213 protein-coding genes, 5 tRNA genes, 1 other RNA gene and 1 pseudogene (1 of these 220 only partly in view) are annotated in these 225966 nt (G+C 58.5%); 95 read left to right on the forward strand and 125 right to left on the reverse strand.

The features are described 5' to 3' along the window. Nucleotides 1–21 precede the first annotated feature (21 nt). Both ACR0I7_RS06735 and ACR0I7_RS06740 read left to right on the forward strand, forming a co-directional pair. Complete coding sequence (locus tag ACR0I7_RS06735; protein ID WP_480509449.1) at nt 22–1029, forward strand: ABC transporter permease; 1008 nt, start codon at nt 22–24, stop codon at nt 1027–1029. Next, nucleotides 1022–2002, forward strand: coding sequence for an ABC transporter permease (locus ACR0I7_RS06740; protein WP_480509450.1), 981 nt, complete (start codon nt 1022–1024; stop codon nt 2000–2002). The genes ACR0I7_RS06735 and ACR0I7_RS06740 overlap by 8 nt, the downstream gene beginning before the upstream one ends. Before the next feature lie 85 nt (nt 2003–2087). On the opposite strand, the gene ACR0I7_RS06745 is transcribed toward ACR0I7_RS06740, so the two are convergent. The 5 genes from ACR0I7_RS06745 to ACR0I7_RS06765 form a co-directional block, all read right to left on the reverse strand. Continuing rightward, a complete protein-coding gene (locus ACR0I7_RS06745; protein ID WP_480509451.1) occupies nt 2088–3365 on the reverse strand; it encodes a DUF3422 family protein in 1278 nt (425 codons plus the stop codon). A 107-nt stretch (nt 3366–3472) separates the two neighbouring features. After that, nucleotides 3473–3829, reverse strand: a complete 357-nt coding sequence (locus tag ACR0I7_RS06750) for a VOC family protein (RefSeq protein WP_480509452.1) — start codon at nt 3827–3829, stop codon at nt 3473–3475. Between the two features lie 156 nt (nt 3830–3985). Next, nucleotides 3986–5440 (reverse strand): NAD(P)(+) transhydrogenase (Re/Si-specific) subunit beta, encoded by a 1455-nt coding sequence (locus ACR0I7_RS06755; protein ID WP_480509453.1) that lies wholly within the window; start codon nt 5438–5440, stop codon nt 3986–3988. A gap of 13 nt (nt 5441–5453) precedes the next feature. Then, on the reverse strand, nt 5454–7025 hold the full coding sequence (locus ACR0I7_RS06760; protein ID WP_480509454.1) for a Re/Si-specific NAD(P)(+) transhydrogenase subunit alpha: 1572 nt from the start codon (nt 7023–7025) through the stop codon (nt 5454–5456). Between the two features lie 129 nt (nt 7026–7154). After that, a complete protein-coding gene (locus ACR0I7_RS06765) occupies nt 7155–7604 on the reverse strand; it encodes a methyltransferase family protein (RefSeq protein ID WP_480509455.1) in 450 nt (149 codons plus the stop codon). Nucleotides 7605–7833: 229 nt separating this feature from the next. Here ACR0I7_RS06765 and kynU point away from each other — a divergent pair, with 229 nt between their 5' ends. Next, nucleotides 7834–9027, forward strand: a complete 1194-nt coding sequence (kynU, locus tag ACR0I7_RS06770) for a kynureninase (RefSeq protein WP_480509456.1) — start codon at nt 7834–7836, stop codon at nt 9025–9027. On the opposite strand, the gene ACR0I7_RS06775 is transcribed toward kynU, so the two are convergent. Further along, the gene (locus tag ACR0I7_RS06775; protein WP_480509457.1) at nt 9020–9598 is read right to left on the reverse strand and encodes a TetR/AcrR family transcriptional regulator; all 579 of its coding nucleotides are present in this window, start codon (nt 9596–9598) and stop codon (nt 9020–9022) included. The genes kynU and ACR0I7_RS06775 overlap by 8 nt on opposite strands. A gap of 99 nt (nt 9599–9697) precedes the next feature. On the opposite strand from ACR0I7_RS06775, the gene ACR0I7_RS06780 reads away from it, so the two are divergent. Together ACR0I7_RS06780 and ACR0I7_RS06785 are read left to right on the forward strand one after the other, a co-directional pair. After that, the gene (locus ACR0I7_RS06780; RefSeq protein ID WP_480509458.1) at nt 9698–10162 is read left to right on the forward strand and encodes a (2Fe-2S)-binding protein; all 465 of its coding nucleotides are present in this window, start codon (nt 9698–9700) and stop codon (nt 10160–10162) included. 3 nt (nt 10163–10165) lie between these two features. Next, a complete protein-coding gene (locus ACR0I7_RS06785) occupies nt 10166–12406 on the forward strand; it encodes a xanthine dehydrogenase family protein molybdopterin-binding subunit (RefSeq protein ID WP_480509459.1) in 2241 nt (746 codons plus the stop codon). Between the two features lie 49 nt (nt 12407–12455). Here the strand turns inward: ACR0I7_RS06785 and ACR0I7_RS06790 are convergent, their stop codons facing one another. Further along, on the reverse strand, nt 12456–13235 hold the full coding sequence (locus tag ACR0I7_RS06790; RefSeq protein ID WP_480509460.1) for a gamma-glutamyl-gamma-aminobutyrate hydrolase family protein: 780 nt from the start codon (nt 13233–13235) through the stop codon (nt 12456–12458). A 175-nt stretch (nt 13236–13410) separates the two neighbouring features. Here ACR0I7_RS06790 and ACR0I7_RS06795 point away from each other — a divergent pair, with 175 nt between their 5' ends. After that, on the forward strand, nt 13411–14355 hold the full coding sequence (locus ACR0I7_RS06795) for a phosphatase PAP2 family protein (protein WP_480509461.1): 945 nt from the start codon (nt 13411–13413) through the stop codon (nt 14353–14355). Between the two features lie 8 nt (nt 14356–14363). On the opposite strand, the gene ACR0I7_RS06800 is transcribed toward ACR0I7_RS06795, so the two are convergent. Together ACR0I7_RS06800 and ACR0I7_RS06805 are read right to left on the reverse strand one after the other, a co-directional pair. Further along, nucleotides 14364–14789 carry a GlcG/HbpS family heme-binding protein gene (locus tag ACR0I7_RS06800; RefSeq protein ID WP_480509462.1) on the reverse strand — a complete coding sequence of 142 codons (426 nt, stop codon included), beginning with the start codon at nt 14787–14789 and terminating at the stop codon, nt 14364–14366. A gap of 40 nt (nt 14790–14829) precedes the next feature. Further along, on the reverse strand, nt 14830–16965 hold the full coding sequence (locus tag ACR0I7_RS06805; RefSeq protein ID WP_480509463.1) for a malate synthase G: 2136 nt from the start codon (nt 16963–16965) through the stop codon (nt 14830–14832). Nucleotides 16966–17148: 183 nt separating this feature from the next. Here ACR0I7_RS06805 and pepN point away from each other — a divergent pair, with 183 nt between their 5' ends. From pepN to ACR0I7_RS06835, 6 genes are all read left to right on the forward strand, one after another. Then, a complete protein-coding gene (pepN, locus tag ACR0I7_RS06810) occupies nt 17149–19701 on the forward strand; it encodes an aminopeptidase N (RefSeq protein WP_480509464.1) in 2553 nt (850 codons plus the stop codon). 25 nt (nt 19702–19726) lie between these two features. After that, a complete protein-coding gene (locus ACR0I7_RS06815; protein ID WP_480509465.1) occupies nt 19727–20155 on the forward strand; it encodes a hypothetical protein in 429 nt (142 codons plus the stop codon). A 130-nt stretch (nt 20156–20285) separates the two neighbouring features. After that, the gene (locus tag ACR0I7_RS06820) at nt 20286–21545 is read left to right on the forward strand and encodes a hypothetical protein (protein ID WP_480509466.1); all 1260 of its coding nucleotides are present in this window, start codon (nt 20286–20288) and stop codon (nt 21543–21545) included. Nucleotides 21546–21640: 95 nt separating this feature from the next. Further along, nucleotides 21641–23152 (forward strand): Asp-tRNA(Asn)/Glu-tRNA(Gln) amidotransferase subunit GatB, encoded by a 1512-nt coding sequence (gatB, locus tag ACR0I7_RS06825; protein ID WP_480509467.1) that lies wholly within the window; start codon nt 21641–21643, stop codon nt 23150–23152. Between the two features lie 150 nt (nt 23153–23302). Continuing rightward, on the forward strand, nt 23303–24559 hold the full coding sequence (gene pepT / locus ACR0I7_RS06830) for a peptidase T (protein ID WP_480509468.1): 1257 nt from the start codon (nt 23303–23305) through the stop codon (nt 24557–24559). A gap of 80 nt (nt 24560–24639) precedes the next feature. Next, nucleotides 24640–25056, forward strand: a complete 417-nt coding sequence (locus ACR0I7_RS06835; protein WP_480509469.1) for a DUF4177 domain-containing protein — start codon at nt 24640–24642, stop codon at nt 25054–25056. A 13-nt stretch (nt 25057–25069) separates the two neighbouring features. Here ACR0I7_RS06835 and ACR0I7_RS06840 read toward each other — a convergent pair whose 3' ends face one another. The 3 genes from ACR0I7_RS06840 to ACR0I7_RS06850 all read right to left on the reverse strand — a co-directional run bounded on the left by ACR0I7_RS06840 (nt 25070) and on the right by ACR0I7_RS06850 (nt 26925). Further along, the gene (locus ACR0I7_RS06840; protein WP_480509470.1) at nt 25070–25801 is read right to left on the reverse strand and encodes a hypothetical protein; all 732 of its coding nucleotides are present in this window, start codon (nt 25799–25801) and stop codon (nt 25070–25072) included. After that, nucleotides 25798–26511: a hypothetical protein gene (locus ACR0I7_RS06845; protein ID WP_480509471.1), complete on the reverse strand. Its 714-nt coding sequence runs from the start codon at nt 26509–26511 to the stop codon at nt 25798–25800. Before ACR0I7_RS06845 ends, ACR0I7_RS06840 begins: the two co-directional genes overlap by 4 nt. A gap of 159 nt (nt 26512–26670) precedes the next feature. Continuing rightward, a complete protein-coding gene (locus tag ACR0I7_RS06850) occupies nt 26671–26925 on the reverse strand; it encodes a BolA family protein (RefSeq protein WP_480509472.1) in 255 nt (84 codons plus the stop codon). 107 nt (nt 26926–27032) lie between these two features. Here ACR0I7_RS06850 and ACR0I7_RS06855 point away from each other — a divergent pair, with 107 nt between their 5' ends. Further along, nucleotides 27033–27659, forward strand: coding sequence for a J domain-containing protein (locus ACR0I7_RS06855; RefSeq protein ID WP_480509473.1), 627 nt, complete (start codon nt 27033–27035; stop codon nt 27657–27659). 6 nt (nt 27660–27665) lie between these two features. On the opposite strand, the gene ACR0I7_RS06860 is transcribed toward ACR0I7_RS06855, so the two are convergent. Next, nucleotides 27666–28688: an endonuclease/exonuclease/phosphatase family protein gene (locus tag ACR0I7_RS06860; RefSeq protein WP_480509474.1), complete on the reverse strand. Its 1023-nt coding sequence runs from the start codon at nt 28686–28688 to the stop codon at nt 27666–27668. Between the two features lie 204 nt (nt 28689–28892). Here ACR0I7_RS06860 and ACR0I7_RS06865 point away from each other — a divergent pair, with 204 nt between their 5' ends. After that, nucleotides 28893–29498 (forward strand): methyltransferase family protein, encoded by a 606-nt coding sequence (locus ACR0I7_RS06865; protein ID WP_480509475.1) that lies wholly within the window; start codon nt 28893–28895, stop codon nt 29496–29498. Between the two features lie 48 nt (nt 29499–29546). Here the strand turns inward: ACR0I7_RS06865 and ACR0I7_RS06870 are convergent, their stop codons facing one another. After that, nucleotides 29547–30494: an SDR family oxidoreductase gene (locus ACR0I7_RS06870; RefSeq protein WP_480509476.1), complete on the reverse strand. Its 948-nt coding sequence runs from the start codon at nt 30492–30494 to the stop codon at nt 29547–29549. Nucleotides 30495–30644: 150 nt separating this feature from the next. Between ACR0I7_RS06870 and ACR0I7_RS06875 the strand changes: the two genes are divergently transcribed. From ACR0I7_RS06875 to ACR0I7_RS06910, 8 genes are all read left to right on the forward strand, one after another. Next, entirely contained in the window at nt 30645–31538 is an 894-nt protein-coding gene (locus tag ACR0I7_RS06875) for an AraC family transcriptional regulator (RefSeq protein ID WP_480509477.1), read from the forward strand. 222 nt (nt 31539–31760) lie between these two features. After that, the gene (cobS, locus tag ACR0I7_RS06880; RefSeq protein ID WP_480509478.1) at nt 31761–32747 is read left to right on the forward strand and encodes a cobaltochelatase subunit CobS; all 987 of its coding nucleotides are present in this window, start codon (nt 31761–31763) and stop codon (nt 32745–32747) included. Further along, the gene (locus ACR0I7_RS06885; RefSeq protein WP_480509479.1) at nt 32731–33189 is read left to right on the forward strand and encodes a hypothetical protein; all 459 of its coding nucleotides are present in this window, start codon (nt 32731–32733) and stop codon (nt 33187–33189) included. The genes cobS and ACR0I7_RS06885 overlap by 17 nt, the downstream gene beginning before the upstream one ends. Then, on the forward strand, nt 33182–35059 hold the full coding sequence (gene cobT / locus ACR0I7_RS06890; protein ID WP_480509480.1) for a cobaltochelatase subunit CobT: 1878 nt from the start codon (nt 33182–33184) through the stop codon (nt 35057–35059). The genes ACR0I7_RS06885 and cobT overlap by 8 nt, the downstream gene beginning before the upstream one ends. 300 nt (nt 35060–35359) lie before the next feature. After that, a complete protein-coding gene (locus ACR0I7_RS06895; RefSeq protein WP_480509481.1) occupies nt 35360–36526 on the forward strand; it encodes an alpha/beta hydrolase in 1167 nt (388 codons plus the stop codon). Nucleotides 36527–36589: 63 nt separating this feature from the next. Further along, nucleotides 36590–38380: an aminopeptidase P family protein gene (locus tag ACR0I7_RS06900; protein WP_480509482.1), complete on the forward strand. Its 1791-nt coding sequence runs from the start codon at nt 36590–36592 to the stop codon at nt 38378–38380. 61 nt (nt 38381–38441) lie between these two features. Next, entirely contained in the window at nt 38442–38783 is a 342-nt protein-coding gene (locus tag ACR0I7_RS06905; RefSeq protein WP_480509483.1) for a DUF427 domain-containing protein, read from the forward strand. Between the two features lie 55 nt (nt 38784–38838). After that, nucleotides 38839–39270 carry a hypothetical protein gene (locus tag ACR0I7_RS06910; protein ID WP_480509484.1) on the forward strand — a complete coding sequence of 144 codons (432 nt, stop codon included), beginning with the start codon at nt 38839–38841 and terminating at the stop codon, nt 39268–39270. Between the two features lie 106 nt (nt 39271–39376). Here the strand turns inward: ACR0I7_RS06910 and ACR0I7_RS06915 are convergent, their stop codons facing one another. The 15 genes from ACR0I7_RS06915 to ftsW all read right to left on the reverse strand — a co-directional run bounded on the left by ACR0I7_RS06915 (nt 39377) and on the right by ftsW (nt 55892). Further along, entirely contained in the window at nt 39377–41062 is a 1686-nt protein-coding gene (locus ACR0I7_RS06915) for a chloride channel protein (RefSeq protein ID WP_480509485.1), read from the reverse strand. An 85-nt stretch (nt 41063–41147) separates the two neighbouring features. Beyond that, complete coding sequence (gene recN / locus ACR0I7_RS06920) at nt 41148–42797, reverse strand: DNA repair protein RecN (RefSeq protein WP_480509486.1); 1650 nt, start codon at nt 42795–42797, stop codon at nt 41148–41150. A gap of 36 nt (nt 42798–42833) precedes the next feature. Continuing rightward, nucleotides 42834–43697: an outer membrane protein assembly factor BamD gene (locus ACR0I7_RS06925; protein ID WP_480509487.1), complete on the reverse strand. Its 864-nt coding sequence runs from the start codon at nt 43695–43697 to the stop codon at nt 42834–42836. A 125-nt stretch (nt 43698–43822) separates the two neighbouring features. Further along, on the reverse strand, nt 43823–44743 hold the full coding sequence (gene lpxC / locus ACR0I7_RS06930; RefSeq protein ID WP_480509488.1) for a UDP-3-O-acyl-N-acetylglucosamine deacetylase: 921 nt from the start codon (nt 44741–44743) through the stop codon (nt 43823–43825). A 212-nt stretch (nt 44744–44955) separates the two neighbouring features. After that, nucleotides 44956–46578, reverse strand: a complete 1623-nt coding sequence (ftsZ, locus tag ACR0I7_RS06935) for a cell division protein FtsZ (protein ID WP_480509489.1) — start codon at nt 46576–46578, stop codon at nt 44956–44958. A gap of 351 nt (nt 46579–46929) precedes the next feature. Further along, on the reverse strand, nt 46930–47343 hold the full coding sequence (locus tag ACR0I7_RS06940) for a hypothetical protein (protein ID WP_480509490.1): 414 nt from the start codon (nt 47341–47343) through the stop codon (nt 46930–46932). Further along, on the reverse strand, nt 47330–48664 hold the full coding sequence (gene ftsA, locus ACR0I7_RS06945; RefSeq protein WP_480509491.1) for a cell division protein FtsA: 1335 nt from the start codon (nt 48662–48664) through the stop codon (nt 47330–47332). The genes ACR0I7_RS06940 and ftsA overlap by 14 nt, the downstream gene beginning before the upstream one ends. An 8-nt stretch (nt 48665–48672) precedes the next feature. After that, nucleotides 48673–49680 carry a cell division protein FtsQ/DivIB gene (locus ACR0I7_RS06950; protein WP_480509492.1) on the reverse strand — a complete coding sequence of 336 codons (1008 nt, stop codon included), beginning with the start codon at nt 49678–49680 and terminating at the stop codon, nt 48673–48675. After that, nucleotides 49668–50591, reverse strand: coding sequence for a D-alanine--D-alanine ligase (locus tag ACR0I7_RS06955; protein WP_480509732.1), 924 nt, complete (start codon nt 50589–50591; stop codon nt 49668–49670). Before ACR0I7_RS06955 ends, ACR0I7_RS06950 begins: the two co-directional genes overlap by 13 nt. A 102-nt stretch (nt 50592–50693) precedes the next feature. After that, nucleotides 50694–51620, reverse strand: coding sequence for a UDP-N-acetylmuramate dehydrogenase (murB, locus tag ACR0I7_RS06960; RefSeq protein WP_480509493.1), 927 nt, complete (start codon nt 51618–51620; stop codon nt 50694–50696). Nucleotides 51621–51659: 39 nt separating this feature from the next. Continuing rightward, the gene (locus ACR0I7_RS06965; RefSeq protein WP_480509494.1) at nt 51660–51902 is read right to left on the reverse strand and encodes a DUF2484 family protein; all 243 of its coding nucleotides are present in this window, start codon (nt 51900–51902) and stop codon (nt 51660–51662) included. Further along, nucleotides 51899–52147 carry a DUF2484 family protein gene (locus ACR0I7_RS06970; RefSeq protein ID WP_480509495.1) on the reverse strand — a complete coding sequence of 83 codons (249 nt, stop codon included), beginning with the start codon at nt 52145–52147 and terminating at the stop codon, nt 51899–51901. The genes ACR0I7_RS06965 and ACR0I7_RS06970 overlap by 4 nt, the downstream gene beginning before the upstream one ends. Nucleotides 52148–52225: 78 nt before the next feature. After that, nucleotides 52226–53635, reverse strand: a complete 1410-nt coding sequence (gene murC / locus ACR0I7_RS06975; RefSeq protein ID WP_480509496.1) for a UDP-N-acetylmuramate--L-alanine ligase — start codon at nt 53633–53635, stop codon at nt 52226–52228. After that, complete coding sequence (locus ACR0I7_RS06980) at nt 53632–54729, reverse strand: UDP-N-acetylglucosamine--N-acetylmuramyl-(pentapeptide) pyrophosphoryl-undecaprenol N-acetylglucosamine transferase (RefSeq protein ID WP_480509497.1); 1098 nt, start codon at nt 54727–54729, stop codon at nt 53632–53634. Before ACR0I7_RS06980 ends, murC begins: the two co-directional genes overlap by 4 nt. Next, entirely contained in the window at nt 54729–55892 is a 1164-nt protein-coding gene (gene ftsW / locus ACR0I7_RS06985) for a putative lipid II flippase FtsW (RefSeq protein WP_480509498.1), read from the reverse strand. The genes ACR0I7_RS06980 and ftsW overlap by 1 nt, the downstream gene beginning before the upstream one ends. Nucleotides 55893–56160: 268 nt before the next feature. Here ftsW and ACR0I7_RS06990 point away from each other — a divergent pair, with 268 nt between their 5' ends. Continuing rightward, complete coding sequence (locus ACR0I7_RS06990) at nt 56161–56508, forward strand: hypothetical protein (RefSeq protein ID WP_480509499.1); 348 nt, start codon at nt 56161–56163, stop codon at nt 56506–56508. Between the two features lie 102 nt (nt 56509–56610). Here ACR0I7_RS06990 and ACR0I7_RS06995 read toward each other — a convergent pair whose 3' ends face one another. Next, nucleotides 56611–57009 carry a rhodanese-like domain-containing protein gene (locus ACR0I7_RS06995; protein ID WP_480509500.1) on the reverse strand — a complete coding sequence of 133 codons (399 nt, stop codon included), beginning with the start codon at nt 57007–57009 and terminating at the stop codon, nt 56611–56613. 132 nt (nt 57010–57141) lie between these two features. On the opposite strand from ACR0I7_RS06995, the gene ACR0I7_RS07000 reads away from it, so the two are divergent. Further along, a complete protein-coding gene (locus tag ACR0I7_RS07000) occupies nt 57142–58320 on the forward strand; it encodes a BaiN/RdsA family NAD(P)/FAD-dependent oxidoreductase (protein ID WP_480509501.1) in 1179 nt (392 codons plus the stop codon). On the opposite strand, the gene ACR0I7_RS07005 is transcribed toward ACR0I7_RS07000, so the two are convergent. The 9 genes from ACR0I7_RS07005 to mraZ form a co-directional block, all read right to left on the reverse strand. Beyond that, nucleotides 58317–58691: a glycine zipper family protein gene (locus ACR0I7_RS07005; protein WP_480509502.1), complete on the reverse strand. Its 375-nt coding sequence runs from the start codon at nt 58689–58691 to the stop codon at nt 58317–58319. The genes ACR0I7_RS07000 and ACR0I7_RS07005 overlap by 4 nt on opposite strands. Nucleotides 58692–58782: 91 nt before the next feature. Continuing rightward, entirely contained in the window at nt 58783–60198 is a 1416-nt protein-coding gene (gene murD, locus ACR0I7_RS07010; RefSeq protein ID WP_480509503.1) for a UDP-N-acetylmuramoyl-L-alanine--D-glutamate ligase, read from the reverse strand. Nucleotides 60199–60346: 148 nt separating this feature from the next. Then, nucleotides 60347–61429 (reverse strand): phospho-N-acetylmuramoyl-pentapeptide-transferase, encoded by a 1083-nt coding sequence (gene mraY, locus ACR0I7_RS07015; RefSeq protein ID WP_480509504.1) that lies wholly within the window; start codon nt 61427–61429, stop codon nt 60347–60349. 39 nt (nt 61430–61468) lie between these two features. Beyond that, on the reverse strand, nt 61469–62860 hold the full coding sequence (locus ACR0I7_RS07020; protein WP_480509505.1) for a UDP-N-acetylmuramoyl-tripeptide--D-alanyl-D-alanine ligase: 1392 nt from the start codon (nt 62858–62860) through the stop codon (nt 61469–61471). Next, the gene (locus tag ACR0I7_RS07025) at nt 62857–64338 is read right to left on the reverse strand and encodes a UDP-N-acetylmuramoyl-L-alanyl-D-glutamate--2,6-diaminopimelate ligase (protein ID WP_480509506.1); all 1482 of its coding nucleotides are present in this window, start codon (nt 64336–64338) and stop codon (nt 62857–62859) included. The genes ACR0I7_RS07020 and ACR0I7_RS07025 overlap by 4 nt, the downstream gene beginning before the upstream one ends. A 22-nt stretch (nt 64339–64360) precedes the next feature. Next, a complete protein-coding gene (locus ACR0I7_RS07030) occupies nt 64361–66148 on the reverse strand; it encodes a peptidoglycan D,D-transpeptidase FtsI family protein (protein WP_480509507.1) in 1788 nt (595 codons plus the stop codon). After that, a complete protein-coding gene (gene ftsL / locus ACR0I7_RS07035) occupies nt 66145–66513 on the reverse strand; it encodes a cell division protein FtsL (protein WP_480509508.1) in 369 nt (122 codons plus the stop codon). The genes ACR0I7_RS07030 and ftsL overlap by 4 nt, the downstream gene beginning before the upstream one ends. After that, the gene (gene rsmH / locus ACR0I7_RS07040) at nt 66510–67502 is read right to left on the reverse strand and encodes a 16S rRNA (cytosine(1402)-N(4))-methyltransferase RsmH (RefSeq protein ID WP_480509734.1); all 993 of its coding nucleotides are present in this window, start codon (nt 67500–67502) and stop codon (nt 66510–66512) included. Before rsmH ends, ftsL begins: the two co-directional genes overlap by 4 nt. Before the next feature lie 4 nt (nt 67503–67506). Next, on the reverse strand, nt 67507–67974 hold the full coding sequence (gene mraZ / locus ACR0I7_RS07045; protein WP_480509509.1) for a division/cell wall cluster transcriptional repressor MraZ: 468 nt from the start codon (nt 67972–67974) through the stop codon (nt 67507–67509). A 959-nt stretch (nt 67975–68933) separates the two neighbouring features. Between mraZ and ACR0I7_RS07050 the strand changes: the two genes are divergently transcribed. After that, nucleotides 68934–69158, forward strand: coding sequence for a DUF1127 domain-containing protein (locus ACR0I7_RS07050; protein ID WP_480509510.1), 225 nt, complete (start codon nt 68934–68936; stop codon nt 69156–69158). 403 nt (nt 69159–69561) lie between these two features. On the opposite strand, the gene ACR0I7_RS07055 is transcribed toward ACR0I7_RS07050, so the two are convergent. Next, nucleotides 69562–71958: an ATP-dependent helicase gene (locus ACR0I7_RS07055; RefSeq protein ID WP_480509511.1), complete on the reverse strand. Its 2397-nt coding sequence runs from the start codon at nt 71956–71958 to the stop codon at nt 69562–69564. Between the two features lie 170 nt (nt 71959–72128). Between ACR0I7_RS07055 and ACR0I7_RS07060 the strand changes: the two genes are divergently transcribed. The 4 genes from ACR0I7_RS07060 (at nt 72129) to ACR0I7_RS07075 (ending at nt 79131) form a co-directional block, all read left to right on the forward strand. Next, entirely contained in the window at nt 72129–73910 is a 1782-nt protein-coding gene (locus tag ACR0I7_RS07060; protein WP_480509512.1) for a sensor domain-containing diguanylate cyclase, read from the forward strand. A gap of 39 nt (nt 73911–73949) precedes the next feature. Then, the gene (locus ACR0I7_RS07065) at nt 73950–75086 is read left to right on the forward strand and encodes an alpha-hydroxy acid oxidase (RefSeq protein ID WP_480509513.1); all 1137 of its coding nucleotides are present in this window, start codon (nt 73950–73952) and stop codon (nt 75084–75086) included. 145 nt (nt 75087–75231) lie between these two features. After that, nucleotides 75232–78669 carry a pyruvate carboxylase gene (locus ACR0I7_RS07070; RefSeq protein WP_480509514.1) on the forward strand — a complete coding sequence of 1146 codons (3438 nt, stop codon included), beginning with the start codon at nt 75232–75234 and terminating at the stop codon, nt 78667–78669. 78 nt (nt 78670–78747) lie between these two features. Further along, nucleotides 78748–79131, forward strand: a complete 384-nt coding sequence (locus tag ACR0I7_RS07075; protein ID WP_480509515.1) for an MAPEG family protein — start codon at nt 78748–78750, stop codon at nt 79129–79131. 3 nt (nt 79132–79134) lie between these two features. On the opposite strand, the gene ACR0I7_RS07080 is transcribed toward ACR0I7_RS07075, so the two are convergent. Further along, nucleotides 79135–79287 (reverse strand): hypothetical protein, encoded by a 153-nt coding sequence (locus ACR0I7_RS07080; RefSeq protein ID WP_480509516.1) that lies wholly within the window; start codon nt 79285–79287, stop codon nt 79135–79137. Between the two features lie 151 nt (nt 79288–79438). Here ACR0I7_RS07080 and ACR0I7_RS07085 point away from each other — a divergent pair. From ACR0I7_RS07085 to ACR0I7_RS07095, 3 genes are all read left to right on the forward strand, one after another. After that, nucleotides 79439–79513: transfer RNA gene (locus ACR0I7_RS07085), tRNA-Gly, on the forward strand. A 33-nt stretch (nt 79514–79546) separates the two neighbouring features. Then, nucleotides 79547–79621, forward strand: a tRNA-Gly gene (locus ACR0I7_RS07090). 84 nt (nt 79622–79705) lie between these two features. Next, nucleotides 79706–80572, forward strand: a complete 867-nt coding sequence (locus ACR0I7_RS07095) for a GNAT family N-acetyltransferase (protein ID WP_480509517.1) — start codon at nt 79706–79708, stop codon at nt 80570–80572. On the opposite strand, the gene ACR0I7_RS07100 is transcribed toward ACR0I7_RS07095, so the two are convergent. After that, a complete protein-coding gene (locus ACR0I7_RS07100) occupies nt 80569–80808 on the reverse strand; it encodes an Lrp/AsnC ligand binding domain-containing protein (protein WP_480509518.1) in 240 nt (79 codons plus the stop codon). The genes ACR0I7_RS07095 and ACR0I7_RS07100 overlap by 4 nt on opposite strands. A gap of 154 nt (nt 80809–80962) precedes the next feature. On the opposite strand from ACR0I7_RS07100, the gene hisB reads away from it, so the two are divergent. Then, nucleotides 80963–81550, forward strand: coding sequence for an imidazoleglycerol-phosphate dehydratase HisB (gene hisB, locus ACR0I7_RS07105; RefSeq protein ID WP_480509519.1), 588 nt, complete (start codon nt 80963–80965; stop codon nt 81548–81550). Beyond that, nucleotides 81551–82189, forward strand: a complete 639-nt coding sequence (gene hisH, locus ACR0I7_RS07110; protein ID WP_480509520.1) for an imidazole glycerol phosphate synthase subunit HisH — start codon at nt 81551–81553, stop codon at nt 82187–82189. Between the two features lie 4 nt (nt 82190–82193). On the opposite strand, the gene ACR0I7_RS07115 is transcribed toward hisH, so the two are convergent. Further along, entirely contained in the window at nt 82194–82595 is a 402-nt protein-coding gene (locus ACR0I7_RS07115; RefSeq protein WP_480509521.1) for a DUF2147 domain-containing protein, read from the reverse strand. Between the two features lie 133 nt (nt 82596–82728). Between ACR0I7_RS07115 and hisA the strand changes: the two genes are divergently transcribed. Both hisA and ACR0I7_RS07125 read left to right on the forward strand, forming a co-directional pair. Beyond that, on the forward strand, nt 82729–83451 hold the full coding sequence (gene hisA / locus ACR0I7_RS07120; RefSeq protein WP_480509522.1) for a 1-(5-phosphoribosyl)-5-[(5-phosphoribosylamino)methylideneamino]imidazole-4-carboxamide isomerase: 723 nt from the start codon (nt 82729–82731) through the stop codon (nt 83449–83451). A 5-nt stretch (nt 83452–83456) separates the two neighbouring features. After that, on the forward strand, nt 83457–83933 hold the full coding sequence (locus tag ACR0I7_RS07125; protein WP_480509523.1) for a DUF2867 domain-containing protein: 477 nt from the start codon (nt 83457–83459) through the stop codon (nt 83931–83933). Between the two features lies 1 nt (nt 83934). Here the strand turns inward: ACR0I7_RS07125 and ACR0I7_RS07130 are convergent, their stop codons facing one another. Beyond that, a complete protein-coding gene (locus ACR0I7_RS07130) occupies nt 83935–84381 on the reverse strand; it encodes a DUF302 domain-containing protein (RefSeq protein ID WP_480509524.1) in 447 nt (148 codons plus the stop codon). Between the two features lie 117 nt (nt 84382–84498). Between ACR0I7_RS07130 and hisF the strand changes: the two genes are divergently transcribed. The 3 genes from hisF (at nt 84499) to ACR0I7_RS07145 (ending at nt 86235) form a co-directional block, all read left to right on the forward strand. Further along, entirely contained in the window at nt 84499–85260 is a 762-nt protein-coding gene (gene hisF / locus ACR0I7_RS07135) for an imidazole glycerol phosphate synthase subunit HisF (RefSeq protein ID WP_480509525.1), read from the forward strand. After that, nucleotides 85257–85574, forward strand: a complete 318-nt coding sequence (locus ACR0I7_RS07140) for a phosphoribosyl-ATP diphosphatase (protein ID WP_480509526.1) — start codon at nt 85257–85259, stop codon at nt 85572–85574. The genes hisF and ACR0I7_RS07140 overlap by 4 nt, the downstream gene beginning before the upstream one ends. An 85-nt stretch (nt 85575–85659) precedes the next feature. Continuing rightward, nucleotides 85660–86235 carry a hypothetical protein gene (locus ACR0I7_RS07145; protein ID WP_480509527.1) on the forward strand — a complete coding sequence of 192 codons (576 nt, stop codon included), beginning with the start codon at nt 85660–85662 and terminating at the stop codon, nt 86233–86235. A 3-nt stretch (nt 86236–86238) separates the two neighbouring features. Here the strand turns inward: ACR0I7_RS07145 and ACR0I7_RS07150 are convergent, their stop codons facing one another. From ACR0I7_RS07150 to rlmB, 4 genes are all read right to left on the reverse strand, one after another. After that, the gene (locus tag ACR0I7_RS07150; protein WP_480509528.1) at nt 86239–86709 is read right to left on the reverse strand and encodes a CoA-binding protein; all 471 of its coding nucleotides are present in this window, start codon (nt 86707–86709) and stop codon (nt 86239–86241) included. A gap of 197 nt (nt 86710–86906) precedes the next feature. After that, nucleotides 86907–87305, reverse strand: coding sequence for a YHS domain-containing (seleno)protein (locus ACR0I7_RS07155; protein WP_480509529.1), 399 nt, complete (start codon nt 87303–87305; stop codon nt 86907–86909). Between the two features lie 158 nt (nt 87306–87463). Further along, on the reverse strand, nt 87464–87619 hold the full coding sequence (locus tag ACR0I7_RS07160; RefSeq protein ID WP_480509530.1) for a hypothetical protein: 156 nt from the start codon (nt 87617–87619) through the stop codon (nt 87464–87466). Between the two features lie 138 nt (nt 87620–87757). Continuing rightward, entirely contained in the window at nt 87758–88531 is a 774-nt protein-coding gene (gene rlmB, locus ACR0I7_RS07165; RefSeq protein WP_480509531.1) for a 23S rRNA (guanosine(2251)-2'-O)-methyltransferase RlmB, read from the reverse strand. Between the two features lie 116 nt (nt 88532–88647). Between rlmB and ACR0I7_RS07170 the strand changes: the two genes are divergently transcribed. Next, nucleotides 88648–88731, forward strand: a tRNA-Tyr gene (locus tag ACR0I7_RS07170). A gap of 148 nt (nt 88732–88879) precedes the next feature. Here the strand turns inward: ACR0I7_RS07170 and ACR0I7_RS07175 are convergent. The 5 genes from ACR0I7_RS07175 to ACR0I7_RS07195 all read right to left on the reverse strand — a co-directional run bounded on the left by ACR0I7_RS07175 (nt 88880) and on the right by ACR0I7_RS07195 (nt 94317). Further along, entirely contained in the window at nt 88880–89401 is a 522-nt protein-coding gene (locus ACR0I7_RS07175; RefSeq protein ID WP_480509736.1) for a DUF2478 domain-containing protein, read from the reverse strand. Between the two features lie 72 nt (nt 89402–89473). Next, nucleotides 89474–90139, reverse strand: coding sequence for an NnrU family protein (locus ACR0I7_RS07180; protein WP_480509532.1), 666 nt, complete (start codon nt 90137–90139; stop codon nt 89474–89476). A 105-nt stretch (nt 90140–90244) separates the two neighbouring features. Continuing rightward, complete coding sequence (locus ACR0I7_RS07185; RefSeq protein WP_480509533.1) at nt 90245–92311, reverse strand: ABC transporter permease; 2067 nt, start codon at nt 92309–92311, stop codon at nt 90245–90247. Beyond that, nucleotides 92308–93357 carry a quaternary amine ABC transporter ATP-binding protein gene (locus ACR0I7_RS07190; RefSeq protein ID WP_480509534.1) on the reverse strand — a complete coding sequence of 350 codons (1050 nt, stop codon included), beginning with the start codon at nt 93355–93357 and terminating at the stop codon, nt 92308–92310. Before ACR0I7_RS07190 ends, ACR0I7_RS07185 begins: the two co-directional genes overlap by 4 nt. Nucleotides 93358–93366: 9 nt before the next feature. After that, nucleotides 93367–94317: an ABC transporter substrate-binding protein gene (locus ACR0I7_RS07195; protein ID WP_480509535.1), complete on the reverse strand. Its 951-nt coding sequence runs from the start codon at nt 94315–94317 to the stop codon at nt 93367–93369. 414 nt (nt 94318–94731) lie between these two features. Here ACR0I7_RS07195 and ACR0I7_RS07200 point away from each other — a divergent pair, with 414 nt between their 5' ends. Together ACR0I7_RS07200 and ACR0I7_RS07205 are read left to right on the forward strand one after the other, a co-directional pair. After that, a complete protein-coding gene (locus ACR0I7_RS07200) occupies nt 94732–95394 on the forward strand; it encodes a DNA-3-methyladenine glycosylase I (RefSeq protein WP_480509536.1) in 663 nt (220 codons plus the stop codon). 41 nt (nt 95395–95435) lie between these two features. After that, nucleotides 95436–96122 carry a hypothetical protein gene (locus ACR0I7_RS07205; RefSeq protein WP_480509537.1) on the forward strand — a complete coding sequence of 229 codons (687 nt, stop codon included), beginning with the start codon at nt 95436–95438 and terminating at the stop codon, nt 96120–96122. 4 nt (nt 96123–96126) lie between these two features. Here ACR0I7_RS07205 and ACR0I7_RS07210 read toward each other — a convergent pair whose 3' ends face one another. After that, nucleotides 96127–96531: a c-type cytochrome gene (locus tag ACR0I7_RS07210; protein ID WP_480509538.1), complete on the reverse strand. Its 405-nt coding sequence runs from the start codon at nt 96529–96531 to the stop codon at nt 96127–96129. A gap of 97 nt (nt 96532–96628) precedes the next feature. Between ACR0I7_RS07210 and ACR0I7_RS07215 the strand changes: the two genes are divergently transcribed. Continuing rightward, nucleotides 96629–97066, forward strand: a complete 438-nt coding sequence (locus tag ACR0I7_RS07215) for a DMT family transporter (RefSeq protein ID WP_480509539.1) — start codon at nt 96629–96631, stop codon at nt 97064–97066. Here ACR0I7_RS07215 and ACR0I7_RS07220 read toward each other — a convergent pair. From ACR0I7_RS07220 to ACR0I7_RS07230, 3 genes are all read right to left on the reverse strand, one after another. Further along, nucleotides 97050–97736 (reverse strand): ABC transporter ATP-binding protein, encoded by a 687-nt coding sequence (locus tag ACR0I7_RS07220; RefSeq protein ID WP_480509540.1) that lies wholly within the window; start codon nt 97734–97736, stop codon nt 97050–97052. The genes ACR0I7_RS07215 and ACR0I7_RS07220 overlap by 17 nt on opposite strands. After that, nucleotides 97729–99015 (reverse strand): lipoprotein-releasing ABC transporter permease subunit, encoded by a 1287-nt coding sequence (locus tag ACR0I7_RS07225; protein WP_480509541.1) that lies wholly within the window; start codon nt 99013–99015, stop codon nt 97729–97731. Before ACR0I7_RS07225 ends, ACR0I7_RS07220 begins: the two co-directional genes overlap by 8 nt. Nucleotides 99016–99097: 82 nt before the next feature. Beyond that, the gene (locus ACR0I7_RS07230) at nt 99098–100183 is read right to left on the reverse strand and encodes a DUF6492 family protein (RefSeq protein WP_480509542.1); all 1086 of its coding nucleotides are present in this window, start codon (nt 100181–100183) and stop codon (nt 99098–99100) included. A gap of 234 nt (nt 100184–100417) precedes the next feature. Here ACR0I7_RS07230 and ACR0I7_RS07235 point away from each other — a divergent pair, with 234 nt between their 5' ends. After that, nucleotides 100418–100777 (forward strand): hypothetical protein, encoded by a 360-nt coding sequence (locus ACR0I7_RS07235; RefSeq protein WP_480509543.1) that lies wholly within the window; start codon nt 100418–100420, stop codon nt 100775–100777. On the opposite strand, the gene ACR0I7_RS07240 is transcribed toward ACR0I7_RS07235, so the two are convergent. Together ACR0I7_RS07240 and proS are read right to left on the reverse strand one after the other, a co-directional pair. Further along, nucleotides 100774–101670: a glycosyltransferase family 2 protein gene (locus ACR0I7_RS07240; protein WP_480509544.1), complete on the reverse strand. Its 897-nt coding sequence runs from the start codon at nt 101668–101670 to the stop codon at nt 100774–100776. The two genes, ACR0I7_RS07235 and ACR0I7_RS07240, sit on opposite strands and share 4 nt — an antisense overlap. Continuing rightward, complete coding sequence (gene proS / locus ACR0I7_RS07245; RefSeq protein WP_480509545.1) at nt 101654–102994, reverse strand: proline--tRNA ligase; 1341 nt, start codon at nt 102992–102994, stop codon at nt 101654–101656. Before proS ends, ACR0I7_RS07240 begins: the two co-directional genes overlap by 17 nt. Nucleotides 102995–103287: 293 nt before the next feature. Here proS and ACR0I7_RS07250 point away from each other — a divergent pair, with 293 nt between their 5' ends. From ACR0I7_RS07250 to ACR0I7_RS07260, 3 genes are read left to right on the forward strand one after another with little or no spacing between them, the layout of a single operon-like run. After that, nucleotides 103288–104361: an AI-2E family transporter gene (locus ACR0I7_RS07250; protein ID WP_480509546.1), complete on the forward strand. Its 1074-nt coding sequence runs from the start codon at nt 103288–103290 to the stop codon at nt 104359–104361. Further along, on the forward strand, nt 104362–105051 hold the full coding sequence (locus ACR0I7_RS07255) for a P-loop NTPase family protein (RefSeq protein ID WP_480509547.1): 690 nt from the start codon (nt 104362–104364) through the stop codon (nt 105049–105051). A 49-nt stretch (nt 105052–105100) separates the two neighbouring features. After that, nucleotides 105101–106651: a Ppx/GppA family phosphatase gene (locus ACR0I7_RS07260; protein ID WP_480509548.1), complete on the forward strand. Its 1551-nt coding sequence runs from the start codon at nt 105101–105103 to the stop codon at nt 106649–106651. Between the two features lie 3 nt (nt 106652–106654). Here ACR0I7_RS07260 and ACR0I7_RS07265 read toward each other — a convergent pair whose 3' ends face one another. The 6 genes from ACR0I7_RS07265 to scpA all read right to left on the reverse strand — a co-directional run bounded on the left by ACR0I7_RS07265 (nt 106655) and on the right by scpA (nt 112105). Further along, nucleotides 106655–107017 carry a hypothetical protein gene (locus ACR0I7_RS07265; protein WP_480509549.1) on the reverse strand — a complete coding sequence of 121 codons (363 nt, stop codon included), beginning with the start codon at nt 107015–107017 and terminating at the stop codon, nt 106655–106657. Between the two features lie 37 nt (nt 107018–107054). Continuing rightward, nucleotides 107055–108053 (reverse strand): endonuclease/exonuclease/phosphatase family protein, encoded by a 999-nt coding sequence (locus ACR0I7_RS07270; protein ID WP_480509550.1) that lies wholly within the window; start codon nt 108051–108053, stop codon nt 107055–107057. A 4-nt stretch (nt 108054–108057) separates the two neighbouring features. After that, nucleotides 108058–108738: a TerB family tellurite resistance protein gene (locus ACR0I7_RS07275; protein WP_480509551.1), complete on the reverse strand. Its 681-nt coding sequence runs from the start codon at nt 108736–108738 to the stop codon at nt 108058–108060. A gap of 45 nt (nt 108739–108783) precedes the next feature. Next, complete coding sequence (locus tag ACR0I7_RS07280) at nt 108784–109272, reverse strand: N-acetyltransferase family protein (RefSeq protein WP_480509552.1); 489 nt, start codon at nt 109270–109272, stop codon at nt 108784–108786. After that, nucleotides 109269–109868, reverse strand: a complete 600-nt coding sequence (locus ACR0I7_RS07285) for a VOC family protein (protein WP_480509553.1) — start codon at nt 109866–109868, stop codon at nt 109269–109271. The genes ACR0I7_RS07280 and ACR0I7_RS07285 overlap by 4 nt, the downstream gene beginning before the upstream one ends. Before the next feature lie 110 nt (nt 109869–109978). Beyond that, on the reverse strand, nt 109979–112105 hold the full coding sequence (scpA, locus tag ACR0I7_RS07290) for a methylmalonyl-CoA mutase (protein ID WP_480509554.1): 2127 nt from the start codon (nt 112103–112105) through the stop codon (nt 109979–109981). Between the two features lie 189 nt (nt 112106–112294). Between scpA and ACR0I7_RS07295 the strand changes: the two genes are divergently transcribed. Continuing rightward, on the forward strand, nt 112295–112741 hold the full coding sequence (locus tag ACR0I7_RS07295) for a DUF4174 domain-containing protein (protein ID WP_480509555.1): 447 nt from the start codon (nt 112295–112297) through the stop codon (nt 112739–112741). A 118-nt stretch (nt 112742–112859) separates the two neighbouring features. Here ACR0I7_RS07295 and ACR0I7_RS07300 read toward each other — a convergent pair whose 3' ends face one another. The 6 genes from ACR0I7_RS07300 to ACR0I7_RS07325 all read right to left on the reverse strand — a co-directional run bounded on the left by ACR0I7_RS07300 (nt 112860) and on the right by ACR0I7_RS07325 (nt 119092). After that, nucleotides 112860–113741, reverse strand: a complete 882-nt coding sequence (locus ACR0I7_RS07300) for a hypothetical protein (protein ID WP_480509556.1) — start codon at nt 113739–113741, stop codon at nt 112860–112862. 4 nt (nt 113742–113745) lie between these two features. Continuing rightward, a complete protein-coding gene (locus tag ACR0I7_RS07305) occupies nt 113746–115791 on the reverse strand; it encodes an ATP-binding protein (protein ID WP_480509557.1) in 2046 nt (681 codons plus the stop codon). Between the two features lie 116 nt (nt 115792–115907). Continuing rightward, complete coding sequence (locus ACR0I7_RS07310) at nt 115908–116111, reverse strand: hypothetical protein (RefSeq protein ID WP_480509558.1); 204 nt, start codon at nt 116109–116111, stop codon at nt 115908–115910. Nucleotides 116112–116577: 466 nt separating this feature from the next. Further along, nucleotides 116578–116937, reverse strand: a complete 360-nt coding sequence (locus ACR0I7_RS07315) for a hypothetical protein (protein ID WP_480509559.1) — start codon at nt 116935–116937, stop codon at nt 116578–116580. Between the two features lie 136 nt (nt 116938–117073). Beyond that, nucleotides 117074–117541, reverse strand: a complete 468-nt coding sequence (locus ACR0I7_RS07320; protein ID WP_480509560.1) for a DUF6497 family protein — start codon at nt 117539–117541, stop codon at nt 117074–117076. Between the two features lie 18 nt (nt 117542–117559). Next, complete coding sequence (locus ACR0I7_RS07325; protein ID WP_480509561.1) at nt 117560–119092, reverse strand: acyl-CoA carboxylase subunit beta; 1533 nt, start codon at nt 119090–119092, stop codon at nt 117560–117562. A 181-nt stretch (nt 119093–119273) separates the two neighbouring features. On the opposite strand from ACR0I7_RS07325, the gene ACR0I7_RS07330 reads away from it, so the two are divergent. Together ACR0I7_RS07330 and ACR0I7_RS07335 are read left to right on the forward strand one after the other, a co-directional pair. Continuing rightward, entirely contained in the window at nt 119274–120479 is a 1206-nt protein-coding gene (locus ACR0I7_RS07330) for a multidrug effflux MFS transporter (protein ID WP_480509562.1), read from the forward strand. A 64-nt stretch (nt 120480–120543) separates the two neighbouring features. Continuing rightward, nucleotides 120544–121944, forward strand: a complete 1401-nt coding sequence (locus tag ACR0I7_RS07335; protein WP_480509563.1) for a helix-turn-helix domain-containing protein — start codon at nt 120544–120546, stop codon at nt 121942–121944. Nucleotides 121945–121980: 36 nt separating this feature from the next. Here ACR0I7_RS07335 and ACR0I7_RS07340 read toward each other — a convergent pair whose 3' ends face one another. The 6 genes from ACR0I7_RS07340 to ACR0I7_RS07365 form a co-directional block, all read right to left on the reverse strand. Then, nucleotides 121981–122220 carry an HP1242/YdcH family protein gene (locus ACR0I7_RS07340; RefSeq protein WP_480509564.1) on the reverse strand — a complete coding sequence of 80 codons (240 nt, stop codon included), beginning with the start codon at nt 122218–122220 and terminating at the stop codon, nt 121981–121983. A 121-nt stretch (nt 122221–122341) separates the two neighbouring features. Beyond that, on the reverse strand, nt 122342–124000 hold the full coding sequence (gene betA / locus ACR0I7_RS07345) for a choline dehydrogenase (RefSeq protein WP_480509565.1): 1659 nt from the start codon (nt 123998–124000) through the stop codon (nt 122342–122344). A gap of 75 nt (nt 124001–124075) precedes the next feature. Then, the gene (gene betC, locus ACR0I7_RS07350; RefSeq protein ID WP_480509566.1) at nt 124076–125584 is read right to left on the reverse strand and encodes a choline-sulfatase; all 1509 of its coding nucleotides are present in this window, start codon (nt 125582–125584) and stop codon (nt 124076–124078) included. Further along, a complete protein-coding gene (gene betI, locus ACR0I7_RS07355; protein ID WP_480509567.1) occupies nt 125581–126153 on the reverse strand; it encodes a choline-binding transcriptional repressor BetI in 573 nt (190 codons plus the stop codon). The genes betC and betI overlap by 4 nt, the downstream gene beginning before the upstream one ends. Before the next feature lie 89 nt (nt 126154–126242). Then, a complete protein-coding gene (locus ACR0I7_RS07360) occupies nt 126243–127154 on the reverse strand; it encodes a DMT family transporter (RefSeq protein ID WP_480509568.1) in 912 nt (303 codons plus the stop codon). Nucleotides 127155–127193: 39 nt separating this feature from the next. After that, nucleotides 127194–127793, reverse strand: a complete 600-nt coding sequence (locus tag ACR0I7_RS07365; RefSeq protein WP_480509569.1) for a LysE/ArgO family amino acid transporter — start codon at nt 127791–127793, stop codon at nt 127194–127196. 86 nt (nt 127794–127879) lie between these two features. Here ACR0I7_RS07365 and ACR0I7_RS07370 point away from each other — a divergent pair, with 86 nt between their 5' ends. After that, on the forward strand, nt 127880–128767 hold the full coding sequence (locus tag ACR0I7_RS07370) for a LysR family transcriptional regulator ArgP (protein ID WP_480509570.1): 888 nt from the start codon (nt 127880–127882) through the stop codon (nt 128765–128767). Between the two features lie 48 nt (nt 128768–128815). Here ACR0I7_RS07370 and ACR0I7_RS07375 read toward each other — a convergent pair whose 3' ends face one another. Both ACR0I7_RS07375 and ACR0I7_RS07380 read right to left on the reverse strand, forming a co-directional pair. Continuing rightward, on the reverse strand, nt 128816–130093 hold the full coding sequence (locus ACR0I7_RS07375) for a permease (RefSeq protein WP_480509571.1): 1278 nt from the start codon (nt 130091–130093) through the stop codon (nt 128816–128818). Nucleotides 130094–130262: 169 nt separating this feature from the next. Continuing rightward, on the reverse strand, nt 130263–131003 hold the full coding sequence (locus ACR0I7_RS07380) for a YebC/PmpR family DNA-binding transcriptional regulator (protein WP_480509572.1): 741 nt from the start codon (nt 131001–131003) through the stop codon (nt 130263–130265). 110 nt (nt 131004–131113) lie between these two features. Here ACR0I7_RS07380 and ACR0I7_RS07385 point away from each other — a divergent pair, with 110 nt between their 5' ends. From ACR0I7_RS07385 to ACR0I7_RS07400, 4 genes are all read left to right on the forward strand, one after another. Beyond that, nucleotides 131114–132886, forward strand: coding sequence for an SLC13 family permease (locus ACR0I7_RS07385; RefSeq protein WP_480509573.1), 1773 nt, complete (start codon nt 131114–131116; stop codon nt 132884–132886). A gap of 16 nt (nt 132887–132902) precedes the next feature. Beyond that, nucleotides 132903–133637 carry a glutamine amidotransferase gene (locus ACR0I7_RS07390; RefSeq protein WP_480509574.1) on the forward strand — a complete coding sequence of 245 codons (735 nt, stop codon included), beginning with the start codon at nt 132903–132905 and terminating at the stop codon, nt 133635–133637. A gap of 73 nt (nt 133638–133710) precedes the next feature. Beyond that, the gene (locus ACR0I7_RS07395; protein ID WP_480509575.1) at nt 133711–134568 is read left to right on the forward strand and encodes a bile acid:sodium symporter family protein; all 858 of its coding nucleotides are present in this window, start codon (nt 133711–133713) and stop codon (nt 134566–134568) included. Nucleotides 134569–134579: 11 nt separating this feature from the next. Further along, entirely contained in the window at nt 134580–136241 is a 1662-nt protein-coding gene (locus ACR0I7_RS07400; protein ID WP_480509576.1) for an FAD-binding dehydrogenase, read from the forward strand. Nucleotides 136242–136248: 7 nt separating this feature from the next. On the opposite strand, the gene ACR0I7_RS07405 is transcribed toward ACR0I7_RS07400, so the two are convergent. The 3 genes from ACR0I7_RS07405 to ACR0I7_RS07415 all read right to left on the reverse strand — a co-directional run bounded on the left by ACR0I7_RS07405 (nt 136249) and on the right by ACR0I7_RS07415 (nt 139762). Next, nucleotides 136249–136983, reverse strand: coding sequence for a YbaY family lipoprotein (locus tag ACR0I7_RS07405; protein ID WP_480509577.1), 735 nt, complete (start codon nt 136981–136983; stop codon nt 136249–136251). 95 nt (nt 136984–137078) lie between these two features. Further along, complete coding sequence (locus tag ACR0I7_RS07410) at nt 137079–138857, reverse strand: SLC13 family permease (protein WP_480509578.1); 1779 nt, start codon at nt 138855–138857, stop codon at nt 137079–137081. Nucleotides 138858–138949: 92 nt separating this feature from the next. Continuing rightward, on the reverse strand, nt 138950–139762 hold the full coding sequence (locus ACR0I7_RS07415; protein WP_480509579.1) for a TIGR00282 family metallophosphoesterase: 813 nt from the start codon (nt 139760–139762) through the stop codon (nt 138950–138952). 134 nt (nt 139763–139896) lie between these two features. Here ACR0I7_RS07415 and ACR0I7_RS07420 point away from each other — a divergent pair, with 134 nt between their 5' ends. Beyond that, complete coding sequence (locus tag ACR0I7_RS07420; protein WP_480509580.1) at nt 139897–140121, forward strand: putative hemolysin; 225 nt, start codon at nt 139897–139899, stop codon at nt 140119–140121. Between the two features lie 4 nt (nt 140122–140125). On the opposite strand, the gene ACR0I7_RS07425 is transcribed toward ACR0I7_RS07420, so the two are convergent. Together ACR0I7_RS07425 and mgtE are read right to left on the reverse strand one after the other, a co-directional pair. Next, complete coding sequence (locus ACR0I7_RS07425) at nt 140126–140683, reverse strand: 5-formyltetrahydrofolate cyclo-ligase (protein WP_480509581.1); 558 nt, start codon at nt 140681–140683, stop codon at nt 140126–140128. Beyond that, nucleotides 140680–142074 (reverse strand): magnesium transporter, encoded by a 1395-nt coding sequence (gene mgtE / locus ACR0I7_RS07430; RefSeq protein ID WP_480509582.1) that lies wholly within the window; start codon nt 142072–142074, stop codon nt 140680–140682. Before mgtE ends, ACR0I7_RS07425 begins: the two co-directional genes overlap by 4 nt. A 140-nt stretch (nt 142075–142214) precedes the next feature. Here mgtE and guaD point away from each other — a divergent pair, with 140 nt between their 5' ends. After that, nucleotides 142215–143516 (forward strand): guanine deaminase, encoded by a 1302-nt coding sequence (gene guaD, locus ACR0I7_RS07435; protein ID WP_480509583.1) that lies wholly within the window; start codon nt 142215–142217, stop codon nt 143514–143516. Here guaD and ACR0I7_RS07440 read toward each other — a convergent pair. From ACR0I7_RS07440 to ACR0I7_RS07450, 3 genes are all read right to left on the reverse strand, one after another. After that, a complete protein-coding gene (locus ACR0I7_RS07440; protein WP_480509584.1) occupies nt 143513–144847 on the reverse strand; it encodes an 8-oxoguanine deaminase in 1335 nt (444 codons plus the stop codon). The genes guaD and ACR0I7_RS07440 overlap by 4 nt on opposite strands. Before the next feature lie 114 nt (nt 144848–144961). Continuing rightward, on the reverse strand, nt 144962–145753 hold the full coding sequence (hisN, locus tag ACR0I7_RS07445) for a histidinol-phosphatase (RefSeq protein ID WP_480509585.1): 792 nt from the start codon (nt 145751–145753) through the stop codon (nt 144962–144964). A 41-nt stretch (nt 145754–145794) separates the two neighbouring features. Continuing rightward, the gene (locus ACR0I7_RS07450; RefSeq protein ID WP_480509586.1) at nt 145795–146166 is read right to left on the reverse strand and encodes a helix-turn-helix domain-containing protein; all 372 of its coding nucleotides are present in this window, start codon (nt 146164–146166) and stop codon (nt 145795–145797) included. Between the two features lie 333 nt (nt 146167–146499). Here ACR0I7_RS07450 and ACR0I7_RS07455 point away from each other — a divergent pair, with 333 nt between their 5' ends. Beyond that, nucleotides 146500–147456, forward strand: coding sequence for an NADPH:quinone oxidoreductase family protein (locus tag ACR0I7_RS07455; RefSeq protein WP_480509587.1), 957 nt, complete (start codon nt 146500–146502; stop codon nt 147454–147456). Between the two features lie 6 nt (nt 147457–147462). On the opposite strand, the gene ACR0I7_RS07460 is transcribed toward ACR0I7_RS07455, so the two are convergent. Then, nucleotides 147463–148344, reverse strand: a complete 882-nt coding sequence (locus ACR0I7_RS07460; RefSeq protein ID WP_480509588.1) for a LysR family transcriptional regulator — start codon at nt 148342–148344, stop codon at nt 147463–147465. Nucleotides 148345–148471: 127 nt separating this feature from the next. Here ACR0I7_RS07460 and ACR0I7_RS07465 point away from each other — a divergent pair, with 127 nt between their 5' ends. The 3 genes from ACR0I7_RS07465 (at nt 148472) to ACR0I7_RS07475 (ending at nt 150188) form a co-directional block, all read left to right on the forward strand. After that, nucleotides 148472–148684: a DUF1127 domain-containing protein gene (locus ACR0I7_RS07465; RefSeq protein WP_480509589.1), complete on the forward strand. Its 213-nt coding sequence runs from the start codon at nt 148472–148474 to the stop codon at nt 148682–148684. A gap of 181 nt (nt 148685–148865) precedes the next feature. Then, nucleotides 148866–149642 carry a Bax inhibitor-1/YccA family protein gene (locus ACR0I7_RS07470; protein ID WP_480509590.1) on the forward strand — a complete coding sequence of 259 codons (777 nt, stop codon included), beginning with the start codon at nt 148866–148868 and terminating at the stop codon, nt 149640–149642. Between the two features lie 69 nt (nt 149643–149711). Next, nucleotides 149712–150188 carry a GNAT family N-acetyltransferase gene (locus ACR0I7_RS07475; protein WP_480509591.1) on the forward strand — a complete coding sequence of 159 codons (477 nt, stop codon included), beginning with the start codon at nt 149712–149714 and terminating at the stop codon, nt 150186–150188. Nucleotides 150189–150246: 58 nt separating this feature from the next. On the opposite strand, the gene ACR0I7_RS07480 is transcribed toward ACR0I7_RS07475, so the two are convergent. The 7 genes from ACR0I7_RS07480 to gatC form a co-directional block, all read right to left on the reverse strand. Further along, entirely contained in the window at nt 150247–150753 is a 507-nt protein-coding gene (locus ACR0I7_RS07480; RefSeq protein ID WP_480509592.1) for a membrane lipoprotein lipid attachment site-containing protein, read from the reverse strand. 209 nt (nt 150754–150962) lie between these two features. After that, nucleotides 150963–151130, reverse strand: a complete 168-nt coding sequence (gene rpmG, locus ACR0I7_RS07485) for a 50S ribosomal protein L33 (RefSeq protein ID WP_007799108.1) — start codon at nt 151128–151130, stop codon at nt 150963–150965. Nucleotides 151131–151341: 211 nt separating this feature from the next. Continuing rightward, nucleotides 151342–151757: RNase P RNA component class A (gene rnpB, locus ACR0I7_RS07490), an RNA gene on the reverse strand. Between the two features lie 74 nt (nt 151758–151831). Further along, nucleotides 151832–152443, reverse strand: coding sequence for an N-acetylmuramoyl-L-alanine amidase (locus ACR0I7_RS07495; protein WP_480509593.1), 612 nt, complete (start codon nt 152441–152443; stop codon nt 151832–151834). 58 nt (nt 152444–152501) lie between these two features. Beyond that, the gene (locus tag ACR0I7_RS07500) at nt 152502–153215 is read right to left on the reverse strand and encodes a hypothetical protein (protein ID WP_480509594.1); all 714 of its coding nucleotides are present in this window, start codon (nt 153213–153215) and stop codon (nt 152502–152504) included. 42 nt (nt 153216–153257) lie between these two features. Further along, nucleotides 153258–154745 carry an Asp-tRNA(Asn)/Glu-tRNA(Gln) amidotransferase subunit GatA gene (gene gatA, locus ACR0I7_RS07505; RefSeq protein WP_480509595.1) on the reverse strand — a complete coding sequence of 496 codons (1488 nt, stop codon included), beginning with the start codon at nt 154743–154745 and terminating at the stop codon, nt 153258–153260. A gap of 3 nt (nt 154746–154748) precedes the next feature. Then, a complete protein-coding gene (gatC, locus tag ACR0I7_RS07510; RefSeq protein ID WP_008755884.1) occupies nt 154749–155036 on the reverse strand; it encodes an Asp-tRNA(Asn)/Glu-tRNA(Gln) amidotransferase subunit GatC in 288 nt (95 codons plus the stop codon). A 246-nt stretch (nt 155037–155282) separates the two neighbouring features. Between gatC and ACR0I7_RS07515 the strand changes: the two genes are divergently transcribed. Further along, nucleotides 155283–155441, forward strand: a complete 159-nt coding sequence (locus ACR0I7_RS07515; protein WP_480509596.1) for a hypothetical protein — start codon at nt 155283–155285, stop codon at nt 155439–155441. 200 nt (nt 155442–155641) lie between these two features. Continuing rightward, a complete protein-coding gene (locus ACR0I7_RS07520) occupies nt 155642–156205 on the forward strand; it encodes a DUF4202 domain-containing protein (RefSeq protein ID WP_480509597.1) in 564 nt (187 codons plus the stop codon). A gap of 39 nt (nt 156206–156244) precedes the next feature. Here the strand turns inward: ACR0I7_RS07520 and ACR0I7_RS07525 are convergent, their stop codons facing one another. After that, nucleotides 156245–156901 (reverse strand): ceramidase domain-containing protein, encoded by a 657-nt coding sequence (locus ACR0I7_RS07525; RefSeq protein WP_480509598.1) that lies wholly within the window; start codon nt 156899–156901, stop codon nt 156245–156247. 57 nt (nt 156902–156958) lie between these two features. On the opposite strand from ACR0I7_RS07525, the gene ACR0I7_RS07530 reads away from it, so the two are divergent. Further along, nucleotides 156959–157651 carry a metal-dependent hydrolase gene (locus ACR0I7_RS07530; RefSeq protein WP_480509599.1) on the forward strand — a complete coding sequence of 231 codons (693 nt, stop codon included), beginning with the start codon at nt 156959–156961 and terminating at the stop codon, nt 157649–157651. Nucleotides 157652–157672: 21 nt separating this feature from the next. Here the strand turns inward: ACR0I7_RS07530 and ACR0I7_RS07535 are convergent, their stop codons facing one another. Then, nucleotides 157673–158125 (reverse strand): nucleoside deaminase, encoded by a 453-nt coding sequence (locus ACR0I7_RS07535; protein WP_480509600.1) that lies wholly within the window; start codon nt 158123–158125, stop codon nt 157673–157675. On the opposite strand from ACR0I7_RS07535, the gene ACR0I7_RS07540 reads away from it, so the two are divergent. The 14 genes from ACR0I7_RS07540 (at nt 158124) to ACR0I7_RS07605 (ending at nt 174077) form a co-directional block, all read left to right on the forward strand. Then, nucleotides 158124–159002 (forward strand): pseudouridine synthase, encoded by an 879-nt coding sequence (locus ACR0I7_RS07540; protein ID WP_480509601.1) that lies wholly within the window; start codon nt 158124–158126, stop codon nt 159000–159002. The two genes, ACR0I7_RS07535 and ACR0I7_RS07540, sit on opposite strands and share 2 nt — an antisense overlap. Before the next feature lie 176 nt (nt 159003–159178). Continuing rightward, the gene (locus ACR0I7_RS07545; protein ID WP_480509602.1) at nt 159179–160096 is read left to right on the forward strand and encodes a 5-bromo-4-chloroindolyl phosphate hydrolysis family protein; all 918 of its coding nucleotides are present in this window, start codon (nt 159179–159181) and stop codon (nt 160094–160096) included. Between the two features lie 28 nt (nt 160097–160124). After that, nucleotides 160125–161315, forward strand: coding sequence for a toxic anion resistance protein (locus tag ACR0I7_RS07550; RefSeq protein ID WP_480509603.1), 1191 nt, complete (start codon nt 160125–160127; stop codon nt 161313–161315). Further along, entirely contained in the window at nt 161290–162282 is a 993-nt protein-coding gene (locus ACR0I7_RS07555) for a DUF2927 domain-containing protein (RefSeq protein WP_480509604.1), read from the forward strand. Before ACR0I7_RS07550 ends, ACR0I7_RS07555 begins: the two co-directional genes overlap by 26 nt. 22 nt (nt 162283–162304) lie before the next feature. Continuing rightward, nucleotides 162305–163453: an SPFH domain-containing protein gene (locus tag ACR0I7_RS07560; protein ID WP_480509605.1), complete on the forward strand. Its 1149-nt coding sequence runs from the start codon at nt 162305–162307 to the stop codon at nt 163451–163453. Between the two features lie 49 nt (nt 163454–163502). After that, on the forward strand, nt 163503–164594 hold the full coding sequence (locus tag ACR0I7_RS07565) for a TFIIB-type zinc finger domain-containing protein (protein ID WP_480509606.1): 1092 nt from the start codon (nt 163503–163505) through the stop codon (nt 164592–164594). A 113-nt stretch (nt 164595–164707) separates the two neighbouring features. Further along, nucleotides 164708–165355: a nitroreductase gene (locus tag ACR0I7_RS07570; protein ID WP_480509738.1), complete on the forward strand. Its 648-nt coding sequence runs from the start codon at nt 164708–164710 to the stop codon at nt 165353–165355. A 35-nt stretch (nt 165356–165390) separates the two neighbouring features. Beyond that, on the forward strand, nt 165391–165828 hold the full coding sequence (gene dtd / locus ACR0I7_RS07575) for a D-aminoacyl-tRNA deacylase (RefSeq protein ID WP_480509607.1): 438 nt from the start codon (nt 165391–165393) through the stop codon (nt 165826–165828). Next, entirely contained in the window at nt 165828–166931 is a 1104-nt protein-coding gene (locus ACR0I7_RS07580) for a DUF4147 domain-containing protein (RefSeq protein ID WP_480509608.1), read from the forward strand. The genes dtd and ACR0I7_RS07580 overlap by 1 nt, the downstream gene beginning before the upstream one ends. A 24-nt stretch (nt 166932–166955) precedes the next feature. After that, entirely contained in the window at nt 166956–168947 is a 1992-nt protein-coding gene (locus tag ACR0I7_RS07585; RefSeq protein WP_480509609.1) for a CocE/NonD family hydrolase, read from the forward strand. Nucleotides 168948–169075: 128 nt separating this feature from the next. Further along, the gene (locus ACR0I7_RS07590) at nt 169076–170659 is read left to right on the forward strand and encodes an ABC transporter substrate-binding protein (protein ID WP_480509610.1); all 1584 of its coding nucleotides are present in this window, start codon (nt 169076–169078) and stop codon (nt 170657–170659) included. A gap of 15 nt (nt 170660–170674) precedes the next feature. Then, a complete protein-coding gene (locus ACR0I7_RS07595; RefSeq protein WP_480509611.1) occupies nt 170675–171631 on the forward strand; it encodes an ABC transporter permease in 957 nt (318 codons plus the stop codon). Beyond that, entirely contained in the window at nt 171628–172443 is an 816-nt protein-coding gene (locus ACR0I7_RS07600) for an ABC transporter permease (protein WP_480509612.1), read from the forward strand. Before ACR0I7_RS07595 ends, ACR0I7_RS07600 begins: the two co-directional genes overlap by 4 nt. Beyond that, nucleotides 172440–174077: an ABC transporter ATP-binding protein gene (locus ACR0I7_RS07605; protein ID WP_480509613.1), complete on the forward strand. Its 1638-nt coding sequence runs from the start codon at nt 172440–172442 to the stop codon at nt 174075–174077. Before ACR0I7_RS07600 ends, ACR0I7_RS07605 begins: the two co-directional genes overlap by 4 nt. Before the next feature lie 29 nt (nt 174078–174106). Here ACR0I7_RS07605 and ACR0I7_RS07610 read toward each other — a convergent pair whose 3' ends face one another. After that, nucleotides 174107–174604 carry a thioredoxin domain-containing protein gene (locus ACR0I7_RS07610; protein WP_480509614.1) on the reverse strand — a complete coding sequence of 166 codons (498 nt, stop codon included), beginning with the start codon at nt 174602–174604 and terminating at the stop codon, nt 174107–174109. Nucleotides 174605–174780: 176 nt separating this feature from the next. Between ACR0I7_RS07610 and ACR0I7_RS07615 the strand changes: the two genes are divergently transcribed. Further along, complete coding sequence (locus tag ACR0I7_RS07615) at nt 174781–175617, forward strand: alkaline phosphatase family protein (RefSeq protein ID WP_480509740.1); 837 nt, start codon at nt 174781–174783, stop codon at nt 175615–175617. Nucleotides 175618–175625: 8 nt separating this feature from the next. Here ACR0I7_RS07615 and ACR0I7_RS07620 read toward each other — a convergent pair whose 3' ends face one another. From ACR0I7_RS07620 to ACR0I7_RS07635, 4 genes are all read right to left on the reverse strand, one after another. Further along, nucleotides 175626–176549 carry an alpha/beta hydrolase gene (locus ACR0I7_RS07620; RefSeq protein ID WP_480509615.1) on the reverse strand — a complete coding sequence of 308 codons (924 nt, stop codon included), beginning with the start codon at nt 176547–176549 and terminating at the stop codon, nt 175626–175628. Between the two features lie 12 nt (nt 176550–176561). After that, nucleotides 176562–178451: an acyl-CoA synthetase gene (locus ACR0I7_RS07625; protein WP_480509616.1), complete on the reverse strand. Its 1890-nt coding sequence runs from the start codon at nt 178449–178451 to the stop codon at nt 176562–176564. Between the two features lie 156 nt (nt 178452–178607). After that, a complete protein-coding gene (locus ACR0I7_RS07630) occupies nt 178608–180428 on the reverse strand; it encodes an ABC transporter transmembrane domain-containing protein (protein WP_480509617.1) in 1821 nt (606 codons plus the stop codon). A 129-nt stretch (nt 180429–180557) separates the two neighbouring features. Next, nucleotides 180558–180631, reverse strand: a tRNA-Gly gene (locus ACR0I7_RS07635). Between the two features lie 353 nt (nt 180632–180984). Here ACR0I7_RS07635 and ACR0I7_RS07640 point away from each other — a divergent pair. Next, complete coding sequence (locus tag ACR0I7_RS07640) at nt 180985–182874, forward strand: PhoX family protein (RefSeq protein ID WP_480509618.1); 1890 nt, start codon at nt 180985–180987, stop codon at nt 182872–182874. A 57-nt stretch (nt 182875–182931) separates the two neighbouring features. Here the strand turns inward: ACR0I7_RS07640 and ACR0I7_RS07645 are convergent, their stop codons facing one another. Both ACR0I7_RS07645 and ACR0I7_RS07650 read right to left on the reverse strand, forming a co-directional pair. Continuing rightward, nucleotides 182932–183498, reverse strand: coding sequence for a tetratricopeptide repeat protein (locus tag ACR0I7_RS07645; protein ID WP_480509619.1), 567 nt, complete (start codon nt 183496–183498; stop codon nt 182932–182934). 30 nt (nt 183499–183528) lie between these two features. Beyond that, nucleotides 183529–184017: an Lrp/AsnC family transcriptional regulator gene (locus ACR0I7_RS07650; RefSeq protein ID WP_480509620.1), complete on the reverse strand. Its 489-nt coding sequence runs from the start codon at nt 184015–184017 to the stop codon at nt 183529–183531. A gap of 102 nt (nt 184018–184119) precedes the next feature. Between ACR0I7_RS07650 and putA the strand changes: the two genes are divergently transcribed. Beyond that, nucleotides 184120–187524, forward strand: a complete 3405-nt coding sequence (gene putA, locus ACR0I7_RS07655) for a bifunctional proline dehydrogenase/L-glutamate gamma-semialdehyde dehydrogenase PutA (RefSeq protein WP_480509621.1) — start codon at nt 184120–184122, stop codon at nt 187522–187524. A 36-nt stretch (nt 187525–187560) separates the two neighbouring features. Next, entirely contained in the window at nt 187561–188304 is a 744-nt protein-coding gene (locus ACR0I7_RS07660) for a rhomboid family intramembrane serine protease (protein WP_480509622.1), read from the forward strand. Nucleotides 188305–188359: 55 nt separating this feature from the next. Here the strand turns inward: ACR0I7_RS07660 and ACR0I7_RS07665 are convergent, their stop codons facing one another. After that, nucleotides 188360–189190 carry an IclR family transcriptional regulator gene (locus ACR0I7_RS07665; protein ID WP_480509623.1) on the reverse strand — a complete coding sequence of 277 codons (831 nt, stop codon included), beginning with the start codon at nt 189188–189190 and terminating at the stop codon, nt 188360–188362. 200 nt (nt 189191–189390) lie between these two features. Here ACR0I7_RS07665 and bhcA point away from each other — a divergent pair, with 200 nt between their 5' ends. Next, a complete protein-coding gene (gene bhcA, locus ACR0I7_RS07670; protein ID WP_480509624.1) occupies nt 189391–190581 on the forward strand; it encodes an L-aspartate--glyoxylate aminotransferase BhcA in 1191 nt (396 codons plus the stop codon). A 96-nt stretch (nt 190582–190677) separates the two neighbouring features. On the opposite strand, the gene ACR0I7_RS07675 is transcribed toward bhcA, so the two are convergent. Both ACR0I7_RS07675 and ACR0I7_RS07680 read right to left on the reverse strand, forming a co-directional pair. Further along, entirely contained in the window at nt 190678–191463 is a 786-nt protein-coding gene (locus ACR0I7_RS07675; RefSeq protein ID WP_480509625.1) for an inositol monophosphatase family protein, read from the reverse strand. 96 nt (nt 191464–191559) lie between these two features. Further along, nucleotides 191560–192465, reverse strand: a complete 906-nt coding sequence (locus ACR0I7_RS07680; RefSeq protein WP_480509626.1) for a LysR family transcriptional regulator — start codon at nt 192463–192465, stop codon at nt 191560–191562. Nucleotides 192466–192559: 94 nt separating this feature from the next. On the opposite strand from ACR0I7_RS07680, the gene metF reads away from it, so the two are divergent. Then, nucleotides 192560–193426, forward strand: coding sequence for a methylenetetrahydrofolate reductase [NAD(P)H] (metF, locus tag ACR0I7_RS07685; protein WP_480509627.1), 867 nt, complete (start codon nt 192560–192562; stop codon nt 193424–193426). A gap of 1 nt (nt 193427) precedes the next feature. Here metF and ACR0I7_RS07690 read toward each other — a convergent pair whose 3' ends face one another. Further along, nucleotides 193428–194513: a cupin domain-containing protein gene (locus ACR0I7_RS07690; RefSeq protein ID WP_480509628.1), complete on the reverse strand. Its 1086-nt coding sequence runs from the start codon at nt 194511–194513 to the stop codon at nt 193428–193430. 140 nt (nt 194514–194653) lie between these two features. Here ACR0I7_RS07690 and ACR0I7_RS07695 point away from each other — a divergent pair, with 140 nt between their 5' ends. The 3 genes from ACR0I7_RS07695 (at nt 194654) to ACR0I7_RS07705 (ending at nt 200643) form a co-directional block, all read left to right on the forward strand. Then, a complete protein-coding gene (locus tag ACR0I7_RS07695) occupies nt 194654–196927 on the forward strand; it encodes an NADP-dependent malic enzyme (RefSeq protein WP_480509629.1) in 2274 nt (757 codons plus the stop codon). Between the two features lie 320 nt (nt 196928–197247). After that, nucleotides 197248–199137 carry a propionate-CoA ligase PrpE gene (gene prpE, locus ACR0I7_RS07700; RefSeq protein ID WP_480509630.1) on the forward strand — a complete coding sequence of 630 codons (1890 nt, stop codon included), beginning with the start codon at nt 197248–197250 and terminating at the stop codon, nt 199135–199137. Nucleotides 199138–199203: 66 nt separating this feature from the next. Further along, nucleotides 199204–200643 carry an amidase family protein gene (locus ACR0I7_RS07705; protein ID WP_480509631.1) on the forward strand — a complete coding sequence of 480 codons (1440 nt, stop codon included), beginning with the start codon at nt 199204–199206 and terminating at the stop codon, nt 200641–200643. Nucleotides 200644–200918: 275 nt separating this feature from the next. Here the strand turns inward: ACR0I7_RS07705 and ACR0I7_RS07710 are convergent, their stop codons facing one another. Beyond that, entirely contained in the window at nt 200919–201680 is a 762-nt protein-coding gene (locus tag ACR0I7_RS07710; protein WP_480509632.1) for an NAD kinase, read from the reverse strand. Between the two features lie 168 nt (nt 201681–201848). On the opposite strand from ACR0I7_RS07710, the gene glyA reads away from it, so the two are divergent. Further along, complete coding sequence (gene glyA, locus ACR0I7_RS07715; RefSeq protein WP_480507207.1) at nt 201849–203144, forward strand: serine hydroxymethyltransferase; 1296 nt, start codon at nt 201849–201851, stop codon at nt 203142–203144. 139 nt (nt 203145–203283) lie between these two features. Here glyA and ACR0I7_RS07720 read toward each other — a convergent pair whose 3' ends face one another. From ACR0I7_RS07720 to ACR0I7_RS07735, 4 genes are all read right to left on the reverse strand, one after another. After that, nucleotides 203284–203568: a YiaA/YiaB family inner membrane protein gene (locus tag ACR0I7_RS07720; protein WP_480509633.1), complete on the reverse strand. Its 285-nt coding sequence runs from the start codon at nt 203566–203568 to the stop codon at nt 203284–203286. Between the two features lie 38 nt (nt 203569–203606). Continuing rightward, nucleotides 203607–204290, reverse strand: a complete 684-nt coding sequence (locus ACR0I7_RS07725) for a PspA/IM30 family protein (RefSeq protein ID WP_480509634.1) — start codon at nt 204288–204290, stop codon at nt 203607–203609. 90 nt (nt 204291–204380) lie between these two features. Next, on the reverse strand, nt 204381–204971 hold the full coding sequence (locus ACR0I7_RS07730; RefSeq protein ID WP_480509635.1) for a TetR/AcrR family transcriptional regulator: 591 nt from the start codon (nt 204969–204971) through the stop codon (nt 204381–204383). A 56-nt stretch (nt 204972–205027) separates the two neighbouring features. Then, entirely contained in the window at nt 205028–205402 is a 375-nt protein-coding gene (locus tag ACR0I7_RS07735) for a hypothetical protein (protein WP_480509636.1), read from the reverse strand. A 47-nt stretch (nt 205403–205449) separates the two neighbouring features. On the opposite strand from ACR0I7_RS07735, the gene ACR0I7_RS07740 reads away from it, so the two are divergent. Beyond that, nucleotides 205450–206250, forward strand: coding sequence for an alpha/beta fold hydrolase (locus ACR0I7_RS07740; RefSeq protein ID WP_480509637.1), 801 nt, complete (start codon nt 205450–205452; stop codon nt 206248–206250). A 3-nt stretch (nt 206251–206253) separates the two neighbouring features. Here the strand turns inward: ACR0I7_RS07740 and ACR0I7_RS07745 are convergent, their stop codons facing one another. The 5 genes from ACR0I7_RS07745 to ACR0I7_RS07765 all read right to left on the reverse strand — a co-directional run bounded on the left by ACR0I7_RS07745 (nt 206254) and on the right by ACR0I7_RS07765 (nt 214629). Beyond that, nucleotides 206254–206442, reverse strand: coding sequence for a hypothetical protein (locus tag ACR0I7_RS07745; RefSeq protein ID WP_480509639.1), 189 nt, complete (start codon nt 206440–206442; stop codon nt 206254–206256). A gap of 87 nt (nt 206443–206529) precedes the next feature. Beyond that, the gene (locus ACR0I7_RS07750; protein WP_480509641.1) at nt 206530–207870 is read right to left on the reverse strand and encodes an HlyD family type I secretion periplasmic adaptor subunit; all 1341 of its coding nucleotides are present in this window, start codon (nt 207868–207870) and stop codon (nt 206530–206532) included. 19 nt (nt 207871–207889) lie between these two features. Then, nucleotides 207890–210169 carry a type I secretion system permease/ATPase gene (locus ACR0I7_RS07755; RefSeq protein ID WP_480509643.1) on the reverse strand — a complete coding sequence of 760 codons (2280 nt, stop codon included), beginning with the start codon at nt 210167–210169 and terminating at the stop codon, nt 207890–207892. Between the two features lie 37 nt (nt 210170–210206). Then, nucleotides 210207–212156 carry a type I secretion protein gene (locus tag ACR0I7_RS07760; RefSeq protein WP_480509644.1) on the reverse strand — a complete coding sequence of 650 codons (1950 nt, stop codon included), beginning with the start codon at nt 212154–212156 and terminating at the stop codon, nt 210207–210209. A gap of 133 nt (nt 212157–212289) precedes the next feature. Continuing rightward, nucleotides 212290–214629, reverse strand: coding sequence for a hypothetical protein (locus tag ACR0I7_RS07765; protein WP_480509646.1), 2340 nt, complete (start codon nt 214627–214629; stop codon nt 212290–212292). A 609-nt stretch (nt 214630–215238) separates the two neighbouring features. Here ACR0I7_RS07765 and ACR0I7_RS07770 point away from each other — a divergent pair. Then, nucleotides 215239–215982 (forward strand): helix-turn-helix transcriptional regulator, encoded by a 744-nt coding sequence (locus ACR0I7_RS07770; RefSeq protein ID WP_480509648.1) that lies wholly within the window; start codon nt 215239–215241, stop codon nt 215980–215982. Further along, entirely contained in the window at nt 215975–216472 is a 498-nt protein-coding gene (locus ACR0I7_RS07775; protein WP_480509649.1) for a hypothetical protein, read from the forward strand. Before ACR0I7_RS07770 ends, ACR0I7_RS07775 begins: the two co-directional genes overlap by 8 nt. Before the next feature lie 8 nt (nt 216473–216480). On the opposite strand, the gene ACR0I7_RS07780 is transcribed toward ACR0I7_RS07775, so the two are convergent. Beyond that, nucleotides 216481–216566 (reverse strand) — tRNA-Leu (locus tag ACR0I7_RS07780). Nucleotides 216567–216816: 250 nt separating this feature from the next. On the opposite strand from ACR0I7_RS07780, the gene ACR0I7_RS07785 reads away from it, so the two are divergent. Both ACR0I7_RS07785 and ACR0I7_RS07790 read left to right on the forward strand, forming a co-directional pair. Beyond that, the gene (locus ACR0I7_RS07785; RefSeq protein WP_480509651.1) at nt 216817–217092 is read left to right on the forward strand and encodes a hypothetical protein; all 276 of its coding nucleotides are present in this window, start codon (nt 216817–216819) and stop codon (nt 217090–217092) included. Between the two features lie 317 nt (nt 217093–217409). Next, on the forward strand, nt 217410–218363 hold the full coding sequence (locus ACR0I7_RS07790; RefSeq protein WP_480509653.1) for a hypothetical protein: 954 nt from the start codon (nt 217410–217412) through the stop codon (nt 218361–218363). A gap of 175 nt (nt 218364–218538) precedes the next feature. Here ACR0I7_RS07790 and ACR0I7_RS07795 read toward each other — a convergent pair whose 3' ends face one another. From ACR0I7_RS07795 to ACR0I7_RS07815, 5 genes are all read right to left on the reverse strand, one after another. Beyond that, entirely contained in the window at nt 218539–218712 is a 174-nt protein-coding gene (locus tag ACR0I7_RS07795; protein WP_480509655.1) for a hypothetical protein, read from the reverse strand. A 152-nt stretch (nt 218713–218864) separates the two neighbouring features. Then, on the reverse strand, nt 218865–219614 hold the full coding sequence (locus ACR0I7_RS07800; RefSeq protein ID WP_480509657.1) for a proteasome-type protease: 750 nt from the start codon (nt 219612–219614) through the stop codon (nt 218865–218867). Nucleotides 219615–219625: 11 nt separating this feature from the next. After that, nucleotides 219626–220423, reverse strand: coding sequence for a transglutaminase family protein (locus tag ACR0I7_RS07805; protein ID WP_480509658.1), 798 nt, complete (start codon nt 220421–220423; stop codon nt 219626–219628). Between the two features lie 4 nt (nt 220424–220427). After that, complete coding sequence (locus tag ACR0I7_RS07810) at nt 220428–221369, reverse strand: alpha-E domain-containing protein (protein WP_480509660.1); 942 nt, start codon at nt 221367–221369, stop codon at nt 220428–220430. Between the two features lie 2 nt (nt 221370–221371). After that, nucleotides 221372–222790: a circularly permuted type 2 ATP-grasp protein gene (locus ACR0I7_RS07815; RefSeq protein WP_480509662.1), complete on the reverse strand. Its 1419-nt coding sequence runs from the start codon at nt 222788–222790 to the stop codon at nt 221372–221374. Between the two features lie 311 nt (nt 222791–223101). Here ACR0I7_RS07815 and ACR0I7_RS07820 point away from each other — a divergent pair. Beyond that, a pseudogene (locus ACR0I7_RS07820) lies at nt 223102–223735 on the forward strand (tyrosine-type recombinase/integrase). A gap of 124 nt (nt 223736–223859) precedes the next feature. On the opposite strand, the gene ACR0I7_RS07825 reads toward ACR0I7_RS07820, so the two are convergent. Then, on the reverse strand, nt 223860–224222 hold the full coding sequence (locus ACR0I7_RS07825; protein ID WP_480509664.1) for a hypothetical protein: 363 nt from the start codon (nt 224220–224222) through the stop codon (nt 223860–223862). Nucleotides 224223–224653: 431 nt separating this feature from the next. Here ACR0I7_RS07825 and ACR0I7_RS07830 point away from each other — a divergent pair, with 431 nt between their 5' ends. After that, nucleotides 224654–225966: the 5' end (the start) of a beta strand repeat-containing protein gene (locus ACR0I7_RS07830; RefSeq protein ID WP_480509666.1), read on the forward strand. Its footprint extends 1870 nt past the window's final position; the window shows 1313 of its 3183 coding nt (coding positions 1–1313); the start codon lies at nt 224654–224656; its stop codon lies beyond the right edge, outside the window.

The following is a 225966-nucleotide window of genomic DNA, read 5'->3' on the forward strand; positions in this document are numbered from 1 at the left end:
CATCAACAAAGGCGCCTTTGAATGCTCAACTTTACAATCAGACGACTGGTGCTTGCAGTTCCTACACTGCTGTTCATCAGCCTCGTCATCTTCCTGCTGCTCGAGCTCGCCCCCGGCGACCCGATGGCACAGGTTCCGCTTACTGTTCCGCCCGAAGTCAAAGAGAAGATGCGCGAAGCGCTTGGCCTGGGCCAACCGATGCATATCCGGTTCTGGAAATGGATCGTGCAGTTCTTCTGGATCGAACCGCAGGTTCTGGTCGACCACATGTTCGGCACCACCTTTTCCGAAGGTGATCTGCGTGTGATTTCGTGGCAGACCCGCTCGCCCGTCATGGACATCGTCGTTCAGCGTATCCCGCAGACCCTGTGGGTTGTTGGCACCGCCTATGTGGTCGCTATCCTGATCGCCCTGCCCATCGGTATCTATTCGGCGTATCGCCAGTATTCCTGGTTCGATCAGATGGGGACTTTCGTATCCATGGTCGGCTTCTCAGTCCCGCCCTTCTTTTCAGGCGTGCTGGTGATCGTGATCTTTTCGGTCCAACTGGGCTGGTTCCCGTCGATCTATGACACGACCCATGTTGTCAACAGTTGGGACAGCTTTGTCGTGCAGCTGAAACAGATGATCATGCCGGTCATGGTTCTGGCCCTGCAGATCACGGCGCAACTCAGCCGCTTCATGCGCGCCTCGATGCTGGACAATCTCAATCAGGATTACGTCCGCACCGCCCGCGCCAAGGGCCTCAGCGAGTACACCGTGGTCATGATACACGTCCTGCGCAACTCGATGATCCCGGTGGTCACCGTGATTGCACTGGGCATTCCTGCGATTTTCGGCGGCGCCATCATTACTGAGCAGGTGTTCAAGGTAAACGGCATCGGCCAATTGCTGATCGGCGCCATTCAGGCCAACGATCTGCCAATGGTGCAGACGCTCACCTTCATCTTTGCTGTGCTGATCGTGGTGTTCAACCTCATCGCCGACGTGCTCTACGGCATTCTGGACCCGAGGATTCGCTATGACTGATAAAGATCATTCAGACACGCTGATCCCCGACGAGGGCCTGGCTCCGGCCTCGACCGCCCTGCCGACGACGGATGTGATGGAGGAACTCGCCACCCCACCCCGCAGCCAGTGGCGCGATGTGTGGGATCAGTTCAAGACCCACAAGGGCGCGATGCTGGGTGCGGTGCTGTTCATCTTCATTGTCGCAACCGTGTATCTGGGCCCCTATGTCTGGAGCATCGATCCAACGCAGATCGATATCCGGTCGCGGAATCAGGGCCCCAGCCTCGCCCATCCCTTTGGCACCGATCAGTTGGGGCGCGATATTCTGGCGCGGATGATGTCCGGCGGTCAGACATCGGTCTCGGTTGGCATCACCGCGATGCTGCTGGCGCTGTTTCTGGGCTCGTTCATCGGCGTTCTGGCCGGGTTCTTCAAACGGCTGGACGGCCCGCTGATGCGCCTGACCGATCTGTTTCTGGCGCTGCCGTTGCTGCCCTTGCTACTGGTCATGATGCTGCTCTTCCGCGAACCATTGTCGGCGGCATTCGGGCTGGAACGAGGGATTTTCATCCTGATCGTCTGTGCCATCGGCATCACATCATGGATGCCCACCGCACGGATCGTGCGGGGGGATGTGCTGGCCATCAAGGAACGTGAATTCGTTCTGGCAGCCCGGTCCATCGGCACCAGCAACAGTCAGATCATCACGCGCCACATCCTACCCAACGTGCTGTCACCCATAATGGTTTCGGCCACGCTCGGGATTGCGACAGCTATCATCACGGAAAGTGCACTCTCGTTCCTGGGCCTCGGGTTCCCGCCGGATTTCCCAACCTGGGGGCGTTTGCTGTTCGACGGCGTCGATTATCTGCAGCAATACCCTGAGCGTGTGTTCTGGCCGGGTCTGGCAATCTCACTGACCGTTCTCAGCGTCAACTACCTCGGCGACGGCCTGCGCGACGCGCTGGATCCACGCATCCGGGGGCGTTAACTACATCTCGTCGGCGCGCTTTTGCGCGCCGACACTGACGACTAAGCACGCAGCCAGACCCGCAAAAGGCAACGGCCTGTTTTGCTTACTCCAGCCGACGGCGAATACGGCGGATTGCGAGCCAGACCCCCAGAACAACAGGTATCGTAACCGCCGCCGTCAACATCCCTTTGCTGATCCCCGCCTTTGTCAGCGGGTACAGCAGATAGCTGACAAGAGAGACCGCATAATAGCTGATGGCCACAACCGACAATCCTTCGACCGTGTGCTGCAGCCTGAGCGCAAGATCAGCGCGCCGGTCCATGCTTTCCAACAACGCCTGATTCTGAGCGCTGCGCTGCACATCCACCCGCGTTCGCAGCAGCTCGCCTGCGCGAATGGCCCGATCAGACAGCGCTTGCAACCGGCGTTCGGTAGCCTTCACGGTTCGCATCGCCGGGTCATATCTGCGCATCATGAAATCGGCAAAACTCTGACGTCCATAAAACCGCTGCTCGCGCAGGACTTCGATCCGCTGGTTCACGATCGCCTCATAAGCGCCGGTTGCACCAAACCTAAACGAACAACGGGCCGAAAGCGTCTCCAACTCGGTCGATGTTGACAGCAGCTGGGGCAGCAAATCATCCGGATGTGTTGCGTCATCCGTCATTTCAACCATCAACTCGGTCAGTTGTTTGTCCAGTTCACCAATGCGTTCCATCAGGCGTTTGACCCGTGCGAAGCCCAGCATGGACATGGCCTTATATGTCTCAATCTCACACAGCCGCTGAATCACACGCCCTGTCCTGCGCCGCCCTGCGCCATCGGATACAAAAAGCGCAAACCGCATGTGCCCGGCAGAATCGATTCGGAAATCACTGGCGCAAACGGCCGAGTTGTCCAACACACTGGCCACCGCCAGGCTTTCCGGCTCGAACCATTCCGACAGCGCGGCCGCAACATCTTCGTCATCCTCACGTCGCACAACCCGCAGCATCGCCGACGTCACCCGTTGTCCCGGACTGGCCATCAACCAGTCCTGCGGGAAAACCTCAAAATCTGCGGGGTTAAAGGCCCGATCGCTCACATTCTGCGTGATCGCTGTATAGGTCACAAACTCGGTATGCTGTTCCCATTTTAACCAATGCCGCCCGATCTGACCCGCAAAATGCGTGGCCCCAGGCTGCGGATGTTGCGCCCCATGGCGATCCAACAGGTCGATCAGATGCGCCATGTCCAGATCACGGTCGCGCGCCACGGCCTCGACCGGTTTCTTGATGGCGATGAAGGCCACGGTGCAGGGCGCCTTGGCCACCGGAAAGGGGCGCGCGTGCAGTTCATTGGCCAACGCATAGCGCAGCGGATGGTCGTCGATGGGCGTCATAGATCATTCCCTGAGTTCGCGGGAACTATACGCCGCATATAAAATACATCAATTCTCTTTTTATTTCATATGCTTACATGAATACCACCGCATACAAGCCAGCTATCTCATTGATTTGGCTGCCAGAGCTCGATGGGATTGCCCTCGGGGTCATGGATGCGGGCAAATCGGCCGACCTCGCTGTCCCACTCGGCGCGGGTCTCAACCGCGATTCCAGCCGTCTGCAGCTGATCAATCATCGCGCTCAGATCATCGACCCGGAAATTGATCATCCATTGCTGCTCGGACCGCCCGAAATAGGTGGTGTCCTGCGCGAATGGAGCAAAGACGGTATAGCCTTCGCGCTGTCTCCAGGGCACGGGATCATAGTGATTGACGCCCAGATGCTCTTCGTACCAGGCACTCAGCGCCTTGGGATCTCGGGCACGAAAAAACACGCCCCCTATTCCATTTACCTTCTGCATCGCCAGCCTCCTGCAAGTGCTCAAACTCAACTTACCACACCCGACATGCTTCATCTGACCTTAAACGTCCCGACGGCGCGGGGGCAGAGCCCCCGCCCTTACAAAAAAGAAAAGGGCGCCCGAAGGCGCCCTTTGCATTCTAGTTAAGGCCGATGATCAGTCGATCATCGGTAGCAGCTTGTCCAGCGAAGCTTTGGCGTCGCCATAGAACATGCGGGTGTTCTCTTTGAAGAACAGCGGGTTTTCGATGCCCGAATAGCCGGTGCCCTGCCCGCGCTTACTGACAAACACCTGCTTGGCCTTCCAGCATTCCAGAACCGGCATACCGGCGATGGGGCTGTTGGGATCTTCCTGCGCCGCAGGGTTCACGATGTCGTTCGAACCGATGACGATGGCAACATCCGTCTCAGGGAAGTCCTCGTTGATCTCGTCCATCTCCAGCACGATGTCATACGGAACTTTCGCCTCAGCCAGCAGAACGTTCATATGGCCCGGCAGACGACCGGCAACCGGGTGGATGGCAAAACGCACGTTTTTGCCCTTGGCGCGCAGCTTGCGAACCAGTTCGCTGACCGACTGCTGCGCCTGTGCCACCGCCATGCCATAGCCCGGAATGATGATGACGCTGTCGGCATCGTTCAGAGCCGCCGCAACGCCGTCAGCTTCGATGGCGACCTGCTCACCCTCGACCTCCATCTGGGGTCCGGACGAGCCGCCAAAGCCGCCCAGGATGACGCTGACAAAGTGCCGGTTCATCGCCTTACACATGATGTAGGACAGGATCGCACCGGACGAACCCACCAGCGCACCAACAACGATCAACAGATCGTTGCCCAGCGAGAAGCCAATCGCAGCAGCCGCCCAACCCGAATACGAGTTCAGCATCGATACAACCACCGGCATGTCGGCACCGCCGATGCCCATGATCAGGTGATATCCAATGAACAGCGCTGCCAACGTCATCAGGAACAGCGGGAAGAAACCGCCCGAGTTGGTGTACCAGATCAGGCAGATGAACGACAAAGCCGCAGCCCCTGCATTCAGGGCATGGCCACCGGGCAGCTTGGTCGCCGCCGATGTCACCTTGCCAGCCAGCTTGCCATAGGCCACAACCGAACCGGTAAAGGTGATCGCACCGATGAAGATACCGAGGAACAGCTCGACATGCAGGATCGCCAGCTCGGCCGCCGTTTTCTTGGCGATCAGCTTGGCAAACGCGCCCAGATCGGACAGGTCCGCCTGAGACGCTGAGTCCGCAATCGCCATAACCTGCGCCACATTGCCGATCTCAAAATGCGCGTTGAAGCCCACGAACACAGCCGCCAGACCGACCAGCGAGTGCATCGCGGCCACCAGTTGCGGCATCTCGGTCATCTGCACGCGCTGCGCCACATATTGACCGATCAGACCCCCGCCCGCGATCAGCAACAGCGACAGCAGCCACAGGCCCGAACCCGGACCAACCAGCGTGGCAAAGACCGCCAGCGCCATACCAACAATGCCATACCAGACCGCGCGCTTGGCGCTTTCCTGGTTCGACAACCCGCCCAGAGACAGGATGAAAAGGACAGCCGCAACGACATAGGCGGCAGTAGTGAAGCCAAATTCCATGTGCCCGGCCTCCTTAAGATTTCTGGAACATGGCAAGCATGCGCCGGGTTACGAGGAAGCCGCCGAAGATGTTGATCCCGGCCATGAAGACAGACAGCGCCGCCAGCAGAATAACCAGAAACGACCCCGACCCGATCTGCATAAGCGCCCCAACGATGATGATCGAGGAGATCGCGTTGGTGATCGCCATCAGCGGAGTGTGCAAGCTGTGCGAAACGTTCCAAATCACCTGAAAGCCCACAAAGATGGCCAGCACAAAGACGATGAAGTGCTGCATAAAGCTGGCCGGAGCGATCAGCCCCACCAGCAGCATCAGCGCACCGCCAACCCCCAGCAAGGTGAACTGCTGTTTGGTCTGCGCCTTGAAGGCCGCGATCTCCTGCGCCTTTTTCTCTTCCGGGGTCAGCTCCTTGACCTCGGGTTTTTTCTGCGCCGCAATTGCCTGCACCTTGGGCGGCGGCGGCGGGAAGGTGATCTCTCCTTCATGGGTCACGGTTGCGCCGCGGATCACGTCATCTTCCATGTCATGATTGACCTGCCCGTCCTTCTCGGGCGTTAGGTCCGTCATCATATGGCGGATGTTGGTCGCATAGAGCGACGAAGACTGCGCCGCCATCCGGCTTGGGAAGTCCGTATAGCCAATGATGGTCACGCCATTGTCGGTCACGATCTTCTCATCCGGCACTGTCAGTTTGCAGTTGCCGCCCTTTTCGGCTGCAAGGTCCACGATCACCGACCCCGGCTTCATCGCTTCTACCATGTCCTTGGTCCAAAGCTCAGGAGCTTCGCGGTTCGGGATCAAGGCCGTCGTGATGACGATATCCATTTCCGGAGCCAACTCGCGGAACTTGGCCAGCTGCGCTTCGCGGAACTCATCGGACTGAACCGACGCATAACCGCCCGTGGCCGCGCCGTCCTGGCTGTCATCTTCAAAATCCAGATAGACGAATTCGGCACCCATGGATTCGACCTGCTCGGCCACTTCGGGGCGCACGTCGAACGCGTAGGTGATCGCGCCAAGCGAGGTCGACGTCCCGATAGCCGCCAGACCGGCAACACCAGCCCCAACGATCAGCACCTTGGCAGGCGGGACCTTACCGGCAGCGGTCACCTGACCGGTGAAGAACCTGCCAAAGTTGTTACCCGCCTCGATCACCGCGCGATACCCCGCGATGTTGGCCATCGACGACAGAGCGTCCATTTTCTGGGCGCGGGAAATACGTGGCACCATCTCCATCGCGATCACATTCGCGCCTTTGGACCTAGCCAGTTCCATACCTTCTTCGTTTCCGGCCGGATTGAAGAAGGAAATCAGCGTCTTGCCCTTGGTCAGCCGCTTCATCTCTGTCTCGGTCGGCACCCGAACCTTGGCAACGATGTCACATGTTTTCCACAGCGATGCGGCTGTCTTTACGATCTCAACGCCCACGGCTTCATAGGCCGCATCCGAAAACCCGGCGGCCTGTCCCGCGCCTTTTTCGATGGCGCAGTCATAGCCCAGTTTCTGCAATTGCACGGCGGAATCCGGAGTCATCGCGACCCGGTTTTCACCGTCCAGTACTTCTTTTGGTGTGCCTATCTTCACTGGCAGTCCCCCTAATTTAAACTCAAGCAGAGCGGGTGGTCGGTATTGTTGATTAAGCAAAGATGTATCTTGCGCAACATTATTTCGCAAGCGCAGCATCTCTGACGTGATGTCACGGTCTGTTTCATCTCAGATCCAGCGCCGTGTCTTACGTTCGTATCGGGCAAAATCCGCGCGGAACGTCCGGCGCAGGCGGCCTTCCTCGGGGATGATGAAGCGGCGTTCCAGTATCCAGACAAAAATCGGCAGCAGAACCAGCGACAGCACCGCATCGAACCGCAAAATCAGACCGGCCAGGATCAGCACATCCCCTACATAGATCGGATTGCGGCTGCGCTTGAAAATGCCCGATTGCACCAGCGCTGTGGGTGTTTCGTGCGGGATTACCGTTGTCCGGTGCCGCCGGAACTCGACTACCGCCATCAACGCCAGCAGGACGCCGCCACCGATCAGGATACCGCTGAGCAGATCGGAAAACCCTCCGTCCAGCGACAGGCCTAAAGGCAGATATCTGCTCTGTGCCCAGGCAAGCAGTGCAAACCCCAAAAGCCATACAGGCGGGAGATCAATCCGGCGCATGTACATTCCCTGCGAATGACGACATGCACCGTCACATGTCGCTTCTGGTTGGTGTCCTACCGCTTTTGGTGCCTTTTGGCAAAACCTCAGGTTGTCGCATCTCAGGTTTTTTTCATTGAACAGAATTCCATGCCCGCTCAGTGGACCGCCAGATGCGATTATGGACAGGATTAGTCGGATCATGTAGCTGGAATACATCACATAATTCCGCAGACCATGGCGAGCCCTCATGACCGATTTTGCAGCGACCAAGGCCTTGTTTCATCTGCCCGAGGGCCTGTTGTATCTGGACGGAAACTCTCTGGGCCCTCTGCCCAAAACAGCGTCGGCGCAGGTGCAGTCGATGATGCAGGATGAATGGGGGCAAATGCTGATCGCAGGCTGGAACAAGGCCGGCTGGATGGGGCTGCCGACCGATCTGGGTGACCGGATCGGCCGTCTGGTTGGCGCGGAACCCGGCAGCGTGGTCGTCGGAGATACGCTCTCGATCAAGGTCTACCAGGCCGTGGCCTCGGCGCTTGAGCTCAAGCCGCAGCGCCGGATTGTCCTGTCTGACAGCGGCAATTTTCCGTCTGACCTCTATATGGTTGATGGCCTGCTCCGCTCGCTGGGCAGCAATTATGAATTGCGGATTGTGGAACCGGATCAGGTGGCGAACCATCTGACCGAAGAGGTCGCGGTCCTGATGCTGACTGAGGTGGATTATCGATCCGGGCGCAAACACGACATGAAAGCGCTGACTGCCAAGGCACAAGCCAACGGGGCGCTGACGGTCTGGGATCTGGCACATTCGGCGGGGGCGATTCCCGTCGACCTGTCGGGTTGCAATGCCGATTTTGCCGTGGGTTGCACCTATAAATACCTCAATGGCGGCCCCGGCGCGCCTGCGTTCATCTATGTCGCGCCACGTCATGCCACATCAGTCCGACCCGCCCTGTCGGGCTGGCTGGGGCACGAATCCCCCTTTGCATTCGATCTGGAGTATCGGCCCGGCAACGGGATCGAGCGGATGCGCGTTGGCACCCCTCCGGTCATTCAGATGGCTGCCCTTTCGGCTGCGATGGACATCTGGGACAGGATCGAGATGCGCGATATCCGCGCCAAATCCATTGAGCTGACCGAGCTGTTCATTCACCGGGTCGAGGCCACCTGCCCCGATCTGGAACTGGCCAGTCCTCGCGACCCCAAGCAGCGCGGCAGTCAAGTTTCGTTCAGGTTCTCGGACGGATACGCCGCGATGCAGGCGCTGATTGCGCGCGGTGTGGTTGGGGACTTTCGTGCGCCCGACATCATGCGCTTTGGCTTTACACCGCTTTACATCGACGAAAACGATGTCGGGCGGGCCGCCGACATTCTGGCCGACATCATGCGCAATCGGTTGTGGGACGTGCCCGAATACAAAATCCGGCAGCGGGTTACCTGACCTCCAGCGCCGCGCCCAACATGGCGGATAAATGTGCGATACGGTTTTCGTACTCATCCGCCCCCGTCGCAGTCATTTTGATACCTTTGAGCGTTGCGGTGATGGTCTTTGCCGTTTCCTCTGCGCCATCGGTCAGCCGCACACGCCCATTTGCATCCTCTCGCGCCAGCCAGGCAGCAAACAGGGCAGTCAGGTCAGCCTCGCCCTGCTCGACAATATCGGTGGACACGGATTTGCTTGTATCAAGCATCTCAAGCCCATGGGGTGACGCCAGAATTGCAGAAATCCCTTGGGTTTGCGCCTCAATCGCGCGCGTCAACAGCTCGGACACCGACCCTGCCCCGGCCAGTGCCGCAGCGATGGTGATGCGTTTTTCCTCATAATGCAGTTCGGTCAGCCGGCGAACGATGGCCTCTTTGTTCTTATAATACAGATAGACCGCAGGACGGGACATTCCCGCTCCGCGCGCTATGTCATCCATCGAAGTCTTGCGAAATCCATAGGCGGAGAACGCCTGAAAGGCGGACTCCAAGATGGTTTTTTGCCGTGTTTCGTCAGCGTGTTCAGTCATACCCGAACCTCTGACAGTTTTTGTCTATTTTGTCAATTGACACACTGACACTTTTCGAGCATTGTGTCAGAAACCTGCCACAGCCAAGAGAGGTGCGCCATGGCGACCACCCTGAAAATCAACGGAACGTCTCATCAGATCGATCTGCCTGATGATGTTCCCCTGCTCTGGGTCCTGCGGGATGAGGTCGGTCTGACCGGAACAAAATTCGGATGCGGTGTTGCCGCCTGTGGGGCCTGCACGGTGCATATTGATGGCGAAGCTGTCCGATCCTGTCAGGTTGCGTTGTCGGATGTCTGGGGCGACGTCACCACGATTGAAGGCGTCGGTACCCCTCAGTCCATGGCAACCATCCAGCAAGCCTGGGTTGATCATCAGGTGGCGCAATGCGGCTATTGCCAGTCCGGTCAGATCATGCAGGCCGCAGCGTTGCTGGCCGAAAACCCCGCGCCAACCGACGCCGATATTGATGACGCGATGCAGGGCAATCTGTGCCGCTGTGGCACCTATCCCCGCATCCGCGCTGCGATCCATGACGCGGCCGCCAAGTTGAAGGAGGCATAAGCCATGGCAAGTCTTGGTAAAATCGTCCGCCGCACATTTCTGATCGGGTCCGCCGCCATTGTCGGCGGGGTTGCATTCGGGGCCTACTATGTCACCCGTCCGGCCCCCAACCCGCTGAAACCCGGCAAGGGTGAGGCGGCGCTAAGCCCCTTTGTGCTGATCGACCAGAACGGGGTCACCCTGTTCGCCCCGCGGGCCGAAATGGGTCAGGGCGTCAAAACCACATGGGCCGCGCTGATCGCCGAAGAACTGGATGTCGATCTGGATCAGATCACCGTGCTGCACGGCCCGGCAGCAGCAGCCTATTACAATACCGCCATGATCGGTGAAGGTCTGCCGAACAAGGGGTATGACATAACCGATTTTCAGCACAATCTAGGGGAGGCCCTGGGCGTCATCGGCAAAGCCATAAGCCTGCAGGTCACGGGCGGCTCGACCTCAATGAAAGATGGCTATGAGCGGATGCGCGAGGCAGGCGCCTCGGCCCGTGAAACGCTGAAACAAGCGGCCGCAGATCGGTTGGGTGTAGACCGGGATCAGCTCAAAACCGCCTCGGGTCACGTTATCGCGCCGAACGGTGACCAAATCCCCTACACCGATCTGGCTATGGACGCCGCCAAGCTGGATCCTGTCGAAGCCTATCTGCGCGATCCGTCCGAATGGCGTTATCTCGGTCAAACGCAGCCGCGTCTTGATATGGTTGAAAAGGCAACCGGCAATGCCGAGTTCGCTATCGACGTACGCTTGCCGGGCATGAAATTCGCCAGCGTTCGGATGAACCCCAAACTGGGTGGTCCGATGAACAGCTTTGACGACACAGCGGCCAAATCGATGCCGGGGGTCGAAAAGGTGGTCGATTTAGGCGATGGCGTTGCCGTGATTGCCAATAACACTTGGCTTGCGCAGCAGGCGGTCGATGCAATTGACGTTGACTGGGGTGATGCCCCCTATCCTTCTGAAACTCAGGCGATTTTTGCAAAGATTGCAGAGGCTTTCGATGCTGAGCCGAACTCAACCATGCGCGATGATGGGGATGCCGAAACACTACCCGAAGGCGCGACCGAGATTTCGGCGGAATACACAGTGCCTTATCTCGCCCACGCGACGATGGAGCCAATGACCGCCGCGGCACTCTATTCCGGCAACCGGCTGGAGTTCTGGGGCGGCAATCAGGCACCGACGTTCATGCAGATGAAGATCGCTGCTGCTGCCAATCTGGAAACCGAAGCGGTCGACGTTCACACGACCTATCTGGGCGGAGGATTTGGACGGCGCGGTGAGTTTGACTTTGGCGTCATCGCAACCAAAATCGCCATGGCCATGCCCGACACCCCCGTTCTGACGACCTGGAGCCGCGAAGAGGACATGCGCCACGATTTCTACCGCCCCGGCGCGATGGCACGGATGCGGGGCGCGGTGAAAGATGGCAAGGCCGTGCTGATCGACGGCAAGGTCGCCTCGCAATCCTGCACCCATCAGGCGGTCAGCCGTATGACCGGATTTGCGGGCGGTGGCCCCGACAAGGTGCTGGTCGAAGGCTTGTTCAATCAACCCTATGCGGTGCCCAACTATCGGATCAGCGGACATATTGCCGATCTTGAAATCCCTGTCGGTTTCTGGCGCTCGGTCGGCAACAGCCACAACGGCTTCTTCCACGAAACCTTTATGGATGAGATGGCCCACGCCGCAGGTCGCGATCCGCTGGAGTTCCGTCTGGAACTGATGGAAACCGAACATGCCCCCTCTGCCGGATGTCTGAAAGCCGTGCGCGAGATGTCGAACTGGACAGGCAAAACGCCAGACGGTGTTGGCCGAGGTGTCGCCTTCTCGTACAGTTTCGGCACGCCGGTTGCTCAGGTAATCGAAGTGGTTGACGAAGACGGCACCATTCGCATCAACAAAGCCTGGATTGCCTGCGATATCGGGCTGGCGCTGGACCCCGAGAACGTCAAGGCACAGATGTTTGGCGGCATGATGTATGGTCTGTCTGCGGCCTGTTCTGAAGAAATCACATTCTCAGAAGGTGAAGTCGAACAGTTCAACTTCCCCGACTTTGACGCGATGCGGATGCACACAGCGCCAAAGGTCGAGGTACGCGTGCTGGAAACCAACCGTCATATGGGCGGGGCCGGAGAACCGGGCACCCCTCCGTCAATGCCAGCGCTGGGCAACGCATTGTTTGACCTGACCGGAAAACGCGCGCGGACCCTGCCGCTGAACAGCGAATTCAACCTTCTGATCTGACATGGCGCTGCCGGCCCCCAACACAATCGGGGGACGGCAGATCCGCCACTTACGCAGTTTGCCTTAAAGGTGTTGTTCCGGCGCGGTCGGACCAGACTTTCACGGCTTCTCCGAACGCTTCGAACAGCGGCCGCGAAACCGGGTCATTGGCAGCGTCCCATTCGGGGTGCCACTGCACCGACAGGGTAAAGCCTGGTGCATCCTTGATGTAGATCGCCTCCGGCGTACCATCGGGTGCATAGCCATCAATCACAACGCGCTGTCCGACGGTCTTGATCCCCTGCCCGTGCAGCGTGTTGGTCATCACCTCGTGGGACCCGAAGACCTCGTGAAACATCCCACCCTCGTTCAGTGTCACAACGTGGCGCAGGGCAAATTTCTCTTCCAGCGTACCGTCCGGCGGCATCCGGTGGTTCATGCGTCCGGGCAGTTCGCGAATCTCGGGGTAAAGCGTGCCGCCCATGGCCACGTTCACCTCCTGAAAGCCGCGGCAAATACCCAGAAAAGGCTGCCCGCGTTCAACACAGGCGCGCACCAGTGGCAATGTGATCGCATCGCGCGCCCGGTCAAAATCTCCGTGCGCTTCGGTTTCGGGCTCACCATATTCTTCGGGATGCACGTTTGGGCGCCCCCCTGTCAGCAGAAACCCATCGCAAACCTCAAGCAGTTCATCAACGCTCACATAACGTGGGTCCGCCGGGATCAGCAGCGGCAAACAGCCCGAGACATTCCCAACCGCATCAGAGTTCATGGTTCCCCCGGCATGCGTCGGATACTGATCGTTCATCAGGTATGAGTTTCCGATAATTCCGACGACCGGGCGTACCATTCATTCCTCACTCAGTTTGAATATCGCTGTGGCATTGATGCCAAAATCAAACGCGCAATCAAAGTGCATGGGCGCAGCTTGCACTGTGAATTTCTCAACAACTGTCGCCCAGCGCCAAAGATATGCCACAAATTTGGACAATGCAGTCAAAAAGCATGTGATTGAGTGGATTACGATGACAACGACAGTCCGGGACCAAAGTTCAGTTCGGCGCTTCGCACTCACAAAACACCTGAGCCGCCCCGAGATCATTCTTAGCAGTGCGCTGCTGCTGGTGCTTGGCCTGTGCGTTTCGATATCCCTTCTCAAACCACAACCCATTGCATGGAGCGGCTTTGCGCTTGGCCTGACCCCGACCGTTGGTCTGTTTGCCGCCGGAATGTATATTCGCGTGTTCAAAAGCCAGCCGCGCATCGCTCAGCTGGCCATCGCCAACAGCTTTTATCTGGGCTTCATGGGCCTGTGTGCGCTGCTGATCTATCTGCGATTTCCCATAGGGGAACTGACCAACGACCAATGGCTGATGCGCTCGGACGCGATGCTGGGCTATTCCTGGCCCGCCTTCGTTGAAACCGTCGCGTCCTATCCGGCATTCGGCTATGCGCTGCGCTTTGTCTACGGCAGTTCGCTGACGCAGATCTTTCTGATGATCGGGTTCCTTGCGCTGACCGGTAAGGCGCTGCAGCTCAATCAGGCGCTGCTGGCCGGTATCTTCAGCCTGCTGCTGACAACCACGATCTGGTGGATCATCCCCAGCGTCGGACCAACCGTCTTTCACACGCTACCCGAGGGGCTGGAGGACACCATCCAACTGGCAACCAACAGCGCCTATGCCGAGGTTTTGCGTACGCTGTCGGCTCAGGGCCTGACCACAATCGAGCCTTCCAACATCGTCGGCACAATCGCCTTTCCGTCTTATCACACGGTCATGGCGCTGCTTGTGGTCTGGTCGCTGCGCCGCACGGTATTGTTCATACCAGCCCTGGCCGTGAACCTGCTGATGGTGCCGGCGATCCTGTCACATGGCGGGCATCACTTGACTGACATGGCCGGCGGCATCTGCGTCTTTGCATGTGCGGCCTGGCTTGCGACACGTCCCCGCCTGCACCGCAGGGCCTGACCCTAAGGTCAGATCTCTCCGGTCAGCCCGGCAGCTTCGATGCCCGTAAGACCCGCTGTGGCGTCGTTGTCCGAGGTATCGCCGGTCACACCCACCGCACCGATCACCGCGCCCTTGCGGTCGCGCAGCAAAATACCGCCCGGAACCGGAACAACCTGACCGCCGAAAACGCCATTCACTGCTGTCATGAAATAAGGCTGTGCCTCGGCCCGCGCCATCTGGGCCGTACCGGCCATGCCCAGCATCACAGCGCCATAAGCCTTGCCGTGCGCAATCGCAAAACGCCCCGGCGAGGCGCCGTCTTCACGCTCGAACGCGATGACATGACCACCCCCATCCAGCACAACAACAGACAGAGGCTTCAGCTCCATCTCATGCGCCTTTTCAAGGGTTTTACGAATGATGGTACGCGCCTTGCGAAGTGAAACTGACATGGTTTGTCCTTTTGTCGAAACGGTCTCTGATCAGGTTGAGTTATGCGCGGGCGGCTTTCGCCTCCAACCGCCGGGCGTGCAGGACGGGCTCGGTATAGCCCGAGGGCTGCACCCTACCCTTGAACACAAGGTCACACGCGGCCTGAAAGGCAACGCCATCGAAGCCCGGTGCCATGGGTTGATAGGCGGGATCACCCTGGTTCTGACGATCTACAACAGCCGCCATTTTCTGCATGGCTGCCATGACCTTGCCCTCGTCAACCAATTCAGTATGCAGCCAGTTGGCCAGCGCCTGGCTGGATATCCGGCAGGTTGCACGGTCCTCCATCAGACCAACGTCGTTGATGTCGGGCACTTTCGAACAGCCGACGCCCTGATCGATCCAGCGCACCACATAGCCCAGAATGCCCTGTGCGTTGTTTTCAATCTCGCGCGTGATCTCATCATCACTCAGGTTTCTGCCGCCCAGCAAAGGAATGGTCAGCAAATCCGCAAGCGTGCCACGCGCGCCACCGGCCGCGATCTCGTCCTGACGGGCCAGTACATCGACCTTGTGATAATGCGTGGCGTGGAGCGTCGCGGCCGTTGGCGATGGCACCCAAGCGCAGTTGGCCCCTGACATCGGATGGCCGATCTTGGCCTCCAGCATCTCTTGCATCCGGTCCGGCATCGCCCACATGCCCTTGCCGATCTGGGCCTTGCCTTTCAGGCCGCAGGCCAGACCGATATCGACATTGCGATCCTCATAAGACGCGATCCATGGCGTTGCCTTGATGTCATCCTTGGGCAGCATCGGTCCGGCCTCAATCGAGGTGTGGATTTCATCGCCGGTCCGGTCGAGGAACCCGGTATTGATGAACGCAACCCGCGATTTGGCCGCGCGAATGCACTCTTTCAGGTTCGCCGAGGTGCGGCGTTCCTCGTCCATGATCCCCAGTTTCACAGTGTTGCGCAGCAGGCCCAGAATATCTTCGACCATATCGAAGATCTCGACCGCAAACGCGACCTCTTCGGGGCCGTGCATCTTGGGTTTGACCACATAGACGGACCCTTCGACCGAATTACCCCCGTCCCGCTGCAGATCATGCATCGCAATCAGGGTGGTGCAGAGCGCGTCCATCAACCCTTCGCCGATCTCGTGACCTGCGCCGTCCAGCACCGCCGGGTTGGTCATCAGATGGCCCACGTTGCGCACCAGCATCAGCGCGCGCCCTTTCAGCGTTCCGGACGCACCATCGGCGCGCGTAAAGGAAACGTCCCCGGCCAGACGGCGAGTAAAGGTTGTGCCGCCTTTCCAGACCTCTTCGGTCAGGTCGCCCTTCATCAGTCCCAGCCAGTTGCCATAGGCGACCACCTTGTCCTCTGCATCAACGCAGGCCACGGAATCCTCGCAATCCATGATGGTCGACAGGGCAGATTCCAAAAGAACGTCGGCAATCCCCGCCGGGTCGGTGGCGCCGATCTTGCTGGCGGAATCAATCACGATCCGAATATGCAGACCGTTATTCTTCAAAATCACAAAATCAGGCGCGTCGAGCGTGCCGCCATATCCGACAAACTGCCCCGGATCGGCCAGTGCGGGCTCAAGCGCGCCGTCTTTGATGCCAAGCCGGTCTACATCCGCCCAGCCCCCCTCGGCCAATGGCAGCGCGTCATCCAGAAAGGCCCGCGCCCAGGCGATCACATGCGCACCGCGGGCCGCGTCATAGCCCCCGCCCGCAGGCACGTCGCCCAGCGCATCCGTGCCATACAGCGCATCATACAAGCTGCCCCATCGCGCATTGGCCGCGTTCAGCGCGAAACGGGCATTGGTGATCGGCACAACCAGTTGCGGGCCGGGCGTGGCTGCGATTTCCGGATCGACATTGGCGGTTTCGATCTGGAAATCCGGCCCCTCCTGGACCAGATAGCCGATCTCTTGCAGAAAACCCTGATAAGCGGCAGGGTCGATATCCTGCCCTTTGCGGGCGGCATGCCAGCCGTCGATCCGGCTTTGGATATCGGCGCGCTTGTCCAGCAATGCTCGGTTCTTTGGCCCCAGCTCGGCAACCATTTGCGCCAGCCCGGACCAGAAAACATCAGATGTTACGCCCGTGCCGGGCAGAGCCTCACGCTCGATAAACGCGACCAGAACAGGGTCGACCTGCAATCCGCTTCTGGTTTCTCTGCTGCTCATCTGTCGACCCTCCTGAATTGTGTGCCATCGTATACGAACATCAGATAGGGGCAAAGTTTCCGATAGGCAACAAAAGATATTATCAGACACCACTCAACACTCGTCGCCCGGTCGTCGCCCCTGCTTGCAGCCGGATACCGATCCTCTTAACGTCGCCGACATTCACCGAGATGCGAGGCCCCGATGAAAGACGCAGCCCCTACAACCGTTTATCTGAAAGACTACACGCCGTTTGGGTATCTGGTCGAAGATGTTCACCTGACATTTGATCTGGCCCCGCATGCCACACGCGTGACCTCTCGCATCACGTTCCGCCCTAACCCTGAGGCAACAGATCGTACTTTTTTCCTGCATGGCGAGCAGCTGAAACTGATACGTGCCTCGATCAACGGCACCGAAATCGCGCCCGATCTCAGTGGCGAGGGCCTGACGGCAACCGTCCCTGATACCACGTTCATCTGGGAGGCCGAGGTTGAGATTGATCCCGGCAACAACACAGCACTCGAAGGTCTGTATATGTCGAACGGCATGTACTGCACCCAGTGCGAGGCGGAAGGGTTCCGCAAGATCACCTACTACCCGGATCGACCCGATGTGATGTCGACCTTTACCGTGCGCATCAACGGCGATCTGCCGGTGCTGCTGTCGAATGGCAATCCAACCGGTAAAGGGGACGGCTGGGCGGAATGGCGCGATCCGTGGCCCAAACCTGCCTATCTGTTCGCGCTGGTCGCCGGAGAGCTGGTCGCACATGCAGACAGTTTCACGACGCGTTCGGGGCAAAAGGTTGATCTGAACCTGTGGGTCCGTCCCGGCGACGAAGGCAAATGTGACTTCGGCATGGGCGCGCTGAAACGGTCGATGAAATGGGACGAGGATGTCTATGGCCGCGAATACGATCTGGACGTGTTCAACATCGTGGCCGTAGATGATTTCAACATGGGCGCGATGGAGAATAAGGGGTTGAACATCTTCAACTCATCCGCCGTGCTTGCCAGCGCCGAAACCTCGACCGACACCAATTTCGAACGCATCGAGGCGATCATCGCGCATGAATACTTCCACAACTGGACAGGCAACCGCATCACCTGCCGCGATTGGTTTCAGCTGTGCCTCAAAGAGGGCCTGACCGTGTTCCGTGACGCGCAATTCACCTCGGACATGCGCTCGGCCCCGGTCAAACGTATCCACGACGTGATCGACCTGCGCGCGCGGCAGTTCCCCGAGGATAATGGCCCCCTTTCCCACCCGGTACGACCGGAAAGCTTTCAGGAGATCAACAACTTCTATACGTCTACCGTCTATGAGAAAGGTGCCGAGGTCATTGGCATGCTCAAACGGCTGGTGGGTGATGATGCCTACGCCAGGGCGCTCGACCGCTATTTTGACCGCCATGACGGGCAGGCCTGCACGATCGAAGACTGGCTGAAGGTGTTCGAGGATACGACCAGCCGCGATCTCAGCCAGTTCAAGCGTTGGTACAGCCAGTCCGGGACGCCCCGCGTTACGGTGGCCGAAGATTGGGCCGACGGAACATATACCCTGACGCTAAGCCAGTCGACACATCCCACGCCGGGGCAGCCTGACAAGCAGCCACAGGTGATCCCGGTGGCTGTGGGTCTGCTTGGGCCAAACGGGGACGAGGTGCAGGCCACCCAGGTGCTTGAGCTGACCGGAGCCACGCAAAGCTTTACCTTTTCCGGTCTTGCCTCAAAGCCGGTTGCGTCGATCCTGCGCGACTTTTCTGCGCCCGTGATCCTGGACCACGACCCCGGCAACGCTGAACGCGCTTTTCTACTGGCGCATGACACTGATCCAGTGAACCGATGGGAAGCGGGCCGTGCGCTGGCGCAGGACACATTGTTGCGGATGATCAGCGACGATGCCGCACCCAATACCGACTATCTCGAAGGTTTGCAGGCGGTGCTGCGCGACAGCAATCTGGACCCGGCCTATCGCGCGCTGATGCTGGGCCTGCCCACACAGTCCGAACTGGCCGCCGTTCTGCACGAGCGTGGCATCACCCCCGATCCGATGACGATCTGGACCGCCACCGAAACCCTGCGCCAGGCCACCGCGCAGCATCTGCAGGATCTGCTGCCCCGGCTGCACAGCGAGGCCATGGTCGATGCGCCCTACAGCCCTGACGCGGATCAGTCGGGCAAACGCGCCTTGGGCAGCGCCGCACTTGCGCTGACCTCACGGCTGGACGGCGGGGCCAAGGCTGCCGAAGAATATGCCAAAGCGGACAACATGACATTGCAGCTGACCGCGCTCTCGTGCCTGTTGCGGGCGCGCAAGGGCGAAGCCGAGCTTGCAGCCTTCTACGAACAATGGCGCGGTGACCGGCTGGTCGTGGACAAATGGTTTGGGTTGCAGGTCGGGGTGGCCGCTCCGGAAGCCGCGCCGCAGCTTGCGGCAACGCTGACGAGACACCCTGACTTCAATTGGAAAAACCCCAATCGTTTCAGGTCACTGCTTGGCGCTCTTGCCATGAACCACGCCGGATTCCATCAGGCCAGTGGCGCAGGATATGCACTGCTGGCAGACTGGCTGATCCGACTGGACCCGGTGAACCCGCAGACGACCGCGCGCATGTGTTCGGCGTTTCAGACTTGGAAACGCTACGACACAGACCGTCAGGCCCTGATGCGCACGCAACTGACCCGCATAGCAGAGACGCCCAACCTGTCTCGGGATACGACCGAAATGGTCTCGCGCATTTTGGGGGCATGAGACGGCGGATGCAATGAGGCGCGCGATGCCCCCTTTCACGTTCCTTCGACGCAATCGCGCGCGCCGCACGATCATCATCCTGATAGGCGTCTATGGCGCGCTGATCGGGCTGGTGGTGGTCTTTCACGCATCACTCTGGCTGATCGGAGTGCTGGCTCTTGCAACCGTTCCAGCCCTTTGGGATATCGCGCGCGACACCACGGCAGGTCTCAGCCTCAGCGACGCGGGGCTCAGCTGGCATTCTGGGCGAAAAGATGGCCATATTCTACTGAAAGATATAGATTTCCTTCGCTTTGACACCCGATGGGATTTCTCGGTACGGGTGACTGTGACGCTGACCTCGGGCAAGCAAATCCGGTTACCGGATGAATCCACACCGCCCCACAAACAGTTCGAAGAGCTGTTGCAGCAGGCAGGTTTCAGGGTGGAACGCCATCATTTCACTGTTTTCTGAAACGATCACACCTTGTTGATTAAGATTGGCCCCGATTACAGCGTTTTTCCTAATCCCGCCTTGAATTGGGCACAAATCGGGTCCAGATTGCCTAATCAGTTTAAGTGTGTGTACAGTTTCGAGTTTTCCAATGTTCTGGTCGTTCAGGGCACGTTCTGCCCGTACAACAAACCTCACCCAACCCACTGCGCATGTTGAGCGTATCCGCGATGCTGGCTTGCCCGGTTCGCTGGCAGACACGGGTCAATTGCATATCCCGGTGGCACAGATGTGCGCCGGTGATCTGATTGGCCGCGATGCCATCGAGCGCGGCCGATATCTGGCCCGGCAGGATATGTGGGAACAGCTTTCGGACGAGATGCGCGCGGCAGACACCGCCCGGCGCGCGGCCCCCGGAGGGTTACCGATTGCGGATCTGCTGGCCTTTGGGGCCCGGTCGGACGTGGTGCTGGCTGTTGAACACGCGCTGTCCGACGGCAAAGCCATCTCTGACTATGACCTGCTGGGCGGCATCTCAGAGCTTGAGGGCGAACTTCAGGATCACTCGGACGATCCCATGATCGGGTTGATCGTCGCGCTGGCGCATATCGATCTGGCCTGGGCCTGGCGCGGCACCGCACTGGAGGCCACGCTGCCACCGCTGCACCAATCACGCTGTACCGCCCATTTTGACCGCGCTGCCGCCATTCTGCCTGACTGCAAACGCGCTGCGCCGGACAGTCCTGCCGTGGCTGCGGCTGATTGCGCCCTGCTGGCCGGTCAACGCAAAACCCGCGCGCGGGTTGCGGACCGGTATGAAAGCCTGATTGCGCTTGACCCGCATAATTATCGCCACATGCGCGCGATGGGCAGCCATCTGCTGCCGCGCTGGTTTGGCAGCTATGAAGAGCTGGAGCTGCAGGCCCTGCGCAACGCGGCGCAGACACAGGAGATCTGGGGCGCAGGCGGCTATACGTGGGTTCAATTCGATGCGATTGCACTGGATGAGGGCGCCTGCGCAAGGGTCGATGTGGAATTCTTTCTGGAGGGCTTGCATGACATCGTGGACCGCCGCCCCGACCAGCAGACGATCAACATGCTGGCTGCCTATTGCGCCATCACCTTACAGAACGGTCTAGGCTTGGACGAACATGCTGATCTGGCCCGCACGCAGATTTGCGAGGCCGCCGACTGGCTGGTTCGCGATCATCTGACCGAACTGCATCCGCTGATCTGGGCCCATGCTGCAGATGGGTTCAACAACAGTGTCCGCATCAATTCCCCCGAACGGTTCGCCGCGCGCGGGCAACGCGCCGCTTTGCGCACCATCCGCGACCTGTTCCGTGACGAGTTATGCAGCGGAAAAAGCGTCACATTTACGCCGACGGGGCCGCAGTTTTCCAGAAACTGACTTGCCAATGGCCCTGAGTTTCCCAATTCCCCTTGCCCCCTCGCGCGCACGGGCATAAGACGCAGGCTTAGATTTCTGCGGATATGAGGCGCGCCATGCTCGACCTGACATACGAAATGCCCAAACCCAAAACCATTGCCGGGGCCAAGCACGACTGGGAACTGGTGATCGGGATGGAGGTGCACGCTCAGGTCTCATCCAATGCGAAACTGTTCTCGGGCGCATCAACGCAGTTTGGCGCGGAACCCAATGCAAACGTGGCCTTTGTGGACGCGGCGATGCCAGGCATGCTGCCTGTGATCAACGAGTATTGCGTTGAGCAAGCCGTGCGCACCGGGCTGGGCCTGAAAGCGGATATCAACCTGAAATCGGCCTTTGATCGCAAGAACTATTTCTACCCGGATCTGCCGCAGGGATACCAGATTTCCCAGCTTTATCAGCCCATTGTGGGCGAAGGTGAAGTGCTGGTCGAGATGGGCGACGGCACCGCGCGCATGGTCCGGATCGAACGTATCCACATGGAACAGGACGCGGGCAAATCGATCCACGACATGGACCCGCATATGTCCTTCGTCGACCTGAACCGGACCGGTGTTTGCCTGATGGAGATCGTCAGCCGCCCCGATATCCGTGGCCCGGAAGAGGCCGCCGCCTATATCGCCAAGCTGCGCCAGATCATGCGCTATCTGGGCACCTGCGACGGCAACATGCAGAACGGCAACCTGCGGGCGGACGTGAATGTCTCGATCTGTTTGCCGGGTGCGTATGAGAAGTATCAGGAAACACAGGACTTTTCGCATCTGGGCACGCGGTGTGAGATCAAGAACATGAACTCGATGCGGTTCATTCAGCAGGCGATTGAAGTCGAAGCCCGCCGCCAAATCGCAATTGTCGAAGCTGGTGGCGAGATTGACCAGGAAACCCGTCTGTATGACCCGGACAAGGGCGAAACACGCTCGATGCGGTCCAAGGAAGAGGCGCATGACTACCGCTATTTCCCCGACCCCGACCTGCTGCCGCTGGAGATTGAACAGGCGTGGGTCGATGACATCGCCGCCAAGCTGCCCGAGCTGCCTGACGACAAAAAATCACGCTTTATCAGTGAGTTCGGACTGACCGATTATGACGCCTCTGTCCTGACCGCCGAGGTAGAGTCAGCGGCGTACTTCGAAGAAGTCGCCGGGGGCCGCAGTGGCAAGCTGGCCGCGAACTGGGTCATCAACGAGCTGTTTGGCCGGTTGAAAAAAGAAGACCACGAGATCACCGAGTCTCCGGTTTCGCCCGCGCAGCTGGGTGGCATCATCGACCTGATTGCGTCGGATGCCATCTCGGGCAAGATCGCCAAGGATCTGTTCGAAATCGTCTATACCGAAGGCGGTGACCCGGCGCAGATCGTCGAAGAACGCGGTATGAAACAGGTGACGGACACGGGCGCGATTGAGGCCGCCTTGGACGAGATCATCGCCGCCAATCCGGCGCAGGTTGAGAAGGCCAAGGTGAACCCGAAACTCGCCGGCTGGTTCGTCGGTCAGGTGATGAAGGCGACCGGTGGCAAGGCGAACCCCAAGGCCGTTAACCAATTGGTCAGCCAGAAGCTGGGCCAGTAAATCTTATGATTTGTACAAACCGGACAGCAGGGTTTGTCCGGTTTGTACAAAACCAAATCCGCAGAATCCGCTAGATCGAAGGGGCAGGCAATCCGCTTGACACCCCCAGAATTTGTGCTCTCTGTTTGCGGTCACAGAGAGGTAGGTTTCATGCAGAAAAAATTTGATCAGGAACTCGAAGACCGGCTGATGCGCTATGCGGCCATCAACAGTCAGAGCGATGAGACATCCCCGTCGACCCCCAGCAGTTCGATCCAGATGGATATGCTGAACCTGCTGCACCGGGAATTGACCGAAATGGGCGCGCAGGATGTCGAGATGACCGGCGACAGCGTCGTCGTTGCGACCATTCCGGGCACCGCCCCCGGCCCGACCGTTGGCTTTCTTGCGCATGTGGATACAGCCCCGCAGTTCAATGCCACGGGTGTCAAACCGCGCGTGATCAAGGGCTACAACGGCGGCGATATCAGCTTTCCCGATGACCCCGACCTGATCCTGTCGCCCGATGACCACCCCTATCTGGCGGAAAAGATCGGACACGATCTGATCACCGCTTCGGGCACAACCCTGCTGGGTGCCGATGACAAGGCGGGTGTGTCGATCCTGATGACCATGGCGCGACATCTGCTTGAGAACACAGACATCCCGCATGGCCCGATCAGGGTCGCCTTTACGCCGGATGAAGAGATCGGGCGCGGTGTTACCGAACAATTGCCAAAGGATCTGGGCGCGGATTTCGCCTATACGCTGGATGGTGGCGAAGTGGGCGAGATCGAATACGAGAGCTTTTCAGCCGACCGCGCGGTGATCAAGATCGCCGGTGTGTCGATCCATCCCGGTCTGGCCAAGGGCAAGATGGTGAATGCGGCGCATCTGGCGGCAAAGATCGTGCAGACCCTGCCACAGGCCACCATGACCCCCGAAGTCACCGATGAGCGCGAGGGTTTCATCCACGTCACCGACATGAATGGCGGCTCATCCGAGATGGAAATCAAGCTGATCCTGCGTGATTTCGAACTGGACGCGCTGGAGGCGCAGCGCGAGATCGTCCGGCAGGTCTGTGCCGCCGTGCAGGCCACCGAACCGCGGGCCGAAATCACCTGTGACATCTACCACCAGTATCGCAACATGCGCTATTGGCTGGAAAAGGACATGACACCAGTTGATCTGGCGCGCGAGGCCAGCCGTGAACACGGGGTCGAGCCGCTTTCGGTCCCGATCCGGGGCGGCACAGACGGGTCGCGGTTGACCGAGTTTGGCACGCCCTGCCCCAACATATTCACCGGCATGCAATGCATTCACGGGCCATTGGAATGGATTTCAGTGCAGGATATGGCGCTGGCGACCGAGGTTTGCCTGTCGGTTGCGCAAAAGGCAGCGCGGACTGACGGCAACAGTGCGGGCTGAAATCCGCCAAGCGCGCGTGGTGTCTTTCACCCGGCGGCCAACATGATAAGTTGGCCGCAACAGGCCCTTAGGAACTCTCGATGCAGCGCTACGAATACAAAGTTGTCCCCGCCCCGCAAAAAGGCACCAAAGCCAAGGGCGTGAAAACGCCCGAGGGGCGGTTTGCCAATTCGATTGAGCAATTGCTGAACCAGATGGGTCAGAGCGGCTGGGAATACCAGCGCGCCGAGCTGCTGCCCAGTGACGAGCGCACCGGCCTGACGGGGTCAACCACGAACTGGCGCAATGTGCTGGTGTTCCGCCGCGCCGTCACAGCGGCTGAGGCGGCCGTGCCCGCCCCGGAGCCTATTGAGATTGCCGAAGACGTCCCGCAAGCCAAACCGATCCCCGGACCCGAAGAGATCGCGGCCCCCGCCCCGATTTCCGAAGAGGCGGAGGAGCCGCCCTTGTCGCTGAAAGGGGCCGAGAAGGTTTCGGACACATCGGAGAAAGAATGAGGTCAGGCGGTCTTTACCGATCGGAGGCTTCTACGGGCAAGACAACGAGCTTGACGGAGTTCCACGAGATTTCCATCTTTTCCTGTTTGCCCGTGTCGGCGGTAAGCGTTAGCCAGTCTTCTGGCAGCTTAACCTCAAGTATTCCCATCACCTGATCCGGACTAACCGTCGAGGGCAGCTTCAAATGAACGGACTCGCTCTTTTGTCGAGAGACGCGAACCTCGAGCGGACCTGAAAGATGTGCTGCGTATTCTAAAAAGGTGCCTACTGCTCCGTAATACCCAGTTCTGTTAGATTCAGAGCCGACAAGGTCATATCTCAAACGGTCTAATCGGGCATTCCCCACCGCGCCTGATAAAACTGCCTGGCCTGCTTGCGGCCGAAAGTAATTGCGAAATGCGCATCCCGTCAGCTCAACTTTCAGATCGAACTGAATGCTTTCATTGACCTTTTCAGTTTCCTGCTCTGTCGGTTGATTGAGATCGGATGAGGCCGCTTTGATCAAAAACGCTCCGTGCTGGCCGACGCTGAAGTTGGTGGTAAGACGGACTGGACGAAACTGTTCGGGGCAGGATTTCGCCACGCTCTCGTCGGGCAACGCCTGCAACGTAGCGGTCATGATCTGCTCCTGTTCGAAGTCTACCCTCCAGTTACGCGCTGATGCGATGTTGGCAGACGACACGAAAAAGATGCAACCTGCTGCCAAACAATGCACAAATTTGAACAGGCGCGCATCCGGTGTCATGGCTTTGTCCCCTTGGGCGTGACTTCGACCCAACTGAACACGGACACATCTGTGAGAAGATCATCCTGACCAAGACGAGACTCAGCGGCTAGATCCTTCAGGCTCAGCTTAATTTCCAACAAGCCCGCTGTCTCACCGAGGGGCTCGTCAGAACCGCTCTCGGTTTTCCGAGCATCTCGAGGGTGATAGATGAGGGTCAACCGGTTGTTTTCTTTAGGTTCAATCGCGTCCTGGGCAAATATCCTGAAGTTCCCAACCTGACCAGAGAGCGTATAAACAGCACCTACAAACTCCGGAAAGCCAGCATATTCACAAAACAGTAGCTTTGCGCTCAGCTCGACATCTACTGCTTCAGCTTGCTGATTCTCCGGAACGAAAGCTCTGGTGAATCTGGCGGGAGACTCTTCTTGATCCTCGGCTATCTTGCCCGCTCGGCGAACGATCACCTTCTTTGACGGTACCAGCGTCTGGACAAATGGCAACAGATCGAAGCCCGTGCTTTGCAGACTATGTCGCATATCGATCTTAACAGGATTGCCCGAGGCTTCGCAGCTATGTGCATGCCTGTCAGGCACGACCAATACGGGTTGCGAAACAAGTCCCGTCTCAAGAGAGATATGCAGGTTTGGGGATTCCGCAGCACCAGCCCCAGTAGCCGCGCCCAGCAGAAATACAGCGCAAAAAGCCGGTTCTTTGAAAAAGAGTTTCATAATGACAGCGACTATAAAGATCGTTTTAGGCGAAAAATTGTCTTAAACGCCGGATTTTAATCACTTTTGCTATGAAGAGAACCCCTTTTATCGCATTTGGGCCGCTTTCGCGTGGGAGCCGTCGGGAAGATAACTCCGGCGTACAGCCTCGATCTGGTGTCAGGTATCAATGTCCAAAGCCAGCGCGTGGATGCGGGGCACAATGTCGCCAAGCGCCTTGTGCACGGCGCGGTGGCGGGCCACGCGGGACTGGCCGGCAAAGGCGGCGGCGCGGATGCGGACATTGAAATGGCTCTCGCCGCCTTCCTGAAAGCCGGCATGGCCGCGATGGCTTTCGCTGTCGTCGATCACCTCAAGCTCATGCGGATCAAAGGCAGCTTGCAGGCAGGTGCGGATTTCATCAGTCACAGTCATTTTTCTGCTCAGCGGCAAAAATTTTACCGCTCCCCTCTTCTACTTTCGGCCACTTAGATTAAACTGCTGCCTCCGAGTCGAAAAGATGCGTTCGTGAGGATGATTGCATGGTGAAGTCAGATCCCTTTGGATTCGATATGTCCGTTTCCAGCGCCAAGAAAAAGAACCCGCGTGGCCGCCGGGGCATGTCGGGCGCATCCGAGACGTCCGTGCGAATCTGTGACCACCCCGGGTGTGAAGAACCGGGCAAGTTCCGCGCGCCCAAGGCACCGGATGTCTTGGATGATTTCTACTGGTTCTGTCAGCAGCACGTGCGCGAATATAACCAGAAATGGAACTTTTTCGACGGCACCACCGAGGCAGAGCTGAACGCGCAGCGGTCAAAGGACAAAGTCTGGGAGCGTGAGACCAAACCGATGGGCGACCCGGAAGCGCGCGCCTGGGCGCGGCTGGGCATCGAGGATCCGCATCAGGTTCTGGGCGCCAACAGCACGCAGAACAAGGGTCGTACATCCGGCAATGGCGGACGCCGTCTGCCCCCGACCGAACGCCGCGCCATCGAGATTCTGGAGGCCAACGACAGCTGGACCAAGGCCGAGGTACGCAAGGCCTATAAGAAGCTGATCAAGGTGCTGCACCCGGATATGAACGGCGGCGACCGATCCCAGGAAGAACAGCTGCAAGAGGTAGTCTGGGCCTGGGATCAGATCAAGGACAGCCGGAACTTCAAATAACGCCGATCACTTCAGCGTCAAATCAACGACAAGCGGTCGATGGTCTGACGGCTGTAGCTCGCGATGGTGCAGGCTGGTGTCAGATACGACCTGATCCTCAAACTCCTGCACGGCCACACGGCCCGCCCAGTCGAACCGATCAGTGATGCCCTTACTGATCCCGATATGGTCGATCACCAGCTCGCGCTCCTCGCCTTCGATGAAGTCAAAGAATTTGGCTGTGAAATCGGACGAGGTTCCGTTCAGCAACACATGGGTCAGCTGTTTGTCACGGTGAAAGATCGACCCGAACACCCGGTCGACCACGGAATGTGTGAGGAAGTTCCGCTCGAAAAAGTCGGAGCCAGGGCCGTCATTCAGGTCGCCACAGACCACGATATTGGCGGATGGGTCATCTTCGAGAATGCGGTCGATGAAGGTGCGCAGCCGGTAGGCCTCGCCGCTGATGCGACGGCGCGCGATCAGGGATTTCGAGAAGTACTCCAGCCGGTCTTGCCCACCATTTTCGAACAGCTGCCTTCCTCCGTTGACGAATTTGGACTTGAGGTGGTTGTTGATCAGCCAGAAACTCTGACCGTCGACCGTGAAAGAGATCACCTGTGGAACCCGGGCAAAATCGACCTCTTCCAGTTCGAGATCGGCGTTGGTGTCGGCATTGAAGGGCCCATCCAGCGCTATATCGCCCACAGTTGTCTCGCCTTCCTGAAAGGCGCTGATCCCGCGCCCGTCACGCGCCACGACCAGCAGAGCCTGCGCACCACCCGAGCCGCGTAACGTCTGCCAGGTGCCACCGACGAAATCGGTTAGAAACTGTTGGATTTCGGGCAGTCCCGGCCCCTCTTGTATGGCGATCATATCGGGATCGACATCCCGGATGACCTGCCCGACACGGGCTGCCAGCGCAGGCACATCGGAAATGGCCGGAGAAAACGAGCTGCCGCCAAACGAGTCGCGCATTACGGCGGGCGTCTGGTTGCCTCCCTCCCACCAGCTGTTCATGTGTTCGATATTCCAGTTCATCAGTCGCATGTCCAAATCCTTTTGTTCAAATACCGTCAGTCTAATCCGTTTTTGTAAAATCACCGCAACGGGATGATAGCACATCTGCGCGTGTTTCACCGAACCCAGCTGATCGTCCTCAACTTGTTACAAACCCTTGTTACGGCCTGTCCAACGGGCCGGGCCCCGCGCCCACTTCTGACCTGGAAACGACCTGTTCTGATGGAGTTCGACATGGAACATCTGATCACGATCCTACACGCAGGCGCGCTGTCGACCGCCCTGGGCGCGGCACTGCTGCTAAGCGGATATCTGGGGCTGAACCTGCGCCTGCCACAGCTAGGGCTGTGGCCCAGCGCCAACGGATGGCGACATCACACCGCCTTTGGCCTATTCCGGCTGTTTTGCGGCGCGACCGTGGTTTTCGCCCTGAGCGAGGTCTGGATGAACGGCTGGGGCCATTGGCTGCGCTATCTGATCGGTCTGCCGATCATGGTGCTGTCGTTTGGCATCACGCTTTGGGGCTATCGGTTTCTGGGGCTCGACAACACCTATTGCGAAAGCGAGGGGTTGGTAACGGGCGGCATGTATGCCTATTCGCGCAACCCGCAATATGTGACGTCGGTTCTGGCCACGGTCGGTCTGGGGATCGCCAGCGGTTCCTTCATCACACTGGCGCTGGCGGCGATCCTGTTCGTGATTTACTTTCTGTTCGTGCTGAACGAGGAACGCTGGCTGCTGCAGGGCTATGGCCGCGCGTTTCAGGAGTATATGCAGAGCACCCCGCGGTTCATGGATGAACGCAGCCTGATCCGGGTGCGCGACGCGATCCGAAACTAGCGTTTTGCGTCGCCCGCTGCGGGAAACCTCAAATTGATTGGTGGTTGCTCAGAACGCCCAGGTGAAACCTGTTGCCTTTTCGGACACCTCCCACAGCTTGACCATGACGGGTTTGTCATGGGCATGCGCATTGAGCGTGCCCTTGCCAACCGGTCCCACGAATTCCATACGGCCAGTTGGGCCGTAGAGCGCGCGCTGCTCTAGCCCATCTTCGGTTGCGCACATGACTTCTGGATATGCCCCCTGTTGGGCCGTTTGAACCATGGGGGACTTGGCCATGAGCCACCACGCGATCCGAGTCAGCAGACCACCGCTGGTGCTGATCAGTGACGTTGCCGACGATCCGGGGTGACAGACATAGACCCCAACCTTCTTTCCCACGGTTTTCAAGCGATCCTGTAGTTCATAAGCAAACATCATCTGCGCCAGTTTAGATTGGCTGTAGACTGGGTTGGCGCTGTAGTTTTTGTCCCAGTTCATGTCCTCGAACTGGATCGTCCGGATGCCCATGTTGTAGCCAAGGCTTGCAACAACAACGATCCGGCCGTCTGACTGCTCGATCCGGTCAAACAACATCCCGCACAGCACGAAATGGCCGTAATGGTTGGTCGCAAGCTGACTTTCAAATCCGTCAACCGTAAAGCGCTGCGTGGGCACTTGCGCAATGGCTGCGTTGCAGATCAATGCGTCGATCCGGGGAACGGATTTGAGTACCTCCTGCGCAGCCGCGCGCACGCTTGCAAGTTCGGAAAGGTCCATGCGGACAAAGCTCACATCGGCATCCGCGCCAAATTCGTTCTTCAGCGCTGCGACGGCGGCGGTTGATTTGTCGGCGTTCCTGTTCAGCATGACGACGCGCGCGCCCTTGGACATAAGGATGCGTGCGGCCTGAAACCCAGTGCCGGCATTTGCACCGGTAATGACGTAGGTTTTGCCCACAAGCGAACCAAGCCGTTCAGGCGTCCAGCCATCAGGTCCAAAGGTTGTATCTGGCATTGATTTCCCCTCAACACGGAGTTTTGTTGTTATCTTGGGGTTGCAGATAACTCTCACCCTAGCCTTCAAAAAGGCGGGATCATCTCGTTTACTTGCCTGATTGTATCAGGATGGTTGCTATTGCTGATTAGCCGACCTTAGATCGTCTGCATGGGAAAAGATCAGATCAAGCAGCTTATCGAAGGCCGGACGGAGCGTGAGGGGCTGACGGAAACCGGCATAAAAGGCTTGCGTCTGTTCCGGGCGACGCAGGCGATCCCATGCGTTCCCGCGGTCTATGAACCCTGTGTCGTGGCGATTGTAACCGGGACAAAAGAGGCCATTCTGGATGGTCAAAGATATGTCTATGACAACAGCCGATACCTTTGTTGTCCGATGTCGATGCCGGTCAAAGCCGGAACGCCCACCGCTTCGCCGGAAAACCCGTTATACGGCGTTCTGGTTTCATTGGACCCACGCATAATGACGGAAATGACGATGGAGATGGAAAGCGCCGGGGGCGTCGCGCCAAAGGTCAAGGGCGGCTTGCGCGCGCAGGGGATCAAACTTGCCGCCTGGGAGGTGGCGTTCATCGATGCTTTGCAGAGGCTACTGCAACTTGGCGCCAGCCAGACGGACACAGCGGTCCTTGGTGAAGGGCGGCTGCGCGAACTGTATTATGCGATCCTGAAGGGCGAGGCCGGTGTTTTTGCACGGCAGGCCTTTGGCGTGGGCAACGCGATTGCGCGATCCATCGCGCATGTGTCGTCCCAATTGGACGCACCGATTTCGATTGATGAAATGGCTCGCCGCGCAGGCATGAGCCGCGCGGTCTTTCATCGCAAATTCAAGCAGGTTACGACGATGACGCCCATCCAGTTCGTGAAATCGATGCGCCTGAACAGCGCGGCGATGAGGATTGCGGCGGGCATGACGGTCAGCGAAGCGGCGATGGCCGTAGGCTATGTCAGCCCATCTCAGTTCAGTCGCGAGTTCAAGCGCATGTACGGGCAGTCCCCCCGGAAATGGGGTGATACTCAGCAACTGCCACCCGGAGTTGCCTAAAGCCTAGTGCTGCCTGACGGCACCGAAACGGATTTTGTCCGGAAAATCCGGCGCATTGCGCAGAAGGCTGCCGAGGGCTCAGACCCACTTATAAGGCCAGTTTCAAAGAAACATCTGGCTTAGTCCTTTGCCGCATCGCTTTCCCTTGCCCTTACCAGCAATATGTTGCACCACACACGTGTTCATTTCCGGTGAACGGGTTAAAGGATAAGGACGACGCGCATGGCTGACGGATCGATTGATATCAACGCAAAACCCACCGAAGAGATTTCGGTCCGTGAAGTATTCGGTGTTGATACCGATATGATCGTCAAGGGCTTTGCCGAGCGCAGTGACCGTGTGCCCGCCATCGACCCGACCTACAAGTTCGACCCCGAGACGACGCTGGCGATTCTGGCCGGGTTCTCTCACAACCGCCGCGTGATGATCCAAGGCTATCACGGGACGGGTAAGTCGACCCATATCGAACAGGTCGCCGCGCGTCTGAACTGGCCCGCCGTGCGGGTGAACCTGGACAGCCACATCAGCCGGATCGACCTGATTGGTAAGGACGCGATCAAACTGCGCGACGGCAAGCAGGTTACCGAGTTCCACGAAGGTATCCTGCCCTGGGCGCTGCGCAACCCGGTCGCCATCGTGTTCGACGAGTACGACGCGGGCCGGGCCGATGTGATGTTTGTGATCCAGCGCGTGCTGGAGCATGATGGCAAGCTGACGCTGCTGGACCAGAACGAGATCATAACGCCGAACCCGAACTTCCGCCTGTTTGCCACCGCAAACACTGTGGGTCTGGGCGACACGACCGGTCTGTACCACGGCACACAACAGATCAACCAGGCGCAGATGGACCGCTGGTCGCTGGTCTCGACGCTGAACTATCTCAGCCACGATGCTGAGACGATGATCGTGCTGTCCAAAGCGCCGCTCTATAATACTGCCGAAGGCCGCAAGACCGTCAGCCAGATGGTCACCGTCGCCGACCTGACCCGGACCGCCTTTATGAATGGCGACCTGTCGACCGTGATGAGCCCGCGGACGGTGATCAACTGGGCGCAAAACGCCGAGATTTTCCGCGACGTCGGCTATGCCTTCCGCCTGTCCTTTCTGAACAAGTGCGATGAGCTTGAGCGTCAGACGGTCGCAGAATTCTATCAACGCTGCTTTGACGAGGAATTGCCGGAAAGCGCCGCGAGTGTCAGCTTGGGTTAACTCGAAACTACTAACTACTTTCTTCTGTTCGGCTTTGCTTGCAAACCCACAAATAGGTTCTGCAAAAACGTCGAACCAGAATGGCTTCGAAGCCCTGCGGCCTATCTCGGCGAGCCCGAGAATTGAAGAAGTAGACTTTGTAAACAAGAGGTGTGTGGCATTCCTTGAAGCGCTTTACACGTATCGTATTGTCCTCTCCAGTCCTTTTGTATTCCCAAAGGGCGCGGCAGATGGGATATTCGATTGGGCGTTGGACCTAAGAGCAAGTAGGGAGCTAAGGGAAGTATCGGATTTGAGGTTCACGCCCGAAGTTCGAGAGTACATAAGCCAATACATGGAAGAGTTTGGCCCAGTGACATACCCTTCTCCAGTACCTAACAAAGGTCTATATAGTTCGGATAAGGCGACATGCCTAAAAAGGTTCGGAAACAGCGATGAGTAAGCCAAACGACAATCCCGCCGATCCGTTCAAGAAGGCGCTGGCCGAGGCCACCAAGGTGATGGCCGATGACCCCGAGCTGAACGTCACCTATACGGTCGATCCGTCGGGTGTTTCGGGCGAGTCGATGCGTCTGCCTCAGGTCAGCCGTCGGATGACCCGCGAAGAGGTTCTGCTGGCGCGCGGGACGGCGGATGCTTTGGCCTTGCAGCGCAAGTATCATGACGACGCGACCCACGCGCGCTATGCGCCTCCGGGGGACATGGCGCGCGATCTCTATGAGGCGATGGAAACCGCCCGATGTGAGGCGATGGGCGCGCGGGATATGCCCGGCACAGCGTCCAATATTGACGTTAAGATCGGGCATGAGGCGATCCGGCGCGGCTATGACCAGTGCAAACAGCCTGCGGATGCGCCTTTGCCCGTGGCTGCTGCGTATCTGATCCGGCATCTGGCCACCGGACGTGACCTGCCGCCCGCAGCCGAGAATGTCATGAACCTGTGGCGCGGGTTCATTGAGGAACAAGCGGGCGGAACGCTGGAGAACCTCGACGAGATTCTCTCGGATCAGGCGGAGTTTGCCAAGTTCACCCGGCAGATGATCAAAGACCTGGGCTATGGCGATCAGCTGGGCGATGACCCGGATGAGCTGGACGAGGATCAGGAAGATCAGGCGCAGGACGATGCCGAGGAACAGCCTGATCCCGACAGCACCGGTCAGGATGATCAGGAAGAACAGGACGCCGATGCCAGCCCTGAGCAGTCTCAGGAAGAGCAGCAGGACCAGTCTCAGGCGCAGGTCTCTATGGACGAGATGTCCGAGGATGAGATGGGTGATGAGGCCGAGATGCCCGAGGGCGAAGCCCCGCTGGAGCCGCCTGCCCCACCGCCCGCGTCCGAGGCCGATCCGGACTATAAGGTTTATCTGAATACCCATGACGAAGAGATCGACGCCGAGGATCTGGCGGAACCGGCCGAATTGGAACGGCTACGGGCCTATCTGGATCAGCAGTTAGAACCGCTGAAAGGCGCGGTCAGTCGTCTGGCAAACAAATTGCAACGTCGGTTGCAGGCGCAACAGAACCGCAGTTGGGAGTTCGACCGCGAGGAAGGCATTCTGGATGCCGGTCGTCTGGCGCGGGTGGTGGCAAACCCGACCACACCGCTGAGCTTTAAGGTCGAGAAAGACACCGAGTTCCGCGATACGGTCGTGACGCTGCTGCTGGACAACTCGGGCTCAATGCGGGGGCGTCCGATCTCGATCGCGGCGATCTGCGCCGATGTACTGGCGCGGACGCTGGAGCGCTGCAACGTGAAGGTCGAGATTCTGGGCTTTACCACGCGGGCGTGGAAAGGCGGTCAGGCGCGCGAGGCGTGGCTGAACGATGGCCGTCCACAGCAACCCGGACGTCTGAACGATCTGCGCCATATCGTCTACAAAGGGGCGGATGCCCCGTGGCGGCGGGCACGGCCCAATCTGGGCCTGATGATGAAAGAAGGCCTGCTGAAAGAAAACATCGACGGTGAGGCGCTGGAATGGGCGCACCGCCGGATGCTGGCGCGGCGCGAGCAACGCAAGATCCTGATGGTGATTTCAGATGGCGCACCGGTTGATGATTCAACGCTGAGCGTAAACCCGGCAAACTATCTTGAGAAACACCTGCGCGATGTGATTGCGATGGTCGAAAAGCGCAAGATGGTGGAACTACTGGCCATTGGCATCGGCCATGACGTGACGCGGTACTATGACCGCGCGGTGACGATCACCGATGTGGAACAGCTGGCCGGTGCCATGACCGAGCAACTGGCGGCCCTGTTCGACAGCGACCCGCGCGCGCGGGCTCGGGTGATGGGGATGAAGCGGGCCAGCTAGGTGCGTTGTCGCTGCACGGCGGGACGATATGCTGTTTTTAGCCATCCGATCAGGGTCGTTTTGATCGTGTTCCGGGTTTTTCTGCGGGATCGAGTGGTTCTAGGTTGGTGCCGGATCGCCGGATAGCGCAGCAATGCGGTGTCAAAGGGAAGCATCATCGAGGCAACTCCTATCTGTTTCCCCCAGTCTGGAGATGACGCGCCCCGTCCGCTTGAAGGCAATCCTGAGAATTCCTCGAGAAACCCTTGGGGATTGCCATTGAACCTTGTGACCCAGTTGGAAACGGAGTGTATTCATCGCATGCGCTATGAGTTTGCAGATTGTGTTCTGGATGTTGATCGCCACGTGCTGTTGCGCGGGGGTGAGGCGGTGCCGGTTGAGCCTCAGGTCTTTGATCTGCTTGAGCTTCTGGTTCAAAGCCCCGAACGTCTGGTGACGCGCGATGAGATTATCGAGCGAGTTTGGAATGGGCGATTTGTTTCGGAATCGACGATCAGTGCGCGTGTCGCAACTGCGCGCAAGGCCGTCGGTGACGATGGCAAGGCGCAGCGGATCATTCGCACGATTGTGCGGCGTGGATTGCAAATGGCGACTGAGGTAACGTGCGAACGCAGCGCACAACCCACCATCGATCAACAAACCCAGCAATTGCGATATGCCCGCAGCCAGTGCGGTCGCATGATCCCCTATACGCTGTCCGGAGATGGCCTGCCCGTGCTGCGCATTGGTTCGGTTATTCATGATCTTGAGGCCGAATGGCGGCTGGCATTTGAACGCAAACGGCTCTCTGACTTTTCAAATCGCTTTCGCCTACTGCGGTACAACAAGGATCATGGGGCCAGCTCGAACGGCGATCATCAGGCGGTTTACGATATCCGAATTGCCGAGATTCTGGCGGTGACCGAGGCGGCTGGTTTTGATCATTTTGCGATTCTCGGCGAATTGGGCGGAACCTTTCCTGCACTGCATTTTGCAGCCGAACACCCGGAACGGGTCAGCAAGTTGGTGATCGCGGGCGGTTGGGCCGAGGGGCGTGATCATCGCGCAGATGCCGCGCAGCCGGATTCAATCCGCACGCTGATTGCGGAAGGCTGGCAAATCCCAGGCAGCGGCTATGCGATGAGCTCCAGCCTGAGCTATTTCCCGGATGGCCCGCTGGAGGATGTCCGTGAAATGGTGAGCGAGATGCAGATGCTGTATTCTCAGGAACAAAAACTGAAATACCGTGATATCGGCAACAGCACGTCGGTGTTGCATTTGCTGCCGAAAATCAAGTGCCCGACGCTGGTTCTGCACGGGCGCAATGCTGCGGTTCACCCCTTGTCTGAGGCACGCAAGCTGGCAGAAGGCATTCAGAACGCCTCGTTGATGGTCCTTGAGACGGCCAACCAAATCCCCTTGCCCGGCAATGCGGCCTATCCAGTCTATCTGCAGGCCGTGCAGTCCTTTCTGGATGATGAAACCTGATTGCTGGACATTTGCCCTCGCAGGCCTCAGGTTTCAGCGCGTTACGCATTGAACGAGGCCGCGATGTTCCAGTCTTTCGAAGTTACCTCACGCCCGGAACAAGGGCCGCCGCGGCTGGCCGCCCTGCGGCAGGAACTGGCGCGCGAGGAGCTGGACGGGTTCCTGATCCCGCGAGCGGATGCACATCAAGGCGAATATGTCGCCCCTCGGGATGAGCGTTTGTCGTGGTTGACCGGGTTTACCGGATCGGCTGGTTTTTGTGCGGCACTGACGGATGTGGCCGGGGTGTTTATCGACGGGCGCTATCGCACGCAGGTAAAGGCTCAGGTCGCGGATGTTTATACGCCGGTGCCCTGGCCCGATGTCAGCCTGAGTGCGTGGTTGAAAGAACAGCTGCCCGACGGCGGCAAGGTCGGTTTTGACCCCTGGCTGCATGCGGCCGGGCAGATCACCAAAGCACAGCAAGAGCTGGACGGCAGCGGTATCGAACTGGTGCGCAGTGACAATCTGGTGGATCGGATATGGCAAGACCAGCCCGACCCGCCGATGCAGTCAGTCAAGGCCCATCCGATTGAATTCGCCGGCGAAAGCGCTGAAAGCAAAATCGGCAGGCTGGCCGATGATCTGAGACGCGATGGACGGATGGCAGCGGTGATCACGCTGCCGGATTCGATCATGTGGTTGCTGAACATCCGCGGCTCGGACATTCCGCGCAATCCGGTGGCGCACGGGTTCGCCATTCTGCACAGCGACGGGCGCGTCGACCTTTTCATGGCCACTGCCAAGCTGAAAGGGCTTGGAGATCATTTTGGGCCTCAGGTAAGTCTGCGCGCACCCGAAGCTTTTCTGGACGCAGTCAGCAATCTGGACGGCCCGGTTCAGGTTGATCCGGGCACGCTGCCGCAAATCGTTGCTGACCTGTTGGGCGACCGGATGGTCGATGGCGGCGATCCCTGCGCCTTGCCCAAGGCCCGCAAAAACGCGGCTGAGATCGCGGGCAGTGCCGCTGCGCATCTGCGCGACGCGGTAGCGGTCGTCGAATTGCTGTGCTGGCTAGATGGCCAAGCCCCGGGCACCGTACGCGAGACGCAGGTTGTCACCCGGCTGGAAGAGTGCCGCCGCAAGGACAATGCATTACGGGATATCTCATTCGAGACCATCGCAGGCACCGGCCCCAACGGCGCGATCATGCACTACCGCGTCACTGAGGACACTGACAGCCGTCTAGAAGACGGTCACCTGCTGGTGCTGGACAGCGGTGGGCAATATCTGGACGGCACCACCGACATCACCCGAACCATTGCCATCGGTGCGGTCGGGGATGAGGAAAAGGCGTGCTTTACCCGTGTGTTGAAAGGCATGATTGCCATGTCGATGCTGCGCTGGCCCGTGGGGCTGGCCGGGCGGGACATCGAATGCGTTGCACGCCAGCCGCTGTGGCTGGCGGGGCAGGATTTCAACCATGGGGTCGGACACGGCGTCGGCGCTTATCTGAGCGTGCATGAGGGCCCACAACGACTGTCGCGCGTCAGCCATGTGCCGCTGGAGCCCGGCATGATCCTGTCGAATGAACCGGGATATTATCGCGAGGGGGCCTTTGGTATCCGCATCGAAAATCTGGTGGTTGTCGAAGAGGCCCCGCAGTTAGCGGGCGGAGATTCTGAGCGCGCGATGCTGTGCTGGCAAACGCTGACCTACGTGCCGATCGACCGTCGCCTGATCGTAGTGGACATGCTGACGCGGGAAGAGCGTGCGTGGTTGAATGCCTATCATCACGAGGTTACAGAAAAGGTCCGACCGCGGCTGAGCGAGGAGGCGCAGCTGTGGTTGGATGCCGCAACCGCACCGGTATGACACTGGGCTGTTACAAAAACGGGGCAGAGGAAAGGCCCCGACGACGAGGGAAGGAGCAGAGATGACTGAGATCACGATCCGCAAGGCACCGGGAAAATGGAGCGTTCGTTCGGGCGGCGCCATTCTGGGCGAAACCACCAATGCATTGGAGGTTATCGAGGGCGACTATGATCCGGTGATCTATTTCCCGCGCAGTGATATCGCTATGGCTTTTCTCGATCGCACGGACAAGGTTACGCATTGCCCACACAAGGGCCATGCCGTGCATTTCTCGATCGTGAATAAGTCCTCGGTGACTGAGAATGCTGTCTGGAGCTATGAAGAGCCGGTCGCCGCAGTGGCCGGGTTGAAGGATCATCTGGCTTTTTATGCGGTGGATTCGGTCAAGGTGGAGCAGTTGTAGGTGGTTTGGCAAAGCGCCTGATCTCGGGCGGGCATCGACCTTCTGCCGAGCGCAAATGAGTGAGTTTGACTTCCTGCACCTTAACAAAACATGGAACGCCGATCCCAATGCTCCTTGCCCAAAGGTGCATGTTTCCGGTGATCTGGTTTCCGTAACATTCTACCTGAATGCGTTCGCCTATGATGCGCTTGAGGGAGAAAAGGCGACGCTCTCGTTTCTAGATTGCAGCCGGTGGCGCGTCGACCCGACCAATGATGAGGCCTGGTATTCTGGGAAAGGCAGATTTTCGCACTCGGCCCCCAGATGGGGTGAATTCTTTGAAGTCTGCGGCCAAGATATTTCGGAGAGCAATGTTGCGTGGAATGTCGTCAGCGAAAACCCAGAGAACCAAAAGCACTTCATTTTCTATTTTCGAGATGAAGCATTTGAGTGTTCTGCTCGAGACTGGACACTAGACAGGACGCTGCCGGAGCGAGCGGCCAACTAGCCCGATTTAACGCCGCGCTGGTCAATGTCGAAGCCAATGGACTGCGTCGTTTGCCAGTAAGTGATTGTTTCCTTTGGTCCGTGAGACAGCACCCACTATTTTGAAATCAGGAATGCTCTTCCGCCGCAGTAGCCGCCAGCGCGCGGTTATAGGCCTTGAGCGCATCGACGTGATAGAGCGCGCCGACGGGGTCTTCGCAGCCTGTTTCATCCACAATCACAACTGGGATACAGGGAATATCATCGCGGTCGAAATAGGGCATTGCGGCCTCAAGCGTTGCGCTGGCCTGCACGCAGAGCCCCTGTTCGATCAGGGCCTCTGCCTCTTCCTTGCTCATGGATCGCGCATCACCCAGCGGGCGCATCACCGCACCTGCGCGCATCATGGCCAGCAGATAGGCTTGCGGCCCGGCAGCGAGGTGCACGTTGCGGCGTTCGAGTTGGGTTAGGAAGAAAGACCGGTCCACGAGGCGTGAGGCAAGCGCGGTGGACATGGAGACCGAGACCATCACGGCAAGGCCGATCTGCCAGTCTCCGGTCAGTTCAAACACGATCAGCGTGGTTGAGATGGGCGCGCCCAGAACAGCTGCAGCAACAGCCCCCATTCCGGCAAAAGCATAGAGCGTATGGGTGCCGGACACGTCCGGCAGCAACCCGGTGGCAATCAGACCAAAAGCGAGCCCGGTTAGTGCGCCGATCATAAGCGAAGGTGAGAACACCCCTCCGCCCATACGCCCGCCCATCGTGATGGCGACAGCCAGGGTTTTAACCACGGCAAACAGAATGGCGGTCGTTAGCACGAGGTCTCCGGTCAGGGCGCGGATCGTGGTTTCATAGCCAACGCCGATGATATGCGGGAACCAGACGGCCAGTATGCCCAGCATCGCCCCGGATATCGCTGGGCGCAGCCAGCGCGGCAGGGACAGGCGGTTCTGGACATGGGTGCCAATGTCCTCGGCAAAGAAGATCGAGCGCATCAGCACCAGCGAAACCAGCCCGCAAATCAGGCCAAGGATCAGAAAGGCAGGCAGTTCGACATAGAATTGCAGGGAGCCGGGCGTTTCCAGCGCAAATTCAGTTACGTCACCATATTCGAGCCGGTTGATGACGGTCCCAGCAACCGAGGCAATCACAATCGGAGCAAAGGCGTGCACGGCGAAGTGGCGCAACACAACCTCTAGCGCAAAGAGCGCTCCGGCAATTGGCGCATTAAAGCTGGCCGAGACAGCAGCGGCCACCGCACAGCCCAACAGGTCACGCCCGGTGATGCCATCGGCGTGGATGCGATTGCTGACCCAGGTCGAGATTACGCCGGCCATATGAACCACCGGCCCTTCCCGGCCCGTCGAGCCGCCCGAGCTGAGCGTGATAAGTGAAGCAAAAAGTGACGCGATCCCGGCCTTGGTTTCGACCCGTCCATCAGTGACAGCGGCCCCTTCGATCACGTCCGCCACCGACCGCACACGCCCGTCATCGGTGAACTTGTGCAGAATGATGCCGACCACCAGCCCACCGATCACCGGGGTGATGAACACCAGAAACCAGGGCAGCATCTCGGCATGGCTGTGCAAGAGCAGGATGTCCTCGGTGTCGTAAATATAAGCCTGTAGCGCCGTGATGCCCTTGCGAAACCCAAGCGCCATAAACCCGGCCACGACCCCGATGGCCAAAGCGATGAACCAGAACTGAATCTGGCTGGGTCCGCGCCGACGCATGACCCGCCAGGCATCCTTGATCGCGGCCAGAGCCTGATTGAGCTGGTTGCGCAGAATGGTGCGGGTAGATTGGGTCATTGTCCCTCGGGGCGTACCTGATGACCCTTAGTAAGCCACGGAGCCGTCACATAAAAGGCGGTTGGCGGCAAGGTTTAGGTTGATTTCAAGCCTGTAACAAAGCGCGCGCGGCGGCGCGGGCCTCGTCCGTGATGGTGTCACCCGCGACCATGCGCGCGATTTCATCCACCCGGTCAGGGTCCGCCAGCGGGATCACTGTTGAAAGCGTCTGACCCTCGGCGACATGTTTCTGAACCCGCCAGTGATGGGCAGCACGCGCAGCCACCTGCGGTGAATGCGTGACCACCAGAACCTGCCCGCCCTGCGCGAGCGACGCCAAGCGCCGACCCACCGCATCTGCGGTGGCCCCACCGACGCCTCGGTCAATCTCGTCGAAAATCATCGTACGGGCACTGTCTTCTCCGGTCAGGCAAACTTTGAGCGCCAGTAGAAAGCGACTGAGCTCTCCACCCGAGGCGATCTTATTGAGCGGACCGGACGGCGCGCCGGGGTTGGTAGCCACGGTAAACGCCACGGCGTCCACGCCTTCGGGGCTGGGATCAGCCAGGGTGATTTCGGTTTGAAAAACCGCTCGCTCCATCTTGAGTGGAGCAAGTTCGGCCATAACTGCAGCATCCAACTGCCCGGCGGCCTGTTGGCGGGCCGTGCTGAGCATCTGCGCGGCGGCGTCATAGGCGGCCTGAGCTGCCTCCACGGCGGCGCGGCGATCGGCCAGATCGGCATCCCCTGCCTCAAGCCGGTTCAGCCGGTCGCGCAGGGTTTCGGCAAATGTACCAAGATCATCTGGCGCGACATCGTGTTTGCGGGCCAGCGCACGGATGGCGAACAGGCGTTCCTCTGTTGCTTCCAGATCAGCCGGGTTGAAATCCAGCGCCTGAAGGCAGGCGTTGACACCATCCTGTGCCTCACCCAATTCGATCAGGGCACGGCCCAAAGCCGCAACAGGGGCTTCCAATTGGCCACCCGCATTGTCGGACACCCCTTCAAGCCAACGCACGGCATCAGACATTGCCCCCTCGGCCCCGTCATTGCACAGCAAATCAAAGGCCCGGGCCACGTCGTCGCGAATGCGCTCGGCCCCTTGCATCATTCGACGGCGGGTATCCAGTTCAGCATCTTCGCCCGGCTGCGGGTCAAGCTGGTCCAGTTCCGAGACGGAATGGCGCAGGAACTCTTCCTCAGCGCGCATCGCTGCGAGCGCAACCTCAGTTTCGGCCAGCGCTTTACGCGCGCGGGACATGTCCAGCCATGCGGCGCGAACGGCGGTTAGCTGATTCCCTGCCCCGGCATAGGTATCCAGCATCGCCCGGTGCCCGCGCGGGTTAAGCAGGCCCCGATCATCATGTTGGCCATGCAGCTCGATCAGGGTCTCTGATAACGCCCGCAGCACCTCGCCCGAGCAACGGCGGTCGTTGACCCATGCGGTTTTACGCCCCTCTGACGTATTGACCCGACGAAGGATCAGTTCGTCGCCTCCGGGCAAACCGGCCTCTTCCAGAACCGCATGGGCAGGATGGTCGGCGGGCAGCTCAAACTCCGCAATAACCTCGCCCTGCGCAGCACCTTGCCGGACCAGCTCGGCCCGACCGCGCCAGCCCAGTACAAAACCAAGCGAATCCAGCAGGATAGATTTGCCCGCGCCGGTTTCGCCGGTCAACGCATTCAGACCCGGCTGAAAGCTCAGCTCCAGCCGGTCAATAATCAGCATGTCGCGGATATCCAGGGCGCGCAGCATCGGGTCTTTAACGTCCCAAAAGCACAGCCATGGCGATTATATCCACTCACCCTTGATGGTCTGGCGGTAAATCTGAGCAAGCCAGTTGTTGCCACGGCTCTTGAGGTCCAGGCCGCGCGAGGTCAGCAGCTTGTAGCCCGCGTCATACCATTCCGACGACTGGTAGTTGAAACCCAGAATGGCGCCCGCAGACTGTGCCTCTTCCACCAGCCCCAGGGACAGATATGCCTCGATCAGACGGTACAGCGCCTCAGCGGTGTGGGATGTGGTCTGGAAATCCTCGACCACCACGCGGAACCGGTTGATGGCGGCTGTATAGTGATCCTGACGCAGGTAATAGCGCCCGATCTCCATTTCCTTGCCGGCCAGATGATCAAAAGCCAGATCAAACTTCAGAACAGCGGATGTGGCGTATTCGCTGTCGGGATAGACCTCGATCACCGTACGCAGCGACTGCAGCGCCTGGAATGTAAGGCCCTGATCACGACCAACCTCGTCAATCTGGTCATAATAGCTGAGCGCCAGAAGATATTGCGCATAAGCGGCGTCTTCATCGGTTGGGTAAAAGTCGATATAGCGCTGCGCGGCGCCGCGGCTTTCTTCGTAGTTCCTGTCCGAATGGAACGAAAACGCCTGCATAATCAGCGAGCGTTTGGCCCAGTCAGAATAGGGATAAAGCCGCTCAACTTCTGAGAAATACCAGGCTGCGTCATCAGCGCGATTCTGCGCCAGTTCGTATTCACCGCGGGTGTAAATCTGCTCGGGCGTGAACCCTTCGAGGTTCTGCGACCGATCAGCGCCCTTTTTTCCGAACAGTCCGCCTGCATTGCCGCAGGCGGTTAAAGTAGCCGCCAGAAGAATCGCACTTGCAAGCCTGACTGCCGCTTTGGTGCTCACCATACCGCCCATCCTAGTCGTATTGTCCTTTGGGTTTACCCCGGATTGGGCTTGGGTCTAGCATATAAAATTGCAGTGCAAAACGCCTTATCCACGCTCAGGTCGAAATGTCGTAAGAGTTGATCGGATCAGGCAACTTCGGGGATTTCATCCCAGACAAGTCCCTGCCCCGGCAGGCGCGCGGCCTGTTCCGACGTGCACAGCACCGGACGCACCGCACCTGGTGTTTCGAACAGCTTGCGCAGCAGCGTGTTGGTCATCGAATGGCCGGATTTGTCACCGGTGAAATGGCCCAGAATCGGACCACCCGCCAGATACAGGTCACCCAGAGCGTCCAGCATCTTGTGACGCACAGCCTCATCCGCGTGGCGGAAACCGCCCGGGGTCAGAACCTCATCCCCCTGCACGACAACTGCGTTGTCCAGTGTCCCCCCCAAAGCGAGCCCGTTTTCGCGCATCGCCTCGACATCTGTGCGACGGCAAAAGGTGCGGCAATCGCTGAGTTCGCGCGCAAAAGAGCCATTGCGCATGTCCAGCCTTTTGGTCTGGTTACCAATCGCGCTGTCTTCGAAATCGATGTGGAAATCAATGATCAACCCATCCGCCGGAGCGATCGAAGCGCTGGCCCCTTCGCGCCATGCCTTGACCGGCTTGAGCACCTCATAGGCCAGAACCGGGCTAGCCTGACGACGCACGCCCTTGGCCATGATGCCGCGCACAAAATCGATGGACGAGCCATCCATAATTGGCACTTCGGGACCATCAATCTCGATCATTGCATTATGCACGCCACACCCGGCCAGCGCCGCCATGATATGTTCAACGGTCGAAACCGACGCACCGGCATCATTGACCAGACGGGTACAGAGCGGGGTACGCTCAACCACGTCATAGATTGCCGGAACCAGTGCATTGCCCAATTCAATATCGGTCCGCTTGAACCAGATCCCGTGACCCGCCGCAGCCGGTTTCAGAACCATGGTTACAGGTTGACCGCCGTGCAGCCCGACGCCCTTGAACGTAACCGAAGATTTGAGCGTATGTTGCAAATTGAACCTCAGAGAGTGGTGTCCGGCCTTTGCGGTCCGTGTTGCACACTCAGTTAAGGGACGGGCGATGAAGGCTCAATTCACTCTTTGTAACTGAATGAAACAGTTCTGCAACAGATAGGCAAAACCCTGCTTAGCCCCCCTTACAGGCCTGTAAACAAACAAAAAAGAGCCGCCAGATGGCGGCCCTTGTCATGATTTTGTTACCGCGATCAGTTGGCCTGGCGGCGCAGGAAAGCCGGAATTTCGATCCGTTCCTGCTCGGGGTCGGCCTCTTGATGGGCAGGTGCCGTAGCGTCAGCTTGGCGCATTGCAGGCTGCTGGCGCACCGGCTGTGCTGGTGTGTCCGCCGCGTGACCGGTCATCCGATCAATCAAGCGGTTGAAGCCAAAGCGTGGGCGTTCTTCGGCATCGGCATGCGGCTGTGCGGCCGGTTCCTGCGGGCGCGACGCTGTCAGACGTTGCGCCGCCGAAGGTACGTTCTGCACGGCGGCTTGCAGGCGCTGCAGTGCTTCCGGCGAAGGCGTGCCCGGGGTCGCGGCATGGGCCTGTTCATAGCTTTCGTGAGCAGGCTCCACCGGTTCAGGCTGTGGTTCGAACTCGGCAACGCGCGGCTGATAGGCCGGCGGTGGCAGGTCGTCATCGGCCTGTTGCTGAACCTCACGCGGTTCAAACTGTAGGCGCGACGGGGCTGGCTCTTCGGCCGCTTCGAACAGCGAGGGCTCGCGGTTCACTTCAGCCTGCGGCGCGGGTTCGGCAACTTCGGCAGCAACCTCAGCCTGCGCCGGCGCGGGCTCTTCTGCCGACACGGTACGCGACAGAGGGGCCGACATCGAACGACGTGCGACTGGCACCTCAGCCTTGGACTCGGTAGCGTCAATGCCGGTTGCAACAACCGAAACACGCATCCGGCCTTCCATCTCGGTGTCGAGGGTCGAACCAACGATGATGTTGGCTTCGGGGTCAACCTCTTCGCGAATACGGTTAGCGGCCTCGTCCAGTTCGAACAGGGTCAGGTCGTGCGAGCCGGTGATGTTGATCAGTACGCCTTTGGCGCCCTTGAGGCTGATTTCGTCCAGTAGCGGGTTGGCGATGGCCTTTTCGGCAGCCTGAATGGCGCGATCTTCACCGTCGCCCTCACCCGTGCCCATCATCGCCTTGCCCATCTCATCCATCACGGCGCGAACATCGGCAAAGTCGAGGTTGATAAGGCCCGGACGGACCATCAGGTCGGTCACGCCTTTAACGCCTTGGTGTAGAACATCGTCAGCCATCGAGAAGGCTTCGGTGAACGTAGTCTTTTCGTTGGCGAGGCGGAACAGGTTCTGGTTGGGGATGATGATCAGCGTATCAACGACCTTTTGCAGCGCTTCAACCCCGTCCTCGGCCTGACGCATGCGCTTGGCCCCTTCGAACTGGAAGGGTTTGGTCACGACACCAACGGTCAGCACGCCCAGCTCACGCGCGGCCTGCGCAATAATCGGGGCTGCGCCGGTTCCGGTGCCGCCGCCCATCCCGGCGGTGATAAAGCACATATGAGCGCCCGCTAGATGATCGACGATCTGCTCGATGCTTTCTTCGGCGGCTGCGGCACCAACGGTCGGACGCGCGCCTGCCCCCAGTCCTTCGGTCACTTTCACACCCAGCTGCACGCGCGCCGAAGAATGGCTTTGCTGCAGGGCCTGCGCGTCGGTGTTGGCCACCACGAAATCAACGCCGTCCAATTGTTTTTCAATCATGTTGTTGACAGCGTTTCCGCCCGCACCGCCAACGCCAAATACTGTAATCCGAGGCTTCAGTTCTTCGTGCCCGGGCATCGAAAGATTCAATGTCATGCTCTGTCCGCCTGTATTTATGTTCCCGCCAAAGCGGTGTTTTTCTTACCTATCCGTCGTTGATTCTACATTTCCAATCCCCAAAGGTCACGCCAAAAATCACGTGATTCCACAAAATATGGAGGAAATAAGGCACCAAACAGCGGCATTTTGCCAGCGCGCACAGATATAGCGGCGCGCGCCGCAGAAAGCACAATCCAGCCGACCGACGCGCCCGGAACATATGCGGGCACGTGTGCTTCGAATCTTAAGCCTTTAACATGCGGTAAACTGCTCAGGGCCTGCCGCCGGACCTCTGCCGGGTCCTGTGGATATCTTGAGGGATAAATCTCCGGGCCGCAACCGGTTTCTTCAGCTGATGGGGACTTCCGGACAGTTCAAACCGTCTTCGGTGATGCTGCGCACCTCTTGGATTTGCGCATTCGTCAGCGTGGCGAGGCGAACCATAAGCGTACCTTTATAGTCATATGGCCACCAGCAGACCGGGATGCCGTCTGCGTCATCATCATAAAGAAAGCAGATTTGCCCATTCGGCGTGGTGATCTGCCCATAGACGCAGCCACGCCCCTCCATGCGCCAAACTGACAAGGTGGGGCTCAGAAACTCTTCGGTCCCGACCAGGGAGCCGCTGGGGAATTCATGGAAGGTGACTGTTTTGCCCTGCACCGCAGACAGAAATACCTCAGGCGCGATCAGGGTCTGGGCCTGACCGGCACAAGGCAGCAAAGTAGCAAAAGCCGAAGTGATGATTTTACCAATTGTCACGGAACCAGCGCACGGCGCGTTTAAAGGGACGGGCCGCATAAGTATCGGCGGGGATTTCAAAATCCCACCATTCGTCCTGCGGGTGCGCGGCAAAGAGGCTCAGGCCCACTGCCGACGAAAAGCCCGGGCCGGTGGCCGATTGCGGCAGGCCATGGACGCGCAGGGGGCGGCCAAGACGCACGCGCTGGCCGAGAATGCGGCTGGCCAGCCCGTCAAGCCCCATGATCTGGCTGCCACCGCCGGTCAGCACGATCTGCTGGCTGGGCAGGTGTTCGAACCCGGCCGCATCCAGGCGCACGCGGACCTCTTCGAGGATTTCCTCAACCCGGGGACGCATGATGCCGATCAATTCGGCGCGGCTAACGGTGCGGCGGTCATGTTCCCAATCGCCGGTATCGCCGCCGATATCAATCAGGTCGCGGTCGTCTGCGCCGGTGGCATGGACGCCGCCATTGAAGGTTTTGATCCGCTCAGCCACGGCTGCGGGAACGCCCAGCCCCATAGAAATGTCGCTGGTCACATGATCACCGCCCATGCGCACGCAATCGGCATAGATCATGTGTTTCTTCATAAAGATCGAGATGCTGGTGGTGCCGCCGCCCATATCGATACAGGCCGCGCCGAGCTCTTGTTCATCCTCGACCAGTGCCGATATGCCCGAGACATAGGCCGAATTGGCGATACCAGCCAATTCAAGGTCACAGCGCTTGATACAGCGCACGATGTTCTGGATTGCCATCGCGTCCACGGTCAGCATATGCATGTCGACCGCAAGGCTCTGCCCCATCTGACCACGCGGATCGATCAGGCCCGAGCGGTTATCCAGCGCAAAATTTACCGGCTGCGCATGCAACACTTCACGCCCTGCCCCGTAGTCCGGCACGTCGCAGGCGTTGAGTACACGGCCCACCTCAGCCTCGCTGACCAGTTGGCCATCCAGCTCAACCTGCGCATCCAGACCATAAGAGCGCGGATTCGCGCCCGAGAAACAGGCAATGACGTGATCGACGCGAATATCGGCCATTTTCTGCGCCGCCTGCAGCGCGGTGCGAATGGCGCGTTCGGTTTCCTGCATGGCGGTGACTTCGCCGAACTGAACACCGCGCGAGCGTGTGGTGGCCGCACCGATCACGCGGAAACCCGTCTGACCGGCCATCGAACCGATCGTGTTATCCTCGCTCAGACGACCGGTGCCGTCGAACCGCAGGACAAGACAGGAAATCTTGGAACTGCCTACGTCGAGAATGGCGACAACACCCCGTTGCATCGCCTGCCTGCGCATCTGCCGCATCGCCCGCTGGGACTGATAAAGATCGGTCATCATAGTTGTTACTGCCCGCTATCCACTGTCACTTTTGTATTCCACCAGTCTTCGCTGGCGGCTTTGGTCATTCTGATGGTCGGACGCTGGCCCAGGCGCATATCGACCACCGCCACGTCACGCTCCAACAGATCCTGCACCTCGTTCACGGCCAAGACATGCTCTAGTGCGCGCACAGGGCGTTCGACTGGCAGCATGATGCGCTGACCGCGATCCAGAACCAGATCCCAGCGGCGCTCGCCGATACGAACCAGACCACGCACCCGGTCACCGAGGCTGCGCGAGGTGGTCAGAATCTCAAGCGCTTCGACCACGTGCTGATCGGCCCCTTTGCCTGCAATCAGGGGCATATCGGCGTGATCCGCGCGCGCCGACACATGTTTGATATGTGCGCCGGTCTCATCCAGCAGCTCGATCCCTTCACGGGTACGCCAGACGATGACCGGCTGACGCTCGACCACGTCGACCTGCAGCACACCACCGGGACGCACACGCACGGTGGCGGATTTCACCGGGTCAAGCTCGGTGATCACGTTGCGCATCTGCTCGAAATCCAGATCCCACGAGCTGATGGGGAAATCCAGCGGCACCACCTCACGGATATCTTCGGCCAGATCGGTACCTGCCCCGTCGATAGCCATGAGATTGACCATGAATTCCGGGCGCTCCTGAATCGACGTCTTGATCTCGGCCACATAGTCAGACAGCGCCGCGCGCCGGTCTTCGGATGCGAAATACAGCCCGACCGCTGCGGCCACCGCGCATAGCGGCAAGCCGACCTTGACCCCCAAACGAATGCCCGGCGTGAGCATCCATCGCTGGAACCGATAACTCAGCACCGAGGGCGCGGGATCCGAGCGCCGCGCGGTGCGGCCAAAGACCTTTGCGCCGCGCAGGCGGATCACGGGCTTTCTGCCCTGGCTTTCCACATCGGCCGTTTCAAACTCGGCATCCGGCCCGGCTGGCAGCTTGGAGCGGTGGATCACCGGGGCACGTCTGGCGGTCAGCGGTCGCATGAGGCGTCCTCCACCATCCAGGCACAGAGCTGGCCGAAGGTCATGCCACGATACTCGGCCTGTTCGGGCACCAGTGAGGTTGGCGTCATGCCGGGCTGGGTATTGGTTTCCAGCAGGAACAACCCGTCAGCGCCCAATGTGTCATCCCAGCGATAGTCGGTGCGTGATACGCCCCGACACCCCAGCGCATTATGCGCTTTGACCGCATAGTCCATGCATCGGTCAAAGATATCCTGCGGGATGTCGGCAGGCAGCACGTGCCACGAGCCGCCGGGCTTGTATTTGGCGTCATAGTCGTACCAGCCACCATCGGTCATGATCTCGGTCACGGTCAGGGCGCGGTCGCCCATCACGGTGACAGTCAGTTCGCGACCCGCAATATACTTCTCGACCATGACAAGGTCAGGCATATCCTCGTCCAGTTGCGGCGGACCGTTGGCATTTTCATGCACGATATAAATGCCAACGCTGGAGCCTTCGTTATTAGGCTTGGCCACATAAGGCGGTTCCATCACATGGACCTCGACCACCTCAACCTTGGGCACAATCACGCTGGGCGTGACGGGCAGGCCCTCGGCCTGATAGACCTCTTTGCTGCGCTGTTTATCCATCGCCAGCGCCGAGGCCAGCACACCGGAATGCGTATAGGGAATGCGCATCCATTCCAGCAGGCCCTGCACACAGCCGTCTTCGCCCCAGCGGCCATGCAGGGCATTGAAAACCACATCCGGTTTGATGTCTGATAGGCGCGCGCAGAGGTCCGGACCTGCGTCCAGCTCGACCACTTCAAAGCCTTCTCCCTTAAGGGCGGCTGCGCATTCGCGCCCAGAGCTGAGAGACACCTCGCGTTCCGCCGAGGGGCCGCCCATCAATACCGCCACTTTGGGGTTTGTCCTGCTCGACATACCCAATGTGCGCCTCAATGTCCCCGGACCTTATGTAGTGGTCCGTACTGCGTTTATGCCTTTGATCCGTCGCCTGAATTTGCCTGTTTTGGTCTGACGGTCGGGGCTTTATTCTGTCAGCGGATCACCGATCCGCATGATTTCCCACTCTAGCGTGATGCCACTTGTTTCGTAAACCTTTTTTCGCACGTCTTCGCCCAGACCTTCGAGGTCGGCGGCGCTGGCGGTGCCGGTATTGATCAGGAAGTTGGAATGCTTGGAGCTCATCTGCGCGCCGCCGCGCGTGGCTCCGCGCATTCCGGCATCGTCGATCACTTTCCACGCCTTGAGATCGTGCACATCATCGGCCTGCCCGGTCGAAGAAAACCCGGCCGGATTGCGAAAGGTCGACCCGGCGCTGCGGTCTTTGGTGGGTTGGGTTTCGTCACGTTTTTTCATCTGCGCTTCCATGCGGGCATGCAGCTCTTGCGGATCACCTGCGGGCCCTTCAAGCGTGGCCGAGACCAGCACTGCGCCTTCGGGCAGGTCGGATTGGCGATAGCGGAAATTGAGGTCTTGGGGGGTCAGGTCCACAAGTTCACCCTGCCGGGTAACGATGGTGGCTTTGGTCAGCACATCCGCCGTGTAGCTGCCATAGCAGCCGGCATTCATCCGCACGGCCCCGCCAACCGAACCGGGAATGGTGCGCAGAAAGGTCAAATCGACACCTGCATCCGCCGCCTTGCGCGCCACATGGGCATCCAGCGCGGCGGCCCCTGCGGTCACGGTGTTGCCTTGCACCGAGATGCCGTTGAAGCCGCGCCCCAGCCGGATCACCACAGCGCGCAGACCTCCATCTCGGACGATGAGGTTCGAGCCAACCCCCATGGGAAAGACCGGAACGTCTTCGGGCAGATCGCGCAGGAAGTCCTGCAAATCCTGCAGATCGGCGGGCTGAAACAGATAATCTGCCGGTCCGCCGACACGCAGCCATGTCAGGTCGTTCAAAGATCGATTTTGGGTCAGTTTGCCGCGAGGTGTCGGAAGCGTTGTCATAACCGCTAGATCGCGGATTTGCCGTGGCATGGCAAGCTGTCAGATGCGTTTGCGCAACCACCGGCCGAGATAAATCACCGGCCAGCGCAACACGGACATGCCAGCCGCCAGAACAATCAGTCCTACCCAAGGGCCATTTTCATAGGTCACATAGCCCAGAATGGGGATACCCACTGCGATCAGGAAATAGGCGCGGGTCCAATGGTTGTCTTTGCTGGGGATCATCGCCATCACATTGGCGGCCAGCCCCCAGAGACCGGCAAGCGCAATCGACCACGTCATTTTGCCACCTCGTGCCCGGTCCATTTGCGCCAGTAATAGCGGATGGGATTGCGGAACATCGACACAAAGCCCGCAAAAGCCAGCGCCGAGAGGAACCATCCGAAATCATGACCAAGCCACAGGATAAGAACCGGCGCACAGATGAGCAGCACAATCCCCGGCGGGAACTGCAACCGCATCGGCAGCATCGCCACAATCGTGGCGCAGACCACCCAAAGGGCCGAAAAGACAACGGATAAATACATGTGTCCCTCTGAAACCTGACCGGCTTTCGCCAACGCAAACTTACACCTTAAAGTTGTGTATCCAAAGACAATTTAACGTCAAACAGCTTGTTTTCTTTGCAATCGTTCGGGTAATCCGTTGGCCCAGGCACTAATTGTACCCGCCCCCAGACAGACCACCATATCACCGGGGCGGGCCTGTTCGCGGACAAGACGCTCAAGATCATCCTCATGCAACAGCGCGCGGGCGTGGCGGTGGCCGTGGCGGATCAGCCCCTCGACCAGATCATCGCGCGAGGCACCTTCAATGGGGTCTTCTCCGGCGGCGAAGACCTCGGCAATGGCCACGACATCTGCGTCGTTGAAACAGGTGCAGAAATCCTCGAAAAGGTTCGATAGGCGCGAGTATCTGTGCGGCTGGTGAACGGCGATCACGCGGCCCTCCGTGGCCTGACGCGCGGCTTTCAGCACGGCGGCAATCTCAACCGGGTGGTGGCCGTAATCGTCGATAATGGATACGCCATCGACCTCCCCCACCTTGGTGAAGCGTCGGTTGACGCCGCCAAAATTGGCCAGAGCGTCGCGGATTTCCGACGCTTTCATACCCAGATGACGGGCCACAGCCACGGCACTGAGCGCGTTTGAGACGTTGTGATCACCCGGCATCGGCAGAGTGCAGCCCTCGATCACCTTGTCTTCGTATTGCAGGTGAATGTCGAAATGCGCAACGCCGCCCTTATAGGTCAGGTTTTCGGCCCGTACATCAGCCTGCGCGTTGAACCCATAGGTGCGCACACGGCGATCGGTGATGCGTCCCACCAGCGTCTGCACCTCGGCATGGTCAGTGCAACAAACGGCAAGGCCATAGAACGGCAGGTTCGAGACGAATTCGTAGAACCCATCGCGCAGCGTGTCGAAATCGCCCCAATGTTCCATGTGCTCGGGGTCGATATTGGTGACGATGGCAATCGTGGCAGGCAGACGGTTGAAAGAGCCGTCGCTCTCGTCGGCCTCAACCACCATCCATTCGCCCTGCCCCATCCGCGCGTTCGAGCCATAGGCATGAATGATGCCGCCATTGATCACGGTGGGATCAAAATCGCCCGCAACCATCAGCTCGGCCATCATCGTGGTGGTGGTCGTCTTGCCGTGGGTTCCGGCGATGGCAATGTTTGACCGGAGGCGCATCAGTTCGGCCAGCATATCCGCGCGGCGCACGACGGGCAGGCCCTGTTTGCGGGCCTCGTCCAGTTCCGGGTTGCCGGGTTTGATCGCGGTTGAGATCACAACAACAGCTGCGTTTTGTAGATTCTCGGCTTTTTGACCGACAAAAATCTCGGCCCCCAAACCGGCCAGACGATCCGTGATTTTCGAGGTCTTCAGGTCCGAGCCCTGCACCTGATAGCCAAGGTTCAGCAGAACCTCGGCGATCCCCGACATCCCGATCCCGCCGATGCCCACAAAGTGGATCGACCCTACGTCCTGTGGAAGTTTGGTTGCGGGGTTCATGCGGTCTCCTTCTGCGCCAGTTGTTCGACGAGGGCGACCAGACGCTCGGTTGCGTCAGGCGCTCCGACCGATAAGGCAGCATGGGCCATTTTCTGTGCGGCTTCGGGGTTGGTTAAAACCGTGGTCATTTGCTCGGTTAGTGCGCGAACGTCAAGCATGTTTTCGGGGATCATGATCGCCCCGCCCGCCTGGACCAGCCCGCGCGCATTGGCGGTTTGATGGTCACCTGCTGCGGCCGCATAGGGGATCAGGATCGACGGGCGACCGATGACCGAGATATCAGCAACGCTGGACGCGCCCGAGCGTGAGATGACCAGTTGCGCATCGGACATGCGGCGGGGCACGTCATTAAAGAACGGCTGCACATCGGCGCGAATGCCATGATCGGCATAGAAGGCTTTGACCCGTTCGCCATCCTCATCTCGCGCCTGATGCGAGACGCGAATGAAGCCACGCAGAAACTCGGGCATTGCTGCAATCGCCCCGGGCACCACATCGCTGAGCACGCGCGCACCTTGCGAGCCGCCCATGACCAGCACCGACATCGGATATTCTCCGGGCGGGATATAAGGCGCGCCTGCACGTTCCCGTACGGCAGCCCGAACCGGATTACCTGTGTGAACCCCGTTGGCATCTTCGGGCAGCTCGGTAGGCCAGACACCGCAGGCCACATGTGCCACGCGGGTGGCGAAGAGTTGATTGACCTTGCCCAGAACGCCGTTTTGCTCGTGGATCATGCGGGGGATTTTCAGCATCGTTGCCGCCCCCAGTGCCGGAATCGACGGATAACCGCCAAAGCCCACGACAACATCCGGTCTGTCACGCAATAGCTGGAACGCCATGCTGGTTACGCCGCCCGCAATCTTGGGACCCGCGATGGCCTTGGCGGCCAGACCGCCACGCGCGAAGGTGGCCGAGGACGCCTCGATAATCTCAGTTGTGTGCGGGAAGCCGCTGGTATAGCGCGCACCCCGCGCGTCGGTCGACAGGCGCACGCGCCAGCCTTTGTGCAGCATCGTCTCGGCCAGCGCCTGCGCCGGGAACATATGGCCCCCGGTGCCGCCTGCTGCAATCAGGAGGTAAGGTTTGCTCATCAGCCTCGTCCGCGCAAAATATCACCCAGCTCGCCTTGCGGACGAGTGCGGGTGAAGGCCAGCAACATGCCCACGGCGATGCCGCCTGCGATCAGCGATGAGCCGCCATAGCTGACGAAGGGCAGCGTCATGCCCTTGGCGGGAAGCAGACGCACGGCGACGCCCATGTTGATCATGGCCTGAACGCCGAACATGCAGGCCAGACCAGTACCCGCAAGACGGATGAACATGTCGCGTTCCCGCATCAGGCGCAGCAACGAGCGGACGACAATGATCGAATAGAGTGCGATGATGATCAGCACGAGGATCAGGCCGTATTCTTCGGCCGCCACGGCGATGATGAAATCGGTATGGGCATCGGGCAGCGACCATTTCACTTGCCCTTCACCCACGCCGACGCCGAACAAACCGCCCTCGCGGATCGCGTTGGTCGCGTAGCCGAGCTGCGTTGTCGGATCAACTTCTTGGGTCAGGAACCCATCGATGCGGCGGGCAAAGTGTTCTGAATTCGAATAGGCAAGCATGCCGCCCAGAACCACAACTCCGGCCATGCCAACCAAGAGGAGCATGGGCGCACCGGCGACGAAATACATGACACCCCACCCAAACAGGATCAGACAGGCCTGACCGAAATCGGGTTGCAGAACCAGCATTGCCCCAATCGCCACGCACAGCGCAAAAGACCAGAGCCGCCCGGGGGGGCCATTGATTTCTTGCGAGGCGGCCAGCAGCCAAGCGGCCACGACGACAAAGCCCGGCTTTAAGAATTCAGACGGTTGCAGCGAGGCAAAACCCAATGAGTACCAGCGCACCGCACCTTTGCCAAAATCAGTGCCGAAGATGGGCAGAAAGGCCAGCGCCACAAAGGCCGCCAGAAAACCCAGCACCGCCAGTCGTCGCACCAACGTAGGCGACATCATCGATGTCAGCAGCATCGCCATCAGCGCCAGCCCGCCAAACAGGGCCTGGCGTTCGACATAGTGGAACGGATCAAACCCGTTGCGCCCGGCCAGTGGCGGCGACGAGGCCAGCCCCAAGAGCAACCCGATGACAAACAGGATCAGAACGCAGGACATCGTCCAGCGATCAATCGTCCGCCACCACTTTGGTAGAATCGGTTCACCGCGCTGGTCCTGAACCGCGCCATACACCATCTCAGTCATGAGATACCGCCACTTACTGCCTCGTTAACGCCCCGTTTTTCGGGGTCTGACTGAGACTCTACAGCGGTTTTGGCGTTTGGGCCAGTAGAATAAGGGCCAAGAGGGAATTTCGCATTTGATCAGCGGAGAATCGATCATCTGCGCTTGAAAGGAGAACCATCACGGGCCCCGCCTGCCCTTCAGCCGACCAAATCGAGGAGCAGAAACTCTGCACCCAAGAGGGGATATCGACCTTGCCCTTGTCGCAGGTTCTTGTACGTTCACTGCAATGAAGAAACTTGCCGTTTTATTGTCGTTTCTTGTCTTGGCACTCGCGCTGGCCTACCAATCTTTGCTGGCCTGGGACGTTCGAAACGTCAGGGACTCGACGAGGGCTTATGCCAATTTCATCCGCGACGCCGCTGCACAGGATTGCCTTAAGAAATCCGCGCTTGTTGCCACATCCATTTCACGCGGCTGGGCATTCGAGGACTCGCCCCAACCGCCATTCCGGTCATACGTTCCGGATAACTTTCAGGACTCGATCAGAGTGTTTGTTGTGCCCCAGTTGAACTTTGCAAAGGAACCGGGGATCAGGTTTTTCTTTGACGAAAATGACTGCCTTATTACTCGTTGAGCTGCCAGCTGTCCTGATCGAAGTAGGCACATGATGCAGCCCCTTTGCGCGCAAAGCGCAACGCATGGCCTTTGACAGGATCATCCGAGTTGCCAGGCAGTATCAGTCGAGCTGTTCGACCAGGCCATCCGCCTTGACCCAAGCGGTAAAGCCGCCTTCGATATGAGCCACCGGAGCCAGCCCCATTTCCATCGCAATCTTGGCGCTCAGCGCAGAGCGCCAAGCGCTGGCGCAGTAGAACACATAGGTTTTGTCCTGATTGAAGATCTCCTTGTGATACGGGCTGTCAGGATCAATCCAGAACTCCAGCATGCCGCGCGGGCAGGAAAAAGCACCGGGTATTTTGCCGCTTCGCTGCAACTCACGAATATCGCGCAGATCGACCAGCACGTGGTCTTCACTGTCGACCAGCGCCTTGGCCTGCTCAACGGGTATGGTCTGTACGACAGCATTGGCCTCGGCAAGGAGCGCTTTGATCCCTTTGGTGATATTCTGTGGCATTGATCGGTCTCCGATTGGGTAGCCCTTCATCACGTTGGTATGCGAATGTGGAAAGCAGGGCAAACCCCTGATGTATGCAACAAATCAAGCTCTCCTCTTGTCATCCCCGCCATTCCACGCCATGCGGGCCGCATGACCTATGACACGATCATCCTTGGGGCCGGTGCCGCCGGCATGATGTGCGCTGCCCACTGCGGTGGGCGCGCTCTGGTGATTGATCACGCCAAGGCACCGGGCGAGAAAATCCGTATCTCAGGCGGCGGGCGCTGTAACTTTACCAATATGTATGCAGGGCCAAGCAATTTCCTGTCGCAGAACCCGCATTTCTGCAAATCGGCGCTGGCGCGATATACCCAATGGGATTTCGTCGATCTGGTTGGGCATCACGGAATTGCGTGGCATGAGAAAACTCTGGGGCAGCTGTTCTGCGACGGATCGTCCAAGCAAATCATCCAGATGCTGCTGGCAGAGTTGGACCGCGCCGGGGCCGAGCTGTGGGTGCGGACCGAGCTGAAAAACCTGCGCAAGACCGAGACAGGTTTTGCGCTGGAGGTTGAGCGTGAGGGGCAGCGCGTCAAACTCACCTGCGCCAAACTGGTGCTGGCCACTGGCGGCAAATCGATCCCCAAGATGGGCGCAACCGGGTTGGCCTATGATATCGCGCAGCAATTCGGGTTGCGGTTGACCGAAACGCGGGCCGCTCTGGTGCCGTTCACCTTTTCAGATGGTAAGTTCAAAGACCTGTCGGGCGTCTCTCTGCCAGCTCGCCTGTCCAACAGCCGAACCGGTTTTGACGAGGCGCTGCTGTTCACCCATCGCGGGCTCAGCGGGCCGTCAGTGCTGCAGCTGTCCTCGTATTGGCGCGAAGGCGAAGAGATCCGTGTCAACCTGATCCCCGATCTGCCACTGTATGATCTGCTGCGTGACCAGCGCCAGAGCGGCGGGCGCAAGGCGTTGACCACCGAACTGGCGCGGCATCTGCCCACGCGGCTGGTCGAGTATCTGGCCGCGCAGATGCAGATTTCCGGCAATCTGGCTGATCATTCCGATACCAGACTTTCCGAACTGGTCGCAGCCCTATCCGACTGGCGCTTGCTGCCGTCAGGCACCGAAGGCTATCGCACCGCCGAGGTCACACTAGGCGGGATCGATACTGATGATCTGTCGTCCAAAACGATGGAGGCCAGGGATGTCCCCGGCCTCTATGCAATTGGCGAAGCGGTGGATGTCACCGGCTGGTTGGGTGGCTATAACTTCCAATGGGCGTGGTCCTCAGGCCACGCCGCCGGAACGGCCATCGCCGCCTGTTAACCTACGACGTTGTAGCCACGTCCGCGCATGCAGTTGCGCACGATGACTTCCTGATTTTGCGTGTTCTGAAGCGCGCTGGCTCCGGCACCCACAAGAGCACCGGCAACAGCCGCGCGACCAAGGTCGCTGGCGCTGTCGTCGATGATCGCCTTGGTCCCTGCGGCCCCAGCGGCACCGATCGCTGCAGCACCAGCCGTTCTGTTGTCAACAACCGGCTGCGACCGCGCCAATGCCTGGCACTGCGCCAAATCTGCATTGTAATTCGGGCTGACGGGACCATCGATCACAGGCTGATAGTTCGCCCCGACATTGGTACAGGCGCCGACGGCAAGAATGGCGGGCAGGATAAGAGAAAACTTACGATATGGCATAATCATAACCTCGTGTTGAATTGCAGGCAGGCAAAAACCAATAGTCATGGTGCGTCAAGCTGATAGCACCTAAGCTTGGCCGAACTGGCAATCAATTGCAAATGAACGAGCCGTCCAGCCGTTGGCGCACCTGCTCAGTGAAATCTTCGCCACGTTGTTCGAAATTGTCATACTGATCGAAACTGGCGGCTGCCGGTGCCAGCAAAACGGTTTCATCCGGGCCTGCATCCTGCATCGCCTGCTCAACGGCTGCAGCCATGGTGGTACACACCTGCGTCTCAACATCCAGCTGCATGGCAAATCCGGCGGCCTCGCGCCCGATGACATAAGCCTTCAGCACTGAGCCCGCCGCACTGTTGAGCGCGGCGATCCCCCCCTCTTTCTCGAGCCCGCCGCAAATCCAACGAATGTTTTTGAACGCGCTCAGCGCCTTGTGCGCGCTGTCGACATTGGTTGCCTTAGAGTCGTTCACATAAATGACGCCATCCGCTTCGGCGATGATCTGGCTGCGATGCGGCAGGCCGGGGTAGCTCTGCAACGCCTGCTCGACCAGGCGTGGTGCCAACCCAAGCGCGCGGCAGGCGGCATAGGCCGCACAGGCGTTTTGGTGGTTATGCGCACCGGGCAAACCTTTGATTGCCCGCAGATCAATCGATCCCGCCTGACGCCCTTTGCGATATTCGGACAGGAACCCTTTGCGCGCAAAGACCTGCCAACCCGGCCCGGTCAGTTTACGTTCGACCGAGACGCGGATCACCCTGTCATCGGCAGGCCCCTCTGCCAGTTGCCCGGCCAGAAACGCGCCTTCGGTTTCATCGACGCCGATGATGGCCCGATCCGGTCCACCCTCCGCAAAGAGGCGGCGCTTGGCGGCAAAATACCCGCCCATACCGCCATGACGGTCCAGATGGTCGGGCGAGAGGTTGGTGAAAACACCCACGTCCGGGGTCAGCGCGCGGGCCAGCTCTGTCTGATAACTGCTAAGCTCCAGCACTACGACCGACCCATCGGTTCCTGGATCGATATCCAAAACGCCGCGCCCGATATTCCCTGCCAATTGCACATCACGTCCAGCCTCGGACAGGATGTGGTCGATCAGGGCAGCGGTGGTCGATTTGCCGTTTGATCCCGTGACGGCAATCACCCTTGGCGGCGTGTCATAGTTGTTCCATTCAGGCCCGGCGAACGAGCGAAAGAACAGCCCGATATCGTTGTCGACCGGCACCCCCGCCTCCAATGCAGCGGCAACAACCGGGTTGGGCTTGGGGTACAGGTGCGGAATGCCCGGCGACACGATCAGAGATGCGATCTGATCGAGCGCCCCCTGTCGATGCAGATCAGTGCAGATAAAACCTTCGTCCTCAGCTGCCTCGCGCGCAGCCGGGTTGTCATCCCAACACACCGGCTCGGCCCCACCTGCCTGCAATGCTCGCGCAGCAGCCAGCCCTGAACGCCCCAGCCCCAGAACCGCAACCTTTTGCCCTGAAAACCCTTTGACCGGGATCATTCGATTTACCTTTTCGATGTTGAATTTGCCGCCACACTGCACCGAAGGATTTGCCAATGGCAAGGGCGTGATCAGGCTCGCGCGGCAGCGCGAGCCGGGCCCAACAGGTGGCAGGTGGGCCGCAGGCCCACCGAACCTGGCGGGAGCTTTACCGGACTTTCAGCGTCGCCAGCCCAATCATCGCCAGGATCAGCGAGATGATCCAGAACCGGATCACGATGGTTGGCTCGGCCCAGCCCTTTTTCTCATAATGGTGATGGATCGGCGCCATCAGGAACACCCGTTTACCTGTGCGTTTGAAATAGAGCACCTGAACAATCACGCTCAGCGCTTCGACCACAAACAGGCCGCCTACAATGGCCAGAACCAACTCGTGCTTAGTCGCTACCGCAATCGCGCCTAAAGCGCCACCCAGCGCCAACGATCCGGTATCGCCCATGAATACAGCTGCGGGTGGCGCGTTGTACCACAAGAACCCAAGCCCCGCACCAAAGAGCGCAGATGTAAAGATGAAAATCTCGCCCGTGCCGGGCACGTAATGCACATCCAGATATTCGGTAAAGTCGACCCGCCCAACCGCGTAGGCGATGACGCCTAGTGTCGAGGCCGCGATCATGGCCGGCATGATAGCTAGCCCGTCCAGACCATCCGTCAGGTTGACTGCATTGGCCGCGCCCACGATCACAATAATCGAGAACGGGATGTAGAACAGGCCCAGATTGATCAGCGTGTCCTTGAAAATCGGCAGCGCCAGCTGGTTCTGCAGAGCCTCGGGATGATGCAGCGTCGCCCAAAGCGCTGCCAGCACCGCAATGATGATCCCAAGCGCCAAACGCATCTTACCCGACACGCCCTTGGTGTTTTGCTTGGACACTTTTGCATAGTCGTCAGCAAAGCCGATAGCCGCATAGGCCAGCGTCACGAATAGCACCATCCAGACATACGGATTGTCCCAGCGCGCCCAGATCAGGGTCGATGTGATCAATGCGCCCACGATCAGCAACCCGCCCATCGTTGGCGTGCCCGCCTTTGAAAAATGGCCCTCAGGGCCGTCATCGCGAATGGGCTGTCCCTTGCCCTGCTTGCGGCGCAACACATTGATCAGCGGCTTGCCAAACAAGAACCCAAATATCAGCGCTGTCAGAAAGGCACCGCCTGCACGGAACGTGATATAGCGGAAGAGGTTCCAGAAATCCCCTCCGTCCGACAGAGCGGTCAACCAATAGAGCATACCAAAACCTTTCTCACACAGAGACCCGAGGCGCGATTGTCAATCAAGCGCGCTCCCTTGCCCCATTTTACGCAAACCGTCAACAATCCGTGCCAGCGCCATGCTGAGCGAGCCTTTGGCCAGAACCGTATCACCGTCCTGAACCAGCTCGGGCAGCCTGGTTGCCATCTCATCGCTTGTCTCGAACCAGAGACCCCGCTGCGTAGCGGGCAAAGCCTCGTGCAGGGCCTTCATCAGCGGGCCGATACAATGCACCTGATCGACCCGGGCCATGGCGTCAACATCCGCCATGGCAGCGTGCATGGCCAGTTCCTGTGCGCCCAGTTCTTTCATATCGCCCAGAAACGCGATTTTGCGCTTGCCACTCGACGCAGCCAACACATCCAGAGCCGCATTCATTGAGGTCGGGTTGGCGTTGTAGCTGTCGTCGAGCAGCTCGATCTGCCCACCTGCGGCCAAAGACAACCTCTCGCGAACGCCGCGTCCCTTAACCGGGGACCATTGACGCAATCCTGCGATGGCCTGATCCAGATCGACACCAAGCTCGACGCATACCGCAAGCGCCCCCAACCCGTTCATCGCGAAATGGGTGCCGGCAGATTGCACATCGAAGGCGACTGGGGTGTCGCCCACCGATGCCACCGCGCGAACAGCATCGGCGGATTGGGTCACATCGCCCAACGTAAACGCGCCCGCCTTCGTCCCGAAGTCGATGATCTTAGCCCCGCGCTGCGCCGCGCAATCACGCAGAATTCCAGCGTGTTCGATATCTGCGTTCACAATGGCTGAGCCGCCATCGGTAAGACCTTCGAATATGCCTGCTTTTTCCCGGGCGATACCAGCGACCGAGTCAAACGCCTCAAGATGAACCGCGGCGACCGTTGTAACCAGCGCCACATGCGGTTGGGCCTGACGCGCCAGCGGAGCGATCTCTCCGGGGTGGTTCATACCAATCTCGATCACCGCATATTCGGTGTCGCGCGGCATCCGCGCCAGCGTCAGGGGCACGCCCCAATGGTTATTGTAGCTGGCGACGCTGGCATGGGTTTTGCCCTGCGCGGATAAGATCGTGGACAGCATTTCCTTGGTCGAGGTTTTACCAACGCTACCCGTCACTCCAACAACACGCGCAGAGCTGCGCGTACGCGCAGCCTGCCCCAGTGCTTCGAGCCCGGCCTGCACTTCATCTACGATCAGCAGCGGAGCGTCTTCGTTGACCCCTTCGGGAATATGCGAAACCAGCGCGGCGCCGGCACCTTTCTCAAGCGCTTGCGCCACGAAATCATGACCGTCCCGTGCGGCCTTGAGGGCAACAAACAGGTCCCCCGGCTGCAATGTCCGGGTGTCGATCGACACGCCGTTCACGGTCCAATCGCCCGTTGCACGCCCGCCCGTCGCCTCAGCAGCTTCGCTTGCGGTCCAGAGCGTCATGCGACCCTCCCATCCAGCGCGGCGACCGAGATGCTGGCCTGCTCTACATCGTCGAAAGGCAAAACCTGATCACCCACGATCTGGCCGGTCTCATGCCCTTTGCCCGCAATCAACAGCGCATCGCCGGGTTGCAGCGCGTCGATGCCGCGCAGAATGGCCTCGGCCCGGTCGCCCACTTCGGTGGCCTCAGGCGCACCGAGCATGACGGCGGTGCGGATGCTGACCGGGTCTTCGCTGCGGGGGTTATCATCGGTCACAAAGACCAGATCAGCATTTTCTGCTGCGGCCTTGCCCATGAGGGGGCGTTTCGTGGCGTCGCGATCCCCGCCTGCCCCAACGATGGCGATTAGGCGGCCCATGACATGCGGGCGCATCGCTTTAAGCGCGGTGGCCACGGCATCGGGTGTGTGCGCGTAGTCGACAAAAACCGCCGCGCCGTTGTCGCGGGTGGCGGCAAGCTGCATCCGGCCACGCACAGTGGTCAGGTGCGGCAGCGTTTCGAAAACGCGTTCCGGATCTTCTCCACCTGCAATAACCAGCCCGCAGGCCAGCAGGACGTTTTCGGCCTGAAACCCTCCGATCAGGTTCAGACGGGTCTGGAAAACCTTGTCGCGCCAGGAAAAGCGCAAATCCTGCCCGGTTGCGTCAAAGCGCTGGTTCAACAGGCACAGGTCGGCGTCGCCCAGCCCAACAGTCAGAACAGACTGACCGCGCGCCTCAGCGATCCGGCGCATGTCGGACCCCTTGGGATCACTGAGATTGATGACGGCGGTGCCATCTTCGGGCAGGACACGATCAAAGAGACCTGCCTTGGCGGCAAAGTAAGCCTCGAACGTGTCGTGGTAGTCGAGATGGTCCTGCGTGAAGTTCGAGAACCCGGCAGCGGCCAATTGCACCCCGTCCAAACGGCGCTGCTCGAGGCCATGCGAGGAGGCCTCCATCGCCGCATGGGTTACGTCATTTGTGACGGCTTCGGCCAGACAGCGATGCAGGGTGATTGGCTCGGGAGTTGTATGCGCCAGCGGGGCGGTCCACGCCCCCTCAACGCCCGTGGTGCCGAGGTTGATGGCAGCGCGGCCCAGTTCGGACCAGATTTGCCGGACAAATGTGGCGACCGAGGTTTTGCCATTGGTGCCGGTGACCGCCACGATGGTCTGTGGCTGCGCGCCGAACCAAAGCGCGGCGGAATAGGCCAGCACCTGGCGCGGGTCCTCGACCACAATCAGCGCTGCATTCGACGCGGCCAGCTCGTCAGCGGCGATTTCGGTGCCTTGTGCATCGGTCAGGATTGCCGTTGCGCCCATGCGCAAAGCGAATTGGATAAACTCACCACCATGGACCCGCGTACCGGGCAAGGCCGCGAACAGGTAGCCATCCTTGACCTCGCGGCTGTCAACGGCCAGCCCCGTGATGTCGGGGTTCGCGCCGCCCCGCGCGGTCAGGGCCAGTTGGCTGAGTTTCTTTGACCGAATGCCCATGACCCACCTCTTGCCGGACAGCCTAATTTGAGGTCAGCGTTATAGCAGCGCGCGCCTCAGGCTCAAGCCGTGGTCGCAGCCCTAGCAAAGGCGCAATCCGACCGATCAGCTCGGCCGCTACTGGTACCGCAGTCCAGCCCGCTGTGCGGCGCTTTTCGCCATGCGCAACGATCGAAGGCTCATCCAGCGTGACGATCAGAACATATTTCGGATCGTAGGCCGGAAAGATGGTCGCAAACGTAGCAATGACCTTGTCGTCATAATATCCCCCGCGAGGCTTGGGCTTGTCGGCGGTCCCGGTCTTGCCGGCCACCTCGTACCCGGCAACATCGCCAAAGCTGGCGGTGCCGTCGGTGACAACTTTGCGCAGCATTTGTTGCGATTGTCGTGCGGCTGATTCCGACATCACGCGGGGACCATATTGCGGGCCATTGCGGCGCAGGATCGTGGGGCTGACATAATGTCCGCCATTTGCGATGGCCGCATAACCCGCCGCCAGATGCATCGGGCTGGTCGACAGACCGTGGCCATACGAGATGGTGACAGTGCTCAACTCACCCCATTTCTTAGGCTTGAGCGGTTCACCGCCTTTGGCCTCAACAATCTCAAACGGGGTAGGCTCGAACATACCGAGCGTACGCAGAAAATCTTGCTGCCGCTTGGCCCCGATCTGCAAGGCCAGTCGCCCTGTGCCCCGGTTTGAGCTGTGAACGATCACATCGGCCACGCTGATCTTGCCATAGTTCTTGCCGTTGAATTCCCCAATCGGAAAACGACCGATCCGCATCGGGCCCGATGCGTCGATTACGGTCTCGGAATTCACCAGTCCCAGCTGCACCGCCTGCGCTGCAGTGAAGATTTTGAAGACCGAGCCCAGTTCATACACGCCCTGCACATAACGATTGAACAGGGGGCTGTCCGAGGGATCAAAGCCCGAGGTCGGCGGGCGCGGCCGGTCATTGGGATCGAAGGACGGCATAGACGCGGCCGAAACGACCTCACCCGTATGGGCGTTCATCAGCACCGCCGAAGCGCCCTTGGCGTTCATGATTTTCATGCCGCCATACAGCACCTGCTCAACCGCCGCCTGAACGGTCAGATCCAGTGACAATTGCAGCGGCTTGTTGCCGTTGGCCGGATCGCGTAGATAGTCATCGAACTGTTTCTCGACACCGGCCACACCGATCACTTCAGCGGCGCTGACACCTTCGCGGCCAAAGCCTGAGCCGCCCAGAATATGCGCAGCGAGTTGACCGTTGGGATAGAGACGCATCTCGCGCGGGCCAAACAGAATGCCCGGATCGCCGATGTCATGCACCGCCTGCTTTTGCTCAGGCGAAATGCGTTTCTTAATCCACAGGAATTTACGATTTCCCGTGAAGTCTTTGACAAGTCGCTCTTTTTCCAGATCGGGAAAAATCCGGACCAGCTCATCCGCAGCGGCCACTGGATCGATCATCAGTGGCGGCTGGGCGTAGACGGAATAGGTGTCCAGATTGGTCGCCAGAATGCGCCCCTCCCGGTCCACGATATTGGCGCGCTGCATCGCGATGGAGGCCCCCGGCGCGCTGGCTAGCGGCTCTTGCGCCTCGGATGTGGCGAGCATGCCCATGCGGAAGCCGACGACTGAGAACGCGCAGAAGAAGAATAGACCCAGCACCAGCAGGCGGCCTTCGGCCCGGGCGCGGGCCCGGTCTTTCATGCCCTCATGGCGCTGGCGGATATTCTCACGCTCAATCGCCTTGGGGTTTTCACCACGAGCACGGGCGTCCAGAATGCGGGCGAGCGGGCGCAGAGGTGTACGGGTCATGGGATCTGCACCTCTTGCAACGCCTGCAGATCGGTGATGGCCTGCAACTCAATCGGGTCGACAATGGGCAGATCGGGGTCCTCGGCATAGACAATTTGATCCGCACTGCCAAACTGTTCGGCCCGCAGAGGCAAAAGGCCCAGCCGTTCAAAGTTCAGATCAGCCAGTTCGCGCAGCCGATCGGGCCGGTTCAGATAGGCCCACTCGGCGTTCAAAACGGCCAGTCTCGCCTGCGCCGAACCGATCTGATGCTGCAAATACTGGGTTTCTTTCAGCACTTGCTGGGTGCGGTAGTTTTCCTGATAAGCCCACAGCGCCAACCCAAAAACCGAAAGCGCGGTCAGCACATACAATACACTCTTCATCTCACTCTTCCCCCCAGTTGCGGCATTCCGATGGCGCGGGCGTCAATTTCCCCCGCCGGGGCATCGGTCCGAATGGCGACGCGCAGCTTGGCCGACCGCGCACGCGGGTTTTCCTGCAATTCCTGATCATCCGGCCCAACGGCCTTGCGGGTTTTCAGAGTGAATTGCGGGTTTTCTTCCTGTAGTTCGGGCGCATAGCGGTTCGCACGGCCCGTCTTTCCCGCCCGCGACTGAAAGAACCGTTTGACCATGCGATCTTCGACCGAATGAAAAGTCACCACCGCCAGCTGCCCGCTTGGCTTCAGCGCGCGCTCAGCAGCCATGAGGCCCTGAAACAGCTCTTCATACTCTGCATTCACCGCGATGCGCAGCGCCTGAAAACTGCGCGTGGCGGGATGTGACTGCCCGGGTTTGGGGCGCGGCAGGCAGGATTCAATGATCTCAGCCAGACGTAGTGTCTTTGTAATCGGCTCTTCGGTCCGCGCCTTAACGATAGCCTTGGCGATGCGGCGGCTGGCACGCTCTTCTCCGTAGTGGAACAGGATGTCAGCCAGTTGCGCCTCAGTCGCTTCATTGACCAGATCGGCAGCGCTGTCGCCCTGCTGGCTCATCCGCATGTCCAACGGGCCGTCTTTCATGAAAGAAAACCCGCGTTCGGCCTGATCCAATTGCATGGACGAGACACCCAGATCCAGAACGACGCCGTCCAAATCCTGCGCATACTCATCCATACGCGAGAACACACCCGACTGCATCACAAGCCGGTCGCCATATTCTCCGGCCCAATCCGCAGCCATCTCAAACGCAAGCGGATCGCGATCCACGCCGATCACCTTGTTAGCCCCGGCCTCAAGCAGTCCGCGCGTATAGCCTCCAGCCCCAAAGGTGCCATCAAGCCAAACCCCCGACACAGGCGCAACCTCCGCCAGCAACGGGCGCAGCAAAACGGGAATGTGGGGATTATCAGAGGGGGTCTGAGCGCCGGACATGCCGTCACGCATCCTCGATGCCATCAAGATAGACCATCGGGTCGAAATCGTCCGGCAGATCGTCCATCCATTCTTCGGCCTTGGCCAGCTCCTCAACTTCATAAGTTTCGGGCTTCCAGATCTGGAACGTGTCACCAGCGGCTATAAAGAACGCCTCACCTTCGAGGTCGATCTTGCTGCGCAGCTTAGCAGGCAGCACCAGACGACCGGTCTCATCCACTGTGGTCGGGAAAGACTGACCATGGAACATGCGCTGCAGCATCCGGCGCTGCATCGATCCACGCGGGAGCGCGTCGATCTTGGCATCGACCTCGTCGATGGCTTCCATGGTATAGCACTCAAGGTATTTGCGGCGGTGGTCGCCATAGACAATCACAAGCTCTGGCGTATCACCGGGCTGCCAGTTGGCGTCAGAGGCTTCGAGCACACGGCGAAACGAGGCCGGGATCGACACCCTGCCCTTCGTATCCACCTTATGGTGGCTTTCACCTCTAAACCTGCGCGCCAAGACGACTGTCCCTTTCGCTTGCGCCCCACCCAAATTTCACCCCCCGGAAGTAAAAACGGCGGGTTGATCTGCTGCCACTGATCAACCCGCCGCATTCGCCCGCTGTGCGGGATGTCCAGCTGCGCGCGCCACCTGGGGGGATGTCTGCTCGCCCGCGCGCCGGATCTGTTAGTTGATGAAAGCGAGATGCCTGTATGAAACCTGATTAGTATTTTTGGTTCGGGGTCGTTTGGTGCCCCATCTGCCTCGTCCTCATCGGATGAACAAGGGATGCCATGGGAATTCATGGAAATCAACAGAATTATGAGGGAATTATTGGATTACTTACATCAAACATTGGCAGAGCGCATGGAAATAGCCCCGATAGACGCATCATATCTGGCTTATAAGGATTTTGTACACAACATATAGCGCAACCAATGTTTGAAATTAATTTCCCATGATTTCCCGCAGAGATAACACTATTTTCTAAATACACACACATGTTCGCAATATGTTCCAACTCCGAAAGCGAATCACACGGAAAAAGCCGAGGATATGCGCCAGCTAAACCCACAAGAAACGCGCCGGAGGCAGCCCCTCCCATCAATTCCCATTTGAAGTCTCGATAACATCCAATGGTTCCGAGCATCGGCACTTGCGATATCGAACTGCCCAGAAACTCACACTTTGCGGTTAAAATGTTAGCGCCAGAACTACTCGCCCTCGGGTGCGAACAATCGCTCCCAGTAACGCGAGGACCTCAAAGCCCGTATTTTTAAGGGCGAATCCCGCACTCAAGGAAAAACTCCATTCAATCTATGCACTTGCTGCATAGCAGCATTGACAACGCGGCCTATTGTGCAGTTGCGGCATATGCCTATTTTCAATCTCAACAGACGCTGGCACACACCGGCACAAGCAAAACTATTCAGGTTACGACGATGGCAGTAGCGAGCAATCAGACAGCGCTGAAAGGCGCACCGGCCCTTGGCCTTACCTCTTTGGTAGACAACATCAAGGTCCGTTATGCCCGTTTTCGTATGTACCGCCAGACGGTAAACGAACTGTCGGCCCTGTCGAACCGAGAATTGGCTGATCTGGGCCTGCACCGCTCGATGATCCGTCGGCTGGCCCTGCAGGCCGCAGAAGAGCAAACTGCGCGCTAAGCGCAACAGAACACAGAGATCAGGTCCTCCTCCTCCCTTTGGACCTGTATTTCAGCGGCAACGTCTCTCCTCCTCCCTGACGTTGCCGCACCTTATACCGGCCTTATGACGCCGGACGCAGATACATCAGGGCTCTCCTCCTCCCTGCTCTGATGTTGAAAGCGCGCGGCGACGTCTTCCTCCTCCCTGACGTCGCCGCGTCTTCCCATACCGGGATCAAACCCGGGTTCAGATACATCAGGGCTCTCCTCCTCCCTGCTCTGGTGTTGAAAAGAACGGCGGTTCCCTTCCTCCTCCCTGGGAACCGCCGTTTTTCTTTGCTCTGACATAACAAAAGGCGCCACGGGTGAACCCGGGCGCCAATCAAAGAATAGAGCATGTGCCGCAGGCACATTCCGCTGGATCAGAAGGGCACGTCATCCTTGGCGGACAAAAAGCGCGACACGACCTTTTTGATCCCCGCTTTGTCGAAATCGACCTCAACCTTATCGCCTTCGATATCAATCACCGCGCCATAGCCGAATTTCTGATGAAACACACGTTCCCCCAGCGTGAAACTGGCCACCGCGGTCGCATCGATCACCGTATTGCGACTCTCTTTGGGTTGCGACATGCCATATTGCCCCTGCCGTGCCTGCATCCGCTTCCAGCCCGGAGAGTTATAGACATTCGCCTCAGCCGCGCGCGTCTCAATCCCTGCCGTCTGCTGCCCTCCTCCATAGAGACCCGGAGGTGTCAGGACTTCCACATGATCCTCGGGTAATTCGTCGATAAACCGCGATGGCATCGAGTTCTGCCACTGCCCGAAAACCCGCCGGTTGGCGGCAAAAGAGATCGTACACACCTCTTCCGCGCGGGTGATGCCGACATAGGCCAGCCTCCGCTCTTCTTCCAATCCCTTGATCCCGGATTCGTCCATCGAGCGCTGGGACGGGAACAACCCGTCCTCCCACCCCGGCAGGAATACGGCAGGAAATTCCAGCCCCTTGGCCGCATGCAGCGTCATGATCGAGACCTTGGCCCCGTCCGACTCCTTCTCGTTGTCCATCACAAGGCTGACATGCTCCAGAAACCCTTGCAGGTTCTCGAAATTGTCCAACTGGTTGACCAGTTCCTTGAGGTTTTCCAACCGCCCCGGTGCCTCTGGCGTCTTGTCGTTCTGCCAATGACCAGTATAGCCGGATTCGTCCAACACGATCTGCGCCAGCTCGATATGCGTATGCTCAGGCGCGCCATAGCGGATCGGCGACACACCATCATCGATCACCGTGTCATCATCCATCTCGATCCGGGGCCCACGGGTCATCGCATTCCACCGCGCCAGCCCATCGATCAACTCACGCAGAGCCTTACCGCCCTTGCCCTTGATCAAACCGTTCTCAACCGCAATCCGCGCACCTTCGACCAGAGACACCCCGTTTTCACGCGCGGTCATCTGAATCGTCTGCTGCGCCTTGTCGCCAAGACCGCGCTTGGGCGTGTTCACAATCCGCTCGAACGCCAGATCATCCTCGGGGCTGACCACCAGCCGGAAATAGGCCATGGCATCGCGGATCTCCATCCGCTCATAGAACCGAGGGCCACCGATCACCTTGTAGGGCAGACCAATGGTCAAAAACCGATCCTCAAACGCGCGCATCTGGTGCGAGGCACGCACGAGGATAGCAATCTCGTCGAGGCTCATCGGCCGCACACCCCGCGTGCCACCCTGCATTGAGTCGATTTCCTCGCCGATCCAACGCGCCTCTTCCTCACCATCCCAATGGCCGATCAGGCGAACCTTTTCACCGTCTTCCCGATCAGTCCAAAGCTCTTTACCCAGACGGCTTTCATTGCCTCGGATCACATTTGATGCCGCCGCCAGAATATGCGGGGTCGATCGATAGTTCTGCTCCAAGCGCACCACAAAGGCGCCGGGAAAGTCCTTCTCAAAACGCAGGATGTTGCCCACCTCAGCCCCGCGCCAGCCATAGATCGACTGATCATCGTCACCGACACAGCAGATATTCTTATGCGCCCCAGCGAGCAGCCGCAGCCAAAGATACTGGGCAACGTTGGTATCCTGATACTCATCCACCAGAATATAGCGGAACCAGCGCTGGTATTGCTCTAACACATCCGGGTGGGTCTGGAAGATCGTGACCATGTGCAGCAGCAAATCGCCAAAATCCACAGCGTTCAGTTCACGCAGACGGGTTTGGTATTGGGCGTAAAGCTCGATCCCTTTGTGATTATAAGCCCCCGCATCTCCGGCGGGCACCTTATCCGGCGTCAGCGCGCGGTTTTTCCAATCGTCAATGATCCCGGCCAACATCCGCGCGGGCCAGCGTTTGTCGTCGATATTGGCCGCCTGAACCAACTGCTTGAGCAAACGCAGCTGATCATCGCTGTCCAGAATGGTGAAGTTCGATTTCAGATCGACCAGTTCCGCATGGCGGCGCAGCAGCTTGACGCAGATCGCGTGGAACGTGCCCAACCACGGCATACCTTCGGCGGGGCGACCCAACATGCGCCCCACGCGAACTTTCATCTCGCGCGCAGCTTTGTTGGTGAAGGTCACCGCCAGAATCTCATTCTCGCGCACCCGATGGGTTCTGAGCAGATGAGTTATTCGGGCGGTCAACGCCTTGGTTTTGCCCGTCCCCGCCCCGGCCAACATCAAGACCGGACCATCCAACCGCTCGACCGCGTCGCGCTGCGCCGGATTGAGATCGTTCAGATAGTCCGCTGACGCCGCAGGCATCGCCCGCGCCGACAGTGATGCGCCCTCGAAGGCGTCCATTTCGTCAAAACTGCTCATCCGTCCAAACTACGCCGGATATGGCCTGAGGGAAAGAGTTTGTTCACGGCTTGTTCACCCGCAATCCGAAAAAATTCGATGGATATTATCCCAAGCCTTCCTGCAGTCGTTAACCGGTCATCAAGAGAACTGCCCGCAAACTGCGCCAGAGCCACAGACGGAGGCAAAAGATGGAGCAGACTCGGACGACAGGCCCCAAGCGCGGTCTGCTGACGCAGATTGTAATCATCACCGGCTTTCTATGCGCCATCGGCCTTGCAGGATGGGTCGCGATGTATGGGGCCATACCGATTGTGAACCGGATGATCGAAGCCGACGTCCGGCACCGGGCCGAAGTCTGGCGCGAACAGGTGATCACGTTCATCCCCGATCTGCAGACGGCCTTTGGCGACGGCCGCATTGGCGATGCCGATGCCGAACTGCTGCGCCGCGTTTTGAATGCGTCCGAGATTTACCGCCTGCAAGTCTATGACACGACGGGCAAGATGATCTGGTCTTCGTCGGGCGCACACAGCCACGCGCCGCCCCTGCCGCAGGAAAGGCGCAGCGCAACGGTACTGGGCGACATGTTCTATACGCTGTCTCAGCGCTCCGCGTTGGAGGTGTTGTATAGAGAGACCGAAAGCCTCACCACCTCGGACCAGGTACGCGATGTCGCCGAGGCTGTCAGCGCAGTGACCAATGGCGGGGCTTATCTGGGGGCACTGGAATTCTTCACCGATGTCACCGAGCTGCGCCAGGATTTCATGGCACAGGTTCGTCCGCTTCTGGCGCTGATCGGCGGGCTGGTCGTGTCGGCCATTTCGATTGTGTTTTTCATGTCTTATCGCAGCAACCGGATGCAGTTGCTGGCCATGCGGAACCGGTCAAAGGCCGAGCGCAAGCTGCTGGATGACCAGCTCAGACTGGCGCGCGAGGTGCAGTTTCTGGGCGAATTGAACGAGTGGCTGCAATCCAGCCGCAGCCTGGACGAGCTGTTTGACATGGTTGGCCGCTTTATGACGCATATTCTGCCCAAGGCCGAAGGTAGCGTCTATGTCTACTCGAACTCGCGCGACGTGCTGGATGGGTGTGCCAGCTGGAACGGCGGCTCACACAAAGCGCACATACACCCTGAAGGCTGCTGGGGGCTGCGACGTGGGCGGACTTACGAGTTCGGATCTTCCGAGATCGACTTTGTCTGCGAACATGCAGAACCGCATGACGGGCGACCGTATTTCTGCTTTCCCATTCTGGCGCATGGCGAGACTATCGGGCTGCTGCACTTGCGCGCGCAAGAAGGCGACAGCGCTGCCTTTCACGACAGTAAGAAGCTGGCCCAGCTCTGCGCCGAACAGATCAGTATGGCGATTGCCAATGTCCGGATGCGCGATCAGTTGCATGACCAGTCGGTGCGCGACCCATTGACTGGTCTGTTCAACCGCCGCCACATGACCGAGACACTGCGCAAATCAATAAGCCGCAGCCAAAAAACCGGCGCACCGCTCAGCCTTATTGCCGTGGATGTCGATCACTTCAAAAAATTCAACGACACCCATGGACATGATGCCGGAGACATGGTGCTGCGCGCCGTTGGCGCAGCGCTTGAACAGGGCTGCGACCGGGATGAGGTCGCCTGCCGCATCGGAGGTGAGGAGTTCATGTTGATCCTGCCGGATAACACGCAGGACGACGCATTGACCCGGGCCGAACAGCTGCGCCAGGCGGTCGAGGCGATTTCGGTCCGATACGGCGAAAAATCATTGCCGAGGATCACCATATCGCTTGGTGTCGCGCACTATCCTGTGCATGGAACGATGCCGCAGGATTTGATGCGGGCGGCGGATGGTGCGCTGTATCAAGCCAAGGATAAAGGCCGCAATCAGGTACAGGTCGCGCAGGGGGCTCTGCCTACCGCGCTTAAGCAGGGGCCTGCGGCATTGGAATCGCAACCGCCATCTTCGGCGGCCTGATCCTCTTGCCGAATCGCACAGCAGGTCCGATCAAATGCCATGGACCTCCACAGCACCTATCCGGGCATTGAAGATCTGAAGCGACGCGCGCGCCGCAGGCTGCCACATTTTGTCTGGGAATATCTCGACAGTGGCACCGGGGCGGAACTGACACGCAGGCGCAATCGCGCAGCGCTGGATCGTATTGGTTTCATGCCCTCGATACTGCACGGGCCTCTGGAATTTGACCTGAGCACATCGTTTTTGGGGCGCCGTTTTGACCTTCCCCTTGGCATCGCGCCGATCGGTATGTCAGGGCTGATCTGGCCAAATGCCGAACGCATTTTAGCCCAATGTGCCGCTGATGCAGGTCTTCCCTACACGTTGTCAACTGTCGCCAGTCAGAGCCCCGAAGACATCGCTGCCCATATCGGCGAAGACGCCTGGTTTCAGCTCTATCCCCCGAAGGACCCTGAAATTCGCGCCGATCTGATAGATCGTGCACGGGCGGCTGGCTTTAAAACCCTGGTGTTGACAGTCGATGTACCGGTCGCCTCTCGCCGAGAACGCCAAACACGATCAGGTCTGACGCATCCACCTAAGCTCACGCCACGCTTGCTGGCGCAAATCGCGATGCGGCCCACCTGGGCGCTGTCCATGGCGCAGACCGGGGTTCCGCACATGCGCACGCTGGACAAGTATATCGACAGCAGCCTGCAATTACCGCCGACAGCTCATATCGGTTACCTGCTGCGCACGTCACCCGACATGAGCTATGTTAAATGGTTACGCGACCACTGGCAGGGGCCGCTGATGATCAAAGGTGTCCTGCGCGCGGAAGACGCTGAACGGCTGGAGCGCGCAGGCGCTGACGCGCTGTGGGTTTCGAATCACGGTGGGCGGCAATTCGACGGCGCCCCGGCTAGCATAGAGGCGCTGCCCGCCCTGCGCGCCACAACCAAACTGCCCCTGATCTTTGACAGCGGGATCGAGAGCGGGCTGGACATCTTGCGCGCCATATCTCTCGGGGCCGATTTCGTTATGTTGGGCCGCGGTTTTCTTTACGGCCTTGGGGCGCTGGGTCCTCGTGGCCCCGCCCATGTGATCGACATTCTGCGTCAGGATATACAGGCAAACATGGGACAGCTCGGAGCCTCACATCTGCAACAATTGCCCGCTTCTTATCGTCACGATTGATGCTGCGGCGCAGCAACTGTATGAAGAACGCGTAAAAAAATGGCGTTTGCGAGCAAAAACCTGACGGTTCTACCCAGAAGTACAGATATCGCTGCGCATAATCTCTGCGTAATCATACGCCAGATTCGAAGACCGGGAGCCCTTCATGACTGAATTTGGAAAGATACTGATAGCGAATCGCGGTGAGATAGCGATTCGTGTGATGCGCGCCGCGAATGAGATGGGCAAGCGCACGGTTGCGGTTTTTGCCGAAGAGGACAAGCTTGGTCTTCATCGTTTCAAGGCGGATGAGGCGTATCGGATCGGTGAGGGTCTTGGCCCTGTTGCGGCCTATCTGTCGATTGATGAAATCATTCGGGTCGCGAAGGAAAGCGGCGCGGATGCGATCCATCCGGGCTATGGGCTGTTGTCCGAGAACCCAGATTTTGTAGATGCCTGCGTGCAGAACGGCATCACCTTTATTGGTCCGAAGTCCGAGACGATGCGGGCGCTGGGGGATAAGGCCAGTGCGCGCAAGGTGGCGATTGCAGCGGATGTGCCGGTGATCCCGGCGACCGAGGTTTTGGGCGACGATATGGACGTGATCCGCAAGGAGGCGGCTGAGATCGGATACCCGCTGATGCTGAAGGCCAGTTGGGGTGGCGGTGGGCGCGGCATGCGTCCGATCCTGTCCGAGGATGAGCTGGAAGAGAAAGTGCTGGAGGGCCGTCGCGAGGCTGAGGCCGCGTTTGGCAATGGCGAGGGGTATCTGGAGAAGATGATCACCCGCGCCCGCCATGTCGAGGTGCAGATTTTGGGCGACAAGCATGGCGAGATTTATCATCTCTATGAACGCGACTGCTCGGTCCAGCGGCGCAATCAGAAGGTCGTGGAACGCGCCCCGGCCCCCTACCTGACCGAGGAACAGCGCGCCGAGATTTGTGAGCTGGGCCGCCGCATCTGCGCCCATGTGAACTATGAATGCGCCGGTACGGTCGAATTCCTGATGGATATGAACACCGGCAAGTTCTACTTCATTGAGGTGAACCCGCGGGTGCAGGTCGAACATACTGTCACCGAAGAGGTGACGGGCATCGATATCGTTCAGGCGCAGATCCTGATCGCCGAGGGCAAGACGCTGGCTGAGGCCACCGGCAAAGACAGCCAGGATGAGATTTGGCTGAACGGCCATGCGCTGCAGACCCGTGTGACCACCGAGGACCCGCTGAACAACTTCATCCCCGATTATGGCCGCATTACTGCCTTTCGCTCGGCGACCGGCATGGGCATCCGTCTGGATGGCGGCACGGCCTATGCGGGGGGCGTGATCACGCGGTATTATGACTCGTTGCTGACTAAGGTCACCGCCTGGGCGCCCACGCCGGAAAAGGCAATTGCCCGGATGGACCGCGCCCTGCGCGAGTTCCGCGTGCGGGGTGTTTCCACCAACATCGCCTTTGTCGAGAACCTGCTGAAACACCCGACCTTCCTGTCGAATGAGTACACCACCAAGTTCATCGACGAGACGCCGGACCTGTTTCATTTCCAAAAGCGCCGCGACCGGGGCACCAAAGTTCTGAACTATATCGCCGACATCACCGTTAACGGCCACCCCGAGACCAAGGACCGCCCCCGCCCGCGCGCCGATTTGAAAGAGGCCAAGCCCCCGGCAGCACACTCAGAGCCGCAGATGGGCACCCGCAACCTGCTGGAGCAAAAGGGCCCGCAGGCGGTGGCCGACTGGATGAAGGCCCAGCGGCAGTTGCTGATCACTGACACCACCATGCGCGATGGGCACCAGTCACTATTGGCTACACGGATGCGCTCGATCGACATGATCAAGGTGGCGCCCAGCTACGCTGCCAACCTACCACAGCTGTTCAGCGTGGAATGCTGGGGCGGCGCAACCTTTGATGTGGCCTATCGGTTCCTGCAGGAGTGCCCCTGGCAGCGTCTGCGTGATCTGCGCGAGGCGATGCCGAACCTGATGACCCAGATGCTGCTGCGTGGCGCCAACGGGGTGGGCTATACCAACTACCCTGACAATGTGGTGCAGGAGTTCGTCCGTCAGGCCTCGCAGAATATCGATGTGTTCCGGGTATTTGACTCGCTCAACTGGGTCGAGAACATGCGCGTGGCGATGGATGCCGTCATCGAAAACGGCAAGATCTGCGAAGGCACAGTCTGTTATACCGGCGACATTCTGGACCCGGACCGCGCCAAATACGACCTGAAATACTATGTCGGCATGGCCAAAGAGCTGCGCGACGCAGGCGCGCATGTGCTGGGCCTCAAGGATATGGCGGGGCTGCTGAAACCGGCCTCGGCCCGCATTCTGATCCGAGCACTGAAAGAAGAGGTCGGCCTGCCGATCCATTTCCATACCCATGACACGGCCGGCATTGCCAGCGCGACCATTCTGGCCGCCTCTGAGGCGGGCGTGGATGCGGTGGATTGCGCGATGGACAGCTTCTCGGGCAACACGTCTCAGGCGACGCTGGGCACCGTGGTCGAGGCGCTGCGCCATACTGAGCGCGACACCGGCCTGGACATCAAGGCGATCCGCGAGATCAGCGATTACTTTGAGGCGGTGCGCGGCCAGTACGCGGCCTTTGAATCCAGCCTGCAGGCCCCGGCGTCTGAGGTCTATCTGCACGAGATGCCCGGTGGCCAGTTCACCAACCTCAAGGCGCAGGCGCGCTCTCTGGGGCTGGAGGAGCGCTGGCATGAAGTGGCGCAGATGTATGCGGATGTGAACCAGATGTTCGGCGATATCGTCAAGGTGACACCCTCGTCGAAAGTGGTGGGGGATATGGCGCTGATGATGGTCAGCCAGAACCTGACCCGCGCGCAGGTCGAGGATCCGGCGACCGATGTGGCCTTTCCGGATTCGGTCATCGACATGATGCGCGGCAATCTGGGGCAGCCTCCAGGCGGGTTCCCAGGCACCATCCTGACCAAAGTGCTGAAGGATGAGGCGCCCAACACCGACCGCCCCGGCAAGGATGTGCCACCGGTCGACCTTGAGGCCGCCCGCACCGATCTGTCCAAACAGCTTGAGGGCAAAGAGGTCGATGACGAGGATCTGAACGGCTATCTGATGTATCCCAAGGTGTTCCTGGATTACATGGGCCGCCACCGCAGCTATGGCCCCGTGCGCACCCTGCCGACGCGAACTTTCTTCTATGGCATGGAGCCGGGTGAAGAAATCACTGCCGAGATCGACCCCGGCAAGACATTGGAAATCCGCTGTCAGGCCGTTGGTGAGACCGATGAAAACGGCGAGGTCAAAGTGTTCTTTGAACTCAACGGTCAGCCGCGCGTGATCCGGGTCCCCAACCGTCTGGTCAAATCAGCCACTGCTTCGCGCCCCAAGGCCGAAGCCGGCAACCCGAACCATATCGGCGCGCCGATGCCGGGTGTTGTGGCCATGGTGGCCGTCTCGGCCGGACAAGAGGTCAAGGAAGGCGATATGCTGCTGACCATCGAAGCGATGAAAATGGAAACCGGCATCCACGCCGAACGCGACGCAACGGTCAAAGCCGTCCATGTCCAACCCGGCGGACAGATCGACGCAAAGGACCTCCTCGTCGAACTGGAATGATCGGGAAAACAGCCTAAACTCACAAAGGCCGCGCGGGAATACTGCGCGGCCTTTTACGTGCCTCAGCGGAGACCAGACATGCTTGCCATCACCCCGATCTATGCTGCCTTGATTGCCATTCTCTATGTCGCGCTCAGCGCCAATGTGATCGCCTGCCGCCGCCGCGAAAAAGTCTCCGTCGGCGAAGGAAACAACAAGGCGATGCAAAAGGCCATGCGCACCCATGCCAATTGCGCGGAATACGCCCCCTTTGCCCTGCTGCTGATCGCGATGGCCGAGATCCAGGGGGCCAGCGGTCTGCTTGTGAACCTGCTTGGGCTGTCGCTGCTGGCCGGGCGTTTGCTGCACGCTTATGGGTTCGGGAAAACCCCGCAGGTCATCATCCTGCGTCAAATGGGTATGCTACTGACCTTTGCCGCCATTCTGATCTCAGCCCTGGCCAATCTGGTCCTGGCGCTTTGAGAGCTACCCGGTCAGTAACTGCGTTTCGATTGGAGGCGCCGGTACCAGCATCGGATCGACCTGCACCACCCTGTCCGGACCTCGGCCCGACAGGGCTGCGGCCAGCAAAATCATCGCCGCCAAGGCAGCCATCTTAACATTCTCGACCCTCGCCATTTATGTCACCCCAATGATTGTTGTCTGACAATACTCTGGGTCTTTAACGCACCAGATTTGCGGTTCCGTCGAAAAAGATTTTTTCAGATTTCTGCGTTTTTCCTCTTGCAGCTTTGCGCCAGAATTTATACTTCACGCCTCACTCAACGGTGCGGGCGTAGCTCAGGGGTAGAGCATAACCTTGCCAAGGTTAGGGTCGGGCGTTCGAATCGCCTCGCCCGCTCCATTGAGAGGTCTCAGGACCACATAAGTATCTGATGCGGGCGTAGCTCAGGGGTAGAGCATAACCTTGCCAAGGTTAGGGTCGGGCGTTCGAATCGCCTCGCCCGCTCCAGATACCAAAGCTTTCAAACATGCTGGTTCTTTTGCGGGTGTTGCGCCATTCTGGTCGCATTCCGCAGCTCAGGATCATTAGCCCATGTCAGATTACGTCATCCGCCCCCTTACCTCCGAAGAAGTCCAACACGCCGTGGATTGGGCTGGTCGCGAGGGGTGGAATCCCGGCGTGCATGACGCCGAATGCTTTCGACCCACCGATCCGAGTGGTTTTCTGGGTGGCTTTCTGGATGGCGAAATGATCGCATCCGTTTCGGCGGTGAACTACGATGATGCGTTCTCGTTTCTGGGGTTCTATATCGTCCGGCCTGAATTCCGGCATCACGGACATGGGCTGGAGATATCCCAACACGCATTAGCCCATTGCAAAGGACGCAATATGGGTCTGGATGGAGTAGTTGAGCAACAGGACAACTATCGCAAATCCGGTTTCACCTTTGCCTATAACAACTATCGGTTTGCCGGGACCAAACGCGGGATTTTGGACAAGCTTGGGCAGATCCCCGGTGATTGGGTGAGTGATCTGACCGAGGCATCCGATGCGCTTAAGACCTATGACCGCAAACTGTTCCCGGCACAGCGTGACCTGTTCCTGCAAAGCTGGCTTTCGGCGTACAGCCATACCTCAAAGGTCTTTGTCGAAAACGGCCAGATCAAAGGATATGCAACACTGCGCCCCTGCCAGACCGGATACAAGGTTGGGCCCCTGTTTGCGGATACGGCTGAAATCGCGCGCGCCTTGCTGGGCGCAGTTCTAGGCGCGATCCCTGATGACCATCAGGCGCATGAGGTCTATGTGGACATGCCGCAACCCAACGCGGCCGCCTTTGCGCTAGCGGATCAACTCGGGCTGGAGAAGGTGTTTGAGACCGCGCGGATGTATTCTGACCATGAACCGGATATCGATCTGGATCGCATCTTTGGCGTGACGACCTTCGAGTTGGGCTAGAACGCCTTGAACGTCATTGTGGTCAGCGAGCGTTCGATATTTGGAATCGACAGCAGGTTTTCATTGATGAAATGCCCAACATCCTCGGTCTCGGGGATGTAGAGTTTCAGCAGCAGGTCATATTCGCCGCTGGTCGAGTACAGCTCGGAATGAATCTCGCGCAATGCGATCTCTTCGGCGACGCCGTAGGTGGTACCGGGTTTGCAGCGGATCTGGATAAAAACGCAGGTGGACATGGTTTGGCCCTGTTGATTGGTTTGTCGGCAGGCTGGCATGGGCCGGGGCCGGGTGCAATCCCCTGCAACAGTTTGCAGCATTTGGTGCGCTTGAGACTGGATAAGCCCCGCCTACCCCGTCTATAAGCCCTCTCGAAGCAAAAGGAATTCGCCCATGCGCAGCGCAAAGATCAGCCGTCAGACCGCCGAAACCGAGATCACGGTCGAGGTCAATCTGGACGGCACTGGCCAGTATGACAACCAGACCGGCGTTGGCTTCTTTGACCATATGCTGGACCAGTTGGCGCGTCATTCGCTGATCGACATGACCATCCGCGCCAAGGGCGACTATCACATCGACGATCACCACACGGTCGAGGATACCGGCATCGCACTGGGTGAGGCGCTGACGCAGGCGCTGAGTGATAAGAAAGGCATCCGGCGCTATGGCGAATGCCACCTGCCAATGGATGACGCCCAGGTGCGCTGTGCGCTGGATCTGTCGGGCCGCCCATTCCTGATCTGGAATGTTGATCTGCCGACGCCCAAAATCGGCACCTTCGACACCGAGCTGGTGCGCGAGTTCTTTCAGGCGCTCAGCACCCATGGCGGCATCACCCTGCATATCGACCAGTTGCACGGGTTCAACAGCCACCACATCGCCGAGGCCGCGTTCAAGGCGGTCGCGCGCGCGCTGCGTCTGGCAGTTGAGACCGACCCGCGCAAGGCGGACGCGATTCCGTCCACCAAGGGTGCGCTGTAGATGCTAACAGCCATTATTGACTACGAAAGCGGCAATCTGCACTCGGCAGAGAAGGCGTTTCAACGGATGGCGCATGAGCTGGATGCGGGTGAGGTTGTCGTGACCTCGGACGCCGATGTTGTGGCGCGGGCCGACCGGCTGGTGCTGCCCGGTGACGGGGCTTTTCCCGCCTGCGCGGCTGAACTGCGCGGGCACAAAGGGATCTATGACGCGATGGTTGAGGCGGTCGAGCAGAAAGGCCGCCCCTTCTTGGGTATTTGCGTTGGCATGCAGTTGATGGCCAGCAAGGGCCATGAATACACCGAAACCGATGGTCTGGGCTGGGTCGCTGGCGATGTCATACGGATTGAACCTTCAGATGAGGCGCTGAAAGTACCTCATATGGGATGGAACGATCTGGTTCTGGAGAATGCACATCCGGTTTTTGACGGCGTCAAAACCGGGGATCACGTGTATTTCGTCCACTCCTACCATTTCCGCGTTAACGCCCCGGTCGAGCGGCTGGCTTATGTAGGATATGGGCAGGACGTCACGGCCGTGATTGGCCGCGACACGATGCTTGGGATGCAGTTTCACCCTGAGAAAAGTCAGGATGTGGGGCTGCGCATGATCGGAAACTTCCTGACCTGGACCCCCTGAGCGGTTACTGAACCCGCGTCCAGACCTGACCGCGGCACACAAGCCCGCCAGCAACGCAGCCCTTGACGGTCAGCTTGTTCTGGCCGTCCAGTGCCATTTTCGAGCTGTAGGTTTTGTCGCGGTCCGGCGCCCAGATTTTACCGCTGTCATACTTGCCGCCGCCTTCGGCCACCATGTCCCAGATGATCTGTTTGCCAAGGTTTTCGTATTCCAGCTGCTGGTTTCCATCCTTGTCAAAGGCGCTGTCAATCGTGCCGCAGATGGCGCTGCCGCATTCCGCGATCGAGACATGCAGATAGCCGCCGGTATCGCCAGGCGCGGTCTTCCACAGCCCGTCAACCGGATCAGCGGCAAAGGCTGTGGTGGCCAGAGCGGCAAAGGCCGTTGCAAGCGTAAAGGTTTTCATAATCAACTCCCTGTTTTGCGGCCAGTCTGGCCCGCCAATCCATACCGGGCAAGATTGACTTTGCGTCGCGTTGATCCCCTGCCCGGCTTGTGCAATATCCCGCGCAAGTAAAATCTATATAGGGCCGCCCGACATGATCCTCTACCCCGCCATCGACCTCAAAGACGGTCAGGCCGTGCGCCTGCTGCGCGGCGAAATGGACAAGGCCACCGTGTTCAACGATGATCCGGCTGCGCAGGCCCGCGCCTTTGTCGAGGCCGGCTGCGACTGGCTGCATCTGGTTGATCTGAACGGGGCCTTTGCCGGTGAACCTGTCAACGCGTCACCGGTCGAGGCGATTCTGAAGGAATGCAACGTGCCCGCGCAACTGGGCGGCGGCATCCGCGATATGGCCACCATCGAGACATGGATCGACAAAGGTCTGGCCCGGGTGATTCTGGGCACCGTGGCGGTTGAAAACCCTGATCTGGTACGCGAAGCCGCGAAGGCCTTTCCCGGCAAGGTCGCCGTGGGTATCGACGCGCGCAACGGTCTGGTGGCCACCAAGGGCTGGGCCGAGGAGACAAACGTGCAGGTCACCGATCTGGCGCGCAGTTTCGAAGATGCAGGCGTTGCCGCCATCATTTATACTGACATCAATCGCGATGGTGCGATGCAGGGCCCGAATGTCGAAGCGACTGCTGATCTGGCTCGCGCGGTTGATATTCCCGTTATCGCCTCGGGCGGCGTCTCATCGATTGATGATCTAATTGCCCTGCGCGATTGCGGCGCAGATTTGAATGGTGCGATCTCCGGACGGGCGCTTTATGATGGCGCCATCGATCTGAAAGAGGCTCTGAGTACGCTCAGAGAATAGCACAGATGTTCAAAACGCTGGTCAACCGATCCACATTGCCCGCAACAAGTTTGCTGAACAAACGACTGAAAGACGGTGATTTTCTGGATTGCTTCAGCGTCGCATCTGATTTGTCGCCCCGCCAAGCGGCTGAGATTATTACGAGCTTTCCGAACTGGGCCATGGCATTGGTTCGGTTGCGCGGGTTACTGGTGGCTCCGTTCGGCCTCAGCCGGACCGGGCCTGAAGCCGCAGACAAAGTTGGGATATTTCCTGTAGAGCAGGATGACAGCACCGAGGTGATCGCAGGGTTCAATGATCGCCATCTGGATTTCCGGGTGTCCGTGCATTCCGAAGGCGGCCGCATCTCGCTGGCGACTTGGGTGCATCGGCACAATCTGGGCGGGCGGCTGTATCTGGCCGCGATCCTGCCCTTTCACATCCTGATTGCCCGGAACGCGCTTGCGCGGGTCAGCCGCGCCAGCGCATCCCGGGCTATATGACTCAGCCCGCGGCTGCGGCAGTCAGTTTTGCCAGAGCACCGCGCATCTTTTCGATGACAGGTGCTTCTTCGACGTCATCCAGCTCGTCCATGGTCTCTTTCGGGTCTTCATAGGTCAGCCAGACCTGACCGTCCGCGTCTTCATAGGCCTGAACCTTAAGCGGCAGGAACAAACCCGCGCGCGGGTCGATCTGCATGGCGGGAGTGCCCAACTTGGGGTTGCCAAAGATCAGCACCTGGTTCGCAGGAATGCTGAGCCCAACTTTTTCGGCACCGGCCGCGTGGTCGATCCGGGCAAAAACGGTCGCACCTGCATTGCCAACCGCAGCTTCGAGAGCGTCCAGCGCCTCGGATACGGATTTATCGGTGCTTACCTTGATGATATCGTCTGCCATCGCTGCGACAGCGCCTCCTAGAATGAATGTGGTCGTCAGAAAGAGTTTACGCATCTCATTGATCTCCTGATAAATTTGGGGCCATCTTTCACAACTTTGAAGAGACTGACAATCACAAGTCTGGCATCAGCGGGGCTTTGCCGGTAGAGGTGCGGCAACAAAGGAAACCGCATGCTGAAAACCCGTATCATTCCCTGTCTGGATGTCGCCGATGGCCGCGTGGTCAAAGGCGTGAACTTTGTCGGTCTGCGGGATGCGGGTGATCCAGTGGAATCAGCCAAGGCCTACGACGCCGCTGGCGCTGATGAGATTTGTTTTTTGGACATCCACGCCACCCATGAGAACCGGGGCACCATGTTTGATGTGGTGCAGCGCACGGCCGAACAGTGCTTTGTCCCCCTGACAGTAGGCGGAGGCGTACGGACCAAAGACGATGTACGCGCCTTGTTGCTGGCGGGGGCTGACAAGGTCAGCTTTAACTCGGCCGCGGTTGCCAACCCTGATGTGATCGCCGAAGCCGCCGATCAGTTTGGCAGCCAGTGCATCGTCTGCGCCATTGACGCAAAAACCGTGAGCCCCGGCAAGTGGGAGATTTTCACCCATGGCGGGCGCAAACCCACCGGTATTGACGCGGTCGCGTTCGCCAAAACCGTCGTTGCCAAAGGTGCGGGCGAAATCCTGCTGACGTCGATGGACCGCGACGGCACCAAGGCCGGGTTCAACCTGCCGCTGACCCGCGCCATCAGTGATGCGGTGGATGTACCCGTCATCGCATCGGGCGGCGTTGGCAATCTGGACCACCTGGTCGAGGGCGTCACAAAAGGCGGGGCAAGCGCCGTTCTGGCCGCGTCGATCTTCCATTTCGGGGAATATACGATCCGCGAGGCCAAAGAACATATGGCTGCAGCAGGTATTCCGATGAGGCTGACATGAGTATTCTGAATAAGCTTTCCGCAACCATCGAAGCCCGCAAAAACGCAGATCCCGATAGCAGCTGGACCGCCAAGCTGTTGGCCAAAGGGCCCGAGAAATGTGCCGAGAAGTTTGGGGAAGAGGCGGTCGAGGCCATCATTGAGGCCGTCAAAGGTGACAAGGCGGCACTGACCGCAGAAGCGGCGGATGTGCTGTACCACCTACTGGTGATGCTGGCCGCACGGGATGTACCGCTGGAGGATGTGCTGCAAGAGCTGGAGCGCCGTCGGGGCACCAGTGGCATCGCTGAAAAGGCCGCACGCCCCGACAGCTGACAGCATGGGTTTCGTCGCCCCGCGACGCATCTTATAGTCGTCGACCAAGGCGCTCCGACGCGCAGGCAGATCAAAGGACCCAAGAATGATCAGACCTCTGGCCTGTGTGATGACCGTGTTTGCCCTTGTGACGCTGGGTGCCTGCTCGGCCCCGCCTCCGGCCAGCGATGATGACGTGACGCGGCTGGCTACCGAAATCCAAAGTCTGGGCCCCGATATCGACCCGGAAGAGGCCGACCGGGCCGCGCGGATCGCCTATTCCTACACGGCGCAGCTGGCGCAGGACTATGAAATCACAGACCCGCCTTTGATCCACAACGCCAAGGTCAACAAGGGTCTGCGCCCGCGTGGCCTGTGTTGGCATTGGGCCGAAGATATTGAACGGCGCCTGAAACAAGAAGACTTTCAGACACTCGAGGTGCATCGCGCCATTGCCAATGCGGACAATCCGTTTCGAATCGACCATAGCACCGCCATCATCAGCCGCCGGGGCGAGACGCTGTATGACGGTGTGGTGCTGGACCCATGGCGCTATGGCGGGGTGCTGTTCTGGTCACCTCTGATAGAGGACACGCGATACAAATGGGTCCCGCGAGAGGTGGTGCTGGAGAAACGGCGGCAGGAACAGCAGGCACGGCTGACGCCCCTGCCCGCCCAATAGACCTCAGAGCTTGGACGAGATCACACCGGTTGCAAAACCACCCATGCGCAGCTCGCCAAATAGACGCTGATATTCGATCTTGGGGCAGCGGTTCATCACCACATCGACGCCGCGCGCCCGTGCCGTAGTGGCGGCTGCTTCATGTTCAACACCGATCTGCATCCAGACCGTTTTCAACCCAGGGCAGGTTTGCAGTGCCTCTTCCACGATCGGTGGAACCGCCTCAGACCGGCGGAAGATGTCAACCATATCAACAGGCTCAGATATCTCATCGAGTGACGCGCGCACCGTCTGCCCGAACAGCTCCTTGCCCGCATGCCCCGGATTGACGGGAATAACCATATATCCCCTGAGCGAAAGATACCGCGCCACATAATAGCTGGGCCGCACTGGGTTCATCGACACGCCAACCACGGCAACCACCTTAGTGCGTTGCAGGATATCTTTGAGAAATGCGTCAGAATAGTCGGGCATGACCTGACTCTATCGACTGCCCGAACAAGAAAAAAGCGCCCGAGATATCCTCGGGCGCAAGTTTTGGAACGAGGGACAGTGAAATGACCCGCGGCAGTTCCATTCCGCGGTCACTGTGACATTTAAGCACGAGTTGATTAAAAAAAAGAGGTCGCGCGCATTTTTGTGATGACAGATCAAAAATGGCTGAATTCAGCCTATTTTTGATACAGAGCCTCGGGCCAATGTTCATCAGCAAGACGAATATTTTGGGCTTCGTTGCGGGACCACATCTGTTCGATTGCCCGAGAATGTGTCAGATACAGGCGACCATCAACGATCTTCCAAGCCCTTGGATCGGTACTGCTTAGCGTCCCTTGCGCCATTGCATAGGCGCAATACCCGCCGAACTGAGGTGCATAGGCACGAGGATCGCTTTCAAATCGCTCACGGTTTTTTTCAGAAGAAAAATGCCACTCTGCCCCTTTCCACATCACGGCAATGTTGGGCTGACCGGGCACCGGCGTATCGCTATCGAAATAAGAGACAGCGTCATACCCCGAGATGGCAAGGCCATCCTGAGCATAGAATACAGGTGCTTCCTGCGCATCAAGCATTGATGCAGCAGCAACGGCGGCAAGACTAGCAAAGAAGGAACGGCGCGACAGCATTTGATCAGATCGTGTTTTCGGAATTCGAGATCTGGAAAATGCAACATTTTTCGTCCGGCGGCACCCCTGTTGACAGGCTTGTGAACAGGCGTGTCGCGTTTGGACTAGTCGAATATGTCTTCGATCACATCCCAAGCTTCGTCCAGAGCGCGCGAAAAAAGACCTTTTTTCTTCTTTTTCTTCCTTTGGTCCTCAAAGCGCGGCTTGGTTGGCTTTTTGCGCATCTCTGTCTGGCTCACGACCTTGCTTTTGGGGATCATCTTAAGATCATGCAGCGGCGCACCGCAGCTGGAACAGCTCAACTCATGCCGTTGTTTCCCCTTGAGGACCAACGCGGCGCGCGTTCCGCAATAGCAGCATGTGGCAATTTTAGACGGGCTGGAAATGATGCTCTCCTGTCACTTGTGTCTGGATGCATATAAGGCGATCGCCGACGCATTTGAAACATTCAACGAACCAAACCCGCCCGCTGCGTCGATTTTAACCAGTTGGTCTACCGTCTCTTTGGTCTTTTGCCGCAATCCCGGCCCCTCGGCCCCAAGGACCAGAGCAACAGGGCTGTCGCGGCGGCCATCGACGGCTGTTTCAATGGTCTCTTCGGCTTCGCCATCTAGACCGAGAACCAGAAACCCCATGCCCTGCAATTCCGTGATGGCATCCGCCAGATTGCGCACCCGCAGATAGGGCTGACGCTCTAACGCACCACTTGCGGTTTTTGCCAACGCGCCGGTCTCGGGCGCCGAATGGTGGCGGGTGCCGATCACCGCGCTGGCGCCCAACACCTCAGCCGAGCGCAGAATCGCGCCGACATTATGCGGGTCGGTCACCCGGTCCAGCAGAACCACACGGGGATGTTCACGGCCAATACAGTTTTCGGCCAAACCGCCCCAATCCAGCGGCTTGACCTCAAGCGCTGCCCCCTGATGCACTGAGCCGGGATCAATCGGCGCGTTGAATTTGCGCGGGTCCACCATCTCAGGCTCGATCGCGGCAAACTCAATCGCCTCGGTCAGTTTTGCCTGCGCATTGCGCGTCACAATCAGGCGCAGCTTGTGCCGACTTGGGTTCATCAAGGCATCACGCACGGCGTGCAGACCGAATAACCAGACGGTCTCTGACGCGGCAGCTTTGCGTGCCTGTTCCTTTTCGACGACCCACTTGGGTTTCTTCATTTTTGGGGCCTCCGGGCCGTGAAATCGGTTTCCTGCGCCAAAGCGATATTTTCCTGTTGACGCTCGTTTAGAGCGCTAGTAATCACGCCTCCACGTCAGGTGCAACGCCTGACAGTGGGCGACAGGCCGCAAGGTGTGGCAGGGGACTGTAACTCCCTCGCGGAGACGCACGCCTGGTTCGATTCCAGGGTCGCCCACCACTTTAACTTAGCATTGAAAGTGGTGGAAGCTTCGCCCAAGGCTACCTTGGCGCGGTATACCGGGTCTAAAAAACTGACGCGAAGTTACCGTGAGACGTGCGAAAGCTGCACACGTCGCACGCCAGGTCGACGGTCGGGCTGGGTGGCGCTATTCGGCGGCGGGGCGCAGGCCTGTAACCTGATCAAACCAGGCCTCGATAGCGTCCAGATCAGCGATCAGTTGCTGCGCCGAATCGTCGGTGAAAAGCTGGAACTTCTCGTGGTTCAACCCGTTCACGCCAACAAGAACCGGGATGTCGCGCGCCAGCGCATCAGCGATGACAGGCCGGAACCCGCGACCGTCCGATTCATGCTTGCCGAACTTGTTGATGATCAGCAGCTCGGGCGCATCTGACAGAGATGTCGTGACATAGCCCACCGCCTGCTCCAACGCCGCAGGGTCCAGACGGCAACCACGCGACAGGGTGCCCAGAGATTGCGAGATGCGAATGGTTTCACCAGCCGGCAGAACGCGCAGATCCATATCGCATTTGCTGCTGTCGGCGCATTCCGTGTTGGTCTGGACAACGCCTGAAAGCTTTGCGCCCCGGTTCTGAAGACGCTCGGCCACGGCGCTGAGCAGGCGGTCCGTGGCGCCCCGATCGGTGGTTGTTACATAGGCCAGATGCATGGAAAGACCCTCGCAATTCAATTCGTGACGTTTCAGATAGCACGCATGAGCCCGTCCGGCCACTGCCTGACACTATGGCAGTGGAGACAGACCAATCACAGGTGCATGCAGGTGAAGCAGGGCCGCATAAGCGGCCAATGCGGCAAAGCTGATCCAGAGCGGCGGCAAGGGGCGTGGGGCACGCAGAGACAGGCGCGCGGTGTGACGCGAGACCTGATCCCAATGCGCCCCAAACGCATGCGATTTGCGTCGGTCAATCAGCACCATGCCCAACCACGAGAACCCCACGAACAAGCCAAACAGGATGACGTGAGACAGGCTGCCATTTGCCAGCAGATGCGCCAGCGCCCACAGCATCAGCGCCACCAAAATCGGATGGCGGGTTGTGCACAGGATGCCAGGCCGATCAGGATCAAACGGAGTGTTCCCAAGGCCCCCAAACGAGAACGGGTTCTGGATCGTCAAACCCGTCAGCGCCAGCCAGCAGACAACCGGCATCACCAGCACGGGGGCCCAGCGGAAGGCCGCCAGCGGGGGGATCACCTCGACATATGGGGCCTGAGCCGCAGCCACGATCAGCCACGCCAATACCGCCAGAGAACATGCTGAATAGACAGAGAAATAGGCCGTTCTGCCCATCGCACCGATCAGCCGCGCTCTTAATGCAGGGCGCGCCGGAATGACGTGGCTCAGCAAAAAGACGGTGAGTGCAGCGGTGAATGGGCCCCAGCCGGCCATGGTGATCTCCGAAGTTGTTTCTCACGACCTACCGCGTTCGGCGAGGCCGGTCTTTGTCCGAAGTCAAATGCGGGCAAGGGGCGGATGCGCCGCCCTGCCCTGATGTCACAGTCCCAGCGCTTTGCGCCGTTCCTCGGCAAAGCCCTGCACCATACGGTCAGCGATCAGGGCCAGAATGGCCATGGCCGCCCCGGCCGAGATGCCCAGCCCCACATCGGCCTGCCCCAGCGCCAGATAGATCGATTGACCCAGACCGGTGGTCCCGATCAAGGCAGCAATCACCAGCATGGCAAAGGCATAGAGGATGGTCTGGTTCAGCCCCAGTAGAATGGTCGGCGCGGCATATGGCGCGCGGACATCGCGCATGATCTGCCATTCGGTCGCCCCGCTGGAGATCGCGGCCTCCATCATTTCTTCCGGGGTGTTGACCAAACCGTGCCGTGTGTAGCGGATCATCGGGACAATCGCATAGGCGCAGATCGCCAGAAAGGCCGAGAACTCGCCGATCTGGAACACCATCAGCACGGGGATCAGGAACACGAACAGCGGGATGGTCTGCAGCATATCGCAGATCGGACGGACGACTTTCCAGACTGGGCTCCAGACCGCGCTGGCCAGGCCGATCAGACCGCCGACAACCGCGCAGGAGAACACCGCCGCTCCGCTGAGGTAGAGCGACAGCAGCGCCCTCTCCCACAGGCCTGACACAAGGATGGTGCAGAGCAACCCAACCGACAGCGCCGCCAGCCGCCAGCCGCCCGCGACCCATCCCAGGGCGGCTGCGCCGGTCAGAACAAAGGGCCATGGCAGATTGGCGATGCCGGTTTCCAGCATGCCGATCAGGATCAACACAACCAGCCCGCCGGTCAGATGCCCGCGCCATGCCATCAATAGGGCGATGGCGGCACCCACAGCAAAGAGGCCAAAGCTCATCGTTTGCGTCCACTGGAAGCCCCATGTGAAGGGCAGCACCGCCTCATCCAGCCCGATCCGCAGCGGCAGAAGCACATAGAACATCGAGTTGTTCTTGAGCGCATCTAGCCAGCTCCCGTTCGTCTGGGTAAAGGCTGTCAGGCCGCTGTCCACCGCTTCCGCCACCGGGTCCAGCAGGGTCAGTTCCGCAGGGTTTGGAAGCCAAGCCCAGAAGGCTGCGGTAAACAGCACTGTAAAGGCAAGGATGGCCCAGACAACGCGTTGATCATAGCGCTTGCGCTCGGTCGCCAAAGTGCCGCTCATTCGGTCGATCACAACTGCAAAAACCACGATGACCAGACCGGCCATCAGGGATTCACCGAACTGGGCCTTGCGCATGGTCAGCAGGACCTCCCAGCCGATATCGTTGAACCCGCCAATGACAGCAGCAATGATGACCATCGACAGCGCCGCCATCAAACATTGGTTGACACCGACCATAATCTGCGTCGCGGCGGCCGGGATTTCGACCTGAAACAACTGCTGAATGCGCGTCCCGCCCGACATGATGGCGGCTTCTTTGATCTCGGGCTCGACCCGTTCGAGCCCCAGCAGAACGTTGCGCGCCATGGGCGGCGCCGCATAGATGGCCGACGCGATCAGGCCGACCACCGGGCCAAACCCAAAGAGCAACAACAGAGGCGTCAGATAGGCAAAGGTCGGAACCGTCTGCATGATATCCAGCACCGCCTGAACAGCGGCCTTCACGCGCGGAACTTCGTACGCAAGGATGCCTATTGCGCCGCCAACGGTCAGAGCGACCGGCACCGAAACGGCAACCAGCGCCAGCGTATTCATGCTTTCGGCCCAATAGCCCGACGCAAGTACAAAGCTGAGGCCAAAGAAGCCGAGCGCCGCCATCGGCAGACCACCCAGATACCACCCCAGTGCGGCGACCAGTCCGATCAGAATGGGCCATGGCGTCTGGCCCAGCACATAGTTCGCCCAATCCATCGGATAGGTCATCAGATCTGAAAACAGTCGCGCAACCGGTTTGATTCCATTCAGAAACCAGTCCAGAAACGCGCCGACCCAGTCGGTTGCCGGTATCCCCCATGCGGCGGGCCATTTGGCCAGCCAGGGCAGGCTGGGTTCCAACGCCAGACACAAGGCGCCAACGATAACGGTGATCAGCGCCGCCTGCGCCCCCACTGTCAGCCGTGCGGCCTGCTGCGTTGGGATATCTGAGGCAACACTCATGCGTCATCCACCTGCAACGCCGCCGCCAGATCGGCGGGATGCACTGTACCGACAACCGTCCCGTTTTCGTCGCGCACCGGAACCGGCTCGTACAGTTTCATGCAATGCGCTAGCGCCGCGTCCAGCGTCATCGAAGTGGTCAGGCCCGGATCGTCGGGGCCGCACTCCGGTTCTCCGCGAACGACCGAGGCAACCTTGGCGTGCTGGCCCTTGGCGACATCTTTAGAAAACTCACGCACGTAATCATCGACCGGATGCAGCACGATATCAGTTGGCGTGCCGATCTGAACGATCTTGCCATCGCGCATGATGGCGATGCGGTCGGCCAGCTTCAGCGCCTCTTGGATATCGTGCGTGATGAACACGATGGATTTCTTCAACGTCGCCTGAATGCGCAGGAATTCATCCTGCAACTGGCGGCGGATCAGCGGGTCGAGCGCCGAGAAGGGCTCGTCCAGAAACCAGATATCGGGATTAACAGCCAGTGAACGGGCGATCCCCACACGCTGGCGCTGGCCACCCGAAAGCTGCCGGGGGAAGCTGTTTTCGCGCCCTTCCAGCCCCACCAGCGAGATCACCTCTTGCGCGCGGGCCAGCCGTTCTTTGCGACCAATGCCCTGCACGCGCAGCGGATACGCCACGTTCTCGGCGACGGTCATGTGTGGGAACAGGCCGAAGTGCTGAAACACCATGCCCAGCTTTTTGCGGCGCAGTTCGGTGAGAGCCTTTTTAGACGCCCCCACAACATTTTCGCCATCAACGCGAATTTCGCCACCGGTGCCCCGCAACAGTTGCGAGATACAGCGGATCAGCGTGGACTTGCCCGAGCCCGACAGGCCCATGATGACAAACAGCTCTCCGTCCTTAACCTCGAAATTGGCGTCCTGCACGGCGGGGATGAACCCGTTTTCGCGCAGCTCTGCGGCGGCTTTGTCGGCATCATTCCCTGACCGAGACAGCGCGTCGGTCAGGGCTTTGTCAGCGCCGGGGCCAAACACCTGCCAGAGATTCTGGCAGGCGATGGCTGGCGTCTTTGTTTCAACCACTGCGTGAGCTCACTTGGTGGCCGCGTCGACAACCGGACGCCACTTGTCTTCGTTTGCGGACATCCAGGTGGCAACCACCTCTTCGACCTTGCCGCCATCGACGTCGATTGCGCCCATCATCGGCTGCTGGTCTTCGACCGCCAGCTCATAGTTGGACAAAATCTCATAAGCTGCTGGCCATTTGTCCGCCATGCCGCTCCAGCTGGCCTTGAAGATACGCGACGGCGCAAAGTCGCAATCGTTCACAGCGTTGGGGTTCGGACCCCAGGCCGGATCGTTAAAGCACGCCTCTTCGCCTGCAGGCAGGTCGACGAACTGCACATCATAGGCAGACATCGCCCAATGTGGCTGCCAGAACGTAATCAACAGCGGCGATTTACGTTCGGTCGAGGCACGCAGCTCAGCGATGAGAGCCCCCTCGGATCCAGCAGGAACCGCTTTGAACGGTAGCTCGAGCCCGGTCATACGATCCGCGCCAGGTGTGCCCCAATCGGCGGGATAGTCAACCAGACGACCTCCGGGCAGCGTTTCAGCGGTGGCAAAGACCGGTGCGCAATCCTTCAATGCTTCCCAGGCCGGCAGGCCGGGGCACAGTTCGGCCACATGCGCCGGGTATGCGATGCCTTCTTTGGCGTCGAGCCCCAGATCGCCGATTTCGACAACCGTGCCTTCCGCAACCTTTTTCGCGTATTCGTCCGATACGTTGGACGACCAGATTTCCAATGTCGCGTCGATGTCGCCATCGGCCAGCGCCTGGAACTGGTTCATCATGCCAGCCGTCACATATTCAACATTGTACCCAGCAGCCTTGAGCATCTCACCGGCCACATGTGTGGTGACATGCTGTCCGGTCCATTCGTTGACGGCCAGTTTGATCGGCTCGTCCACAGCCCCCATATCCGCCGCCTGCGCCGCACCCGCGACAGCAAACGCCAAAAGGCTTACACTCAGATTCTTCATGGAATTGCTCCCTGTCTTATTAGTTTTGCCCACCCCGGCAGCTGTTGTTCCACCGGTTGACATGTTCAATGACAATACTCTGTCGCAACATGCACACACTTGATCAGAAGGTCGAAGTGAACAGCTTATCAGATGACGAGTGTCCCCTCGTCTTTGCGCGCCACTTTTCTTCCCCCCACAACCGCAGTTCAAATCCACACACTGATGCTAAGCAAATCACATTTGGCGCGAAATTGACTGGCGGGTCAATCACAAACCCGAATCCCCGGATTTGTCGAGCATTTCTTTTCAATTTGTTTTGAAAAATCAAGGCGTAGTGGTTGGATGGGGTTCAAAACACAAAAAGTGTGCAAAGTTTAGACGGACGTCGCTACGATCCGGATCAGAGGCTGACCAACCAGAGGGCGATACCCCATGCGTCATTTTGATGAGATTTACACACTGGCTGCAGAACGCCACGGCGGCGCGAACGCGCTGGAGGCAAAGCTGATCAAGCCCAAGACGCAGGCGGCGCTTACAGCGATGCCCGAGGATCGCTGGCTGTCGATTCTGACCAAGTGCATCTTTCAGGCTGGGTTCAACTGGAAAGTCATCGACGCCAAGTGGGACGGGTTTGAAACGGCGTTTGAAGGGTTCGATGTCGGGCGCTGCGCGTTTATGGACGACGACAAGTTCGACGCGCTGCTGCAGGATACCCGGATCGTGCGCAACGGCACCAAAATCGCTACCGTGCGCGAGAATGCCGCCTTCCTGTTAGAGCTGCGCCAAGAAGGCGGCGCCGGACAGGTTCTGGGCGGCTGGCCGTCCGAGGATTACATCGGATTGCTGGCCATGCTGGGCAGCCGGGGGTCTCGCCTTGGCGGCGCATCGGCCCAATACGCCATGCGCTTTGCCGGACGTGACAGTTTCATTCTGTCGCAGGATGTCACCGCGCGGCTGATTGCCGAAGGTATTGTCGACAAGGCTCCGACGTCCAAGAAAGCGATGGCGGCCGTACAGCAGGCGTTCAACAGCTGGATGGATCAGTCCGGGCGCTCACTGACTGAAATCAGCCGGACCCTGGCGATGAGTGTATGAAAACCGCTTGCAGCACCAGCCCCGCGCACTAGGGTTTGGTCATGATCCGCTATTTTCTTTTATGTGTTGTTTTCATCTTTGTGTCCTGCGGTCGCCCCCTGACCGAACAGGAGCGCGCATTTGCTCAGAACATTCAGGGCGACACTCTCAATCTGGACAGGGTTCGTCTGGTCGAAGGCGCCCCGGTGACAAATATCACGTATGAACGCAAAGCGCGCCCACGCCTGGCCTGCCGCGAGCGTATTCTACCACCCGTGCGGGAAGGTATCGTGACCGGCAAACCCGCCGCTGTGGCGTTGTTCAACCGGGTCTATTTTACCAAAGACTGGTATCTTGAGGACTATATGAACTCATACCCCGAACAGGTTAATCTGGTCGCGGCGATGTTGCTGGCGCATGAATTGACCCATGTCTGGCAGTGGCAGAACCGAAAGACCACGGGATATCATCCACTACGTGCCGCCGCCGAGCATGGCCGCCGCAAAGACCCCTATCTATTCGACCTCGATACCTCGCCCGATTTCCTTGCCTATGGGTTCGAGCAGCAGGGGGCCATCGTCGAAGAATATGTCTGCTGCCGCGCGCTGGACCCGGATGCGCCGCGCACACAGCGCCTGCATGAAATGTTGGGCAAACATTTCGATCTGATCGCGCTGCCTGGATCAAAACGCGAAAGCGACGTGCTGATCCCGTGGAGCGGGGCAAAGATCGAGGGGATTTGCGGCTGAAGCGCTAGCCAGCTTGCAGCGTTTTTAAATAGGCGACAAGGTCGGCAATGGGTTTACTGGTCAGAATGGGCTGACCCGTTGGCGCCTTCATGGCTGTGTCCTGACCTTCGAAAAACGGGCCATAGACCGGCATCGGGCTACCGTGGCTGACCAAAGGATCACGCCCGTCAATCCGTTCAATCACACGCACGACCGGAAAGTTGCCCGTCGCATCCGACAGGTTTGTAAGATCGGTGGGCTGGATCACCAGAACACCGGCCATCGGCCCCTGCCCCGTGGCATCGATGCCGTGACAGGTGGCGCAGTGATGCTGATAGAGTTCGGCTCCCGCATCTGCGTCCTGCGCCCATGCTGTGCCCGATGGCAAAATCAAAACAAGTGTGATCGCGGTAAGTATCGATCGGGTCATCGCTTTCCTCCGTTCTGTCACATAATTGCAGGGTTGCTCGGCCGGGCTTCTGCCGCAATGATCCAGATCAACGAGATTGGCACAGAGGTTCCGAGCGATGACACATTATGCAGCGATTATGCTGGCGGCCGGAATCGGCATTCCGATATTGGCCGCTCTGAACGCAGCGCTGGGGAAACTGATCGGCTCGCCCACCACGGCCGCGGTTATCCTGTTTGCGGTTGCCTTTGGCACGTCGATCCTGGTGCTGATGCTGTTCCCCGGTGCCTCAGCGCTGTCAAAGGTCGCGCAGGCCCCCAAGCACCTGCTGTTGGGCGGTGTGCTGATTGCGTTCTATGTTTTGTCGATCACCCATGTCGCCCCGCATTTCGGAGTCGGCAACGCGGTGTTCTTTGTGCTGCTGGGTCAGCTGATCAGTACAGCCGCCATCGACCATTTTGGCCTGTTCGGCGCGCAGGTCACACCGCTCAGCCTCATGCGGGCTGGGGGCATTGCCGTTATGGCCCTCGGGGTTGCGATCACGCAACTGGCCTGAGGACGCCCCCTTCAAGCCGGACCATCCGGTCCATCCGCGCCGCCAGATCAAGGTTATGTGTTGCGATCAGGGCCGACAAACCGGCCTCGCGCACCAAATCCATAAGGGCCGCAAACACCTGATCCGAGGTATCGGGATCAAGGTTTCCGGTGGGCTCATCCGCCAGCAAAACACGCGGGTTGTTGGCCAGCGCCCGGCAAAAGGCCACGCGCTGTTGTTCGCCACCCGACAAAGCCGCAGGCCGATGATCGGCGCGTTGTGCAACGCCAACACGATCCAGCAGCGACATGGCGCGTTCCTTCGCGGCACGCTCGGACGCACCATTGGCCAATTGCGGAAGCGTTATGTTCTCAAGCGCGGTGAACTCTGGCAGCAGGTGGTGAAACTGATAGACAAAGCCGATATCCTGCCGCCGGATGGCCGTGCGACCACGATCCCCCCGGCCCGACGCCGCCTGCCCTGCGATTTCGACCGCCCCGCTATCAGGTGTATCGAGCAGCCCCGCAATATGCAGCAGAGTGGACTTGCCCGCCCCCGAAGGAGCAACCAGCGCCACCGCTTCACCCGCGCGTAACTCAAGATCGACGCCGCGCAGCACTTGCACCTCAACCGGTTTGCCCTTGAGATAGGTTTTAGTCAGACCGTCCAGCCGCAAAGTCACATCACTCATAACGCAGCGCCTCAACCGGGTTCAGCCGCGCCGCGCGGCGGGCCGGGAAATAGGTGACCAGAAAAGACAGGCCCAGCGACAGACCAACCGCCTTGAGCACATCTGACAGATGCAGTTCGGCGGGCAGCGCATAGATGCCACGAATGGCCGGGTCCCAGACGCCGCCGCCCATCACGAAGTTCACGAAGGAAAAGATCGGATCGATATACAGCGCAAAGAGGCACCCAAGGATCACCCCCAACGCGGTCCCAATGATCCCTGTGAACGCACCGCAGATGAAAAAGACCCGCAGCACCGACCCTTCGCTGAGGCCGATAGTGCGCAGGATGCCAATGTCGCGTCCCTTGTTTTTGACCAACATGATCAGGCCAGAGACAATATTCATCGCAGCGATCAGCACGAGGATCGACAGGATGATGAACATCACGTTGTCCTCGACCTCAAGCGCGCGCAAAAAACCACCCGAGGCATCTTTCCACGTCCAGATTTGCGGCCTGCTGCCTGCGGCCTCAAGAATAGGAATCAGCAGCGGATCGAGATTTTCAGGCTCTTTCACCATCACCTCGATCTCATCCGCGACGCCGTCGCGGTTGAAAAAGCTCTGCGCCTCAGCGAAGGGCATATAAACGCGGGTGCGATCGATATCATAGCGCCCGGCGGAAAAGACATAGACGACCTCATAAGCGTTCACACGAGGCGAGGTCCCAAAGGCCGTTTTGACACCATTGGGCGAGGTCACCTTGACCGTATCCCCCACCGTCGCCCCGATGGCGCGGGCAACGCCCGAGCCTATGGCGATCCCGTCTTCAAACCGGGACAAATCCCCGTAAGCTTCCTGACTTTCGGCAATACCCGGCAGGCTGAACAGATCACTGGGACGGATACCAAACACCTCGACCCCGGTGCTGCGGTCGCGATTGGTCAGCAAGACCTGCCCTTTGACCAAAGGTGCAGCGCGGTTTACGCCCGGCACCTGCGCAATGCGACCAGCCATCTCGTCAAAATCAGCGATCTTGCGATCCAGACGCCCCTGCGCATCAATCTCACCCGCCGAATAGACGGTGACATGCGCGTTGGCCCCCAGAATGGTGCCGACAAATTCCGACCGAAAGCCCGAGCGCACGGCCAGCGTGGCGATCAGGGCAAAGACCGCCAACGTTATTCCGATCAGGGAAATCCACGTCATCACGCTGACGCCCCCTTCGGCGCGGCGCGCGCGTAGATATCGCCATGCGATCTTCCATTCAAATGGGGCAAAGGGCGGTGGTGTCTTGGCCATTCCTGCTCCGGCACTATTTTGCGGCGACATTTTCGGCATTTTTGCCGATGGTCAACCCGGTTCTGTGTTTGACAGCATCGCGTCAGCCCGAAAGCGCCGAGGTCTCGTTCAGCACCGCCTCGGCAACATGGCGTTCACAGATACCCCGATTTTCCAGCGCACCGAATACCTGACCAAGCAAATCGGCGGACAACCCGGCAATTGCCCGGTTATGCAAACCCAGGCTAAGCACATCAGGGGTGCTCAGACGTCCAACCAGCTTTGCAAGCTCAGCATCCGTGAATGTGGGCCACAACCCAATATTTTGATCTGGCGCATCCTCGAACCAGGGACGCAGGTCTTGCGACCTCCTCAGGCAATACGCGTTGAGCAGCATGAATTCCGACGGCCGCCTGCGCGAGGCGAACAGCGCCTGTACCGAACCGTAGCGCGTATTGATCTCATCCAGCAGATCCAACACCAGCGATTTGCGCACCGGGAATGGTGTTGCAAAGGTTGTCGTCCGGAGCGTTTCCAGATCCAGTTGAGCGACCTGCAGCGCCTCAAGGCTCTCGCATAACCAATTTCGGTGAAAATCACTGCCGACGCCCACAAACGGAATACGGGCAGCCCCGTCCTTGGTGAAGAAATCGGAAACGGAAAACGGGCGCAAAAAGAGGTTCTTGGTATCGAGGATCACCAGCTCTTCGGATTTGGCTACCCTTGCCGCACCCAGCTTGAGCACTTGTTGCGTGCGATAACCGTTGTTGCCGCGCCAGCCGCCCTTGCCGACAAAAGGGATGCGATATCGGTTTTCGATCAGGATGCGATCCAAGAGCGGACGCGTCCCGCTCTGCCCTTCGCCCAGCAGCACATCATCGCCGCTGAGCACCTGAACCTTGGGGCGAAGCGGGCCATAATACTCGAGTATCGGGTCAATTCGGGACCTGAGCGATGGCTCGTCGCGATCATTGAGGACGACATGAATCGATGCCACTTGCGCAGGATCCGCGAAACGCGCCAAAGACAGGGCTTGAAGTCGGAGCAGCGGATAATCTTTGGAATACACAATCGTTGCAAAACTCAGCACCGCGCACCTATCCCCTAACCCTTTATTGCCGCCCGCTCTAGCAGCTAACACAGGGGCCGCCAAACATTGTTTCCCGGCGCCGCTTGATTCGCCAGCCACAGTTTGTGCGCGTTTTAGATGATCACGCAGATAAGAATATCGCTACAGTTGTGAAGTCGATCACAGACGCGGCCCGATTGTTTCAGGTATGAAGTCAATGTGAGTTGGAAACCAAATACTGAATTCAATTTGCAACATTTTATTAAGCAATTTTATTTCGCACTTTGCTAATTTTTGGAAACTTTGTCACCCTGAAAATTGGGGGAACACATTTTGAAAGAGCGGGGGTCGCTCATGGGTATTATAAGGGAAATAGAAGGAACCGGTCCTGTTGGGGCCGCAATCACCTCTCAGGATCTGGACTGTGAAACTGCAGCATTGCTGCGCGCCTCGATCAGGCCACTGTTTACAGACGCAATCAGCTGGACAGGTCTCGCTGACATCCTGAAGGAAAAGGGATATCGCCTGGCATTTCAGAACGGACGACTTTGTGTAACAGATCGCGCTACGGGCGCCAGGATTTGCGGTATCAGGTTTCTTGGGTTTGAACTGGACGATCTGGTTGAACGCATGGGGCGCCTTAAGGTTATCGCACGCGGCGGTCAGGCAGATGGTGATCTTCTTCTGAACAGACCGGCGGCGGGACGCGCCTAGAAGTTGCGCCAGACCTGAACAGAGCGGCGCAGCGACTTTGCCAGACTGTGCCGCGCTGCCTGCCGGATCGGTGTTGGCATATCCCGGTGTCTGAGGATTTCGACCATCAGTGAAACGGGCATGTGCCCGCGCCGATAGAATTCGGAAAAATCACTTTGCGTCAGGCCCTGCGCGGATTTGAAACCGGCATAAAACTGCATCCAGACCTTGGCATAATCCAGTCCAGTGGCGGCGTCATCACTGGTCGCGCCCCGATCCCAGAACAATGAAACAGGGTCATCCAAGCGTTCCCCCCGAGCGCCGCTACCAATCAGGCGCAGCATCAGGTCATAATCTGCCGCAATCTGAAACTGCGTGTCATGCCCGCCAAGCGCCAGAAAAACATCCCGTCTGAGAAAAACAGAGTTATGGCAAAACGGCATTCTCTGCAGGATCGCCGTCAGAGACATCCGTTTCTCGCTGGTTTCACCGCCATCCGGAAAACACCGGGTCGTTGATCCGTACAGGAAATCCGGCCGGGTCGCCGCAAGCCGTTCAGCCGCGAGGTTCAGGATATCATCCGATGCAAGCGAGTCGTCAGAGTTGAGGAACAAGAGATAGTCGCCACGAGCAGCCTGCGCGCCCCGGTTCATGGCGTCATAAAGGCCCGCATCGGGCTCGGATATCAACCGCGTTTCGGGCCGGCCCGCTGTCAGATCCTGCAACAGCGCAACTGTTCCGTCGGTCGAGGCCCCATCCTGAATGATATGTTCAGCGCGGCCACATGCCTGCCGCGCCATGCAGTCGACAACGCCTCTGAACCTGTCCTGCCGTCCCTGAGACAGCAGGTTATAGGTGGTCGCCGTGATCACTGAGATCAGCGGCCTGTCGCCCGTTTCAGGCGTGCTGCTCATAGATCTCGGCGATCTTTGTGACGGCCGCCTCGGGGCTCAGTTCTTCGCTTTCGCCGGTGCGGCGGCTGGTCAGTTCGACCACACCGTTCTTCAGACCGCGCGGGCCAACGGTGATGCGCCAGGGCAGACCGATCAGGTCCATGGTCGCAAATTTACCCCCTGCCCGCTCGTTCCGGTCATCGTAAAGCGGCTCAAGCCCCAACGCGGTCAGAGCGGAATAGATCTTGTTACAGGCAGCGTCTGCCTCTTCGTCGCCCTGCTTCAGGTTCACGATGCCGCAATGGAATGGAGTCACGCCCTCGGGCCAAATGATGCCTTTTTCGTCATGGCTGGCCTCGATGATTGCACCGATCAGGCGGCTGACGCCGATGCCGTGGCTACCCATGTGAACCGGCGTGGGTTTGCCCTCCGGGCCCTGCACGGTCGCGCCCATCGCCTCAGAATACTTGGTGCCGAAATAGAAGATCTGGCCAACCTCGATCCCACGTGCCACGCGGCGGCGCTCTTCGGGGACCTGATTGAACAGCGCCTCGTCATGGGTTTCGTCCGTGCGGGCGTATTTTGAGGTGAACTCTTCCAAGATCGCCTGACACTGCGCGCGATTGTCATAGTCGATATCACGGTCGCCAAAGGTCAGGTCAGTGACGGAGCTGTCATAAAAGACCTCCGATTCACCGGTTTCGGCCAGCACCAGGAACTCATGCGTGTCATCCCCACCAATCGGACCAGAGTCAGCGCGCATCGGGATGGCCTGCAGGCCCATCCGCTCATACGTGCGCAGATAGCTGACCAGATGTCGGTTATAAGCGTGCAGCGCATCCTCTTTGGTCAGATCAAAATTATATCCGTCCTTCATGTAGAACTCGCGACCCCGCATCACGCCGAAACGCGGGCGGATTTCGTCGCGGAATTTCCACTGAATTTGATAGAGCGTCAGCGGCAGGTCTTTGTAGCTGTTGACGTGACCACGGAAGATATCGGTCACCAGCTCCTCAGCGGTCGGCGTATACAACATGTCACGCCCATGACGGTCCTGCATCCGCAGCATCTCTTGGCCGTAGTCGTCATAACGACCGGATTCGCGCCACAGGTCCGCCGATTGCAGGATCGGCATCTGGATCGCGATGTGGCCCGCGCGCGCCTGTTCCTCATGCACAATGTTTTCCAGCTTGCGCAGAACTTTGAAACCCAGCGGCAACCAGGAGTAAATCCCCGCAGCGGCCTGCTTGATCATCCCGGCGCGCAGCATCAGCCGGTGGCTGACAATCTGAGCCTCGGACGGATTTTCCTTGAGAACGGGCAGAAAGTAACGGCTGAGGCGCATCTCGTAACCTTATAAGGTGAATTTCATCAAATAAGGTGATTATGCCAAAGCCTTGCCGGGGGCAATCACGCAATGGCGTTTTTACGTTCCCATCACCACCTGCTTCAATCAATGCCGCCACCGTACCATCGCCGCAAAGCTCCCGTACGGTAGCTCTGTAGTTGCAGGGTATGGGCAACCGATCCAACAGCAAACGGATGTATTATCGGGAAAACGCCTGCCCAATGAAGCGCTTGCATCGCGCAGCAGCATGGGTCAAGAACACAAGCAGAAGCTGCAACGAGGACCGCGCAATGGCTTTGCCTGTAAAGGATCAGCTTAGATATTGGGGCGCTGCAGCGGCCCTGTTTGTCCTTATTTTGTGGCTTTTGGGAGATGTTCTGCTGCCCTTCGTGATTGGCGGCGCCATCGCCTATTTCCTCGATCCGGTCGCGGATCGCCTTGAAAAACTGGGCCTGTCCCGTGTTGGCGCAACCGCTATCATAACGGTTGTAGGCGTCTTGCTGTTTGTGGTGATGATCCTGCTGGTTGTTCCGACACTTGTGACCCAGTTGGTTGATCTGATCGATGTTCTTCCCAACCTGTTCAAAGAACTCCGCTCGTTCATCGAGCGGCAGTTCCCGGCAATTCTGGACGCTGAATCAAGCACACACCAGTTCCTGGTCTCTCTGGGCGACACGCTGAAATCCAAAACCGGGGATGTGCTGCAGACTTTGGTCGCTTCGCTCGGGTCGGCCATCAACGTGGTTGTTCTGGTGGTCATCGTGCCGGTTGTCTCGGTCTATCTGCTGCTGGACTGGGATCGAATGATTGCGCGGATCGACCAGCTGTTGCCACGGGATCACGCCCCGACAATCCGCAAGTTGAGCGGCGAGATCGACAACGTTCTGGCCTCATTCGTGCGCGGTATGGGCACGGTCTGCCTGATACTGGGCACCTACTATGCCATCGCTCTGATGCTGGTCGGCCTTCAATTCGGCCTGATCGTTGGCTTCATCGCCGGGCTGGTGACGTTTATCCCCTATCTTGGGGCCCTGATCGGTGGCACACTGGCCATCGGTCTGGCTTTGTTTCAGTTCTGGGGTGACTGGACATCCATTGGATTGGTAGCGGGCATCTTTGCGCTGGGTCAGGTGACCGAAGGCAATTTCCTGACCCCGAAGCTGGTCGGCAGTTCGGTTGGGTTACATCCGGTTTGGTTATTGCTGGCCCTTTCTGTTTTTGGTGCCTTGTTTGGCTTTGTCGGGATGCTGGTTGCCGTACCGGTGGCAGCAGCTTTGGGTGTGCTCGCGCGGTTTGCCACCTCTCAATACATGACAAGCCGCCTCTACACCGGCCTCGAAGGTCTGACGCAGGAAGACGACTGAATGGCCAGACAGCTAAGCTTTGACCTTCCGGCGAAGACCGCGCTGGGGCGGGAGGATTTTTTTGTGTCCCCCGCAAACGCGCTGGCCGTGGCAATGATATCCGCGACCTCGTGGCCGGGTAACAAACTGGTTCTGAGCGGCCCTGCCGGAGCCGGAAAGACGCATCTGGCCCATGTCTGGGCGGCTGAGACCGGCGGGCAGATCATTCAGGCATCTGACCTGCGGCATGAGGATGTGCCCGCACTGGCGCGCACACCGGTCGCGGTCGAGGATGTGCCGCAGATCGCAGATAATACCGAGCAACAGAAAACGCTGTTTCACCTGCATAACCTGGCGCTGGCTGAGGGTCAGACGCTGCTGATGACCGGACGTCTGGCCCCGAAGTTCTGGCAATTGCCCCTCGCGGATTTGCAAAGCCGGATAGAGGCGGCGCATCACGTGGCGCTGGACCCGCCCGACGATGCGCTGTTGGGGGCGGTACTGGCCAAGCTGTTTCTGGATCGCCAACTGAACCCCGGCCCCGACGTCATTGCGTATCTGGTCAAGCATATGGACCGCCGTTTCGAAACCGCCGCCGACGTTGTTGCGCAACTGGACGAAGTCGCCTTAAGCGAAAAGCGGGAAATTACCCGTGCGCTGGCAATACGCATCCTGAACAAAAGCGCAGATAGTCCTGAAACCGAAGATTGACCCGTCACCAGTGATCTCGCATCCTGCCCCCGGAAGAGTTGGACAGAATATGGAACAGACGATCGATTCCAAAATACCGGACTGGGGGACATTCGGAAAACCGCTGTTCGATGACCCCGAAACACGGGCGTTGTCCCGGGTGGGTGTTGTTGACGTGGGATCGAACTCGGTCCGCATGGTGATCTTTGACGGGGCTGCCCGCTCGCCTGCTTATTTCTATAATGAAAAAGTAATGTGCGAGCTTGGCGCGGGGCTGTCCGAAACAGGTCGTCTGAACCCGTTGGGGCGAGAGCGGGCCTTGAAAGCGCTGCGCAGATTTCAACGTGTCGCTGAGGATCTGGGCCTGCCCGGTCTGCACGTTGTCGCAACCGCCGCCGTCCGCGAAGCCAGTGACGGGCCCGCCTTTTGCGCAGAAGTCAAAGACGCGACCGACCTGACCATATCCGTGATCAATGGCGCGGAAGAGGCCAGATTGTCCGCGCAGGGCGTATTGTTGGGCTGGCCCGGAGCTTATGGGTTGATCTGCGACATCGGCGGCTCGTCGATGGAACTGGCCGAGATCGGAGGCGGGGATGTCGGCCTGCGCGTCACCTCGCCGCTGGGTCCGCTCAAGCTGCGTGACATCAAGGGCGGGCGCCGGGCCAGAAAAGCGCATATCAAACAGACGATGGAAGAGCTGCGCGATCAGATGGGCCCTCAACGGGATCGCCTGTTTCTGGTCGGCGGCAGTTGGCGTGCCTTTGCCCGGCTGGATATGCTGCGCCGGGGCTATCCGCTGAACGTGCTTCATGAGTACCGCATGACCCACAAGCAGGTGCGCGAAACCATTAAATTCATCGAAAAAAGCGACCCTGACAAAATCCGCAGCGAGGCTGGCGTCTCAAGCTCGCGCATGTCGCTGATCCCTTATGCGATGGATGTGCTGAGTCGCCTGCTGCGTACATTCAAACCCAAAGACATCGCCATATCGAGCTATGGCATCCGCGAAGGTCTGCTGTACGAACAGATGCCGCAAGGTCTGCGTGACCGCGACCCCCTGATCGAGGCCAGCCGGTTTTCCGAGGCCAAAGACGCGCGCCTTCCGGGTTTTGGCAGGCATTTGTTCGATTTCGTGATGCCATTGTTCAAATCCGCCCCACCCGCGCATATCCGGCTGATCAGGGCAGCCTGCCTGCTGCATGATGTGAGTTGGCGCGCGCATCCCGATTATCGGGCCGAGGTGTGCTTTGACTATGTCACCCGTGCCAATCTGGGCGGGTTAAAACATTCAGAACGTGTCTTTATCGGGTTGGCCTTACAGCATCGATACCGCAACAAACGCGAAGGCAACCGGTTCACTGCGCTCTATGATCTGCTGAATGAGAAAGAACAGCAGCAGGCGGAAATTCTGGGCAAGGCCATGCGGTTCGGTGCGATGCTGTGGATGCAGAATGATGCCCCGATGGGTAAACTCCGGCTGTATCCCAAAAAGCGAATACTTGAGTTGCTGTTGCCGGTCGCAGCGGACCCGTTGTTCAACGAGGTCGCCGAAGCTCGGTTTAACTCACTTGCATCTGCACTGGCGTCCGAAACCCAGGTGGTCATGCGCGGCAGGCGCTGAGGATCAGATATCTATTTCACCCTGCGGAGGATCCTGATTTTCCACAGGGCGCTCAGGCTGTTCTGGCTTCCTGCGGATGATGATATCGCCATTTGGCAGAATCTCGGGCGCTTCATAGAGGCTCCAGTCCTCGATCTGCGATGTCAGGTCCGCCAGTGCCGGGCCCATTTCCTGAAAGAAGGACTGCATCGCGGGGCCGAATTGTTCCGCCAGACCAAGCAGATCATCAAGCGCGGGCTCCATTTCCTGCCGGAGGCCTTCAAAGAACAGCTCAGCCCCCTGCTCCATCAGGGATTTACCCTCGTCCTCTTGCGCAGCAAGAGGTGTGGCGGCCAGTGCGGCGGATATCAGTACAACACGATACATGGCCCTTATATATGCTCAACGCCGGGCTGTTGAAAGGTCACAGATCGATATCCAAAGTGACCGGAAAATGATCCGAGGCCGTCAGCAGCGCCGCCCGCAATTCGGGCATGTCCCAACAGGCCTCATCCCGGAAGGGATGCCAGATACGCCATGCAGGCTGCCGCGCCCTCAGATCGTCACTGATCATGACATAATCCAGCAACGCCTCGAGGAACCGCCCCTCTTCCGGCTTTGGGAAGCGGGCCGTGGACGGGATGGAGCCCGGCCGCAGGCGGTGCGCACGAACGGCATGTGGATCATAGAGCCCGGCCTGTAACACAATCTCAACCGAGGAACGCCCAAACAGATGTTCAAACTCATCCAGACCGGGACCATCATTGAGATCGCCAAGCAGGATCACAGGTTCTACCTTGTCGAGATGATAGCGCACCCTGCGCGACAACCAAACCGCCTGCGCCAGTTGCTTTCGGCGATTTGCGATGGAAATTCGAACCGCCTCATCCCGGGTCTTTGCCCCATGCGGGGCTTTTGATTTCAGATGCGCACCAATCAGGCGGAACTCAAAACCCGATCTGGCCTTCACCGCCAGTTCCATCGGAGGCTTGGAAAACCGGACAATATCCTGCGTCGCGTCGACATCCAGATCAATTCTGAACTCTCCGTCAAACCGAGGTGCGCACTCATCCGTGCCAAGCATCGGATCGTGGCGGGCCGTCAAGGCGTCCGGATCGTAAAGCAGTGCCAGCTCTTGATGGGTATCATTCGCAAATCCCATCACGGCATTTGTGCATCGCAGATCGAAGGCCTCGGCGAACCCTTGAAGGGCGCGCACAGTATTCTGACGCTTGCCAGTGTTCGGAGCCTCGACCACAAGGATCGCATCCGCGTCGATGGCTGTAAAAACTTTGGCGATGGCCTCTGCCTGCTGGCTTTTGGTAACGTCGCGCCGCCCGGACCAACTGTCGTCTAAAATCAGCTTGTCATCCTGATCAAACAGATTGGCAAACCATTCGATATTATAGGTCGCCAGCCGCATCACCTCAGACCCTTGCGCCGTTGATTTCGTCCCAGGCCCGGTTGATATCGATCATTCGCTTTTCTGCCAGCCGAATCGCCTCTTCCGGGACGCCCCGCGCCATCATCGCATCGGGATGGGTGTCGCGCACAAGCTGTCGCCATATTTTGCGAATCTCGGTCATCGGCATATCGTGCGTCACACCAAGAACCGTATAGGGATCTTTGGGCGCGTCCGGGACAAAGCGCGCGCGCAGCGCCATGAACTGCGCATCCGTCTGGCCGAATATGCGGCTGACATCTTCAAGGAACTCATTTTCGTTCGGGTGATAAAACCCATCCGCCATCGCGATGTGGAACAGCCCCTCCATAAGATCGCAGAGCGTGGTACTGTCATCCGAGAACATGCCCGCGATCTTGCGGGCATATTCCTGATATCCGGCCACATCCGTCCGCGCCATGTCAAAGACACGGGCAGCCCCATCCTCATCATCGCGCGCGATCTGAAAAACTTCGCGGAAGGCAGTCACCTCGTCGCGCGTCACCTGCCCGTCGGCTTTGGCCATCTTGGCCCCAAGCGCAATAACCGCAATTGCAAAGGCAACGGTACGCTCGGGCGGGCTGCGCAACTTTTCAAAAACAGCAGCAAGGCTTTCACCTTGGGCAAGCGCACTCAGCGCATCAGATATCCGGGTCCAGATCGACATATGCGCACCCTAGCGCGGGTGCAGGCGACTGTCAGGTGCGACCAATCATTCCGGCGCAAGAATTTTTTGCATCAATACCAGGTCCAGCCATTGCCCCCATTTCTGACCAACCTCGGGCATGCGCCCAACCTCGGAAAACCCAAGCGCCGCATGAAACGCAATCGCATCGGGGTTGGCCGAGGACACGCCCGCAACCAAAACATGCACCCCATCGGAAATCGCCACCTTTTCCAGCGCCTCCATCAAGGCACGTCCATCCCCTTTACCCCGCGCGCCTGGCAGCAACTGAATTGAGTGCTCGCGACTATGGGTATATCCCGGCCCGTCCCGAAACGGTGCATAGGTTGCAAATCCGGTTACCTGCCCGTCGCGCTCGGCCACCAAAAACCGCGGGCCGCGCCTTTGGATATCTGCGGCAATAGCCGAGGCATCGCGCTCATTCGTGGTGAAGGTGACCAGAGTATCGCGAATGATTGCGTTGGTGATCGCAGCCACCGCCGAGGCATCGCCAGCGGTGGCGGGCCGGATGATCATTCCAGCACGCGGGGTCCGCTTGGCGTATCAAACTCGGCTAGCATTCCAGCTGGACCGGTGTCGAACGCCACACCGTCGAGCGGGCCGAGTATTTTGGCCAGATCCAGCGCATCAGGGTGAAAAATCACCAGGCGGCGCAGCCGGCAGCCGCTGGCCTGAAGCATCTGTGCAGGGTGCAGATCACCCTGCCATTCTATGAGCGCAGGAAAGAGATTATCGAAGGGCAACCGCCCCGAAGGTGGAACCGCCATGCGCCACCGCAACGCGCCGCGTTCCAGATCAATGGCCTCTGCGCCGCTGGGGATCGCGGCCAGCTCTGCCTCGATATCATCAACGCGACAGATCCAATTTGTCAGGCGCGGGGGGCCTGAGAACCGATCCAGATCGAACCAGCGCGGAAATTCTGGCGCGGGTGCGGCGGGATCAACGGCGATGGCCTCGAGATACAGCCCATCGGCCAGCCCGAGAAGCCGGTTATGTGTGCTGAACTTCGCGTGTTTGCCCCCCGCTTGCAGTTTCACGCCCAATGCGTCTTCGATATGGGCGGCGGCGGCGTCCAGCGTTTCACCCGCCACTGCCAAATGATCCAGTATCATACGCATTCTCCCCGAGCAGTCGATCAAAGCAAAAGCAGCGCGCGTCTGCACGCTGCTTTTGTCGTAATCTTCGCCGAAACGCCCTGAATGGCAAGGGCGTCACCTTTTCCTCAGCTGCGGGCTTCGCCGATCAGCCGCAGGATATCCTGTGCGGCCTCCGGAATGTTCGTGCCCGGCCCAAAGATCGCCTTGACCCCGTGATCGTAGAGGAACTGGTAATCCTGCTGTGGGATCACACCGCCGCAGATGACGATAATGTCTTCAGCACCGGCTTTTTTAAGTTCTTCGACCAGTTGCGGGGCCAGCGTTTTGTGGCCCGCGGCCTGCGAGGAGATACCGATGACGTGGACGTCATTGTCCACGGCGTCCTGCGCGGCCTCAGCCGGGGTTTGGAACAAGGGGCCCACATCCACATCGAAACCGATATCTGCAAAGGCCGTGGCGATAACCTTGGCCCCGCGGTCATGCCCGTCCTGACCCATTTTGACCACCAGCAGACGCGGGCGGCGGCCTTCGGCTTCGGCAAAATCCTCGATGGATTTCTGGATCGCGGCAAAGCCTTCGTCGCCCTCGTAAGCGGCGCCATAGACACCGGCCAGCGTTTTCACTTCGGCGCGATGACGGCCGAATTCCTTTTCCATTGCCATACTGATCTCTCCTACCGATGCGCGCGCGCGCGCCGCTTCGACCGCTGCGGCAAGCAGATTGCCGTCTTCGCGCGCCACGCGCGTCAGTTCGTCCAGTGCCGCCTGACAGGCTGCTTCATCCCGCGTGGCGCGAATGCGTTCCAGCCGCGCCACCTGCGCCTCGCGCACAGCGACATTGTCCACGTCCAGAATATCGATCGGGTCTTCCTGTTCCTTGCGGTATTTGTTTACCCCGACGATGACCTCATCACCCCGGTCAATCATGGCTTGACGACGGGCTGCACTTTCTTCGATGCGCAGCTTGGGCATGCCCGAGGCGACGGCCTTGGTCATGCCGCCCATCTCTTCGACCTCTTCCATCAGGGCCCAGGCTTTCTCGATCAGCTCATTGGTCAGGCTTTCGACGTAGTAAGAGCCAGCCAGCGGATCGACCACGTTGGTCACGCCGGTTTCCTCTTGCAGTACCAGCTGGGTGTTGCGCGCGATACGGGCCGAGAAATCGGTGGGCAGCGCAATCGCCTCGTCCAGCGCGTTGGTGTGCAACGACTGGGTGCCGCCCAAAACCGCGCTCATCGCCTCATAGGCGGTGCGGATCACGTTGTTATAGGGGTCCTGTTCCTGCAAGCTGACGCCCGAGGTCTGGCAATGAGTCCGCAGCATTTTTGAGCGTTCGGACTTGGCCCCAAACTCGGTCATCACGCGATGCCACAACGTGCGGGCGGCGCGCAACTTGGCTATTTCCATGAAGAAATTCATGCCGATGGCAAAGAAGAACGACAAACGGCCCGCGAATTTATCCACGTCCATACCCGCGTTCAGCGCGGCGCGCACATATTCGCGCCCATCCGCGATGGTATAGGCCAGCTCCTGCACGAGGTTCGCGCCGGCCTCCTGCATGTGGTAGCCCGAGATCGAGATCGAGTTGAACTTGGGCATCTCGTTCGAGGTATAGTCAATGATGTTCGAGATAATCCGCATCGACGGCTCGGGCGGGTAGATATAGGTGTTGCGCACCATGAACTCTTTCAGAATGTCATTCTGAATGGTGCCCGCCAGCACGGACTTGTCATGCCCCTGCTCTTCGCCCGCCACAATGAAATTCGCCAGAATCGGGATCACGGCACCGTTCATGGTCATCGAGACCGAAACCTTATCCAGCGGTATGCCGTCGAACAGGATTTTCATATCCTCAACGCTATCGATGGCCACGCCTGCCTTACCGACATCGCCGACAACGCGGGGATGGTCACTGTCATAACCCCGGTGTGTTGCCAGATCGAAGGCGACCGAGACCCCCTGCTGACCTGCCGCCAGGTTACGGCGGTAGAATGCATTGGATTCTTCGGCCGTCGAAAACCCGGCATATTGGCGGATGGTCCAAGGACGCCCGGCATACATCGTCGCCTTGACGCCTCGTGTAAACGGACCAAATCCCGGCAGCGAGCCCATATGGGGCAATTCGGCTGTATCTTCCTGCGTATACAGTGGCTTGACGTCGATTCCTTCGATCGTATGCGTCGTCAGATCATCCAAAGGACGCCCGCGCAGCTCTTTCTCGGCCAGCGCGCGCCAGTTCTTTGTGTCGGTCATAGCGTCTTCCTTCTTTCAATTCGGAGGGCTGCAGGGGGTCGCCCTGCCAGCATCGTGTTCGGAAACGTTGGTTTGCGCCGCGCAATCGGCCAGTTGCCGGCGTCTGAACGCAAAAATTTGACATCCGCGCGCATTTCGCCGGTCGCATTCGCCCGCACAGAGGCTATATTCAACCTGACAGGAGGCCTTATGACACGCACGCTTGCCTTTGTTTTTTCTGCACTAATACCGCTGGCCGCATTGGCTGCTGACGGCGCGGCCACGGAAGAAGAGGTTTTCGTCCAGCCCGTTGAAGACAGCGATCTGAGCGATTTTCTGTGGACCCATCGACCCATCGTGGTGTTTGCCGACACACCGGCAGACCCCAGATTCCAACAACAGATCGATATGCTGCTGGATGGCGAAGCCATGATGCGCGACCGGGATGTGATCGTTCTGACCGATACCGATCCGTCGGCACGGTCCTCCATCCGGTCCAAACTGCGCCCGCGCGGGTTCCAGATGGTGTTTGTGGACAAGGACGGCGTGGTGAAGCTGCGCAAACCGTCCCCCTGGAGCGTTCGCGAGATTAGTCGGTCCATAGACAAAACACCGCTGCGCGAGCGTGAAATCCGCGAACGACGCGAGGGTGGTTGAGCCACAGGCCCCTTGTGAAATGCCCTGCATTCACCTATATTTAAGGCAGACGGGGCATACGGCCCTGTAAGCAACCCAGGAAAGGAAGACCGAATGGAAAAGGATCCCAACATTCCGTTCACTCCGATCCCTGTGACAGGTCGGACCGGGCCGCGGCCTGGTTATTGATACGCTCGGCCAGTGCCTGAGCGGCCTCCGGGCCTTTTTCCGCATATTCCTTGATCAAACCCAACGCGTATTGACCCATGGTGAACGCGTTTTTTCGCATTTCGAAATAGTCCTGATACATCAGGATTCTGCGGTCCTGTTTCATCGCGGGGCTGCGAAAGGCCTCGCCCCGCATGTCTTCGGCCAAGGCAGTCATAGATTTGATCTGACTGTAATAGGCCACGACCGCATCGATGGTGACGCGGGGTAGAACCTCAATCTCTCCGACCAGTGATTCGTATAAGAAATCGTGGTGCTCGCGCGGGATGAAGGGAATGAACTTCTTGCTGGCCTGCATTTTCGCGACAATGCCTGCCGCTTCCGTTTCGGCTTCGCCATCGTCCCAAAGGGTCTGCAGCGTATATCCGATCTCGGCATAGAGCGCCTTGTGATAGTCGCGCAGCTTTTCCGCCTTGGCCCGCTTGCGTTCTAACTCGGCAAAAACCGCCGTGGTCAGCCAACCGGTTGCAATCACCAACCCGGCAATAATCGCCTGCCACAGCCTGATTTCGATGTCATAGAACTGTGACAAAACCAGCAGAGGCGCGCCAAGAACTGCAAGCACAGGCAGCGCGATAGAAAACAGAAACTTAAAGATGACCGTATGCGTAACCTGCGTATCGTCGCCCGTGTGATGCAAATACAACCACCCGCAGGCACTGAGCACAGCAATCAAAAGCGCAACGGATGGCCCCCTGTCCAATGGCACGCCGAGCATCAGGACCGACAGTGCAAGAAACACTGCAGCCGCGCCGCCCACCCAGGCCAACAAGGTCGCCATCCGTTGCTGCATGGATTTATTCAAACTCCATGATCACATCGTCCACCGCTAAGCTGTCGCCCGGACCGGCGTTGACCTTGGACACAACGCCTTTCTTCTCGGCGCGCAGAATGTTTTCCATTTTCATCGCCTCAACGGTGCAGAGCGCCTGCCCTTCCTGCACTTCCTGACCAACCTCAACATCCACTTTGACGATGAGGCCCGGCATCGGGCACAGCAGCATTTTGGACGTATCGGGTGGCAGTTTTTCCGGCATCAGCTTCGCAAGCTCAGCCTGGCGCGGGCGGCGCACATGAACCTTGAGGTCCGCCCCGCGATTGCGAATACGGAAACCGCCCGAGACCTTGCCCACCTTCAACACCAACGGGGCGTCTTCGACATCCAGAACCGCCAGCTGATCGCCGGGGGTCCAGTCAGACGCAACACGCAGGGTCGAGCCATCCTCGAACGCCACTGTCGAACCTTCTTTGTCAGCGTTGACCTGAACCGCAAAGTCCTGTCCCTGCAGCGACACGACCCAGCGCTTGCCTACTTTGCGTTCGTGATTATCCATCCGGCCTGAAACACGGGTGCGTCTGATTTCGGCAACGCGGTGCATCGCAGCACATGAGGCCGCAATCCGGCGCAACTCGGCCTCGGGCAGCTCGACGCCATCGAACCCGTCTGGGTATTCCTCGGCGATGAAAGCGGTCGTCATATCACCGCTGACAAATTTCGGATGGTCCATCACCGCTGACAGGAACGGCAGGTTGTGACCAATCCCTTCGACCTCAAAACTGTCCAGCGCAACGCGCATTGCTTCAATCGCCTGTTCGCGGGTTGGGGCCCAGGTACACAGCTTGGCAATCATCGGGTCATAATACATGCTGATCTCGCCGCCCTCATAGACGCCGGTATCGTTGCGCACGGCTGCATCGCCGCTGGGGGCCTGACCTTGCCATTTCTCGTTGACCAAGAGCGGCCCGGCAGCGATTTCCTGCGGCGGGCGATAGCGCGTCAGACGGCCGATCGACGGCAAAAAGTTGCGGTACGGATCCTCTGCATACAGACGATTTTCAATGGCCCAACCGGTCAGGGTGACGTCATCCTGCGTGATCGTCAGCTTTTCGCCATTGGCCACGCGGATCATCTGTTCGACCAGATCGACACCGGTGATCAGCTCGGTCACCGGGTGTTCCACCTGCAAGCGGGTGTTCATCTCAAGGAAATAGAAGTTCTTTTCGCCGTCCACGATGAATTCTACCGTTCCGGCACTGGCATAGCCCACGGCTTTGGCCAACGCGACTGCCTGTTCGCCCATGGCCTTGCGGGTCTCTGGATCCAGGAAGGGCGACGGTGCCTCTTCGACCACTTTCTGGTTCCGGCGCTGGATCGAGCATTCACGCTCGCCCAGATAGATGCCGTTGCCGTGGCTGTCGCACAGGACCTGGATTTCAATATGGCGCGGCTGGGTCACGAACTTCTCGATAAAGATACGATCATCCCCGAACGAGTTCGCCGCCTCGTTCTTGGACGACTGGAAGCCTTCGCGCGCCTCTTCATCGTTCCATGCGATCCGCATGCCTTTGCCACCGCCACCGGCGCTCGCCTTGATCATCACCGGATAACCGATCTCGTTCGAGATCTTCACCGCCTCGTCCGCGTCTTCGATCAGCCCCATATAACCGGGCACCGTCGACACTCCGGCCTCTTGCGCGATTTTCTTCGAGGTGATCTTGTCACCCATCGCCTCAATCGCGCCCTTCGGAGGGCCGACAAAGGCGACGCCTTCGGCCTCAAGTGCCTCAGCGAATTTGGCGTTTTCAGACAGGAAGCCATAGCCCGGGTGAACCGCCTGCGCGCCGCTCTGGCGAATTGCATCCATCACCTTGTCGATCACGATATAAGACTGGTTTGCCGGCGGCGGACCGATATGCAACGCTTCATCGGCCATCTCCACGTGCAGCGCCTGCCGGTCTGCATCTGAATAGATGGCAACCGTGCCGATTCCCATCTTTCGCGCCGTTTTGATAACCCGGCAGGCGATCTCGCCCCGGTTGGCGATCAGAATCTTATTGAACATGGAGCGTCCTTTGTCTTGGTGTTCTGGAAACGCAAAACGCCGCCCCGGGGACAATTCCCCAAGACGGCGCATTACGTGATGACGACCGAGGCGACACGCGCCCCGAGATATCAGCGTTAGTTACAGTTGTGCTGGGTCCTGCAGTACAGAACGTTGCCTGCGGCACCGACCGCCGCGCCCAGCAGCGGATCGGCACTGAGAACCGCCGCCCCCACTGCGCCGGCACCACCGCCCAACAGCGCTTGTTCGCCCGTTGTGTCACCGCAGGCGGTAAGGCCTGCGCAGGTTGCTGCAACAAGGATGAGTTGTGAGAATCGCATTTTTTCTGCCCTTTTTGATATCGTGATCCTGTTGCTATCAGATGGGCCGAACCTAGCCTGTTATTCAATATCAATGGGTATTGGCGGACAAAATGTGCAGATTTTTGCCTTTTTATGATCACTTTAATCAAAAAGAAAAACGCGGGCGAGGCTATGTGGGAAACACAAGCCCGCCCGCGGAAGGAAGGGGTACGGAATAGTAGGTGCACGTGCGACGCAGGCAAAGTAGAGCCGCACAGCTCAACCACATTGCACAGCACAATCTTCACCGCCAACCAGACATTGTTTCCACTTGAATTTCCGGCTGAATCCTGCCCATCCAGCAAAAACCCGCGCAAAAATGCGCCGAAATCCGGCGGGTTAGCCTCAATTTCACTCAGGCAGCGTGCTTCTGACGGCAAAGCCGCCACAGGGAAATTGCCGATATGACGCGGGTTGTGCGCCCTGATATGAGGCATGAGAGTCGTCACCCCCGACCTGACCGATCAAAAACATCGGGAAACGATTGGCGTGCAGTCTCAGGATCGATCACGAGCAAAGCATCATAACTGGCCGGGTCAAACGGGTCTTCGGCGGCAATGACCTCGCGTCCGAACAGCCAGCTCAGGCGTCCTGCATCCAGATTCCCCCGCTCAAAAGGTTGATCGCCGAAATGTTCCCACAGCGCCTCGAGAAAGGCTGCATCCGCGCGGCGATCCGGCGGCTTGCGATCACGGAACCGCTCTCGTTGAGTGATCGGCGTGACACCCTTTGGGTTGGCGCGACGGATGGTGAACTGGAAGTCTGTGCCGGGCAAACGCCCCGGAAAACCGCGATGTTTCAGCATATCCGCACCTCACCGTCCGAACCGTCGGAACGATGTTGAGCGCATTTCTCCGTTGGGAGTGGAATCCTCATGAGCATCTCCAAAACCGCATCAATCTGCATGAGCGGTGCAATGCCAGATGATAGCGCACGCGTCATCAGAATCCGTCCCAGATGCATTGGGAATGCTCCAATCGGTAAGACTCGAAGAACTGGGTGGCCTCGGGCGCAGAATTGCCAAATTCAACGGGGCGATCAGAAAACGAGATCACCACCCGCGCCGGTTCAAGCTGGTGCTTGTCGACATAGGGAACCGCAAGAACGTCACACAGATGGATCATGTCCGCCGAGGCCACATCATATCCGATCTTCCCGACGGTCGCGCCGATCTTCGGCGTGATGAACCGGAACCTGAGCCACAGCTCGCCAGGATTGTTGTCGAGTAACACATCGCTCAGCTCAACCGGCTGACCGGATGGCACCGGCAGGTTTTGCGCATGAGCGGCTGGCCCCGCGATAAAAACAAGCGCTCCCAATGCAAATGCGCGACCCCGGACCTGCCAAAGACAGGCTCCTCCGCCCGGGGCCGCACGCGCAAAGCCGCTGGCCCGCGCTATTCTATGCATGTGAACGCCATTCATTGCTTACAACGGAATATTGTCGTGCTTTTTCCAGGGGTTCTTCAGCTGCTTGTTCCGCAGGCTGGCGAAGGCCTTCGACACCCGGCGACGCGTCGACTGCGGCATGATCACCTCGTCGATAAAACCACGTTCAGCCGCGACAAACGGGTTAGCGAACCGGTCTTCGTAATCCTGCGCATGCTGCGCAATCTTGTCAGCATCGCCCAGATCGGCACGATGGATGATCTCGGTGGCACCTTTTGCGCCCATCACCGCAATCTCAGCGGTGGGCCAAGCATAATTGAAATCGCCACGCAGATGTTTTGACGCCATCACGTCATAGGCTCCGCCATAGGCCTTGCGTGTAATCACTGTCACCTTCGGCACGGTTGCTTCGCCATAGGCAAAGAGCAGCTTGGCCCCGTGTTTGATAACACCACCATATTCCTGCGAAGTCCCCGGCAAAAAGCCCGGCACATCAACAAAGGTCAGGATCGGAATTTCGAAGCAATCACAAAAACGCACAAACCGCGCAGCCTTACGACTGCTGTCGATATCCAGGCATCCGGCCAGAACCATCGGCTGATTGGCGACGATGCCAACGGTCTGCCCCTCAAGCCGGATGAACCCTGTGATGATGTTCTTAGCGTAGTCTTCCTGAATTTCGTAGAAATCGCCCTCATCTGCCACCTTGGTGATGAGTTCCTTCATGTCATAGGGCGTGTTCGGATTCTCTGGGATAAGCGTATCCAGCGAGGTTTCGATCCGGTCAGGTTCATCAAAGAAAGGGCGGACCGGCGGCTTTTCGCGGTTGTTCAGCGGCAGGAAGTCGACCAGACGACGCACTTCGGCCAGCGCTTCGACATCGTTCTCGAACGCCCCATCCGCCACCGAAGACTTCCTGGTATGGGTGGACGCGCCACCCAGTTCCTCAGCGGTCACGACCTCGTTGGTGACAGTTTTGACCACATCGGGGCCGGTCACAAACATGTACGAGCTGTCTTTGACCATAAAGATAAAGTCGGTCATTGCCGGGCTGTAAACCGCGCCGCCTGCACAAGGCCCCATGATCACGCTGATCTGGGGCACCACACCTGAGGCCATGATATTGCGCTGAAACACTTCGGCATAGCCCGCCAGCGAAGCCACGCCTTCCTGGATACGTGCGCCGCCCGAATCGTTGATACCGATCACAGGCGCACCGTTTTGCATCGCCATATCCATGATCTTGCAGATCTTCTGCGCATGCGTCTCGGACAGCGAGCCACCAAAGACGGTAAAGTCCTGCGAAAAGACATAGACCATGCGGCCGTTGATCGTTCCCCATCCCGTCACAACGCCATCACCTGCAGGCTTTTGGTTTTCCATACCAAAATCGGTACAGCGGTGACTGACGAACATGTCGAACTCTTCAAAACTGCCTTCATCGACCAGCAGCTCTATCCGTTCGCGCGCAGTCAGTTTGCCGCGGGCGTGCTGCGCATCAATACGCCGCTGGCCGCCACCCAGCCGTGCGGCTTCACGACGCTCTTCAAGCTCGGAAAGGATGTCCTTCATCACGATAGTCCTCTGTGAAATTTATCGGGACATTATAGACAGCGGTGATAGGTCCAAAGGCTTTTTCGGCAAATTTGCAAATTTCTGGCAACCATCAGGCAGAAAACTGCAAATCAGTTAATTAACACATTAATCCATCAATCTGATAGAAATTCCCGAAAGCAGCCCGTATGAGTGAACCATGCAGTTTAGTTCGCGCTCGATCGGGCAAACCCCACCTACAATCGCCACGCTGGTCCTGCTGTCAGGATTGTCGGCGCTGAACATGAATTTGTACCTGCCCAGCCTACCCCTTATGGCGGTCTATTTCGACGCAGACTATCGGGTGATGCAGCTCTCGATTGCACTATATCTGCTGGTGAACGCCGTGATGCAGATTCTGATTGGCCCGCTTGCCGACAAGGCCGGGCGGCGCCCCGTTCTGCTGTGGGGGTTGGCCCTGTTTCTGCTTGCTACGCTCGGCTGCATCTACGCCCCGAATGTCGAACTCTTTCTGTTCTTCAGAATGTGCCAGGCGGTCATCGTTGTCGGCATCGTCCTCAGCCGCGCCGCCGTGCGCGACATGTATGAACAGGATCAGGCCGCCTCCATGCTGGGCTATGTCACAATGGGCATGGCCGTTGTGCCAATGATTGGCCCCGCCATTGGCGGCCTGCTTGAGGAGAGCTTTGGCTGGAAAGCCAATTTCTGGCTGCCTTTTGCTTTCGCCGCGCTTACGCTTGCCTTGACCTACTCCGACTTTGGCGAAACCGCCGCAAAAAGCGGCAAGACGCTCATGCAGCAGTTCCGGGAATACCCTGCCTTGCTGACCTCGCCGCGGTTTTGGGGATATTCGCTGTCTTCGGCGCTGTCCTCTGGCGCATTCTTTGCCTATCTGGGCGGCGCTCCCTTTATTGGAACCGAAGTGTTTGGCCTGACCCCTGCCGAAGTTGGTTTCTATTTTGGGGCACCCGCCGTGGGGTACTTTTTCGGCAACTTTATCAGCGGTCGGTATTCGGCACGGTTCGGGGTCAATCGTATGGTTCTGTGGGGATGCTGGCTGAACGCATTGGGCGTGGCCATCTCGGCCGCCCTGTTCGCAGCGGGCTTTGGCACGGCGCTCAGCTTCTTTGGCTTTGTGACGGCTGTCGGCCTGGGCAACGGAATGTCGATCCCAAACGCAACCGCTGGGGCGCTGTCTGTGCGCCCCCACCTTGCCGGAACCGCATCCGGCCTGAGCGGTGCCATTATGTTGGGCGGCGGAGCGGCCCTCAGCGCGCTGGCTGGAGCATTACTGACCCGCGAAACAGGCGCAATGCCGTTGCTTTGGCTGATGCTCGCCACCGCGCTCCTGGCTATTGTTGCCATCAGCAGCGTCATCTGGCGCGAACGGCAACTGAACCTGTAGATCGCTTGCGCTCAGCAGTTTGCAAAGTTAGCCTACGAAATTAGGAAAACTGCAAAGAGTCATCATGGCCACCCAAAAACTCTATGCCGGCGCGAAACTGCGCGAAATGCGGACGCGCCTGACGCTGACGCAGAAAGAATTTGCTGCAAAATTAGGCGTTTCTCTGCCTTACCTCAACCAGATGGAAAACAACAATCGTCCGATTTCGACGACAGTTGTGCTGGCGCTGGCGCAGGAATTCGGAATGGACGTGACCGAGCTAAGCACCGGTGACAGCGAAAGGCTGGTCTCGGACATGCGCGAAGCGCTCGCCGATCCGGTGTTTGCGGACACCGTCCCACCGCTGGCTGATCTGCGACTTGCTGCATCCAATGCCCCGGCCCTTGCGCGGGCCTTTATCGAATTGCACAGAACCTATCGTCAGACCCATGAAAGACTGGCCTCTCTTGACGAGGCGCTGGGGCGCGAAGATGCCCATATGCAGGCCAGCCCCTGGGAAGAGGTGCGCGACTTTTTCCACTATTGCGACAACTACATTGATGCGGTTGACCGCGCGGCAGAACGGTTCGCTGCGCGGGCCGAAGAGCCGGGCGGCATCCGGCAAGCAGCGATCAGCAGCTTGTCTGAGAGAGGCATACAGGTCAGGTTTGACGATATGGAGACGATGCGCAGCTATGACGCTGACAGCAAAACACTGCGCCTGTCGTCGCGCGCTGCGCCTCAGACACAGGTTTTTCAGCTGCTGCTGCAGGTCGCCCTCATCAGTCAAGACAAGCTGCTTGAAGCGACGCTTGATTTTGCCCGTTTTCAGAGTGAGGAGGCTCGTTCGATCGCCAAAATCGGCCTCGCCAACTACTTCGCGGGTGCGTCCCTTATGCCCTACGCTGCTTTTCTTGAAGCCGCGCAAGAGGACCGGCACGATCTCGAGCTGCTTAGCAATCGCTTCGGCGCGTCTATCGAGCAGGTTGCACACCGTCTGTCGACCCTGCAACGGCCCGGAGCCAAAGGGATTCCGTTCTTCTTTGTCCGGGTGGATCAGGCTGGCACAATCACCAAACGTCACTCAGCCACACGGCTGCAATTCGCCCGCTTTGGTGGCGCATGCCCGCTATGGAACGTGCATCGTGCGTTTGAAACGCCCGGGCATTTCCTTTTGCAGCTGGCCGAAACACCCGACGGTGTAAGATACATTTCGATTGCCCGGGATATCTCAAAACCCGGCGGTTCATTCGGGGCACCGGTGCGGCGATATGCAATCGCACTGGGATGCGATGTGCGTCATGCCGAAGCGCTGGTCTATGCCGACAATCTGGATATCAGCAACGCCAGCGCCTATGAGCCCATCGGGATTTCCTGTCGCATCTGCGAGCGTCAGACCTGCCACCAGCGTTCTGTACCGCCGCTGGAGCGCCGCTTGACGATCGACACGCACACACGTGGCACATTACCCTATCAGGTGACCTGATGCGGCGGGCAGGCCAGCCCCGCCCGCAGGAAGCTGTCAGCTATTGGCAAGAATGGCCCAGATTTCATCCTTGAGCGAAGCCCGCTTTTTGCGCAGCTCAACCTCGGCCAGATCCTCCATTGGGGTCACGTTGGTTTCGGCCCGGTGCACCGCCCTGTTGACCTCATGATACGCGTCAGACAGGCGCGCGAAATGCGCGTTCGATTGCTTGAGCTGGCTCATGACATCAACTTTGTCCGGAAACTCCTCGGCCAGTTCGTGCGGGGTGTGAGACATTCCTGATCGCTCCTTGATCTATCGTTGCCTCTTAATTGCTACAGGCAATCCGACCCCTCATCTTTGATGCCGATCAAGCCCGCCAGGACCCAAAATAACAACCAACACGCAACGCACTGACCTAGCGCTGTGAAACGGCCCAGTTCGGATTAATCCATGGCTGCTCATTCGCCTTCGCCAGAGCATCTTTACCCAGAAGATGGTCAGAGATTTTCTCTCCCACCATAATCGACGGCGCGTTCAGATTGCCGTTGGTGATCTGAGGAAAGATCGAACTGTCAGCGACACGCAAACCATCAACGCCAATCACCCGACCCTCGGGATCAACCACCGCATTCTTGTCGTCCGCACGTCCCATCCGGCAGGTTCCGCAGGGGTGATACGCACTTTCGGCGTGTTCGGCGATGAAGTCGTTGAGCTCTTCATCTGTCTGGACCTGCGCGCCCGGCTGGATTTCCTTTCCGGCATAGGGTTTGAACGCGCCCTGCCCAAATATTTCGCGGCTCAGGCGAATGCAGGCGCGGAAATCTTCCCAGTCCTCTTCGTGGCTCATGTAGTTAAACTTGATGATCGGCGCATCCTGCGCCTTGGCCGACCGCAATGTAACCGCTCCGCGCGACGGCGAGCGCATGGGACCGACATGCGCCTGAAATCCATGACCCTCTGCGGCGGCTTGGCCGTCATAACGGACGGCGATCGGCAGGAAATGGTACTGAATATCGGGATATTCCACGCCCGGCTTAGACCGGATGAAAGCGGCGCTTTCGAACTGGTTCGACGCGCCCAGACCGGTTTTGGTAAATAGCCACTGCGCCCCGATCAACCCCTTGCTGATCAGGTTCCAGTGTTTGTAGAGCGTGATCGGTTGCAGGGATGCTTGCTGGATATACAGCTCCAGATGATCCTGCAGGTTGGCACCAACGCCCGGACGGTCGGCAACAGTATCGATCCCGTGTTCGGCCAGATGCGCGGCAGGGCCGATACCAGACATCATAAGCAGTTTTGGGGAGTTAATCGACGAGGCCGCGACCACCACCTCGCGTCGGGCGCGGATGATTTCGGTCTTGCCGCCCCGGATCAGTTCAACGCCGGTTGCGCGGCCGTCCTCAATGATAACGCGCGACGCAAGCCCGCGGACAATCTCGCAATTGTCGCGCTTCAGGGCGGGCTTGAGATAGGCATTGGCCGCCGACCAGCGCCGCCCTTTCCAGACGGTCTGCTCCATCGGGCCAAAGCCTTCCTGCTTTTCCCCATTGTAGTCACCGGTGACCTCATAGCCCGCCTGCCGCCCTGCATCGACAAAGGCCTGAAACAAGGGGTTGGCGCGCGGGCCGCGCGAGACATGCAGGGGGCCGTCGGTGCCGCGCCATGTCGGGTCGCCGCCATGGCCACCGTCATGCCATGTCTCCATGCGTTTGAAATAGGGCAGAACATCCGCGTAGGACCAGCCATCCGCGCCCATATCGGCCCAAGTGTCAAAATCGCGGGCGTGACCGCGTACATAAACCATGCCGTTGATCGAAGACGATCCACCAATCACCTTGCCTCTTGGGCATGCAAGCCTGCGGTTGTTCAAGTGCGGCTCAGGCTCGGACTGAAACCCCCAGTCGTATCGCGACATATTCATCGGATAGCTCAGCGCGGCAGGCATCTGAATGAACGGCCCAGCATCGGTACCGCCATATTCGATCACCAAAACCGAAGCCCCTGCCTCGCTCAGGCGATAGGCCATCGCACAGCCCGCAGAGCCCGCACCTACGATGACAAAATCTGCTTCCATTTCTTACGACTCCCGATCTCAGACGGTGGCGGCCAGTTGCGCACCCGATGGAATTATTCCTGATAGTTAAAGAGGTTACTCACCGCGTGGAAATCGCTGGCGGTCCTCTAGATTGTCCAGATTCATGTGGTTGCGCATATAGCGCTCTGACGCTTGCTGCAGCGGTTGGTAGTCCCATGGGTAATACCCGCCCTGCCGCAGCGCCTCGTAGACGACCCAACGCCGGGCCTGACTGGCGCGCACGTCAGCATCAAAACGATCCAGGTCCCAGCGGGCCTTGGACTTGGCGTTCAGAGTTTGCAGCGTGCCCGCATGTTCAGGCCGGTCAGCGAGGTTATTCAGCTCATGCGGATCAGCCTCAAGATCAAAAAGCTGATCCGGGTCAAGCGCACAGCGGTTATACTTCCACTTGCCATACCGCAGCGAAACCATGGGGGCATAAGACGCCTCAGCCGCATATTCCATCTTTACCGGCGCGGTCCGCTCTGTGCCATTCGCCAACGGCACAAGGTCTTCACCGTCTGTCCAGGGTGCGATTTCAGCCATATCCACGCCCGCAAGCGCACCGAGTGTCGGTGTCACATCGATCGTAGAAACCGGTACGTCAATACGACCAGCAGGCATGTTGGGGGCTGAGATCATTAACGGAACGCGTGCCGATCCCTCGTAGAAGTTCATTTTGAACCAAAGACCCCGTTCCCCCAACATATCCCCGTGATCCGAGACAAAGAGAATGATGGCTTCCTGCCGCGTGGTTTCCAACACCTCCAAAATCTCGCCAATCTTGTCGTCCAGATAAGAGATATTGGCGAAATAAGCGCGACGCGACTTGCGGATGTCTTCCTCGGTTATGTCAAAACTGCGCCAATCGTTTGCATCGAAAATACGCTTGGAATGCGGGTCTTGATTGTCATAGCCCAGATCAGAAACCTCGGGCAGAAGGCGCTCACAATCCTCGTACAAATCCCAGTACTTACGTCGTGCCACATATGGGTCATGGGGATGTGTGAAACTGACAGTCATGCTCCACGGACGTGCATCATTGCCGCGGGCCAGATCATAAAGCTTGGCTTTGGCATGATAAGCGACCTCGTCATCATACTCCATCTGATTGGAGATTTCAGCGACGCCCGCCCCCGTGACCGAGCCCATATTATGATACCACCAGTCGATCCGCTCACCTGGTTTGCGATAGTCAGGGGTCCAGCCAAAATCGGCTGGGTAAATGTCGGTTGTCAGACGGTCTTCAAACCCGTGCAACTGGTCGGGCCCGACAAAATGCATCTTACCCGAAAGGCAAGTGTAATATCCCGCGCGGCGCAGGTGGTGGGCATATGTCGGGATGTCGCTGCGAAACTCTGCAGCATTGTCGTAAACCCCCGTGCGCGACGGAAGCTGACCTGACATAAAACTAGCGCGACCCGGCGCACATAACGGCGAAGCGGTGTAGGCGTTGGCAAATCTTGTCGATCTCTCAGCCAGTTTCTTCAAATTCGGCGCGTGAAGCCAATTTGCAGGACCATCCGGAAAGAGGGTCCCGTTCAGCTGATCCACCATGAGGATCAGAATGTTAGGTTGTGTCATTTTTCAGCCTCAATTAACGTCGTCAAAACACGCATCGCGTGGTCAACAGCCAGTTGAGGTTCTTCCGGCGCACTAAGCGCAGCGCGGATGTAGAGACCATCAATAAGGGCAATCATATTTTCGGCAGCTTCGACCGGATCGTTTATGAGCGGGCGCAGTGCATCCACAAGGTTTGACCGAATACGCGCCTGGTAGATCTGCCAGAGGCGTAGTGCATCCTGATTGGTTTGCGCCAGCACATAGAAGGTCATCCAGGCCGCAATCACATCGGGGCTGAAACACGAGGGTGCAAAGCAGGCCCGAATGACCGCTTGGGCGCGTTCGGTCGGGGCCGCCACTTTCAGCTCGGCGCGCGCCTCATCTCCGAAATCGCTCAGGATCCGGCGCATAGCGGCCAAAAATATCTGATCCTTCCCGCCGAAATAGTGGTGCGCCAATGCGCTGGACATACCTGCGCGTTTGGCAATTTGACTGACGGTCACATCAAGGGATTTCTTCGAGCCCAGTTCGGCAATCGTTGCTTTGACGATTGCATCCCGCCGGATCGGCTCCATTCCGAGTTTTGGCATCGCCGCCCCCTCAACACAATCTAGTCTAAAGATGCTAAGAGGTTTTTATTGACTCGTCAATCAATAACACATCGACGGGCCTGATCTGTCTAGTCCAGCTTGGCGGCAACCGGGGGCTTCGTCAAGTTTCCCCGATTCAGCGCCGCTTCGCGCCACGCAATGAAGGTCACAGATGCAAGGATAACCGTGCCTCCTGCAATCACCCAAAGATCGATGCCCTCATGAAACACCACGACCCCAAGAATGGTCGCCCAAATCAACTGCAAAAAGGCGACGGGCTGTGTCACCGCAGCCGGCGCAGCCTGGAACGCCAATGTCATGAAGTAGTGCCCGGCGGTCGCAAAGCAGGCGACCAGAAAGAGCACGCCGATATCGCGCAGGCTGGGTGGCACCCAGACTGCAATGGCGAAAGGTATCAGAAATACGGTCGTCCAGATCGACAGATGAGCAACAACGACCGAAGGTCTGACATCTTTGACGACGGCCTTGGCCAAAAGATATGACCCCCCAAGTGTCAGCGACGTACCCAGCATCGCAATATGTCCGATCGAAACTTCTCGGAACCCAGGGCGCAGGATGATCATAACTCCGATCAATGCGACCAATACAGCTGCAATCCTGCGAAACGCAAGTTTCTCACCCAGGAATAGGGCGGCCCCGAGCGTCACATAAACCGGCGTCAGATAGTTCATCGCCGTGACTTCGGCCAATGGGATATGTGCCATCGCAAAGAACCACAGCATCACCGCAAAGGCGTGAACAACGCCGCGCAGCACAAAAAGCTTCAGATGGCGACCCGTCAGATGCGTGGCCATCAATACGCGCAGCGCCGGCAGCAGAAAAAGCAGGCCCAGCGCATAGCGTATGAAGGCAGCTTGAATGGGATCCATGGACGCGCCGAGGGATTTTACCAAGGCCGTCATCACCACAAAGGACAGCCCGGCGCAGAACATCCAGAACATGCCGATAAATGGGCGGGAGTGCTTATCGGTTGCAGCCATGTCATCGATTGAACACGGAAACGCCCGCGGGACAACCCTTCACATCGCAACTAACTTAGCCGCTATCGCCAACATGACGACGCCAATGATGACATCCAGCACTTGCCATGCGCGCGGACGTGCAAACACCGGCGACAAAATACTGGCCCCGTAGCCCAGTGAGAAAAAGAACACAAAGCTCGACGTTGCAGCGCCGATCCCAAAGCTGAGCCGATCCTCATATTGCGCCGAAATCGAACCGATCAGGACAACCGTATCCAGATAGACATGCGGATTGAGCCACGTGAACGCCAGTACGGTCAGCAGAACGGCCCGCATGCTCGAGCGCTGACCCTTCTCAACCGTCATCACCGCCCCGCCCTGCCAAGCTGCCCAGAAGCTGCGCAATCCGTACCACGTCAGAAAAAGCGCGCCCCCGTATCGCATCACGGTCTCAAACCATGGCGCGGCTTCTGCCAATGTTCCAAACCCGGCAACCCCAATCGCTATCAGGATCGCATCCGAGATGGCGCAAGTCAGGCACAGAACAAAGACATGTTCCCGACGCAGGCCCTGCCGCAACACAAACGCGTTTTGCGCACCGATGGCGAGGATAAGACTAAAGCCGAGGACGAAACCGGCGATAAGGGTGGTGGGCATGGCGACTCCTGTCGATTGCCATGTTGACTAAAGCGGCCCAGAGCATCTATCAAATTAAAGATATTTATCTGAATTAAGTTAAACTAATGCAACTTGATCCCCATCATCTTGCGGCCCTGTCCGCGATCCTGCGCCACGGCAGCTTTGAACTTGCCGCGGCCGAACTTGCGGTCACACCTTCGGCGATTTCCCAGCGTATCAGGGCGCTGGAAGACCGCATCGGAGTATCTCTGATCCAGCGCGGTGCACCCTGCGTCGGAACGCCTGCCGGGCTGCGGATCGCGCGCCATGCCGAGGATATCGGACTACTTGAGGCGCAGCTGGGCCGCGAACTGGCCATAGACCACAGCGCAGGTTCCGCCCGGGTCAAGATTGCGATACCCGCTGACAGTCTGGCCACATGGTTTATCGATGCGATGGCTCAGGTGGACGATATCTTTTTTGACCTTGTGGTCGATGATCAGGACCATTCTGCGGAATGGCTGCGACGCGGAGAAGTTAGCGCGGCGATTGCCGTAGGCGGTCAGACGGTACCGGGCTGCGATTCAATCCCACTTGGAACACTGCGGTATCTGGCGACGGCCAGCCCGGGTTTCATGGCAAAGTGGTTCCCTGACGGGGTGCAGGCGGCGTCTCTGAACCTTGCTCCTTGCCTGACCTTCAACCAGAAGGACAATCTGCAAAAGACGTGGATGACGCAGGAAATCGGCGACAGGATGTCTCCGCCAACACATTTTCTGCCCTCGACACAAGGGTTCGTTGACGCGGCCTGCGCAGGTTTGGGTTGGGGCATGAATCCCGAAGTGCTGGTGCGCCCGTTGATCCAGAGTGGGCATCTGCACGAGCTCATCCCCAACACCCCACTGGACGTAGAGCTGACCTGGCAGGTCGGTCGCATTCTGGCTCCATCGCTGGCCCCGCTAACCGGGGCTGTTAAAAGCGCCGCATCGCAGTGCCTGAGATCGGTTCCGTAGCTGAGAGATACGACCACAGCTCAGCGCCTTCGCAGATTGGTCTGCTGCTTAGTCTTGCTCCTCAGCCGCGTCCTGAGGTTGGACGACACGATAACAAGCAACAGCGGCCACCAGGCTGCACAGGATGATGAAGACAATCGCCAGCGCGACCTCATGCATATGCGCCACCGCCGCCAGTGCCGCTGAGATACCGACGGCCGACATCCGGCAGATACTCTTGATCGCCGCAGCCCCTTTTACGCGCTGCGACTTTGGGGCGACCTCAAGAAAATAAAGCTTTCTCGCGCTGCTGATGCCCGTCACAGCCACCGTTACGATAAACAGGGCCACGGCGTGAAGATGCACCCCGTGATCAAAGCCAAGGTAGTGCAACGAAATCAAAACAGCACCGGTCAGGGCCACCATCAGTGTCCCGGTGACCATCACGGCCCGGTGTGACCGCATATTCACAAGCTGCCACAGCGGGGCAGCAATCAGATACCCCGACGCCGAAGAAATGATCAGCGCCGTCAGCCCCCTGGCCGACGTATGATGCGCCTCAGCCGCGATCAGTGCAAAGAAGGGAACAGCCAGAGACACAACCACCAAGGGCAGACGCATCACCAAGTATTTGCGAAACCACGCCTCGTGAAACATGGCGCGAATATTGGCAATGTACTGACCGATTGAGAGATGCCCCAGATGGGGAGAGACATCTTTTGCCTTCTGATCCTTTCGAAGTTCTGCGATCGCCAGAATGGACAGACCAGAGAGTAAAAAGAACATCACCGCCGCAGCGATGACAGTGGAGTGGCGCGAAAAAGGCGGGTTCTCTTTGGTGATCTCGTGCAGAATAAGGGTCAGGGCAATCGCCCCCAGCCCCCCGGCGCCCAACTGCAGATAGCGCATCCACATTCGCGACTTGGACCCGACATGATCCCCCAGCAGATCAGAGAACATGAGGCTTTGGATTTCCTCGACCAGCCCGATAAAGAAAAAGGCAGCGATGAAAGCAGCTGCGATCATTGGCGTGCCGCCCAGCGCCGCGACGACCACAGCCATCAGCAGACAGGCACCAATGCAAAATTCGGTCAGCGCTATCGCACGCTTTTTCTGCTGCATCGCGGAAATGCGGGTGGCCAGAAACACATCAGCCAGCGTGCCGCCCACCTTGCGTACGGACACCAGCGCGCCCGCCAGAAACATCGGCATTTCAAGCGAAACGGCCAGAAAAGGCAGAACAACCGAAGGGCTGCCCATCGTCCAGGCGACCTGTGACAGGATGCTCTGCCCGGCCAAAACCGGCACGTTGCGCCGTTCGAGATTGCTGGAAGAATTGTCTGTCATCGTTAATCGCGGCCCGCGCATCTCTGCCCGGACAACGCTGTCTCTGCACCCGATTGCTGTTCGCTAACCAGCCTATAAGCCCGGGCCGTGGCGGCCAAGGATCAAGTTCACACAACAAAAAACCTGGCCTCATGGGCCGGGTTTTGTGCGTCAGGTCAGATGGCGCGGTCTAAAGCTGCGCCATAACCTCATCCGTTGCCTCAAAGTTTGTGGTAACGCGCTGGACGTCGTCATCGTCTTCCAGAGCGTCGACCAGCTTCATCAGCTTTTGCATGTCTTCGAGACCCAGCTCGGTCGTGGTGGTGGGCTTCCATACCAGCTTGGTCGATTCCGACTCGCCCAGCGCGGTCTCCAAAGCGTTGGACACCTCGTTCAGGTCCGTATCGGCACACCAGATGATATGGCCGTCTTCCGAGCTTTCGACATCTTCAGCACCCGCTTCGATGGCCGCTTCAAACAGCGTATCGGCGTCGCCTGCCGCTGCGGGATAAACCACCTCACCCTTGCGTTCGAACATAAAGCCGACAGATCCGGTTTCGCCCAGATTGCCGCCGTTCTTCGAGAAGGTCGAGCGCACGGTCGACGCGGTGCGGTTGCGGTTGTCGGTCATTGTTTCGACGATCACGGCCACACCGTTGGGGCCATAGCCCTCGTACCGGATTTCTTCGTAGTCGTCGCCTTCGCCTGCCACCGACTTTTTGATCGCGCGATCGATCACGTCCTTGGGGACGGAATTCGACTTGGCCTCTTTCACCGCCAAACGCAGGCGCGGGTTCTTGTCGGGATCGGGGTCGCCCATCTTGGCGGCCACGGTGATCTCTTTCGACAGTTTGGAAAACAGCTTGGACCGCGCGGCGTCCTGACGCCCCTTGCGGTGCTGGATGTTGGCCCATTTTGAGTGGCCTGCCATGATGCGTCCTCGTCTTCGTAATTGCGTATTTGGCGCTCATATAGACGTTTGCGGGGGGCAGGATCAAGAGATCGGCTTGTCCGCAGCCCCTTGGCAGGTATGGTGACCGCATGACGACAGACCAGATCATTCTTTTCGCTCTTTTCATCACAGTTTTTGGAATGCTGCTTTGGGGTCGGTTTCGATATGACCTTGTGGCCTTTGCCGCCCTCATGATTGGGGTCGTGCTGGGCGTAGTACCGGTTGAGAACGCCTTTGCAGGCTTCGGACACCCTGCAACCATCATCGTCGCGCTGGTGCTGGTCGTCTCAGCCGGTCTAGTAAGGTCAGGCGCGGTTTTTTTGATCACCCGAACGCTGGTCGACGCGTCGCGGGGATTGGGTGCCCATATCGCCCTGATGGGCGGTATCGGGGCGGTTCTCTCTGCGTTCATGAACAATGTCGCAGCCCTAGCCCTGCTGATGCCCGTCGACATCCAAACCGCGCGCAAGGCCGGGCGTTCGGTGGGTCTGTCGCTGATGCCGCTGAGCTTTGCCACCATTCTCGGAGGTATGGCGACACTGATCGGCACGCCCCCGAACATCATTATCGCATCGATCCGGGCTGAGACACTGGGCGAGCCTTTCCGCATGTTCGACTTTGCCCCGGTTGGCGGGTTGGCCGCGATTGCGGGGCTGGCGTTTGTCTCGTTGGTGGGCTGGCGGCTGATCCCCAATCGAGGTCCCCAGGCGGAAACCTCTGAGGTTCTGGCCGAATATATCGCCGAACTGACCATCCCACCGGAGTCCGCCCATATTGGCAAGCGGGTCGGCGAATTGTATGACGCAGCCGAAAAATCGGACGTTGCGATCATCGGTCTGATCCGCGATGGCAAGCGCCGCTATGGACGCTCTACTCATACCACCCTGCGCGAGGGCGACGCATTGGTTCTGGAGGCGCGGCCCGAGGCACTGGACGAATTCCGCTCGGCGCTGAACCTGCACTTTTCCGATACCCGCCGGCAGGAGGTTCTGACCGCTGAAGGCGAGGGTTTGGAGGTGATCGAGGTTGTGGCGACAGAAAGTGCCCGCATCACCGGTCGTACAGCGCAAGGGCTGGGTCTTGCCTGGCGGCAGAGCACGGTTCTGATGGGCATTTCGCGTCAGGGCCGTCGCATCACGGAACAGGTCCGCAAAACCGAGGTCGAACCGGGTGACATCCTGTTGCTGCTCTGCCCCCGTGACCGCAGCGCGGATGTGACCGACTGGCTGGGCTGCCTGCCTTTGGCAGAGCGCGGCCTGAACGTCACCGCCAATGACAAGGCGGGTCTGGCCATTGGTCTTTTTGCGGCAGCGGTGTTGGCGGCAAGCATCGGCCTGATCTACCTGCCCATCGCGCTTGGGCTGGTTGTGATCGCCTATGTCCTGACCAAGATCATGCCGATCAGCGAGATCTACAACCATATCGAATGGCCTGTTGTTGTGCTGCTGGGGTCGATGATCCCTTTGGGCAGCGCACTTGAAAGCTCGGGCGGGACCGAACTGATCGCGAACGCGCTGGTACAACTGACCAACGGCCTACCCGCTTGGGCGATTCTGACGGTGTTGATGGTGGTCACGATGACCTTGTCCGATGTCCTGAACAACACGGCCACGGCGATTGTCGCGGCCCCCGTTGGCATTCAGATGGCACGAACGCTGGACGTGTCACCGGACCCGTTCCTGATGACGGTGGCTGTAGCGGCCTCTGCCGCCTTCCTCACGCCGATTGGCCATAAGAACAACACGCTTGTGCTGGGGCCGGGCGGATATCGCTTTGGCGACTATTGGCGTATGGGGTTGCCGCTGGAGCTGCTGATCATCGCAGTCTCGATCCCCGCAATCCTTGTGTTCTGGCCGCTTTGAACGGTAAGGGCCCTCTATGAAACGCTTCCTGATCCTGCAACTGCGCCCCGAAACCGATGCGTCCGATGCTGAATTTGCCTCAATCCTGGACAAAACCGGCCTGTCGTCCGATCAGACCCACCGCATCCGGCTGGACTGTGAGGACCTGCCCGAAGGGCTCGACGTGACCCACTATGCTGGTGTCATCGTTGGCGGGGGGCCCGGCTGCGTCAGCGACGATCCGGCCACAAAATCTGCAACGGACGCTCGGATCGAGCAGGCTATCCTGGGTCTGATGCCCCAGATCACGGCACAGGATCATCCGTTTATGGGATGCTGCTATGGGCTGGGCATTCTGGCGGCGCATCTTGGTGGACAGGTCAGCAAGGCGCGATACGGCGAGCCGGTTGGCCCCTCGTTGTGCCAGCTAACTGATGATGGCGCACGTGATCCGCTGACAGCCGGGCTGCAGAGCGAATTCGACGCCTTTGTCGGCCATAAAGAGGCCGTGCAGGAATTGCCCGACGGTTGCGTACATCTGATTTCGTCAGTGCCCTGCCCGTTTCAGATGATCCGTTGGGGTCAGAACGTCTATGCCACGCAGTTCCATCCCGAAGCGGACGCCAAGGACTTTGAGCAGCGCATCAACATCTACAAAGATCACGGGTACTTTCCGCCAGAAGACGCCCAAACCCTGATTGATGCCTGCCACACTGCTGATGTTACGCAGCCCGCAGAGATTTTGCGCAGGTTCGCCCAACGCTATGGCTGACCCAACGATGCTGTTGCCTGTTGCTTTCTTCCTCGCTTAGGTTGGTCCGAACAACTTTGGGAGGAGTTTGTTCTTGGATCTGCTTATCAATGTCGGCCTGCCCGTGTCGCTGGCCATCATCATGCTGTCTTTGGGCGTCGGGCTAGAAGCCGCCGATTTCAGGCGTGTCATCAGCCGGCGCTTCCCGTTTGCAATTGGCGCGCTAAGCCAGATTGTCCTGCTGCCCATAGCGGCCTTTTTCGTAGTCACGATCTTTGCGCTGCCACCTGAAATCGCGGTTGGCTTTATGCTGCTCAGCTTTTGCCCCGGCGGCGTGACCAGCAATGTTCTGTCCAAATTTGCCAAAGCCGATGTCGCCTTGTCGGTCAGCCTGACTGCGGTGATCAGCCTGCTGTCTATCGTAACCGTTCCGATATTGGCGGCGTGGTCCATCAATCACTTCATGGGCGAAGACGCGCCAGAAGTCTCAATCAGCGGTCTGGCCATCGCGATGTTTCTGATCACCACACTGCCCGTAGCCATTGGCATTTGCATTCGCCACTTTGCAACCGGCTTTGCCAACAGGATCGAAGCGCCTTTGTCCAAATTCGCAACTGTCTTGTTTGTACTAATCGTTATCGCAGCCGTGGCCGGGAATTGGGCGCTGCTTGTAGAGAACTTTGGCAAGATGGGCATGGGGCTGCTTACACTGAATGTGGCGCTGCTGCTGATTGGCCTTGGTTTGGCACGGATGGCCAAGCTGTCATGGGCTGAGAGCAAAACGATCTCGATTGAGACCGGCATCCAGAACTCGACCCTGGGGATCACACTGGCCGCATTGATTACCGGCACTGAAACCGGGTTCAGCCCGCTGGCGTTGCCCGCTGCAGTGTATGGTGTGATGATGTATGCCGTCGCGATCCCGTTCCTTGCGTGGTTTCGCAGCCGCTGAAAGGACTGTTGATGACCGATAACACTGCGGATGCAATCGTCGTTGGTGGCGGGCTGGCGGGGCTGGCCGCCGCTGCCGAGCTTGGGGATCGCGGCAAAACGGTCATCCTTGTTGATCAGGAGCCGGAGCATTTTCTGGGCGGACAGGCGTTTTGGAGCCTTGGCGGGCTGTTCATGGTCGACACACCCGAACAGCGCCGAATGGGTATTCGGGACAGTCATGATCTGGCATTACGAGACTGGATGGGCAGCGCCCAATTCGACCGCGAGGACGACCATTGGCCCCGCAAATGGGCCGAGGCCTATGTCGAATTTGCAGCCGGTGAAATGCGCCCCTGGCTGCATGACATGGGGCTGCGCTGGTTCCCGGTTGTTGGTTGGGCCGAACGGGGCGGCTCTGACGCGCAGGGGCATGGCAATTCGGTCCCACGGTTTCACATCACATGGGGCACCGGGCCAGGCGTTCTGGAACATTTCGTGCGGCGCGTCCAAGAACATGCCGACGCCGGTCTGATCCAGCTGAGGCACCGCCATCAGGTCAGTCACATCATCATGCAAAACGGCGCGGCCAAAGGGGTCTCGGGCGAGGTTCTGGCGGGCGACCCCACCCAGCGCGGCGGCAAAACCAACCGCGATGAGGTGGGTGAATTCGAGTTCTACGCCCCCTCGGTGATCGTCACGTCGGGCGGGATCGGGGGCAACTTTGACATGGTGCGCAAGAACTGGCCCCGCGACCGGTTGGGAGAACCTCCAAAGGACATGGTGGCGGGCGTGCCCTTTCACGTCGATGGCCGTATGATCCCGATCAGTGAGAAAGCGGGCGGCCATGTCATCAATGGCGACCGCATGTGGCACTATACCGAAGGTGTGCGGAACTGGGATCCGATCTGGCCCGCGCATGGCATCCGTATCCTGCCCGGCCCAAGCTCGATGTGGTTTGATGCGCGCGGCAACCGGCTGAAGCCCCCATGTCTGCCGGGTTTCGACACGCTGGGAACGCTGCGCGAGATTCTGGCAACAGGATATGAATACAGCTGGTTTGTTCTGACCCAGAAGATCATCAAGAAGGAATTCGCCCTGTCCGGTTCCGAGCAGAACCCTGATTTCACATCAGGCAGTTGGATGGAGGTTATTCGTCAACGTGTCCTGTCCGGCTCAAAGGCGACTGAGCCTGTTGAGGCATTCAAGGCAAAAGGTGAGGATTTCGTAGTCGCGCGCACACTGACCGAGCTGGTCAGCGGTATGAACCAGCTGGGCGGCGGCCTGATCGACGAATCCCATCTGCGCGCGCAGATCGAGGCGCGGGACTCGCAAGTCGACAACCCATTTTCAAAAGACGCGCAGATGATGGCCATTCTTGCTGCGCGCAATTATCGCGGCGACAAACTGATCCGAACCGCCAAGCCGCACAAATTCCTAGACCCCTCCAGCGGCCCGCTGATAGCGGTGAAGCTGCACGTCCTGACCCGCAAGACACTGGGCGGCCTGCAAACCAATCTCGATAGCCAGATGATCGGAGCCGACGGTCAGGTCGTTCCAGGACTGTTCGCCGCAGGCGAGGTCGCAGGATTTGGTGGCGGCGGCTATCACGGCTACAACGCGCTTGAAGGCACATTCCTTGGCGGATGCATATTCTCTGGCCGCAATGCAGGCAGGTCACGCGCAGTCGCGTAGTGTCACCCTATTGCGCACGGGCGAATTGCACCAAGGGTTGCCCCGTTGCATCAAGAAATGTCAGCGTATCGCCGCGCAATACGTAGGTCGTAACGCTTTGCAATGAGCCGAAAAACTGGCGCTCGATCTCATCCAGCGCTGGTGGGCAAGCCATAAGCGTGGCGGCCATATTGTCGGGAAAGGTAATCTGGCTGCCCGAGATATCGGCCTGACCGCTGATACGATTGCACCCGCCCGAGCCGGAAAAGGCGCCATCTGTCGCAAATGAAATCGTGGGCGGCTTGTCCGTCTCAAGCGCGGCCCCCTGCAAGACAGTCGCAAACCAGTCGCTGTTTTCCAGCATGGCATCCTGATCCGCACGCACCAGCAGCAAATCAACAGACCGGCCTGCCCCATCGGTCAGAACCGGATAGGCCGTATCCGTGGTGAACAGCATATCCCGACCCTGATAGATAGTCCCCCGAACCACATAGCGCATGTCATCCCGGATTAGCGCATCATCATAAGTGATTTCGAAGTCAGCAGGAACGGCGCTCAGGGCATAGCGTTGCGCCGCCAGAACCACAGCAGATGCGTCAGCTTGCGACACATCCTGCAGCTCGACATAAAGCGTTGCGCCTGGTGGCACCGCAATACGTTCGCGATAGGTGGCAGATCCGTTGATCGCCCCTGCTACAGCTATGCTGCCCACAGTCATCAATGCAGAGGTGCCGGCGGCAATGACCCATATTTTGCTGGGCATGATAAATCCCCTTTTGCAAATCTCTCCTCTCAAGATCGTATGAACGGACGTGTTTGCAAGGGTTTGCCCCAATCGTCAGCGGATCAACGCCGGTCTTAGAGCGGCCAGATCAATGGGATCAGCAACGACGCCAGCAGACCGCAGGTCAGGTTCAGCGGGATACCGACCTTCATGAAATCAACGAAACGATACCCGCCCGGCCCGTAGACCATCATATTGGTCTGGTATCCAATCGGTGTTGCAAACGACGCCGACGCCGCCACCATGACCGCGATCACCAGAGGGCGCGGATCAATGCCCACGGCCTGCGCCAATCCGATTGCAATCGGCGTCACCACAACGGCGACCGCGTTGTTCGACACAAGCTCGGTCAGAACGGATGTCAGCAGATACACGGCCCAGACGATCAGGAACGGCGGCAACGTGCCCAAGCCGGGGGCCACGGCTTCTACAACCAGAGATACCGCGCCTGAGCTGTCAAGTGCAGCCCCGATGGCGAGCATCGCAAAGATCAACGCCAGCAGGCGCCCTTCGACAAAGGAAAACGCTTCATCCGCATCGATACATCGGGTCAGCAGAACAATCGCAACCGCCAAAACCGACAGAAGTAGAATTGGCGCGACACCAAGCGCTGCCAGAACAACAATCCCAATCAAAGCACTGATTGCTATAGGCGCGTGGCTGCGTCGAAACGCGCGGGCCGAGGGCTGAGACACGTCCACCATATCCATATCGGCCGCCAGTTTCTGGATGTCCGCCGGCGACCCCTCCAGCAGCAGGGTATCACCCACGCGCACGACTAGGTCATCCAGCTGACGCCCGATATTCTGGTTGCGACGATGCACCGCCAACACATAGACGCCGTACCGACGACGCAGCCGCAAGGCACCCAGCGTCCGGCCCACCATCCGGCATCCGGGGGTGATCAGAACCTCAACCGTTTTGGTTTCAACCGCCGAAACCTGATCGACACGCTTGAGCTCTTTGTTGCTCTGCAGGCTCAGCAGCTCGGTCATTTCCGTCCGCAAGACCACCCGGTCGCCCACTTTGAGCGTCACCCCTTTGAGGTTGCGCCGCAACGAGTCATCGCCCCGGATAACGTCGATCAGCCGCACTCCGGGACGTTTGAACAATTGCACGCCGGTGACTTCGCGACCAATCAGGTTGCTGTCCGGCGGAATGACCGCCTCGGTAAAGAATTTCATCTTGGACCGGTCGCTGAGCATTGAGGCCATGCTGTCGCGCGCCGGCAGCAGTCGCGGTGCGACAAAACGCAGATAGAACATGCCGTAGATCACCAGGGCGATGCCCAAAGGCGTGACTTCGAAAATCGTGAATGCGGCCATGCCCTGCGCGCGCGCCACACCGTCAACCAACAGGTTGGTCGATGTCCCGATCAGAGTGAGCGTTCCCCCCAAAATGGCGGCATAACTGAGCGGGATCAGCAGCTTTGATGCCGGAACATCCAGCGTCCGCGCGATCTGAACAAAGACCGGGATCATCACTACAACAACCGGCGTATTCGACACGACGGCAGAGGCTATGACCACAAATGCCATCAGCGTCGCGATTGCCACGCGCGGGCTGACCTGCGCCTGTTTCTGGGCGGTCGACGTAAAGGCGTCCAATGCCCCGGTGCGCACGAGGGCACCCATGATGATGAACATGGCCGCAATCGTCCACGGTGCAGGGTTTGACAGCACCGCCAATGCGCTCTGATACGGCAAGACCCCCGTCACCAGCATGACGGCAACACCACCTATTGCCACCACTTCGGTTGGATAAACTTCGCGCAGGAACATGATGAACATGCTCGCAACAACCACCAGCGCCAGTATTGCGCTGCCCGTTTCTGTCAATTGCAGGAAGTGCATTTGTGGTTTTCTGTCCGAACCCTAGCCTGGCAAAAGCGCCCAAGGAGCAGTGTCTCGCATAGAGCGCTGCAGGGCAAGCCTGGCGTATTGCGTCAGGGGGTCGCCTGTTCCAGTCGTCCGCCGACCCGTATCATACGCACCGATTTGGCGTGACCATCTCGGTCGTCGGTTTCGACGAACACACCGCTCAGTGTGGCTTCTCCGTTCGCCGGGGTAAACCGGGCCTTAGGCATCCCCGTGATAAAGCGGCGCATGGGTTCCTGTTTATCCATGCCAATGACGGAATCATAGTCGCCACACATCCCGGCATCGGTCAGATAGGCGGTCCCGCCCGGCAGGATTTGTGCATCCGCGGTTGGCACATGGGTGTGGGTTCCCACCACAAGGCTGGCGCGTTTGTCGCAGTAATGCCCCATGGCCATCTTTTCCGAGGTCGCCTCGCAATGCATATCAACGATGATTGCCTGCGCCTGCCCACCGCGCGGATGCGATTTAAGGATGGGTTCGATGGCCGAAAACGGATCGTCAAAGGGCCGTTTCATGAACACCTGGCCCAGAACCTGCACAACCAGAACCTTGCGCCCTCCGGGTGCGGTAAACAGGCGATGGCCGCGACCGGGAGCACCTTTTGCAAAATTCACCGGGCGCACGATGCGCTGTTCTTTCTCGATGAACTGCAGCATGTCTTTCTGGTCAAAGGCGTGATCGCCCAGCGTGACGCAGTCTGCGCCGGCCTCCAGCAGCGCTTTGGCATGATCACCGGTCAGCCCCATCCCGTTCGAGGCATTCTCGCCATTGACCACGACAAAATCCAACCGCCACTCGTCGCGCAGACGTGGCAAATGCTGCTGGATGGCCGCGCGCCCTGCGCGTCCCATCACATCACCCAGAAATAAAATCCTCATGCACGTCGTCCTATGGGCAGCTCGCGGCAATAACAAGGCGGAACCGTGCCAATACCGCGCCACCTGCCAGCCTTGCATTCGCAGGCTATGACGCCAAACTGTCTATTGGTCATATACTGTATTGGAGCCGATTTATGAGACATGTTGCAATTGCGTGTATTGCTGCGCTGACTGCCACCACAGCCTGGGCTGAAACCAAAACCACCATGGCAAACCCCGCTGCCACATTCTGCATCGAAAACGATGGTGAATATCAGATTCGCAAGAATACCGATGGCAGCGAATATGGTGTCTGCATTCTAAAGGACGGCACCGAGGTCGACGCCTGGGACTATCTGCGCAGTCATTTTGAGAACTAGCCCGTCAAAAGGTCAGAACCCGACTTTCGGTGATCACCATATCCAAAGGCTGATCGGTCGGCTCAAGCGGCAGGTTTTCCGCCTCTTGGGCGTCAAAGGCAAAACCAATGGCGAGCGTGGGGCGTTTGGCCCGCAGCCCCTCGAGCGTGCGATCATAGAAACCGCCCCCATACCCAAGCCTGCCGCCCTTGGTGTCAAAGGCAACCAGCGGCACGATCAGGATTTCCGGGTCAAAATAATCATCAACCACCGGCACCTGTGCGCCGAATGGTCCGTCTTTCAATGCGCCTTCGGGTGTCCAACGGGAAAAGCGTAAAGGCTGCCCCGCACTTTGGATGACGGGCACGCCAACGGGACCATAAGCTGCGGCCTCGGCCATTGCGGGCAGTGGGTCGATTTCCGTGCGGATCGGCATATAGCCTGACAAGGGCACCCCACGATGACCGGCCAGCACCTCGGACAAGCGCCCAGCCCCGGCGGGCTGGCGCGTGACGAACGCTTCCTTGCGCCGCGCGAATGCCGCTTTGCGCGCTGCTGCTTTTATCTCTGTCAAATCCGTCACAACAACACCACGCTTGCCAGCCCAAGAAAGATGAAAAAGCCCATGACATCGGTGGTGGTGGTCACAAACGTTCCTGAGGCCAGCGCCGGGTCAACGCCAAGCCGGTCCAACACCACCGGCACAACCGTGCCCGCAAACCCCGCGATGATCATATTCACAACCAGCGCCGATCCGATCACGACGCCCAGCATCGGGGAATCGAACCACATCATCCCAACCGTGCCCAGCACCACGGCAAAACAAAGCCCGTTGAGCAGACCAACCATCAACTCTCGCCGGATCACCCGGCTTACGTTCGAAGCCGTCAGGTCCCGCGTGGCCAACGCACGCACCGCGACCGTCAGAGACTGCGTACCTGCGTTCCCACCCATCGACGCCACAATCGGCATCAAGATCGCCAACGCAACCAGTTGATCGATGGCCCCTTCGAACTGTGAAATCACCAGCGACCCGCAGATCGCCGTACACAGGTTCACCGCCAGCCAGGGCAAACGCCGTTTACTGGTCGCGGCCACGCTGTCGGACAGCGAGCTTTCGTCGCTAACCCCGGCGAGGCGCAGCATGTCCTCTTCGTATTCTTCGTCCAAAACCACCATGGCATCATCTATTGTGATGACGCCCACCAGACGGCCATCGCCGTCGACCACGGGGGCCGAGATCAGATGATATTGATTGAAGGCATAGGCCACGTCCTCTTCATCCTGATCTACCGGGATGATGTGGAACTCTTCCTCAGCAATCTGCCGCAGCGGCACCTCTCGCCGCGCGGCCATCAGCTTGCCCAACATGACCTGCGCCACAGGTTTCAGGCGCGGATCAACCAGAATGACGTGGTAAAACTGCTCGGGCAGGTCATCATTGGCGCGCATAAAATCAATAGCCTGACCCACGGTCCAGTGGTCGGGCGACATGACCACCTCGCGCTGCATCAGACGACCGGCAGAGTTTTCGGGGTAAGACAGCGCCTGTTCCGCCGCGATACGCTCGGAATCCTCAAGCGCGTCAAGGATCGTCTCTTGCTGCGGCTCTTCGAGGTCCTCCAGCAGGTCAACGACATCATCGCTTTCCATGTCGCGGACGGCTTCGGCCAGCACGTCTGGCTTCAGCACGCCGATGACCTCTTCGCGCAACGCCTCGTCCAGCTCAGACAGGATATCGCCGTCAAATTCCTTGTCGTACAGGCGGATCAGGCGGGCGCGGTCATATGGGTTGATCTGCTCCAGCAAGTCAGCGATGTCCGCCGCATGCAGGGGCTCCATCAGCTCGATCAGCTTGGCACGATCATCGACGTCCACCGCATAGAGGATTGCTGCAACCGTTCGCCGGTCCAGCGCATAGGCGTCATCGTCCCGCGACTGGTCCGGTCTGACTTCGTCAGTGCCTGTCGTCATGCGCTGCCCCCTTTTTCTCGGTGATTGACCTCTAAATAGAAGAAGCAGCTACCGGAAAACAATGACAATGGACCAATTTACCCACATCTTTCCGCCGCATATGCTGCTATGCGGTCCCAAACAGGCGGAGAACAGGGCAGATGGCGCAAAAGACGCTTTTGACGGGGCGTATCCTCAGCTTTGACAGCTCACCTTTTGACGGGGAGCCAACCGGCGCGACCACAATACACGAGGCGCTGGTGATCGACGCTGGACGCATCACCGCAGTTGGCGCCGCAGCGGACCTGACCCGTGCCCATCCTGAAGCCAAGGTTAAGGCTTATGGGAATCATCTGATCATGGCGGGTTTTGTCGACCCGCATGTGCATTACCCCCAGACCGCCATGATCGCCAGTTGGGGCAAACGGCTGATCGACTGGCTGAACACCTATACGTTCCCGGAGGAAATGAAATTCGGATCACCCGAATATGCGTCTGAGATCGCCAATCGATACCTAGACCTGACTGCAGCCCATGGCACAACAACGATGTGCAGCTTTTGCACGATCCACCCGGAAAGCGTTGATGCGTTTTTCACGGCCGCCCAGCACCGCGGGCAACGGGTTGTGGCAGGCAAGACCTGTATGGACCGCAACGCGCCCGAGGGGCTACGGGACAGCGCTCAGAGCGGGTATGATCAATCCAAAGCGTTGTTGGAGAGATGGCACGGGGTTGGCCGGCTGTCTTACGCAATCACACCGCGCTTCTCGCCCACCTCAACACCAGATCAGTTGGAAGCAATGGGCGCGCTCTGGGCCGAGCACCCTGATTGTTTGATGCAAACGCATCTGAGCGAACAGACGGATGAGATCGAATGGGTGCGATCCCTGTTCCCCGATGCGCGCGACTATCTTGATACCTATGAGCAATTCGGCCTACTGGGCGAACGCGGCCTCTATGGCCACGTCATCCATCTGGAACCGCGCGAGCGTGACCGGCTGCGCGAGGTGGACGCGGCGCTGATCCATTGCCCGACCTCCAATACCTTTATCGGCTCGGGCCTGTTCGACATGAATGGTCTGATTGCGGATGGCCACCGGGTTGGGCTGGCGACGGATACCGGGGGCGGCTCCAGCTTTTCGATGTTGCGCACCATGGCTGCGGCTTATGAGGTCGGCCAGTTGCGCGGGCGCCCGCTGCATCCGGCGCAGTTGCTGTGGCTGGGCACAGTCGGATCAGCGCGGACGCTGCGGATGGACGATTGCATCGGCAACATCGCACCCGGCATGGAGGCGGATCTGGTTGTGCTGGATCTGGCCTCGACCCCCGCCATCGCCCAGCGCGAAGCCCATGCCGATACCCTGTGGGAGGCCGTGTTTCCCACAATCATGATGGGGGACGACCGCGCCATTGCCGATGTCTGGATCGGCGGGCGGGCGGTTGGGGGGCTCAAGCTGACTTAGCTCTGCAAGGCCATCGCCAGCCGGTTTTGATGTTCGATGGCCCGAGGCAGGTCAATTGTCGTGATCTGCCCATCTCGGACGATCTGCCTGCCTTCGACAAACACATGTTTGACCCCCGTCGGCCCCGCCAGCAGCAGCGCCGCAGGGTCCCAACTGCCGGCGCTTTCGACACAGCGCAAATCCCAGACCGCGATATCCGCACGTTTGCCCGGCTGCAATCGCCCACAATCCGAGCGGCCAAGCACATCTGCGCCGCCGCGCGTTGCGATCTCTAACGCCTCACGGGATGACATCGCATCGGCGCCCTGAGACACGCGTTGCAACAACAGTGCCTGCCGCGCTTCGGCAACCAGATTGCCACTGTCATTGCTCGCCGATCCATCGACGCCCAGCCCGACGGCCACGCCCTGATCCCGCATCGCCCTGACGGGCGCAATACCCGATCCCAAGCGGCAATTCGAACAGGGGCAATGGGCAACGCCGGTTCCGGTTCTGGCAAACAGATCAATCTCTTCTCCGTTCAGCTTCACGCAATGCGCGTGCCAGACATCTTCGCCGGTCCAGCCCAAATCCTCGGCATATTGTCCGGGGCGGCACCCAAACTGGGCCTCGGAATAGGCGATGTCCTCGTCATTTTCGGCCAGATGCGTGTGCAACATCACGCCTTTGTCGCGCGCCAGCAGCGCCGTATCCCGCATCAGATCGCGACTGACCGAGAACGGAGAGCACGGGGCCAGCCCCACCCGGCACATGGCCCCCTCGGACGGATCGTGAAAGGCATCCACGACGCGGATCATATCGTTGAGGATGTCCGCCTCGGTTTCGACCAGGCTTTCTGGGGGCAAGCCACCGTCGCTTTCGCCGATGCTCATCGCGCCGCGCGTAGGGTGAAAGCGCATTCCCAACTCTGCCGCCGCCGCAATGGTATCCTCCAGCCGCCCGCCATTTGGATAGAGATAGAGGTGATCGGAACTGAGCGTGCAGCCCGACAACGCCAGCTCGGCCAGCCCGATCTGCGCCGAGGTAAACATCTCATCCGGGCCAAAGCGGGACCAGATCGGATAAAGGGTCTTGAGCCATCCGAACAGCAATGCGTCCTGTCCGCCGGGCACCGCCCGTGTCAACGTCTGGTAAAGATGGTGGTGGGTGTTGACCAACCCGGGCGTCACCAGACATCCGCTGGCATCGTGAACCTCACCCTGCGTTGTCAGGTCGTGGCCGATGTCAACGATCTGACCGCCCCGGATCAGGATATCCGCCCCTGCAAGCTCTGACCGGGTGTCATCCATTGTCAGAACAATATCTGCGTTTTTGATAAGATGTTCGGGCATGTTTCGCGCTCCTGCATCTGCCCGCCTCATGCCGAAGTGCGAATACCGGTGGAAAACGGGCTCAAGAACCGGCCGAGCTGATGTTAGTCGCGCCGCAGAGCAACGACAATAGGGTTACCAGGCGCTGAGGATATGCAAGGCGGCGGCATGTATTTCGGGGTTCGCCGCAGCCAGTGCCCGGCCACCATGATGGGCTGACCCGCCCTGCCAGTCCGTGACCACCCCCCCGGCCGCCTCGATCAGCGCAATAGGGGCCTGAATGTCATAGGCGTTCAGCCCGGCCTCGATGACCAGATCAACTTGCCCTGCCGCCAGCAGCGCATAGGCATAACAGTCCATGCCATAGCGCGTCAGCTTAACATGCTGCGCGACCGACCGGAACGCCTGCGCTTCGGCCTCGGTCCCGACCTCGGGAAAGGTTGTGAAGAGGACAGCGTCGCTCAGGTTGCGCGTCTGACGTGTACGCAGTTCGGACCGGCCTTGAGGGCCGATGGAAAACGCCGCCCCACCATAACCGGCAAACCGCTCACCGATATAGGGTTGGTCGATCACGCCCATGATCGGCCCGCTGTCATCGGCAAGCGCGATCAACACGCCCCATGTGGGAGTGCCGCTGATGAAGCCGCGCGTCCCGTCGATGGGGTCCAGAACCCAGGTCCGTCCGCTGCTGCCATCGACCGCGCCAAACTCTTCCCCCAATATCCCGTCATCCGGGCAGTGTTCCGACAATACCGCGCGCATGGCCAGCTCGGCCTCGCGGTCGGCAGCGGTTACGGGATCAAACCCACCCGAAAGCTTATTGTCTGCCTTCAGATTGCTGTTCCGGAAAAAAGGAAGAATGGCCGCCCGCGCCGCGTCGGCCATTTTATTCGCAATCTCGAGGTCGTTCGACAGGATGTTCTGCATGCGCTACCCGTGCGCGCAGTTCACCACGCTGTCAAGCCAGATCAGGCCACGTCGCTGAGGACACGAGCCAGTTCAAACAGACGGCGGCGTTGATTCTCGGGAATCGCATAGTACGAGCGCACCAGATCCAAAGCTTCTTTGTCGCCCATCAGATCGGCTGGTACAGATTGCTTGTCCGAACCTTCCTTCTGAACCTCTTCGAGACCCTCAAAGAAAAAGCTGACCGGAACGTCGAGTGCTTCGGCAATGTCCCAAAGACGCGAAGCACTGATACGGTTGGCCCCCGTTTCGTATTTTTGGATTTGTTGAAACTTGATACCGACCTGCTGCGCCAACTGTTGTTGCGTCATTCCAATCAGCCAGCGGCGATGTCTGACGCGCTTGCCCACATGGACATCGACGTGATGGGTCATTGGTATTCTCCTCTAACTACACACACAACCGTCCGGGCCAGTCCGACTTCAATCGTGACCACCATGTTAGCGGCCAATCGATTAAGAACTCCCTAAATCGGTTGTGCCCCCCGAAACAGCACCATGCGCCAATATTGACGCTTTTGCGATTTTTTTCAAGAAGGTTGAGTAGGTAACAAACTACAAAGGTTTGTGGTTGTATGCGAGCAGGCAAGAACAGAATGTCTCCGTATTGGAAACAACGAGACGTCGAAGCTGCCATTGGCAGCAATTCCACAGAGATTGACAAACGCCCGCCACCCGTCACCTATGGCGTCAAGACGGAGAGAACTGATGCTGGCCTATAGAATTCAATCAGAGGGCACCCCCGCCCAACTGTGTGAAATTGAACGACCAATTCCGGGCGATGGAGAGGTTCGCGTGGCGATCCGCGCCTGCGGCCTGAATTTTGCAGATCTTCTGATGCAGAAAGGAACGTATCAGGATACGCCCGCCGCCCCGTTTACTCTTGGATTGGAAATCGCAGGTATTGTTGATGAAATTGGAAACAATGTCGCTAACTTAAAAGTTGGGGACCGTGTGGCGGTTTATTCGGGGCAAGGCGGATTGGCCCAGTATGGTGTCTTTGATGCCGCAAGAACGATTCCCCTGCCCGACTCAACCAGTTTCGAAGACGCTGCGGCGATTCAGATTGCATATTCCACCAGTCATATCGCGCTGGAACATCGCGCACGCCTGCAACCCGGGGAAACGCTGTTGGTCACGGGCGCCGCAGGGGGCGTTGGCCTGACAGCGGTAGAGATCGGCAAACTGATGGGGGCAACTGTCATTGCGCAGGCCCGCGGAGAGGACAAGCTGGCTGTGGCCAAAGCTGCCGGCGCGAATCATCTGATCGACGCCAACGAGGATCTGCGTGCCCGCGTCAAAGCTCTGGGCGGCGCAGACGTTGTTTACGACGCAATCGGCGGCGAGGTTTTCAAAGCCGCCTTCCGCGCCACAAACCCCGAAGGACGCATATTGCCCATAGGCTTTGCGGGCGGCGAGGTGCCACAAATCCCCGCCAATCATCTGCTAGTCAAAAACCTGACGGTGATTGGCGTCTATATCGGCGGCTACCTGACCTTCAGACCCGACATTGTGCGCAACAGCTTTGACACCCTCTTTCGCTGGCATGCAGAGGGGCGGATCAAGCCGCATATCAGCCATATCCTTCCGCTCAGCGATGTGGCGCAAGGCATGACGCTCTTGAGAGAGCGCAAATCGACCGGCAAGATCGTCATCACGCCCTGACAGGTGTCACCCGGCAACCGCCTTGAGAGACGGGCCGCCCAGCAGCAGGAAATTCTGCCGAACCAGCCCGGCTAGCGCTTCGACCACATCACCGCGGCCGGCGGCACCTCCGTAGAGGTTGATCATATGCCCCGGCAATTCGGGCAAAACGCCACCTGAGTCGATCTTCTCGAGATGCGCGGCCTCTGTGCCGTCCAGCATCGCATGAACCGCCAAGTCCGCGCTGACGGTGGCCTCGATGGTGCGGTCATTCTCGGTTTCGACCGACAGCTCCCAGGGGATACCGGCCTCATCCAGTGCGGCGATCACCTGCGGGCGGAACATGCACCGCCGCCCCAAGGCCAGCGGGATAGGCCGCTTGCGCCAGGCCGACCCGCCGGGTGCGCCAATCCAGCGCAGGGGCAGCTCGGCGACAATTTCCGCGCCATCGGCCACTGAGGCTTCGGTCGTCAGGATCAGATCACACTCGCCACGCTGAAACATTTCTTTCAATTGCATGGTGTAGGACGAAATCAGTTGCACCCTGACACGCGGGAAATCGGCGTTAAAGCGCTGCAGGACGCGGGGTATGACCGGATAGACAATGTCATGCGGAACCCCCAACACTACCTCTCCCTCAAAGGCTTGATCAGTCAGCTTCGAAATGACCTCGTCATTTAGTGCAACCATCCGCCTTGCATAAGCCAACAGCTGCTCGCCCGACGCCGTCAGCGCGATTGTTCTGCCGCTGCGATCCAACAGCTCAAGACCCAAAAGCTCTTCAAGCCGCTTGAGCTGCATCGACACCGCTGACTGCGTCAGATGCAAGAAACCCGCTGCACGGGTCACACCGCCATGGTCGGCAACGGCCACAAAGGAGCGCAGCGTGGTGATATCCAGATTTCGCATGTTCAAGAACCCTTATGGTTTCCGTCATAAACATTCATTTTCAAAATGTGACATGCTGCGCCATATAAATCAAGGAAGTTGATGAGAAGACGGAAAACCATCACGCAGCAAGGAAAGGACAACAATCATGACCCAAGTTGCACTCTCAAAACCCTGCGGGCGCAAGAGCACCTCAAAGCGCTTGCGTTTCTGGAACCTATTGGGACTTGCACGTCAGCGCCGTTCCCTTGCAGGGCTAGACGACCGGGCGCTGAGGGACATCGGCGTGACTCGGGCTGAGGCTGAGGCAGAGGCCGCCCGCTCGTTCTGGGACGCACCTGACAATTGGTACAAACGCTAGTTGAGTTTTACCACATGCGAGGATTTGACGGTTTGCCCGCCCAAACCGTCAAATTTACAGACGGAAATCGTCCAGTTTTGGGCGCAAAACCCTTGAAACATGTGCCTCTCTGCCCGATATTTGCAAAGAAATCAGTCCGCTTTTGTGGACAGATCAAAGAAATTTCGAAGGGAGACCCTTAATGGCACAATTCGACACAATCCGGACGGCCGCTGGCGCGCGCGCTGCCGAGATTGACGAGGGCCTGCGCGCCCACATGAACAAAGTCTACGGCACGATGTCCGTGGGCATGTTCATCACATTCCTCGCCGCTTGGGCGATTTCCGGTCTTGCGACAACCGCCGACCCGTCCGCCGCCGCGGCACAGTTGAGCGCAGATACCTATCTGACGTCGTTCGGCTATTCGATCTACGCATCGCCGCTGCGCTGGGTCATCATGTTCCTGCCACTGGCCTTTGTCTTCGGCTTTAGCGCAGGTATCAACCGCATGTCGGCCGCTGCTGCACAATTGGTGTTCTATGTATTCGCCGCTGTGATGGGCCTGTCGATCAGCTGGATCTTCATCGCCTTTACCGGCGAATCCATCATTCAGGTGTTCCTGATCACTTCGATCGCCTTTGCGGGCCTGTCGCTCTATGGTTACACAACCAAGAAAGACCTGTCCGGCATGGGGACGTTCCTGATCATGGGTCTGATCGGCCTGCTGGTTGCGATGGTCGTCAACATCTTCCTAGCCTCGTCGGCCATGGCGTTTGCGATCTCGGTCATCGGCGTTCTGATCTTTGCCGGTCTGACGGCCTATGACACGCAGAACATCAAGAACACCTACCTGCAAATGGCGCATTCGGGTGATCAGGAATGGCTGGGCAAAGCAGCCATCATGGGTGCTCTGAGCCTGTATCTGGACTTCATCAACATGTTCATGTTCCTGCTGCAGCTGCTTGGAAACCGCGAATAACACGGTTCAAAATTCAACACGAAGGGCGGGTCCGAAATGACCCGCCCTTTTTTGTTTGGAGAGACAGAAATGTCAGTACACGCGATCCCACCGGATCAGGCGCATCGGCTGCTGCCGCTGTTGCATCAGGTACACGATCTGCACCTGGCACATCACCCGGATCGCTACGCGGTGCTGCCGGATGATCCGCAAATGTCAGCGCATCTGAAATCCTGGCTATCGATGCCTGATGTATACGCTCTGGGGGTTGCCCGGGATGACCACCTGTTGGGGTATCTCATATATGAGATCGAGCGCAGAGCAGCGACCCCGTTCCGCGTATCCGAGACCCGCGCGATGATACATCATATCTGCGTAGATGCGGCGCATCGGAAGAAAGGCATCGGGCTATCGCTGCTGCACGAGGTGCGCAAAAGGGCCGTGGAGGCCGGGGCAGACGTTCTTGCCACAACGTATGCCGAGTTCAATACCGCCTCAGCAAAGCTTATGTCACGCGCGGGCCTCAGCCCGGTTATGCGGTTTGCTGAATGGCGAACAGATCAGTGACAGAAATAAAAAAGCCCCCGCGCAATCGCAGGGGCCAATCTCTGACTAAGTTGGTCGATCAGCTGCAGTTCAGCGGTACCGCGAAACCCGAGCTGCGCGAGGAATTGCCCCTGCGGTACACATCACCCGCCGGAAGGCAGCCTGTGAATCTTTCGGTCTCACTGCCGAAGATGGTCCCGATCGAGTTTTCCACTCTGACGCTGTCGGTGCGCGTGCGCAACACTCCAAACAAAGTGCCGTTCACGCTGACAGTGCTGAGATAAAGATTGGTGTTTGTATCCGACAGCTGTACCGCGCTGACATCGTTGCGTCCGCCATTCGAGATGGCAACGCCCGCAACTTTCGAAAGCTCGGTCTGGTCGCTGGCAACCTGAACGGTCGGAAGCTCGGCCAGCTCAGCCGGAACATTGGTCGCGGGGGGCAGGAATGCCACCGCCCCTTTTACGTCTGATACGGTACGCGGCTCGCCATCAATACCCGTGAACCCTACACCTTCGCGATTGAACGGGTCTTCGCAGGCTGAAAGTGTCAGGACGGCAAGTGCAGGCAACAAGATTTTTTTCATGACGGTCAACATTTTGTAGCGATTTGCTGAAGCGTAGCGGCAGGTGGCGTACAATTGCAAGCCACAGCCATGCAGAATGCCTCTGGGGCTGATGCGCCTCTGCAACGGACCATATTACGCGAGCATAGCCTCAACGCCGCGGACGCCATGAAAAAAGGGCTCTGCACCGGCAGAACCCTTTTGAAACAAAGTCTGTTACAGGGGGCAGATTACTTAATCTTGCCTTCCTTGTACTCGACATGCTTGCGAACAACCGGATCGTATTTACGAACGGTCATCTTCTCAGTCATGGTGCGCGCGTTCTTTTTGGTCACGTAGAAGTGGCCCGTGCCCGCGGTCGAGTTCAGACGGATCTTGATTGTCGTCGGCTTCGCCATGGTTATCTCCTGCGTCCGAAAAGGCAGGGGCCTTTCGGTTGAATTCCTATGAGCGTGCGCTTTTACCCGCTCGCACGCCTGAGTCAACCGGAATCGGCTGTGGATCGGCACAATTCGTACCGGTCCCCCGATCAGTCGCCTTCAGGCCGTTTGGCGCATCGCCAATCCCGTGATGGAAGGCGAACATATATGATATTTAGGTATCTCACTTATGCGCGGAGGGCCTGTAAGCCGGATCCTGTTCCGGGGTTACCCCCTTCGACGACCATTCATCTAGGCCGCGCATTACTGCGCAGCTCAAGCTGCCAACCCGGTCCCTCTTGGCCAAGGCAAGCCTAGCGGCGGTATCGGCTGACGCCGACCGGTCCGCGCGGGGACCCTATTTGGCATTGCTCCCGGTGGGGCTTGCCGTGCCGCCCCTGTCGCCAGGGGCGCGGTGGGCTCTTACCCCACCGTTTCACCCTTACCTTGATATTGCCGCAAGCGAACCTGTGACACGCAAGGCGGTTTGATTTCTGTGGCGCTTTCCGTCGGGTTACCCCGCCCGGGCGTTACCCGGCACCGTTGCCTTGTGGAGTCCGGACTTTCCTCTCGGGTTTGCACCCCAGCGGCCATCCGGCCCTCCGCGCGAGGGCTGGGTATGCTTTGAGTTGGGGCGCGTCAAGAGTGGATACACTCGAAAGAGACCAACGAAGTATGGATCAGGTTTCTTGCCCCGCAGCCCCAAGCGGCACGAAATCAGCAGGGTGCAGCGGGCCCTGGGCCCAGGGCCGATATCTGAGGCGAACGGATGCGAGCAGCGTCTCATCATCGGTATCAGCGGTGAAACCGGTTTCCTCCGCCAGCGTGCGAAACCTGTCTGCTGATAAATCTCGCGGTGGTGCGCCGCTCAGACGCTGTCGTGCAAGGTTCTGACGTTCCAGCCTTTGCCAGTCAAAACGGGGGCCGGGATCGGTTTTGCGGCCCGGCGCCATGTCTGAATGGCCGATGATACCTTCGGGGGGAATATTCCAGCGTATCATGAGGTGGGGCAGCAGCTCTTCGAGCCTTGCCATCTGCGGCTCGGCAAACGGGTGGTCCCCGCGATTGTCCAGTTCGATGCCAACCGAGCGGGAGTTGACATCGCCCTGCCCCCGCCACTCACCCGCACCGGCATGCCATGCGCGATCCGTCTCGCGCACCATTTGCCAACAGGTTCCGTCGGCGGCAATCAGGTAATGCGCTGACACTTCGGCGGCAGGATCACACAAGCGGTCAAGCGCGTCCTGCGCGGTTTGCATCGCGGTATAGTGGAGCACGATCAATCCAGGCATCTGCCCATCCCGCCGCGCGCCAAAGTTTGGCGAGGGGTGCCAGATCGGCTGCACCAGATCAGTTGCTGACGGCACTACGAAACGGAGTCGGGTCCCAAGCGCAGGCGTAACCGTCCCCATCCGGGTCCAGACCTTTGCGATCCCGCTGAGGCCCACCATTGGATAGAAAATCGATCTGAGCCTGATCAGATGACGGATATCTGGCGCAATTGCGCTGTGCCTTGGCCTGCAGGTTGAACCCCGCGCGGCTATAGACCTGCGCACCGACAGGGTTGTTGGTGCTGAGCGCATATTGCACGATGTTCGGCTGCCCGTCTGGCCCGCGTTCCGGCAGGGCTGTGGGGGCGACGACCTCATAGGTTTGCCGGTTTTGTTCAATCCGGGCCGCATCGTTTTCGATGCTGCGGCGGTTGGACACCGCGCCAAAGTCCTGCTCGTCCGAGATCCCAACATTGTTGGATGGCGTGACTGGGGCGACTGCCCCCGGCTGGCCCGATGTGGTGGCCAATGCAGCGGCGGTTTGATTGGCGATGTCGCTCGCGCTGTCACCGGTCGCGGATGGAAAGGCTTGGGCAGTACCGTCTGCGGGCAACGGCTGCTGAGACACGTCTGAGGGCGGCAGGATCAGGCTGCCCGTGGCACCCTGCCCCGCCAATTGCGCCTCGCGCTGCGCCTGATACTCGTAGGTGTTAAACCCGGTTCCCTCAACGGGGGCGACAGTATCACATGCCGCCATCACCCCAAGGGCAGGAATCAGAAGCATCTTGCGCATTTGGCTGCTCCGCTATGCGTTGTTTTATTGCTGCCCCGAGGCTTACCACCATTTCGCTGGCTTGGCCACAAACCCGGCGGCGGCTTCCAGCGCATAGGCGGTGTTGAGCAGATCGCCCTCTTCCCACGGGCGACCGATCAGTTGCAGCCCCAGCGGCAGCCCCTGCGCATCCAGCCCGGCCGGAACCGAAATACCGGGCAGCCCCGCCAGATTCACGGTCACGGTGAAGACGTCGTTCAAATACATTTGAACAGGATCGGCCTCGGTCATCTCACCCAACCCAAAAGAGGCAGACGGCGTGGCCGGGGTCAGGATCGCATCAACACCAGCGGCGAAGACATCTTCGAAGTCTTTCTTGATCAGGGTGCGGACCTTGCGGGCGCGGTTGTAATATGCGTCATAGAAGCCAGCGGACAGTACATAAGTGCCGATCATGACGCGGCGCTGAACCTCGTGACCAAAGCCTTCGGCGCGGGTCTTTTCGTACATCTCGGTAATGCCGTCGCCCTGCGCCAGCGTTGCGCGGCGACCGTACCGGACACCGTCATAGCGGGCGAGGTTCGAAGACGCCTCGGCCGGAGCGATCACATAATAGGCGGGCAGCGCGTATTTGGTATGTGGCAAAGAGATATCGACAATCTCGGCCCCTGCGGCCTTGAGCATCTCGGCGCCATCGGCCCAGAGCTTTTCGATCTCGGCCGGCATACCGTCCATGCGGTATTCCTTGGGGATACCGATCTTCTTGCCCTTGATGTCGCCGGTCAGCATCGCCTCAAAATTCGGGACGGCCAGTTCGGCACTGGTGGAATCCTTGGGGTCGTGGCCGCACATGGTTTCAAGCATGATGGCCGCGTCACGCACGTTTTTCGTCATCGGGCCGGCCTGATCCAGCGAGGAGGCAAAGGCGACGACACCCCAGCGCGAACAGCGGCCATAGGTCGGCTTGATACCCGTGATGCCCACAAAGGCAGCAGGCTGACGGATCGAACCGCCGGTATCTGTACCGGTCGCAGCCAGACACAGGTCAGCAGCCACAGCCGAAGCCGAGCCGCCGGACGAGCCGCCCGGCGTTAGTTGCGCGTCTTCGTTGCCGCGCCGCCACGGGCTGACCGCGTTGCCATAAACGGATGTTTCGTTGGACGAGCCCATGGCGAATTCGTCCATGTTCAGCTTACCCAACATCACGGCACCGGAATCGGCCAGTTGCTGCGACACGGTGGATTCGTATTCGGGCTTAAAACCTTCAAGGATCTTCGAGGCTGCCTGCGACGGCACACCCTTGGTGCAGAACAGATCCTTGATACCGATCGGCAGACCACACATCGATGGCGCATCGCCCGCCTTGATCCGTGCGTCTGCGGCCTTGGCACGCTCTAACGCGATCTCGGGCGTTTTGTGGACAAACGCGTTCAGCGCGTCGGCATCATCAATTGCCTTCAGGCAGGATTCGGTCAACTCGACCGAGGTCACGTCACCGGCCCGCAGCGCATCGCGGGCCTCGGCCAGACCCAGTTTGTTCAGATCGCTCATGTCTTACTCCACCACTTTGGGGACTGCGAAGAATCCTTCGCGGGCGTCGGGGGCGTTGGACAGCACTTTGTCCTGCTGATTGCCATCGGTGACCTGATCCTGACGCCGTTTCAGCCGCATCGGCGTGACCGAAACCATCGGCTCGACACCGTCGACATCCACTTCGTTCAGTTGCTCGATGAACCCAAGGATGGTGTTGAACTCAGATGCCAGCGCCGGCAGCGCGTCATCTTCGACCTTGATCCGGGCCAGTTTGGCCACCTTGGCGGCGGTGCTTTGGTCAATCGACATCGGCTTCCCTCATGTACGCTCAGAGGGGCATTTACCCGTCTGCCGCAGCAGTCGCAAGACCGCCGGTGCATGCGGTGCATTCCGCCACCGATTTTCGCGCCTCACCCCCCATTTTGCAGCTGACCTGCTCAAATCTGAATACCGGCTATGCAAAAAAGTAAACCAAATAGTTCACTTTTGCGATTGAATGGCGGCGCCCTCACCCCTTAATCAAGTGAACGGAACAGTTCAGTAAGGAGAACAGCCATGAAGTCCCCACTGGTCGCCCTTTCGCTTATCCTTGCAACCTTGTCCGCACCGGCGCTGGCTTTGGGTGTGCCCAATACCCACCTGACGCCATCGCTGACATTCCCTGATCAGCCGACTGGTCAGGTGTCGAAGGACAAAACCACCATCCGCAAGTGATCGGCTGGGAGTTGCAAGACGGCCGGGCCATGATCCCCCTCAGATGGCCCGGCCCATAATTTCACGACGACCGCTTCCGTCAACGCAAACGGGTTGCACCTGCTCTCTGGTTCATTTTTGATTGCAAACAGAAGTTCTGTCTGGGTCCGATGCCCGGATCAGAACAAAACAGATGCGCCTCGCAAGAACTGGAGCGACAGATGAGCAAGCGGATGCAACAGGTGCTGGATGCCATTGATGCGGCCAATGCAGCAGATCCCAAAACTGAAGAGGGGCAACCTGAAACGCTGCTCTATGGTCAGCGTATGACGGCTGAACTCGACCGCTTGTTCCCGGGTGCCTCTGAGGCGTTGCAGATCGCCGCGCGCGGTCAGCATGTTGAACGCTGGAAACTGGCCCGCACAGAATATCCCGAAGGACGGGCCGGATACCTGGCGTGGCGCAGGGCGCAGGGCGAACATCATGCGAAGGTTGTCACCGATCTGATGACCAAGGCAGGATATGAACCCGATCAGGTCGACGCAGCAGGCCGCATGCTGCGCAAACAGGGCATCAAGCGCGACGCCGAGGTGCAGGCGCTGGAGGACGTTATCTGCTTTGTATTCCTGAAATGGTACTTTCAGCCGTTTGCGGCAAAGCACTCGGCCGAAAAGATTCAAAGCATCGTCGAGAAAACGGCCCGTAAAATGTCTGATGACGGTCGGGCGCGCGTGCTGCAGGAATTCGACCTGCCCGAACATCTGGCCAGCGCATTCAACAGCTAGGGCCAGGGCCCACTGACCTCAGGCGCACCTAATCAATGGCTATGGGTGGCGCGCACGAATAAGTGCGCGGCGATAGACCTCGATCATCCAGCCCAACATGGTGGCATTCAACACATGCCACATAAAGTGGGTTCCCAAGGGCAGATGACCACACAGCGGTTCGTCCAGCGCCCGAAAGGTGATTGAAACGATCAGAATCGCGGCCCCGATACTCATTCCTTTGGCGATTTGAACGTCCCTTTTTCGCAGCAGGACGGCATAGATCAGAATCAAACAGGGCACCGGGGCATAAGCCGCCGACCCGCCAAGGCCCGGGATCAGTTGAAAGACAGGGATTGTCAGCGCGGCATATGGGATAAACGCCGCCACCAGCGCCAGCGAAACCCAAACCTTGAAGCCCCAGATATCCCGGTTGATCGCATAGATGTAGACCAGAATGAACATCAGGATCGGCGCAACATCCGCAATGGCGGCCCAGACGCGCGCATGCGTATGAAACAGAAAGCTGCCGATGCCGATAGCCATCAAGAGAGCAGTCAAAAGATTAGCCAGATGCATCCCCTGCCCGCGCAGGCGCATCCACATGACAATCGCCGCCAGAACAAACGCCGCGTTTGTGACCGCATTTACCGGCTCGGCCCAATAGGCAGCGGACAACCGCTCACAATAGCCATCAATTTCCTGCATCCACGTCATAGATTTTTACATAGCGGGTGTTACGCTGTTCAGAAATGTATTTCAGGAGGATCTGTTATGAATATCATCTGGTTGGGCCACGGCAGCTTTCGCATTGAAACCGAAGGTCAGGTCTTTCTCATCGATCCTTGGCTGACGGGAAACCCTTCGCTGCCTGAGGATCAGCATGACGCGGCCGTTGACGGCGCCACACATATCCTGCTGACACACACGCATTTTGACCACGTGGTTGATGTGCTGCCACTGGCAAAGCACATGAAAGTACCCGTCGTGGGCCAGTATGACCTGATGGGATACTGGGCCGAGGCAGAAGGGATCGAGACGGTGGGCTTTAACAAGGGCGGAACCGTGAACCTGAACGGCGTGATGGTGACGATGGTTCCAGCCTCCCACAGCTCGACTTTTTCGACGCCAGACGGCCTGCGGACCGGCGGAACAGAGGTCGGCTATATGATCGCGGTAGAGGGTCATATGGTCTATGTCTCAGGTGATACCGATATCATGGCCGACATGGACTGGATGGCAGATTACTATAAGCCCGATATCGGAATTCTGTCGGCGGGCGGCCATTTCACGATGGATATGAAGGGCGCGGCTTATGCGGCCAAGCGATACTTTAACTTCAAGACCATAATCCCCTGCCACTACAAAACATTTCCGGTTCTCGAACAGTCGGCGCAAACGCTGGCTGACGGGTTGCCAGGTGTTACCGTCATCGAACCAGAGGTGATGCAACCGATCACCATATGACCCGTCCGAGCGGGATGCGCCTCAGCGACGCTGCGCCGCAAAGAACGCTTTGAGCAGACTTGCCGAGGCATCAGCAGCGATCCCGTCATAGACTTCAGGGGTGTGATGCGCCTGTGGATGCGAAAACACCCGGGCCCCATGGGCCACCCCGCCTGATTTGGGATCTGACGCCCCGTAATAGATGCGCCGGATACGCGCCGCTGCCAGCGCGGCGGCGCACATGGCGCAGGGCTCCAGCGTGACGTAAAGATCGTGCTCCGGCAGCCGCTCTGACCCCAGTGCGGCGCAGGCCGACCGCAGGGCCAGCATTTCGGCATGAGCGGTAGGATCTTTCAACTCGCGCGTTCGATTGCCCGCAGACGCCACCACCTTGCCGTCTGCGGCGACGATGGCGGCACCCACCGGAACTTCACCCCGGTCGGCGGCGGCGCGCGCCTCTTGCAGCGCCAGATGCATATGCGATCTGAAAGTCATGCCCCTGACTGCCTCAGAAACCCGGCTTTCGCAAGTTGGCGCGATGCGCTATGGCCGGGGTATGAGCAAAACCACCCCTACCGGCGACCGGATCGCCAAAGTGCTGGCCCGCGCAGGTATCGCCTCGCGCCGCGAAGCGGAACGCATTATCGAAGCAGGCCGTGTGACGGTGAATGGCGCGGCGATCAACAGCCCGGCCCTGAACGTCACCGCCAAAGACAAGATCACCGTTGATGGTAAACCCGTTTCCGAACCGGAACCGGCGCGTCTGTGGCTGTATCACAAACCCGCAGGTCTTGTGACAACAACGCGTGACGAAAAAGGTCGCGCAACCATCTTCGACGAGCTGCCCGAGGATTTACCCCGGGTGATGAGCGTCGGGCGGCTCGACCTGAACTCGGAAGGTTTGCTGTTGCTAACCAATGACGGCGGCATCAAACGCAAACTTGAACTGCCCGCAACCGGCTGGCTGCGCAAATACCGGGTTCGGATCAATGGGCGCCCGAAAGAGGACGACTTTGCCCCTCTGCGCAAAGGGCTGGTGATAGACGGAGAGAAGTTTCAGCCCATGACCGTCTCGCTGGATCGGCAACAAGGCGCGAATGCATGGCTGACCGTTGGGCTACGTGAGGGCAAGAATCGCGAGATCCGGCGTGCCATGGAAGATATCGGTTTCAGCGTGAACCGGCTGCTCAGGGTGTCCTATGGCCCCTTTCAGCTGGGCAACTTGAAACCCGGCGAGGTCGAAGAGCTGCGGCGACGAGTGATCCGCGATCAGTTGGGGCTTGATGCCGAGGCAAATCCGCAGCCCACAGCCAAACGCCCCCAAAGGCCGCAAAGAAAACGGGCACCGAGCGGCAAGAAACCACGCAACTGACAACGCTTAGGCAACCTTCCCCCTAGCGTCCGGGCCGGGCATACACTAACTTTTCCTTGTCCATTGTGATTTGAGGAGCGCTATGTCCGGGTCGGGGGTGCAAAAACTCGCGTATGCTGCATTGATATTGCTGTTATTTGGCGTCTGTACCGGATTGCTGGGGGGCTTATAGACGCATGGCGAAACGATATGGCGGGAAATTCAGCCCCAGCGGCGGTGCCAGCACCAAAAACGTACCGCCCCAGCGCGGACAGTTCGATGGCGCGCGCGTAAATCCGGCGGGCGCCCGGGCCAATTTGCTGTTTCTGCCCGCCGTCCCACTGATATTTCTGTCGCTGAATGATGGGGCCGTCGGCCTGAGCCTTGGCCTTGTAGGCGCGGGGCTGCTGACCGCCGCGGCCTTGCTGCTGCGCGAAGGATTGCGCGCCGAGGCAGAGTATCATGCACGCCGAACTGCGCGCCGCCCGGCTTTTCCGCGCAAGATATTCTCCAGTGTGCTGACCGGGCTTGGGGCAGCGCTTGCCTCTTACCGGTCAGAGCTTGTGGATGCCGAAACCGCAGCGCAGGTCAGCCTGATCGCTCCGGCACTGTATGGCTTGGCGGCGACGGCGCTGCATTCCTGTGCCTTTGGCTTTGACCCGATGAAGGACAAAGGCATGGAGGGCATCGACACCTTCCAACAGGACCGCGTCGCCCGCGTGGTCGAGGACGCCGAGGCGCATCTGGATCAGATGCTAGACGCGGTCCAGCGCGCGGGCGATCGCAAGATCGAGACGCGCGTTGAGCAGTTTCAGACCACCGCTCGCGATTTGTTTCGCACGGTCGAGGAAGACCCACGTGATCTGGCAGGCGCACGTAAATTCCTGACCGTCTATTTACAGGGCGCCCGTGATGCGACGGTGAAATTCGCCGACGTTTATGCCCGTACACGGGATGCGCAGTCGCTGGCTGACTATGCGGCACTGCTGGATGATCTGGAGCAGAACTTTGCCGCCCGTACCCGTAAAATGCTTTTGGATGACCGTAGCGATCTAACGGTTGAAATTGACGTGCTGCGCGAAAGACTGCAGCGCGAAGGCGTCCGGTTGGACTGACCGGCCATATTGAACAAGGAACATCCCCATGTCCGATGAAATTAAGAACAAGGCGGTCGAGGCCGAAGCGCTGGTTCAGGAAATCACCGCTGTTACCCTGCCTGAACCCCAGCCCACAGTTGTCCCACTGGAAGAGGCTGATGAACCGGTCAGCGCCGAAATCCGCAAGCGGATGGATGAGATCGACATGGGCAACACCAATTCCATCGTCTCGTTCGGGTCTTCGGCACAGGCGGAACTGCAAGAGATCAGCCAGGCCATGCTGGCCGATGTGCGCAACAAGGATGTTGGCCCCGCCGGTGACAGTCTGCGCAACATCGTCACCACGATCCGTGGCTTTTCGGTCAGCGAACTGGACGTACGACGCGAACGCAGCTGGTGGGAGCGACTGCTGGGCAAGGCGGCACCGTTTGCCAAGTTCACCGCGCGGTTTGAAGATATTCAGTCACAGATCGATCGCATCACCGACGACCTGCTTGGACATGAGCATACGCTGCTGAAAGACATCAAGTCTCTGGATATGCTCTATGAAAAAACGCTCGGGTTCTATGATGAACTGGCGCTTTATATTGCGGCAGGTGAGGAGAAGTTGACCGAGCTGGACAGCCAAGAGATTCCCGAGAAAGAGGCCGATGTGCAGGCTGCGCCTGAGGATCAGCAGGTCATGAAGGCGCAAGAGCTGCGCGATTTGCGCGCCGCCCGTGATGATCTGGAACGCCGTGTGCATGACCTGAAGCTGACGCGACAGGTGACGATGCAGTCGCTGCCGTCAATCCGGTTGGTGCAAGAGAACGACAAATCTCTGGTGACCAAGATCAACTCAACGCTGGTCAACACGGTGCCACTTTGGGAAACACAATTGGCACAGGCGGTCACGATCCAACGCAGCGCCGAAGCTGCGGCGGCCGTGCGGGATGCAAATGATCTGACCAACGAGTTATTGACCGCCAACGCGGCCAACCTGCGCGAATCGAACAAGATGATCCGCGAAGAGATGGAGCGCGGTGTTTTTGACATCGAAGCTGTCAAACAGGCCAATGCCGATCTGATCGGAACGATCAACGAAAGCCTTGCCATCGCCGACGAGGGCAAAGCCAAACGTGCTGCGGCCGAACAAGAGCTGCAGAAAATGGAGGTCGAACTGCGCGATACGCTGGCGGCCGCCAAGGCCCGCAAAGACGGGATCGGCGACAATGCCGGTACCGCAGTTCCGGGCTAAGGGCGGACCGGACGTGCCGCTGCACAACATCAAGGCAAGCCGCGTTTTGGCTGGCCTGTCCCTCTTGGCGATTGCTAGTTGCGATGCGGCGCTGAGCCCTCGGCCACCAGCGGAGTCTGTGCAGGTTTCGGCCCCCGCACCTGCCAACGCCTATGTCGCGCCGTCTGCGGCAAGTGTTGATTTGGCCCGATATTACGAACGCGTGCAAAACAACCTGCTGACACGGGGTTTGTTGCGCACCGATGGCGGTGGCCCCGACACGCCTTATGATGCGGATGATCTGGCGCGAAACTTCGAAACAATTGCATTCTACAATGAATACTCGGGACCCGGAGTTGGCGCGGGAAGAACCCGAACCAGAGGGCAACTGAATCGGTGGTCCGGCCCAATTCGTATCCGGGCTGAGTTCGGCCCATCCGTTCCGCCACAGCTGCGGCAGGAAGACAGCGCGCGGATCTCGGCGTTTTCCTCTCGCCTGAACCGGCTGACCGGACACCCGATCTCAACCGTAAGTCGCAACGCCAATTTCCATGTCTTTGTCGCCGGACAGGATGACACGGACTATGTTCAGGCTCGCCTCAAGCAACTAGTGCCTAACATCAGCCAGAGCCAGCTTGATCTGTTCGAAGATTTGCCGCGCTCTTTCTATTGCTTCGTGTTCGCGTCCTCGACGGGCGGCTCGACCTATATCCGGGCGGTCGCGCTGGTGCGCGCTGAACATCCCGATCTGGTACGGCTCAGCTGTATCCATGAAGAAATTGCGCAAGGGGTGGGGCTGCCTAATGACAGCCCATCTGCCCGTCCGTCGATTTTCAACGACGATGACGAGTTCGCCCTACTGACCAGCCACGACGAGAAACTTCTCACAATGCTCTACGACCCCCGTCTCAAGCCCGGCATGACCGCCGATGAGGCACGGCCGGTCGTGCGGATCATTGCACGCGAATTGATGGGGCAGCCGCTCTAACCCCAAATACAGGAGAACCCCGATGGGAATTTTTGATTTTCTGACCGGAGAATTCATTGATGTCATTCACTGGGTCGATGACACCCGCGACACGATGGTCTGGCGGTTCGAACGCGAGGGGCACGAGATCAAATACGGTGCCAAGCTGACCGTGCGCGAGGGGCAGGCCGCCGTTTTTGTTCACGAAGGTCAGCTGGCGGATGTGTTCACCCCAGGTCTCTATATGCTTGAGACCAATAACATGCCGATCCTGACAACGTTGCAGCACTGGGATCATGGGTTCCAGTCTCCGTTCAAGTCAGAGGTCTACTTCGTCAACACGACCCGGTTCAACGATCTGAAATGGGGTACAAAAAACCCTATCATGCTGCGTGATCCGGAATTTGGGCCGACCCGCATTCGCGCCTTTGGCACCTATACCGTCCGTGTCAAAGATGCTGCGAAATTCCTGGTCGAGATTGTCGGTACCGATGGTGAATTCACCATGGACGAGATCAGTTTCCAGATCCGCAACATCATCGTGCAGGAATTCAGCCGCGTCATCGCGAGATCTGGCATTCCGGTGTTGGACATGGCCGCCAACACCGCCGATCTGGGCAAGCTGATCGCGGCAGAGGTATCGCCCGTGCTCGAGGGCTATGGGCTGGAAATGCCCGAATTCTACATTGAGAACATCTCACTTCCGCCTGCGGTCGAAGCTGCGCTGGACAAGCGCACCTCGATGGGGCTGGCGGGCGATCTGGGTAAATTCACCCAGTATTCGGCGGCCGAGGCGATGACGGCAGCAGCCAATAATCCCGGTCAGGGAGGCGGCATGGGTGCTGGCCTCGGGATGGGAATGGGTATGGCGATGGCACAGCAGATGTCAAACATGGCAGCGGGTCAGCCGTCAGGCCCGTGGGGCGGTGCGGCGCCCGCTGCCCCGCAACCGGCAGCACATGCGGCACCGCCGCCTCCGCCGCCTGTTGAGCATGTCTGGCACATCGCGGTTGATGGCCAAACCAGCGGGCCGTTTTCAAAGGCAAAGATGGGCCGCATGGCGACAGATGGCGAAATCACGCGCGATACGCATGTGTGGACGGCAGGTCAGGACGGTTGGAAAAAGGCCGAGGATGTGCAGGAACTGGCACAGCTGTTTACCATTCTGCCACCGCCGCCACCGGGCGCATAGCGCATCTGTTGATACGATTTACCCCGCCGTCAGAGAGAGCGATCCCGAGATGATCGAGACTGAACACCGTTTTCCTTGCGATCAATGCGGCGCAGACTATCGGTTCAACCCCGGTGATGGCACGTTAACCTGCGACCATTGCGGGCATTCTGAAGCGATCGGTGCCGGCCCCTGGGGCGGTGCAAGCCTGCGGGAACTGGATTTCGACGCAGCTCTTGCCGACCGTCTGCCCGAAGCCGAGCTGGAAGTGACCCGTGTTCTGAGCTGCCCGAACTGCGCAGCTCAGGTGGAGTTTGACCCCGACACCCATGCCGCCGAATGTCCGTTCTGCGCCACCCCGGTGGTGACCGACACCGGAGTGAACCGTCATATCAAACCCCGCGGCGTGTTGCCTTTTGCCTTGGACGAAAGGGCAGCCCACAAGGCCATGAGTGACTGGCTGGGTCGTCTTTGGTTTGCGCCCAACGGCCTGAAAGACTATGCCCGCAAAGGCCGCAAGATGCAGGGCATCTATGTGCCCTACTGGACCTTTGATGCGGATACCAAATCCAGCTATCACGGCGAGCGCGGCGTCGTCTATCATGAGACCAGAACCGTTACACGAGATGGCAAGCAAGTTCAGCAGCGGGTTGCCAAGGTTCGGTGGACCCCCAAGTCAGGGCGCGTGGAGCGCTTTTTTGACGATGTGCTTGTACTGGCCTCACAATCGCTTCCGAAACGGTACACCGATGCGCTGGAACCATGGGATTTACCTGCGCTGGAACCCTATCAGCCCGAATATCTAGCAGGGTTCCGGGCCGAGGCCTACACCGTTCAGCTGAATGAGGGGTATCAAGAGGCCCGCGCACATATGGCACGGGTGATCGAGCGGGATGTCCGGTTTGACATCGGCGGCGACAGACAACGCATCCACGCCCTGGAAACCGAGGTCAGAGACATCACTTTCAAACATATTCTGCTGCCGGTTTGGATGGCGGCCTACAAGTATCGCGGCCAGACCTATCGTTTTGTGGTGAATGGCCGAACCGGTCGGGTGCAGGGTGAACGGCCCTGGTCTGCAATCAAAATCGCCATCGCCGCTGTGCTGGGCGCGCTAGTCGCAGCCGGTATTGGCTATCTCATTGCGACGGGACAGCAATAGAGGTCGGATGCACGGCTCTTTTGTACTCTGTGCTCTTGAACATCCTGATCTTCGCCGCCATCCTGCCGCGCGGTGCAGAGGAGAGGCCAGCCGTGACGTTATCCGCCTTGAATATGCTCTTGGACCGGCGCCATTCCTGCCGTGCCTTTCAGAGTGATCCGGTGCCCAAAACCCAGATCGAGCAGATCATCGCCAGCGCCTCAAAGGTGCCAAGCTGGTGCAATGCGCAGCCTTGGCATCTGATTGTAACCAGCGGCCATGAGACAGACGCCTTCCGCAACGCTCTGATGCGTGAAGCTGCTCGTGGCTCTCACGAGCCCGATCTTCCCTTCCCCAGCACTTATTCCGGTGTTTACAAAGATCGCCGCCGCGCCTGCGGATGGGCGCTGTATAAGGCCGTTGGGGTCAAAAAGGGAGATCGCGAAGCATCGGCTAGGCAGATGATGCAGAATTTTGCGCTGTTCGGTGCCCCGCATTGCGCGATCCTGTCGAGCCCTGCTGAGTTGGGGTCCTATGGCGCGATGGACTGCGGCGGGTTTGTTACTGCCTTTGCGCTGGCTGCACAGGCCTTGGGAATCGCCAGCATCCCGCAGGCCGCAGTCGCCTCTTACAGTCCGTTTTTGCACCGTTACTTTCAAATACCCGACAACAGGTTGATATTGTGCGCGATTTCTTTTGGCTATCCTGATACAGAGCATCCTGCGAATGGTTTCAGAACCGAACGTGCGCCGTTGGATGAAATCGTCGACTGGCGCGGCTGAACGGGCGGCAAACACAAGGAGCTAGCGACAGAAGCATGCGCGCTTTGATCCAGAGAATTACCAGCGCGTCGGTCAAAGTCGACGGCGAGGTCATCGGACGTTCGGGTCGTGGAATGCTGATCCTAGTCTGCGCCATGAGTGGGGATGACGAAACCAATGCTGATCAGTTGGCGGTCAAGATCGCCAAACTTCGGATATTCAAGGATGATGGCGGCAAGATGAACCGATCGATCCTTGATATCGGCGGCTCGGCTTTGGTTGTAAGCCAGTTTACGCTGGCGGCTGATACCTCTCGGGGCAACCGTCCGGGTTTCGCAGAGGCCGCGCAACCGGAGATCGGCCAACATCTCTATAAAGTGTTCGCCGAGCGGCTGGCGGCGCAGGGCGTTGATGTCGAAACCGGGGAATTCGGAGCCGACATGGCAGTAGAGCTGATAAATGACGGGCCAGTCACGATTTGGATGGAGCGCTGATGACACAAGCAGAACAAGCGGTAGAAATCTGGAAAGCGGGCGTCGCCGCAGTGGATGGCTATCTCGCAACTCGTGTGGCTTTGGACACAGTGCTGCGACCCGATCACATCCTCGCAGTCGGGAAAGCCGCTGCAGCCATGGCAAGCGCTGCCCTGGAGCGTTTTGAGGATGTGCCTGCGCTGGTGGTTACCAAGGACGGTCACGGCAAGGGCCTGCCCCAGCATGCTGACCTGATTGAGGCCTCGCACCCGGTTCCCGACGAACGCAGCCTGATCGGCGGGCGCGCCCTGCGCAAAGCGGTCGAGGCGATGGAATCTGGATCCCATCTGCTCTTGCTGGTCTCGGGGGGCGCATCGTCGCTGGCTGAAGATCTGGTTCCGGGGAATGATCTGGGCAATCTCGCCGCGCTCAACCAACGGCTTTTGTCAGACGGGTTGGATATCGTTACGATGAACAGCGAACGGCGCAGGCTATCGCTGATCAAAGGCGGCGGCCTGCTGTCCGGCTTTTCAGGCGACCGGGTGACGGTTCTTGCAATATCAGACGTGCCGGGGGACGACGTGCGCGTGATTGGTTCCGGCATTGGCGCATTGCCGGATGCTCATGCGTTCGAGGGATCGGCTCGCATCATTGCTTCAAATGCACATGCTCGTGCAGCCGCTGCAGAGGCGACCCAAAGCAAGGGGCTAGTCGTTCTGGCCAATGAAGAAGCCTTGCACGCTGACTACCTGTCCGTTGCTGATCAGTTGGGCCCGCGTATTCGAGGTATGGCGCCGGGTGTCATGATCTTTGGTGGTGAGCCAACCGTCGTCCTGCCCGAAAGTCCGGGCAGTGGGGGACGCAACCAGGCGCTGGGTCTTGCCCTTGCCCGCGAAATCGCAGGCTGTCCCGGAATCACGGTCGTCGTGGGTGGGACAGACGGGACTGACGGCCCCACCTCTGCTGCCGGGGCTATCGTCAGTGGCTCGACCTGGGCCGCGGGCGCCGAATTGGCTCTGAAACATGCCGATAGCGGAAGTTTTCTGGACGACGCCGGAGCCCTTCTGACAACCGGGCCTACAGGAACCAACGTCATGGACCTTATCGTCGCCTTAAAACACTAGATCATCAAGATCAAAGAGCTGCCAATGAACTCCGTCAACTCACTTTGTGATATCGAAGAAATCCCTGATCTGGGTATCCGCATGTCCGACGGCTGCCGCCTGTCGGCACGGATATGGCGGCCCATTGATGCCGAACAATCCCCCGTTCCGGCCATTCTGGAGTACCTGCCCTATCGCAAACGCGACGGCACCACGGCGCGTGATGCGCTGACCCATCCGTGGTTCGCCAAGCGCGGCTATGCCTGCATCCGTGTCGACATACGCGGCAATGGCGACAGCGAAGGGCTGATGCGGGACGAATACACCCAGCAGGAACTGGACGACGCTGTCGAGGTTATCGCCTGGCTGGCCAACCAGACGTGGTGTACCGGCGCCGTTGGCATGATGGGGATCAGTTGGGGCGGCTTCAACTCGCTTCAGGTCGCGGCGATGCGTCCTGAACCTCTTAAAGCGATCATCACCTTGTGCTCGACCGCGGACCGGTACGCCGATGACATCCACTACAAAGGTGGCTGCCTGTTGAACGAAAATCTCGGCTGGGGCGCGACTATGTGGTCCTATTCCTCGCGCCCGGCAGACCCCGCCCTGCGTCCGAACTGGCGCGCACTATGGCTGGACAGGCTTGAGAATGAGCCCTTTCTGCCCTCGGTTTGGCTGCGGCATCAAACGCGCGATGACTACTGGCGCCACGGGTCGGTCTGCGAGGATTTTTCGGCCATTCAGGCTGCGACACTCGCCGTTGGCGGCTGGGGGGACTCGTACAAGAATACCGTTCCCCTTCTGGTCGAGCAGCTGGATGCGCCGGTGAAAGGCATCGTTGGCCCTTGGATTCACAAGTATCCGCATTTTGCCGTACCCGAACCCCGCATCGGCTTTCTGCAAGAGGCCTTGCGCTGGTGGGATCACTGGCTGAAGGGCATCGAAACAAGTGTCGCGCAAGACCCCGACTATCGCGCCTATCTGATGGATGGCGTGCGGCCGGCACGCTGGTACACGGAACGGCCCGGGCGGTGGATCGCTGAACCTGAGGGCGCAACATCGCATCTGCCCACCGTCACACTGGCGCTGACGGATAAGGGGCTGGGCGAGGCAGGTTCACTGACGGCCACGGTCCGCTCGCCGCATCATTGCGGGCTGGATGGCGGCGAGTATTGTGCCATCTGGCTGGGCCCGGACATGCCGGGGGACCAACGTGCTGACGACGCGCTGTCCGCCTGTTTTGACAGCGCCCCGCTGGATCAGGACATGGATATCATAGGTGCGCCGCGCGTTCGGCTACGTCTCAGCGCGGACAAAGCGCAGGCGCAGATTGCCGTCCGGCTGAACCACATCCACCCCGATGGCGCCTCAACCAGAGTGACCTACGGCGTGTTGAACCTGACGCATCGCAGCAGCCATGCTGCACCGTCCGAGCTAATGCCCGGCGAGTTGTATGATGTTGAACTGGATCTCGACCACATTGCCTATCGCGTTCCCAAGGGGCACCAGCTGCGCCTGGCTATCTCAAGTGCCTACTGGCCGTTGATCTGGCCTTCGCCTGAAACGGCGGAACTGTCGCTGGCATCCGGGCAGCTTGCAATTCCGCAACGCGAAACGGCAGTGTCGGACGAATGCTCTTTCGCCCCGCCCGATGCAGAAGAGCCATGGCAAATCAACACACTGCGTGGTCCCCAAAATGCACGCCGTGTGGAAACCGATATGTATTCCGGCATGATCAACGTTGTTGTGGAGGACGATTTCGGCCTCGTTGAGGACTGCAACCACGGTCTGATCAGCGGTGGTTCGGCACGCGAGGTCTGGTCGATCCACCCGGACGACCCCCTCAGCGCACGCGGAACCTGTCAATGGGTTCAGGAGCAGAAGCGTGACGACCTGCATCTGAGAACCGAGACCGATTGCGAGATGTGGTCAGACGCAAAGCATTTTTTTCTCTGCGCCACGATAAAATCGTTTGAAAATGACGCGCTGATCTTCTCAACCACAAAAGAAGACAAAGTTGCACGCACCCATATGTGACACAAGCCGACGGCTGAACCGGTCTTTTGACCTTGCCCGGTCGGCCAAAATGCGCCAACTTTGACGCAACGATCAACAAAAAACGCCTCGAAAGGCGCAATAAGTTTTCAATTCAGGGAGAATCCAGAATGAACGACCAACTCACTCACATGGCCGGACAGGTCACGGCCGGCAAACTGACCCGCCGTGAATTCATGGGCAAAGCGGCTGCATTGGGGGTGTCCGCCGCTGTGGCCAGTACGATGTTTGCCGAGGCCGCCCGCGCGGCAGGCCCCAAAAAAGGTGGCGACCTGAAATTCGGCATGCAGGGCGGTGAGTCAACCAACTCTCTGGACCCGGCGACCTATTCCAGCTCGGTTCCGTTTCTCAACGGCAAACAGTTCGGCGATCAACTGGTCGAGGTGGCTCCTGATGGCACCATCGAACCACGTATCGCAGAAAGCGTTGAAGGCAGCGCGGATGCCAAGGTCTGGACCTTCAAGCTGCGCAAAGGGGTCGAGTTCCACAACGGTAAGACCGTGACCAGCGAAGACGTTCTGAAGACCATGCAGCGTCATTCGAACGAAGATTCGAAATCCGGTGCTTTGGGTATCATGAAAGGCATCGAGGCGATGAAGGCCGATGGGGACAACTTTCAGGTCACCCTGACCGAGGCAAATGCCGATCTGCCTTATCTGCTGGCGGATTACCACCTGATCATCCAACCCGACGGCGGAATGGAGAACCCGGGCGCGGGCATCGGCACCGGCCCTTACAAGGTGGAAGTCGACGAACCGGGTGTACGCCACGTATTTACGAAGTTCGAAAATCACTGGAGCGACTACGGCAATTTCGACAGTGTCGAAGTAGTTGTTATCAACGATGCCACCGCCCGGACAGCCGCCCTGCAATCTGGTCAAGTGCATGCAATCAATCGGATCGAGCCCAAGGTCGCAGATCTGCTGGGCCGCGCGCCCAACCTGACGGTGCATTCGACAGCAGGTCGCGGTCACTATGTCTTTATCATGCACTGTGATACCGCACCTTTCGACAACAATGAACTTCGGCTGGCGCTGAAATACGCGATCAACCGCGAAGATATGGTGGACAAGGTTCTGCGCGGCTATGGCTCGATCGGGAATGATATGCCGATCAACTCTGCTTATCCGTTGTTTGATGAAACCATCGCGCAGCGCGAGTTCAGCATCGAAAAGGCCGCTGAGCACTATAAAAAGTCAGGTCACGACGGATCGCCGATCATTCTGCGCGTGGCAGATGGTGCCTTCCCTGGTGCCGTGGACGCCGCGTCGCTATTCCAGCAAACCGCCGCTCAGGCCGGTATCCCGCTGGAAATCAAGCGTGAACCCAATGATGGCTACTGGTCCGAGGTCTGGAACGTGCAACCGTTCTGTGCATCCTATTGGGGTGGCCGTCCAGTGCAGGATCAGATGTATGCAACCGCCTATCTGTCGACCGCAGACTGGAACGACACCCGCTTTAAGGTGCCGGCCTTCGACGACATGCTGTTCGCAGCGCGTGCCGAGCTGGATGCCGACAAACGCAAGGGCATCTACAGCCAGATGGGTCAGATGGTGCGCGACGAAGGTGGCCTGATCTGCCCGATGTTCAACGACTTTGTCGAAGGCATCAGCAACCAGCTGGACGGATGGGAAACCGATCCGACGCAAGAGCTGATGAACGGTCAGATTTCCCGCAAAATGTGGTTCGTCTGATACGGATTCAGATTTATGCATCCGATCATCAAACTGGTTTCCCAGCGCCTGGCGCTGGGAATCCTTCTGTTGTTTGGCGCTTCGGCGCTGATTTTTGGCCTGACCGAAGCCCTGCCCGGTGACGCCGCACAAGCCGTTCTGGGTCAGTCCGCAACCCCAGAGTCTCTGGCCAACCTGCGCGAGGAAATGGGCCTGAATCGTCCCGCCATGACCCGCTATTTCGAATGGCTGGGTGGCATCCTGCAGGGGGATCTGGGGCAGTCGCTGACCAACAAGCTCGACATTGCTGAATCGATCGGCAATCGCTTGGGTAACACTCTGTTTCTGGCATTCTGGGCGGCTATCGTCTCGGTCCCCCTTGCCATCTTCCTGGGCCTACTGGCCGTGCGCTACCGCAACCGCTGGCCCGACAAGCTGATCTCAGCGGTGACACTGACCACAATTTCGATCCCCGAATTCCTGATCGGCTATGTTCTGATCTATTTCGTGGCCGTAAAGCTTGGCATGTTCTCTCCGCTGGCGATGATGAACGACAGCATGACACTGGGGCAGAAGCTGAACTCGATCGCCCTACCCGTCATCGTTCTGACACTGGTGGTTCTGGCGCATATGATGCGCATGACCCGCGCCGCGATCCTGAACGTGATGCAATCTGCCTATGTCGAAACCGCCGAACTGAAAGGCCTGAGCAACTTCAAAGTCATCTACCGCCACGCTTTTCCCAACGCCATCGCACCAATTGTCAACGTGGTGATGATCAACCTAGCCTATCTGGTTGTGGGCGTTGTGGTGGTTGAGGTCGTCTTTGTCTATCCCGGCATGGGGCAGTACCTCGTCGACCATGTAACCAAACGAGACGTGCCCGTTGTTCTGGCCTGCGGTGTGATCTTTGCCGCGATATATATCGGATTGAACATGGTTGCAGATGTCGTTGCCATTCTGGCCAACCCAAGGCTGAGGCATCCGAAATGAAGAACATTCCTGTCTCTGCACTGATTGGACTGGGCTTCACCGGTTTGTATTTCTTCATCGCGATCTTCGCCCCTCTGCTTGCGCCCTATGGCATGGCAGAGGTCGTCGGCGACGTGTGGGAGCCCTCAAGCGCGGCATTCTGGCTGGGCACGGACAATATTGGCCGCGACCTGCTAAGCCGTATGATCTACGGCGGACGCACAACGATCTTTATCGCCACCGCCGCAACAATCCTCAGCTTTGTAACCGGCTCGGTTCTGGGTTTTCTGGCCGCTGTGCTGGGTGGATGGGCCGATCAGGTCATGTCGCGGACGGTTGACCTGATTATGTCGATCCCAACCCTGATCTTTGCGCTGGTGGTTCTGGCGATGGTGCCTGTCACCATTCCGGTTCTGATCGTCGTTATGGGTTTGCTAGATTCCACGCGTGTGTACCGGCTGGCCCGCGCGGTTGCCGTAGACATCGCTGTCATGGACTATGTCGAAGCCGCCAAGCTGCGTGGTGAAGGCCAAAGCTGGATCATCTTCCGGGAAATCCTGCCCAACGCCCTGTCGCCCTTGGTGGCCGAGCTGGGTCTGCGGTTCATCTTTATGGTTCTCTTTGTCTCGACCCTGTCCTTTCTGGGGCTGGGCGTTCAGCCACCCCTGGCGGATTGGGGCGGCATCGTTAAAGAGAACAAGGACGGTATCGTCTACGGCATCGGCGCGGCGCTGTACCCTGCGGTGGCCATCGCCACGCTGGCCATCTCGGTCAACCTTGTGGCGGACTGGGTCCTGAACCGCACCACATCGCTGAAAGGAGGCCGGGGATGAGCGATACCCTTCTCAAGGTCCGCGACCTCAAAATCGGCGCAACTGTTTATCCGCCGGGCGAAAAACCTCATGACATCGAAATCGTACACGGGGTCAGCTTTGACCTTGAGCGCGGCAAGGTACTGGGATTGATCGGCGAATCCGGCGCCGGGAAGTCCACCATCGGTCTGGCCTCAATGGCTTATGGTCGGGGCGGTGTGCAGATCACTGGTGGCGAAGTTTGGGTCAACGGGCGTGACATCCTGAAGGCTGCGCATGGGGATATCCGCAAGCTGCGCGGGGGTGAGGTGACTTATGTCTCGCAATCCGCTGCCGCCTCGTTCAACCCAGCCAAAAAGATCATGGATCAGGTGGTCGAGGCTGCGGTTGAACAGAAGAAGTTCAGCCGCAAGGACGCCGAAAAACGCGCGCGCACGCTGTTCGCCAAACTGGGGCTGCCTGACCCGGACAATATCGGCAACCGTTATCCACACCAGGTGTCCGGCGGTCAGTTGCAAAGGTGTATGACCGCGCTTGCGCTCTGCCCCGAACCTGACTTGGTTGTATTTGACGAACCCACCACCGCGCTGGACGTGACCACACAGATCGACGTTCTGATGGCAATTAAAGAAGCCATCGCAGATACCGGCGTTGCTGCGCTTTACATCACCCACGACCTTGCGGTCGTTGCGCAGGTCAGCGACGAGATCATGGTTCTGCGGATGGGAAACACGGTCGAGCATGGCACCACCGATCAGATCATCAACACCCCGAAAGAAGAGTATACTCAGGCCTTGGTCTCGGTCCGGTCAATTGAGCACGAGGAAAAGCAGCCAACATCCGAGCCTGTCCTCAGCGTCGAGGGTATCACGGCGCGCTATAAGGGGCTGAATTTCGACGTCCTGCACAATGTCAATGTGGAGTTGCATCCCGGGCAAACCCTGGCGGTTGTCGGCGAATCCGGATCCGGCAAATCGACATTGGCGCGCGTGATCACAGGGCTGCTCCCTGCAAAGGATGGCGAGATTACGTTTGCGGGCAGAAAGCTCAGCGCCGGCCTCGGCGGGCGCTCGCGCGAGGATTTGCGCGAGTTGCAGATGATCTACCAGATGGCCGATGTGGCCATGAACCCGCGACAGACCGTCGGCACGATCATCGGGCGGCCGCTGGAATTCTACTTCAAGATGCGCGGAGCTGAAAAACGCAAACGGATCATTGAGCTGCTGGATGAGATTGAACTGGGCGAGAAGTTCATTGATCGCTATCCCGCAGAGCTGTCCGGTGGTCAAAAACAACGTGTCTGCATTGCGCGGTCGCTGGCGGCCAAGCCCAAGATGATCATCTGTGATGAGGTCACCTCGGCGCTTGATCCTCTGGTCGCAGATGGCATCCTCAAACTTCTGCTGAACTTGCAGAAGATCGAGGATGTGGCCTATCTGTTCATCACCCACGATCTGGCGACCGTGCGCGCGATCAGTGACAGTATCGCGGTAATGTATCAGGGCCGCGTTGTGCGCTATGGTCCGAAGTCACAGGTCCTGAGCCCGCCGTTTGACGACTATACCGATCTACTGCTGAGTTCGGTGCCTGAAATGCATCTGGGCTGGCTGGAAGAGGTCGTGGCACATCGGAAAATGGAAAGCGCAGGAAACTAACAAAATGGCGGGCTTTTGCGCTCGCCGTTTTATGCCGGGTTGCCGAACCTTCGGGCATGTTCGGCCAGTATCGGACGCAGGTCTTCGCTGTACCGCATGCCGTGCAAGGTCTGCTGCAACACTCCGTCGCCATCAAACAGCAATAGGGTGACATGCTGCGCCCCATAACGATTGGCAAAGGCAGCACCATCATTCTGGGTGATATCAGCCACCAGATAGAGCAGATCTTCTTCATCCACCTGTTTCAACGCGCTGCGGGTTTCGCGCTGTAGCGCGGTACAGATCGGACATTGCGGATCGTGTACCTGAACCACCACAGGTTTGCCCTGACCAACGCGCGACAGGTCACGCTCGGCTTCCATCGCCCGAACCGAGCGCATCATGATGAATCCCCCTCCCCCCAGAACCGCTATGCCGATAGCCCCGTTCCGAGCGAGACGCAGGACATCACGGCGTGACGCGCTGGCAGATTGCGCGGTCTTCGCCTTTTGTATCTGGGCCTTCTTGCGTTTTGAGAGTTTTGCCATTGTTCCGCTGGTATATGATTTGCTTTGCCCGACAATATTCCGGGATCGGCTGCGGCATATTCACAATTTCGACATCGAAAATGACGTTTGTTTAGTCCCGAAATCTGTCGCTTTTGGCAAAGCTGTCACATGCGCTGGTGCCCAATAAAATGACCAGACCTAATAGAGAGGCCGATATGGATCGTAAACTGCTTCTTATCATTCTGGACGGCGTGCCATGGCGCAATTTCCGCCGCCTATTCGGCAATCTGGAAGGCTGGGTCGACAATGGTGACGCGCGGGTATGGAAACTAAGCGCCGTGCTGCCATCGACCTCGGCCAGTTGCTACGCATCGATCCATACAGGGGTCAGCCCTCAGGAACATGGTTGCACCGGAAATGGCAACATCTTCCGCCTGCACCACAAGGATGTGTTCAGTCAGGTGCGCGAAGGCGGTGGAGTAACCGGCGCTGTCACCCACAGTTACTGGTCCCAGTTCTTCAACCGCCACCCATTCGACCTGGTCCGTGACATTGAATATGACGAACCCGACAGCATGACGATCAACCATGGTCGTTTCCACAGCATGACGGGCTATGGCAAAACCAACCAGATGACGCCATCCGATGTCGACTTATTCGCAACCCTGACCAATCTGTGCCTGCGATTTGGATTGAACTACGGCATCCTTCACACCTGCACGTTGGACAGTATGGGTCACCGTTTCTATCACGACTGCGCGGAGATGGATCACGCCTGTTTCGTGATGGACGAGATGCTCGCCCCGTTCATCATACGCTGGCGACAACTGGGGTACGAAGTGATCGTGACAGCGGATCACGGTCAGGACGAACGCGGCCACCACGGTGGACGCGGCACGCTGCAACAAGAAACCGCGCTTTATTACTTCGGCGATGCCAAAGGCCCGGATGCAGAAGTTGTGATTGATCAGCTTCAACTGGCACCAACCATCTTGGCCCGGATGCAAGCGCCATTGGCCGACACGATGAAGGCTGCTCCGTTTCTGACATAAGGGCGATCCTAGTCGTAGGACCAGATGCCCTGCCCGAGTGCTTCGATCGCAACCGAAATCCGCTCAAAGCTATCTGCTGCCCGTTTTACAGTGGTGCGGGCACGCAGGTATCCGTGTACCAATCCGGCCTCGTTTACCCAATGCGCCTGCCCCCCCGCAGAAGCGATTTTCTGAACATATGCGGCACCATCGTCTCGTAACGGATCGCAATCAGCTGTTACAACAACGGTTGGTGGCAGGTTCGAGAAGTTGGTGTCTTGAAGCGGCGCAAAGGTTGGATCGTTTTGGGGAACGGAACCGCCGCCGTGGATTTTCTCATAAAACAAGACCTCATCACGTGTCAGAAGCGGAGCTTGTGCATGCTCTGTATATGATCCTTTGGAAGTATCCCCCCCGAGCCCCGGATAGATCAGAACCTGCCCCAAAATGCTGTCTGTCTGCTGTCTTGCATGATGCGCGACGGCGGCTGCCAGATTGCCGCCTGCGCTGTCGCCTGCAAGAACGATTGGATCGCCGAATTCCTCTAGCGCCCATGTAACCGCCGTCCAGCTGTCCTGAAACTGAGCCGGGTGTATATTTTCGGGGCACAGACGATAATCGATGGCCATGATCCGATACCCGGTCTGCGCACAAATTTCGGCGCAGACGTCATCATGGCTGTCCAGACCACCAACGACAAAACCTCCGCCATGGAGATAGATAACCGTTCGGGTTGGATCCCCGGCTGTGTAGAGGCGAACCGGCACACCATTGGCGGACCGGTCCTGAGTGTCTACGCCTTTCGGGCGCGGTTGAGCAAAGTCGCGGCACATCTTGTCGTAGACAGCCCGCTGATCTTCGATGGACCGCTCAACCGCATCGTCAGGATAGCTTTCGGTCGTTCGCCTTATGAACGCCCAGGTCTCTTCATCAATCAGACGCTCATAGTTCATGGCCCCTCCCGGTCAGTCAGCCCACTCCCATGGCCGGGTGAATGATCCCAGCACCTTACCGACATCGTCTTCGGACGCGCCGTTCGCGTCAAGCTGCGCAACAAGGCCACGTTTCTTATCATCGATGACCGAGACGACGCGCGCCGCAACCCCGGCCGTTTCCAGGGCGCTGTTGTAAATGCGCGTGATCGCCATCTTGCGCAGATCGGGCTTGAACACCTTGCCCACGGCCGTCTTGGGCAGTTCAGGCAGGATCGTGATATGTTTGGGCCGCGCGGCGCGTTCGTGAACATGCACCTTGCAGTACTCCATCAGCACTTCTTCGGTGGCCGAGGCGCCGTCGATCAGTTCGACAAAGGCGCAGGGCACCTCGCCTGAATGCGCATCGGGTTGACCAATCGCACCAGCGAAAGCGACGGCCTCATGCCCCAGCAACGCCTCTTCAATCTCAGCCGGGTCGATGTTGTGACCGCCGCGAATAATCAGGTCCTTGGCGCGGCCCGTAATCCACAGATACCCGTCCTCGTCGAACCGGCCCAGATCACCGGTGCGCAGATATTTGTCGTAGTGATAGAGGTTCGTGTTCTTATCGTCCTCGGTATAGGTGTGCCCGGCATAAACACCGGGGTTTGAGATGCAAATCTCACCGATCTGATCCGATGAACACTCGACAGGTCCATCGGGGCTGTCGCTGAGGATTTTGACATCTGTGTAGGGGAACGGGAGGCCGATCGAGCCGATCTTTTTCTCACCATCCACGGGGTTGCAGGACACCAGACAGGTCGCCTCGGTCAGGCCGTACCCCTCGACAATCGTCACACCGGTCGCCTCTTCAAACCGCCGGAACAGTTCAACCGGCAGAGGTGCTGAGCCTGAAAAGGCGGTTTTGACGCTGGAGATGTCAGCATCAACCGGGCGCTGCATCTTGGCAGAAATCGCAGTTGGCACCGTAATGATGAAGGACACTTTCCAGCGCTCGATCAGCTTCCAGAAATTGTCAAAGACGCCATCCCCACGATAGCCGGCCGGCGTTGGGAAAATCACATGCGCCCCGGATGAGACCGCCGCCATCACAATCACATGCACCGCAAAGACGTGGAACATCGGCAAGGGACACATGATGACATCGTTTTCATCAAACAACAGCGTGTTGCCCAGCCAGCCATTGTAGATCAGCCCAGAATACTTGTGCTGCGCCACCTTCGGCATGCCGGTGGTGCCGCCCGTATGGAAATAGCAGGCGACACGGTCCTCTTTGCTATCTTCAAAGGTCAGCGTGGCGGGGTGCTTTGCCAGTTCCTGACTGAAGGTCCGGTAATCGGCATGGGCAAGGTTTTCCTTGTCGCCCATCTTTGGCCGCAGCAAAGGTACTAGCCATGATTTCGGCGGCGTCAGATAACGGTTTAGGTCAATCTCGAGAATCGTGTTCACGCTGGGGGCGTGACGCACCGCTTCTTCAACCTTTTGGGCCACATCGGTTTTTGGAAAGGACTTGAGCGTAACCACCACTTTGGCCTTGGTTTCGCGCAGGATCGCTGCGATTTGCTCGGGTTCCAGCAGAGGGTTGATCGGGTTCACGATACCCGCCACCGCACCACCCATCATTGTGACCAGCGTTTCATTGCAATTGGGCAGCACATAGGCCACCACATCCTTTTCCCCGATCCCCAGAGAACGGAACAGGTTGGCCGCCTGATTCACCTTGCCCAGCAACTCGGACCAGGTCAGCGTCTCGGCCTTGTCTTTCGGCCCCGAAAGCAGCTGGAAAGAAATCGCTTTGTGGTTTGGATATCTCTCAGCCGTGCGCGTCAACAACTGATGGAAGGTGACAGGAACATCTCTGTCCTCCCACGTCATCTCCTGCTCGATCCGTATCTTGTCGTCCAAACCCACAAATGCCATCTGGCGCCTCCCCATTTATCTCCCATGTCGTGCACAGGCTATTGATAAGTTCCAAGATGGAAGCAAATCAACGCGCACGCAAGCAACGGCTTACCCGGCGGACCAGAGAAAATGTAGAATGACGCTGCGACGAATGGCGACCTGCCCGAACGTCACTTATTCAGCGGCGACACCGTCGGTGAATTGCAGCCGTGCCAGACGGGCATACAAACCATCCTGCGCCACAAGGTCTTCGTGGGTGCCCTGCGCCATAATCTGCCCGGCTTCCATCACGATGATACGGTCCGCTTTTTTCACGGTGGCCAACCGGTGTGCCACGATCAACGTAGTGCGACCGGCACGCATCTGATCCACCGCACCCTGCACAGCACGTTCGCTTTCCGCATCAAGGGCCGAGGTTGCCTCGTCCAGCAACAGCACTGGCGCATCCCGCAGGATGGCTCGGGCGATGGCGATCCGCTGTTTTTGTCCGCCGGACAACATCACACCGCGTTCGCCGACAAAACTGTCATATCCGTCCGGTAGGGCCGAGATGAACTCATGCGCCGCAGCGGCTTTGGCGGCCGCTTCAACCTGGGCATCCGTGGCATCAAGCCGACCAAACCGGATGTTTTCTCGCGCCGAGGCGGCAAAGATTACCGGATCTTGCGGAACCAACGCCATATGTGCCCTGAAATCATCCCGCTTCATGTCACGCAGATCGACACCATCCAGACTGATCTGACCCGCATCAGGGTCATAGAACCGCTGAAGCATCTGAATGACCGTTGTTTTCCCGGCGCCTGATGGGCCAACAAACGCAACCGTTTCACCGGGTTTCACCTGCAAGGTCATCTGCTCCAGTGCCTGGATATCCGGGCGCGAAGGATAGTGAAAGGTGACGTCCTCGAACCGGATATCGCCGCGCACAGGCAGCGACAATGACTTGGGGCTGGCAGAATCTCTGACCGTATCCTGAGCGTTCAACAGCTCGACCAGACGCTCCGTAGCGCCTGCCGCGCGCTGCAGCTCGCTCCAGATCTCGGAAAGCGCGGCTACCGACCCCGCCATGATGACCGAATATATCACGAACTGCACCAGAACGCCTTCGGTCATGACCCCGTCGCGCACATCATTCGCACCCATCCACAACACGCCTACGATGCCTGAGAACACCAGAAAGATCACGATGACCGTCAGGATTGCGCGGGTCTGGATACGTCTCAGCGAGACAAGGTATGACGTTTCCGTCATATCGCCGAACCGCTTGCGGCTGGCCTTTTCATGGGTGAAGGCCTGCACCGTCTGAACCGCGCCCAGAGCCTCGCCTGCATTGCCTGACGAGGCCGCGATCCAGTCCTGATTTTCGCGGCTGATGACGCGCAGACGGCGGCCCAGAACCAGTATCGGCACGACCACGGCTGGGATCAGCAGCAAAACCAAACCGGTCAGCTTGGCCGATGTCAGCAGCATCAGGATCAAACCGCCGATGAACATCAGCATATTGCGCAGAGCGATCGAAACCGAAGACCCCAAAACCGACTGGATCAGGGTTGTATCGGTGGTGATACGGCTGAGTACTTCGCCCGTCATGATACGCTCGTAGAACTCGGGGCTCATCCCGATCACGCGGTCGAACACAGCCTTTCGTATGTCCGCCACCACACGTTCGCCCAACCGGGTCACAAGGGCATATCGGATACCGGTTCCAATCGCCAGAACGGCAGCTATGCCCAGAGCGGCCGAGAAATACCAATCCAGAAGTTCACCATCTTCAATACGGAAATTATCGATCACGCGCCGTACCGCTAACGGCAGGGTCAGCGACATGCTGGCGGTCAGGATCAGCGCCAGCGTCGCGCCCAGCATCAGCAACCGATACGGTTTCATGAACGGCCAAAGCGCAGACAACACGCCCAGTTTTTTTGACCCCGCCCTTTCATCACTGGCCCCCGGGACCTGCGCGGTTTGTTGGCTGGCGGACTGAGAACTTGCCATAGCTGGCCCTTGCTTGGTGATCGGTACTAGGTCATCGCTTCTTGGCGGCACAGAGGCATCGGGTCAAGCGATGGCAATGCCATAGCATCCATTTCAGGTCTATTTGACGCAATCTCTGTTGAGCTGAACTGGAGCGGGTAGACGGAATCGAACCGACATAGCCTGCTTGGAAGGCAGGGGCTTTACCATTAAGCTATACCCGCTCAGCGTCTGGGCTGAGTAGTCCATGCGCCTGCGGTCGTCAAGCAGCGAAATCAATTCGATCCCGCTTTTTCTGCACCCCACAGCGGTGTCTTCAGATTAGTCTTGTGATGCACATGTTGAACCCTTCCCACAGCTACGGCACCGTCTGAACGCACGCGGTTTGATAAAACCGGGAAAAGTCCCGTTCACATTGCTTTGGCCTCGTCTATGAACGCCCGACGCCCTCTGTCGATCGGTGACCAATCACGCGCAATCGCTTAGGCATTCGAGTTTATCAACGCTGTTAAATTTCTGTCATGTAACAGCTCTACACACACCGCACGATTCACTTTGCGACAGCCAGGAGCCATCCATGAAAGACGTCGATCCCAACACCCTGTCCGCCGACGACTGGGACGAACTGCACTTCCCTCGCCCGGAAGAAAACGACTTTGACCGCGTTGTAGAAAGCGCCATTTCGCGGCGTGGTTTTCTGGCTGGCATCGTGGCCTTTGGCTCGGGCGCCGCAGCCATGGGGTCTGGCCTGCTGAATTCCACCTCGGCGCAAGCCGCTGAGGCGTCGCGCTTTGCGTTCACGCCGATTGCCGCTCAGACTGACGGGACCGTTCATGTGCCCGAAGGGTACGAGTGGAAGATGCTGATGCGCTGGGGTGACCCGCTGTTCTCAGACGCCGACGGGTATGATCTGACTGATGGCGGCCCCGTTGAGAACTCGGATAAGATCTTTGGCGAAAACACCGACGGGATGGAGACCTTCACATTCCAAGGCCATGAGTTGATCGCCATCAACCATGAGTACCCGAACCGCAAGATCAACCTGCCTGCTGCACAAGAAGGCGTTCCAGCCAGTGCGGATGACGTTCTGAAGTTCCAGAATATCCAGGGCGTCACAGTCATGGAAATCCAAGAAGGCCCAGACGGCTGGTCGGTTGTCAAAGACAGCCCCTTCAACCGCCGCATCCACCACAACACACCGATGAAAATCGTTGGTCCCGCAGCCGGTCACGACCTGCTGAAAACCGAGGCTGACCCGACCGGCACTTCTTCACTGGGTACCATGAACAACTGCGGCTCCGGCAAAACACCCTGGGGCACCTATCTGACCTGCGAAGAGAACTTTAACGGCTACTTCGGTTCCTCGAACGAAAATGCCAGCTACGACCAGAAGGTTGCGGATGGCATGAAGCGTTATGGCATCAAAGCTGAAAGCTGGAATGGCTATGAGCTGTTTGACCCGCGCTTTGACACCTCGAAAAACCCGAACGAGCCGCACCGCGCGGGCTGGATCGTAGAAATCGATCCGACCAAGCCGGACAGCACACCGGTCAAGCACACCGGCCTGGGCCGTTTCAAGCATGAGAATGCCGAAGTTGCGCTGGCCAAAGACGGGCGTGTGGTTGTCTACATGGGCGACGATGAGCGTGGCGAGTACCTGTACCGCTTTGTCTCAAACGGCACCTATCAGCCCGGCGCCGAGACCGAGGGTCTGCTGAACGACGGCACGCTGTATGTCGCCAAATTCAACGACGACATGAGCGGTCAGTGGCTGCCCTTGACGCCGGAAACCACCGGTATGGATGCCGCGGAAATCCTGATCTTTACCCGTATGGCCGCGTCGGCTGCGGGCGGCACCACCATGGACCGCCCGGAATGGGTGGCCTCCAGCCCCGTTGCGATTGAGGCGTATTGCTGCCTGACCAACAACAAGAACCGTGGCGTCAAGCCAAACGCTGGCGGCGATGACACCTCGGCCAATGGCCCCAACCCGCGCGACGCCAACAAATACGGCCAGATCGTGCGCTGGCGCCCGACGGATGAGGATCACGCAGCGGACGGCTTTGACTGGGACCTCTACGTGATGGCAGGCAACCCATCGGTGCATTCGGACGACCGCGCCGGATCGTCGAATGTGAACGAGGGCAACCTGTTCAACTCGCCCGACGGTATGGCCATCGACTCGACCGGTCTGGTCTGGATCCAGACGGACGGCAATGACGACAACGAAGAGGACTTTGCTGGCAACGGCAATAACCAGATGCTGGTTGGTGACCCGATCACGGGCGAGATCGTTCGCTTCATGACCGGCCCGAACGGCTGTGAAGTGACCGGTCTGGCATGGTCTACCGATCTGCGCACCATGTTTGTGGGCATCCAACACCCGGGCAGCAACTGGCCGGATGGTGGCACACCACGTTCATCGGTTATCGCGATCAAACGCACCGATAACGGCCTGGTCGGCTAACCTGCCTCATACACCTGAAACGCCCTGTCGCCATTGGCTGCAGGGCGTTTCTTTTTCTCAGATGTCCTGGCCGGGCGGCTCCAACGGCCCTCCGGGAGCCATGAGATGACGCTCGGACAGCCAGGGGTTCAACTCCAGCGCCCGAGACAGAGCAGCCCGAGCCTCATCAACTCTCTGCAGACCCAGCAATGTCAGTGCACGCCCGCTAATGGCCGCGACATGGTTGGGGGACAATTCAATGGCCTTGTCCAGGTCTCTCAAGGCAGCCTGGAGGTTCTGGCCCAGATAATTTGCAAAAGCGCGCTGGTTGTACCCTTCGGCGTATTGCGGGCAATAGGCGACAAGCTGATCAAAATCCGCGATGGCCCCCGACAAATCCCACGCGTCGCGCCGCGCCATACCGCGATCCAAGACCATCTGCGCCTTGTCATCGGGCGCGTCGGTCCACAATTCCCATAGCTGGCCGGATAGCTCGCGCGCCGCCCGCTCGTTGCCTGCGTCCTGAATCTGCGCGATCAGAGCATCAACGCCAGCCGAGTGATCCGGAGCCACCGGACAACCATCAGCATCGGCAACTGACGATGTCGCAAGACACAAAACCAAAGACGCGATGCAAAGTTTCATGCGGCAATGGTGATGCATCGCGCGTTCAGGTCAACCCATCCCCTCAAGACTGCCCGACACCCCGATCTCTTTGACCGCTTCCATCGCAACAAAGGTCGAGGTGCTGGCCACATGAGGAAGGGCCGAGATTTTTTCGGCCAGAACCGCGCGGTATTCAGACATTGATCCTGTGCGGACCTTCAAAAGATAGTCGAAGTTAGACGCGATCATATGCGCCTGCTCGATCTCGGGGATGCGGCGTACAGCGGTGTTGAATTCGCCCAGCGCCTTTTCGCGGGTGTCGGACAAGCGGACCTCAACAAAGGCCACATGATCCAGCCCCAGACGGATCGGGTCCAGCATGGCGCGGTATCCAGTTATGACGCCTTCGGCCTCCAGCCGTTTCAGCCGTGCCTGTGTTGGGGATTTCGACAATCCGATGCGGCGGGCCAGATCGGCCACGGAAATCCTGCCATCTTCGGCCAGAGTCGTCAGCAGGGCCCGATCGAACCGATCCAGACCGGGAAAGTCCTTTTGCATATCTACACCCCCTAAATTCAGGTCATTGGACCAGTGAATATCAAAATATAAGCGATTGTCCTGAAAAATCGCATGTATACTCCACAAAAGACCGGAGGATACATGTCGCGCACCCTACGCACCTTAATCGACAATCAGACCTATGCCGATCAATCGGCTGTGCTCGCCGAGCTTGTGACTTCAGCGGCGCTGACAGCGAATGACCGTCAGACCATCAGCGATGCCGCCGCGCAATTGGTGCGCGACATCCGGTCCAGCACTTCGCCCGGCCTGATGGAGGTGTTTCTGGCAGAATACGGGCTGTCGACAGACGAAGGCGTGGCCCTGATGTGTCTGGCCGAGGCCCTGCTGCGCGTGCCGGACGCCGACACAATCGACGCGTTGATCGAAGACAAGATCGCCCCATCAGATTGGGGCAAACATCTGGGGCAATCGTCGTCGTCACTGGTCAATGCGTCCACATGGGCGCTGATGCTGACCGGGCGGGTTCTGGACGACGACAAACCCTCGCCCGTCGGCGCATTGCGCGCCGCGATCAAGCGGTTGGGGGAGCCGGTGATCCGCACCGCAGTGGGCCGCGCCATGAAAGAGATGGGTCGCCAGTTTGTATTGGGGGAAACGATTCAGGCCGCCATGGCGCGCGCCAAAGGGATGGAAGACGACGGATACACCTATTCCTATGACATGCTGGGCGAAGCCGCCCGAACCGAGGCGGATGCCGCCCGGTATCACCTGTCATACTCGCGCGCCATCGCAGCGATTGCCGAGGCCTGCACCGATAGCGATATTCGCGCGAACCCCGGTATTTCGATCAAGCTGTCCGCCTTGCACCCCCGCTATGAGCTTGCTCAGGAACAAAGCGTCATGGACGAGTTGGTCCCCCGCCTGCGTTCGCTGGCGCTGTTGGCCAAATCCGCCGGGATGGGCTTGAACGTCGACGCGGAAGAGGCCGACCGCCTTTCGCTGTCGCTTCAAGTGATCGAAACGGTGATGGCCGAGCCCGCGCTGGCCGGTTGGGACGGGTTTGGCATCGTCGTTCAGGCCTATGGGCCACGTGCGGGACTGTTGCTGGACACACTCTATGACATGGCGCACCGGCATGACCGCAAGCTGATGGTGCGCCTGGTCAAGGGCGCCTATTGGGATACCGAAATCAAACGCGCGCAAGTGGACGGCGTCGACGGATTTCCGGTTTTTGCTCAAAAGGCGGCGACCGATGTGTCCTACATCGCCAGCGCGCGCAAGCTGCTGAACATGACAGACCGGATTTATCCGCAGTTTGCCACGCACAACGCACATACTGTCAGCGCAATTCTGCATATGGCCGGGGATCAGCCGTTTGAGTTCCAGCGCCTGCATGGAATGGGCGAGACGCTGCATCACCTGGTGATGGACAAACAGAACACCCGTTGCCGTATCTACGCTCCGGTTGGCGCGCATCGCGATCTGCTGGCCTATCTGGTGCGGCGCCTGCTGGAAAACGGTGCAAACTCATCTTTCGTGAACCAGATCGTCGACGAAGATGTCACGCCAGAGGAGGTTGCCGCCGATCCGTTTGCGGCTCTCGGCGCAGCTGTGAAACCGCTGCCTGCCGGGCCGGATCTGTTTCAGCCAGAGCGCGTGAACTCCAAAGGTTTCGATCTGCACCACACCCCAACGCTGGACATGATCGACGCGGCAAGAGACCGGTTTCGGGCGCATCATTGGTATGCACAGCCCCTACTGTCAGAGGACGCGCAGCCCGAAGAAGATCAGACCGTTATCAACCCCGCCCAGCCGCAGGACAGACCCGGCGCGGTGGCACCCGCCAGCCGCGCGGATGTAGAACTGGCGCTGGCCTCAGCCTCACCATGGCAGGCATCGGCGGCCGAGCGTAAACGGGTTTTGACAGCTGCGGCCGATCTCTATGAACAGAATTTCGGCGAGCTTTTCGCGCTGCTCGCCCGTGAGGCCGGAAAGTCGATACCAGACGTTGTGGCAGAGCTGCGCGAGGCAGTCGATTTCCTGCGCTACTATGCGGCGAACATACCTCAGGCCAAGCCCGCAGGTATCTTTACCTGTATCAGCCCCTGGAACTTTCCACTGGCAATCTACACCGGACAAATCTCAGCTGCACTTGCAACCGGCAATGCGGTATTGGCAAAACCCGCCCCGCAAACCCCGCTGATCGGGCATCGAGCGGTGCAGCTTTTGCATGAGGCGGGCGTGCCCCGTGATGCCCTGCAGTTTCTGCCGGGTGGTCCCGAAATTGGTGCCGCCCTGACCTCTGACCCGCGCGTTTCCGGGGTTGCGTTTACCGGCTCAACAGCGACTGCGCTGAAAATTCGCGTGGCGATGGCCGACAACCTGCGCCCGGGCACGCCGCTTATTGCCGAAACCGGCGGCCTTAACGCGATGATTGTCGACAGCACGGCCCTGCCTGAACAGGCGGTACAGTCGATCATCGAAAGCGCGTTTCAGTCGGCGGGTCAGCGGTGCTCAGCGCTGCGTTGCCTGTATCTTCAAGAGGATATCGCCGACGACGTACTGACCATGTTGCAGGGTGCGATGGATGCGCTGGAAATCGGCGACCCCTGGCTGCTTTCCACCGATTGCGGCCCCGTGATTGATCAGGAGGCGCTTCGGGGCATCAACGACTATGTGGCCGAAGCCCGCGCCGAAGGCCGCGTCCTCAAAGAGGGGCCGATCCCACCCGAAGGTAGTTTTGTGGCCCCGACATTGATCGAAGTCTCAGGCATTTCGGCGCTGCAACGCGAAGTCTTCGGTCCGGTGCTGCATGTCGCCCGCTTTCAGGCGCATGAGATCGACAAGGTGATCGCTGATATCAACGCCACCGGATATGGCCTGACCTTCGGCCTGCATACGCGCATCGATGACCGGGTGCAGCATGTGACCGAGGCTGTTCACGCAGGCAACATCTATGTCAACCGTAACCAGATCGGCGCGATTGTCGGCTCGCAACCCTTTGGGGGCGAAGGGTTATCTGGCACGGGCCCAAAGGCCGGCGGCCCAAACTATATGACGCGTTTCTGCGCCCCGGACCGGCAGGTCACGCGCGACACCTGGACAGAAAACGCCGAACTGCCCCCGGCAAGCGGGCAGCCAGCACCAATACGCACCCGGTCCCTGCCCGGCCCAACCGGTGAATCCAACAGGCTCAGCGAATATGCCCGGCCTCCGCTTCTGTGCCTCGGGCCCGGCCCCAAGGCGGCCGCGGCGCAGGCCGAGGCAATACGGGCCATCGGCGGAACAGCGATACAGGCAACAGGCGGGCTCGATCTGCATCGCCTTGAGAACCTGGCCGGTTTCTCGGGCGTTCTGTGGTGGGGGGAGGAAGAAGCCGGTCGCAACATCGAGCACCACCTGTCCCGCCGCGACGGTCCGATCCTGCCGTTAATCCCAGGTCTGCCGGACCGGGCCCGGGTGCTGGCTGAACGCCATGTCTGCGTTGACACGACCGCTGCTGGCGGCAACGCGGCCCTGTTGGGAGGTGCGGCGCAAGCGTGACTTGACGCTGGGCTGCGAAAGGCCCAGCGTCGCGCCATGTTTCCAATTCGTGATCATAACCCATCGGGGCGCACACCCTATGTCGTTTACGCCCTGATGGCAGCCAATATCGTGATCTTCCTGAGTTATATGGGGCTCATGGACGACCCGAGGCTGATCAATCGGTTCTATTTCGATTATGCGATCATTCCCGCCCGTATATCAGACGGCGTCGCGTATGAGACCTTGCTGACCTCGATGTTTCTGCATGGGGGCTGGATGCACCTGATCGGGAACATGCTGTTTCTCTGGATCTTTGGCGACAACCTCGAAGACGAGATGGGTCACCTGCCCTTTCTGTTGTTCTATACGGCAGCAGGCATTGGCGCGGGTCTGATCCACGTCGCCACAGCCCCAGCCTCGGTTGTCCCGACGATCGGGGCATCCGGTGCCATAGCAGGCGTCATGGGAGGGTATCTGCTGCTGTTTCCCAAGGCGCGCGTCGATATCCTGCTGATCCTGATTGTCTATATCCGCGTCTTTACGATTCCGGCCTTCATCATGCTTGGGATCTGGCTTGCGATTCAGTTCTTTGGCAGCCTTGCAAGCAACCCGGACGAAGGTGGGGTCGCCTATTGGGCGCATACAGGCGGGTTTGTGGTGGGGCTGATCTTGTGCGTACCGCTCTGGCTCAGACGCGGCGGGGTCGGTTTCTGGAACCGCACCCATGGCCATCCACCGCACCCTGAACACGAATACAAGCTGTCGTCGTCGCGCATTCCACGCATCCCACGCAAATAACGCTCGGTTGAGGTCTGATCACACAGGACCGGAGGCCGATTGCATCCAGCCTGCGTCATTTGTCAGAGCGTTCAGGGGCCGCGCCTCCGCTGAGATATGTGATCTCATGCGCGGCCTGCACAACCAGTGCGGCGCGTTCGGCAACGCGGTTGCTATCAAACCTGACCGTTGGACCAGAGACCGAAATACCCGCGCAGGGCTCACCCTTGTTGTCATAGATCGCCGCACCGGTGCAGGACATGCCCTCGTACCGCTCTTCCTGATCATGCGACCATCCCCGATCCCGCGTCAGGGCCAGATCCGTCCTCAGTGATGTTTCCGACGACAGGGTGTTTTCGGTAAACGCGATCCACTCGCTGGTCGCCAGTGTTCTTGCAAGAGCGGTCTCGGTCATGGCGGCCAGAATGGCCTTGCCTGTGCCCGACGCGTACATCGGCGTTCGGGCACCGGGCGGGAAAAACGCGCGGATCGGGTTCGAAGTTTCCACCTGGCCGATAAAAACCACATGCCCTGCATTTGGAACGGCAAGATTGGCCGTCTCTCCACTCTCTCGCATCAGACGCCTCAGGATTGGGCGGCCGATCTCAAGCACACTGTTGCGCAGCAAAAAGGAAACACCCGTCCGATAAGCTTCGACGCCGACCATCCATTCCTGACGGTCTTCATCGAAAGCAACGTAACCGTGTTTCTGCAAGGTCGTCAGAATACGGTGCGTTGTGGCCGTCGGCACATCCACCGCGCGCGCCAGATCGCTGAGCGAGGCGCGCTCAGAACCGGCAATCGAGGTCAATACGCCCAGCGCGCGATCCAACGACTGCATGGTTCCGGCAGAGCTTTCCTTAAACAGGGATTTGGGCCTGCCGCGCGGGCGCTTGGGCGTTTCCATTGCTGACTTCCCTTCTTTTTTCGCATTCCCGGGCAAGCCCTCTGCGCCACTCTTAGCGTCGAACATCAAAAATGAGAAACTGAGAGGTGTTTAGATTCAGCAGCTTACCCATTTAAATCCATAAATGAAAATATTTTTCAAGAAAATTGCACCTAACCGCCTGTCCAGCGACACTTGGACTGAAAGTGGAGGACAGAGTTATGTCAAATCAGAACCCGGTCTTTATCCCCGGCCCGACCAACATCCCCGATCGCCTGCGCCTTGCGATGCAGGTACAGACACAAGATCACCGCGCGCCCGACTTCATCGACACGTTCCTTCCGGTCCTTGAAGGCACCAAGAAGGTTTTTGGCACCACTGCGGGACAAGTGTTGGTCTTTCCCGCCAGCGGGACCGGAGGCTGGGAGGCCGCAATCACCAACACGCTCAGTCCGGGCGACAAAGTACTGGTTGCGCGTTACGGCGTATTCAGCCACCGCTGGATCGACTTGTGCCAGCGCCACGGGCTGAACGTTGAGATCATCGAATGCCCTTGGGGCGAGGGTGTGCCCACTGATCGTTTTCAGGCGATACTGGCAGCGGATACAGCCCAAGAAATCAACGCCGTATTAGTCACACATAATGAAACCGCCACGGGTGTACGCTCGGATATCGCAGCCGTGCGTCGCGCCATGGATGCCAGCACACATCCGGCGCTCTTGCTCGCGGATTGCGTCAGCTCTCTGGCCTCGATGCCGTTCGAGTTTGATCAATGGGGCGTCGATATCGCCGTGTCCGGATCACAAAAGGGACTGATGCTTATGACGGGTATGGCGATCCTGTGTGTCAGCCCCAAAGCCCTTGCGGCGATGGACGCGGCAAAACTGCCCCGGACCTTCTTTGATATCCAGGACATGATCGCCGCAAATGCCTCGGGCGGGTTTCCCTATACACCTCCGCTGCAACTGATCTATGGCCTGCGCGAAAGCCTCAAGATGCTGCACGAAGAGGGGCTGGACAATGTTTACGCCCGCCATGTTCGTCTGGCCGAGGGCGTACGCCGGGCCATTGACGCCTGGGGGCTGAAACTGGTGGCGCGCTCGCCCGAGCTATATTCGGATACGGTCAGCGCGATCTATGTGCCTGATGAATTCGACAGCAATACACTGACAGATCACGCGTTCAATGCTTATGGCGTGTCCTTTGGAGCCGGGCTGGGTCAGTTGGACGGCAAAGCCTTCCGCATAGGACATCTTGGAAGTTTGACCGATGTGATGGTCCTGTCGGGCCTTGCAACGATCGAGATGGCGATGGTTGACCTGAACTATCCCGTCAGGCTGGGCAGCGGTGTCGCAGCAGCGCAGGACTATTATCGCGCAACCAGGCCTCAAACTGCCAAGGTCGCGGCGTGAGGGCTTAAGAGCGATGTGCCCACTGTTATGCACAAAAAAGCGCGCCTCTGATTTTGGGCGCGCTTCTCAACATGGTCGGGGATCAGATGCCGGAGCTTATCCGCGGATCACCTTGGCAAAATTGTCAAAAATCGGCTCGTTGGCGCAGATCACCTCGCCATCCTCAAGTATGCTGCCCTCAGGGTTCAGCGCTTGAACAAAGCCGCCCGCTTCTTTCACGATGATGATCCCGGCGGCGAGATCCCAGGCGTTCAAACGGCGTTCCCAAAAGCCTTCGTACCGGCCCGCAGCCACGTAAGCCATGTCCAGAGCTGCAGCGCCCCAGCGGCGCACACCGGCACAGGCGGGCATCAGGCGCGCCAGATCCTGAAGTGTTGCCGGCAGGTCAGACCGGCCACCAAAGGGCAGACCAGTCGAAAAGATCGACTCGATCATGCGGTGACGGCCCGATACGCGGATACGCATATCATTCATCCACGCGCCTTCGCCCTTTTCGGCAAAGAACATCTCATCCTTTGCAGCGTCATAGATCACACCGGCAACGATTTTGCCTTTATGCTCTAGCGCGATGGACACCGCCCAATGCGGCAATCCGTGCAGAAAGTTGGTCGTGCCGTCCAGGGGGTCGACGATCCAGCGGCGGGTTGGGTCCTCGCCAGCAATCGCACCGCCCTCCTCGGCCAGCCAGCCATAGGTCGGACGCGCGCCCAGCAGTTCCTCTTTCAGAATTGCCTCAGCTGCAATGTCGGCCTTGGAGACAAAATCCCCCGCGCCTTTCATCGACACCTGAAGGTTCTCGACTTCGCGAAAATCCTTGACCAGAGAACGCCCCGCTTTGCGCGCGGCTTTGATCATGATGTTGAGATTTGCACTGCCAACCATTGTCCAAAGGCTCCTGTCCGGTCAAACCGCGCGTATACTGATGCAATGCGCCCTTGCCAAGAGGAATGATTTGCATAGCAGACCCGCGTTTCGCGCCTATTGCGATTGCAGCTTGCGCGCCTCGGTTCGGGCAAGTTTCACCAGTTCCTGAACAAAGGGTTTTTCCAGGTCCTCTGACCTGACTGCGGCATACAGGCGGCGGGTCACCCCTTCGGCGGTCAGCGGGCGCGTCACATAGTCCGAGTTGTACTTGACCTCTCGGACAACCCAGTCGGGCAAGACGGAAATCCCGCGGTTCGAAGCGACCAACAGCAATATGACAGCGGTAAGTTCCACTTGCCGGATCGTCGCGGGCTCGACCCGAGCCGGAATCAGCAGCTGACTGAAAACATCCAGCCGTGTCCGTTCGACCGGATAAGTGATCAGGGTTTGTCCGCGAAAATCATCCGCCTCGACATAGGGCTTGGCCGCCAGCGGATGCGAAGACGCGGCAACGAACACCGCATCGTAATCAAAGAGCTCGACAAACTCGACACCCGGCAAATCTTCGGGGTCGGACGACACCACCAGATCTACCTCTTCTTTTTGCAGGGCGGGCAAAGCGTCAAACGCCAGACCCGGACGGATATCAACATCCACATCCGGCCAGGATTTCCTGAACCCTTCCAGCACAGGGAACAACCATTCGAAACAGGCATGGCATTCGATCGCGATGTGCATACGGCCCGTCCGGCCGTCCCGAAGCGAAGAGAATTCATCCTGCATCGCCTCGACCTGGGGCAGGATTTGCTCGGCAAGGCGCAGCAGGCGCAGACCCGCAGCAGACAGCTTCATCGGCTTTGACCGACGCAAGAAAAGTTCGACACCGGCCTGATCTTCTAGCCCTTTGATCTGATGGCTCAGCGCGGATTGCGTGATGTTCAACTGATCCGCCGCACGCGCCAGACCGCCGCATTCGTGGATCGCTTTGACAGTACGAAGGTGCCGGAATTCGATATGCATCTTTCGAAACACTCATGTTGTTCTTGAGTAATATGAGTTTGTCTCACAATGGTGGACATGGCACAAGAGCCCTGCAGAAACCAGTGAGGCCACGATGTCTAAGCCTGAAATCTCATTCGAATTTTTCCCGCCGCAATCGCTTGAGGCCTCATTCCGCTTGTGGGACACGGTCCAGACATTGGCACCGCTGGACCCTCGTTTTGTCTCTGTCACTTATGGCGCAGGCGGCACCACCCGTGAACTGACGCGGGACGCGGTGGCCACCTTGCACAAATCCTCGGGCCTATCGGTTGCTGCACACCTGACCTGCGTAGAAGCCACCCGGCAAGAGACGCTGGCCATTGCCAAAACCTTTGCCGAAGCAGGCGTTAAGGACATTGTCGCGCTGCGGGGTGATCCGCCAAAGGGGCAAGGAGAATTCGTGCCGCATCCCGAAGGTTTCCCAAACTCGGTCGAGTTGATTTCTGCGCTGGCTGAAACCGGTAAATTCAATATCCGGGTTGGTGCATATCCCGATACACATCCCGAGGCGGCCAGCATGGGTGCGGATATCGAGTGGCTCAAGCGGAAACTGGATGCAGGTGCTGATGAGGCGTTGACCCAGTTTTTCTTTGAGGCCGAGACCTTCTTTCGGTTCCGGGATGCCTGTGAAAAAGCGGGCATCGACAAGCCAATTGTACCGGGCATTCTGCCCATCGAGAACTGGAAAGGCGCGCGCAACTTTGCCAAACGCTGCTGTGCCCGGATTCCGGAATGGGTTGAGCAGGCGTTTGAGAAAGCTGTACGCGATGATCGCGAAGATCTACTGGCCACGGCCCTATGTACTGAACTGTGTTCCGAACTGATCGAGGGCGGTGTGGACAAGCTGCATTTCTATACGCTCAACCGGCCGGAACTGACGCGGGATGTCTGCTTTGCGCTGGGGATCACACCCAAGACCGAATTGCAGAACGTCGCCTGATCTAGCCTTGAGATGTGTTGAACGTACCGGGCAGTGTCACCTCGAGAAGTTCGACATCTTGTGACGGGTCCGACAACCGGGTCTTCATACCCGGAGGAATGACAAATGCGTCCCCCTGCTCCAACCGATATGGATCGCGGCCTTCCCCCTCGAGAGTCACCGCGCCATTCATCACGAATGTAAAATGAATATCCGTGTCGTGGCTGGCCCAGACCGGATCGCCCTGCCCGCGCCGGACAACCTGAACCCCGGCGACACCCTTGGTGTTTTCCGCAATCGTCGTGTCGCGACAAATATAGCCCGGCAGGCGAAACGGAACCCAGGTGGCCTCCTTGGCCTGATTATACACAAATCGCTGGCCATCCCATTCGCGTTCCGGGCGGAAATGCGGGGTTGGCAGTTGCATGTCGTGATCAATCTCGGTGACATGTTCGGCAGGGACGCCGATCTCGATAACCTGAACGTTGTCAGAGGCTTCCAGCACTCGGTGGCGGATTTCCGGTGGCTGGATGAAACAGTCACCAGCCGTTAGGCGCATCTTGTCTCCCTGATCCTCGTAAACGACATCCACCCAGCCATGGATGCAAAAGATCAGCTGAAAACCAACCTTATGAAAATGCACCATATCTGGCACCGGCCCACCATCGGGGATGCGAATGTGGCTGGCAATGATCGAGCCTCCCAACCGGTCCGGCACCAGATCGCGATACTGCATCCCCGCACGCCCGATGATCCAAGGGGCCTGATCCTTCAACCGCCGGACCACAAATGAATGCACCGTTTCAGGAACCACCAGAGGCGGATTGCGTTCCTCAATTTCGACCCGTGTGCCGTTGGGCGCGACGAGGCTGCGTTGACCATCTGCGAAGGCATCCGGGTTTTCGGTCAGGATGCGCAACGTGCCCGGCCCCTCGGGCGCGTCTTTTTCAATCCGCAATCGCAGACCATAGCCCGAGAACACGGCCGTCCGCGGATCGTCTGCCGGATAAATCATGTCCATCCGCAGGCCCAACACCTTAGTATAAAACGGTATGTCGTCGCGCAGCTCTTTGGTCGACAGGCGGATCTCGGCTATGGTGTCGGTCATACTATTCTCCTCTGTGCGGGACAGTGGATGGGAGCGCCGGAATTTACAAGCCGCCAGCAGTCGTTCGCCCTCATTTCCATGTTCCCCCCGGATCAGAAATAGTTTAGCCTTAAACTAAATTTCATTCGGGAAGGTTTGCAATGTCCGATACACCCAACCTGCGGCAGGCCGCGCTTGATTATCACGCACATCCAAAACCCGGAAAACTGGAAATCAAAGCAACTAAGCCGATGGCCAACGGGCGCGATCTGGCCCGGGCCTATTCGCCCGGCGTCGCTGAGGCCAGCCTGGAGATTAAAAGTGATCCAGCCAATGCCGAGCTTTATACCTCGCGCGGGAACCTGGTCGCTGTTGTTTCGAACGGCACAGCGGTGCTGGGGCTTGGCAATATCGGTGCGCTGGCGTCGAAACCCGTCATGGAAGGCAAGGCGGTTCTGTTCAAAAAATTCGCAGGCATCGATTGCTTTGACATCGAGGTGAATCAGCCCGACCCCGAGAAACTGGCGGATATTGTCTGCGCGCTGGAGCCGACCTTTGGCGCCATCAATCTCGAAGACATCAAGGCACCGGATTGTTTCATCGTCGAAAAACTGTGCCGCGAGCGGATGAACATTCCTGTTTTTCATGACGATCAGCACGGCACGGCAATCGTCGTCGGCGCGGCAGCGAAGAATGCACTGCACGTCGCGGGTAAGAAGTTCGAGGACATCAAAATTGTCTCAACCGGAGGCGGCGCGGCTGGGATTGCCTGTCTGAACATGCTCGTCAAACTGGGGGTCAAGCGCGAGAATATCTGGCTCTGCGATATTGAGGGGCTGGTGTACGAGGGCCGGACCGAAGACATGAACCCGCATAAAAGCCAGTTTGCGCAGAAATCGGACCTGCGCACATTGGATGACGTGATCGGTGGCGCCGATCTGTTTCTGGGGCTTTCCGGCCCCAACGTGCTTAAACCTGAGATGGTTGAAAAAATGGCGGATCGGCCAATCATCTTTGCACTCGCCAACCCCACCCCCGAAATCCTGCCTCAAGCAGCACGCGAAGTTGCCCCCAACGCGATCATCGCCACCGGGCGCAGCGATTTTCCCAATCAGGTAAACAACGTCCTGTGCTTCCCCTTTATTTTCAGGGGCGCACTGGATGTTGGTGCGACCGAGATCAACGACGCAATGCAGATTGCCTGTGTAGACGGGATTGCTGAGATGGCCCGCGCCACAACCAGCGCCGAAGCGGCGGCGGCCTATAAAGGTGAGCAGCTGACATTTGGCCCCGACTATCTGATCCCCAAACCCTTTGATCCGCGCCTGGTTGGCGTTGTCTCTTCTTCAGTTGCCAAAGCCGCGATGGAAAGCGGCGTTGCCAAGCGGCCCATTGCCGATCTCGACGCCTATAAGGAACGCCTAAACGAAACGGTCTTTAAGTCCGCGCTTCTGATGCGTCCTGTTTTCGAGGCCGCCGCAGTCGCGTCCCGTCGGATCGTGTTTGCGGAGGGTGAAGACGAACGTGTTCTACGTGCCGCGCAGGCCATCCTTGAGGAAACCACCGAAACGCCGATTCTGATCGGCCGCCCAGAGGTGATCGAAGCGCGATGCGAGAAACTGGGGCTGGTCGTGCGCCCCGGCCAGGATTTCGAAATCGTCAACCCACACAATGATCCACGATATTATGAGTATTGGTCATCCTATCATCAGTTGATGGAGCGTCGCGGCGTAACGCCGGATCTGGCCAAGGCCATCCTACGGACGAACAACACAGCGATTGCCGCCATCATGGTGCACAGGGGAGATGCCGACAGCATGATCTGCGGCACGTTTGGCGAATATCGCTGGCATCTCAACTATGTTGAACAGGTTCTGAATGACGGTAACCTACGCCCGCACGGGGCGCTATCCCTGATGATCCTCGAAGATGGTCCGCTGTTCATTGCTGACACGCATGTGCGGCAATTGCCGACACCAGAGGAGCTGGCCGAAATCACCATCGGTGCCGCACGTCATGTCCGTCGCTTCGGACTTGAACCCAACATTGCATTCTGCTCGCAATCACAGTTCGGCAACCAGGCCGAGGGTTCAGGCAAGCGCCTGCGCGGCGCAATCTCGATTCTGGATCAGGAGCCGCGAAACTTCACCTATGAAGGCGAGATGAACCTTGATGTTGCGCTTGATCCGGAGCTCCGCGAACGGATTTTTCCCAGCTCGCGCCTGAAAGGATCTGCAAATGTTCTGATCTTTGCCCATGCGGATGCAGCCAGCGGCGTGCGAAACATACTCAAGATGAAAGCTGATGGTATCGAAGTCGGTCCCATCTTGATGGGCATGGGCAACAAGGCGCATATCGTCACCCCCTCGATCACTGCGCGCGGTCTTTTGAACATGGCAGCGATCGCGGGCACACCCGTCGCACACTACGGCTAGCACGACAACCAAAGGAGCGGTGAGCGTGTTGTCAATTCCCCTGGCCTCACGCGGACACAACTCTTCTGCGGAGAAGAGGCTATAACCACAATCCGAATCTACGACGCGCCAACCTTTGCATGATAAAGTTTGCAGATTTGCAAAAATTTCGCTCAGGTGAATATAGCCCTTAAAATATGATAGTTTGCAAAAATTTGCACCCAATAGAAGGTACATCTGCAAATATTTTGCGATAAACTGACGCGTCGATATTGCGACAGCTTGCCCCCAATCTTTTCGACGCCTAACACGAGGCGAGGAGATTTTGGGAGGAAACAGTCATGACGTATCAGGACGTGTACGAGAGCTGGAAAAAGGACCCGGATGCATTCTGGATGGAGGCCGCAAAAGGGATCGACTGGGTTCAGGCTCCGACCAAAGCTCTGTTCGACGAGAACGCCCCGCTCTACGAGTGGTTTTGCGATGCCAAGGTTAATACATGCTGGAACGCCGTCGACCGTCATGTTGAAAATGGACGCGGAGAGCAAACTGCCATCATCTATGACAGTCCAATCACGCATACCAAACGCGAAATCTCTTATGTCGAGCTGCGCAACCGAGTGGCAACGCTTGCCGGCGCCCTGCGCGCCAAGGGGATCAAAAAAGGAGACAGGGTCATCATCTATATGCCGATGATCCCCGAGGCTTTGGAAGCCATGCTGGCCTGTGCGCGGCTGGGCGCGGTCCATTCGGTGGTGTTTGGCGGCTTCGCCAGCAACGAGCTGGCCGTTCGCATCGACGATGCGAAACCCAAAGCGGTTATCGCCGCCTCCTGCGGAATGGAGCCCGGACGGGTTGTGCATTACAAACCGCTGCTGGATGGGGCTATTGAACTCGCCAGCCATAAACCCGATTTCTGTGTAATTTTCCAGCGTGAACAGGAGGTTGCGCAGCTGAATGAGGGACGCGACGTCAACTGGCACGGGTTCCAGTACGGTGTGGAACCGGCAGAATGTGTGCCCGTTTCCGGCAATGACCCCGCCTATATCCTATATACATCCGGCACAACCGGCGCCCCGAAAGGTGTTGTCCGTCCAACCGCAGGCCATCTGGTTGCTTTGAACTGGACGATGAAGAACATCTATAACGTCGAGCCGGGCGAGGTATTCTGGGCCGCCTCGGACGTCGGCTGGGTCGTCGGGCATTCCTATATCTGTTACGCCCCGTTGATCCACGGCAACACCACGATCGTTTTCGAAGGCAAACCCGTTGGCACACCTGATGCTGGCACCTTCTGGCGCGTGATTTCCGAGCATAATGTCAAAAGCTTTTTCACCGCCCCAACAGCGATCCGAGCGGTCAAGCGCGAGGACCCCAAGGGCGAGCTTTTGCAGAAATACGACCTCACCAGTCTCAAGGCGCTATATCTTGCCGGTGAACGTGCGGACCCCGACACCATCACCTGGGCACAGGACGCGCTAAAGGTTCCGGTAATTGACCACTGGTGGCAAACGGAAACCGGCTGGACGATTGCAGGCAATCCGCTAGGGATCGAAGAATTGCCGGTCAAGCTTGGATCACCGGCCAAGCCCATGCCAGGCTATGACGTTCAGATTCTGGATGAGGGCGGACACCCGATGAAACCCGGTGAACTGGGCGCGATTGCCATCAAACTGCCCCTGCCCCCCGGAACATTGCCCACGCTGTGGAATGCCGAGGAACGGTTCAGGAAATCGTATCTGGAGCAATTCCCCGGATATTATGAAACCGGCGATGCGGGCATGATTGATGAGGACGGATACCTTTACATCATGGCCCGCACCGATGACGTCATCAATGTAGCAGGCCACCGCCTGTCAACCGGCGCGATGGAAGAGGTTCTGGCCGCCCACCCCGACGTTGCCGAATGCGCCGTGATCGGCGTCTCGGACCAGCTGAAGGGACAAATGCCAGTGGGTTTCCTCTGCCTGAACGCGGGGGCAGACCGGGGCCACGCTGATGTGGTTCAGGAAGTTGTCAAAATGGTTCGGGACACAATAGGCCCCGTCGCAGCCTTCAAACTGGCTGTTGTTGTGGATCGGTTGCCCAAGACTCGGTCTGGCAAGATTTTGCGGGGCACCATGGTCTCAATCGCGGATGGCAAAGACTATAAAATGCCCGCAACGATCGACGACCCCGCCATTCTTGATGAGATTGCCGTCGCGCTCAAGACGATCGGCTACGCGCAATAGCCTCGCGCGCGTCGGGGTTGCAACCCGATACAGACCGCCTACTGTGCCCTCTATATCGGAGGGCACATGCAAAACAGCGATATCTGGCGCCTGAACGCCACCGAGCTAACCGTGCTGACAAGAACCGGCGATCTGAGCGCAGAGGCGGCAGTTCAAAGCGCAATCACCCGAATGCGCCAGATCAATCCGGCCCTGAACGCCGTTGTCGAAGATCTGAGCATTGAGGCGCTTGAGCGGGCACGCACTCTGGACCAAACCCGTGCCAAAGGCGCGGCCACGGGGCCGCTGCACGGTGTCCCGGTGACCATCAAGATCAACGTGGATCAAAAAGGCCACGCCACCACAAACGGTGTTGTCGCATTGAAAGATGTCATTGCGCCGGACGATGCCCCGGTTGTTACCAACCTGCAAAAGGCCGGTGCAATCGTGATCGGGCGCACGAATACGCCCGAGTTCTCTTTCCGGGCTGATACCGACAATCTGTTGCATGGTCGCACGTATAACCCGTGGGGCCGGCATATCTCGCCCGGTGGATCGTCGGGGGGTGCCGGCGCAGCGGTGATGGCGGGTATTGGCGCACTGGCGCATGGCAACGACATTGGCGGCAGCCTGCGCTTTCCGGCCGCGGCGAACGGAGCGGTTACGGTGAAACCGGGGCTGGGTCGCGTTCCCGCATGGAACCCCAGCCAAACGGTCGAAAGAGGTCTGCTGGCACAATCCATGTCAGTGCAAGGTCTGATCACCCGCTCAGCCGCCGATCTGCACCTTTCGATGCCCAGCCTGATCAAAGCCGATCCGCGTGACCCGTTTCATGTCGTACGACCGTGGCGGGGCGACACGCCCTCAGACCCGATCAAGGTCGCATTCACCAAGAACACCTTTGGATACGCCCTGCATCCGGAGGTCGACAAGGCGCTGGATACCGCAAGCGAGGCGCTGAGGGATGCGGGCTATCTGGTCGAAGAGGTCGAGCCGCCTGACGTGTTTGAATGTGGCCGCAATGGGTATCGCGCATTGATGGGCGAAGTATTCACGCTGATGAATAAGGATATCGAGGCGGTCGGCTCTCAGACAATCCGCGATATCTTCGGCGTGTATTTCCAGGAATTCCCGCCCCTTCTGGGCGACGAGCTGCTACACATGATGGCCCAACGCAGTCACTACGCGCGCGAATGGTCATTGTTCATGCAGGACTATCCGTTGCTGCTCTCGCCTTTCCTTCCGCAGCCGTTTTTCAGACCGGACCGGGATACAGAAGGCGCGGAAGGCGTGCATGAGGTATTGGGCTGCGCCGTCTATTCATATGCGATGAATTTCTTGGGCCTGCCCGCCGCTTGTGTGCCCGCGCGCCTGGCGGAGCTTACAACCGGCCCTCAGCCCATCAACATTCAGATCACAGGGCAGCAGTGGCACGAAGACATGACCGTGGATGCTGCACTGGCGATCGAGCAACGGGTGGGGGCAATGGCACCAACCCTGTGGCAGAAGATGGACCTCGTCGGGTAGGGCTTCAAACCGGCTTACCGTCTGGAAACGAAAAGACCCCGGGATTTTGTACCCGGGGCCAACCTACTAAAATATGCCCGAATTCCTATGACGAGCGTAGCACCACCCACCCTCGCCAGCGCGAAAACTGCGCAATCATTTCGAAAACGCCATTTGGTGGCCACTCACTCCCACCTCAGCGTGTTCTCCGGGCAAGAGTAGATTAACCTCTAACTCGCGCGAGACGTGTGAACTGGTTCACATAACCCGCCAGAAACGTAGTTTTCTGCAAGAAATCAGGTGAATTGCTCGGAAATCAGGCGCTCTTCCAGCCCATGACCGGGGTCAAAGAGTATCCGATGCTGAACCTTAGGCTCGGATCTTATTTCAACCCAATCAATGTCTGGAAAAGAAATCGAATCCGCATCTGCCATCACCGGGCGCTTGTCCGCCTCCAACACGTCAAAACGCACCGGGGCTGTCTTGGGCAACAAAGCGCCCCGCCAACGTCGCGGGCGAAACGCGGCAATGGCCGTCAGCGCCAGCACGTCAGACCCGATCGGCAGGATCGGTCCGTGCGCCGAATAGTTGTAGGCCGTGGATCCTGCTGGTGTCGATAGCAGTGCGCCATCGCAGACCAGCTCTGCCAGACGTACCCGACCATCGACGCTTATTCTTAGGCGTGCGGCCTGGGGCCCCGCGCGCAGCAGCGACACCTCGTTGATGGCCAACGCCTTGTGGATTTTGCCCGACTGATCCATCGCGGTCATTGCCAGCGGATTGATCACTTCTTCTTCGGCGGCAACCAAACGCTCCATCAGATCGGCGTCGTCATATTTGTTCATCAGGAATCCGATAGTGCCCCGGTTCATGCCATAGACCGGAACATTGAGATGCTGCGTATTATGCAGCGTACGCAGCATGAAGCCATCACCGCCCAGGGCGACAATGACGTCAGCATCTCTGGGCGCAGCATTTCCATGTTGTTTTACAAGCCTTTCGCGCGCGGCTTGTGCCACGTCCACGTCACTAGCGAGAAAAGCGATTCTTCTTGTCATATTCTGCGTTTCCGGTGCTGCGCATTTGGTTCCGAAACAAACATACCTTTCCGCAATAGACCAGACTTGACGCCGCAGCGGGCCAATTCGTCGCTTTAAAGTCTTTCTCACCGCTCTCGTTTCCGATAGGAAATCCGCAAAACTGTCCCACAGCCATGCGGAGCGCTCATGAACGTCAACCTACGCGACACCGGTTTTTTCACGCAGTCTCTTGCGGATCGTGACCCTGAACTGTTCGGCTCAATCACCTCCGAGCTGGGCCGCCAGCGCGATGAGATCGAGCTGATTGCCTCGGAAAACATCGTCTCGGCCGCTGTGATGCAGGCGCAGGGTTCGGTGATGACCAACAAATACGCCGAAGGCTATCCCGGACGGCGCTACTATGGCGGCTGCCAGTTTGTCGACATCGCCGAAAATCTGGCCATCGACCGGGCCAAGCAACTGTTCGGCTGTGGTTTCGCCAATGTACAGCCGAACTCGGGCTCTCAGGCCAACCAGGGCGTGTTTCAGGCGCTGATCAAACCCGGTGACACCATTCTGGGCATGAGCCTGGATGCCGGTGGCCACCTGACTCACGGTGCCCGCCCGAACCAGTCGGGCAAGTGGTTCAACGCCGTGCAATATGGCGTCCGCCAGCAGGACAACATGCTGGACTATGATCAGGTCGAGGCGCTGGCGAAGGAACACCAGCCCAAGCTGATCATCGCAGGTGGTTCGGCCATCCCGCGCCAGATCGACTTTGCCCGCATGCGCGAGATCGCCGATATGGTCGGCGCCTATCTGCACGTGGACATGGCGCATTTCGCCGGTCTGGTGGCCGCAGGCGAACACCCCAGCCCGTTCCCGCATGCGCATGTGGCGACGACCACCACACACAAGACCCTGCGCGGTCCGCGTGGGGGTATGATCCTGACCAATGATGAAGATATCGCTAAGAAAGTGAATTCAGCAATCTTCCCCGGCATCCAGGGCGGCCCGCTGATGCATGTGATCGCGGCCAAGGCTGTGGCCTTTGGCGAGGCGCTGCGCCCCGAGTTCAAGAGCTATATCCAGCAGGTTGTGACCAACGCGCAGGCGTTGTCGGATCAGTTGATCAAGGGCGGTCTCGATACCGTGACCCACGGCACCGACACCCATGTGGTGCTGGTCGATCTGCGGCCCAAAGGCGTTAAGGGCAACGTGACCGAGAAGGCCCTGGGCCGGGCGCATATCACCTGCAACAAGAACGGCGTGCCGTTTGACCCCGAGAAGCCGACGATCACATCGGGCATCCGTCTGGGCTCACCGGCTGGCACCACCCGCGGCTTTGGCGAGCCCGAGTTCCGCCAGATCGCCGACTGGATCATCGAGGTCGTCGACGGCCTCGCCGCCAACGGCGAAGACGGCAACAGCACCGTCGAGGCCAAGGTCAAAGCCGAGGTTCAAAACCTCTGCACCAAATTCCCCATATATCCTAACCTGTAGAACGCGGGTTACGAACAAAGAACGGCGCCCCACAAGGGCGCCGTTTTCATTTCCAGATGCTCCCACCCCTTTTTAAGCATCAGAGATGCCAAAAGCATTGGGCGTGGCACTGCGCCCACAGGGCGCAGAGCGGTTCTGACTAGACCTCAGAAGTTGGGTCTTTCAGAACATCTTCCAGTAGCTTCTCATTTCGCGCCTCTTCAATACGATTGATACGGTCTTCGGCAGAACGGCTGTCAAAGCGGTATTTCACAACGTTGATCAGGCTCAGCGTCAACAAGACGATGCCCATGCCCCAGTAACCTTTGGTTGCCAACGGCACATCGGTGGACAGATAAAGCGAGATTGCAAGCAGTGCATAGGCCACAGCAACACCGGCACCGTTCAGCATCAGAATAAAGCCATTGTCATTTCTATGTGTCATTTGAATTCTCCGTTTTTTCTATGAGTTGAAGGCAAGGTTCAATTGTGTGGTTTTGTCTTGAGCCGGGCCAAAACATCAGCTGCGGTCGAACGTGTCTTGGGGCCATATCCGGCCTCTTCCATCCGCTCGGCGATTTTGGAATGATCCAGCCCGGCGTCTATCTCGCGCAGAATTTCCGACTGCTCGAAGGGATCATCCTGTTGCATGACGCGGCTGATCAGCGACTCGGCCTCGTCGATGGGGCTTTCGCCACCCAGATGACGGTTCAGTCGCATCTGAAGCCCCTGCTCTCTTTTCACTGCGCGGGCAGAGATCGCGCCCTGTTTGAGGTCCAGAATACGTCGGCTTGCAGCTTCGACGGTCTGACGCAGTTGCAGGATCCGCGCATCGAGGCGATTGATGGTTTGCAATCGCAGGTCGCGTTCGTTTTCCAGATCGGCGACTGCCTGCGCAGCGCTTTGAGCCATGTCCTCACGCCCGTCTTCAAGCGCTTGCCCTGCGCGCATCATCAGATCGTCTATGCGACCTTGCAGAATTTCAACCTGTCTGACCTCGTTTCGTTGTCTTTGAATCAAGCTGGCCAGCGTCAGTTTCGCAGCTTTCAGGTTTTGATCTGCCTCACGGATTTTCTGATCAATCAACTCGATCGAGAACGTATCGCGAAGACGATCTTCTGCGCGGGCATTTGCGCCGTTTATCAGGGTCTTCAAAGTGCCAAACATGCCTTCCTCCATCTATGAACATCGTTCATATATGGGGTGTAGACAAAATTTGAACGCCGCTCAACTTATTTTTGAACATTGTTCATGAAACTATTTGTTTCCAATTTGGAACAAAACCTGAGCGATCATCCGTTCGATCTGCTCTGGGGGCACGCCTGATATGCGATTTTCCAACCCCAGCGTGACGATCCCATGTACCGATGAGAACAGCGCCCGGGTCATCAGCTCCAGCTCTTGCGCATCATAATCCGGAAAAAGCTGGCTGACCGGTTCGGCAATATAATTAAACAGATCCGTCAGCGCCTGACGGTACCAGTCCGGAACCGGGCCATCTGCGGACATTTGCAGATCAAACAATGCGCGCCAGAGATTGGTATTGTCCGCCGCAAAATGCAGATACGCGACACTCATGACAATCAGGCGCTGCACCGGCTCTTCGTTGTCGTCGAACGCATCGCCGACCGCCTGCCCCAGTCTTCTGAAGGTCCGTCCATTCACGGTCAGGACAATAGCGTTCAGATCGTCGAATACATTATATATTGCGCCCAGCGCGCATCCGGCGTCTTTGGCCAGATCACGGGCGCGAAGATCGGAAAGACCGTTCTTCGCAATACGGAGCTCTGCTGCTTCGGTTAGTTTTTCGCGCAATTGCTCGCGCCGAATCTGGGACTTGGTTGACATTGCGCTCTCGGGTTTGAACTGTGTTCACAACCAAGCGCATATGACAAAAGCGGTTCTCAGATCAACCCGCGCCACCTGAGAAAGACTAGTATCAGCGTCGTCAATGCCAGAAGACTGAACGCCAGGCTGCCCAGCACCCCAAGGAACCAGCCCCATCGACGGTCCGCCAGATTGATCGCATTCAAATGCGCCTGTACATCCTGCGAGGCTTGGTTCAACAGCCTGTTGTCAAGCGTCAGGCGCAGCTTAGGGTGTTCTGACAGTTGTTCCGCCCCTGCCAGCAGCAAAGCCTGCCGGTATACACGGCGCGGCAATCGTCGTTTCGCGCGCCGTACAGATGCGTCCAGAGTCTTGTCGCGCACCCCCAGCTTCTTGCGCAACAAAAGTATCGTCTGCGCAATTTCGGTCTGAAGATCGGTTTCCTGTGCCATGGGCGCCTCCTGAACCGACTATGTAACCCCGTCGGCTATTGCCGACAATGGGGCTGGCTGTTCAACGCGACGGCAGGTATCACAGCGTCATGCTGAATATGATCACACACGGCGAACCGACCGACCGCCCGCCCCTGCTTATCGCGCATGGCCTGTATGGTTCGGGACGCAACTGGGGTGTCATCGCGCGCAGATTGTCTGATGAACGTCAGGTGATCGCCGTAGATATGCGCAATCATGGACACAGCCTGTGGGACAGGTCCCACGACTATCCTCGTCTGGCGCGTGATCTGGCAGAAGTTGTTGAAGCCATCGGGCATCCGGCCGATGTCATTGGCCATTCGATGGGCGGAAAGGCGGCGATGGTGCTGGCGTTACAGCATGGTACGCTGGTCAACAAACTGGTCGTCGCCGATATCGCGCCGGTGGCCTATGGCCACAGCCAAATACAGTATATCGAGGCGATGCGCGCCGTAGATATGTCAACTCTTGAACGGCGCTCGGACGCAGAACAGCAATTGGCAGCGCTGGGTGTCGAGAGAGCCCTGCAGAGCTTCTTTACACAATCCCTGAACGTCACCGAAAAGCAGTGGCTGCTCAACCTTGATGCGCTGGCGGAAGAAATGCCCAAAATCATGGGGTTCCCCGACATTGACGCGGTTTGGGAAGGCGCGGCCCTGTTTTTGTCCGGCGGTGCGTCTGACTATGTACTGCCCGAACACAGAGACAGGATTCGCGCCCTATTCCCACAGGCACGCTTTGCCAAGATACCCGGCGCGGGGCATTGGCTGCATGCAGAAAAACCGCGTGAATTCGAGGCCGCTGTCAGAGCCTTTCTGAACGCCTGAACGTCAGGCTGACCGCGAATACAGGCGCTTTGCAACGATCCACGACACAGGCGCGGCGACCACGAATCCGGCAGCTGCTGCAGCGATGATTGTGGATGCTGAAACCAGCCCCGCCGATAAAACGGCGATAACGGCCGAGCCTGCCAGGGCGGTTGAGATCAAAGAATACAGTACAGCTGCGAGGCGTATCATGGCCAGATGTCCCATTGTTTGACGTCCGGCCCCGACAATAAGGTGCTGGCCTGTGCAGAGCTTTGATTTGCATCAGTTTCAAGCCACTCAATGCTCACGGAATGCCCGCGACATACTGTCCACCACCGGTTTGGCGATGTAGGCTGCAAAGGTGCGTTCCTCAGTCTGAATCATAATCTCGGCGGGCATACCCGGTGTGGGTACAAAACCCCGAACGCGCCCCAGCTCATCTGACGTCAGCGAAATGCGAGCCAGATAGACCTCCTGTGGAATCCCCCCGGCCTCTTCCAGCAGGGAATCGGCGGAAACATAATAGACCTCGCCGCTTAGCACCGGCGTCGTGCGCTGATTCAGAGCCACCAGCCGCACGGTTGCATCCTGCCCGGTCACAACACTGTCGATCTCGGTCCGGGGAATCTGAGCTTCGATGATCAAGGGCGCATCAGCAGGCAGGATTTCCGCGATCGGCTCACCGGTTTCGATAACGCCGCCGGGCGTGTGATAGTGCAGGCGCACCACCGTTCCGGTGACAGGCGCGCGCACCACGGCCCGGTCCAGAACACTGCGGGCCTGACGGGCCTTTTCGCGGACACTTTCTAGGTCAGCTTCGATCACGCCCAATTCATCCAGCGCCGCCTCTCGATAGGCCGAACGCGTGCGTGAGATTTGTTCCTCGTACTTCAAGAGCATCTGATTAACCTCTGCCGTTTCGGCCTGAAGTCGGGCAAGCTGACCTTCTGCCTCGGCCTGAACACGGCGGATCGTGTTCAGATCACCTTTGCGGACCAAGCCTTTCTCAAACAGCGATTTCTTGGTGTCATATTCTTCCTGAAGGATATCTTGCCGCCGCTCCATGCTGGTCAATTGCGCCTCAAAGCCCGATGCCCTGATCTTGAGCGCCTCCATGTTGCGTTCGAGCAGGGCGATGTCGTTCAACAGCGTCTTCCGCGACACCTCAAAGCTCAACTTCTGATTGTCCAATATGGTCATAACCTCAACATCGTCCGACGCGGCGATCAGCGCGGGGGAAAAGGATAATCTGTCCTGCTCGCCATACTCGGCCAACAAGCGTTCGACCATGGCCTGCAGGCGTATCTTTCGAATGAACAGCTCGCGTTCATTGGCCTCGGCCGAGGTCTGATCGAGTGTCATCAATATCTGCCCAGACTGCACGGTCTCACCTTCGGACACCAAGATATCCTCGATGATCCCACCTTCGAGGTGTTGAACAATCTTGTTGCGCCCGGTGGCCACAAAACTGCCCTGAGCGATCACCGCAGCGGCCAGCGGTGCCCGAAAGGACCAGACGCCAAACCCGCCAAAGCAGAGGATCAGAAGGACAAGACCCAGAACGATCAGCCTGTTAATCGATCTCGGAACCTCAGAGTACCAAACAGCGGGATTCTCAACCCGAACCAGTTCGCTCATCACTCTCCTCCCCTTAACCTTACAACTCGGGCTGCTGGCGCGGCCCGTTCAGTTGCTGCAGCACCTGTTCGCGCTGCCCAAACAGCGCCACACGCCCATCCGTCAGCAGCATGATCTTATCGACCACATTCAACAACGTCGGTTTCTGCGTGATGACCACAACGGTGATTTTATTGTCTTTTGCCTGCTCAATCGCCCGCGCCAATGCCTTGTCACCGGCGACATCCAGGTTGGAGTTCGGCTCGTCCAGAACCACCATCTGCGGATTGCCAAAAAACGCACGCGCCAGAGCGATGCGCTGTTTCTGCCCACCTGACAGCGGCGAACCATCGGCGGCAACCACCGTCTCATAACCCTGCGGAAGGGTGGCGATCATATTGTGTACATCAGCCAGCACCGCCGCGTCGTGAATCTGTTCATCGGTCGCATCGGCCCGCATACGGCCGATATTGTCCTTGATCGTTCCGGGAAACAGCTGCACGTCCTGCGGCAGATAGCCGATGCTTTCGCCAAACTGGCGCGGGTCCCAGTTGCGGATATCCATCAGATCAAGGCGCACACTGCCCGACGTCGGCAGGATCGACCCAACCAGCGTTTTGCCGAGCGTGGTTTTTCCCGCCCCGGAATTGCCAATGATCGCAAGGGTTTCCCCGGGGTTCAGCGAGAATGAGATACCGTTCAATACAACCCGCTTTGTGCCCCCCGGTACATATAGCAAGCGTTCGACATCCAGCCGCCCTTCGGGTTGCGGCAGGCGCAGTTTTTCGAATTGAAGGGCAGAATTGGCCAACAGGGATTTGATGCGGTCAAACGCGCCGCGGGTCAGCAAAAAGCTGTTCCAGCCCTCAATTGACCCCTCGATGGGGGCAAAGGCGCGGCCTGCGATGATCGAGGCGGCAATGACCATCCCTCCGGTGATCTCGCCCTGCAAGGCCAGAAATGCGCCCCAGCCCAGAATGCCAATCTGGGTCAGCAAACGCACCGCGCGCGAAATCGCGGCAAAGATCACGTTGCGATCCTGTGCCCTGACCTGCCATGTCAGCGATTGCGCCGTGTCGCGGCCCCAGATACGGACGGCCTCGGGGATCATCGCCAGCGCGTTGATGATCTGGCTGTTGCGCGACATCGAATCCAGATGCTGGTTGGCCAGAGATTGCGCCCGGTTGGCCTTGGCAAAGGGCTTGGCGGTCATTTTCTGGTTAATCAGCGCAATGATCATCAGCAGCAGCGCCGTCACCACCACAATCATCCCAAGCTGAGGATGAACCAGAAAGATCATCAAGATAAAGAGCGGCGCAAAGGGCACGTCCAAAAAGGAAATCAACGTCCCCGACACCAGAAACCCGCGCACCTGCTGCAGGTCGCCCAGCGTCTGATATTCCCGCCCGTTTCCATGCAGCGAGGCATGGGCTGCCGCGCTCAGGACCGGAGCCCCGAGACGGGCGGCCACTTCTACGGCAGTTCGCATCAACATGAACCGCCGCACCGCGTCAAAGATCGATTGAAAAATCACCGCACCGGCAACAATCGCGGTCAGCATGACCAGCGTATCCAGCGAACGGCTTGTCAGAACCCGGTCGCTGATTTGAAACAGATAAATCGGGATCGCCAGAATAAGGATATTGGTCGCACAGGTCAGCACCAGCACAAAGGCCAGGTTGCGCCAGATCGCGCGCATCGACACGCGCAATGTCTTCTGGAAATCCTCGGGCGGCGTGCGCTTGTGAAAGGTTTGGGGTGGCCCTTTGCCGTCTCCGCCGCCTGAATCAGAGCGGGTCAACGGCTGATTTGCCTTGGCCTCGATAGTGGTGCCTATGCGATCCGTTCCACCCGACTGCGACGAGGGGGTCTTCCGCGCAGTCGGCTGTTCAACGGGTTCCGGATCGAGGTCATCGGCATCGGCCACCCCTTTGTCGCTGCCCGCACTCTGGGAATTGGGTACGGGCTGCGGCTGCTCGCGCCGAAGAGGAGGTTCGGCGCATGGTCGTTCATGTTCGTCCTGCTGCTCACCCCGTACGCGGGCAGCTTCTTCGGGCTGCATCGCAATCTGTTCTTCGCCGTCGGCCGCTGATGCGGGCTCTGTCTGACCGTTTTCTTCGCACAGCCCGGTCGGGCTGCAGTCGGGTTCCGGCAAACGCATATCCCTGCTCAGCCTCAATGTGGACATCTCCAAATCTGTGTCCCCCGCACCCTTAGGCGCAACCTGATCATCAGGGTTCAGAGTCAGCCGTCCCCCACCGCCATACCGATCCAAAGGGCTGGCAAAGCGGGTGCGGCGCGACGTAAACACGATCGACATAACTAAACTTTCCGGTCACTCGTTAAGTACTGGGAAATCAGGCCAGCATGGATTGCAGGCCATCTGAGGCGTTCGCCAATTCGGCAGGCGTCAATTCGATCGCCGGCATGGACCCGGTTTGACCGGATGCGCCCACCGCCTCTTCCAGAAGAATGGCGATGGCGTCGTTGGTAAGTTCGGGGTTTTCTTCGTTGTCCGGCAGATCAAGCAGGCTGGCCTGATGCAGCAACAGATCGGAATAGGTTCCCTGACCCGCCATGACCGTCGAATCCACACCGATTTTGGTAATATTCGCCGCGTTCAGCATCGCGTTGCTGCCTGCAATCACCTCGGTCTGGGCGGCATGCGGCCCCGCCAGATGCACATCATCCTGATCGGCCAGCATCGTGGTCTGTTCAATGATGTTGATCTGCAGCAGATCACCGTCGATCTTCAGCACGCGCATCTGTTCCGTGCCCGCGAACATGGGATCGTTCAGCAGCGCCTCTTCCAGCGCGGCCATGTCCATCTCGGCAAGGTCCATCGCTTCGGCCAGATCATCATACAGCTCTTCCGACGTGTCCTCGCCCATGGTTGTCAGTGAGGCCTGGTTCATGACCAGATTGTCATCTCCACCACCTGCGCCCCCGGACAGGCCGCCGGTCACGACATCATCATCCATCAGAACAAGGGTCTGATACAGCATGTCGATCGAGACCATGTCCCCACCGATCATGATAAGGTCATAATAGCTGCCCAACTGGATCAGGTCCGAGACGTTGACCATCTCGTTGTCGCCCATGGCATAGAGTGTCGAAGCGGCTGAAATCTCGGTCTCGATATGGTCGATATCCGTGGCGTCAATCGTCTGCTGAATGAAATTCGCGACGACAAGATCGCCATGTATCCAATCCACGGTCAGGAACGAGGGCTGCGCGCTGCCTTCGGTGCTTTCCGCAAGCCAGGGCGCGGGCGCGGCTTCGACCTCGATCTGCGCCGATTGGACTATGCTGGTGCCCGACCCGCTGCCGGTATTGCCCTGATCCATATCCAAGACGATGGCAACCTGAGACACCATTGTCAGGCTGATCGCCTGCCCGCCAACGGCAATGTAAGGCGCATCTACCCAGGCAACTGTGGCCCCGACCGCGTTGACCGCCAGATTGCCGCCGACAATCACCACGTGGCCATCATCAAATTCGGGGTCTTCCGACTGGTCCCATTCATCCGGCAGCAGCCCGGCCTCTTCGGTCTCTTCCACCTCGTCGGGCTGGTGATAATCTGGCAGCAGGTCTTCCCAGACGGGGGCTTCGTCGACATGCTCGCCATTTACAATCACACCCATGGCGTCGTCGCCGTGGAACTGATGGATCGTGACGCCATCAACCTCGGAATTCATCGGAGCCTGCATCTGCTCGGCCAGCTCTTCAACGTAGTCACCCGACAAATAGTCGGAAATCGCCAAAGAGGGCGCGGACATCGCATGCAGTGACAATGCCATATCCAGCGTTGCCTCGGCCTGAGCCATCAGGACATTTGCATCCCGAAAGTCACCTTCGCCAACGGCGTCGTTGTCACTCAGCCGCAGGGCCTGGAAAGTATAGGTGACTGCGGAACCCAGCACCTCGCCCTGCGGCTCGGGTTGCAGAATGACAAGCTGAGGAGCCACCGCGAACCCCAGCTGACCATCGGGCAAAACCTGCTGGGGGATGCCCGGCGTGCCCAGGGTGATGATCGTCTCATCGGTCGGCCCGCCATAATAGGGTGGCAGACCCGGCTCGGCTGGTGGTGCTTTGAAACGGAAAGGCAGCGGGTCATAGTCGCCGGGATCAAGATCCAGATCCGCCTTGACCCGGATGATGGTGGGATCGTCCAGCTCATCAATTTCCGCCTTGCGCCTGAGCGCCGTGAACTCTTCGTACTGATCCCTCAGGCGGGCTTGTTCAATCGTCAGGTTAAAAGTACCAACAAAATGCGCAATCGTTTCCGTAACACTGTCGAGTGACATACCTACTATCCCTCTCACCCCGCCCGGCAGCAAATTTCCGGTTTGGGTTTAGCTGGGCCGAGGCCGCAAATCGCGGCCCCGGCATTCTTGTGAAACATGAGGGGCCGAAAATGCGGCCCCTCGCGATATTGGCTTACACGTCGGTGTCTTCGCTCGAATATGTCGAGGTCATCGACCCGCCAACCATGGTCGTATCGACCGAGTTGCCAAGCACGTTGGCACCCATAACGATCGACTGGTTGAAGGCTGACGTATCCACAACTGCGGCTGCCGATGCGTAGGATTCGCCGGTCACGATGCCATCGCCACCATTGTTTGAACCCCACATGCCGCCATTGCCACCGGCACCGCCGTCACCCGAGTAGGCACCTGCCGCGCTGCCACCGGTGATCGTGCCACCCATGGTATCGCCCGACATCGCCGTACCCATGGCCGAGCCGCTGGTACCGCCGCTTGCAGCAGCTGCGCCGCCGGCGCCACCCGCACCCGAGGTGGCCGCGCCCGTTGCGCTGCCCGTCCCGGTCGAGGTTGCGTCATTGTCGTTCGCGGCGTCTCCGCCATAGCCGGCAATAGCTTCGGCCAGGCTGTCTGCGGACCCATTGGTGTCTGCATCTGCAAACACATCAGCCGCACCACCTGCGCCACCTTCGCTGTCGGCCTCGGTCGAACCCGTGCCGGTACCTGTCGAGGTGGCGGTTGGGCTTACAGACCCACCTGCACCACCCGCGCCTTCTGCGGCAGAGGTACCCGAGCCGGAACCGCTGGCCGCACCATTGGCAGCGTTCGAGCCACCTGCGCCACCCGCAGCCTCAGAGGTTTGCGGATTGCTGGCCGCGCCGTTTACGTCGCCGGGGCTTTGGGTGATGTTCGGACCACTTGCCGACTGATCGCCCACACCCTGTGCGCCCGAGTTCGCAGCCGAGCTGCCGCCGGAACCTGCGCCGCCAGAACCTGGGCCGCCGCTTCCTGCACCACCCGATCCGGCACCGCCGCTTCCTGCGCCACCCGATCCGGCACCGCCGGTTCCCGGGTTGTTGCCCGAAGTTCCGCCACCACCGGTATCAGCATCTGCGTTTCCGGCGTTCAGACCGGGTCCACCACCGATTTCCTGGTTCAGCGCAGCAATCGCCGCTTCGACCATACCCGAGAAGCCACCCGAGCCGTCACCACCGGTTCCGGCACCGCCGTTGCCTGCACCGCCAGCTCCGGTTCCGCCAGAGCCCTGACCGCCAGTACCGCTACCACCAGTACCATCTGCACCGCTGCCAGCTACGCTGCCTGCTGCACCTGCGGCACCGTTGCTGCCAGCAGTTGCATCATTGGCTTCGTTGTTGCCCGAGCTGTTGTTCGAGGCAGAACCGGTATTCGCCGATTCAGCACCACCACCATTGGCACCCGATGCACCGCTTTCGTTGCCAGCCAGACCAAGACCTGCCCCGATCGAGGCAGAAGTGTTATCTCCACCATCTGCAGAGCCTTCGGCATTGGCGCCCGACAAGCCCAGACCAAGACCCATGCCAAAGGATTCAGCGTTACCGCCGTTTCCGCCTGTGCCCTGACCGTTGGCATTCGAACTGCCGGAATTTGTGGCTTCAGAAGTGCTGTTTGCATTGCCGCCATTACCGGCATTGCTTTCACCGCTTGCTTCTGCGCCTGACAGGCCCAGACCAAGGCTGGTGTTGTTTGCATCACCAGAGCTGGCGCCATCGCCACCCTGCGCGGCCGCACCGGCGTTACCGGTATGCCCACCCAGCGCGAAGGCGTTGCTGCCATGGGTCTCAGCTGCTGCTGAGCCACCATAACTGGTGCCGCCAGCACCCGAGTCACCACCATTCGCAGAAGACCCGATACCCTCTTCGGCATGGGCAGTTCCGCCATTTGCATTGCCGTTCTGATAGAAGCCGGCATTGTTGGATACGGTTGGTGAATCCAGGGTGTCATCATCGCTCAGGTTCGCCAGCTGGCTGTTGACTGATGACATATCATTGCCGGGACCGTTCAATGAGATGTCCAGGTTCAGATCATCGCCGGGATCGTAGTTTACGTCACCACCGGCCGTAATCACATCACCAATCGTTGCGGAATCCCCGATATCCAGATCAACCTGATCGTCGTCCCGCGGAATCCACTCGCCACCTCCAAAGTCGATATTGATCGCGTTGTTGTTGGAGTTCGAATTGCTGTCGTCACCGCCATTGGTGTTTTGCTGCTGCTGGCCCTGCTGTTGGGCCTGACCCTGAGCCTGTTCTTGGCCCTGCTCATTCTCGACATTCGTCGCCTGAGCCTGCGCCTGGTTTTGCTCATCCTGGTTGTTGTTGGTATTTTCGACGGCCTGTTCCTGCTGCTGCGCGTTCAGGTTGGCCTCGATTTCCGCTTCATCAATCTGAACCTCGGTATCTACGTCAGCGTCGAGGTTCTCGACATTAATTTCATCAACGGTCGTAACATTTGTATTATTCGTATTGCGTCGCATAACAATTATCCATTTTAGATGCGCCAGACCGCCATTCATCTACAAAGCGATATTCGGCGCGGTTGAAACAGAATTTGCGCACCCATGCTCCAAACGGGCATGCATGCGGCCTTGATCATTTGCTTTTGTCTATGCGCCCCCTTTCTCGGCCAAGCCGACTCAGTGACCGCTCGAAATTCGCGAAGTATGCGGATGGTGGTCACGTCAGGTACAATTGCGCTTCGTGAATAGAAGCAGCGCCATGGTTGCAGCAGTTACCCTTGCTGCATAGCTGGCCGAAGGTACTATAAATGAGTAAGTGCTTTTGTTTAATGGATATTTTTAAAACTTCAGCAGTTATCAGACGAAAATACAGCGCGTCTGACCACCTCCTGAATCGGCGATTGGAAAATCCATTTCTTTCCGACTGTTAAGCGGACATCGAAAACAAAGACCTAACCGAAAGTTCTAAATTCAACGCGTTTCAAGAAACAATATGTTGATGAAATTCGAACTTTCGGATATGATCGATCCTAATTTTTTAAAGTTATTACCAGTTTCACACCGGGCAAAAAGCACCCATTAGCGGATGCAAAAAACGGTGAGTTTTTTTATTTTGGGGGAAGGAAAATGTCTGTTTTAGAGAAAGACAGGAATTCATGTGCCTCAGGTTCTTCCGAAGATTTTGCGATCATATTCATCGGGCGTGAGCTGTTCTACTCAAATCAAACCCTAAAAAGCGTTCACAACGAATTTGGAGTGACCGCCCGCCGCGTGGACAGTCTTGGGCCACAGCTAGCCGCACCAAACGCCGGAAAGGTCCTTGTCGTCGATCAGATGCTGCTTGAAGATCTGGTAAGCCGTCCATCCGAGTATGAACAGGCGGCATCCTCGGGATGCCTGGTGTTTGCCTATCGCAAGGACGAGGCGGCCCGATTCCTGTTTGAGCACTGGGATCGCTCTCGTTTTGGCGACATCGGATACCTGCCGATGAACGTGGCTCCGGATGTCTGGCGCGCAATTCTGCGACTAGTGATGCATGAAGAGCTGTATCTTCCAAGCTTTCTGGCTGATTGTCTTCCCTGCGCAAAGAACAGGACCAACCATCAGGCCGAATCCCCACATGATGCGCCGGCTAAAGAAGAAAATCCGCTTTATTCCAAGCTCACCCGTCGTGAGAAACAGGTTCTGCGGCTGGTCTCTTTAGGTGAAAGCAACAAGGCCATCGCGTCAAAGCTGGGCATAACCGAGCATACAGTCAAGCTGCACATGCATAACGTGTCTGGGAAAATCGGCGTCAGCAACCGAACCGCCGCGGCACATTTCTATTTCGAAGCGGCCCCGGCCGAAGCGCCGCAGACCCCTCTTGACTGACGGGCCTGAAACAAAGTTCGACCGCCTGATCCTGCTGGTCGGGCGGTTGAACTATATGTGGACCAATACGGAAAGCCTGCTGATCCATCTGATCGCTGGCCTGAGCTGCACCAGCAAGGATGTCGCCGTTATTATCTTTTTGACCCTCAACACCACCCGCGCCCGCATCGACCTGGTCGAGCGTCTGGCGAAAATGGAGGGACGATCCCCCGATATCCGCGACAAGATCCTTGAACATACCCAGCGCCTGACGAAACTGTCTGGCGTTCGGAACAAATACAACCACTGTATCTATTCCTTCGATCAGGAAAGCGGCAATCCGAAAACCATCCTAATGCGCATTGCGGATCGCAAAACCGATATCAAACTGGGGCGGGAAGACACGGTGGATGACACCGCTCTGCAAGAGATCGAGCGGGTGGTCGCCCAGCTTTCAAAAGCCAATCAGGATATTTGGCGCCTGATAGCGCAGCTTGGATACCCTGTGTAGTCAACTCATGGTGCGGGCGGTGGGACTCGAACCCACACGGCGCTAAGGCCTTCGGATTTTAAGTCCGATATGTCTACCATTCCATCACGCCCGCGAGACAACAAAAACCGCCGTCAGCAGCATCGTCGCGCTCTGGGAAAATGCTTACAACCTACTGCCTCGATTGGAAAGGCGGTTATAAGCAAACACCCCCTTCTGCCCAGACGCCTGATTTTGGTCTGGTGCAGCAAGTCCGGTGAAAAGTCTAAAATTTCACTGAGATGTAGGTGAAGTACTTCACTGTACGTTGTTCGACACCTCTCTAATACACAAGCTGCAATGTCGTATTTAGGAGAATGACAAAGATGGCGACGACGAAACAGATCGAAGCAGCGGCAAAGAAGATGCAGGCTTCGATGACCAACATGAAGAAAGCACAGGAAAACCTGGATAAGGCCAATCGCGACATGGCCAAATACGACACGATCATCAAGAGCGGCGATTTATCCAAAATGGGATCTGCGACCGTTGAGCTGTCCAAAATCATGATCAAGATCGGCGACCTTCATAAGAAGGTGCATGATGCCAAAAAGAAATTCGACGAAGATCTCAAAGCGTTCTCCAAAGTGGCGCCAAAGTAACCATGACCGCGCAGCCCTCGAGGCTGATGGCGGAAAGGAAGAGACGCTCAAACATCAATGACCAATGCATGGGGTTGGTCATTGATCTTCAACACATCCTTCCGGAAACCAAACCCGCAGAACGATCCCACAGCGGAGATATGATGCCTACGCAGAGCGATCACCCCCTTGATCATGCTCAAAAAGCCGCTTTCGCGCAGAACATGTGTTAGGATCAAAACTGTACCTCGCTATAATGAAAAGGATCTGGTGTGCCTTCTCGCCGAATCAAACCAGTCTATTTTGCGATCGCGATGCTGCCGGTTTGTATTTTTGGAATGCACGGGCTGATCCAAAAGTACATGGTGGCAAGTGAACTAGATGTCCCGGTCGCCATTGTTCTTGACGAGCGCGCATGGCTGGAGGCGGTTGGCCGATTTCGGTTTCTGGCCGCATCCTGGTTCTTTGTGGCGCTCGCCTTTCTGCCGGTGGCAGTCCTAATTCGAAACCTCGCGCGCCCGATGGAGCGTCAGAGCAGAATAGTGGCTGTTGCTATTGTCCTGTCGATTATCCTCTTGGCGATCGTGCCGACCACGCAGCAGTTTTTAGAGTCCGGCAGTCCGAGAATTTACCATCAGGTTGGGCGGGCTGTTTTTGAGACCGCTCTCTCTCATGGTACATTGCCGGGATGTTTTGGTCCTGATGACAGGTGGCTGTTGGGGCACTGCGGCGACCTACCTGTCTTCACTCTGTTCAAACGGGTTCTGGACATCGTCAACGCAGCGGCGGGACTCGCGATTGGATCACTGATCGTCGGAATGATCCTTTGCCTCGGCTCAACCGAGAGCGATGACATCGAGGAAAATGCAGCAGAGCTGGCACGGAACCTGCGGCAGATGCGGCAACAATTATACCTCTCCAGTCTCATCCTGACCTTTGGCATGTTTTTTGCGGCAAGCTGGATGTATTGGCCTCTGCCGCTGATTTCCGACGCAGACAAAGCCGCCTACAGTTCGCTGGTGAACGCATCAGGTCTGTTTACGGGCACTTATTTTTGCCTCCTGATGCTGAGCTATTTTCTGCCTGTTGCGGTCATTCTGGATGGCAAGATCACGAGCCTCGCCATTTCGGTCAGCCAGTCAGATGATGTTCCCGCGGATTTCGACCTTGACGACTGGAGGTCGTCGCACAAGCTGGCCGAAGGAACAGGTGACATGATCCGTGCTGGGGTGGCCCTGATCGCACCAATTCTGGTGTCCTTCGCCGGCGGCGTGTCGCCGCTCCCCGGATGAGCGCGATCAGATAGGCTGAGTTCGGTCCCGCAGATGTCGATGATCTGGCACTTATGCACCCCGTTGTTAAGGGCCGCGCTTCCCCGGTTTGCGCATTCGAAAACAGCATCGGCTTTCTTCATCACTGCCCGTAACGCATCCCTTCGACGGTATTGGTTGCGTTTCACACAATGTATCAGACCTGCACTTCGCGGACAGGGTCTTGCCCGTTCGAACCTTTCGACGCCTGCTGAACACGCCGGATACGTCCGGAATGCTTTTGATCACCGGCGTCCGACATCACGAAGATGATGTCATGTTCCTCTTCCTGCGATGACCAATAGCTCAGCCTCAGAGAAGCGCATGACAAAGACCTCCTATAGGCCGGCAGATACCAGCGTTGAGTAGGTCCAGGTTAAGAAGAATTCTGATCAAAAAATCCCGGCCCATCGAGCCTGCTGTTTGCTGCGAGCCCCAAATCAATGGCTGACGGCACTCACAGTATGCGGACTTAGTGGACGTTCAACCGTTTAGCTTTCCTTCTAAATTGTACTCTGGAAGTCTGGAAAGGGCAGATTTTAGCGCATCACCCCACCCCTCTGAAATAGTTCGAAAGTAGTGATCGTCGGTTGCGAACCTTGATCGCGTACCACTTTCAAGGCTGTCTTCATCGTAGAGAAGCAAGTCAAGCGGGGCTCCAACAGATAGATTGGCCTTGATTGTAGAGTCGAAACTCACGAGCAAGAGTTTTACCGTTTCCGGAAAGCTCATTTCAGGATCATAGGCGCGCACCAGAATTGGACGACCGTATTTTGTCTCTCCGATCTGAAAGAACGGGGTATCGTCGCCCGCCTCTATAAAGTTGCCTTCAGGGTAGATCAGAAACAGGCGAGAGGAACCGCCCTTGATCTGGCCTCCAAGAATAAGTGTCGCATGAAAAGCGCTGTCAGCCTGCTGACCGGATTGGGCATGCTCCTCAATGACGTCGTTCAACGTAGCGGCAACCAGTTGCGCGACTTGAAACATTGTCGGCGCTTCCAGGATGGACGGTGCACGATCTGCGGGCGCTTTTGTTCGCTCTTCCAGCAGGCTTATGGTGGCCTGAGTGGTTGCCAGGTTTCCAGCCGTTAGGATTGTGATCGACCGGTCCCCTTCGATTGTCCAGTTGAACATCTTGTTGAAGGTCGAAACATTGTCGACACCAGCATTCGTGCGCGTATCGGACATGAACACCAGTCCGCGGTTCAGCCGCATGCCCACAGCATAGGTCATTAAGTTCTCCGTTACTGCTGTGCGACTTGCAACTGCACTGTCAATTGCTCGCCCGCTGTCCCAATTCTGTTTCCTATTACCGGGGCAGCTTGAGCATAGTCCAGACCAGTTGCGACACGTACGTATCGATCGTCAGGTGAAATCCCGTTTGAAACGTCAAACCCGACCCAGCCAAGCCCGTCCAAATGCACCTCGGCCCAGGCATGGGTCGCGTCCTGTAGTTCCGTTTCGTTCATCATCAGGTAACCTGATACATAGCGTGCCGGCATTCCGATCTGTCGTGCACAAGCAATAAAAACATGCGTATGGTCCTGACACACGCCGCACCCGGCGCTGAGAGCGTCTTCTGCGCTCCAACCTGGTTGCGAACTTCCAATTTCGTAGGCGACCAGAGTTCGAACGCTTTCAGACAGGGCATGCATCTGCTCCAGCGGTTCACCTTTGGGCAATGCACCAATCACATCCGCGACCCCTTTCCCCGGCGTTGTCTGCAGCGTGCTCCTTCTGAATAACCACAACGGCATCGACCCTTCGTGACGCCCTAGAACGCCATGTGTGTCTTCCGCCTCAACAACGCCTTCGGAAATCAACGAGATGCTTTGGGTATTAGCTTCAAAACTGATCAATTCCACCGTGTTGCGATGATAGTCTTCAAATGTGAGTTCTTTGCGCCCGCCGGTGATTTGGGTGCTCCAACTCACAATGTTCTGATTGCGAAATGACTTTGGTGTCTTCCTCAATTGCTGCAACCCGAAGGGAACCGGGGCGTCGAAGTCGTATCGTGTCTCATGTCGAATGTGCAGTTTCATTTGGCTACTCGTAGAACCGGTAATCAATCTCGATTTGACGGCTTAAGTTGCCGAGATCGGTCAGAAAATCCTCAATGTACTCATGGAGACCGAATTCAAAGATATCAGAGATATTCTGATCCAGGTATTTCTCGTAGAGGGCAGCTGACGCTTGGCAGGAAGGTCCGGCAAAGCCATAGTCTTTCTTCAGGTAAGACAGGTTTTCTTGAAGCTTTCTGCAGCAAAAGTGCAGGCTGCGTGGCATGCGTTGATCCAGGATCAGGAACCGGGCAATATCTGACGGTCGTGTTTTCTCGCCATGGGTCATTCGATACCCCCCGCCTGCGCCGACCGAACGGAGTATGCTTTCCCACTGGATGTTGTCCAATGACGAGCCGACCGAGAAGGCTGTGGGCAGAAGAACATAGTATTTCACGTCCAGGATGCGCCCAGTGTTGTCGGCCCGCTCGACAAACGTGCCAATGCGGGTGAAGTCGAAAATATCATTGCGCAGCATTGTTCCCAATGTTGCACCACGGACCAATGCAGCCTGTTGCCGAATAAGCTCTAGCGTCGCAGGCAGGTCCCGCTCATTCACACGCCGCTTCATCGCCTCATCAATCTGCATCCAGGTAGAGTTTACCGCACTCCAGACATCATGGGTCAGCGCCGTCCGAACAAGGCGCGCGTTGTCTCTTGCTTGCTTTAAGACTGATTTGATCGAGGACGGGTTATCAGAATCACGTAGAACCCAATCCACAGCGTTGTCTTTTGAAATTTCATCATACTTGCTGAAATACCCATTTAGAACTCCGGCTGTTTTCAGAACCGAGCCCCATTCCTCGACGGAGTTCTTGGTGCGGGTCAACGCCATCCTCTGACCTGTTTCCAGCAGCCTGGTCGTATTTTCCGCTCGCTCTAGGTACCGGGACATCCAGAACAACCCACCAGCAGTTTTTCCCAGCATGGTCAGTCCTCCAGAACCCAGGTGTCTTTGGTCCCACCGCCCTGGCTCGAATTTACGACCAGCGACCCTTTCTTCAGCGCCACACGGGTCAATCCGCCAGGGGTTATCTTGATCCCCTCCGGGGACACCAAAACGAACGGTCGTAGATCGACATGTCTGGGCGCAAGTCCCGAACGCGCGAAGATCGGAACAGTCGAGAGTGATAACGTCGGCTGAGCAATATAGTTCGCAGGCCGCGATTTGAGCTTATCCCGGAAAGCCGAAATCTCTTTTTTGCTGGCAGTCGGGCCGATCAGCATCCCGTAGCCGCCAGACCCGTGCACTTCCTTCACAACAAGCTCGGCAAGATTATCCAATACATAAGACAAAGAATCGGGGTCACTGCACCGCCAGGTAGGAACATTCTGGAGCAGAGGCTTCTCACCTGTGTAGAACTCAACGATCTCAGGCATGTAGGAATAGATAGCCTTGTCATCAGCAATACCCGTTCCGGGTGCGTTGGCGATCGTGATGCCGCCTGCGCGATAAACGTCCAGAATGCCTGGTACGCCCAATGCGCTATCGGGATTGAAGTTCAGCGGATCCAAGAAGTCATCATCAACCCGGCGATAAAGCACGTCGATGGGAGTATAGCCTCTGGTGGTGCGCATGCAGACGCGTCCGTCGACAACCCGAAGGTCGTGACCTTCGACCAATTCCACGGCCATCTGGTCAGCAAGAAACGCATGTTCGTAGTACGCCGAATTATAGATACCGGGGGTTAACACCGCGACAGTGGGTTCTCCGTCCGCGCAAGCTGGTGCACAGGCCGCAAGTGACCGTCGCAGACTACGGGGGTAATCTGAAACATTCCGAACATTAGTTGCGCTAAAAAGCTCCGGGAACATCTTTAGCATCGTTTCCCGGTTCTCCAGCATATAGCTGACCCCGGATGGCGTACGGGCGTTGTCTTCCAGGACGAAAAACTCGTCTGGGCCGGTTCGCACCAGATCAACGCCGACAATGTGAGTATAAACCTGACCGGGGGGTGAGACACCAAGCATCTGCGGCAGGAACGCTTCGTTTCCGGCAATCATCTCAGCCGGCACGCGCCCGGCGCGGACAATTTCCTGACGGTGGTAGATGTCGTGGAGAAAAGCGTTGATCGATCGTACTCGCTGTTCGATACCGCGCTCCAGCCGCTGCCATTCGCGCGCTGAAATTACTCGTGGTACGATATCAAACGGGATCAGACGTTCCTCGGCCTCGGCTTTGCCGTAGACGTTAAAAGTTATTCCCGTCAGCCTGAAAACCTCTTCGGCTTCGCGCTGTTTGGCCCTCAATCGAGATGCATCCTCAGCGTTGAACCAACGGCCTATTTCTTCATAAGGACCTCTGAGTGATCCATCGCCGTTGAACATTTCATCAAAATACTCACCCATACTATAAGTCTCACGATCAACTCAAAATTTTCAAGTAGTTAAACCTTATTTAGCTGGAGCCCTAAGTTGAAACGCCTAAAATTCAAACTTGTGAAGTGATATGATAGTCACCAAACGCAAAGCTAATGGCGTATTCAGTTGATGTCACATTCGTTGAATTGCACTGAGCAGCGCCTGATTTTTTGTTGCATCAGAACGTCCACTTTAGGGCTCAGATCCGACCTCGGATGCACTGCAGGATGTCGTGATATGGTGATCTGTCAACGTTGAGTTGTCGTTGTAGGAGGGCATGGCGGATCGGAGTCTCAGTCATGGAAACACCAAACCTACCAGCCATTCGCGCACTTCGTTCGGCATGGAACAAAGGCCGCATCGTCGTCCAGAAGCGACTGTTGAAACCAAAGCATGTCTGGGCGATCCGGGTGCGACTTGAACTGGCCAAAAAACCACCGTGATCTTGCTCTGTTCAACATGACGATCGACAGCAAGCTTCGCGGTTGTGACTTGGTGAAGATGAAAACTGTTGACGTTATGGCATCCGACCAGCTTAAGGAACGGGCGTCAGTGTTGCAGAGCAAGACCCAGAAACCCGTTCGGTTCGAGATATCAGAGGGGACACGCGCGTCTGTCGAGAAGTGGATGGAGGACGAGCTTAGGGTCGGCTCCGAATATATATGGCCGGCTAGGTCCCACGAGCACCTGCACATTTCAACACGCCAATACGCAAGGATTGTCAGTGACTGGGTCACTTCAATAGACCTCGAAGCAAGCGCCTACGGTACGCATTCGATGAGAGGAACTAAGTACACTCCAATCAACAAGAAAACCGGAAATTTGCGTGCAGTTCAGGTATTGCTTGGTCACACAAAGATAGATAGCACAGTCAGATACCGAGGCGCTGAACTTGAAGATGCCCTTACGATTGCGGAGGCCATTGAAATCTAAGGATTTGGGCCGTCCGCGCGGGCGGCATTTGCGGTCATTGCCCACGTAGCCCGTCGCTGCAATGCAGTTTCCACAAAACGGCCTAGGGTAGAGAGTTGAGCGAGGCGCGCCTCTCACGCCTCGACTAGCGCGATGGCATTATCGAGGACTTACGCCGTTTGCCCATCCGGTCCATGCGCAGTTCGGAGGACCGGGCGACTTCATCGTCGGAAGCTGCATACCCAAAGGCAGCCAAGTCCTCTTCCGGTGTCGGATAGCGATGATCTGCCTTGTTCCATGACCATGGGGCCACATTACCAACCTCCAAATAAGCACCGTATCGCAGCGCCAGCAGAATGTGCGCGGCGTGGCCGAGGCAGGTATGACAGTTTTGGATTCTTTCCTGGCCGGCTCCTACCGGTGCAGCACCATGATCAGCCCGCTGAAAGAGACCGATATCGATGTCTTCATGGTCTTGTCCGTCAAGCACTATGAGAATACCGACCATCCACGTTCATGTAGTTCACGAGGGGCTGGAACGGATAGATTCCAATCTCAGATTGGGCGAGAAAACGGCGATGAGAGGCTTGCTGATCCGTCCTCAACGACTGGGAATGAAAGGTCTGCCTCGATCTACCCACCATGCATTTCGTTGTCAGACACGTCGGAGCCGGAGTTTCTGATAAACTTCGCGAACAGTTTCGTGAAAAGTTGTCAAAGAATAACTCAAGCCGGATCAGAAATTACCGTAAATCATTATTTAAAAACATAAAATAATTCACCCACCTCACAGATTTCGTGAGTATTTCTCATTCTTATACAGGGTATTCGGACCAAGAATTTCCAATACATCGATGCATCCGCACTTGGTTGAACAGCGGAGAGGCCACAGTCTCGGTCTGATCTCCGCAGCAACCAAATATCAAGCGGAGATCACCCATGCTTTCCGAACTACTTGCAAGCCTGCGCGCTAGATTGTTGACGACCTCGTCACTGGCCCAGGAAACTGTTCGCGACGGACAGACACTGACCAACGGCTTTTTCCAAAGTACCGTTGTCGATAACACGCCGGCTTTCGTTCTGAACAACGACCTTTCCCGGTTTCTGAACTTCGGCGAGGTCGAAACCAATGGCGCACCGTCCGCCGTATCGGTCGAAGCCGAGGGGGCTCTGGTCTTCAACTTCCGCACAGGCAGCATCGAGGCTAACGGCCCAGACGCCACGGGCATTGAAGTGATCGACGGCCCCAGCGCAGACATTCGCAACTTCGGCAGCATTGCGGGCGAGTTGAACGGTGTTGAATTCAGCAGTCCAAATAGCTCGGGCACGCTCGACAACTTCCGTGGCGGTGTCATTTCGTCCGACAGCCGCGCGGTCGAGATCGAAGGCGAAGGTATCAGCGTTCGTAACTTTGGCGACATTGTCGGCACCGACGATCAGCGCAACGGTACTATCTACACCAACGCGACAGCGGAAGATGTCAGAATTTCAAACTTCACTGGCGGTACAATTGACGCAGGCGAAGGCAACGACGGCACGGGCATTTCGTTCCAGGTTGGCGACGAAGTGGGTGACCTGGTGTCGAACTCCGTCTTCAACGGATTTGGTGCCACCATTCAAGGACGTGGCCAAGCGGCCTCGAACACCGGCAGCGCGGGCGACGGCATCCGCATCAACAACGGCGCAGAAGGCACAGTGTCTGACACGGACATCGTGAACTCGGGCCTCATCTCGTCGGAAAGCAACAACGGCACAGCGGCAGGTATCCGTATCGCCGATGGCGCCGCAGCCGAAGGTCGTATCCTGAACACACCCACCGGTGTGATCGAAGGGGTGCGCAATGGTCTGTATATCGGCGAAGCCGAGCATGATCTCGATGTCCTGAACTTCGGGACAATACAGTCGGACAGCCGCGCGGTGAACATCGATGGGACCGGCGTTGATCTGACCAACTCGGGCAATATTCTCGGAACAGACGACCAACGCAACGGCACTGTTTATGCCGATGGTACGGCAGATGACTTCAGTGTGCGCAACCTTGCCAGCGGAACAATCGATGCCGGTGAAGGCAACCAAGGTTCCGGCTTTGGAGCCGAGATTGGTGGGGCCGCAGATGGTGCCAACACGTTCGCACTGGACAATGACGGGGTCATTCAGGGCCGTGGCAATGCGCCAGCGGGCAACAACCTCGCCGGCGACGGCGTACGGATTGGTAATGTCGGCAATACGGGAACAACCGATGCCACAATCAC

The organism is Ruegeria sp. AM1 (assembly GCF_056540745.1).

What these genes read in the sequence shown, in the direction of transcription:
- ACR0I7_RS06735 (WP_480509449.1), top strand. Translation starts at nt 22, where the DNA reads ATGCTCAACTTTACAATCAGACGACTGGTGCTTGCAGTTCCTACACTG.
- ACR0I7_RS06740 (WP_480509450.1), top strand. Translation starts at nt 1,022, where the DNA reads ATGACTGATAAAGATCATTCAGACACGCTGATCCCCGACGAGGGCCTG.
- ACR0I7_RS06745 (WP_480509451.1), bottom strand. Translation starts at nt 3,365, where the DNA reads ATGACGCCCATCGACGACCATCCGCTGCGCTATGCGTTGGCCAATGAA.
- ACR0I7_RS06750 (WP_480509452.1), bottom strand. Translation starts at nt 3,829, where the DNA reads ATGCAGAAGGTAAATGGAATAGGGGGCGTGTTTTTTCGTGCCCGAGAT.
- ACR0I7_RS06755 (WP_480509453.1), bottom strand. Translation starts at nt 5,440, where the DNA reads ATGGAATTTGGCTTCACTACTGCCGCCTATGTCGTTGCGGCTGTCCTT.
- ACR0I7_RS06765 (WP_480509455.1), bottom strand. Translation starts at nt 7,604, where the DNA reads ATGCGCCGGATTGATCTCCCGCCTGTATGGCTTTTGGGGTTTGCACTG.
- kynU (WP_480509456.1), top strand. Translation starts at nt 7,834, where the DNA reads ATGACCGATTTTGCAGCGACCAAGGCCTTGTTTCATCTGCCCGAGGGC.
- ACR0I7_RS06775 (WP_480509457.1), bottom strand. Translation starts at nt 9,598, where the DNA reads ATGACTGAACACGCTGACGAAACACGGCAAAAAACCATCTTGGAGTCC.
- ACR0I7_RS06780 (WP_480509458.1), top strand. Translation starts at nt 9,698, where the DNA reads ATGGCGACCACCCTGAAAATCAACGGAACGTCTCATCAGATCGATCTG.
- ACR0I7_RS06785 (WP_480509459.1), top strand. Translation starts at nt 10,166, where the DNA reads ATGGCAAGTCTTGGTAAAATCGTCCGCCGCACATTTCTGATCGGGTCC.
- ACR0I7_RS06790 (WP_480509460.1), bottom strand. Translation starts at nt 13,235, where the DNA reads ATGGTACGCCCGGTCGTCGGAATTATCGGAAACTCATACCTGATGAAC.
- ACR0I7_RS06795 (WP_480509461.1), top strand. Translation starts at nt 13,411, where the DNA reads ATGACAACGACAGTCCGGGACCAAAGTTCAGTTCGGCGCTTCGCACTC.
- ACR0I7_RS06800 (WP_480509462.1), bottom strand. Translation starts at nt 14,789, where the DNA reads ATGTCAGTTTCACTTCGCAAGGCGCGTACCATCATTCGTAAAACCCTT.
- ACR0I7_RS06805 (WP_480509463.1), bottom strand. Translation starts at nt 16,965, where the DNA reads ATGAGCAGCAGAGAAACCAGAAGCGGATTGCAGGTCGACCCTGTTCTG.
- pepN (WP_480509464.1), top strand. Translation starts at nt 17,149, where the DNA reads ATGAAAGACGCAGCCCCTACAACCGTTTATCTGAAAGACTACACGCCG.
- ACR0I7_RS06815 (WP_480509465.1), top strand. Translation starts at nt 19,727, where the DNA reads ATGCCCCCTTTCACGTTCCTTCGACGCAATCGCGCGCGCCGCACGATC.
- ACR0I7_RS06820 (WP_480509466.1), top strand. Translation starts at nt 20,286, where the DNA reads ATGTTCTGGTCGTTCAGGGCACGTTCTGCCCGTACAACAAACCTCACC.
- gatB (WP_480509467.1), top strand. Translation starts at nt 21,641, where the DNA reads ATGCTCGACCTGACATACGAAATGCCCAAACCCAAAACCATTGCCGGG.
- pepT (WP_480509468.1), top strand. Translation starts at nt 23,303, where the DNA reads ATGCAGAAAAAATTTGATCAGGAACTCGAAGACCGGCTGATGCGCTAT.
- ACR0I7_RS06835 (WP_480509469.1), top strand. Translation starts at nt 24,640, where the DNA reads ATGCAGCGCTACGAATACAAAGTTGTCCCCGCCCCGCAAAAAGGCACC.
- ACR0I7_RS06840 (WP_480509470.1), bottom strand. Translation starts at nt 25,801, where the DNA reads ATGACACCGGATGCGCGCCTGTTCAAATTTGTGCATTGTTTGGCAGCA.
- ACR0I7_RS06845 (WP_480509471.1), bottom strand. Translation starts at nt 26,511, where the DNA reads ATGAAACTCTTTTTCAAAGAACCGGCTTTTTGCGCTGTATTTCTGCTG.
- ACR0I7_RS06850 (WP_480509472.1), bottom strand. Translation starts at nt 26,925, where the DNA reads ATGACTGTGACTGATGAAATCCGCACCTGCCTGCAAGCTGCCTTTGAT.
- ACR0I7_RS06855 (WP_480509473.1), top strand. Translation starts at nt 27,033, where the DNA reads ATGGTGAAGTCAGATCCCTTTGGATTCGATATGTCCGTTTCCAGCGCC.
- ACR0I7_RS06860 (WP_480509474.1), bottom strand. Translation starts at nt 28,688, where the DNA reads ATGCGACTGATGAACTGGAATATCGAACACATGAACAGCTGGTGGGAG.
- ACR0I7_RS06865 (WP_480509475.1), top strand. Translation starts at nt 28,893, where the DNA reads ATGGAACATCTGATCACGATCCTACACGCAGGCGCGCTGTCGACCGCC.
- ACR0I7_RS06870 (WP_480509476.1), bottom strand. Translation starts at nt 30,494, where the DNA reads ATGCCAGATACAACCTTTGGACCTGATGGCTGGACGCCTGAACGGCTT.
- ACR0I7_RS06875 (WP_480509477.1), top strand. Translation starts at nt 30,645, where the DNA reads ATGGGAAAAGATCAGATCAAGCAGCTTATCGAAGGCCGGACGGAGCGT.
- cobS (WP_480509478.1), top strand. Translation starts at nt 31,761, where the DNA reads ATGGCTGACGGATCGATTGATATCAACGCAAAACCCACCGAAGAGATT.
- cobT (WP_480509480.1), top strand. Translation starts at nt 33,182, where the DNA reads ATGAGTAAGCCAAACGACAATCCCGCCGATCCGTTCAAGAAGGCGCTG.
- ACR0I7_RS06895 (WP_480509481.1), top strand. Translation starts at nt 35,360, where the DNA reads ATGCGCTATGAGTTTGCAGATTGTGTTCTGGATGTTGATCGCCACGTG.
- ACR0I7_RS06900 (WP_480509482.1), top strand. Translation starts at nt 36,590, where the DNA reads ATGTTCCAGTCTTTCGAAGTTACCTCACGCCCGGAACAAGGGCCGCCG.
- ACR0I7_RS06905 (WP_480509483.1), top strand. Translation starts at nt 38,442, where the DNA reads ATGACTGAGATCACGATCCGCAAGGCACCGGGAAAATGGAGCGTTCGT.
- ACR0I7_RS06910 (WP_480509484.1), top strand. Translation starts at nt 38,839, where the DNA reads ATGAGTGAGTTTGACTTCCTGCACCTTAACAAAACATGGAACGCCGAT.
- ACR0I7_RS06915 (WP_480509485.1), bottom strand. Translation starts at nt 41,062, where the DNA reads ATGACCCAATCTACCCGCACCATTCTGCGCAACCAGCTCAATCAGGCT.
- recN (WP_480509486.1), bottom strand. Translation starts at nt 42,797, where the DNA reads ATGCTGCGCGCCCTGGATATCCGCGACATGCTGATTATTGACCGGCTG.
- ACR0I7_RS06925 (WP_480509487.1), bottom strand. Translation starts at nt 43,697, where the DNA reads ATGGTGAGCACCAAAGCGGCAGTCAGGCTTGCAAGTGCGATTCTTCTG.
- ftsZ (WP_480509489.1), bottom strand. Translation starts at nt 46,578, where the DNA reads ATGACATTGAATCTTTCGATGCCCGGGCACGAAGAACTGAAGCCTCGG.
- ftsA (WP_480509491.1), bottom strand. Translation starts at nt 48,664, where the DNA reads ATGACCGATCTTTATCAGTCCCAGCGGGCGATGCGGCAGATGCGCAGG.
- ACR0I7_RS06950 (WP_480509492.1), bottom strand. Translation starts at nt 49,680, where the DNA reads ATGCGACCGCTGACCGCCAGACGTGCCCCGGTGATCCACCGCTCCAAG.
- murB (WP_480509493.1), bottom strand. Translation starts at nt 51,620, where the DNA reads ATGACAACGCTTCCGACACCTCGCGGCAAACTGACCCAAAATCGATCT.
- ACR0I7_RS06965 (WP_480509494.1), bottom strand. Translation starts at nt 51,902, where the DNA reads ATGACGTGGTCGATTGCGCTTGCCGGTCTCTGGGGGCTGGCCGCCAAT.
- ACR0I7_RS06970 (WP_480509495.1), bottom strand. Translation starts at nt 52,147, where the DNA reads ATGTATTTATCCGTTGTCTTTTCGGCCCTTTGGGTGGTCTGCGCCACG.
- murC (WP_480509496.1), bottom strand. Translation starts at nt 53,635, where the DNA reads ATGAACCCCGCAACCAAACTTCCACAGGACGTAGGGTCGATCCACTTT.
- ACR0I7_RS06980 (WP_480509497.1), bottom strand. Translation starts at nt 54,729, where the DNA reads ATGAGCAAACCTTACCTCCTGATTGCAGCAGGCGGCACCGGGGGCCAT.
- ftsW (WP_480509498.1), bottom strand. Translation starts at nt 55,892, where the DNA reads ATGACTGAGATGGTGTATGGCGCGGTTCAGGACCAGCGCGGTGAACCG.
- ACR0I7_RS06990 (WP_480509499.1), top strand. Translation starts at nt 56,161, where the DNA reads ATGAAGAAACTTGCCGTTTTATTGTCGTTTCTTGTCTTGGCACTCGCG.
- ACR0I7_RS06995 (WP_480509500.1), bottom strand. Translation starts at nt 57,009, where the DNA reads ATGCCACAGAATATCACCAAAGGGATCAAAGCGCTCCTTGCCGAGGCC.
- ACR0I7_RS07000 (WP_480509501.1), top strand. Translation starts at nt 57,142, where the DNA reads ATGACCTATGACACGATCATCCTTGGGGCCGGTGCCGCCGGCATGATG.
- ACR0I7_RS07005 (WP_480509502.1), bottom strand. Translation starts at nt 58,691, where the DNA reads ATGCCATATCGTAAGTTTTCTCTTATCCTGCCCGCCATTCTTGCCGTC.
- murD (WP_480509503.1), bottom strand. Translation starts at nt 60,198, where the DNA reads ATGATCCCGGTCAAAGGGTTTTCAGGGCAAAAGGTTGCGGTTCTGGGG.
- mraY (WP_480509504.1), bottom strand. Translation starts at nt 61,429, where the DNA reads ATGCTCTATTGGTTGACCGCTCTGTCGGACGGAGGGGATTTCTGGAAC.
- ACR0I7_RS07020 (WP_480509505.1), bottom strand. Translation starts at nt 62,860, where the DNA reads ATGACGCTCTGGACCGCAAGCGAAGCTGCTGAGGCGACGGGCGGGCGT.
- ACR0I7_RS07025 (WP_480509506.1), bottom strand. Translation starts at nt 64,338, where the DNA reads ATGGGCATTCGGTCAAAGAAACTCAGCCAACTGGCCCTGACCGCGCGG.
- ACR0I7_RS07030 (WP_480509507.1), bottom strand. Translation starts at nt 66,148, where the DNA reads ATGACCCGTACACCTCTGCGCCCGCTCGCCCGCATTCTGGACGCCCGT.
- ftsL (WP_480509508.1), bottom strand. Translation starts at nt 66,513, where the DNA reads ATGAAGAGTGTATTGTATGTGCTGACCGCGCTTTCGGTTTTTGGGTTG.
- rsmH (WP_480509734.1), bottom strand. Translation starts at nt 67,502, where the DNA reads ATGTCCGGCGCTCAGACCCCCTCTGATAATCCCCACATTCCCGTTTTG.
- ACR0I7_RS07050 (WP_480509510.1), top strand. Translation starts at nt 68,934, where the DNA reads ATGGCAGTAGCGAGCAATCAGACAGCGCTGAAAGGCGCACCGGCCCTT.
- ACR0I7_RS07055 (WP_480509511.1), bottom strand. Translation starts at nt 71,958, where the DNA reads ATGAGCAGTTTTGACGAAATGGACGCCTTCGAGGGCGCATCACTGTCG.
- ACR0I7_RS07060 (WP_480509512.1), top strand. Translation starts at nt 72,129, where the DNA reads ATGGAGCAGACTCGGACGACAGGCCCCAAGCGCGGTCTGCTGACGCAG.
- ACR0I7_RS07065 (WP_480509513.1), top strand. Translation starts at nt 73,950, where the DNA reads ATGGACCTCCACAGCACCTATCCGGGCATTGAAGATCTGAAGCGACGC.
- ACR0I7_RS07070 (WP_480509514.1), top strand. Translation starts at nt 75,232, where the DNA reads ATGACTGAATTTGGAAAGATACTGATAGCGAATCGCGGTGAGATAGCG.
- ACR0I7_RS07075 (WP_480509515.1), top strand. Translation starts at nt 78,748, where the DNA reads ATGCTTGCCATCACCCCGATCTATGCTGCCTTGATTGCCATTCTCTAT.
- ACR0I7_RS07080 (WP_480509516.1), bottom strand. Translation starts at nt 79,287, where the DNA reads ATGGCGAGGGTCGAGAATGTTAAGATGGCTGCCTTGGCGGCGATGATT.
- ACR0I7_RS07095 (WP_480509517.1), top strand. Translation starts at nt 79,706, where the DNA reads ATGTCAGATTACGTCATCCGCCCCCTTACCTCCGAAGAAGTCCAACAC.
- ACR0I7_RS07100 (WP_480509518.1), bottom strand. Translation starts at nt 80,808, where the DNA reads ATGTCCACCTGCGTTTTTATCCAGATCCGCTGCAAACCCGGTACCACC.
- hisB (WP_480509519.1), top strand. Translation starts at nt 80,963, where the DNA reads ATGCGCAGCGCAAAGATCAGCCGTCAGACCGCCGAAACCGAGATCACG.
- hisH (WP_480509520.1), top strand. Translation starts at nt 81,551, where the DNA reads ATGCTAACAGCCATTATTGACTACGAAAGCGGCAATCTGCACTCGGCA.
- ACR0I7_RS07115 (WP_480509521.1), bottom strand. Translation starts at nt 82,595, where the DNA reads ATGAAAACCTTTACGCTTGCAACGGCCTTTGCCGCTCTGGCCACCACA.
- hisA (WP_480509522.1), top strand. Translation starts at nt 82,729, where the DNA reads ATGATCCTCTACCCCGCCATCGACCTCAAAGACGGTCAGGCCGTGCGC.
- ACR0I7_RS07125 (WP_480509523.1), top strand. Translation starts at nt 83,457, where the DNA reads ATGTTCAAAACGCTGGTCAACCGATCCACATTGCCCGCAACAAGTTTG.
- ACR0I7_RS07130 (WP_480509524.1), bottom strand. Translation starts at nt 84,381, where the DNA reads ATGCGTAAACTCTTTCTGACGACCACATTCATTCTAGGAGGCGCTGTC.
- hisF (WP_480509525.1), top strand. Translation starts at nt 84,499, where the DNA reads ATGCTGAAAACCCGTATCATTCCCTGTCTGGATGTCGCCGATGGCCGC.
- ACR0I7_RS07140 (WP_480509526.1), top strand. Translation starts at nt 85,257, where the DNA reads ATGAGTATTCTGAATAAGCTTTCCGCAACCATCGAAGCCCGCAAAAAC.
- ACR0I7_RS07145 (WP_480509527.1), top strand. Translation starts at nt 85,660, where the DNA reads ATGATCAGACCTCTGGCCTGTGTGATGACCGTGTTTGCCCTTGTGACG.
- ACR0I7_RS07150 (WP_480509528.1), bottom strand. Translation starts at nt 86,709, where the DNA reads ATGCCCGACTATTCTGACGCATTTCTCAAAGATATCCTGCAACGCACT.
- ACR0I7_RS07155 (WP_480509529.1), bottom strand. Translation starts at nt 87,305, where the DNA reads ATGCTTGATGCGCAGGAAGCACCTGTATTCTATGCTCAGGATGGCCTT.
- ACR0I7_RS07160 (WP_480509530.1), bottom strand. Translation starts at nt 87,619, where the DNA reads ATGATCCCCAAAAGCAAGGTCGTGAGCCAGACAGAGATGCGCAAAAAG.
- rlmB (WP_480509531.1), bottom strand. Translation starts at nt 88,531, where the DNA reads ATGAAGAAACCCAAGTGGGTCGTCGAAAAGGAACAGGCACGCAAAGCT.
- ACR0I7_RS07175 (WP_480509736.1), bottom strand. Translation starts at nt 89,401, where the DNA reads ATGCATCTGGCCTATGTAACAACCACCGATCGGGGCGCCACGGACCGC.
- ACR0I7_RS07180 (WP_480509532.1), bottom strand. Translation starts at nt 90,139, where the DNA reads ATGGCCGGCTGGGGCCCATTCACCGCTGCACTCACCGTCTTTTTGCTG.
- ACR0I7_RS07185 (WP_480509533.1), bottom strand. Translation starts at nt 92,311, where the DNA reads ATGAGTGTTGCCTCAGATATCCCAACGCAGCAGGCCGCACGGCTGACA.
- ACR0I7_RS07195 (WP_480509535.1), bottom strand. Translation starts at nt 94,317, where the DNA reads ATGAAGAATCTGAGTGTAAGCCTTTTGGCGTTTGCTGTCGCGGGTGCG.
- ACR0I7_RS07200 (WP_480509536.1), top strand. Translation starts at nt 94,732, where the DNA reads ATGCGTCATTTTGATGAGATTTACACACTGGCTGCAGAACGCCACGGC.
- ACR0I7_RS07205 (WP_480509537.1), top strand. Translation starts at nt 95,436, where the DNA reads ATGATCCGCTATTTTCTTTTATGTGTTGTTTTCATCTTTGTGTCCTGC.
- ACR0I7_RS07210 (WP_480509538.1), bottom strand. Translation starts at nt 96,531, where the DNA reads ATGACCCGATCGATACTTACCGCGATCACACTTGTTTTGATTTTGCCA.
- ACR0I7_RS07215 (WP_480509539.1), top strand. Translation starts at nt 96,629, where the DNA reads ATGACACATTATGCAGCGATTATGCTGGCGGCCGGAATCGGCATTCCG.
- ACR0I7_RS07220 (WP_480509540.1), bottom strand. Translation starts at nt 97,736, where the DNA reads ATGAGTGATGTGACTTTGCGGCTGGACGGTCTGACTAAAACCTATCTC.
- ACR0I7_RS07225 (WP_480509541.1), bottom strand. Translation starts at nt 99,015, where the DNA reads ATGGCCAAGACACCACCGCCCTTTGCCCCATTTGAATGGAAGATCGCA.
- ACR0I7_RS07235 (WP_480509543.1), top strand. Translation starts at nt 100,418, where the DNA reads ATGGGTATTATAAGGGAAATAGAAGGAACCGGTCCTGTTGGGGCCGCA.
- ACR0I7_RS07240 (WP_480509544.1), bottom strand. Translation starts at nt 101,670, where the DNA reads ATGAGCAGCACGCCTGAAACGGGCGACAGGCCGCTGATCTCAGTGATC.
- proS (WP_480509545.1), bottom strand. Translation starts at nt 102,994, where the DNA reads ATGCGCCTCAGCCGTTACTTTCTGCCCGTTCTCAAGGAAAATCCGTCC.
- ACR0I7_RS07250 (WP_480509546.1), top strand. Translation starts at nt 103,288, where the DNA reads ATGGCTTTGCCTGTAAAGGATCAGCTTAGATATTGGGGCGCTGCAGCG.
- ACR0I7_RS07255 (WP_480509547.1), top strand. Translation starts at nt 104,362, where the DNA reads ATGGCCAGACAGCTAAGCTTTGACCTTCCGGCGAAGACCGCGCTGGGG.
- ACR0I7_RS07260 (WP_480509548.1), top strand. Translation starts at nt 105,101, where the DNA reads ATGGAACAGACGATCGATTCCAAAATACCGGACTGGGGGACATTCGGA.
- ACR0I7_RS07265 (WP_480509549.1), bottom strand. Translation starts at nt 107,017, where the DNA reads ATGTATCGTGTTGTACTGATATCCGCCGCACTGGCCGCCACACCTCTT.
- ACR0I7_RS07270 (WP_480509550.1), bottom strand. Translation starts at nt 108,053, where the DNA reads ATGCGGCTGGCGACCTATAATATCGAATGGTTTGCCAATCTGTTTGAT.
- ACR0I7_RS07275 (WP_480509551.1), bottom strand. Translation starts at nt 108,738, where the DNA reads ATGTCGATCTGGACCCGGATATCTGATGCGCTGAGTGCGCTTGCCCAA.
- ACR0I7_RS07280 (WP_480509552.1), bottom strand. Translation starts at nt 109,272, where the DNA reads ATGATCATCCGGCCCGCCACCGCTGGCGATGCCTCGGCGGTGGCTGCG.
- ACR0I7_RS07285 (WP_480509553.1), bottom strand. Translation starts at nt 109,868, where the DNA reads ATGATACTGGATCATTTGGCAGTGGCGGGTGAAACGCTGGACGCCGCC.
- scpA (WP_480509554.1), bottom strand. Translation starts at nt 112,105, where the DNA reads ATGACCGACACAAAGAACTGGCGCGCGCTGGCCGAGAAAGAGCTGCGC.
- ACR0I7_RS07295 (WP_480509555.1), top strand. Translation starts at nt 112,295, where the DNA reads ATGACACGCACGCTTGCCTTTGTTTTTTCTGCACTAATACCGCTGGCC.
- ACR0I7_RS07300 (WP_480509556.1), bottom strand. Translation starts at nt 113,741, where the DNA reads ATGCAGCAACGGATGGCGACCTTGTTGGCCTGGGTGGGCGGCGCGGCT.
- ACR0I7_RS07305 (WP_480509557.1), bottom strand. Translation starts at nt 115,791, where the DNA reads ATGTTCAATAAGATTCTGATCGCCAACCGGGGCGAGATCGCCTGCCGG.
- ACR0I7_RS07310 (WP_480509558.1), bottom strand. Translation starts at nt 116,111, where the DNA reads ATGCGATTCTCACAACTCATCCTTGTTGCAGCAACCTGCGCAGGCCTT.
- ACR0I7_RS07315 (WP_480509559.1), bottom strand. Translation starts at nt 116,937, where the DNA reads ATGCTGAAACATCGCGGTTTTCCGGGGCGTTTGCCCGGCACAGACTTC.
- ACR0I7_RS07320 (WP_480509560.1), bottom strand. Translation starts at nt 117,541, where the DNA reads ATGCATAGAATAGCGCGGGCCAGCGGCTTTGCGCGTGCGGCCCCGGGC.
- ACR0I7_RS07325 (WP_480509561.1), bottom strand. Translation starts at nt 119,092, where the DNA reads ATGAAGGACATCCTTTCCGAGCTTGAAGAGCGTCGTGAAGCCGCACGG.
- ACR0I7_RS07330 (WP_480509562.1), top strand. Translation starts at nt 119,274, where the DNA reads ATGCAGTTTAGTTCGCGCTCGATCGGGCAAACCCCACCTACAATCGCC.
- ACR0I7_RS07335 (WP_480509563.1), top strand. Translation starts at nt 120,544, where the DNA reads ATGGCCACCCAAAAACTCTATGCCGGCGCGAAACTGCGCGAAATGCGG.
- ACR0I7_RS07340 (WP_480509564.1), bottom strand. Translation starts at nt 122,220, where the DNA reads ATGTCTCACACCCCGCACGAACTGGCCGAGGAGTTTCCGGACAAAGTT.
- betA (WP_480509565.1), bottom strand. Translation starts at nt 124,000, where the DNA reads ATGGAAGCAGATTTTGTCATCGTAGGTGCGGGCTCTGCGGGCTGTGCG.
- betC (WP_480509566.1), bottom strand. Translation starts at nt 125,584, where the DNA reads ATGACACAACCTAACATTCTGATCCTCATGGTGGATCAGCTGAACGGG.
- betI (WP_480509567.1), bottom strand. Translation starts at nt 126,153, where the DNA reads ATGCCAAAACTCGGAATGGAGCCGATCCGGCGGGATGCAATCGTCAAA.
- ACR0I7_RS07360 (WP_480509568.1), bottom strand. Translation starts at nt 127,154, where the DNA reads ATGGCTGCAACCGATAAGCACTCCCGCCCATTTATCGGCATGTTCTGG.
- ACR0I7_RS07365 (WP_480509569.1), bottom strand. Translation starts at nt 127,793, where the DNA reads ATGCCCACCACCCTTATCGCCGGTTTCGTCCTCGGCTTTAGTCTTATC.
- ACR0I7_RS07370 (WP_480509570.1), top strand. Translation starts at nt 127,880, where the DNA reads ATGCAACTTGATCCCCATCATCTTGCGGCCCTGTCCGCGATCCTGCGC.
- ACR0I7_RS07375 (WP_480509571.1), bottom strand. Translation starts at nt 130,093, where the DNA reads ATGACAGACAATTCTTCCAGCAATCTCGAACGGCGCAACGTGCCGGTT.
- ACR0I7_RS07380 (WP_480509572.1), bottom strand. Translation starts at nt 131,003, where the DNA reads ATGGCAGGCCACTCAAAATGGGCCAACATCCAGCACCGCAAGGGGCGT.
- ACR0I7_RS07385 (WP_480509573.1), top strand. Translation starts at nt 131,114, where the DNA reads ATGACGACAGACCAGATCATTCTTTTCGCTCTTTTCATCACAGTTTTT.
- ACR0I7_RS07390 (WP_480509574.1), top strand. Translation starts at nt 132,903, where the DNA reads ATGAAACGCTTCCTGATCCTGCAACTGCGCCCCGAAACCGATGCGTCC.
- ACR0I7_RS07400 (WP_480509576.1), top strand. Translation starts at nt 134,580, where the DNA reads ATGACCGATAACACTGCGGATGCAATCGTCGTTGGTGGCGGGCTGGCG.
- ACR0I7_RS07405 (WP_480509577.1), bottom strand. Translation starts at nt 136,983, where the DNA reads ATGCCCAGCAAAATATGGGTCATTGCCGCCGGCACCTCTGCATTGATG.
- ACR0I7_RS07410 (WP_480509578.1), bottom strand. Translation starts at nt 138,857, where the DNA reads ATGCACTTCCTGCAATTGACAGAAACGGGCAGCGCAATACTGGCGCTG.
- ACR0I7_RS07415 (WP_480509579.1), bottom strand. Translation starts at nt 139,762, where the DNA reads ATGAGGATTTTATTTCTGGGTGATGTGATGGGACGCGCAGGGCGCGCG.
- ACR0I7_RS07420 (WP_480509580.1), top strand. Translation starts at nt 139,897, where the DNA reads ATGAGACATGTTGCAATTGCGTGTATTGCTGCGCTGACTGCCACCACA.
- mgtE (WP_480509582.1), bottom strand. Translation starts at nt 142,074, where the DNA reads ATGACGACAGGCACTGACGAAGTCAGACCGGACCAGTCGCGGGACGAT.
- guaD (WP_480509583.1), top strand. Translation starts at nt 142,215, where the DNA reads ATGGCGCAAAAGACGCTTTTGACGGGGCGTATCCTCAGCTTTGACAGC.
- ACR0I7_RS07440 (WP_480509584.1), bottom strand. Translation starts at nt 144,847, where the DNA reads ATGCCCGAACATCTTATCAAAAACGCAGATATTGTTCTGACAATGGAT.
- hisN (WP_480509585.1), bottom strand. Translation starts at nt 145,753, where the DNA reads ATGCAGAACATCCTGTCGAACGACCTCGAGATTGCGAATAAAATGGCC.
- ACR0I7_RS07450 (WP_480509586.1), bottom strand. Translation starts at nt 146,166, where the DNA reads ATGACCCATCACGTCGATGTCCATGTGGGCAAGCGCGTCAGACATCGC.
- ACR0I7_RS07455 (WP_480509587.1), top strand. Translation starts at nt 146,500, where the DNA reads ATGCTGGCCTATAGAATTCAATCAGAGGGCACCCCCGCCCAACTGTGT.
- ACR0I7_RS07460 (WP_480509588.1), bottom strand. Translation starts at nt 148,344, where the DNA reads ATGCGAAATCTGGATATCACCACGCTGCGCTCCTTTGTGGCCGTTGCC.
- ACR0I7_RS07465 (WP_480509589.1), top strand. Translation starts at nt 148,472, where the DNA reads ATGACCCAAGTTGCACTCTCAAAACCCTGCGGGCGCAAGAGCACCTCA.
- ACR0I7_RS07470 (WP_480509590.1), top strand. Translation starts at nt 148,866, where the DNA reads ATGGCACAATTCGACACAATCCGGACGGCCGCTGGCGCGCGCGCTGCC.
- ACR0I7_RS07475 (WP_480509591.1), top strand. Translation starts at nt 149,712, where the DNA reads ATGTCAGTACACGCGATCCCACCGGATCAGGCGCATCGGCTGCTGCCG.
- ACR0I7_RS07480 (WP_480509592.1), bottom strand. Translation starts at nt 150,753, where the DNA reads ATGAAAAAAATCTTGTTGCCTGCACTTGCCGTCCTGACACTTTCAGCC.
- rpmG (WP_007799108.1), bottom strand. Translation starts at nt 151,130, where the DNA reads ATGGCGAAGCCGACGACAATCAAGATCCGTCTGAACTCGACCGCGGGC.
- ACR0I7_RS07495 (WP_480509593.1), bottom strand. Translation starts at nt 152,443, where the DNA reads ATGCCTGGATTGATCGTGCTCCACTATACCGCGATGCAAACCGCGCAG.
- ACR0I7_RS07500 (WP_480509594.1), bottom strand. Translation starts at nt 153,215, where the DNA reads ATGCGCAAGATGCTTCTGATTCCTGCCCTTGGGGTGATGGCGGCATGT.
- gatA (WP_480509595.1), bottom strand. Translation starts at nt 154,745, where the DNA reads ATGAGCGATCTGAACAAACTGGGTCTGGCCGAGGCCCGCGATGCGCTG.
- gatC (WP_008755884.1), bottom strand. Translation starts at nt 155,036, where the DNA reads ATGTCGATTGACCAAAGCACCGCCGCCAAGGTGGCCAAACTGGCCCGG.
- ACR0I7_RS07515 (WP_480509596.1), top strand. Translation starts at nt 155,283, where the DNA reads ATGAAGTCCCCACTGGTCGCCCTTTCGCTTATCCTTGCAACCTTGTCC.
- ACR0I7_RS07520 (WP_480509597.1), top strand. Translation starts at nt 155,642, where the DNA reads ATGAGCAAGCGGATGCAACAGGTGCTGGATGCCATTGATGCGGCCAAT.
- ACR0I7_RS07525 (WP_480509598.1), bottom strand. Translation starts at nt 156,901, where the DNA reads ATGACGTGGATGCAGGAAATTGATGGCTATTGTGAGCGGTTGTCCGCT.
- ACR0I7_RS07530 (WP_480509599.1), top strand. Translation starts at nt 156,959, where the DNA reads ATGAATATCATCTGGTTGGGCCACGGCAGCTTTCGCATTGAAACCGAA.
- ACR0I7_RS07540 (WP_480509601.1), top strand. Translation starts at nt 158,124, where the DNA reads ATGCCCCTGACTGCCTCAGAAACCCGGCTTTCGCAAGTTGGCGCGATG.
- ACR0I7_RS07535 (WP_480509600.1), bottom strand. Translation starts at nt 158,125, where the DNA reads ATGACTTTCAGATCGCATATGCATCTGGCGCTGCAAGAGGCGCGCGCC.
- ACR0I7_RS07545 (WP_480509602.1), top strand. Translation starts at nt 159,179, where the DNA reads ATGGCGAAACGATATGGCGGGAAATTCAGCCCCAGCGGCGGTGCCAGC.
- ACR0I7_RS07550 (WP_480509603.1), top strand. Translation starts at nt 160,125, where the DNA reads ATGTCCGATGAAATTAAGAACAAGGCGGTCGAGGCCGAAGCGCTGGTT.
- ACR0I7_RS07555 (WP_480509604.1), top strand. Translation starts at nt 161,290, where the DNA reads ATGCCGGTACCGCAGTTCCGGGCTAAGGGCGGACCGGACGTGCCGCTG.
- ACR0I7_RS07560 (WP_480509605.1), top strand. Translation starts at nt 162,305, where the DNA reads ATGGGAATTTTTGATTTTCTGACCGGAGAATTCATTGATGTCATTCAC.
- ACR0I7_RS07565 (WP_480509606.1), top strand. Translation starts at nt 163,503, where the DNA reads ATGATCGAGACTGAACACCGTTTTCCTTGCGATCAATGCGGCGCAGAC.
- ACR0I7_RS07570 (WP_480509738.1), top strand. Translation starts at nt 164,708, where the DNA reads ATGCTCTTGGACCGGCGCCATTCCTGCCGTGCCTTTCAGAGTGATCCG.
- dtd (WP_480509607.1), top strand. Translation starts at nt 165,391, where the DNA reads ATGCGCGCTTTGATCCAGAGAATTACCAGCGCGTCGGTCAAAGTCGAC.
- ACR0I7_RS07580 (WP_480509608.1), top strand. Translation starts at nt 165,828, where the DNA reads ATGACACAAGCAGAACAAGCGGTAGAAATCTGGAAAGCGGGCGTCGCC.
- ACR0I7_RS07585 (WP_480509609.1), top strand. Translation starts at nt 166,956, where the DNA reads ATGAACTCCGTCAACTCACTTTGTGATATCGAAGAAATCCCTGATCTG.
- ACR0I7_RS07590 (WP_480509610.1), top strand. Translation starts at nt 169,076, where the DNA reads ATGAACGACCAACTCACTCACATGGCCGGACAGGTCACGGCCGGCAAA.
- ACR0I7_RS07595 (WP_480509611.1), top strand. Translation starts at nt 170,675, where the DNA reads ATGCATCCGATCATCAAACTGGTTTCCCAGCGCCTGGCGCTGGGAATC.
- ACR0I7_RS07600 (WP_480509612.1), top strand. Translation starts at nt 171,628, where the DNA reads ATGAAGAACATTCCTGTCTCTGCACTGATTGGACTGGGCTTCACCGGT.
- ACR0I7_RS07605 (WP_480509613.1), top strand. Translation starts at nt 172,440, where the DNA reads ATGAGCGATACCCTTCTCAAGGTCCGCGACCTCAAAATCGGCGCAACT.
- ACR0I7_RS07610 (WP_480509614.1), bottom strand. Translation starts at nt 174,604, where the DNA reads ATGGCAAAACTCTCAAAACGCAAGAAGGCCCAGATACAAAAGGCGAAG.
- ACR0I7_RS07615 (WP_480509740.1), top strand. Translation starts at nt 174,781, where the DNA reads ATGGATCGTAAACTGCTTCTTATCATTCTGGACGGCGTGCCATGGCGC.
- ACR0I7_RS07620 (WP_480509615.1), bottom strand. Translation starts at nt 176,549, where the DNA reads ATGAACTATGAGCGTCTGATTGATGAAGAGACCTGGGCGTTCATAAGG.
- ACR0I7_RS07625 (WP_480509616.1), bottom strand. Translation starts at nt 178,451, where the DNA reads ATGGCATTTGTGGGTTTGGACGACAAGATACGGATCGAGCAGGAGATG.
- ACR0I7_RS07630 (WP_480509617.1), bottom strand. Translation starts at nt 180,428, where the DNA reads ATGGCAAGTTCTCAGTCCGCCAGCCAACAAACCGCGCAGGTCCCGGGG.
- ACR0I7_RS07640 (WP_480509618.1), top strand. Translation starts at nt 180,985, where the DNA reads ATGAAAGACGTCGATCCCAACACCCTGTCCGCCGACGACTGGGACGAA.
- ACR0I7_RS07645 (WP_480509619.1), bottom strand. Translation starts at nt 183,498, where the DNA reads ATGAAACTTTGCATCGCGTCTTTGGTTTTGTGTCTTGCGACATCGTCA.
- ACR0I7_RS07650 (WP_480509620.1), bottom strand. Translation starts at nt 184,017, where the DNA reads ATGCAAAAGGACTTTCCCGGTCTGGATCGGTTCGATCGGGCCCTGCTG.
- putA (WP_480509621.1), top strand. Translation starts at nt 184,120, where the DNA reads ATGTCGCGCACCCTACGCACCTTAATCGACAATCAGACCTATGCCGAT.
- ACR0I7_RS07660 (WP_480509622.1), top strand. Translation starts at nt 187,561, where the DNA reads ATGTTTCCAATTCGTGATCATAACCCATCGGGGCGCACACCCTATGTC.
- ACR0I7_RS07665 (WP_480509623.1), bottom strand. Translation starts at nt 189,190, where the DNA reads ATGGAAACGCCCAAGCGCCCGCGCGGCAGGCCCAAATCCCTGTTTAAG.
- bhcA (WP_480509624.1), top strand. Translation starts at nt 189,391, where the DNA reads ATGTCAAATCAGAACCCGGTCTTTATCCCCGGCCCGACCAACATCCCC.
- ACR0I7_RS07675 (WP_480509625.1), bottom strand. Translation starts at nt 191,463, where the DNA reads ATGGTTGGCAGTGCAAATCTCAACATCATGATCAAAGCCGCGCGCAAA.
- ACR0I7_RS07680 (WP_480509626.1), bottom strand. Translation starts at nt 192,465, where the DNA reads ATGCATATCGAATTCCGGCACCTTCGTACTGTCAAAGCGATCCACGAA.
- metF (WP_480509627.1), top strand. Translation starts at nt 192,560, where the DNA reads ATGTCTAAGCCTGAAATCTCATTCGAATTTTTCCCGCCGCAATCGCTT.
- ACR0I7_RS07690 (WP_480509628.1), bottom strand. Translation starts at nt 194,513, where the DNA reads ATGACCGACACCATAGCCGAGATCCGCCTGTCGACCAAAGAGCTGCGC.
- ACR0I7_RS07695 (WP_480509629.1), top strand. Translation starts at nt 194,654, where the DNA reads ATGTCCGATACACCCAACCTGCGGCAGGCCGCGCTTGATTATCACGCA.
- prpE (WP_480509630.1), top strand. Translation starts at nt 197,248, where the DNA reads ATGACGTATCAGGACGTGTACGAGAGCTGGAAAAAGGACCCGGATGCA.
- ACR0I7_RS07705 (WP_480509631.1), top strand. Translation starts at nt 199,204, where the DNA reads ATGCAAAACAGCGATATCTGGCGCCTGAACGCCACCGAGCTAACCGTG.
- ACR0I7_RS07710 (WP_480509632.1), bottom strand. Translation starts at nt 201,680, where the DNA reads ATGACAAGAAGAATCGCTTTTCTCGCTAGTGACGTGGACGTGGCACAA.
- glyA (WP_480507207.1), top strand. Translation starts at nt 201,849, where the DNA reads ATGAACGTCAACCTACGCGACACCGGTTTTTTCACGCAGTCTCTTGCG.
- ACR0I7_RS07720 (WP_480509633.1), bottom strand. Translation starts at nt 203,568, where the DNA reads ATGACACATAGAAATGACAATGGCTTTATTCTGATGCTGAACGGTGCC.
- ACR0I7_RS07725 (WP_480509634.1), bottom strand. Translation starts at nt 204,290, where the DNA reads ATGTTTGGCACTTTGAAGACCCTGATAAACGGCGCAAATGCCCGCGCA.
- ACR0I7_RS07730 (WP_480509635.1), bottom strand. Translation starts at nt 204,971, where the DNA reads ATGTCAACCAAGTCCCAGATTCGGCGCGAGCAATTGCGCGAAAAACTA.
- ACR0I7_RS07735 (WP_480509636.1), bottom strand. Translation starts at nt 205,402, where the DNA reads ATGGCACAGGAAACCGATCTTCAGACCGAAATTGCGCAGACGATACTT.
- ACR0I7_RS07740 (WP_480509637.1), top strand. Translation starts at nt 205,450, where the DNA reads ATGGGGCTGGCTGTTCAACGCGACGGCAGGTATCACAGCGTCATGCTG.
- ACR0I7_RS07745 (WP_480509639.1), bottom strand. Translation starts at nt 206,442, where the DNA reads ATGATACGCCTCGCAGCTGTACTGTATTCTTTGATCTCAACCGCCCTG.
- ACR0I7_RS07750 (WP_480509641.1), bottom strand. Translation starts at nt 207,870, where the DNA reads ATGAGCGAACTGGTTCGGGTTGAGAATCCCGCTGTTTGGTACTCTGAG.
- ACR0I7_RS07755 (WP_480509643.1), bottom strand. Translation starts at nt 210,169, where the DNA reads ATGTCGATCGTGTTTACGTCGCGCCGCACCCGCTTTGCCAGCCCTTTG.
- ACR0I7_RS07760 (WP_480509644.1), bottom strand. Translation starts at nt 212,156, where the DNA reads ATGTCACTCGACAGTGTTACGGAAACGATTGCGCATTTTGTTGGTACT.
- ACR0I7_RS07765 (WP_480509646.1), bottom strand. Translation starts at nt 214,629, where the DNA reads ATGCGACGCAATACGAATAATACAAATGTTACGACCGTTGATGAAATT.
- ACR0I7_RS07770 (WP_480509648.1), top strand. Translation starts at nt 215,239, where the DNA reads ATGTCTGTTTTAGAGAAAGACAGGAATTCATGTGCCTCAGGTTCTTCC.
- ACR0I7_RS07785 (WP_480509651.1), top strand. Translation starts at nt 216,817, where the DNA reads ATGGCGACGACGAAACAGATCGAAGCAGCGGCAAAGAAGATGCAGGCT.
- ACR0I7_RS07790 (WP_480509653.1), top strand. Translation starts at nt 217,410, where the DNA reads ATGCACGGGCTGATCCAAAAGTACATGGTGGCAAGTGAACTAGATGTC.
- ACR0I7_RS07800 (WP_480509657.1), bottom strand. Translation starts at nt 219,614, where the DNA reads ATGACCTATGCTGTGGGCATGCGGCTGAACCGCGGACTGGTGTTCATG.
- ACR0I7_RS07805 (WP_480509658.1), bottom strand. Translation starts at nt 220,423, where the DNA reads ATGAAACTGCACATTCGACATGAGACACGATACGACTTCGACGCCCCG.
- ACR0I7_RS07810 (WP_480509660.1), bottom strand. Translation starts at nt 221,369, where the DNA reads ATGCTGGGAAAAACTGCTGGTGGGTTGTTCTGGATGTCCCGGTACCTA.
- ACR0I7_RS07815 (WP_480509662.1), bottom strand. Translation starts at nt 222,790, where the DNA reads ATGGGTGAGTATTTTGATGAAATGTTCAACGGCGATGGATCACTCAGA.
- ACR0I7_RS07825 (WP_480509664.1), bottom strand. Translation starts at nt 224,222, where the DNA reads ATGGTCGGTATTCTCATAGTGCTTGACGGACAAGACCATGAAGACATC.